211 protein-coding genes, 4 pseudogenes and 1 riboswitch (1 of these 216 only partly in view) are annotated in these 229,851 nt (G+C 59.2%); of the genes and pseudogenes, 95 read left to right on the forward strand and 120 right to left on the reverse strand.

What is annotated here, in order from left to right:
* The first annotated feature begins 173 nt into the window (after positions 1–173).
* On the forward strand, positions 174–923 hold the full coding sequence (locus tag PH552_RS03810; protein WP_285165507.1) for a 2OG-Fe(II) oxygenase: 750 nt from the start codon (positions 174–176) through the stop codon (positions 921–923).
* A 15-nt stretch (positions 924–938) separates the two neighbouring features.
* Here the strand turns inward: PH552_RS03810 and PH552_RS03815 are convergent, their stop codons facing one another.
* Complete coding sequence (locus tag PH552_RS03815) at positions 939–1,700, reverse strand: helix-turn-helix domain-containing protein (protein ID WP_285165509.1); 762 nt, start codon at positions 1,698–1,700, stop codon at positions 939–941.
* A 169-nt stretch (positions 1,701–1,869) separates the two neighbouring features.
* Between PH552_RS03815 and PH552_RS03820 the strand changes: the two genes are divergently transcribed.
* Together PH552_RS03820 and PH552_RS03825 are read left to right on the forward strand one after the other, a co-directional pair.
* Entirely contained in the window at positions 1,870–4,128 is a 2,259-nt protein-coding gene (locus PH552_RS03820; protein WP_285165510.1) for a marine proteobacterial sortase target protein, read from the forward strand.
* Complete coding sequence (locus tag PH552_RS03825) at positions 4,125–4,751, forward strand: class GN sortase (RefSeq protein WP_169645376.1); 627 nt, start codon at positions 4,125–4,127, stop codon at positions 4,749–4,751. The genes PH552_RS03820 and PH552_RS03825 overlap by 4 nt, the downstream gene beginning before the upstream one ends.
* A gap of 338 nt (positions 4,752–5,089) precedes the next feature.
* On the opposite strand, the gene PH552_RS03830 is transcribed toward PH552_RS03825, so the two are convergent.
* Both PH552_RS03830 and uxuA read right to left on the reverse strand, forming a co-directional pair.
* Positions 5,090–6,565 (reverse strand): mannitol dehydrogenase family protein, encoded by a 1,476-nt coding sequence (locus tag PH552_RS03830; protein ID WP_285165511.1) that lies wholly within the window; start codon positions 6,563–6,565, stop codon positions 5,090–5,092.
* Positions 6,562–7,779, reverse strand: coding sequence for a mannonate dehydratase (uxuA, locus tag PH552_RS03835; protein ID WP_285165512.1), 1,218 nt, complete (start codon positions 7,777–7,779; stop codon positions 6,562–6,564). Before uxuA ends, PH552_RS03830 begins: the two co-directional genes overlap by 4 nt.
* 74 nt (positions 7,780–7,853) lie before the next feature.
* On the opposite strand from uxuA, the gene PH552_RS03840 reads away from it, so the two are divergent.
* The 7 genes from PH552_RS03840 to PH552_RS03870 all read left to right on the forward strand — a co-directional run bounded on the left by PH552_RS03840 (position 7,854) and on the right by PH552_RS03870 (position 15,216).
* Positions 7,854–8,618, forward strand: a complete 765-nt coding sequence (locus PH552_RS03840; protein ID WP_483315473.1) for a GntR family transcriptional regulator — start codon at positions 7,854–7,856, stop codon at positions 8,616–8,618.
* Positions 8,619–8,715: 97 nt separating this feature from the next.
* Positions 8,716–9,753, forward strand: coding sequence for an L-idonate 5-dehydrogenase (locus tag PH552_RS03845; RefSeq protein ID WP_285165515.1), 1,038 nt, complete (start codon positions 8,716–8,718; stop codon positions 9,751–9,753).
* A 41-nt stretch (positions 9,754–9,794) separates the two neighbouring features.
* Positions 9,795–11,210: an MFS transporter gene (locus PH552_RS03850; RefSeq protein ID WP_285165516.1), complete on the forward strand. Its 1,416-nt coding sequence runs from the start codon at positions 9,795–9,797 to the stop codon at positions 11,208–11,210.
* 360 nt (positions 11,211–11,570) lie between these two features.
* Positions 11,571–11,867 (forward strand): type II toxin-antitoxin system HigB family toxin, encoded by a 297-nt coding sequence (locus PH552_RS03855; protein WP_113249073.1) that lies wholly within the window; start codon positions 11,571–11,573, stop codon positions 11,865–11,867.
* Entirely contained in the window at positions 11,867–12,253 is a 387-nt protein-coding gene (locus PH552_RS03860; RefSeq protein WP_285165518.1) for a helix-turn-helix domain-containing protein, read from the forward strand. The genes PH552_RS03855 and PH552_RS03860 overlap by 1 nt, the downstream gene beginning before the upstream one ends.
* A 212-nt stretch (positions 12,254–12,465) precedes the next feature.
* Positions 12,466–12,846, forward strand: a complete 381-nt coding sequence (locus PH552_RS03865; RefSeq protein WP_112345713.1) for a hypothetical protein — start codon at positions 12,466–12,468, stop codon at positions 12,844–12,846.
* Positions 12,847–13,119: 273 nt separating this feature from the next.
* Complete coding sequence (locus PH552_RS03870; protein WP_113248900.1) at positions 13,120–15,216, forward strand: carboxy terminal-processing peptidase; 2,097 nt, start codon at positions 13,120–13,122, stop codon at positions 15,214–15,216.
* 81 nt (positions 15,217–15,297) lie between these two features.
* Here PH552_RS03870 and PH552_RS03875 read toward each other — a convergent pair whose 3' ends face one another.
* Together PH552_RS03875 and PH552_RS03880 are read right to left on the reverse strand one after the other, a co-directional pair.
* On the reverse strand, positions 15,298–16,596 hold the full coding sequence (locus PH552_RS03875) for an MFS transporter (RefSeq protein WP_285165519.1): 1,299 nt from the start codon (positions 16,594–16,596) through the stop codon (positions 15,298–15,300).
* 84 nt (positions 16,597–16,680) lie between these two features.
* Positions 16,681–17,556 carry a helix-turn-helix transcriptional regulator gene (locus PH552_RS03880; RefSeq protein ID WP_285165520.1) on the reverse strand — a complete coding sequence of 292 codons (876 nt, stop codon included), beginning with the start codon at positions 17,554–17,556 and terminating at the stop codon, positions 16,681–16,683.
* A 112-nt stretch (positions 17,557–17,668) separates the two neighbouring features.
* Here PH552_RS03880 and PH552_RS03885 point away from each other — a divergent pair, with 112 nt between their 5' ends.
* From PH552_RS03885 to ehuR, 5 genes are all read left to right on the forward strand, one after another.
* On the forward strand, positions 17,669–19,123 hold the full coding sequence (locus PH552_RS03885) for an MFS transporter (protein WP_169645382.1): 1,455 nt from the start codon (positions 17,669–17,671) through the stop codon (positions 19,121–19,123).
* Between the two features lie 175 nt (positions 19,124–19,298).
* Positions 19,299–19,793, forward strand: coding sequence for an Lrp/AsnC family transcriptional regulator (locus PH552_RS03890; protein ID WP_112345708.1), 495 nt, complete (start codon positions 19,299–19,301; stop codon positions 19,791–19,793).
* Between the two features lie 130 nt (positions 19,794–19,923).
* The gene (locus PH552_RS03895) at positions 19,924–21,420 is read left to right on the forward strand and encodes an NAD-dependent succinate-semialdehyde dehydrogenase (RefSeq protein WP_285165521.1); all 1,497 of its coding nucleotides are present in this window, start codon (positions 19,924–19,926) and stop codon (positions 21,418–21,420) included.
* A 31-nt stretch (positions 21,421–21,451) separates the two neighbouring features.
* Positions 21,452–22,831, forward strand: a complete 1,380-nt coding sequence (locus tag PH552_RS03900) for an aspartate aminotransferase family protein (protein ID WP_181592463.1) — start codon at positions 21,452–21,454, stop codon at positions 22,829–22,831.
* Positions 22,832–22,974: 143 nt separating this feature from the next.
* On the forward strand, positions 22,975–24,405 hold the full coding sequence (gene ehuR, locus PH552_RS03905; protein WP_112345705.1) for a MocR-like ectoine utilization transcription factor EhuR: 1,431 nt from the start codon (positions 22,975–22,977) through the stop codon (positions 24,403–24,405).
* Positions 24,406–24,425: 20 nt separating this feature from the next.
* Here ehuR and ehuA read toward each other — a convergent pair whose 3' ends face one another.
* From ehuA to PH552_RS03950, 9 genes are all read right to left on the reverse strand, one after another.
* Complete coding sequence (gene ehuA, locus PH552_RS03910; RefSeq protein ID WP_112345704.1) at positions 24,426–25,190, reverse strand: ectoine/hydroxyectoine ABC transporter ATP-binding protein EhuA; 765 nt, start codon at positions 25,188–25,190, stop codon at positions 24,426–24,428.
* A complete protein-coding gene (gene ehuD / locus PH552_RS03915) occupies positions 25,187–25,879 on the reverse strand; it encodes an ectoine/hydroxyectoine ABC transporter permease subunit EhuD (RefSeq protein ID WP_112345703.1) in 693 nt (230 codons plus the stop codon). Before ehuD ends, ehuA begins: the two co-directional genes overlap by 4 nt.
* A complete protein-coding gene (gene ehuC / locus PH552_RS03920; RefSeq protein WP_112345702.1) occupies positions 25,876–26,541 on the reverse strand; it encodes an ectoine/hydroxyectoine ABC transporter permease subunit EhuC in 666 nt (221 codons plus the stop codon). Before ehuC ends, ehuD begins: the two co-directional genes overlap by 4 nt.
* Positions 26,542–26,634: 93 nt before the next feature.
* Entirely contained in the window at positions 26,635–27,492 is an 858-nt protein-coding gene (gene ehuB / locus PH552_RS03925; protein WP_112345701.1) for an ectoine/hydroxyectoine ABC transporter substrate-binding protein EhuB, read from the reverse strand.
* 104 nt (positions 27,493–27,596) lie between these two features.
* The gene (gene doeB, locus PH552_RS03930; protein ID WP_285165522.1) at positions 27,597–28,616 is read right to left on the reverse strand and encodes a N(2)-acetyl-L-2,4-diaminobutanoate deacetylase DoeB; all 1,020 of its coding nucleotides are present in this window, start codon (positions 28,614–28,616) and stop codon (positions 27,597–27,599) included.
* A gap of 9 nt (positions 28,617–28,625) precedes the next feature.
* Positions 28,626–29,804, reverse strand: coding sequence for an ectoine hydrolase DoeA (doeA, locus tag PH552_RS03935; protein ID WP_113248910.1), 1,179 nt, complete (start codon positions 29,802–29,804; stop codon positions 28,626–28,628).
* Positions 29,801–30,817, reverse strand: a complete 1,017-nt coding sequence (gene eutC, locus PH552_RS03940; protein WP_113248911.1) for an ectoine utilization protein EutC — start codon at positions 30,815–30,817, stop codon at positions 29,801–29,803. Before eutC ends, doeA begins: the two co-directional genes overlap by 4 nt.
* Positions 30,814–31,791: a hydroxyectoine utilization dehydratase EutB gene (eutB, locus tag PH552_RS03945; RefSeq protein ID WP_285165722.1), complete on the reverse strand. Its 978-nt coding sequence runs from the start codon at positions 31,789–31,791 to the stop codon at positions 30,814–30,816. The genes eutC and eutB overlap by 4 nt, the downstream gene beginning before the upstream one ends.
* A 279-nt stretch (positions 31,792–32,070) precedes the next feature.
* On the reverse strand, positions 32,071–32,916 hold the full coding sequence (locus PH552_RS03950; protein WP_113248912.1) for an oxidoreductase: 846 nt from the start codon (positions 32,914–32,916) through the stop codon (positions 32,071–32,073).
* A 158-nt stretch (positions 32,917–33,074) separates the two neighbouring features.
* On the opposite strand from PH552_RS03950, the gene PH552_RS03955 reads away from it, so the two are divergent.
* On the forward strand, positions 33,075–33,938 hold the full coding sequence (locus tag PH552_RS03955) for an AraC family transcriptional regulator (RefSeq protein WP_113248913.1): 864 nt from the start codon (positions 33,075–33,077) through the stop codon (positions 33,936–33,938).
* Positions 33,939–34,185: 247 nt separating this feature from the next.
* On the opposite strand, the gene PH552_RS03960 is transcribed toward PH552_RS03955, so the two are convergent.
* Both PH552_RS03960 and PH552_RS03965 read right to left on the reverse strand, forming a co-directional pair.
* The gene (locus PH552_RS03960; protein ID WP_113248914.1) at positions 34,186–35,826 is read right to left on the reverse strand and encodes an FAD-binding dehydrogenase; all 1,641 of its coding nucleotides are present in this window, start codon (positions 35,824–35,826) and stop codon (positions 34,186–34,188) included.
* Positions 35,827–35,935: 109 nt separating this feature from the next.
* Positions 35,936–38,962, reverse strand: coding sequence for an alpha-mannosidase (locus tag PH552_RS03965; protein WP_113249075.1), 3,027 nt, complete (start codon positions 38,960–38,962; stop codon positions 35,936–35,938).
* Positions 38,963–40,214: 1,252 nt separating this feature from the next.
* Here PH552_RS03965 and PH552_RS03970 point away from each other — a divergent pair.
* Positions 40,215–41,351, forward strand: a complete 1,137-nt coding sequence (locus tag PH552_RS03970; protein WP_285165523.1) for an ROK family transcriptional regulator — start codon at positions 40,215–40,217, stop codon at positions 41,349–41,351.
* Between the two features lie 28 nt (positions 41,352–41,379).
* On the opposite strand, the gene PH552_RS03975 is transcribed toward PH552_RS03970, so the two are convergent.
* On the reverse strand, positions 41,380–42,426 hold the full coding sequence (locus PH552_RS03975; RefSeq protein WP_285165524.1) for a Gfo/Idh/MocA family protein: 1,047 nt from the start codon (positions 42,424–42,426) through the stop codon (positions 41,380–41,382).
* Positions 42,427–42,701: 275 nt separating this feature from the next.
* On the opposite strand from PH552_RS03975, the gene PH552_RS03980 reads away from it, so the two are divergent.
* From PH552_RS03980 to PH552_RS04005, 6 genes are all read left to right on the forward strand, one after another.
* A complete protein-coding gene (locus tag PH552_RS03980; protein WP_113248917.1) occupies positions 42,702–44,000 on the forward strand; it encodes a type 2 periplasmic-binding domain-containing protein in 1,299 nt (432 codons plus the stop codon).
* 67 nt (positions 44,001–44,067) lie between these two features.
* Complete coding sequence (locus PH552_RS03985; protein WP_113248918.1) at positions 44,068–44,997, forward strand: carbohydrate ABC transporter permease; 930 nt, start codon at positions 44,068–44,070, stop codon at positions 44,995–44,997.
* On the forward strand, positions 44,994–45,836 hold the full coding sequence (locus tag PH552_RS03990) for a carbohydrate ABC transporter permease (RefSeq protein ID WP_113248919.1): 843 nt from the start codon (positions 44,994–44,996) through the stop codon (positions 45,834–45,836). The genes PH552_RS03985 and PH552_RS03990 overlap by 4 nt, the downstream gene beginning before the upstream one ends.
* Positions 45,837–45,874: 38 nt before the next feature.
* Positions 45,875–47,113 carry an ROK family transcriptional regulator gene (locus PH552_RS03995; RefSeq protein WP_113248920.1) on the forward strand — a complete coding sequence of 413 codons (1,239 nt, stop codon included), beginning with the start codon at positions 45,875–45,877 and terminating at the stop codon, positions 47,111–47,113.
* Positions 47,114–47,144: 31 nt separating this feature from the next.
* Positions 47,145–47,999, forward strand: coding sequence for a sugar phosphate isomerase/epimerase family protein (locus tag PH552_RS04000; protein ID WP_113248921.1), 855 nt, complete (start codon positions 47,145–47,147; stop codon positions 47,997–47,999).
* Positions 48,000–48,020: 21 nt separating this feature from the next.
* Positions 48,021–49,076 (forward strand): ABC transporter ATP-binding protein, encoded by a 1,056-nt coding sequence (locus PH552_RS04005; RefSeq protein ID WP_113248922.1) that lies wholly within the window; start codon positions 48,021–48,023, stop codon positions 49,074–49,076.
* A 28-nt stretch (positions 49,077–49,104) separates the two neighbouring features.
* On the opposite strand, the gene PH552_RS04010 is transcribed toward PH552_RS04005, so the two are convergent.
* A complete protein-coding gene (locus PH552_RS04010) occupies positions 49,105–49,818 on the reverse strand; it encodes an invasion associated locus B family protein (protein ID WP_162736922.1) in 714 nt (237 codons plus the stop codon).
* Between the two features lie 92 nt (positions 49,819–49,910).
* Between PH552_RS04010 and PH552_RS04015 the strand changes: the two genes are divergently transcribed.
* Positions 49,911–50,252, forward strand: a complete 342-nt coding sequence (locus tag PH552_RS04015; RefSeq protein ID WP_113248924.1) for a hypothetical protein — start codon at positions 49,911–49,913, stop codon at positions 50,250–50,252.
* A 381-nt stretch (positions 50,253–50,633) separates the two neighbouring features.
* Here PH552_RS04015 and PH552_RS04020 read toward each other — a convergent pair whose 3' ends face one another.
* The 6 genes from PH552_RS04020 to PH552_RS04045 all read right to left on the reverse strand — a co-directional run bounded on the left by PH552_RS04020 (position 50,634) and on the right by PH552_RS04045 (position 54,911).
* Complete coding sequence (locus PH552_RS04020; protein WP_246698514.1) at positions 50,634–51,527, reverse strand: CsgG/HfaB family protein; 894 nt, start codon at positions 51,525–51,527, stop codon at positions 50,634–50,636.
* Between the two features lie 142 nt (positions 51,528–51,669).
* Positions 51,670–51,975 carry a curli assembly protein CsgF gene (locus tag PH552_RS04025; RefSeq protein WP_246698513.1) on the reverse strand — a complete coding sequence of 102 codons (306 nt, stop codon included), beginning with the start codon at positions 51,973–51,975 and terminating at the stop codon, positions 51,670–51,672.
* 42 nt (positions 51,976–52,017) lie between these two features.
* The gene (locus PH552_RS04030) at positions 52,018–52,521 is read right to left on the reverse strand and encodes a hypothetical protein (protein WP_113248927.1); all 504 of its coding nucleotides are present in this window, start codon (positions 52,519–52,521) and stop codon (positions 52,018–52,020) included.
* Positions 52,518–52,946, reverse strand: a complete 429-nt coding sequence (csgH, locus tag PH552_RS04035; RefSeq protein WP_113248928.1) for a curli-like amyloid fiber formation chaperone CsgH — start codon at positions 52,944–52,946, stop codon at positions 52,518–52,520. The genes PH552_RS04030 and csgH overlap by 4 nt, the downstream gene beginning before the upstream one ends.
* 27 nt (positions 52,947–52,973) lie before the next feature.
* Positions 52,974–54,062, reverse strand: coding sequence for a hypothetical protein (locus PH552_RS04040; RefSeq protein ID WP_162736923.1), 1,089 nt, complete (start codon positions 54,060–54,062; stop codon positions 52,974–52,976).
* Positions 54,063–54,278: 216 nt separating this feature from the next.
* Positions 54,279–54,911, reverse strand: coding sequence for a hypothetical protein (locus PH552_RS04045; RefSeq protein WP_162736898.1), 633 nt, complete (start codon positions 54,909–54,911; stop codon positions 54,279–54,281).
* On the opposite strand from PH552_RS04045, the gene PH552_RS33715 reads away from it, so the two are divergent.
* Both PH552_RS33715 and PH552_RS04055 read left to right on the forward strand, forming a co-directional pair.
* Positions 54,859–55,302 (forward strand): helix-turn-helix domain-containing protein, encoded by a 444-nt coding sequence (locus tag PH552_RS33715; protein WP_113248931.1) that lies wholly within the window; start codon positions 54,859–54,861, stop codon positions 55,300–55,302. The two genes, PH552_RS04045 and PH552_RS33715, sit on opposite strands and share 53 nt — an antisense overlap.
* 5 nt (positions 55,303–55,307) lie before the next feature.
* The gene (locus PH552_RS04055) at positions 55,308–55,733 is read left to right on the forward strand and encodes a DUF6941 family protein (RefSeq protein WP_113248932.1); all 426 of its coding nucleotides are present in this window, start codon (positions 55,308–55,310) and stop codon (positions 55,731–55,733) included.
* Between the two features lie 508 nt (positions 55,734–56,241).
* Here the strand turns inward: PH552_RS04055 and PH552_RS04060 are convergent.
* From PH552_RS04060 to PH552_RS04075, 4 genes are all read right to left on the reverse strand, one after another.
* Positions 56,242–57,009, reverse strand: coding sequence for a response regulator transcription factor (locus PH552_RS04060; RefSeq protein ID WP_113249078.1), 768 nt, complete (start codon positions 57,007–57,009; stop codon positions 56,242–56,244).
* A 260-nt stretch (positions 57,010–57,269) separates the two neighbouring features.
* Positions 57,270–57,941: a Crp/Fnr family transcriptional regulator gene (locus PH552_RS04065; RefSeq protein ID WP_246698511.1), complete on the reverse strand. Its 672-nt coding sequence runs from the start codon at positions 57,939–57,941 to the stop codon at positions 57,270–57,272.
* 255 nt (positions 57,942–58,196) lie between these two features.
* Positions 58,197–59,417 (reverse strand): polysaccharide pyruvyl transferase family protein, encoded by a 1,221-nt coding sequence (locus PH552_RS04070; protein WP_113248933.1) that lies wholly within the window; start codon positions 59,415–59,417, stop codon positions 58,197–58,199.
* A complete protein-coding gene (locus PH552_RS04075; protein WP_245430535.1) occupies positions 59,414–60,838 on the reverse strand; it encodes a hypothetical protein in 1,425 nt (474 codons plus the stop codon). Before PH552_RS04075 ends, PH552_RS04070 begins: the two co-directional genes overlap by 4 nt.
* 309 nt (positions 60,839–61,147) lie before the next feature.
* Between PH552_RS04075 and PH552_RS04080 the strand changes: the two genes are divergently transcribed.
* The 5 genes from PH552_RS04080 (at position 61,148) to PH552_RS04100 (ending at position 76,265) form a co-directional block, all read left to right on the forward strand.
* The gene (locus PH552_RS04080; RefSeq protein WP_246698510.1) at positions 61,148–61,840 is read left to right on the forward strand and encodes a glycoside hydrolase family 16 protein; all 693 of its coding nucleotides are present in this window, start codon (positions 61,148–61,150) and stop codon (positions 61,838–61,840) included.
* Positions 61,841–62,147: 307 nt separating this feature from the next.
* A complete protein-coding gene (locus PH552_RS04085; RefSeq protein ID WP_113248934.1) occupies positions 62,148–64,061 on the forward strand; it encodes a non-ribosomal peptide synthetase in 1,914 nt (637 codons plus the stop codon).
* Entirely contained in the window at positions 64,058–72,136 is an 8,079-nt protein-coding gene (locus PH552_RS04090; RefSeq protein WP_113248935.1) for a non-ribosomal peptide synthetase/type I polyketide synthase, read from the forward strand. The genes PH552_RS04085 and PH552_RS04090 overlap by 4 nt, the downstream gene beginning before the upstream one ends.
* Positions 72,133–74,616: a condensation domain-containing protein gene (locus PH552_RS04095; RefSeq protein WP_113248936.1), complete on the forward strand. Its 2,484-nt coding sequence runs from the start codon at positions 72,133–72,135 to the stop codon at positions 74,614–74,616. The genes PH552_RS04090 and PH552_RS04095 overlap by 4 nt, the downstream gene beginning before the upstream one ends.
* Before the next feature lie 47 nt (positions 74,617–74,663).
* Positions 74,664–76,265 (forward strand): glucosamine inositolphosphorylceramide transferase family protein, encoded by a 1,602-nt coding sequence (locus tag PH552_RS04100; protein WP_285165526.1) that lies wholly within the window; start codon positions 74,664–74,666, stop codon positions 76,263–76,265.
* On the opposite strand, the gene PH552_RS04105 is transcribed toward PH552_RS04100, so the two are convergent.
* On the reverse strand, positions 76,235–76,972 hold the full coding sequence (locus PH552_RS04105; protein WP_113248938.1) for a 4'-phosphopantetheinyl transferase family protein: 738 nt from the start codon (positions 76,970–76,972) through the stop codon (positions 76,235–76,237). The two genes, PH552_RS04100 and PH552_RS04105, sit on opposite strands and share 31 nt — an antisense overlap.
* A gap of 1 nt (position 76,973) precedes the next feature.
* Positions 76,974–78,158, reverse strand: coding sequence for a DegT/DnrJ/EryC1/StrS family aminotransferase (locus PH552_RS04110; protein ID WP_112345671.1), 1,185 nt, complete (start codon positions 78,156–78,158; stop codon positions 76,974–76,976).
* Between the two features lie 213 nt (positions 78,159–78,371).
* Between PH552_RS04110 and PH552_RS04115 the strand changes: the two genes are divergently transcribed.
* Positions 78,372–80,099: a GMC oxidoreductase gene (locus PH552_RS04115; RefSeq protein WP_285165527.1), complete on the forward strand. Its 1,728-nt coding sequence runs from the start codon at positions 78,372–78,374 to the stop codon at positions 80,097–80,099.
* On the opposite strand, the gene PH552_RS04120 is transcribed toward PH552_RS04115, so the two are convergent.
* From PH552_RS04120 to PH552_RS04145, 6 genes are all read right to left on the reverse strand, one after another.
* Entirely contained in the window at positions 80,081–80,917 is an 837-nt protein-coding gene (locus PH552_RS04120; protein WP_183761997.1) for a methyltransferase, TIGR04325 family, read from the reverse strand. The two genes, PH552_RS04115 and PH552_RS04120, sit on opposite strands and share 19 nt — an antisense overlap.
* A 37-nt stretch (positions 80,918–80,954) precedes the next feature.
* A complete protein-coding gene (locus PH552_RS04125) occupies positions 80,955–82,472 on the reverse strand; it encodes an oligosaccharide flippase family protein (RefSeq protein ID WP_113248941.1) in 1,518 nt (505 codons plus the stop codon).
* Between the two features lie 433 nt (positions 82,473–82,905).
* Entirely contained in the window at positions 82,906–83,598 is a 693-nt protein-coding gene (locus PH552_RS04130; RefSeq protein WP_113248942.1) for a sugar transferase, read from the reverse strand.
* A 131-nt stretch (positions 83,599–83,729) separates the two neighbouring features.
* Complete coding sequence (locus tag PH552_RS04135) at positions 83,730–85,037, reverse strand: glycosyltransferase family 4 protein (protein ID WP_285165528.1); 1,308 nt, start codon at positions 85,035–85,037, stop codon at positions 83,730–83,732.
* A 4-nt stretch (positions 85,038–85,041) separates the two neighbouring features.
* Complete coding sequence (locus tag PH552_RS04140) at positions 85,042–88,293, reverse strand: nucleotide-binding protein (RefSeq protein ID WP_183762003.1); 3,252 nt, start codon at positions 88,291–88,293, stop codon at positions 85,042–85,044.
* 28 nt (positions 88,294–88,321) lie between these two features.
* The gene (locus tag PH552_RS04145) at positions 88,322–89,608 is read right to left on the reverse strand and encodes a polysaccharide biosynthesis/export family protein (protein WP_285165529.1); all 1,287 of its coding nucleotides are present in this window, start codon (positions 89,606–89,608) and stop codon (positions 88,322–88,324) included.
* Positions 89,609–89,984: 376 nt separating this feature from the next.
* Here PH552_RS04145 and PH552_RS04150 point away from each other — a divergent pair, with 376 nt between their 5' ends.
* Complete coding sequence (locus PH552_RS04150) at positions 89,985–91,181, forward strand: glycosyltransferase (protein ID WP_285165530.1); 1,197 nt, start codon at positions 89,985–89,987, stop codon at positions 91,179–91,181.
* Positions 91,182–91,419: 238 nt separating this feature from the next.
* Positions 91,420–91,671, forward strand: coding sequence for a hypothetical protein (locus PH552_RS04155; RefSeq protein ID WP_285165741.1), 252 nt, complete (start codon positions 91,420–91,422; stop codon positions 91,669–91,671).
* A gap of 73 nt (positions 91,672–91,744) precedes the next feature.
* Here PH552_RS04155 and PH552_RS04160 read toward each other — a convergent pair whose 3' ends face one another.
* Complete coding sequence (locus PH552_RS04160) at positions 91,745–92,815, reverse strand: LacI family DNA-binding transcriptional regulator (RefSeq protein WP_183762006.1); 1,071 nt, start codon at positions 92,813–92,815, stop codon at positions 91,745–91,747.
* A 221-nt stretch (positions 92,816–93,036) separates the two neighbouring features.
* Between PH552_RS04160 and PH552_RS04165 the strand changes: the two genes are divergently transcribed.
* From PH552_RS04165 to PH552_RS04190, 6 genes are all read left to right on the forward strand, one after another.
* Positions 93,037–93,990, forward strand: a complete 954-nt coding sequence (locus PH552_RS04165; protein WP_183762009.1) for a sugar phosphate isomerase/epimerase family protein — start codon at positions 93,037–93,039, stop codon at positions 93,988–93,990.
* A 58-nt stretch (positions 93,991–94,048) separates the two neighbouring features.
* Positions 94,049–95,281, forward strand: coding sequence for an ABC transporter substrate-binding protein (locus PH552_RS04170; RefSeq protein WP_183762011.1), 1,233 nt, complete (start codon positions 94,049–94,051; stop codon positions 95,279–95,281).
* A 72-nt stretch (positions 95,282–95,353) separates the two neighbouring features.
* Positions 95,354–96,241 (forward strand): carbohydrate ABC transporter permease, encoded by an 888-nt coding sequence (locus PH552_RS04175; RefSeq protein WP_113248949.1) that lies wholly within the window; start codon positions 95,354–95,356, stop codon positions 96,239–96,241.
* Complete coding sequence (locus PH552_RS04180; protein WP_285165531.1) at positions 96,241–97,128, forward strand: carbohydrate ABC transporter permease; 888 nt, start codon at positions 96,241–96,243, stop codon at positions 97,126–97,128. The genes PH552_RS04175 and PH552_RS04180 overlap by 1 nt, the downstream gene beginning before the upstream one ends.
* A 4-nt stretch (positions 97,129–97,132) precedes the next feature.
* The gene (locus PH552_RS04185; protein ID WP_113248951.1) at positions 97,133–98,215 is read left to right on the forward strand and encodes an ABC transporter ATP-binding protein; all 1,083 of its coding nucleotides are present in this window, start codon (positions 97,133–97,135) and stop codon (positions 98,213–98,215) included.
* Between the two features lie 18 nt (positions 98,216–98,233).
* Complete coding sequence (locus tag PH552_RS04190; protein WP_112345656.1) at positions 98,234–99,871, forward strand: GMC oxidoreductase; 1,638 nt, start codon at positions 98,234–98,236, stop codon at positions 99,869–99,871.
* Between the two features lie 218 nt (positions 99,872–100,089).
* Here the strand turns inward: PH552_RS04190 and PH552_RS04195 are convergent, their stop codons facing one another.
* The 7 genes from PH552_RS04195 to PH552_RS04225 all read right to left on the reverse strand — a co-directional run bounded on the left by PH552_RS04195 (position 100,090) and on the right by PH552_RS04225 (position 108,523).
* Positions 100,090–100,389 carry a hypothetical protein gene (locus PH552_RS04195; RefSeq protein ID WP_183762013.1) on the reverse strand — a complete coding sequence of 100 codons (300 nt, stop codon included), beginning with the start codon at positions 100,387–100,389 and terminating at the stop codon, positions 100,090–100,092.
* A gap of 551 nt (positions 100,390–100,940) precedes the next feature.
* Positions 100,941–102,734 carry an ABC transporter ATP-binding protein gene (locus PH552_RS04200; RefSeq protein WP_483315474.1) on the reverse strand — a complete coding sequence of 598 codons (1,794 nt, stop codon included), beginning with the start codon at positions 102,732–102,734 and terminating at the stop codon, positions 100,941–100,943.
* Positions 102,735–102,745: 11 nt separating this feature from the next.
* Complete coding sequence (locus PH552_RS04205; protein ID WP_145644858.1) at positions 102,746–103,606, reverse strand: ABC transporter permease; 861 nt, start codon at positions 103,604–103,606, stop codon at positions 102,746–102,748.
* Positions 103,603–104,553, reverse strand: a complete 951-nt coding sequence (locus PH552_RS04210; RefSeq protein WP_483315464.1) for an ABC transporter permease — start codon at positions 104,551–104,553, stop codon at positions 103,603–103,605. The genes PH552_RS04205 and PH552_RS04210 overlap by 4 nt, the downstream gene beginning before the upstream one ends.
* Positions 104,554–104,565: 12 nt before the next feature.
* Positions 104,566–106,083 (reverse strand): ABC transporter substrate-binding protein, encoded by a 1,518-nt coding sequence (locus PH552_RS04215; protein ID WP_285165533.1) that lies wholly within the window; start codon positions 106,081–106,083, stop codon positions 104,566–104,568.
* Positions 106,084–106,165: 82 nt separating this feature from the next.
* Positions 106,166–107,647, reverse strand: coding sequence for a M81 family metallopeptidase (locus PH552_RS04220; RefSeq protein WP_183762016.1), 1,482 nt, complete (start codon positions 107,645–107,647; stop codon positions 106,166–106,168).
* Positions 107,648–108,148: 501 nt separating this feature from the next.
* Positions 108,149–108,523 carry a hypothetical protein gene (locus PH552_RS04225; RefSeq protein WP_112345650.1) on the reverse strand — a complete coding sequence of 125 codons (375 nt, stop codon included), beginning with the start codon at positions 108,521–108,523 and terminating at the stop codon, positions 108,149–108,151.
* Positions 108,524–108,740: 217 nt separating this feature from the next.
* On the opposite strand from PH552_RS04225, the gene PH552_RS04230 reads away from it, so the two are divergent.
* From PH552_RS04230 to PH552_RS04240, 3 genes are all read left to right on the forward strand, one after another.
* Positions 108,741–109,022 (forward strand): hypothetical protein, encoded by a 282-nt coding sequence (locus PH552_RS04230; RefSeq protein ID WP_113248957.1) that lies wholly within the window; start codon positions 108,741–108,743, stop codon positions 109,020–109,022.
* A gap of 190 nt (positions 109,023–109,212) precedes the next feature.
* On the forward strand, positions 109,213–109,881 hold the full coding sequence (locus PH552_RS04235) for a BON domain-containing protein (protein WP_210278828.1): 669 nt from the start codon (positions 109,213–109,215) through the stop codon (positions 109,879–109,881).
* 112 nt (positions 109,882–109,993) lie between these two features.
* A complete protein-coding gene (locus PH552_RS04240) occupies positions 109,994–110,431 on the forward strand; it encodes a CBS domain-containing protein (protein ID WP_183762020.1) in 438 nt (145 codons plus the stop codon).
* 96 nt (positions 110,432–110,527) lie between these two features.
* On the opposite strand, the gene PH552_RS04245 is transcribed toward PH552_RS04240, so the two are convergent.
* The 6 genes from PH552_RS04245 to PH552_RS04270 all read right to left on the reverse strand — a co-directional run bounded on the left by PH552_RS04245 (position 110,528) and on the right by PH552_RS04270 (position 114,155).
* On the reverse strand, positions 110,528–111,859 hold the full coding sequence (locus PH552_RS04245) for a PQQ-dependent sugar dehydrogenase (protein WP_113248960.1): 1,332 nt from the start codon (positions 111,857–111,859) through the stop codon (positions 110,528–110,530).
* Entirely contained in the window at positions 111,856–112,476 is a 621-nt protein-coding gene (locus PH552_RS04250; protein ID WP_350223704.1) for a DUF2231 domain-containing protein, read from the reverse strand. The genes PH552_RS04245 and PH552_RS04250 overlap by 4 nt, the downstream gene beginning before the upstream one ends.
* 23 nt (positions 112,477–112,499) lie before the next feature.
* On the reverse strand, positions 112,500–112,697 hold the full coding sequence (locus PH552_RS04255) for a hypothetical protein (RefSeq protein ID WP_112345644.1): 198 nt from the start codon (positions 112,695–112,697) through the stop codon (positions 112,500–112,502).
* Between the two features lie 9 nt (positions 112,698–112,706).
* On the reverse strand, positions 112,707–112,889 hold the full coding sequence (locus PH552_RS04260) for a hypothetical protein (RefSeq protein ID WP_112345643.1): 183 nt from the start codon (positions 112,887–112,889) through the stop codon (positions 112,707–112,709).
* Positions 112,890–112,990: 101 nt separating this feature from the next.
* Positions 112,991–113,143 (reverse strand): hypothetical protein, encoded by a 153-nt coding sequence (locus PH552_RS04265; protein WP_181592459.1) that lies wholly within the window; start codon positions 113,141–113,143, stop codon positions 112,991–112,993.
* Between the two features lie 154 nt (positions 113,144–113,297).
* Positions 113,298–114,155 carry an SDR family oxidoreductase gene (locus PH552_RS04270; RefSeq protein ID WP_112345642.1) on the reverse strand — a complete coding sequence of 286 codons (858 nt, stop codon included), beginning with the start codon at positions 114,153–114,155 and terminating at the stop codon, positions 113,298–113,300.
* A gap of 192 nt (positions 114,156–114,347) precedes the next feature.
* On the opposite strand from PH552_RS04270, the gene budC reads away from it, so the two are divergent.
* The 3 genes from budC (at position 114,348) to PH552_RS04285 (ending at position 117,774) form a co-directional block, all read left to right on the forward strand.
* Positions 114,348–115,112 (forward strand): meso-2,3-butanediol dehydrogenase, encoded by a 765-nt coding sequence (gene budC, locus PH552_RS04275; protein WP_113248962.1) that lies wholly within the window; start codon positions 114,348–114,350, stop codon positions 115,110–115,112.
* Between the two features lie 15 nt (positions 115,113–115,127).
* The gene (locus tag PH552_RS04280; RefSeq protein WP_285165534.1) at positions 115,128–115,565 is read left to right on the forward strand and encodes a PPC domain-containing DNA-binding protein; all 438 of its coding nucleotides are present in this window, start codon (positions 115,128–115,130) and stop codon (positions 115,563–115,565) included.
* 115 nt (positions 115,566–115,680) lie between these two features.
* Positions 115,681–117,774, forward strand: a complete 2,094-nt coding sequence (locus PH552_RS04285; RefSeq protein WP_285165535.1) for a catalase — start codon at positions 115,681–115,683, stop codon at positions 117,772–117,774.
* Positions 117,775–117,996: 222 nt separating this feature from the next.
* On the opposite strand, the gene PH552_RS04290 is transcribed toward PH552_RS04285, so the two are convergent.
* The 3 genes from PH552_RS04290 to PH552_RS04300 form a co-directional block, all read right to left on the reverse strand.
* Positions 117,997–119,010, reverse strand: a complete 1,014-nt coding sequence (locus tag PH552_RS04290; RefSeq protein WP_285165537.1) for a GSCFA domain-containing protein — start codon at positions 119,008–119,010, stop codon at positions 117,997–117,999.
* A 47-nt stretch (positions 119,011–119,057) separates the two neighbouring features.
* The gene (locus PH552_RS04295) at positions 119,058–119,912 is read right to left on the reverse strand and encodes a WcbI family polysaccharide biosynthesis putative acetyltransferase (RefSeq protein WP_285165539.1); all 855 of its coding nucleotides are present in this window, start codon (positions 119,910–119,912) and stop codon (positions 119,058–119,060) included.
* A 210-nt stretch (positions 119,913–120,122) separates the two neighbouring features.
* A complete protein-coding gene (locus PH552_RS04300) occupies positions 120,123–121,910 on the reverse strand; it encodes a thiamine pyrophosphate-requiring protein (protein WP_285165541.1) in 1,788 nt (595 codons plus the stop codon).
* 250 nt (positions 121,911–122,160) lie between these two features.
* On the opposite strand from PH552_RS04300, the gene PH552_RS04305 reads away from it, so the two are divergent.
* Positions 122,161–122,364: a hypothetical protein gene (locus tag PH552_RS04305; RefSeq protein WP_285165543.1), complete on the forward strand. Its 204-nt coding sequence runs from the start codon at positions 122,161–122,163 to the stop codon at positions 122,362–122,364.
* Positions 122,365–122,422: 58 nt separating this feature from the next.
* The gene (locus PH552_RS04310) at positions 122,423–123,523 is read left to right on the forward strand and encodes a DNA topoisomerase IB (RefSeq protein WP_285165545.1); all 1,101 of its coding nucleotides are present in this window, start codon (positions 122,423–122,425) and stop codon (positions 123,521–123,523) included.
* A 130-nt stretch (positions 123,524–123,653) separates the two neighbouring features.
* Here PH552_RS04310 and PH552_RS33815 read toward each other — a convergent pair.
* Positions 123,654–123,890, reverse strand: a pseudogene (locus PH552_RS33815) (four-helix bundle copper-binding protein); the annotation flags it as partial.
* Between the two features lie 190 nt (positions 123,891–124,080).
* On the opposite strand from PH552_RS33815, the gene PH552_RS04320 reads away from it, so the two are divergent.
* Complete coding sequence (locus PH552_RS04320; RefSeq protein ID WP_285165547.1) at positions 124,081–124,686, forward strand: hypothetical protein; 606 nt, start codon at positions 124,081–124,083, stop codon at positions 124,684–124,686.
* A 23-nt stretch (positions 124,687–124,709) separates the two neighbouring features.
* Here the strand turns inward: PH552_RS04320 and PH552_RS04325 are convergent, their stop codons facing one another.
* From PH552_RS04325 to treS, 3 genes and pseudogenes are all read right to left on the reverse strand, one after another.
* A complete protein-coding gene (locus PH552_RS04325; protein ID WP_113248969.1) occupies positions 124,710–124,931 on the reverse strand; it encodes a hypothetical protein in 222 nt (73 codons plus the stop codon).
* Between the two features lie 196 nt (positions 124,932–125,127).
* Positions 125,128–125,361 carry a DUF2934 domain-containing protein gene (locus PH552_RS04330; RefSeq protein ID WP_145644843.1) on the reverse strand — a complete coding sequence of 78 codons (234 nt, stop codon included), beginning with the start codon at positions 125,359–125,361 and terminating at the stop codon, positions 125,128–125,130.
* Between the two features lie 317 nt (positions 125,362–125,678).
* A pseudogene (gene treS / locus PH552_RS04335) lies at positions 125,679–127,325 on the reverse strand (maltose alpha-D-glucosyltransferase); the annotation flags it as partial.
* 223 nt (positions 127,326–127,548) lie between these two features.
* On the opposite strand from treS, the gene PH552_RS04340 reads away from it, so the two are divergent.
* Positions 127,549–127,836 (forward strand): DUF3175 domain-containing protein, encoded by a 288-nt coding sequence (locus tag PH552_RS04340; RefSeq protein WP_285165548.1) that lies wholly within the window; start codon positions 127,549–127,551, stop codon positions 127,834–127,836.
* Between the two features lie 67 nt (positions 127,837–127,903).
* Here PH552_RS04340 and PH552_RS04345 read toward each other — a convergent pair whose 3' ends face one another.
* Entirely contained in the window at positions 127,904–128,323 is a 420-nt protein-coding gene (locus PH552_RS04345) for an HD domain-containing protein (RefSeq protein WP_113248973.1), read from the reverse strand.
* 345 nt (positions 128,324–128,668) lie between these two features.
* Between PH552_RS04345 and PH552_RS04350 the strand changes: the two genes are divergently transcribed.
* From PH552_RS04350 to PH552_RS04360, 3 genes are all read left to right on the forward strand, one after another.
* On the forward strand, positions 128,669–129,196 hold the full coding sequence (locus PH552_RS04350) for a hypothetical protein (protein WP_285165549.1): 528 nt from the start codon (positions 128,669–128,671) through the stop codon (positions 129,194–129,196).
* 71 nt (positions 129,197–129,267) lie between these two features.
* Positions 129,268–129,429: a DUF1328 domain-containing protein gene (locus PH552_RS04355; protein ID WP_113248975.1), complete on the forward strand. Its 162-nt coding sequence runs from the start codon at positions 129,268–129,270 to the stop codon at positions 129,427–129,429.
* Positions 129,430–129,611: 182 nt separating this feature from the next.
* On the forward strand, positions 129,612–130,706 hold the full coding sequence (locus PH552_RS04360) for a PAS domain S-box protein (RefSeq protein ID WP_285165550.1): 1,095 nt from the start codon (positions 129,612–129,614) through the stop codon (positions 130,704–130,706).
* 77 nt (positions 130,707–130,783) lie between these two features.
* Here the strand turns inward: PH552_RS04360 and PH552_RS04365 are convergent, their stop codons facing one another.
* From PH552_RS04365 to PH552_RS04385, 5 genes are all read right to left on the reverse strand, one after another.
* Positions 130,784–131,284, reverse strand: a complete 501-nt coding sequence (locus tag PH552_RS04365) for a YciE/YciF ferroxidase family protein (protein ID WP_112345627.1) — start codon at positions 131,282–131,284, stop codon at positions 130,784–130,786.
* Between the two features lie 97 nt (positions 131,285–131,381).
* Complete coding sequence (locus PH552_RS04370) at positions 131,382–131,558, reverse strand: hypothetical protein (RefSeq protein WP_169645414.1); 177 nt, start codon at positions 131,556–131,558, stop codon at positions 131,382–131,384.
* 349 nt (positions 131,559–131,907) lie between these two features.
* Positions 131,908–134,193 (reverse strand): xanthine dehydrogenase family protein molybdopterin-binding subunit, encoded by a 2,286-nt coding sequence (locus tag PH552_RS04375; RefSeq protein WP_285165551.1) that lies wholly within the window; start codon positions 134,191–134,193, stop codon positions 131,908–131,910.
* Entirely contained in the window at positions 134,190–135,179 is a 990-nt protein-coding gene (locus PH552_RS04380) for an FAD binding domain-containing protein (protein ID WP_285165552.1), read from the reverse strand. The genes PH552_RS04375 and PH552_RS04380 overlap by 4 nt, the downstream gene beginning before the upstream one ends.
* Entirely contained in the window at positions 135,176–135,706 is a 531-nt protein-coding gene (locus PH552_RS04385) for a 2Fe-2S iron-sulfur cluster-binding protein (RefSeq protein WP_113248979.1), read from the reverse strand. Before PH552_RS04385 ends, PH552_RS04380 begins: the two co-directional genes overlap by 4 nt.
* Before the next feature lie 347 nt (positions 135,707–136,053).
* Between PH552_RS04385 and PH552_RS04390 the strand changes: the two genes are divergently transcribed.
* From PH552_RS04390 to PH552_RS04420, 7 genes are all read left to right on the forward strand, one after another.
* Positions 136,054–136,203, forward strand: coding sequence for a hypothetical protein (locus tag PH552_RS04390; protein ID WP_112345624.1), 150 nt, complete (start codon positions 136,054–136,056; stop codon positions 136,201–136,203).
* 256 nt (positions 136,204–136,459) lie between these two features.
* Positions 136,460–137,896 (forward strand): CYTH and CHAD domain-containing protein, encoded by a 1,437-nt coding sequence (locus tag PH552_RS04395; RefSeq protein WP_483315465.1) that lies wholly within the window; start codon positions 136,460–136,462, stop codon positions 137,894–137,896.
* A 210-nt stretch (positions 137,897–138,106) separates the two neighbouring features.
* Entirely contained in the window at positions 138,107–138,409 is a 303-nt protein-coding gene (locus PH552_RS04400; protein WP_113248982.1) for a hypothetical protein, read from the forward strand.
* 147 nt (positions 138,410–138,556) lie between these two features.
* Entirely contained in the window at positions 138,557–140,962 is a 2,406-nt protein-coding gene (locus PH552_RS04405) for an FdhF/YdeP family oxidoreductase (protein WP_285165554.1), read from the forward strand.
* A 63-nt stretch (positions 140,963–141,025) separates the two neighbouring features.
* Positions 141,026–142,396 carry an MFS transporter gene (locus PH552_RS04410; RefSeq protein WP_285165555.1) on the forward strand — a complete coding sequence of 457 codons (1,371 nt, stop codon included), beginning with the start codon at positions 141,026–141,028 and terminating at the stop codon, positions 142,394–142,396.
* Between the two features lie 332 nt (positions 142,397–142,728).
* On the forward strand, positions 142,729–143,658 hold the full coding sequence (locus PH552_RS04415) for an NADP-dependent oxidoreductase (protein WP_285165556.1): 930 nt from the start codon (positions 142,729–142,731) through the stop codon (positions 143,656–143,658).
* Positions 143,659–143,687: 29 nt separating this feature from the next.
* On the forward strand, positions 143,688–143,897 hold the full coding sequence (locus PH552_RS04420) for an NAD(P)H-binding protein (protein ID WP_285165726.1): 210 nt from the start codon (positions 143,688–143,690) through the stop codon (positions 143,895–143,897).
* Positions 143,898–144,093: 196 nt separating this feature from the next.
* Here PH552_RS04420 and PH552_RS04425 read toward each other — a convergent pair whose 3' ends face one another.
* From PH552_RS04425 to PH552_RS04450, 6 genes are all read right to left on the reverse strand, one after another.
* A complete protein-coding gene (locus PH552_RS04425) occupies positions 144,094–144,969 on the reverse strand; it encodes a shikimate dehydrogenase (RefSeq protein WP_285165558.1) in 876 nt (291 codons plus the stop codon).
* A gap of 141 nt (positions 144,970–145,110) precedes the next feature.
* Complete coding sequence (locus tag PH552_RS04430; protein WP_112345617.1) at positions 145,111–145,782, reverse strand: TetR/AcrR family transcriptional regulator; 672 nt, start codon at positions 145,780–145,782, stop codon at positions 145,111–145,113.
* Between the two features lie 83 nt (positions 145,783–145,865).
* Entirely contained in the window at positions 145,866–147,752 is a 1,887-nt protein-coding gene (locus PH552_RS04435; RefSeq protein WP_285165559.1) for a bifunctional sugar phosphate isomerase/epimerase/4-hydroxyphenylpyruvate dioxygenase family protein, read from the reverse strand.
* Between the two features lie 80 nt (positions 147,753–147,832).
* Entirely contained in the window at positions 147,833–149,173 is a 1,341-nt protein-coding gene (locus PH552_RS04440; protein WP_113248988.1) for an MFS transporter, read from the reverse strand.
* Positions 149,174–149,681: 508 nt separating this feature from the next.
* Complete coding sequence (locus tag PH552_RS04445; RefSeq protein WP_246698504.1) at positions 149,682–149,924, reverse strand: hypothetical protein; 243 nt, start codon at positions 149,922–149,924, stop codon at positions 149,682–149,684.
* A gap of 75 nt (positions 149,925–149,999) precedes the next feature.
* On the reverse strand, positions 150,000–150,572 hold the full coding sequence (locus PH552_RS04450; RefSeq protein WP_113248990.1) for a cysteine hydrolase family protein: 573 nt from the start codon (positions 150,570–150,572) through the stop codon (positions 150,000–150,002).
* A gap of 22 nt (positions 150,573–150,594) precedes the next feature.
* On the opposite strand from PH552_RS04450, the gene PH552_RS04455 reads away from it, so the two are divergent.
* Together PH552_RS04455 and PH552_RS04460 are read left to right on the forward strand one after the other, a co-directional pair.
* Positions 150,595–151,038 (forward strand): hypothetical protein, encoded by a 444-nt coding sequence (locus PH552_RS04455; RefSeq protein ID WP_285165561.1) that lies wholly within the window; start codon positions 150,595–150,597, stop codon positions 151,036–151,038.
* Positions 151,039–151,144: 106 nt separating this feature from the next.
* Positions 151,145–151,798 (forward strand): annotated as a pseudogene (locus tag PH552_RS04460) (LysE family translocator).
* Between the two features lie 86 nt (positions 151,799–151,884).
* Here the strand turns inward: PH552_RS04460 and PH552_RS04465 are convergent.
* Together PH552_RS04465 and PH552_RS04470 are read right to left on the reverse strand one after the other, a co-directional pair.
* The gene (locus PH552_RS04465) at positions 151,885–152,361 is read right to left on the reverse strand and encodes a hypothetical protein (protein ID WP_285165742.1); all 477 of its coding nucleotides are present in this window, start codon (positions 152,359–152,361) and stop codon (positions 151,885–151,887) included.
* A gap of 45 nt (positions 152,362–152,406) precedes the next feature.
* A complete protein-coding gene (locus tag PH552_RS04470; RefSeq protein ID WP_285165562.1) occupies positions 152,407–152,862 on the reverse strand; it encodes a hypothetical protein in 456 nt (151 codons plus the stop codon).
* Between PH552_RS04470 and PH552_RS04475 the strand changes: the two genes are divergently transcribed.
* Entirely contained in the window at positions 152,861–153,457 is a 597-nt protein-coding gene (locus PH552_RS04475; protein ID WP_285165563.1) for a chromate transporter, read from the forward strand. The genes PH552_RS04470 and PH552_RS04475 overlap by 2 nt on opposite strands.
* On the opposite strand, the gene PH552_RS04480 is transcribed toward PH552_RS04475, so the two are convergent.
* From PH552_RS04480 to PH552_RS04495, 4 genes are all read right to left on the reverse strand, one after another.
* Complete coding sequence (locus PH552_RS04480; protein WP_112345609.1) at positions 153,438–153,845, reverse strand: hypothetical protein; 408 nt, start codon at positions 153,843–153,845, stop codon at positions 153,438–153,440. The genes PH552_RS04475 and PH552_RS04480 overlap by 20 nt on opposite strands.
* Positions 153,846–154,326: 481 nt before the next feature.
* Positions 154,327–155,202 carry a hypothetical protein gene (locus PH552_RS04485; RefSeq protein ID WP_113248995.1) on the reverse strand — a complete coding sequence of 292 codons (876 nt, stop codon included), beginning with the start codon at positions 155,200–155,202 and terminating at the stop codon, positions 154,327–154,329.
* 143 nt (positions 155,203–155,345) lie between these two features.
* Positions 155,346–156,404 (reverse strand): helix-turn-helix domain-containing protein, encoded by a 1,059-nt coding sequence (locus PH552_RS04490; RefSeq protein ID WP_285165564.1) that lies wholly within the window; start codon positions 156,402–156,404, stop codon positions 155,346–155,348.
* Entirely contained in the window at positions 156,401–156,751 is a 351-nt protein-coding gene (locus PH552_RS04495) for a hypothetical protein (RefSeq protein ID WP_285165743.1), read from the reverse strand. The genes PH552_RS04490 and PH552_RS04495 overlap by 4 nt, the downstream gene beginning before the upstream one ends.
* On the opposite strand from PH552_RS04495, the gene PH552_RS04500 reads away from it, so the two are divergent.
* Both PH552_RS04500 and PH552_RS04505 read left to right on the forward strand, forming a co-directional pair.
* A complete protein-coding gene (locus PH552_RS04500) occupies positions 156,689–157,618 on the forward strand; it encodes a DUF1176 domain-containing protein (RefSeq protein ID WP_285165727.1) in 930 nt (309 codons plus the stop codon). The two genes, PH552_RS04495 and PH552_RS04500, sit on opposite strands and share 63 nt — an antisense overlap.
* 217 nt (positions 157,619–157,835) lie before the next feature.
* Entirely contained in the window at positions 157,836–158,228 is a 393-nt protein-coding gene (locus PH552_RS04505; protein ID WP_285165566.1) for an Ivy family c-type lysozyme inhibitor, read from the forward strand.
* Positions 158,229–158,258: 30 nt separating this feature from the next.
* On the opposite strand, the gene PH552_RS04510 is transcribed toward PH552_RS04505, so the two are convergent.
* Positions 158,259–159,146, reverse strand: coding sequence for a LysR family transcriptional regulator (locus PH552_RS04510; protein WP_285165567.1), 888 nt, complete (start codon positions 159,144–159,146; stop codon positions 158,259–158,261).
* Between the two features lie 452 nt (positions 159,147–159,598).
* Between PH552_RS04510 and PH552_RS04515 the strand changes: the two genes are divergently transcribed.
* Complete coding sequence (locus tag PH552_RS04515) at positions 159,599–159,997, forward strand: DUF1236 domain-containing protein (RefSeq protein WP_112345603.1); 399 nt, start codon at positions 159,599–159,601, stop codon at positions 159,995–159,997.
* A gap of 290 nt (positions 159,998–160,287) precedes the next feature.
* On the opposite strand, the gene PH552_RS04520 is transcribed toward PH552_RS04515, so the two are convergent.
* Positions 160,288–160,959, reverse strand: a complete 672-nt coding sequence (locus PH552_RS04520; RefSeq protein ID WP_285165568.1) for a hypothetical protein — start codon at positions 160,957–160,959, stop codon at positions 160,288–160,290.
* A gap of 276 nt (positions 160,960–161,235) precedes the next feature.
* Between PH552_RS04520 and PH552_RS04525 the strand changes: the two genes are divergently transcribed.
* On the forward strand, positions 161,236–162,669 hold the full coding sequence (locus PH552_RS04525) for a sensor histidine kinase (RefSeq protein ID WP_285165728.1): 1,434 nt from the start codon (positions 161,236–161,238) through the stop codon (positions 162,667–162,669).
* On the forward strand, positions 162,666–163,310 hold the full coding sequence (locus tag PH552_RS04530; RefSeq protein ID WP_113249000.1) for a response regulator: 645 nt from the start codon (positions 162,666–162,668) through the stop codon (positions 163,308–163,310). Before PH552_RS04525 ends, PH552_RS04530 begins: the two co-directional genes overlap by 4 nt.
* On the opposite strand, the gene PH552_RS04535 is transcribed toward PH552_RS04530, so the two are convergent.
* Positions 163,304–163,813, reverse strand: coding sequence for a hypothetical protein (locus tag PH552_RS04535; RefSeq protein WP_285165569.1), 510 nt, complete (start codon positions 163,811–163,813; stop codon positions 163,304–163,306). The genes PH552_RS04530 and PH552_RS04535 overlap by 7 nt on opposite strands.
* Before the next feature lie 408 nt (positions 163,814–164,221).
* Here PH552_RS04535 and PH552_RS04540 point away from each other — a divergent pair, with 408 nt between their 5' ends.
* The gene (locus PH552_RS04540) at positions 164,222–164,545 is read left to right on the forward strand and encodes a hypothetical protein (RefSeq protein WP_113249002.1); all 324 of its coding nucleotides are present in this window, start codon (positions 164,222–164,224) and stop codon (positions 164,543–164,545) included.
* 36 nt (positions 164,546–164,581) lie between these two features.
* On the opposite strand, the gene PH552_RS04545 is transcribed toward PH552_RS04540, so the two are convergent.
* The 7 genes from PH552_RS04545 to PH552_RS04575 all read right to left on the reverse strand — a co-directional run bounded on the left by PH552_RS04545 (position 164,582) and on the right by PH552_RS04575 (position 170,887).
* Positions 164,582–165,781 carry an ABC transporter permease gene (locus PH552_RS04545; protein WP_285165570.1) on the reverse strand — a complete coding sequence of 400 codons (1,200 nt, stop codon included), beginning with the start codon at positions 165,779–165,781 and terminating at the stop codon, positions 164,582–164,584.
* 4 nt (positions 165,782–165,785) lie between these two features.
* On the reverse strand, positions 165,786–166,928 hold the full coding sequence (locus PH552_RS04550; protein ID WP_285165571.1) for an ABC transporter permease: 1,143 nt from the start codon (positions 166,926–166,928) through the stop codon (positions 165,786–165,788).
* Positions 166,925–167,635 carry an ABC transporter ATP-binding protein gene (locus PH552_RS04555; RefSeq protein ID WP_113249005.1) on the reverse strand — a complete coding sequence of 237 codons (711 nt, stop codon included), beginning with the start codon at positions 167,633–167,635 and terminating at the stop codon, positions 166,925–166,927. The genes PH552_RS04550 and PH552_RS04555 overlap by 4 nt, the downstream gene beginning before the upstream one ends.
* Complete coding sequence (locus PH552_RS04560; RefSeq protein WP_285165572.1) at positions 167,632–168,756, reverse strand: efflux RND transporter periplasmic adaptor subunit; 1,125 nt, start codon at positions 168,754–168,756, stop codon at positions 167,632–167,634. Before PH552_RS04560 ends, PH552_RS04555 begins: the two co-directional genes overlap by 4 nt.
* Before the next feature lie 85 nt (positions 168,757–168,841).
* Positions 168,842–169,861 carry a helix-turn-helix domain-containing protein gene (locus PH552_RS04565; protein WP_285165573.1) on the reverse strand — a complete coding sequence of 340 codons (1,020 nt, stop codon included), beginning with the start codon at positions 169,859–169,861 and terminating at the stop codon, positions 168,842–168,844.
* Between the two features lie 294 nt (positions 169,862–170,155).
* Positions 170,156–170,608 (reverse strand): VOC family protein, encoded by a 453-nt coding sequence (locus tag PH552_RS04570; RefSeq protein ID WP_285165574.1) that lies wholly within the window; start codon positions 170,606–170,608, stop codon positions 170,156–170,158.
* 12 nt (positions 170,609–170,620) lie between these two features.
* On the reverse strand, positions 170,621–170,887 hold the full coding sequence (locus tag PH552_RS04575) for a hypothetical protein (RefSeq protein WP_162736899.1): 267 nt from the start codon (positions 170,885–170,887) through the stop codon (positions 170,621–170,623).
* Positions 170,888–171,027: 140 nt separating this feature from the next.
* Between PH552_RS04575 and PH552_RS04580 the strand changes: the two genes are divergently transcribed.
* On the forward strand, positions 171,028–171,924 hold the full coding sequence (locus PH552_RS04580; RefSeq protein ID WP_285165575.1) for a transcriptional regulator GcvA: 897 nt from the start codon (positions 171,028–171,030) through the stop codon (positions 171,922–171,924).
* 87 nt (positions 171,925–172,011) lie between these two features.
* On the opposite strand, the gene PH552_RS04585 is transcribed toward PH552_RS04580, so the two are convergent.
* Positions 172,012–172,344 (reverse strand): hypothetical protein, encoded by a 333-nt coding sequence (locus PH552_RS04585; protein ID WP_285165576.1) that lies wholly within the window; start codon positions 172,342–172,344, stop codon positions 172,012–172,014.
* Between the two features lie 91 nt (positions 172,345–172,435).
* Between PH552_RS04585 and PH552_RS04590 the strand changes: the two genes are divergently transcribed.
* Positions 172,436–172,759, forward strand: a complete 324-nt coding sequence (locus PH552_RS04590) for a DUF1236 domain-containing protein (protein WP_112345588.1) — start codon at positions 172,436–172,438, stop codon at positions 172,757–172,759.
* Between the two features lie 218 nt (positions 172,760–172,977).
* Here PH552_RS04590 and PH552_RS04595 read toward each other — a convergent pair whose 3' ends face one another.
* Positions 172,978–173,424, reverse strand: coding sequence for a hypothetical protein (locus tag PH552_RS04595; RefSeq protein ID WP_112345904.1), 447 nt, complete (start codon positions 173,422–173,424; stop codon positions 172,978–172,980).
* 642 nt (positions 173,425–174,066) lie between these two features.
* Between PH552_RS04595 and PH552_RS04600 the strand changes: the two genes are divergently transcribed.
* A complete protein-coding gene (locus PH552_RS04600) occupies positions 174,067–174,258 on the forward strand; it encodes a hypothetical protein (RefSeq protein ID WP_112345587.1) in 192 nt (63 codons plus the stop codon).
* Between the two features lie 113 nt (positions 174,259–174,371).
* On the forward strand, positions 174,372–174,605 hold the full coding sequence (locus PH552_RS04605; protein WP_112345586.1) for a hypothetical protein: 234 nt from the start codon (positions 174,372–174,374) through the stop codon (positions 174,603–174,605).
* 240 nt (positions 174,606–174,845) lie between these two features.
* Here the strand turns inward: PH552_RS04605 and PH552_RS04610 are convergent, their stop codons facing one another.
* The 9 genes from PH552_RS04610 to PH552_RS04650 all read right to left on the reverse strand — a co-directional run bounded on the left by PH552_RS04610 (position 174,846) and on the right by PH552_RS04650 (position 183,665).
* Positions 174,846–175,091: a hypothetical protein gene (locus tag PH552_RS04610; protein WP_285165729.1), complete on the reverse strand. Its 246-nt coding sequence runs from the start codon at positions 175,089–175,091 to the stop codon at positions 174,846–174,848.
* A gap of 109 nt (positions 175,092–175,200) precedes the next feature.
* Positions 175,201–175,977, reverse strand: a complete 777-nt coding sequence (locus tag PH552_RS04615; RefSeq protein WP_285165578.1) for a TIGR04290 family methyltransferase — start codon at positions 175,975–175,977, stop codon at positions 175,201–175,203.
* A gap of 2 nt (positions 175,978–175,979) precedes the next feature.
* Positions 175,980–177,011 carry a UDP-glucuronic acid decarboxylase family protein gene (locus PH552_RS04620; RefSeq protein ID WP_285165580.1) on the reverse strand — a complete coding sequence of 344 codons (1,032 nt, stop codon included), beginning with the start codon at positions 177,009–177,011 and terminating at the stop codon, positions 175,980–175,982.
* A gap of 20 nt (positions 177,012–177,031) precedes the next feature.
* Entirely contained in the window at positions 177,032–178,135 is a 1,104-nt protein-coding gene (locus PH552_RS04625; RefSeq protein ID WP_285165582.1) for a CgeB family protein, read from the reverse strand.
* Complete coding sequence (locus PH552_RS04630; RefSeq protein WP_285165583.1) at positions 178,132–179,220, reverse strand: CgeB family protein; 1,089 nt, start codon at positions 179,218–179,220, stop codon at positions 178,132–178,134. Before PH552_RS04630 ends, PH552_RS04625 begins: the two co-directional genes overlap by 4 nt.
* Complete coding sequence (locus PH552_RS04635; protein WP_285165584.1) at positions 179,217–180,338, reverse strand: CgeB family protein; 1,122 nt, start codon at positions 180,336–180,338, stop codon at positions 179,217–179,219. The genes PH552_RS04630 and PH552_RS04635 overlap by 4 nt, the downstream gene beginning before the upstream one ends.
* Entirely contained in the window at positions 180,335–181,411 is a 1,077-nt protein-coding gene (locus PH552_RS04640) for a glycosyltransferase family 4 protein (RefSeq protein ID WP_483315475.1), read from the reverse strand. Before PH552_RS04640 ends, PH552_RS04635 begins: the two co-directional genes overlap by 4 nt.
* Positions 181,412–181,494: 83 nt before the next feature.
* Entirely contained in the window at positions 181,495–182,634 is a 1,140-nt protein-coding gene (locus PH552_RS04645; protein ID WP_483315476.1) for an NAD-dependent epimerase/dehydratase family protein, read from the reverse strand.
* Positions 182,556–183,665, reverse strand: a complete 1,110-nt coding sequence (locus PH552_RS04650) for an NAD-dependent epimerase/dehydratase family protein (RefSeq protein WP_285165586.1) — start codon at positions 183,663–183,665, stop codon at positions 182,556–182,558. Before PH552_RS04650 ends, PH552_RS04645 begins: the two co-directional genes overlap by 79 nt.
* 260 nt (positions 183,666–183,925) lie before the next feature.
* Between PH552_RS04650 and PH552_RS04655 the strand changes: the two genes are divergently transcribed.
* Positions 183,926–184,915: an MDR/zinc-dependent alcohol dehydrogenase-like family protein gene (locus tag PH552_RS04655; protein ID WP_285165730.1), complete on the forward strand. Its 990-nt coding sequence runs from the start codon at positions 183,926–183,928 to the stop codon at positions 184,913–184,915.
* Complete coding sequence (locus PH552_RS04660) at positions 184,912–185,934, forward strand: Gfo/Idh/MocA family protein (RefSeq protein WP_285165587.1); 1,023 nt, start codon at positions 184,912–184,914, stop codon at positions 185,932–185,934. The genes PH552_RS04655 and PH552_RS04660 overlap by 4 nt, the downstream gene beginning before the upstream one ends.
* Positions 185,935–186,010: 76 nt before the next feature.
* On the opposite strand, the gene PH552_RS04665 is transcribed toward PH552_RS04660, so the two are convergent.
* Together PH552_RS04665 and PH552_RS04670 are read right to left on the reverse strand one after the other, a co-directional pair.
* A complete protein-coding gene (locus tag PH552_RS04665) occupies positions 186,011–186,274 on the reverse strand; it encodes a hypothetical protein (RefSeq protein ID WP_285165588.1) in 264 nt (87 codons plus the stop codon).
* A 52-nt stretch (positions 186,275–186,326) separates the two neighbouring features.
* Complete coding sequence (locus PH552_RS04670) at positions 186,327–188,204, reverse strand: hypothetical protein (protein WP_285165589.1); 1,878 nt, start codon at positions 188,202–188,204, stop codon at positions 186,327–186,329.
* Between PH552_RS04670 and PH552_RS04675 the strand changes: the two genes are divergently transcribed.
* From PH552_RS04675 to PH552_RS04685, 3 genes are read left to right on the forward strand one after another with little or no spacing between them, the layout of a single operon-like run.
* Complete coding sequence (locus PH552_RS04675) at positions 188,203–189,306, forward strand: inositol-3-phosphate synthase (RefSeq protein WP_112345574.1); 1,104 nt, start codon at positions 188,203–188,205, stop codon at positions 189,304–189,306. The genes PH552_RS04670 and PH552_RS04675 overlap by 2 nt on opposite strands.
* Entirely contained in the window at positions 189,303–189,902 is a 600-nt protein-coding gene (locus tag PH552_RS04680) for a histidine phosphatase family protein (RefSeq protein ID WP_285165590.1), read from the forward strand. Before PH552_RS04675 ends, PH552_RS04680 begins: the two co-directional genes overlap by 4 nt.
* A gap of 18 nt (positions 189,903–189,920) precedes the next feature.
* The gene (locus tag PH552_RS04685) at positions 189,921–190,859 is read left to right on the forward strand and encodes a beta-xylosidase (protein WP_285165592.1); all 939 of its coding nucleotides are present in this window, start codon (positions 189,921–189,923) and stop codon (positions 190,857–190,859) included.
* Positions 190,860–190,870: 11 nt separating this feature from the next.
* On the opposite strand, the gene PH552_RS04690 is transcribed toward PH552_RS04685, so the two are convergent.
* From PH552_RS04690 to PH552_RS04700, 3 genes are all read right to left on the reverse strand, one after another.
* On the reverse strand, positions 190,871–192,163 hold the full coding sequence (locus tag PH552_RS04690) for a Coenzyme F420 hydrogenase/dehydrogenase, beta subunit C-terminal domain (RefSeq protein ID WP_483315466.1): 1,293 nt from the start codon (positions 192,161–192,163) through the stop codon (positions 190,871–190,873).
* Between the two features lie 106 nt (positions 192,164–192,269).
* On the reverse strand, positions 192,270–193,421 hold the full coding sequence (locus PH552_RS04695) for a polysaccharide pyruvyl transferase family protein (protein ID WP_285165595.1): 1,152 nt from the start codon (positions 193,419–193,421) through the stop codon (positions 192,270–192,272).
* 194 nt (positions 193,422–193,615) lie between these two features.
* A complete protein-coding gene (locus tag PH552_RS04700) occupies positions 193,616–194,347 on the reverse strand; it encodes an endonuclease/exonuclease/phosphatase family protein (protein ID WP_183762064.1) in 732 nt (243 codons plus the stop codon).
* A 67-nt stretch (positions 194,348–194,414) separates the two neighbouring features.
* Here PH552_RS04700 and PH552_RS04705 point away from each other — a divergent pair, with 67 nt between their 5' ends.
* On the forward strand, positions 194,415–195,371 hold the full coding sequence (locus tag PH552_RS04705) for a lysylphosphatidylglycerol synthase domain-containing protein (RefSeq protein WP_285165596.1): 957 nt from the start codon (positions 194,415–194,417) through the stop codon (positions 195,369–195,371).
* On the opposite strand, the gene PH552_RS04710 is transcribed toward PH552_RS04705, so the two are convergent.
* Positions 195,324–196,742, reverse strand: coding sequence for a phospholipase D-like domain-containing protein (locus PH552_RS04710; protein ID WP_285165597.1), 1,419 nt, complete (start codon positions 196,740–196,742; stop codon positions 195,324–195,326). The genes PH552_RS04705 and PH552_RS04710 overlap by 48 nt on opposite strands.
* Positions 196,743–196,934: 192 nt before the next feature.
* Entirely contained in the window at positions 196,935–197,144 is a 210-nt protein-coding gene (locus PH552_RS04715) for a hypothetical protein (RefSeq protein ID WP_112345567.1), read from the reverse strand.
* A gap of 316 nt (positions 197,145–197,460) precedes the next feature.
* Here PH552_RS04715 and PH552_RS04720 point away from each other — a divergent pair, with 316 nt between their 5' ends.
* Together PH552_RS04720 and PH552_RS04725 are read left to right on the forward strand one after the other, a co-directional pair.
* Positions 197,461–197,988 carry a DUF4142 domain-containing protein gene (locus PH552_RS04720; protein ID WP_112345566.1) on the forward strand — a complete coding sequence of 176 codons (528 nt, stop codon included), beginning with the start codon at positions 197,461–197,463 and terminating at the stop codon, positions 197,986–197,988.
* A gap of 113 nt (positions 197,989–198,101) precedes the next feature.
* Complete coding sequence (locus tag PH552_RS04725) at positions 198,102–198,335, forward strand: hypothetical protein (protein ID WP_112345565.1); 234 nt, start codon at positions 198,102–198,104, stop codon at positions 198,333–198,335.
* A gap of 112 nt (positions 198,336–198,447) precedes the next feature.
* On the opposite strand, the gene PH552_RS04730 is transcribed toward PH552_RS04725, so the two are convergent.
* Positions 198,448–199,728, reverse strand: a complete 1,281-nt coding sequence (locus PH552_RS04730) for an NRAMP family divalent metal transporter (protein WP_112345564.1) — start codon at positions 199,726–199,728, stop codon at positions 198,448–198,450.
* A 921-nt stretch (positions 199,729–200,649) separates the two neighbouring features.
* Between PH552_RS04730 and PH552_RS04735 the strand changes: the two genes are divergently transcribed.
* The 3 genes from PH552_RS04735 to PH552_RS04745 all read left to right on the forward strand — a co-directional run bounded on the left by PH552_RS04735 (position 200,650) and on the right by PH552_RS04745 (position 202,995).
* Complete coding sequence (locus PH552_RS04735) at positions 200,650–201,267, forward strand: NUDIX hydrolase (RefSeq protein WP_112345562.1); 618 nt, start codon at positions 200,650–200,652, stop codon at positions 201,265–201,267.
* 180 nt (positions 201,268–201,447) lie between these two features.
* A complete protein-coding gene (locus PH552_RS04740; protein WP_145644805.1) occupies positions 201,448–201,960 on the forward strand; it encodes a ferritin-like domain-containing protein in 513 nt (170 codons plus the stop codon).
* Positions 201,961–202,089: 129 nt separating this feature from the next.
* Positions 202,090–202,995, forward strand: a complete 906-nt coding sequence (locus PH552_RS04745; RefSeq protein WP_285165599.1) for a c-type cytochrome — start codon at positions 202,090–202,092, stop codon at positions 202,993–202,995.
* 6 nt (positions 202,996–203,001) lie between these two features.
* Here PH552_RS04745 and PH552_RS04750 read toward each other — a convergent pair whose 3' ends face one another.
* From PH552_RS04750 to PH552_RS04795, 10 genes are all read right to left on the reverse strand, one after another.
* On the reverse strand, positions 203,002–203,421 hold the full coding sequence (locus PH552_RS04750) for a c-type cytochrome (RefSeq protein ID WP_285165601.1): 420 nt from the start codon (positions 203,419–203,421) through the stop codon (positions 203,002–203,004).
* A complete protein-coding gene (locus PH552_RS04755; protein WP_483315477.1) occupies positions 203,396–204,292 on the reverse strand; it encodes a cytochrome c oxidase assembly protein in 897 nt (298 codons plus the stop codon). The genes PH552_RS04750 and PH552_RS04755 overlap by 26 nt, the downstream gene beginning before the upstream one ends.
* The gene (locus PH552_RS04760; RefSeq protein WP_112345559.1) at positions 204,280–204,591 is read right to left on the reverse strand and encodes a hypothetical protein; all 312 of its coding nucleotides are present in this window, start codon (positions 204,589–204,591) and stop codon (positions 204,280–204,282) included. The genes PH552_RS04755 and PH552_RS04760 overlap by 13 nt, the downstream gene beginning before the upstream one ends.
* Positions 204,588–205,190 carry a cytochrome c oxidase subunit 3 gene (locus PH552_RS04765; protein ID WP_285165602.1) on the reverse strand — a complete coding sequence of 201 codons (603 nt, stop codon included), beginning with the start codon at positions 205,188–205,190 and terminating at the stop codon, positions 204,588–204,590. Before PH552_RS04765 ends, PH552_RS04760 begins: the two co-directional genes overlap by 4 nt.
* On the reverse strand, positions 205,187–207,100 hold the full coding sequence (ctaD, locus tag PH552_RS04770; protein ID WP_285165603.1) for a cytochrome c oxidase subunit I: 1,914 nt from the start codon (positions 207,098–207,100) through the stop codon (positions 205,187–205,189). The genes PH552_RS04765 and ctaD overlap by 4 nt, the downstream gene beginning before the upstream one ends.
* Positions 207,097–208,095 (reverse strand): cytochrome c oxidase subunit II, encoded by a 999-nt coding sequence (coxB, locus tag PH552_RS04775; protein ID WP_285165604.1) that lies wholly within the window; start codon positions 208,093–208,095, stop codon positions 207,097–207,099. Before coxB ends, ctaD begins: the two co-directional genes overlap by 4 nt.
* Positions 208,092–208,661: a c-type cytochrome gene (locus tag PH552_RS04780; RefSeq protein WP_145644974.1), complete on the reverse strand. Its 570-nt coding sequence runs from the start codon at positions 208,659–208,661 to the stop codon at positions 208,092–208,094. Before PH552_RS04780 ends, coxB begins: the two co-directional genes overlap by 4 nt.
* 276 nt (positions 208,662–208,937) lie before the next feature.
* Positions 208,938–209,663: a metallophosphoesterase family protein gene (locus PH552_RS04785; protein ID WP_285165605.1), complete on the reverse strand. Its 726-nt coding sequence runs from the start codon at positions 209,661–209,663 to the stop codon at positions 208,938–208,940.
* A gap of 2 nt (positions 209,664–209,665) precedes the next feature.
* Complete coding sequence (locus tag PH552_RS04790; RefSeq protein ID WP_285165606.1) at positions 209,666–210,484, reverse strand: nucleotidyltransferase family protein; 819 nt, start codon at positions 210,482–210,484, stop codon at positions 209,666–209,668.
* 33 nt (positions 210,485–210,517) lie between these two features.
* Entirely contained in the window at positions 210,518–211,045 is a 528-nt protein-coding gene (locus PH552_RS04795; RefSeq protein WP_245430523.1) for a sigma-70 family RNA polymerase sigma factor, read from the reverse strand.
* A gap of 76 nt (positions 211,046–211,121) precedes the next feature.
* On the opposite strand from PH552_RS04795, the gene PH552_RS33720 reads away from it, so the two are divergent.
* On the forward strand, positions 211,122–211,805 hold the full coding sequence (locus PH552_RS33720; RefSeq protein ID WP_350223705.1) for a response regulator: 684 nt from the start codon (positions 211,122–211,124) through the stop codon (positions 211,803–211,805).
* Between the two features lie 103 nt (positions 211,806–211,908).
* On the opposite strand, the gene PH552_RS04805 is transcribed toward PH552_RS33720, so the two are convergent.
* From PH552_RS04805 to PH552_RS04820, 4 genes are all read right to left on the reverse strand, one after another.
* A complete protein-coding gene (locus PH552_RS04805; RefSeq protein WP_112345550.1) occupies positions 211,909–212,682 on the reverse strand; it encodes an ABC transporter permease in 774 nt (257 codons plus the stop codon).
* A complete protein-coding gene (locus PH552_RS04810; protein WP_285165732.1) occupies positions 212,666–213,436 on the reverse strand; it encodes an ABC transporter ATP-binding protein in 771 nt (256 codons plus the stop codon). The genes PH552_RS04805 and PH552_RS04810 overlap by 17 nt, the downstream gene beginning before the upstream one ends.
* Positions 213,437–213,510: 74 nt before the next feature.
* Positions 213,511–214,512 (reverse strand): ABC transporter substrate-binding protein, encoded by a 1,002-nt coding sequence (locus PH552_RS04815; protein WP_113249009.1) that lies wholly within the window; start codon positions 214,510–214,512, stop codon positions 213,511–213,513.
* 47 nt (positions 214,513–214,559) lie between these two features.
* Positions 214,560–215,642 (reverse strand): 4-oxalomesaconate tautomerase, encoded by a 1,083-nt coding sequence (locus PH552_RS04820; protein WP_285165607.1) that lies wholly within the window; start codon positions 215,640–215,642, stop codon positions 214,560–214,562.
* Positions 215,643–215,752: 110 nt separating this feature from the next.
* On the opposite strand from PH552_RS04820, the gene PH552_RS04825 reads away from it, so the two are divergent.
* Positions 215,753–216,652: a LysR family transcriptional regulator gene (locus PH552_RS04825; RefSeq protein WP_112345546.1), complete on the forward strand. Its 900-nt coding sequence runs from the start codon at positions 215,753–215,755 to the stop codon at positions 216,650–216,652.
* Positions 216,653–216,778: 126 nt separating this feature from the next.
* Here PH552_RS04825 and PH552_RS04830 read toward each other — a convergent pair whose 3' ends face one another.
* Positions 216,779–217,648 (reverse strand): SDR family oxidoreductase, encoded by an 870-nt coding sequence (locus tag PH552_RS04830; protein WP_113249010.1) that lies wholly within the window; start codon positions 217,646–217,648, stop codon positions 216,779–216,781.
* Between the two features lie 104 nt (positions 217,649–217,752).
* Here PH552_RS04830 and PH552_RS04835 point away from each other — a divergent pair, with 104 nt between their 5' ends.
* From PH552_RS04835 to atzF, 8 genes are all read left to right on the forward strand, one after another.
* Positions 217,753–218,646 (forward strand): LysR family transcriptional regulator, encoded by an 894-nt coding sequence (locus PH552_RS04835; RefSeq protein ID WP_112345544.1) that lies wholly within the window; start codon positions 217,753–217,755, stop codon positions 218,644–218,646.
* A 254-nt stretch (positions 218,647–218,900) separates the two neighbouring features.
* A riboswitch (guanidine-I (ykkC/yxkD leader) is annotated at positions 218,901–219,012 on the forward strand.
* 74 nt (positions 219,013–219,086) lie between these two features.
* On the forward strand, positions 219,087–220,160 hold the full coding sequence (locus PH552_RS04840) for a putative urea ABC transporter substrate-binding protein (RefSeq protein ID WP_113249011.1): 1,074 nt from the start codon (positions 219,087–219,089) through the stop codon (positions 220,158–220,160).
* Positions 220,161–220,218: 58 nt separating this feature from the next.
* A complete protein-coding gene (locus PH552_RS04845) occupies positions 220,219–221,037 on the forward strand; it encodes an ABC transporter permease (RefSeq protein WP_112345542.1) in 819 nt (272 codons plus the stop codon).
* Positions 221,034–221,861, forward strand: a complete 828-nt coding sequence (locus PH552_RS04850; RefSeq protein WP_112345541.1) for an ABC transporter ATP-binding protein — start codon at positions 221,034–221,036, stop codon at positions 221,859–221,861. Before PH552_RS04845 ends, PH552_RS04850 begins: the two co-directional genes overlap by 4 nt.
* Entirely contained in the window at positions 221,858–222,679 is an 822-nt protein-coding gene (locus PH552_RS04855) for an urea amidolyase associated protein UAAP1 (RefSeq protein ID WP_113249012.1), read from the forward strand. The genes PH552_RS04850 and PH552_RS04855 overlap by 4 nt, the downstream gene beginning before the upstream one ends.
* Before the next feature lie 16 nt (positions 222,680–222,695).
* A complete protein-coding gene (locus tag PH552_RS04860; RefSeq protein WP_112345539.1) occupies positions 222,696–223,346 on the forward strand; it encodes an urea amidolyase associated protein UAAP2 in 651 nt (216 codons plus the stop codon).
* A gap of 1 nt (position 223,347) precedes the next feature.
* The gene (gene uca / locus PH552_RS04865) at positions 223,348–226,884 is read left to right on the forward strand and encodes an urea carboxylase (protein WP_285165608.1); all 3,537 of its coding nucleotides are present in this window, start codon (positions 223,348–223,350) and stop codon (positions 226,882–226,884) included.
* Complete coding sequence (atzF, locus tag PH552_RS04870) at positions 226,884–228,695, forward strand: allophanate hydrolase (protein ID WP_285165609.1); 1,812 nt, start codon at positions 226,884–226,886, stop codon at positions 228,693–228,695. The genes uca and atzF overlap by 1 nt, the downstream gene beginning before the upstream one ends.
* 325 nt (positions 228,696–229,020) lie before the next feature.
* Here the strand turns inward: atzF and PH552_RS04875 are convergent, their stop codons facing one another.
* Positions 229,021–229,296: a hypothetical protein gene (locus PH552_RS04875; protein WP_112345536.1), complete on the reverse strand. Its 276-nt coding sequence runs from the start codon at positions 229,294–229,296 to the stop codon at positions 229,021–229,023.
* A 261-nt stretch (positions 229,297–229,557) separates the two neighbouring features.
* On the opposite strand from PH552_RS04875, the pseudogene PH552_RS04880 reads away from it, so the two are divergent.
* Positions 229,558–229,851 (forward strand): annotated as a pseudogene (locus PH552_RS04880) (nuclear transport factor 2-like protein); its annotated part runs 89 nt beyond the window's last position; the annotation flags it as partial.

A 229,851-nucleotide genomic window follows, 5' to 3' on the forward strand; every position in this document is an offset into this window, starting at 1 on the left:
GACGGAGCGACAGGCCGGCGGATCGGTAACGGCGGAGATTGAGTTCCCTTCGCATAAACGGCTCATCGGAAATCGGGTGGCCACGGTTCCAGTTCGGACGCTAGGCTTCAGGTTCTCGCGGCGACCGGGCGCTTCCAACGCTCGCGGTAGCCCACCCAAACCGAGGACATGACATGAACACCTTGCTATCCACTTTTGCTCCATCTCCGATGGAACGCTCTGTCCAAGCGCGGGTCGACGCTTATGATTGGAAGACCCTTGCTGGAGAACTCGACGGTTTCGGCTGCGCCATCCTTCCGAAGCTTCTCGCACCCGGCGAATGCGATGCAATCTCGCGCCTTTACCCCGAGGAACGCCACTTCCGCAGCCATGTCATCATGGCGCGTCACGGTTTCGGAAAAGGCGAATACCGCTATTTCAATTATCCGTTGCCCGAACTTCTTAGCGGATTACGCACTGCGCTTTATCCTCATCTGGCCGGGATCGCGAACGAATGGAACGAGCGCATGGGCACGGACGAGCGCTATCCGGATGAGCACGGGTCCTTCCTGAAGCAATGCCATGCGGCCGGCCAGGCACGCCCGACGCCGCTATTGCTGCAATATGTGCCCGGAGACTTCAATTGCCTGCACCAGGACCTCTACGGCGAGCTTGCCTGTCCGATCCAGGTCGCGATCCTGCTTTCCGAGCCGGGCCGAGACTTTACCGGGGGCGAGTTTGTTCTGACGGAGCATCGGCCGCGCATGCAAAGCCGTGTGGAGGTCGTGCCCCTTCGCCAAGGCGATGCCGTCGCCTTCGCGGTTCATAACCGCCCGGTGCGAGGAACAAAGGGGAACTACCGCGTCAATCTCCGGCATGGGGTCAGCCGGGTTCGCTCTGGCATGCGTCACACTGTCGGCATCATCTTTCACGATGCCCGATAATGGTTGCCACCATTCTCAGCCCACGAAACCGGCGTAGCTCTCGCCGGTAATCCTGCGCATGATCGCGGTATAGGCCTCGTGATTTTGGTCTCCCGCCGAAACGCGCCCCAGCGAGGGCTGCGCGAAGGCCGAGATCGGCAGCAGGGCCAGCGGCGTCGAGACGGGCGTGAGATGCGAGCCCTGCCCGGCGTGCAAGGTCGTCAGAAGGCCAAACATCTCGCCCGTGATGCTAGGCCGCGACAATATCGCCATGCGGTACTGCCCGGACGAATTCGTCACCAGATAGATATGCCCCGACAGATGCGGAACGGAGACCGAGCCATGCTGCGAAAACGAGGCGTCACTGCGCTCGCGTTCCCGGAAGCTCAAACAGGTACGCTCTCCGTCCCAGGCGATCTCGGTACAATAGGCGAAAATCGCATTCGGATCGCCGAAGGACGGACGCAGCGTCAGGTAGGTGCCTTCGAGCCATGAGACCGAAGCGCGGGAATAGGCACCGAGTTCCTCAGGGGCATGGCCCGGCTTGTCGTTGATGACAGTCGATTGTGCTCCGCTCGCATCGCGCAGGACGACACCCATCGCCTGCTCAAGGCGGATAAGGGTCGCAAGCGTGAAGGGCCGGTGGCCGGAAAGAGCCTTCTCCAAGGTCGAAAGACTGATGCGCGCATCGTTGGCAAGACGCTGACGGGAAATGCGCCGGCGGGCGATCTCTTCGCGAACCCGCGCCGCCACGGCGCTGTTCTGATGTTCGGATAGATAGGGGTCGCCCTGGACCATTCACTCGTTTCCTGATTGCGTAATTTTCTTCACAATTCCACACATGACCGCCACCGGCAAGACCGTTTGCGGCAAGATGCGGACGAAACAGGGCAAAGCTTACGCTGGCGGGAAAATAGCCTTTGTTCACAATGGCTTCAGTCATTCCACAGCGAACAAGGAGCCTGTCATGTCAGCCTCGCCAAGCCTTTCACGCAATCGAAATCAGCACGCCGTCCTTACAGGAGCCGGCCTGTTCCTATGGTTCAGCAATGCCATCCTGCTGCCGGTGCTCGCCGTCATTCTCGCCCTGCTTCATCCCTTGGAGTCGCAGGCGCAGCCGGCGGCCTTCGTCACCCCAAACGACATGGGCGCGGGCAGCCTTCTTCTCCAGACGGCACAGGATGGCAAATACATCGAGGCGCCGCGCCTTGCGACCGATGTCGACATCGACGTCAACGGACCGACGGCACGTGCGGTCCTGACCCAGGCTTTCGAAAATTCGACCGACAAATGGGTCGAAGCCCTCTACGTATTTCCTCTTCCGGAGGACAGCGCCGTCTATTCCTTGAAGATGATCGTCGGCAACCGGGTCATTGTCGCCGATATCAAAGAGAAGCAGGCCGCACGCGCCATCTATGAGAAGGCGCGCAGAGAAGGAAAGAAGGCGTCCCTGGTCGAGCAGCAACGGCCGAATGTCTTCACCAATGCGGTTGCCAACATAGGTCCGCATGAAAAGATCGTCGTCCAGATCGAATATCAGCAGGCCGTACACCTGGCCGATGGCCGCTTCTCCTTGCGGGTTCCGCTGGTCGTTGCTCCTCGCTATACACCGCAAAATGCCGAAGCCATCGCGCAGCGGGCAGACCTGAAGGCCGGCTGGGGACAGACCAAGCAGAGTTCGTCGCGCAATGGCGTCAGCAAGCCCGTTTCCGCGCCGCTGTTGGCGCCGGAGAGCGATCGTGCCAATCCTGTCACGCTGAAGGTCAATCTCAATGCCGGCTTTCCGCTCGACGACGTCAAAAGCCTCTATCACACAGTCGAGATCGATAGGGTAAGCGACGGTGCGCGCCGGATCGTTCTGGATGGCGATGCGACGGCCGATCGTGACTTCGTACTCGAATGGAGTGCTGTCGCAAGCAGTGTGCCGAGCGTCGGTCTCTTCCGCGAACATGTTGGCAAGGATGACTATGTGCTTGCCTATGTGACGCCGCCGGCTGTGGCAACGTCGCAAAAAGCCGGCCGAGAAGTGGTCTTCGTCATCGACAATTCCGGCTCCATGGGTGGCACGTCGATCGAACAGGCAAGGGCGAGCCTCGACTATGCCCTGTCCCGGCTCAAAACGAACGACCGCTTCAACGTCATTCGCTTCGATGACACGATGACCAAATTCTTCCCGGATTCGGTCATGGCGACGGCGGACAATATCGCCTCCGCACGCCGCTTCGTCACCGGCCTCGACGCTGCCGGCGGTACTGAAATGCTGCCGCCGCTCCAGGCAGCGCTCGATGACAGCCATCAGGCTTCGGGATTGCGTCAGGTCGTCTTCCTGACCGATGGTGAGGTCAACAACGAGCAGCAGCTTCTCGATGCGATCGCCCAATCGCGTGGACGCTCGCGCATCTTCATGGTCGGCATCGGCTCCGCGCCGAACATCTACCTGATGAGCCGTGCCGCCGAGCTCGGCCGCGGCAGCTTCACCCATATCGGTTCGGTCGCCGAGGTGGATGAGCGTATGCGCATCCTCTTCGACAAGCTGGAAAACCCGGCAGTCACCAATGTCGCGGCTGCCTTTTCGGAGAAGAATGTCAACCTGTCGCCCAGCCTCCTGCCCGACATCTATCATGGCGAACCGCTGATCCTGGCCGCCCGCATGGGGAAAGCCGCGGGCAGCCTGACCGTCAGCGGCATGATCGGTGACCGCCCGTGGACGATCTCCTTGCCGCTCGATCAGGCAAGCAACGCCAAAGGCATCTCCAAGATCTGGGCACGCCGCCAGATCGACGATGTCGAAGTCAATCTCACCCTTGGCAAGATCACGCAGACGGAAGCGGACAAGCGCATCCTGCAGCTGGCGCTGGAGCATCATCTGGTGACACGCCTCACGAGCCTCGTCGCGGTCGACAGCAAGCGTCTGCGCCCGGCAAACACACCTCTGACAATGGCCGATATCCCGCTGCAGCTGCCGGCCGGCTGGGATTACGACAAGCTCCTCGGCGTCGATGCGATGCGGGAAGCGAAGGCAGACACCAGGCACCACCAGACGAGCCACAAGTCGCAAAGTGTCAACGGCGATGCAGATGTTCAGGAGATCTCGGCACCGCCTTCGGCAAGCCCGCCCCTGCCGCAGACGGCAACGCCCGCAACGCTTCTCTTCCTGCAGGGATTGCTTGCCCTGCTGTTTGGAACGTCGCTGCTGATCTTCATATCGCGAAGGAGCAAGGCATGATCGCCACCGCTCGGATCCAGTCGATCGGGAGCGCGCCAGCGCGCTCCCTTCTGTCCCTGACCGCCGGCATTTTCATAGCCATAGGCCTCTTCCTCGCTGCCCAGGGCGGATGGATCTATGCGAAGGCAGCCCTGGCTCAGGTTCTGCTGGAGCGTGCCTTTGCCGAGAGCGTGACGTCCGGCTTGCTGGTCAAGCCCTGGAGCTGGGCCGACACCTGGCCCGTGGCGCGCATAGAGGTTCCGCGTCTTGGCGTTTCCGCCATCGCCCTCAATGGCGCAAGCGGCCAGGCGCTGGCCTTTGGTCCCGGTCATCTCGACAATACGCCGGAAGCCGGCGAGAACGGAACGGCGGTTTACGCGGCGCATCGCGACACGCACTTCACCTTCCTGCGAAATATCAAGGAAAATGACCAGATCACGATCACGCGCCGCGATGGCCGGATTTTCACCTTCCGCGTGACGCATATGGCCGTCGCACGCTGGGATGAGGCCGGGATCGACCCCGATGCGCATGGTGTTCATCTCGTGCTCGCGACATGCTTTCCCTTCGACGCCGTAACATCCGGCCCGCTGCGCTATCTGGTCTATGCCGATCTGGAAGAGGGTGCCGCAGCCGCACCTTGAAGAGAATAAGGGCGAAGGCAGGGAATTCGGCCTTCGCCCCGTTGAATATTGTTTGAACTCTTAAAGTTCCGGATCGTTCAGAACGAACCGTTCAGCCAAAGCATTGCCGGCGCACCCAGGATTACCATGGCGATTACCGCCGAAACCGCCATTTTGATCGCCTTGATGCGCCGTGTCCGGACGCCGCTCCAGTCATAACTCACAATCACTAACCCCAGCAAATCATTAGAGATTCACAAACTAGAGCCGATCGGCCCTTCGACAAGGGAAGCAGGTGATTCGTCCACAGGGGATATTTTGAAGACTTGCGCGTCATCAGAGACGGCATCGGCCGTATGCTAATGCGCCAGCTCGGAAGCGACTGCCGCCTGCATCCCATCCATCATCATTCTGCCAAGCCTGGACGACACGGCATCCAGCCATTTGGGGTCGGAGCGAAGGCGTTCGGGAAATAACCCCGGAAGGGCATGCAATGCCCTGGCTAGATCCGACGGCGAGCGGACGCCCGAAATGGCCTTGACGATATCGGCCTCGCGCGGGTCGTTGAGCGCATAAGCCGTGCCGTCGTCCTGACGCCCGAGGCAATAGCGCATCCAGGCTGCGACGGCGAAGGCAAAGGGCTCTGTATCCGCGCCTTTGGTCAATAGCTCTACGGCCGGTGCCAGCAGGCGCTGCGGCAACTTCTCGGTGCCATCCATCGCGATCTGACGGGTTTCGTGGGCAATGGCCGGGTTGGAGAAGCGGGCAAGAATATCCGCAGCATAGGCGTCGAGCTCTATGCCCGGCAGCGGCCGAAGCGTGGAAGCGGCAGCGCTCAGATGCCGCATGATCAACGGTCGAAAGCCGGCCGGGCCGACCGTATCGCGGACATAGCGTCGGCCGGTCAGAAATCCCGCATAGGCCAGCATCGAATGCGATCCGTTGAGCATGCGCAGCTTCATCGCCTCGTAGGGACGCACGTCATCGACAAACAATGCGCCGCCCGTCTCCCAGGCCGGACGCCCGCTTGGAAAGCGATCCTCGATCACCCATTGCCGAAAAGGCTCTGTTTCGATCGCGGCATGGTCCACACAGCCCGTCATCTGCCGGGCGTCGTCGAGCGTCCGCTCGGTTGCTGCGGGCGTAATGCGGTCGACCATGCTCGACGGAAAGGCGACATCGGTTGCAATCCAGTCGGCAAGCGTCGGGTCGGATCTGCGAGCAAAATCGATAATCCCCGCCCGAACGAAAGCTCCATTGTCAGGCAGATTATCGCAGCACAGTACGGTAAAAGGCGAAATGCCGGAAGCACGCCGACGCTTCAGCGCTTCGGTCAGAACGCCGAGCACACCGGTCGGCTGCGCGGGTTTTGCCAGATCCGCCGCGACGGCGGAATGGTTGAGATCGGCCATCATCCTGGCGCGATCGATGCCGTAGGCCTTCTCCGTCACCGTCATCGACACGATGCGCGTCGCCGGATCCACAAGCGCCTGCATCACGGCAGCAGGCTCGCGGCTCCCAGCGATGACGCGCTCGATACTGCCGATGACCCTTGCGCGTGCTCCGGCAGCATCGCGTTCGATCAGCGTGTAGAGGCCGTTTTGCGGATTGAGGGCGTCGGCAACGTCATGGCCGCGAAGGCTCACGCCCACGATACGCCAATCGCCGCCGCGAGCGGCAAGGGCTGCGTCCGTATAATCGGCCTGATGCGCACGATGGAATGCGCCCACTCCCAAATGCACGATGCCGCGGCCGTGACGGCCGGGCTCATAGCCGGGCCTTGATGCCGGGCCGGCTATGTCGGCGAGCGAAGACAGGCGCTTCCGATCGGTCATGCCTGCAGCCCTGCCGAGGGGTGAGACAGTGCCGTCTCGATGCCGCGCAGTTCGGCAAGGCCCTTGAGCCGCCCGATGGCGGGATAGCCGGGCTGGCCTTCCCGCTTGAGGTCATCGAGGATATCCTGCCCGTGATCCGGCCGCATCGGAATTTGCCAGTCAGCGCGCCCGATGGCAGCACGACGGCGCTCCTCGCGCAGGATGGCGGCAATCATCGCCACCATGTCGGTGCCTCCTCCGAGATGCTCGGCCTCGTAGAAGGAGCCGTAGACGTTGCTGGATTCGCGCTTGACGTTGCGCAGATGCAGGAAATGGACGCGATCGCCGAGCCGTTCCATCATGCCGGGCAGGTCATTGTCCGGCCGGGCGCCCAGCGATCCCGTGCAGAGCGTGATGCCGTTTGCCGGGCTGTCGACGGCTTTCATCAGCGCCGCATAATCCGCCTCCGTCGACATGATGCGTGGCAGTCCGAGAAGCGCGAACGGCGGATCATCCGGATGGCAGCACAGCCGCATACCGAGCTTTTCCGCCATGGGAACCACTTCGGAAAGAAAATCTATCTGATGAGCCCGCAGCCGGTCCGCCGGGACATCGTCATAATCCTCCAGATGGGCGCGCACATCCGCCAGCGTGAAATTTTCGGCAGCACCAGGCAGGCCGCAGACAATATTGTTTGCCAGCTGCTGCCGTTCCTCCTGGCTCATGCCCGCATGCCGCTTGCGCGCCTGCTCCACGAGCCAGTCGGGCAGTTCCTCTGCAGCGGCAGCACGAGCGAGGATAAACAGATCGAAGGCGGCAAAATCGACCAGATCGAACCGCATGCAGGTTGCTCCATTGGGAAGGCACCATCGCAGATGCGTTCTCGTCCAATCCAGCACCGGCATGAAATTGTAGCAAATCGTCTCGATACCGGCGTCGCGAAGATGGCCAAGGCTAAGCTTGTAGTTTGCGATATGCTCGCGCCACTCGCCCTTCTGCTTCTTGATATCCTCCGAAACAGGCAGGCTTTCGACGACATCCCAGGCGAGGCCGGAGGGGCTGCCATCCGTCATGCGGCCGATTTCGGCCTTACGCTTCGCAATCTCGGCTGCGGACCACACGGCCCCCGTCGGAACGTGATGCAGTGCGCTGACAACACCCTGCACGCCAGCCTGCAGCATATCATCGATCGAAACCTGATCTCGCGGCCCGAACCATCGCCAAGTCTGCTTCACGATATTACTCCCTTTCGAGACGGCATGATCTGCATGTGCGATTGCATTAGCATGCAGGATTGTGATTGACTAGTATGGTAGTCCACTATATTGAATGCGACATGGCGACGATTGACCACCCAACCCGAACAACGGCGCAACGCACGGACGAGACCCGGACGACCGCATGGTCGCTGGAGCCGACAGTCCCCGTGGGACCGCAAATATATAAAGCCCTCCGCCGGCTGATTGTTCGAGGCGAGTTCAGTCCGGGCACGGCGATGTCGGAAGTGGACATCGCGGGGCGATTTGCCACGAGCCGCCAGCCGGTGCGCGAGGCCTTTATCAAGCTTGCCGAGGATGGTCTGCTCGAAGTCAGGCCGCAGCGCGGTACCTTTGTCCGAAAAATCAGCATCGCTCAGGTGATCGACGCGCGTTTCGTCCGCGAAGCGATCGAGACCCATATCGTACGCGAGCTTGCGGCCAAGAGCGACGCTCGCCTGGTCAGACATCTTCGTCTGCAGCTGGAAGAACAGACGGCAATTCCGATCGACAGGCCCGACGACTTCATGAAATTGGACGAGCAGTTTCATTGGACCCTCGCCGACGCGGTGGGCCGATCCTATGGCTGGAAGGTCATCGAGGACGTGAAGCTGCAGATGGACCGCGTGCGTCACCTCACATTGAGAAGCTTCCCGCAACAAAAGCTCGTGCGACAGCATACCGCCATCGTCGACAGCATCGAACGCTCCGCGCCCGACGAGGCCGAGCGCGAGATGAGGCAGCACCTGCAGCTCATTCTGGAGGATCTGCCGTCGGTCGAGGCGCAATATCCCGATTTTTTCACGCCATCGACCTAGCCGTTTGGCAATCGGCACAGCCAAGGCAGCGGCGGCTGATTGGCTGCTCCATCCTGCCTGACGGAAGATAGCGTCCCAGAAACACAGGAGGGAGCTCATGAAGACGAGAGCTTGCGTGCTTCACGCTCAAGGCGACATACGTATCGAGGAGCGTAAGGTCGGTGCTGTCGGCGACAGCCAGGTCCTGGTGCGTGTCGGTGCCGGAGGGATCTGCGGATCGGATATCCATTATTTCTGGGATGGCGGGATCGGCACGATCCGTGTCACCGAACCGATCATCCTGGGTCACGAGGTCGCCGGCACCGTTGAAGCCGTCGGCGCAAGCGTTGGAAATGTAAAGCCAGGGGATCGGGTGGCGCTTTGCCCGAGCCGGCCCTGCGGCCGCTGCCGTTTTTGTCAGGCCGGACAGCAGCAGCATTGCCTGGAAATGCAGTTCTTCGGAAGCGCGATGCGCAAGCCGCACTGCGATGGCGGCTTTCGCGATCTCATCGTCGTCGAGGATTTTCAATGCGAGCCCGTCGGCGAGGCAGCATTGGACGAGGCAGCCTGTGCAGAGCCGCTCTCGGTCGGCCTTCATGCCATCAACAATGCCGGCAGCCTGCTGGGCAAGAGCGTGGTGGTCATGGGAGCGGGTCCGATCGGTGCCCTTCTGATCGGTGCTGCACGCATGGCAGGCGCGCGTGAAGTCGTTGCCGTCGATCTGGCGGAAGCCCCGTTGAAGGCGGCGAAGAAAATGGGAGCCACCCTGGCCATCAATGGGGGCGACGGCGACCGTCTCGCTGGCTATTCCGAAGACAAGGGATACTTCGATGTCGGTTTCGAATGCACCGGATCCGGCATCGCGCTGGGCAATCTGTTTCCCATCGTGAAGCCGCGCGGCACCATCGTCGCGGTCGGCGTCAGCAACGGCTCGCATATTCCGTTCAATGCCCTGGTCGGAAAGGAAATCCGCCTGGTCGGCACACATCGCTTCCATAGCGAATATACCCTGGCCGCCCGGATGATAGCGGAACGACGCATAGATGTGCGCCCGATCATCACCTCGACGGTGCCGATGGAACACATCCGCGAGGCGTTCGATATCGTCCGCGACCGGACCACGCAAATGAAGGTGCAGCTCAGCTTCGCGACATAAGCAATCAAGGCGCAATGATCGACCATGTGGAGGAGGAGTGAATGGCAGCAATTGATACTCAAGATCCGGCAACCATACGGAAATTGTCGGATGAAGCGACGAGAGTCCTGTTAAACAAGCCCAATACGCTATCCAGCACGCAGGGCGGCTGGATGATGATCGCAACCATTCTCATCGAGGCCTGGGATCTCTATGCCATCGCCTTCGTACTGATCTTCATCAAGACGGATTTCAATCCGACGGCGGCACAGCTCGGTCTTGCCACCGCCGCCGTCCAGGGCGGTGCCCTGATCGGTGCGCTGCTCGGGGGGGTCTTTGCCGATTATTTCGGACGAAAGAAGGTCTTCATCGGCACGATGATCCTGTTCATCGTCCTGGCGCTCGCGCAGGCCTTCGTGCGTGACATATGGGAACTGATCCTCATCCGCTTCCTGATCGGCATTCCGCTCGGCAGCGACATCTCCAACGGCTATGCCTACATCATGGAATCGATGTCCAAGGGCAAGCGCGAACAGATGGGCAGCCGCTGGCAGTTCATGTTCGGGCTCGGCGAGGTATTCGCCATCATCATCATCACGGTGATGTATATCAGCGGCATGGACCATTCGCTGCTATGGCGCGTCGCTCTCGCGCTCGGCGCCGTTCCAGCGGCGATCCTCCTGTTCTGGCGCCTCGACCTGCCGGAGACGCCTCTTTCCCTGCTGCAGCGCGGTCACTTCAGAAAAGCCAAGGAGGTTTCCAAGCGGCTGTTCGACGATCCGCTCGACATGCTTCCGAACCAGGATGTGCAACTCGCCAAGCCCAAGCTCGGCGATTTCCTCAAGGTTATCTGGGCCGATCCGATCAAGAAGCGGGCGACGATCTTCTCGTGGATTTCCAACGCGTGCCAAGGCGCGGAATTCACGGCCTGGGGCTTCTACCTGCCGGTCATCCTGGTGCTGAGCGGTGTCGGTGTGTCGAGCGACGGCAATATTACCGGCACGAACATGGTGACCGCCCTGATCTTCTGCCTTGCGACGATTTCCGGTTATGTGGCGCCTCTCATGCTACCCAAAATCGGCCATCGCGGCGTTGCCATGTGGGGTTTCGGCCTGGCATTCCTCGGCCTTATCCTGGGCGGCCTCGGCATACAATATGATTGGAAGATCATCATCGTCGTCGGAGCCTGCATTCTCATGTGGGGCCATTATTGGGATGCGTCCAACGGCATGACGATATCGTCCATGGTCGCCCCAAGCCGTTTCAAGGCAACGGCTTCGGGATTCGGCTACGTCTTCGTCAAGGGAGCGTCTTTTTTCGGCGCCTTCGTGTTCCCCATCCTCAGCGAGCAGTTCGGCAAGGCTGGCGCGACCTTCTCGGTGGCGATCCTGTCGCTGATCGGCTTCCTCGCGGCCAAGTTCATATTGCCCGAGGTCTATGGCTACGTCGAAACCGAAGAACTATCCGATCCCCGATAGAGGCTTCTGACGACCGATGCCACCGGACCCGAACATCCGGTGGCATCAGGCGCAGGCCATGCTGGTCCTTTGCCCATCGGTAAACTGTTTCGCATTCTTCTATAAAATCATGCGGAGCCGGACGCCGTAACTCGTGCTGCTCATTTGGAGGAAATGAGAAACGCAAAGGTATGGAGGAGCTTATCTTGGCAGCAACCGCAGAGGAAAATACCGCACCATGTTTGCTCATTGGGCATAAAAAAGCTGGCTCCGGGAAACCGTCATTGCTTTGAACTTCGATTTTTTAAGAGAGACTTTCAGGGAGTTCCCATTTCGGGAAATTTCCTTGTTCCCGATATGGGAATATGCTACATACTGCTCATGCAGATCATCGCTAAGTCCACATTGAGGAAGTTTTGGGAAATCCATCCCCAAGCTGAAACCCCATTAAGGACTTGGTACGCAGTGGTCGACAAGGCGATGTGGAGCGGGCCGACCGATGTCAAAATGATGTTCGGAGCGAATGTCGATTTCGTCAGCGATAACCGCATTATTTTCGATATTGGGGGGAACAAATACCGTCTGATTGTCCACGTCGCTTATCCATACCAACAGGTGCTGATCAAATTTGTCGGCACTCGTAAAGAATACGATAATATCAACCCGGAGACCGTGTAATGGACAACATCCGCGTCATCAGGAACGATGAAGACCTTGCCTGGGCTATTGGCGAGGTTGAACAATACTTCGATGCGCCGCCCGATTTTGGCACCCCGGAGGCAGACCGATTCGATATTCTCTCCACTCTCATCGAAGCCTATGAGGATCGTTATTACCCGATCGAAGCTCCAGGGCCGATAGAGCTGATCAAGGCTCACATGGAGATGATGGGCCGCAAGCAGTCCGACTTGGCTGATCTATTCAACTCCAAGTCTCGCGCCTCCGAGGTGCTTAACCGGAGGCGCGCCCTTACAGTGGATATGATCCACAAACTACATAAGGAGTGGGGCATTCCAGCCGATTCCCTCGTGCAGCCATATCATCTTTTAACTGATGCGGCTTGAAGTGCCGCCGACCAAGCCATCCCGATGTGGCGCGTGAACGCGGTACATCAGCCCGAACCCGGCCAGCGGACCAATGCCTTTGAAAGCCTGGGTCCCGGGATTGACGGAACGACGGAAATCACGACAGAGTGCGCCTGTATACCCCTCTCCATCGAGTTGCCCTGGCGTTGGAAGGGCCCGACAGAACCTCGTAGCGAGCAGGAACGATAGCCATGGCCAAGCAGCTTCCCGATATGACAAAGCACCGCGGCTTTCCATCCGGCATGCCGGGAACGGGCATCCAATTCACCATTCGCCGTGCGAATCCAAGGGGTGTCACGCCGATCAAACAGCTCCCGCGCCGCGCGCGACCGGGATCGCAGGAACACCGTGTCGACGCGGCTTTCCTGCACGCGCTCTGGCATCAATTCGGAACCGAACCTTTCGAGCGCGGCAACCTCGACGCGGCCCGCTTGAACCTGCTCTTTGGACGCGAGGTCGTGGCGGCGGACAAGGATTTCGATCCGATGTCCTATGAGGCGATGCTTGTGATCAACGAAAAGCTGGCACGTGAAAATTTTCCGGAAGCCTTCGAAGACGTCATGGAAGTCTAGCGAGCGCCAGCGGGGATTTTGCAGATATTTTGCCCTTGCGGGTCGTTCACGGCCCCTTCCGCAGTCTCCAACGCCACCCACACAGACAACCTCCGTCCCCGTTCTGAACTTCCTTTCGGCAGCCCTAGAACGTGGTGTCCATCAGCTCTCCTGGCGACATTTGGAAAAATGTTTCCGCAAGGAAAGCACCTGTCTGGTTGCCAAAAAACCATAATTGTTCCACCTAAGATCATACATCCAACATTCAATGATCCAGAATCGGGCCAAGATTTGATGCGTATGAAATATGGTTTACTCTGCCTTTTCCTGGCAATTGCTCCGTCGGCATATGCTCTGGAAGCAGGTTCGCCGCCAATTTTGACGCCACTGCCGCAACAGGCGCAGGCCGCTCATTTGAGCGCGGAATTCCTCACCCGTTTCCACTACAGGCCGGTTCCCCTGGATGATGCTTTGTCGGCCAAGGTCATGAACCGGTTCATCAAATCCCTGGATCCGGACCGGATCATCTTCCTGCAGGCGGATATCGACAAGTTCATGGCCGGCAGCACCAAGATCGACGACGCGATCAACCAGGAAGACCTGAATATCCCGTTCTCGATCTTCAACACGTATGAGCAGCGGGTGGTCGATCGCATGAGCTATGCGCGCAGCCTGCTCAAGCAGAAGTTCGATTTCAGCGTGCAGGAAGACTATCCCCTCGTGCGCGACAAGCAGCCGTGGCCGCAATCCGAAGCGGAAAGCAATGACCTGTGGCGCAAACGCGTCAAGAACGACTGGCTGCGCCTGAAATTGGCCGGCAAGGATGATGCCGCCATTCGCGACACGCTTGACAAGCGTTATGAAAACTCGCTCGAGCGGGCCTACAAATACAAGAGCGACGACGTATTCCAGTCGTTCATGGACGCCTATACGACGTCGGTCGATCCGCATACCGACTATTTCGGCGCGACCGCTTCGGCCGAATTCGATATTTCCATGAAGCTCTCGCTGGTCGGCATCGGCGCGGTGCTCCAGGAAAGAGACGATTACACGACGATCCGCGAGCTCGTCGCGGGCGGCCCGGCGCAATTGTCAGGCAAGCTGGCGGTCGGCGACCGTATTATCGGCGTCGGCCAAGGCGAGAACGGTGCAATCAAGGAAGTCGTGGGGACCCGCCTCGATGAAATCGTGCAGATGATACGCGGCGCGAAGGGTTCCGTCGTGCGCCTGGATATCCTGCCGGCCGATGCCGGCCCCGACGGCAAGCATCACGTCATCAGCCTGGTGCGCGACAAGATCAGCCTTGACAAGCAGGCTGCCAAGAAAACCATCCTGTCTGTCAAGGATGGCGATGCCACCCGCAAGATCGGCGTCATCACCCTGCCGGCCTTCTATGAAGATTTCGAAGCGCGGCGAAAAGGCGATAAGGATTACCGAAGCGCGAGCCGTGACGTCGCCAAGCTTCTCGACGAACTGAAGCAGGACAAGGTCGAAGGCGTTCTGATCGACCTGCGAAACAATGGCGGCGGCTCGCTCGCCGAAGCGATCGATCTGACGGGTCTGTTTGTCGGCAAAGGTCCGGTGGTTCAGCAACGCAATGCAGACGGTCAAGTGGAGGTGGAAAACGACGATCTTTCAACCCCCGCCTGGACCGGCCCGGTCGGTGTGCTGATCAATCGCGGTTCGGCCTCGGCGTCCGAGATCTTCGCCGCGGCAATACAGGATTATGGCCGGGGCGTGATTGTCGGCGAACCCAGCTTCGGCAAGGGCACGGTGCAAACCGTTGTCAATCTCGACCAGGTCGCCCATAACGCCAAGCCGAAATTCGGCGAGCTGAAATTGACCGTGGCCCAGTTTTTCCGCGTCGATGGCGGCACGACCCAGCTGCGCGGCGTGACGCCCGACATTAGCCTGCCGGGCCTTTCGGACCCCAAGAGCTTTGGTGAATCGAGCTATGACAATGCCCTGCCGTGGACACAGGTCAAGCCGGCAAAATATACGCCCGCCGGCAACATAAAGGCATTGCTGCCGCAGCTTCAAAGCCGCCATGATGAACGCGTACAGAACGACAAGGATTTCCAGCGCTTTGTCGAAGACATTGCCGTGCTGAAAGCACAGCGAGACAGACAGGTCATTTCTCTCAACGAAACCGAACGCCGCAACGAAATGGCCGCCCAGGCAAATCGCCTGAAGTCGCGCGACCAGATCAACGACGGCGTGGACACTGGAGAGGATGATGGCCTGCAGGCCAACGAGCGCAGCCTGAGTGCCGATATCGCCATCGAGAAAGCCCGCAAGAACGCAAAGGACGTGCTGCTGAACGAGGCAGCCGCGATCCTCGCGGACGAAGCGGACCTGCAGGCTGGAACGCCGAGGACGGCGGCTCAGTAGCGCGGAAACAAAGGGTTTGCACAAGGGAGACATCGCGGTGAACCGCGATGTCTCCCTTGACTGGCGGGCACCGCAATAGGCCTAGGACGTCCCCTCTGGTAACCTGGGCGATGCAACCTGAATGGGTTCAGGCACCGCCGCAGCGGCTCGCAGAACGCCATGAAAGCCGATCCAAAGTGCAATCGAGCCGAGCGCGAAGCTCCCCAAAATAACGAACATCGCGCTGTAACCGATTTCCTGCGCGAGCCAACCACCAATGGCTGGGCTCAAGGATGCGCCGACACCTTGAACGGTCATCACAATGCCCTGGCCGGCATTGATGCGGCCGGTTCCGTTCAGGATGCGCGCGACCAGCGCCGGCACGGCGACACTCTGCAGGCCCGCGCCGACGCCGTCGAGGATTTGGACCGGATAGACGCCCCAGGCGGTAATCAGGTGGGCTGCGACAAAACCGCGGACCGGCAAAGACATGAAGGAGATCAGCAGCACGAGCCACTGCCCTCTCCTTTCCGCCATATGCATCGCAATCAACGAGGTGATGATCATGGTGCCCTGTGCCACCACGACAGTCAGGGCAACGAAGGCTGCGGGATCGCCTCGCTTGGCGGAGACCACGGCGAGCCCGTAGAGCGGCAGCATCGCTCCATTACCGAGATGGAATAATGCGAGAGCACCGGCCAGGATCAGCAGCGGCTTTGATTCCGCAAGCACCGTGAAACCGCTCGGTTTGCGCTGTGCTGCAGTTTCCGTTTTTCCTTGCGGGCCGATCACGGTGAGAACGGCGCCTCGCGCCTCGTTATCGTCGATCGCGGCAGAGGGAATCATCAGAACGGAACCGATGGTGAGCACGCCGAACACGGCGGAAAGCCAGAATACCGCCGTCAGTCCGAACATCCAGCCGAGCCATCCTGATAGCGCGGCGCCGACCAAATTGCCGGCATGGTTGAAAGCTTGGTTGTAACCGGTCTGCCGATTGAAGCCGGCTTGCCGGACGATGCCGAGGGTAATCCCGCTGAGAGCCGGGCCGATCGCGGCACCCGCAACGGCAGTCGCAACCTGGGACAGCGCCACAACCCAGAAGGCCTGTGACAGTAATATGGTCATGGATGCCAGGACGGTACAGATGCCAAGCACGATGATACATGCGCGCTTGTGCGTCGTCTCATCGATGAAGGCGCCGGCCGGCGCCATCATCAGCATGCCGGCAAAGCCGCCGATCGTCATGACCGAGCCGATCGATCCGCTTTGCCAGCCATGCGCGGTCAGGAAGACCCCAAGAAAGGGGCCGATGCCCGCCTGAACATCGGCCATGAAGAAGTTGAGGAGCGCGAGTGGGATGAGTGCGCGGGCTTGCTGGTCAAAAGGAGATGAGCGCGGCAAAGGATAACCATATCGTTCTTGAAATCGTCAGACGAAAAGCACTCGGCCGCAAAAAGGTTCCCGCGGGTGGAGTGCCGCCTGCCCTTAGCAGGCCCGCCTGCGTTTCATCATGGCTTTCAGCCTTTCGGCTCCGACCTCATCGACAGGCGTGTAGACGATCATGCGGTCGTCGTTGCTGGGGCTTGCCCACCAGTTGTTGGATTGCAGCGCAAGGATCGTACCATCGGCAAGACGGAAGCGTTTCACGGCATTCTCGATGCCCTTGAGCTGATAGCGGTCCCATACGATACGGAACTGATCCGAGGCGCTCATATAGCGCTCCAGCTGCCGCTCCCAGACGGGATCGTCGAGATGTTCGGCCATGGAGGCGCGAAACAGGGCAGCCATGTGGGCCAGCATCTCGTCGGGGTCGGCCTGACTTGCGCGCCAGGCAGGATTGACGAGGGACAGATAGATGCAGTTCCGATCTTCAGCCGGGATCGCATGGAGGTCCACTCCGACCAGACGGCGATAGGCTTCGTTGAAGCCACGAATATTGTAGCGTTGCGTCTGGATGAGAGCGGGATAGGGACAGAGTTGATCGAGAATGTGCTGGATTGCCGCGGTCAGCGGCTTGCACACCTGGGGAGAATCGAGCCGGGGCGGAACGGGCAGGTTTGCCAGCCTGAACAGATGCTCGGTTTCGACCTCGTTGAATTCCAGTGCCTGCGCGACGGAAAGCAGCACGCGCGGCGACACGCGGATCGGCCGGCCCTGCTCCAGCTTCGTGTACCAGGTGATGCCGATATCGGCGCGCGCCGCCACTTCTTCGCGCCGCAATCCGGGTGTACGAACTCGCCCGACGCGGCTGAGGCCCAAACGCACGGGATCGAGCGTTTCCCGCCGCCGACGCAGCAGCTCGCCGAGTTCCTGGGCTCGCGACAGCATGTGATTGGGGGCAATATCGAGCGTGCCGTGCATTTTCATTCTCCAGCCTGATACTTTTTATACCAGTCTAAACAGGTATCTTGTACCAGTTTAACATAGGTGTAGAAGACAGTGGACTCAGTTTCGGAAATCCTTTGAGGTCTTCATGTCATCCGCACCAATCCGGCTCGGCCAAGTCGGCCTGATGATCCTGCTTGCCGGGCAATTGCTGCTGCAGCTCGATTTTTCCATCATCAATGTCGGCCTTGCCGCCATTTCCGCCTCGCTGCATGCCGGCGAGACGGAACTCGAGCTCTTCGTTGCCGCCTATGGCGTGGCGTTCGCCGTCTGCCTGGCCATGGGTGCACGCCTCGGCGACAATTTCGGCCGCCGACGCATGTTCGGTCTGGCCGTGCTGCTGTTCTGCCTTGCTTCGCTGCTCTGCGGCGTCGCGACATCCGTCGCCTTCCTCATCGTCGCTCGTACGCTGCAGGGAATTGCGGCGGCGCTGATGGTACCGCAGGTGCTGGCGACGATCCACGTCACGCTTACCGGGCGCGACCACGCCCGCGCGGTTGCGCTCTACGGCGCAATCGGCGGCATCGCCTTCATCATCGGCCAAGTCCTCGGCGGCTTTCTCATCTCCGCCGATATCGCCGGCTCCGGCTGGCGCAGCATCTTCCTCATCAACCTGCCGATCTGCGCCCTGATCCTCTTCTGCATGTGGCGCCACGTTCCGGAGACGCGCGGACAAGGCAGAGTGCCGGTGGATTGGTCCGGCATGATCACGCTGGCATTGCTGACGCTATCGGTGCTGCTGCCGACGGCGCTTGGCCCGTCTCTGCATTGGAACTGGCTCTGCCTGGCGGGTTTCGTGCCGATCCTGCCGCTAACGACGCTTCTCTGGCGCATCGAGCGGGCTAAGGAAGCGCGCGGCGCCTTCCCGATCCTGCCACCGTCGCTGACCCGCATCTCCAGCATGCGCTTCGGCGGGCTGATCGCCATCATTTTCTTCACCTGCTGGAGCGGCTTCATGTTCGTCCTCGCCCTGACGCTGCAGGCGGGCGCCGGCCTGACGCCGCTGCAATCGGGCAATGCACTGATCGCGCTCGGCGGCTCCTATTTCGTCTCGGCCGCCTTCGTCACGCGCCGGCTTGCCGGCATGCGCCGCGAGGCCATGCTGGTGACGGGCTGCCTCATCCAAATGACCGGGCTTGCCCTGCTCATCGTGACGCTGGAAATCGTCTGGCCGCGGCTCGCTGTCATCAATCTCATCCCCTCCACGATCCTGATCGGGTTCGGTCAGGCACTGATCGTCAACTGCTTCTATCGCCTCGGGCTCGCCGATGTGCCGCATGAACATGCAGGAGCAGGCAGCGCCATGCTCGCCACCATGCAGCAGGTTTCGCTGGGCCTCGGGCCAGCGATCCTCGGCGCCGTATTCGCACAGGTCCTGCAATATGACAGCGTCTATCTCACGGCGGGAGTAACGGCCATCGCCGTCGAGCTCGGACTGATGGCCATTCTGCTGCTGGCCACGCTCCTGCGCCTGGCTCGCCAGCGCAGCCTTTCGGAAGAAGACGCCAAAATCGACGAGACGCTGGTCGTGGTGCCCGAATGATGCTCGATGAGGCCGCTGCTGCGCCACCAGTTGCAGCGGCTTTACGCCAGACATGCTTCCATGCCGGGCCTGCCGCCGGCGTAGCCGATCATTCAATTCCGCTCAGCCTGCTTGTCAGTGCCGTTTTCGAATGCCATTGCTCTTGAAACCTCGGATGACAGACAAGCGGCTTTAAATGAAACTGGATGCAATCGACCTGCGGATACTGGATGCCATTCAGCGCGATGGACGCATCACCAAGCTTGCACTCGCCGAAAAGGTCGGCCTCTCGCCGACGCCATGCTGGCTTCGCCTTCGCAAGCTGGAAAAGGCAGGCATCATCACAGGTTACCACGCGCGCCTGTCGCTGCGCCGGCTCGCCCCGATCGCCAATGTCATGGTCGAACTTACGCTTGCCAACCATCGCCAGGCCGATTTCGATCGTTTCGAGCGGGCCGTCGCGGCCATTCCGGAAATCGTTGCCTGCTGGGCCGTCGGCGGCGGCGTCGATTACATTCTGAAGATCATGGCGGCCAATATCGATGCCTATCAACGCCTGATCGACGATCTCCTCGATCGCGATCTCGGTATCGAGCGCTATTTCACCTACATCGTCACCAAGACCGTGAAAGAGGAGACGGTGCTGCCCGTCACGGATCTGCTTTCCCCGGATGTGCCCGGCGGCGAATAGAGAGATTCTCCATCGGCGCCTCTCTCTTTAGGTGCTTTCTCTCTTCCAGCTGCCTGCAATGGACAATCTCTCGCGGCATTCCGTGACAGCATTGGACATCTGGCGACCATCTGGAAAGAAAGACCCGATCATGACTGCGCTCCATGCCCGCGCCACCTATCATGAAGCCCTTTCGCGGCTTAACGACCGTCATTTGCTGCGAGACCTCTCCTATGTCGCCGGCCGCTGGGTCGCCGGCAAGGCCGGCCGCAGCTTCCAGGTCACCGATCCCGCATCCTCCGTAACGCTCGCCTGGGTCACCAGCCTTGACCAGAGAGAAGCTTTCGAGGCCATCGACGCGGCAACGGATGCCTTTGCGGCCTGGCGCTCACTCCTGCCGCAGCAACGAGCGTCGATCCTGCGCAGGTGGTACGAATTGATGATCGAGGCGCGCGAAGATCTGGCGCTGATCATGACTCTGGAGCAGGGCAAGCCGCTCGATGAATCCCGCGGCGAGATCGACTATGCCGCAAGCTTTGTCGAATGGTACGCCGAGGAAGCCAAGCGGATCAATGTCGAAAGCGTGACCAGCCATCTGCCCGACACCGAAATGTTCGTCCGCAGGGAAGCCTTGGGCGTCGTCGGGATCGTCACGCCCTGGAATTTTCCGGCTGCCATGATCACGCGCAAGGCCGCCGCGGCGCTTGCAGCCGGCTGCACGGTCGTTTCCCATCCGTCGTCGGAAACGCCTTTGTCGGCACTGGCGCTCGCCGAACTCGGCGAACGCGCCGGGCTCCCCGCCGGTGTCTTCAACGTACTGACCGGTGATGCCGCAACCATCGTCGGGGCCTTCTGCGACGATCAGCGGGTCAGGGCATTGAGCTTCACCGGCTCGACCGAGATCGGCAGGCTGATCGCCGGCCAATGTGCCGCAAGCATGAAACGGCTCGTCATGGAGCTTGGCGGTCATGCGCCGCTAATCGTCTTCGACGACGCCGATCTCGATCGCGCCGTCGATATCGCCATCAATGCCAAATTCGCGACCTCCGGCCAGGATTGCCTCGCCGCCAACCGCATCTTCGTGCAGCGCCCGATCATGGACGCCTTTGTTGCAGCGTTCGCCAAGCGCGTTGCCGCCTTGAAGGTCGGCCATGGATTGGACGGTGCCGTCGATATCGGGCCTCTCATGCACGAACGCGCCATTACCAAGGTCGAGCAGCATGTCGCCGACGCATTGAAACATGGCGCAAGGCTTGTCGTCGGCGGGAAACGGCACCCGGCCGGGAAGCTGTTCTTCCAGCCGACCTTGCTCGTCGATCCCTCGCCGGACGCGCTGATCATGCGCGAGGAAACATTCGGACCGGTCGCTGCTGTGACCGCTTTCGATAGCGAAGACGAGGTCATCGCCCGGGCCAACGACACCCAATACGGCCTCGTCGCTTATGTCGTGACGGCCAACGGCGCGCGGCAGATGCGGCTCGGCCGGGCGCTCGAATACGGCATGGTGGCCATCAACCGCGTGAAGATCACGGGCGGCCCGATCCCTTTTGGCGGTTGGAAGCAGTCAGGCCTCGGCCGCGAAGGCTCCCGCCATGGCATCGAGGCCTTCACCGAACTCAAATATCTCTGCGTCGACACGACAGCCTGACGCCGCGAATAGAAAAAGAAGGAACGATAATATGCTGGACAAGCGCAACGAACTGAACGCCTGGGACAGGGACCATTTCTTCCATCCCTCGACTCATATGGGCATGCACGCTCGTGGAGAGACGCCGACCCGCGTCATCGCCGGTGCCGACGGCGTCTACATCACGGATACCGCCGGCAAGAAGAGCCTCGATGCCTTTGCCGGCCTTTACTGCGTCAATGTCGGTTACGGCAGGCAGAAAATCGCCGATGCGATCGCCGAGCAGGCAAGGAACCTCGCCTATTACCATGCCTATGTCGGCCACGGCACGGAAGCTTCCATCACGCTTTCGAAGATGATCATCGATCGCGCGCCTGAGGGTATGAGCCGCGTCTATTTCGGTCTTTCCGGGTCTGACGCCAACGAGACCAACATCAAGCTGATCTGGTACTACAACAATATCCTCGGCCGACCGGAAAAGAAGAAGATCATTTCGCGCTGGCGCGGCTATCATGGCTCCGGCGTCATGACGGGCAGCCTCACCGGCCTCGAACTGTTCCACAAGGCCTTCGACCTGCCGCGCGCGCCGATCCTCCACACCGAGGCGCCCTATTTCTTTCGCCGCGCCGACCGCTCGATGACCGAGGAACAGTTCGCGCAGCATTGTGCCGACAGGTTGGAGGAGATGATCCTCGCCGAAGGTCCGGAAACGGTCGCAGCTTTCATCGGCGAGCCGATCCTCGGAACCGGCGGCATCGTTCCGCCGCCGAAGACCTATTGGCAGAAGATCCAGGCCGTCCTCGACAAATATGACGTGCTGCTCGTTGCCGACGAGGTCGTCACCGGCTTCGGCCGTCTCGGCACGATGTTCGGCTCAGATCATTACGGCATGAAGCCGGATCTGATCACCATCGCCAAGGGCCTCACGTCTGCCTATGCGCCGCTTTCGGGCAGCATCGTCTCCGACAAGATGTGGCAGGTGCTTGTCCAGGGATCCGATCAGCTCGGCGCCATCGGCCATGGCTGGACCTATTCCGCCCATCCGATCTGCGCGGCTGCCGGCATCGCCAATCTCGAGCTGGTCGACGAACTCGGCATCGTCGAGAATGCGGGCTCGACCGGTGCCTATTTCCGCTCTGAACTTGCCAAGGCCGTCGGCGGCCACCGGCATGTCGGCGAGGTTCGTGGCGACGGGCTGATGGCAGCAATCGAATTCGTCGAGGACAAGGACGAGCGCAAGTTCTTCGATCCCGCGCAGAAGATCGGTCCGCAGGTGGCGGCGGCACTGCTCGAGCGCGGCGTCATCGGCCGCGCCATGCCGCAGGGAGACATCCTCGGCTTTGCACCGCCGCTGTGCCTGACCCGCGAGGAAGCCGATACCGTCGTCAAGGCAGCGGCAGGCGCCATCGAAAGCGTATTTTCGAACCGCTGATCCGATCCTGACGAGACGACCCTATACACCCTACGCCGATGGCGGGGCCCGTTGTTGACAATAGGCCCCGCCATTGCATTCGGACGTCGCCATCCGGCACCGAATGGTGTACATGGATTCCTGTAATTGTACCGGATCAATCCATGTATCGTCATGATTCAAAAAGCCAGGACAATGGCGCTTGGAAACCTGTCCTCCAGCATCGCAAGGGTGCGACCAAGCACAAGCTGCTCACCGACAAGATTATATCCGACATCGATGAGGGTATTCTGCCGGTGCACGCGCAGATGCCGACGCATCGCGATCTCGCGCACGCATTGGGAATTTCGGTGCAAACCGTGAGCCTGAGTTACAAGGAGGCGGAGCGGCGCGGCTATCTGCGCGGAGAGGTTGGGCGTGGCACCTTCGTGCGCAGCCGTGTCACCGAACGCGCCGACAGCTTCATGCTCGATCGCGATCCGAGCGGCAGCGCCGATCTTTCCATAATAAGGGCCGTCTATACCGAGGCACATGAGCGCTCGGCTCGCGAGCTCATGCAGGCACTTGCGGAAAGCGACAATAGCAGCTTCATGCGGCCCTGCCGTCCGATCGCCGGCCTCGATGCTCATCGCGCGGCAGCACAGGTCTGGCTCGCCGGCTTATCGGTCACAACCGATCCGGATCGCATCCTCATCACCAACGGCGCGGCGCACGGCCTCTTCCTTGCCGTCGCCTCGGTCGTTCGGCCAGGCGAGGTGGTCCTGACCGAGAGCTTGACCGATCACGGCATCATCGGTCTTGCCAATGTTCTGGGCTTCACGCTGCGTGGCCTTCCGACCGATCGCGAGGGTATCCTGCCGGACGCCTTCGAGGCGGCTTGTGCCGTCGGCGACGTGACAGCGCTTGTCATCGTTTCCTCGCTCGGCAATCCCACCAGCCACGTCATGGGAACAGAACGCCGGCGCGCAATTGCCGATATCGCCCGCCGGCACGGCATCTTCGTCATCGAGGATGAGGTCTATAAGCCGATGCTGCGCGATCCCCTCCCCTCGATGGCGGACCTCATACCGGAGCTCGGTTTCTTCGTAACCAGCTTCACCAAATCCGTGATGACGGGACTGCGCATCGGCTATCTCGTCGTGCCCGCCCACTATTCGATCCGCGCCGCTTCGATCCTGCGCGTCACCGGATGGAGTGCAACCAACGTCGTTGCCGAAATGGCGTCGCGCTGGGTGCTGGATGGAACGGCGGAAGCCCTGCTTGCCGTCCAGCGAAACGAGGCGGAGGCCCGGCAGGCGATCGTCTCCGATGTGCTGGCGCCGTTCGTCGCCGGCAGCCATCCGCTGTCGCTTTGCGCCTGGCTGTCTGTTCCCGAACGTTGGACCGAGGAAGGCCTCGTGCGGGCGCTGGCCCGCAAGGGTGTGGCGGTAACGCCATCCGATCCGTTCGTCGCGGGTGGAGAGCGGCCGGTCGGCGGTATCCGCATCTGTCTCGGCGGCCGCCTCTCGCATTCCGCTCTTCGCTCGGCGCTCGAAACCGTTCGCGGCACGTTCGAACAGCTGCCGCCCGTCTTCGATGTGGGATCGATCGTTTAACCTTGCCGCAGGTCGATCTTTCAAAGGATCGAGCCCAGAAATTCCTTGGTGCGCTCTTCCTTCGGCGCGCTGAAGATCTCTTCCGGCTTGCCCTGTTCGCAGATGCGGCCCTTGTCGAAAAAGCAGACGCGGTCGGAGACTTCGCGGGCAAAGCGCATTTCGTGTGTGACCAGCAGCATGGTCAGATCGTGTTCATGTGCGAGATCGCGGATGACGCCGAGCACCTCGCCGACAAGCTGCGGATCGAGCGCCGATGTCGGCTCGTCGAACAGCAGCACGCGTGGTCGCATGGCGAGCGCACGGGCGATCGCGACGCGCTGCTGCTGGCCACCAGATAACTGGCTCGGATAATGATCCTTCTTCTCCGAGAGCCCGACCATGCGCAAAAGCTCGACCGCGCGGCATTCGGCCTCCGCCCGGCCAAGTCCGAGCACGCGTGTCGGCGCCTCGACGACATTGCGCAGCACGGTCATATGCGGAAACAGATTGAAGCTTTGGAAGACCATGCCGACATGGGTACGGATCTGGCGCAGATGCGCCTCGCTGGCGAGGAAACGACCACGGCCGTTGTCCTGATGATAGGACATGCCGGCCAGATGCAGGGTTCCCTCCTGGAAGGGCTCGAGCGTCATCAGGATGCGCAGGACAGTTGATTTTCCGGAGCCGGAAGGGCCGATCAATGTCACCTTCTCGCCGGGCGTGACGTCGAAGCAGAAATTGTCGAGCACGGTGAGGTGGCCGTAGCGCTTGGTCACATCTTGAAAGCGGATCAATGGTTGCGTCATTTGAGAGCAATTCCGTTTTTCGGCAACGCCTTTTCGAGCCAATGAATGGCCGCCGAGCAGACGAGCGTGAGGATGAGAAAGATCAGGCCGACAAGGGAAAGCGGCACCAGATACTCGAACGTCCGATCCCCGATGAGATTGGCGAGGTTGAGCATGTCGACCACCGTGACGACCGAAAGCACGGGCGTTTCCTTCAGCATGGAGACGAGATAATTGCCCATAGTCGGAACGATGCGAGGAATGGCCTGAGGGATGATGATATCCCAATAGGCGCGGCCGCGGCTGAGATTGAGCGCCGTCGCAGCTTCCCATTGTCCGAGCGGCACGGCATCCAGACCGCCGCGATAGACCTCCGACGTATAGGCGGAATATTGCAGCCCGAGCGCCAGCGCGCCGGTCAGGAAAGCAGGTAATACGATGCCGTAGATCGGCAGGACATAATAGAGGAAGAAGAGCTGGACGAGCAGTGGCGTATCGCGCAGGAACTCGATGACGAAAGCCGTCGGCCAGGAGATCGCCACAAAGCGGCTACGCCGCAGCAAGGCGAAGACAAGGCCGAGAACAAGCGCGATCGCAAAGCCTGCGGCTGCCGCCTCCAGCGTGACGATGAGGCCGATGCCGAGGATCGGCAGGATCGACAATGCGAAGGACAGCGTCGTCGACGTATCCCAGGTGAAGCCATACATCATGCCGGCGTCCTCCCCGGGAAAGCGGCGCCACGACGAAGAACGGTCTCCAGCCAGCGCATGAAGGCAACCAAAATGAGAGCCATGATGAAATATCCGATGAGCGTCAGCGAGTAGATCGTCACGCTGTCGAGCGTGATGTTGCGCAATTGCTGCGCCTGGAAGGTGAGATCGCTGATCGAAATGAGCGACACCAAGGCGGTGTCCTTCAGATTCTGAACGGCGAGATTGCCGAAGGCCGGCATCATTTCGACCACGGCCTGCGGCAGGACGATATGGAAGAGCGCTTGGCTCTGCTTGAAATTCAGGGCGCGCGCCGCTTCATGCTGCGTATCGGGGACCGCCTGCAGCGCGCCGCGCACCACCTCCGCGCCATAGGCGCCGATGTTGAGCGCCAGGCCAGCGATACCCGTGGTGATGGGATCGAAGGAGATCCCGATCAGCGGCAGCGCGTAATAGAGCCAGAAAAGCTGCACCAGAAGCGACGTGCCGCGAAAGATCTCGATATAGACGATCGCGATCGCGGAGAGCAGCCGCCCTCCGGCAAAGCGAGCAAGACCAGCGGCAAAGGCGAGGATTGCGCCGAGGAACATCGAGGCTACGGCGATGAGTGCTGTCACCTCCGCGCCCTTCAGCAATGCCGGCAGATAATGTGTCCAGCTCATGTCCGGGTCACCTCCGTTCCAAAATGGGAGGGGCCGAACGACCCGGCGATCGTCTGCAGACGGCCGCCAGATCGTTCTTGACTATCGATAGGTTCATTTGCCCGCGCACAGGTCTTCGGTGCTCTTCGTGCGTGCGGCCTCGACGCTTTCGGCGCTGAGACCGTAGGACATCAGGATCTTCTTGTAGTCGTCGGTCTTCTTGAAGGCTTCGAGAGCGGTATTGAAGGCCTTGTAGAGCTCCTTGTCCTCGGGCCGGAAATCGAAGCCGCCATAGCTTCTGACGGACTTTCCGTTGATCACCGGATCGGTGAAGGGCTCGGCATGCTCGACATTCGTGCTGCCCTGAACGAGCTTGGCGACAGTCAGCTCGGTTGCCGCATAAGCATCGGCTCGGCCGGTCTGGATCGTGGAAAGCGCATCCGCATTCGCCTGGATCATGACGATCTGGGATTCCGGAATGCCGAGACCATGGAAGAAATCGAGCTGATCGGCACCCGATACTATCGCAACTTTCAGCGACGGATCCTTCTTGATATCCTCATAGGAATGCAGCTTCTTCGGATTGCCCTTCGGCACCAATAGTCCCTCGCCGTAGCTCGAATTCGGCGTGGTGAACTGCACCTGCTTGCAGCGCTCGGGCAGGATGTTCTGCTCGGCGGCGACGAAGTCGAAGCGCTTGGCCTTCAGGCCGGGGATCAGCGAGCCGAAAGGCGTCACGGTCCAGTCGACTTCCTTGACACCCATCGACTTCAGAACGGCAGCGGCAACATCGGGACCAATGCCCTTGGCGGCACCGCTCTCGTCCATATAGCTATAGGGAACCTCGTTGGCGCTGGCGCCACGGATGTAGCCATCCTTCTTGATCTGCTCGAGGCTAGCGGCATGGGCTGAAACGGCGAGGCCAAGGGTCAGGCCCGTGGCGGCGAGGCTGCGGTAAAAATTCGATCTCATGGTTCACTCCTCTGTGGTTGAAATTCGTCATCGGCTGTCCGGTTTTCCGGATCTTTGCCGATAACGGGGTGGTGACCCGCGCCGCGCCATCGCGGCGCGGGAATTCAAGGCGCCTCCGTCAATGTTGCGACGACGGCCAGGCAATCCCCGGTCTTGATGAGGCCGGGAAAATGACGTGCGGCGAGAACGCCATCCAGCGCCGCCCGATAGTCAAAGGGCTCGGATCCGGTGCGGCCGATCGGATGGATGCGGGCGATGATCTCGCCCCGAACAATCGTGTCGCCAAGATCCTTCAGCGGCTCGAAAAGCCCCTCAGCTTCGGCAAAGACGAAGCAATCGGAGGACGGCATATCGAGCCATTGCGTCGCTTCGACCTCCGGGGGGCCTGCAACGATTCCGACGTGCTTCAAGACATTCAGAACGCCGCGCTTGGCAATGGAAGCCGTGCGCGCCGATATGGTTCCACCGCCCGAAAGCTCGGTCGTCACAAAGACCTTGCCCATCTCCTCGGCCGTGGTGTCATACATGCCGACGGCATCGATCTCGATCATCCGCATGGAATAGGGTGCGGAAAACGCAGCAACCCCATCGAAGCAGGCCTTCTCCTGGTTCCTATCCGGCAAAGCATGCGCTGCGGCATAGGGCAGGAAATCGAGGGTACGGCCGCCCGAATGAAAATCGAGCACGATGTCGGCCAACGGCAGCAGGTAGCGCGTGAAGTAGTCCGCGATCTTCTCGGTCACGCTGCCGTCGGGCCGGCCCGGAAAACTCCGATTGAGATTGCCCTTGTCGATCGGCGAGGTACGGGTGGCCGCCCGGAAAGCAGGGTAATTCATCGCCGGAACGATGATGACCCTGCCCCTGACCTCCTCCGGCTTCAACGTACGGGCGAGATCAAAGAGGGCAACAGGCCCCTCATATTCATCGCCATGATTGGCGCCAGTTAAAAGCGCCGTCGGCCCCTCACCGTTCCTGATGACGCAGATGGGGATCATGATCGAACCCCAGGCGGAATCGTCGCGCGACCAGGGAAGGCGCAGATGCCCGTGCTGAATGCCGTCCTGGTCGAAATCGACTGACGGTGTAATCGGCGATGGACGTTTGGATATGCTCATGCTGTTCATCTCTGGCGATCACTTCACGACAAGCCGCCGCGGCACGTTGGAGAGGCACTCGACGCCGCTCTCGGTGATGACGATGCTTTCGGTGATCTCCATGCCCATGTCCTCCAGCCAGAGGCCGGTCATGAAATGGAAGGTCATGCCCGGTAGCAATTCGGTGCGATCGCCGGGGCGCAGGCTCATGGTCCGCTCGCCCCAATCCGGCGGATAGGAAAGGCCGATCGGATAGCCGGTGCGGTTGTCCTTGACGATCCCGTATTTCTTCAGGACCGCGAAGAAGGCGTTGGCGATATCCTCGCAGACGTTACCTGGTTTGGCGGCGGCAAGGCCGGCCTCCATGCCCTCAAGCGTCGCCTTCTCCGCGTCGAGAAAGGCCTGCGTCGGCTTGCCGAGGAAGACGGTGCGCGACAGCGGGCAATGATAGCGGCGATAGCAGCCGGCGATCTCGAAGAAGGTGCCCTCGCCGCTCTTCATCGGCTTGTCGTCCCAGGTCAGATGCGGAGCGGAGGCATCCGCGCCCGACGGCAGCAAGGGAACGATGGCAGCGTAATCGCCGCCAAAGCCGTCGACGCCGCGAATGCCGGCATCATAGATTTCTGCGACCAGATCGGATTTGCGAATGCCCGGCTCGACCTTTTCGACGATCCGCTGGTGCATGGCCTCGACGATGCGGCCGGCCTTACGCATATAATCGAGCTCGGTCTTGCTCTTGACGGCACGCTGCCAGTTCACGAGCCCCTGGGCATCCTTGAAGCGCGCATTCGGCAAGTGCTTGACGAGCGAGGCATAGGCCGCGGCGGTGAACCAATAATTGTCCATCTCGACGGCGATCGAGGCATTGCCCCAGCCGCGCTCCTCGATGATCTTCGAGAGCAGATCCATCGGATGGCGCTCATTGGACTGCACGTAGTGATCGGGATAGCCGATGATATTGTCATGGGCGAGATAGGCGGTACGCTTGGCACCATTGGCATCCTGGCCGCGGCCATACCAGATCGGCTCGCCGGTATCAGGCACCAGCACACATTGATGTACGTAGAAGGACCAGCCGTCGTAACCGGTCAGCCAGTGCATGTTGGAGGGATCCGTGACGATGACGAGATCGACACCGGCTTTTTCCATGGCCCGGCGCGTCTTCTCGAGCCGCTCGGCATATTCGGCGCGGGTGAAATTGAGGGTCGGTTCGCTCACGCTGGGTCTCCTGATGCTTTTGTCGTTTCAATCGCTTGGCCCGCACCGGCCGAGACGGCGCGGCGATGGGCAAGCGTGGCAATGGCGGTATCCTGGACGCCGGTCCCGGTCAGATCGCAAAACGTGATCGCCTCGGGCGAACGGCGGCCCGGCACCTTGCCGGCGATAATGGCGCCGAGTTCGGGAAAGTCGGCGGCCTCGCTCACAAGGCCCGCGGCGATCGCATGATGAAGCTCGCCCAGCCGCCGCGTCTGTTTCAGGCTGTCGGCAACATAAGGCGCGGCCTTCAGGATGGCGGCCGGGTCGATCTCGTTCTTGTGTTCGGCGTCGGAACCCATGGCAGTCATGTGCTGGCCCGGCTGCAGCCAGGTGGCATTGAGGATCGGCTTGTCCGCCGGCGTGGTGGTGACGATAATATCGGCGTCGCGGCAGGCCTGCTTGGCATCCACCTCCGCCACGATGGGAAAGCCGAGTTCCGCCGTCAGTTCTGTCGCGAGTTTTTCCGCCTTTGCCGGATCGCGCGCCCAAATCCGAGCAGCTTCGATCGGCCGAACCAGCGTAAGCGCGCGCAATTGCAGGCGAGCCTGCATGCCGGCTCCGAGAATTGCGGCAATCCCTGCATCAGGACGGGCAAGATATCGCGCGGCAACGGCCCCTGCCGCGGCGGTTCGAACATCCGTCAGATAGCCATTGTCGAGCAGGAGCGCCTCGACCAGTCCGGTGCGCGCTGATAACAGCATCATCAGCCCGTTGGTGCTCGGCAAGCCGAGCGAGGGATTGTTGAAAAAGCCGGGGCTAACCTTGATCGCGAAACTGTCGAAATCAGGAACATAGGCAGTCTTCACGTCGACCTCGCCGCGATGGGCTGCTATATCGAGCCGCATGATCGGCGGCATTTCCACGGCCTTTGTCGCCAGCGCCGCAAAGGCCTGCTCGACGCAATCGACGGCGTCGCCATCGAGCTCAACGATCTTGCGAAGATCTGTTTCCGTCAGGATCAGCACACGCGTCATGGCGCCACCTCCGCCTTGATATCATCGACGATTGCCCGATGGACCGCCAGATCGATATTGGCCCCGGAAACAACAATCACGGTCGGACCATCAGGCCTGATCTTGCCGGCAAGCAGTGCGGCAATGCCCACGGCACCGGCCCCTTCGACGGTCTCGCCCTCGATCCTGGCTGCATGGCAGATGCCCGCGGCAATCTCGTCTTCGTTGAGCAGGATCACGTCATCGAGAAGCGAACGGCACATGGGGAATGTCAGGCGATTGTCGAGCCCTATGCCGCCTCCGAGCGAATCCGCCAGGGTCTCGACCTCCTGAATATCGATCGGCCTCCCTGCCGCAAGGCTCGCCGCCATCGCCGCACCCCGTTCCATCGAAACGCCGATCACTTTGGCGGCCGGCAGGCGGCCCTTGATCGCGGCGGCGACACCGGAGGCCAGCCCGCCTCCCGAGAGCGGCACGAGAACAAGTGTGGTCTCAGGCAGATCGTCGGCGATCTCAAGCCCGAGCGTGCCCTGGCCGGCAATGACGGCGGCGTCATCGAAGGGAGGCACGAAACACATACCCTCTTCATGGACCAGACGTTCGACCTCCCGCATGGCGTCATCCTGCGAATGCCCGACAATGCGGATGTCTGCCCCGAGGCTTCGGATGGCCTCGACCTTGTTGGCGGGAACAAGTGCCGACAGGCAGATGGTCGCGCGTGCACCCATTGCCCTGGCGGCGTGGGCGACAGCCCGGCCGTGATTGCCGGTCGATGCCGTCACCAAGCCGCACGAGCGCGCCTCATCGCTCAGGCATTGAAGTGCATTGGTGGCGCCGCGAAGTTTGAAACTGCCGGTCTCCTGATGGTTTTCCAGTTTGAGGTGAACGGGGACGCCCATGCGCTGAGACAATGCATGCGACGACCGTAGCGGCGTGCGCTGCACATATCCGGCAATGCGCGGCTGTGCTGCCTCGATATTCTGCAGCATGACCATCATCGTCACGGCGCGCTCCGATGCTTCGCTGTCGACGTGAGCGATACCATGACGATTTTCATTCCTCTCTCGCGCTGGATGTTCATGACATCAGCGTGAAAGAGGTAATGGATCATGTCAATCTGTATATTGTTTCATTACAATCATAGATGTTCTTTTCCGACGTGGGGCGGAGCGGCAAGCCCCGCAAAGCGCGCAGTGGTCAATTATAGGAGGATATCACCCACGCCGTTTCCAGCGGGGCACTATCGCACCGCCGGAAATGCGCGGTTGCGCAAACTATCGGCTTTCGAAATCAACGCTTGTCGTCACCTCGGCCAAGGCTTCGAATTCAGCCTTCAGCGTCTCCATCCGTGCCCTGGCGACCTTCAGCGCGGATGCGCCAAGGAGAAGCCGAAGCGGCGTTTGCTCGGCTTTGACCGCGTTCAGGATCGCTTGTGCTGCCTTCTTTGGATCTCCCGGCTGCGAGCCGGAGACCGCGCGCGTCGCGGTCCGCCTTTTCCCCGCCGTCTCGGCATAGTCATCGACGATGACGGGGGACTCGATCATCGAACGCCCGGCCCAATCGGTGCGAAAGGCACCGGGTTCCACGATCAGAACCTTGATGCCGAGCGGCCCGACTTCATGAGACAGCGATTCCGAAAGCGCTTCGACGGCAAATTTCGTCGCGTGATAATATCCGGTTGCGGCGAATGCGACCAATCCTCCAAGAGAGGAAAGATTGACGATGCAGCCGCGCCGCCTTGCGCGCATGCCCGGAAGCACCGCCTTGGTGACATCAAGCAGACCGAAGACGTTGGTTTCGAATTGGGCGCGTATGCCACTATCTTCTCCCTCCTCGATCGCCGCGAGGTAGCCATAGCCCGCCGCATTGACGAGCACGTCGATCCGGCCGAAACGCCGCTCGGCCTCGCCGACCACCTGTGCGATGGTTGTGCGATCGGTTACGTCAACCCTCGCGGCAACGACCTGATCCGGAAATCTTTCAACGAGTTCGCGGATCGTCGCCGGGTCGCGTGCGGTAGCAATCACGATATCGCCCGCCTCCAGTACCGCTTGGGCAATCGCGCGTCCAAGTCCTGATGAGGCTCCCGTGATGAGCCATATCGATCGGTGATCTCTCATTCCATTATCCTTCCAAATGCTGCGATCATGATGATCCCGCTTGTGGAAGAGATACGCTCGGCAATGGCGGAGGCTTAGGCCGATCCTTTCGAAGTTTTGCACAATCCTACCATCCTGGCCTATCTTGATCTCGACAATGGGGAGAAGAGGGGAAAGCGATGGAGGCCACACGACGAAGCTTGATCGAGCTGATGCGCTTTCATTGCACCGCGCCCAAGCAAAAAACGCCGGTCCCCGGTTTGACGCTCTTTCGCAACGAAGCACCGACCGAGCCGGTTCGCAGCCTTTATGATCCGCGCCTTTGCGTCGTCCTGCAGGGTCGAAAGGAGCTCATTCTGGATCGGCAACACATTGAAATCGGGCCGCGCGACTATCTCGTCGTCGTCCTCGATCTTCCGGTGACGGCACGTGTTGCCGAGGCAAGCCCTGGTCACCCGCACTATGCGATAACGCTTGATCTCGATCCGGCAATCATTGCCGAGCTGGTGGCAGGTAAAAGGGAACCGAGATCGGCGGCGAAGACGAAGGGCGCCGCCATTGCCGGCCTCACCGCCGACATTCTGGAGCCTCTCGAGCGGCTGGTGCGGCTGTTGGATCGGCCCATGGACATCGAAACGCTGGCGCCGCTTATGCAACGCGAGCTTTTCTACAGGCTCATCCAGGGCAGCCTCGGCGACATGGTCATCGAAAGCGGAATAGGAAATTCCCGCCTGTCGCGCATCGCCCGCACGACCGCCTGGCTTAAAGCCAACTTCGATCAGCCTGTCGATGTCGCGACCTTGGCAGATATCGCCGGCATGAGCCAGACCTCCTATTACCGCGCATTCAAAGCCGCTACTGCGATGAGTCCCTTGCAATTCCGGGCACGGTTGCGATTGCATGAAGCGCGACGACGGCTGCAGTTGGGCGTCGAGAAGATCGGATCCGTCGCCTTTGCGGTCGGCTACGAAAATCAGTCGCAGTTCAATCGGGAATATCGGAAACTGTTCGGGAGACCGCCTGGTGCAGACCTGTCTCGCTGAGAGGCAGGGCAGCCGTCCTTTCGGGTAGGTTCACTAAATCGTCGTGGCCGCTATTGTTTCTGCTGTCGGTTCGGACGCCACCCCCGAACCGATCACTACAGCGTCCGACGAGACTGCATGCCCTCGCAGTGTCGTCGGACACCCCCATGGAAATGAATGCCAGTGACGAGGACTGCGGCCCGCGGGCATATCGATGATATGGAGCCGGATCAGTCTTTACCGGAAACACCGGCCGCGAACGCGCGGCTCATGCCGCCCGCCCGGCGTTGCGTCCGGAAAAGATGCAGCCTCCCAGGAACGTGCCCTCCAGCGCATTGTAGCCATGATATCCGCCGCCGCCGAAACCTGCCGCCTCACCGCAGGCGTACAATCCCGGTATGCGCGCGCCGTCATGCCCGAGCGCCTGGCTGTTCAGATCGGTTTCGAGCCCGCCAAGAGATTTACGGGTGAGAATGTGGAGACGCACGGCGATCAGGGGCCCGGCCTTGGGATCCAGGATCCGGTGTGGCGGTGCGGTGCGCATGAACCGATCACCGAGATAGCCACGCGCCTGTCTCAATGCGACGATCTGGGCGTCCTTGGCAAAGGGATTGTCCAATTCGCGGTCACGGGCCTCGATCTGGCTGAGCAGGTGGACAAAGTCGATCGAATGATCCCCGATGCGGTTCATGCCGGCGACGAGCTCTTCCAGCGTTTGCGCGACGATGAAATCCTCGCCCTTCTCCTTGAAAGCCTCCACCGGCGGAGGCGCCGAGCGGCCGAGCCGGCTGCGCAGGAGGAGACCGATGTCGCGGCCCGTGAGATCGGGATTTTGTTCGGACCCCGAGAGCGCGAACTCTTTCTTGACGATCTTCTGAGTGGTTACGAACCAGCTGTAACCATGCCCGAGCTTGCAGATATGCTGTAGCGTCGCGAGGCTGTCGCAACCGGGCAGACAGGGAGCAGGCATACGATTGCCGGTAGCGTCGAACCAGAGAGAGGATGGTCCGGGCAGGATGCGAATGCCATGGTTCGGCCAGATTGGGTCCCAGTTGCGAATCCCCTCGGTATAGTGCCACATCCTGTCGCCGTTGATGAGCCGTGCGCCCGCCGCTTCGGCATGGCCGATCATCAGGCCATCGACATGGTGAGGCACCCCGCTCAGCATCCGGCCTGGCGGTGGACCGAGGCGCTCGGTAGGCCATGCGCGGCGAACCAGTTCCGGATTGCCGCCGATGCCGCCGCTTGCCACGATCACGGCTCCCTGAATGCGAAAGTCGCCGACGACATCGCGGTTCGATTGCTGGCCGCGCCGGATATTATCCTCGGCGAGGATCTCGCCTTCCACGCCGGTAATGCCGCTGCCGTCGCCGATCAGCCGCGTCACTCGCCGGCGGAACATCAGCTCGATCTTTCCCTCCTTCTCGGCCGCCAGCACCCGCTTCACGAACGGATCAAGCACGCCCGGACCCGTGCCCCAGGTGACGTGAAAGCGCGGCACGGAGTTGCCGTGGCCATGAGCAAGGCTTCCGCCGCGCTCCGCCCAACCGACGACGGGAAACCAGCGCATGCCGAGTTCGTGCAGCCAGCTCCGCATCTCGCCGGCAGCGAAATCGAGATAGGCGTCCGCCCAGGCACGCGGCCAGAAATCCTCGGCCCGATCGAAGGCGGCCGAGCCCAGCCAGTCCTGGCGGGCAAGTTCGATGCTGTCGCGAATTCGCATACGCCGTTGCTCCGGCGTATCGATCATGAAGAGCCCACCGAGAGACCAGAAGGCCTGGCCGCCGAGGCTTGCCCGCGGCTCCTGATCGATGAGGATCACCCGTTTCCCACGTTCAATCAGCTCCGAGGCGGCAACAAGACCAGACAAACCTCCTCCAACGATGACGACATCCGCGTAACTGTCCATTCGACCTCCCAGCGAATAGTTATTCGCCGAGAATTCTAACGACACTTACGTAAAAGTAAAACGAGGAACGGCTTTCTCGCCGCTCGTCCAGCGAAGCCGATTTCCGTCGTCAGCTTCTCTGCAGCCGCCACGTCCGGATCTCGAACGGCATGATATCGGCGGGTCCCTCGCGTTCGATCGGCTCTTCTAGGATATTCAGCGGCCCCGATGCCTTCCATCCCGGCGCCGGGTTCAGCGACAGGCGGCCCCGGCGGCCGGCCGGCTCGTAGAGCCGCAGAACAATGCCCTCCCCCTCCTCCGCCGGTTTCAAGCCCGAGAAAGCCACCGGTATGCCCTCGACGCCGAGAGGCGAGAGCGTGCCCTGCGAAAGCCCGCTTGCCTCCATGGTGACGAGCGGCTGGTTAAGATCGATCGCCTCCGGCAGAACGCCTCCTTCATGCCAGGCGCCTTCATGCGGCATCAACGCATAGGTGAAGCTCTGCCGGCCTTCGTCGGCAAGCGGATCGGGATAGATCGGTGACCGCACGAGGCTCATGCCGATGACATTGCCGCGGGCGCTGTGTCCGTATTTGGCATTATTGAGCAGGGCGACGCCGAAACCGGGTTCGCTGAGATCAACGAAACGATGGGCGGCTGCCTCGAACATCGCCTGCTCCCAGGGGGTGTTCGTATGCGTCTGCCGCTCGACGATGCCGAAGGCACATTCGAAAGTGGCTGCGCGAGAACGCACAGCGACCGGGTTCAGGGTCCTAAGCAGGGTACGCCGGTCATGCCAGTCGATCGTCGTCTCGATATCGAGCCGGCAGGCATTGGCCGTCAAAACATAAAGCTGGGTGATGGTCGAGTTGCGATATCGATTGACAACGCGGATCGCGGCGCGATGCGGCCCCTCCTCGACCAGGGTGATGCTTTCGGGCTGGTCGAGGCGAATGCCTTTCTCGGCATAGTCGGCGTCGACATCCCAGGCATCCCAGTTGCGGGGCTTGTCGGCGGGATAGGCCCAGAGCTGATTGGCGGAGCCTTCGATTGCCTCCCGCCCTGTCGCCTTGTGAAGAAGGCTCGACACGGACCCATCGTTGCCGATGACAACAGATAGATGCTCGTTCTCGAGGTGATGGGCGTCGGCTTTCAGCATGCCGGCGGGCTTGAGCATCTTGCGGTCGAAAACGGCGACGGAAAGAGGCGCGACAAGATCGGCAGACGACAGAACCGTTCCGTCGGAGAGTGCGACTGTGAGCGGCCGCGGTGAAAGGGACGGGTTGACGACAATCAATGCGTCCGTGACACCGCCCGTCGGAAGATGGGCGGATAATGCCTTGAGCGCCTTGCCCTGCTCCGCCTTGGCATTGCCGATCACGCCATCAAGTTCCCGCTCGGCATCGACATAGACCTCGCGAATGCTCGACCCCGGCAGGATGTCATGAAACTCGTTCTTCAGAACGGTGCGCCAATCCGCCTCGAGGCTTTGCGGTTTTGCAGCCCCCAGCATGTGGGCGAGCGAAGCCAGCGTCTCGGCCGTGATAAGGGCGCGTTCGGCCTGGCGGTGCTTGCGCTTGACGCCGCTTTGCGTCGTCAGCGTCGCGCGGTGCAGTTCGAGGTAGATTTCTCCGTCCCAGACCGGCAGGTCCTTTTCCGCTGCCGTGCGATGCGCCTTATCATAATAGTCCTTCACGGTGCCCCAGCGTGCCCTGGGGATTGCCGGAAAATCGCGCAGCTGAACTTCGCGCTCGACCATTTCAGGTGTGACACCGCCGCCCCCGTCACCATAGCCGACGGCCAATAGCGAGGTGTCGTGCTCAGTCTTGCCGCGGAAATTCTTCCATGTCGGCACGAAGCAATCCGGCTGCACGAAGCCATTATAGCCTTGCATGGGATTGTCGAAGGTATGCGTCAGCACCTTGCTGCCGTCGAGCCCCCTCCACCAGAAGAGGTCGGAGGGAATGTGATTGGTCTCGCTCCAGTTCACCTTGATCGTGAAGAAGCTGTTCATGCCCCCGAGTCGGAGGATCTGCGGCAGGGCACCCGAAAAGCCGAAGCAATCCGGCAGCCAGCAGACGGTATGGCGCAGGCCGAAATGTTTTTCGAAATAGCGCTGCCCATAGAGCACCTGACGGGCGAGGCTCTCACCCGTCGGCATATTGGTATCGGGCTCAACCCACATGCCGCCGACGGTTTCCCACTTGCCCTCGGCGACATTGTTCTTGATCCGTTCGAGGAGATCCGGATCGTCCTCCTCCATCTGCGCGTAGTAGTGGGCAGTCGATTGATTGAACCGGAAATCGTCGGAGCGCTCCATCAGCGAAAGCGCCGTATTGAAGGTGCGGCGCATCTTCCTGCGCGTCTCGCCATAGGGCCAAAGCCATGCAAGATCGATATGGGCATGGCCGGTCAGCAGCAGTTCGCCATTTTGCGGAAAGCGCTTCTGAAGCTCCTTCAATCGCTCAAGCAGCCGATCATGGGCGGCTGAGGCTGAAGCGCTCTCAGCTTCGCTGAGACCGGCTGGATTGTCCTGGAGTTCCGGCAGTTCCCAGATCTTCTGCTGCATTTCCGCACCCGATGTGCGCGCGATATAGGCAGCCGTGTCGGAGGGCCAATCGAGGCTGCGCAGCGCCCGTTCGGCCGCATCGATGAGATGCGGTACGACGTCGTGACCGTCGAGCGCATCGACCGCCTCACCGATCTGTTTCAGCAGGAGATGCAACCGGTGGACCGGCTCGTCCAGCCAGATCAGCCGAGCTTTGTTCAATCGCGGGGCACGGTTCGGTTCTCCGAAAGGAAAGCGAGCGACGCTCTCCGCCGCGATCGAAAAGTCCCGATCCTTGATCGGAAACTCCTGGTGATAGGGATCCAGTCCGAAGGTCTCGGTCCGGCCATCGGGATAGCGCAAGGTCAGTAGGCCTTCGCCGCCGAGATCGAGCTGCAGGCGGGTCTGCTCGAGCGGCCAGTCATGGGGAGCCCTTGCCGTCGCGGCAAAATGAACCGTTCCCTTGCGGTGCGGCCAGTCCTGGCGATGTGCGATCGGCTCGCCATCAAAGGTCCAGCCGTCGATGTCACGGCTCTGTCTGTCGCGCCAATGGGCGAGCTCGGCTATGCGGACCTTGAGACGATCGAGACGTTGAGCAATGGTGAGAGACATGGCGGTCCTATCGGAAAATCGGCAATTGGCGGTGAAGGAGAATAAACCGATGCAATAGATCGCAATCGCCACGCGCCGTCTCCTCCAGGCGGATCGCACAGCCGAATTTTAGATTAAGTAACTTTGTTTTCGCGTCAAGCGGCCAAGCCATGAGTTACGAGAGTTTTTGACCGGCGATGTCCTGGGTTACGATCATCGTCGGAAGCGTGGGCGACATCGATCGACGATCTTTCATGAGATCAACGCAACATCTCCGTTGACAGGATCATTCCCGATCTCAACGGACACTATTGTGTAACGGCGCATGACATGGCTTTGAACGGCGGGCGAAACTTCGGAAGTTCGCATGCTTCTCGCAGGTCCGGCAATCGTGATCGACCGGATCACATACGGTCGCTCGCAGCATGGCTCAGAGACGTATTTCGCGTTTATAATGACGCGGGATGCGGCGCCGACGGCGCGGCTCGCCGGACTGCGACCGAACCGGCTCGGGACCTTCAGCCATCTTCCGCTGCGTCAAACTCAGCTAACTAGCGGCCGCTCTTTCAACATAGCGCAAGATTCTGGTTACCGTCGCTCGGCTGACGCCAGCCTCTCTTGCTATATCATCGGTCGATCTGCCGTCAGCTTTCAGACGCAGCACGTTTTCGGATTTGCGTCTCGTCGTGGCGGCAGATGGATGGCTCAAAGGAATCATGCCTGGGGAAACCACGTGTTTTCCGGCCGACGTTTCGAAAAGCTCACCATCAACAGGCATAGGGATGTCCTCCTTCAAATCGTTATAGACAGGAAGAATGCCGCCAGCCTCGGACCGAGTAAATTCCGATATAAGCAGTATGCGAGCTAAGCCAACTTAACGATGCCACAGCCACAATGGGCAGGACCAATGCGTCAATGGTCAGACAGGTTGCCGGAGAATGGCTTCCATCCTGCGCTGTTTTTATACCAGCCCATCTCGCGGGGCCGAAAATATCGATGCTCTTGAGAGGTGATAAGCGGCTTTGCGACTATCCGCTTCAGTTCCGATAGCTCGAAAAGGCTAGATCCGACGAAAAGGCGGACATCGTTGGCTTTTTCGCGGCTTGCGTTTGGTTACCGTCAGATGCATGCATAACATTCTGAAAGTCACTCTGACGCAATACGTTTGCGGCCCAAATGAAATCAATGGCTTGCAAGAGCCGGTTGGAAAATAGCTGGGAGCGTCGATGTTTGCCGTGATACACAAGCATGAGGGTGCTGAGGGAAGTCGGCTATGCGGTATCTTCGATCCGGGCCACGGCGGCGTCAGCCGGAGGAAACGGACGTTGCGCGGGGGAAAACACTTGGTCTGCGGTCGGGAGAAATCGCCGACAGAAATATTCGCGTCATCCTGGAGGCGATCCGCCGTCATGGCCCGTTGACCCGCATGGAGCTCAGCCGGCACTCCGGGCTGACTGGTCCGGGGATCACCAATATTCTGCGCCGCCTCGGCGACGAAGGATTGGTGACGTCGCATCGCCGCAACGGTGCGGGCAGCGGCGCGACCGCGACCGAATTTGCCCTGCGGCCGGAGGGAGCCTTCTCGATCGGCGTCCGGGTCCGTCAAAACCGGAGCGAAGCCGTCCTCGTCGATCTTAGCGGCCAGGTTCACGACCGCGTTTATTTCACATTCGTTCGAACAACGAGAGTAGAATCCGTCCTTTCAACCATCGAAGCCATGATCGGCCGTCATACCGGCCTGCCGATCATCGGCGTCGGGATCGGCTCGAATGACTGGACGGCAGAAGAAGCAGGCAAGCTTGATGCGGCGTCGAAACTTCCGCGCAGTTATGTCGAGAACGAATGCACGGCAAGCCTGCTCGCCGAGCGGACTATCGGCACGCCTGCCCCCGAAGGCGGCCTGGCAATGATCATTGTGGATGAGGATGTCCAGGCCGGTTTCCTCGTTCGCGGCATTCCCTATTCGGGTGTCCACGGGCGCGCCGGCAATATCGGCGACATGCGCACCGGCCCCGACAATGTTCCGTTGAGCACCGTTGTCGGCTTCGGTGCCCTGCGTGCGCTCGTCGGCGATGACGAATTCGCCCGCCTTTTGCAGGGTCAGGAACCGCCTTCTCCGCTGCTGGCGCAATGGATCCGCGAGGCGGCAAGCCACCTGCTCGACCCGATCATCGCGATTGCCGGTTTCATCGCGCCGAGCGTCATCATGATCGGCGGCGACCTGCCAAGAAGTACCATCGAGGCGCTGATCCATCAACTTTCCGTCGAGCGGCGCGACACGTCGAAGCGACCCTTCTTGACGCCATGGATTTCGCCGATGAAGCCCGCAAGCTTCAGTGGCGGCGGCGTGGCGCTGGGGGCAGCATTCCTGCCGTTCCTCAACACCCTGCTGCCGTCGGTCTCGGCCTGACCAGACATGCCGGGAAAATAAAAAGGCTCTAGGCGATCGCCTCGTCCGCATGGCTGATGTCCGAGGCGATCGCCTTGTCCAGAACCTTCTGGATATTCGCGGCACGGCGAAATGAAGGTTCCTGCGTCTTGCCCATCCTGACGGCCTGAACGAACCGCTGATAGTTCGTCTCCACTTCATCGAAGGGAACGTCGCGCCATGTCGCGGTATGGACGTCGTCACCAAGGCAGGCGCGCAATGTCGACTTTCCGGTATCGTAGATCATCTCGATCGAACCTGTCTCGCCATAGACCCTGAGACGAAGCTGATCCATCTGGCCGGCGGCGGTGCGCGTCGCCTGGATGGTGCCGATCGCTCCGGTCGTGAAATCGACGTTCATGGTAAAGCTGTCATTCGCGTCGAGATCATAGTCGCCGATCTTGTGACCCGGCGCCTTGTTGAAGGTCTTCAGCCGCGCGAAGATATGGGCAACGTCGAGGCCGGAGCCATAGGAGGCGAAATCCACGATATGGATGCCGATGTCGCCGAGCGCACCGTTCGAGCCATGTTTCTTGCTCAGACGCCATAGCCATTTGCTTTCGGTCTTCCAGTCTCCCCAATGCCGTCCCACAAGCCAGCTCTGCAGATGTGAGGCTTCCACATGCCTCACCTCACCTATCTCGCCGGCAAGCACCATCTGCCGGCCCTTCTGCAGGGCAGGCGAATTACGATAGGTGAAGTTCACCATGCCGACCTTACCCGCTCTCTCGATCGCCTCGGTCATTTCCATCGCCTTGATCGCGTCGGTCGCGAGCGGCTTTTCACAGAAGACGTGCTTTCCGGCCGCAATCGCCTGAAGCGTCGTCGCGTGGTGGACACTGTCGGGCGTCACGTTGGCGACGGCATCGAACTCGCCCCAGGCAAGGGCTTCCTCAAGCGAACTGAAATGATTGGGAATGGCATGTTCCGTACAAAAGACGGCGAGCCGCTCGGGAATGACGTCAACCCCGCCGACGACGCTGACGCCCTCTATTTCCTTGAAACTTGCAGCATGCTTATTGGCCATTCCGCCCGTACCGAGAATGAGTAAGCGCATCTGATCCTCCATAAGATGTCGGGTGGGCCGGTCCTCGCCAGCCAAGGCAAACCCTCCCACCATCGCGGATGTCCGCAATGGCTCGATTATTTCGTAATCGGGAAATACGGCTGCACGCCGCTAGCTGCTGTTGAATGTCGCCGGCATCTTGATCCTCCGAAGCTGCGGCTTGACATCAAATCAAAGTAACTTAATCTATTTAATGCAGCATGGAAATGAGGAGAGGTCAACCGGCCACCAGGCTGTATCCGTTCAAAATGGGGAGGAGACCCATCATGAAGAGAGCGTTCGTCAGCGCGCTAGCGCTGAGCACGATGTTGTTTTCAGTGCCTGCCGCATTTGCCCAGGAAATCGCGACAAAGGATCGGATCGGTCTTGCCGATGCGCCGAAAACCCTCACGGTCCGGCTGACGAATGACAGTCCCAACAATGCCGATCCGGCGATCGCCAAGGGCTACCAGACGCTCTTCATCGACTTCATCAAGAAGTATCCCGACTGGAAGCTGCAGATGCAGTTCATGTCGACGGATATCGGTACCGAACAGGCAAAGATGCTCGAGCAGGCAAAGGCGGGCAACGCTCCGGACTGCGCTGCCGTCGACTCCTTCGTTCTCTCTCAATTCATGGTCAACCACGTGCTGGCCGATTTCACCCCCTATTTCTCGAAGGACGAGGTTGCCGACCTCTTTCCCTTCATCCGCAACGGCATCACCGACAAGGACCAGACGATCCGTGCCTGGTGGTGGGATACGGATCTTCGCGTGCTCTATCGCAACAAGTCGATCGTCCCGGATGCGCCGCAGACCTGGGACGATCTGAAGAAGGCCGGCATCGCTTCCGTCAAGGAGGGCATGGAAGGCATCCTCTTCAACGCCGGCCGCTACGAGGGCTCCACCTTCGACTGGCTCGCGAATTATTGGGCGCTCGGCGGCAAGCTCGTCGACGATAGCGGCAAGCCGGTCTTCGGCGAAGGCGAAAACAAGCAGAAGTTCCTCAAGGCCCTGACCTATTACAAGGATCTCGTCGATTCCGGCGCCGCCCCCAAGCGCGTGACCACGATTGCCAACTATGACGATCTGAACGCGGCCGCGGCCGCGGGGACAACGGCACTCTTCATCGGTGGTAACTGGCAGCTTGCCCAATTGAAGGCCACGCTGGATGAGGACGAATTCGCCAACTGGACCTTCTCGCCGATCCCCGGCCCGACAGTCGATCAGCGTTCCACCGGCACCGGCGGCTGGACCATCGCCTCGTTCAGCAAGGACAAGGACAAGATCGAGATGTGCGCCAATCTCGCGCGCGATGTCTATATGGGACCGGCCAACGCGCTGCAGCAGCAATTGCCGACGCGCAAGTCTCTCTTTGACAAGTATCAGGTCTTTGCGACCGACGCTAACAAGACCTTCGCCCAAGCGCTCGCTAACGGCCAAGCCCGCCCGGGCGCTCCGATCTATCCGGAAATTTCCAACCAGATCCAGATCATGATGGGCGACGTCCTGTCGGGCACCAAGCCGCCCGAACAAGCTCTCGACGCCGCCTTCAAGGCGACGATGGAGGCTTACAAGCGTCTCTAACGATTGTGATCGCGGTGGTGCCTGCAAAGGGCGCCACCGGTAGTGTCAAACCCGGACAGAGAAGCCTATGACCCCTATCGCCATCGAGGCTGCCGACCGGCCGCACAGCAGATCGTTCATGCGTCGTTTCGCCGGGGCACCCCTGCCCTGGATCATGCCTGTAATCATCGTCATTGGCGTCTTCTATCTCTATCCCATGATCGACGTGTTCCGCCTGTCGTTTACCAACGCCACGCTCATCGGCAACAATCGGGACTATACGCTCGGCTCGATCGCCAACATGCTGAGTTCGCCGCAGCTTCCCGATATTCTATGGGCAACTCTCGTCTTCGTCGGTGGCAGCGTCATCGGTCAGCAGATTCTTGGCCTTGCGGTTGCCGTCGTCGTTGTCCGCGGAGAAAAGCGGGGCCTGTTCGGCACGACGATCTTGCGAACCACGGCGCTTGTTGCCTGGGTGGTTCCAGGGATTGCCGGCGGCATCATCTGGCAGATGCTGTTTTCGGAAGCCCCCTATGGCGCGCTGAACAGCATCTTGCGGCTCATGCATCTGCCCGTGGTCGCCTGGCTTTCCGATCCGTCGATCGCCCCGTGGTCGGCCCTGATTTCGAACATCTGGCGCGGAACGGCCTTCTCGATGGTCGTCATGTACGCCGCTCTCAAGGCGATCGACCCCTCGCTCTACGAGGCCGCGGAAGTCGACGGCGCGACGAGTTCGCAGCAGTTCTTCTTCATCACCATCCCGCAGCTGCGCGCGGCCATCCTCGTCAACATGATCCTTATCACGATCATGACTTTGAATACGTTCGACGCGATCATCACGCTGACGGGCGGCGGGCCGGGGCGCGCCACCGAAGTCATATCGCTCTATGTCTTCAACATCGTCTTCCGCAATTATGATTTGTCCGGCGGCAGCGTGCTTTCCGTGCTGATGCTGATCATAAGCCTCGGACTGGCGCTTGTTTATGCGTCGTTCCTGCCGAAGGAGGAAGAGAGATGAGCAGGCGTACCGGCACACGTTTCGGCGATTTCCTCAGCTACCTCTTCATGCTGGCGATGTTCGTCTTCTTTGCTGGCCCCCTCACCTACCTCCTGTCGCTGGCGCTGCGTGACCGGCGGGAGATCTACCGTGGCGTGGCACGCTATATCCCGCATAATCCGACCATCGACAACTTCGTCACCGTTCTCAACAACAGCTATTTCCCGCTCTATCTCTGGAACGGCCTGAAGCTTGCAACGCTCAGCGGCTTCGGGGTTCTGATCGTCGCACTGCCGGCCGCCTATGCCTTCTCGCGCTTCCAGTTCAGGGGCAAGGGTCTGTCCATGATGGGCCTTCTGCTGTTCCAGATGATTTCGCCGCTGGTCATCATGGTGCCGCTCTACCGCTACATGAACCGCCTCGGCCTGCTCGACACGCATTTCGCCGTGACGATGGTCTATATTGCGCTCGGCGTGCCGCTTGCGACATGGCTCCTGAAGAGCACGGTCGACGGCATTCCGCGCAGTCTCGACGAGGCGGCGATGATCGATGGATGCAACCGCTTTTCGGTCTTCTGGCGCATCGTCCTGCCACTATCGGCGCCGGGGATAGCCTCCGTCTTCATCATCACCGTGATTGCCGGCTGGTCGCAGTTCCTCGTGCCGTTTCTGCTCCTAACGCAAAACAATTTGATGCCGATCGGCGTCGGAATCTTTAACTTCCGTGGGATGCAAACCGACTCGTCCATCCAACTGCTGGCAGCCGCCTGCCTCATCTCCGTCGTCCCCGCGATCGTGGCGTTCCTGTCTCTCCAGCGATTGATCCTTGGTTCCATGACCAGTGGCTCGGTGAAGGGTTAAGGTGGTTGCATGCCCGTGGCTGATAGAGGATCCCGACCATGAACCAGACGACCGGCGTCAAACTCTCTCCCGATCTGTCGGGCGCCAATGTCGAGGATGCGGGCGAGTATAACAGGGCCGTCGTTCTGCGCTGCATTCATCGGCAGGCGCCGATCTCGCGCGCCGAAATCGCAAGGCAGACTGGATTTACCAAGCCGGCAATCGCCCGGATCGTCGATCGCCTGCTCGATGAGGGCCTGATCATCGAGGCTCGCCGGCGCCACGGCCTCAGAGGGCAACCGGCGATCGAGCTTGAGATCAACCCGGATGCATTCTTCGCCATCGGCATCAATATCGATCGCGATCATCTGACAATCCTTGCCGTCGATGCGGTCGGCAACGTACGCGCCCGTGTCCATCACGAGAAACGCTACATCTTGCCGGCCGAGTTCATGCAGCTGACGGCAGATGCGATATCGCACTTCCAGCGCAGCCGCCTGATCGACGATGCGCATCTGGCCGGCATCGGGCTTGCCATGCCGGACTGGCTTGGCGAGATTGCCTTCCTGGGCAAGCCCGACGACTATGGCGAGTGGATGGAATTCGACGTTAGGGCAGCACTGGAAAACCTTACGCCGCATCCGGTCTTCATCGAAAACGAAACCAATGCGGCGGCGCTTGCCGAACTCGATTATGGGCTCGGTGCCGAAAGCCGCAGTTTCTTCTACATTTCGGTCAATGCCTGCCCCGGCGGCGGCCTCGTGCTCGATGGCAACGGTCATCGCGGCGCAATGGGCCTCAGCGGCGAAATCGGCTGGCTTCCGATCGCGGACCCCAGGGATAAGAAGGCGCAGAAGGTCGAACTCCTCGGTGAAATATTCTCGCTCTTCTTCCTTTACAAGTTTCTGGGAGAGCACGGCATTGAGGCAAGCGTGCCCCAGGATCTCCTTACGCTGGACACGCGCGGCAAGAAGCTGGTGTCCCAATGGCTGAAGACCATGAGCGCGCATCTCGCCGTCGCGGTCAAGCACATCGGCATGATCGTCGACCCCGACGCCATCATCCTTGGCGGCCGCTTGCCCATCCGCATGGTCGATGAGCTGCTGCGTTACGTCCACGAGCATCTCGATGCCGGGGACACCACGCTTCCCACGCTCCATCGCGCTTCGCTCGGCGAGGACGCCTGCGCGATCGGTGCAGCGGCGATGCCCATGGCGGCAGCCCTCATGCTCGCCTCGGCCGATCAGGTTCAACGCACGCGTTCACCACTCAAATTCATGGATCGCCTGAACAATTGATACGGCCGCCCAAGGCCACAGGGAGGACTTGATGAGGATCGGCTTTTATACCTCGACATTCAACGACAGGCCCTTCGAGGAAGTCGTGGATTTCGCTGCTTCCGCCGGCTTTGACGCGATCGAGATCGATGTCCGCGGCCACATCAAGACCCCGGATAAGGTGCAGGCCGCAGTCGCGCTTGCGCGCAGCCATAATCTCTTCGTTTCCTCCATTGCCTATTTCGGCAATCAGCTCGATGCCGATCGCGACAAGCGTGGCGAACTCAGGACCCGCACCGAGGAGTTTGCCCAGGCGATCGGCGAGGCCGGCGTGCCGATCTTCGTGATCTTTCCCGGCCGCGACGACAGTGCGGACGACGAAGCCAATTACGATGATTTCGCCGACTTCGCCAACCAGCTGATTGTGAAGACGACGTCGAGCGGGCTCGTCATTGCGATCGAGAATTGGCCAGGTCCCAAGGACAATTTCATCGGAACCACGCCGAAGGGCTGGCAGGAGCTCTTCAAGCGGATTCCGGACCGGCGTTTCGGTCTCGAATTCGATCCCTCCCACCTCATCCGCATCGGCGTCGATCCCTATGCCGCGATGGACGCGGTCAGGGATCGCATCGCCATCCTTCATGCCAAGGATACGATGATCGATGTCGCCGCGCAGCAGGCCGTCGGCTACCACGGCAAGGGCTGGTGGCAGTACAAGCTGCCGGGCCATGGCCTTCTCGATTGGTCCCGCTTCCTGCGCCAGGCCCGCGCCAACGGCTTCGACGGCACTCTCTCGATCGAGCACGAGGATGCTGCCTATGGCTGGCCGGGCAAGGATCTCGCTCGGCGGAAGGAAGGCGAGCGCCTTGGCCTTGCCTATCTCAAAAACATCTTGGACACGCTTTGAACAGCAGCCGGGAGGACGGAAATGGCCCATGTGAGAGTGAACAATGCGCGCAAGGACTATGGTGCGTTCAAAGCCATAAAGGGCGTGTCGGTCGATATCCGCGACGGCGAGTTCGTCGTGCTCGTCGGCCCCTCGGGCTGCGGTAAATCCACCCTGCTCAGAATGATCGCCGGCCTGGAGGACATTACCTCAGGCGATATCCAGATCGGTAAGCATATCGTCAACGATCTCGCGCCGAAGGACCGCGACATCGCGATGGTATTCCAGAACTATGCCCTTTACCCCCATATGACGGTTGCCAAGAACATGGGCTTCTCTTTGCGGCTGAAGCGGATGCCGAAGACGGATATCGACCAGCGTGTCGGCAATGCCGCGAAAATCCTCGGACTTGAAAATCTTCTCGAGCGATATCCGAAACAGCTGTCCGGCGGGCAGAGGCAGCGCGTTGCGATGGGCCGGGCAATCGTTCGCGATCCGGCCGTTTTCCTTTTTGACGAACCTCTGTCCAATCTCGATGCCAAACTTCGCGTCCAGATGCGATCCGAGATCAAGGAGATGCACCAGCGGCTGCAAACCACCACCATCTATGTCACCCATGATCAGATCGAAGCGATGACGATGGCCGACAAGATCGTCGTCATGAAGGATGGTCTGATCGAGCAATCCGGATCGCCGCTCGAACTCTATGACCGGCCGAACAACCTCTTCGTCGCGGGCTTCATCGGCTCTCCCTCCATGAATTTCATCAGAGGCAGCATGACGAGCGAAGGCTTCCGCACGACAGACGGGCTTCTCCTGCCGAGCGAACGGCGCCCATCCGGCGCCGTCACCTATGGCCTTCGCCCGGAAGATATCAGGCTCGACCCCGATGGCATCGAGGTGGAAACCGTTGTCGTCGAACCGACAGGATCCGAAACCATGGTCATTGCGCGTATGGGCACGCAAACGGTCACTTGCGTTTTCCGTGAACGGATCAGGGCTGCGCCGGGCGACGTGCTGCGGATTGCGCCCGTTCACGGCGCCGTCCATCTGTTCGACGAAGATGGACAGCGCATCATTACCAAAGAGACCAATTAGACGGATTGACGGAAAATCGCCTATGCAATCATCCGTTATTGGCTTCCATCGCCCGGTACGCCGCGCTGAAACCGCCAAGGGATATGGGAAGTTCGGCCGTATTTCCCTGCATCATCCGAATTGAAACCTTCCCCGACTTTTCCTTCAGCAACGCATCGAGCATTCCAGGCGGACACAGCCCCTCCACGAGGCATCCCTGGTTGGTGCAGCGCGACACTTTCGCCATCGTCGAATATTTGGCGCCAAATCCGATCTTGACACCGGCCTGGATGGAGAAGCCGAGCGGAAGCGCCATCTGCATGCCGACCTTGTTTTCGGCGGAGCGCGCCATGCTGATCACCATGAATACCTGTTTTTGATCCGGCGACGTCAGACGGTACATGATTTGGCAGGGAGGTTTAAGTGCTTTGTCCGTGCTGCATTGCAGCGTCCATGCGTCAAACTTCTGTTCCGTGACCTGCGGATCGGCGGGCGAAGCTGCCGCTGAGCCTGCCAACGGCGCCGGGCTAACGGGTGCCGGATTGTTCTTGTCGGTTTCGAGCGCTTTGGAGGGATCGGATTGCGGTGCCGCCGCATTGTCGCCGCCGAATGCCGAGGGCGCGACGGCCTGCAAAAGCAAAAAAGCGATACAGCCTATAGCCGACTGCCAAGATTGACGCATGCGCTCCTCCCGTATTTCAGTTTGCAATCCTACAGTAAATGAATAATAATGTCGAATAATCACGAGAAGATTGCATTTCAATAGTGTATAATTATTCTATAGATTCAATTTTCCTGCGGAAATGTGGGTGTTTGAATTTTTTATTGCAGTATACCTCCAAAGGATTAATTCAGATGACGCAAATGATCATTGCAAACCACGCTCTGGTCGTGTTGCTGGCACTGAGTGAAAGCGCTGTATTTGGCGAAAGCTACCTGCAGCAGGCACCTCCTGTGGAAACGAACCCTGCTTTCGTCGAGCAGTTGCCGGAGACATCAGTGGTGCCGGCACCGCGGCCGCCAGCCGACAACCGGAAGCTCTCGCATAGGCCAAGGCAGCCGCCGCGGGCGCGACCGCCAGCCCTCTTGGCAAACAGCATCTTTCCGAGCGTGGGCAGCGGCGTTACGGAGCGATCCGCGCCGGGGCCTGCAGACAATCGTCTGCCGACGGTAGGGTCGGGCACGGTCGGACATTGACGGTATTGCGATGGCAGACGGGAGAGGCCGATAGCTCGATCCCGGCGCACAGCCATGATCCAGGAGCAGCATCGAAATGGTAAACTCCAATAAAGTCATTAGGGCCACAGCCATCACGCTGATTGCAGGCGCGCTTGGTCCGGCGAATGTCTTTGCCGCGGACCAGCCCGTTATTCGGCGTCCCGGATTTTCGGAGACCCGTATTCCGCAGGTCAATGGACGTGTTCCCATCCGGAAGAGCGGCAATCTCGAAAAAGGAACGGCCGCCAAGACTGCCATCAAGCCAGGCCAAAGCGGAAACGCGCAGGGCGGAACCGCCACCTGCGGACCCGATAACGCGCAATCCGAATTCTGCCGGAAAAAATGATGCCGCGGCGGCAATCACGAATTCGTCGGCTTGCCCTTGATCACGGGAGGGCTTGATGTCGCTTCGACGGCCGGTTGTGCGGCGGTGGCCACGGGAACATCGATGACCGGCGCAATCGGTCGGCCATTCGTATCGAGCTTGTACGTCATCGCTCTTTGATGTTGATCCAGGTAGCGCATGAATGCAGCACCGGCCGCGGCATCCTCGAATTCCCAAAGGCCATTTTTCACGCCTTCAAAGATCAGCGCATAGACTGCGAGCTGTATCCCTTCCTGAACGCCGAGGGTCGTCGGTGCATTGCGCGTAACGCCGCCTTCGATCTGGAGCAACTGATCGACGCCGACGAAACGGAACGCCGAACCCTGCAGCTGAACGGAATAGATGGTCTTGGTCGTGCTCACGGATGCAAGCACGCGGCCGGTGCTGACGCTCACCGCCCGCAGCGATACGGTCACGATATCCTTGCGGTATTGCGTGTTTCCGCCGATCCCAAGGTAGTTGGCGCCCACACCGCCGGTCGTTTCGTTGGAATCATAGCCTATGATGCCGCCGTCGAGCAGGACACCAGCAAAGCGAAGCGGCGGTATGCCGCCGGCCTTCGCGCCATAGACGGCTGCCCGCGTATTCTGGATGATCTGTCTCTCCTGCAGAAGCGACTGCAGGTCTGTGCGCTCGACGACGCTGAACCAGTTGCCGTTTCCGGCCCTGGTCAGGACGTCGGTCAGCAGTTGCGCGCCACCTTGCGTCAACGCGCGGGAATATTCGGCAAAATTCTCATTGGGCTTGTTTTGCCCCGTCAGATCGGGAAACGAGTAAACGGCCACATCGAGCTTTTGCCTGGGCCGCGGCAGGCTTTCCAGCGCCACGCCCGACTTGGTCGAAGGCATCAGGGTTGCTGGCGTACTCATCGGATCAAGACTGCTGCCGGCAGCAGCGCATCCGCCCAACCCTAATCCGCACAAAATGGCTGCAACGGGAAAACCGATACGTGACATCGCCGCTCGAATAAATCGCCCCCAACAAATGAAATCGTTACGCAATCAATGTGGCTCAGGGGTTGGCCGGCACCTGGCCGTTTCCAATCACGATGATCGGAGACGTTCCGGTCGAGCCCGTACCCTGATTTATGTTCCCGAGATTGCCCAGCGCATTGTTGAGACCAGAGAGATCCGGCGTCTGCTGCTGACCGGACTTGACGCCATCGCCTTGTGTCTGCGCCGTCGACAGCAGGAATGACCCATTCAAGGGATTACCGCCAAACGTCGGGTTGGTCGGCTGGTAGACCAATTGTCCCGCCAAAGCTGGCACCGCCATGACGGCAGCCAAACCGATTGCAGCCATAGTCACACGCATCATCATCGCCATTTCCCTCCCTGTTTCCGGACGCCGCTGCGTCGCTCAACGCTTGATAAGCAAACCGCCGCCCGGCAACCGCGCGATCAGGACATTGACCGGCGCGGAACCGGCAGGCTGAAGAACGCTTACGCTCAGACCCGCTCCATTCAGCAATACGACATTTGACTTGAGGTTATTTCCGGCCTGAAGCACATTTATATTGCCGTAGTTTCCGATAATTCCCGCAGTTGAAGTATTATTGGCCCCTGACTGAAGATGATACACGCTGTTGCGCATGCCAATTTCCAGCGTTTGCGCCAGATTGTTACCGTGCGTCGCGACAGGAGCTTCGGGCAGGCCTGCGACGCCGGCCGAAGCATAATGCGGCGAGTGGTGATATTGCTGTGGCGGCTGCTGGGGCATCACGCCGCTGAACGGTACGCTCGTCGTCACATTGGCCGGGATCTGGGCCACATATGCGGTTTCGGCCCGGCATTCCGCCGCCGTCAGGGCAATCAACGCGACAACGGCGCCGAGCGCGAGCCTCGAACCATTCAGGTATTTCATTCTGGTAATCCGCATCGTGATGTACCTCGATCGGTTTCGATCAATAGCCTTGCAGTCAGTTCTGTCTGGTCCGCCGCATGGACCATCGTCGCGGCAAGAAGGCCGTCCGAACCGGGCTGCAAATCAAAACTGCCCTGCTGAATGCTCTGGCTCGTGCCCGCGGCGCTATGCTTGACGAGAACCAGCCTGTATCTTCCGGACACCGCCGCTTCGGACCTCGCGATCGCCTGCACGACCAGAAACTGTTCCTGCCTGTCCGTCTTTATCAAGCACTCAACAGCGGTCTGCGATGCGGCCGGAACGGCACATGAGAACAACAGGATCGATAGAAAGAAAGGCTTCAGCAGCAAGGTGAACGCTGATCGCCCGCAATCGATTCCGGCGCGCGGAACTGGCTCAGTCGACATGTAGGAGGAGGCGGACATTTGCTCTCGCCTCCTCCGTGGGCTCACTCAGTGCTGGACCGTAACGGCCATGTTTCGATAGCCGAATTGCGCCGTGACGGATGTGTTCGTCAGTGCACTCGCGCTGGTCTGAGAGGTAACGGCATAGTTACCCGTACCGATCTGAATGGTTCCCTGGAGGTTGGAGCCTCCGTAGGGGAACACGGTCTGAACGCCGGTCTGAGATGCGATCGCCGTATTGCGATAGCCGGCCTGCACGATCAGCGAATCGTTGGAGCCCAGCGGGTTGGCGATCTGGGAGGTCAAGGCGGCGTTGCCGACGCCGAACTGCGCCGTCGCCGACTTGTTCACGCCGAAGAAGGAGGACTGACCGGTGACGGCGAAGTTACGCCCGCCGGCCTGGAACGTGTCCTGCGAATTATTGCCGCCCGCCTGATCGGCAAAGGATATGTTCCCCCAACCAAACTGCGTTGTCGAAGAGGAATTGCCGTTGCTTCCGATAACGCCCCACTGGGAGGTTGCGGCAAAGTTTCCCGTGCCGACCTGCAACGTCGTCTGATCGTTGTTGCCACCGTCCTGGCCCACGATCGCCCCGTTGCCCCAACCGAATTGCATGATATCGGACGTGTTGGAGCCGGGCTTGCCATCGGTCTGGGTCGTCGAGGCGAAATTCAGGCCGCCGACCTGCAGCGTATCCTGGGAGTTGTCCCCCTTGGACTGATCCGCGAAGGCGGAATTGCCGAAGCCGAACTGGCTGATCGTCGAGTTGTTCTGCGCCCCGTCGCGCTGCAGCGTCGAAGCGAAATTCAGGGTGCCAACCTGGAGGGTGCTCTGGTCGTTGGTTTTGCCCTTCTGGTCGGCAATCGCGAAGTTGCCGGAACCAAACTGCAGGATAGCGGAGGTATTGGACTTGGCCATATCCTGTTTGGTGACCGCGAAATTGCCAAAGCCGTTTTGCAATGTCAGCGCTTGGTTATTGCCGCTATTCTGGCTGACGAAAGCGCCGTTGAAGGCACCCACCTGACCAATAAACGATTCATTTTCCGCCGGTGTCGGTGGGCTATGCGGGCCACCGGGGCCGGCAAGAGTCAAAGACGTACTTGCCAGCAAAATAGAGAGAGCTGCAATCGTCCTCATATGATCCTCCCTGTTGTCCAAGACGGGGCCGGCGGTCATTCGCCGCCCTCGAGCTTGTTAATAAGCCGGCAACGGAGAGCTGAACAAGAGAACCGTTCGTATTAGGACGACAACATCGGATAGCATCAAATATAAATGCCATACCTCAAAATGGGTAACGGATAAAACATGTATCGACATGACGTATCGGCTATACTCTTCTTTGACTATAAGGAACTACGCCATCGGAAAGGCAAATAAATACAATCCAAATGTGCGGCAATTCATGATACCCTCAAGGAGACCCGGCGAACGGCTTGCCACATTATAATGGATTAGTTGACAGGTATGACTACGTTTGACAGTCTCGTAGCATCCGAAGCAATCGTTAAAGTTGAGATTCAGCTTAGTGGAGGGCAGCTGCCCAAGCGGCTGCTCTTCGCGACGCCGGGCTTTGCGGAATGGTTGAGCGAGCGCGTCGCCAGGAACGAACCATCGTCGCTTGGCGCCGTCCTCACCCCGATCGAACAGCTTGATTTTCTCTTTTATACATTCGTCTCCGGGAAGCCGCTTATTCATTGCAGACAATTCCGGGCAATCCGGAACGAACGAAATGCCGTTTGGGAGTTGAAGACCGTCGATCTGCGCATATTCGGCTGGTTTGCCATGCGCGATTGCTTTGTAGCGGTTTTCGGGGACTGGGCCGACCATGTGAAGGATCATGATCTTTACCGTGGCTACCGGCTGGAAGTGCGCCGACTGCGCCGCGAGCTTGGTGTGGGTGATGCGTTGTGCGTTGAGGGAGTAAACCCGGAAGATGTCATTTCGGTTTGAGATAGGCGCGCGTGCGCGCGCGGCCAGCCGCTTCATCGCAAACGTTCGCAGCGATCTCATTGCCGCCGCCGTCGAAAGGCGATCCCAAACTGGTTTTACACAGCAGCAGCTCGCGCAGCTGGTGGGCGTAAGCCGGCAGGAGTTGAACCGCTATTTTTGCGGGCAGAGAGAGCTCCCGCTTCGCTCGATCGCGGATCTGGCCTGGGCGCTCGACAAGGAGATTCATGTCGAACTGCGCGATCCGGCGGGTTCGACGAAAAGCGGTGGCCTTGCTCAATCCGAGGCACGTACCGAGATCCAGGACGAGATCCGCGCCGAGGCGCGGGCAGCCGTTCATTTCATTAGCTTCAGAGAGGTCGTCTCATGGAGCTCTTCGCGCGCGATGCGCACCATCATTGCCCGCGCCACCGCTGATAGGGACGAGTAAAACGCATGCGTTACGGATATTGCATCTTCTGCGATGACATTCGCACCGAAGTCGGCGAAAAGCTGAGCTTCATTGGGGTCTATAGCGGCGTGCTGATGCTGCCGGAATTTCCCATTTCACTGGCCAAGTTTTGCGTGCATGTGAACTTGGTCACCTTGGCGGCGCAACCTTACCGGTCGATCGTGCTGCGCTGCGTCGCCCCGGGGGAACAACAGCCGCTTCTCGAGGAACGCCTGGAGTCGGCCCAGCTCGACGAGCAGAGCAACCTGACGGATGGGTTCGAAACAGACGATATTCCCATGCATGTCGTCGTCGGCGCCAGCCTTGTCTTTTCACCATTGAGACTTCGCCGCCCCGGGCTGCTGACCGTGAGCGCGATCATCGACGACAAACCGGCGGAAATCGCCTCCCTGCGCATAGCCCAGCGCTGAGCAAGTTCTCAAATTCCCTCGTCAATCGACACGGGGATCATCCGCTGCTGTCCGTTCTCCAATCTTGTTGCGCTGCGTGCTTTGGGAGGATATTCACGCCCCTTCGCACCAATCGCCTGGTCGGGGCCAAATAAAGCAATTCCAAGAAAAGTGCATAGCGGTTTTCTGTCCGGAATTGCGTGAAAACAATAGGATGACTGTTTCCGCAATTCTAAGAAAAGCAGGCAGGGTCCAGAAGGCGGCCATGTTGCTCGGCAGGCTGGCCGGATCGCTCGGATCTCGACAGGATCGTTCAAGCTTGGCGGATGTCTGGGGTTTCGCTATATAGTCTTTCAGCGCCGGGATGGGCGCCGTCACCTTCGGCAATTGGCTGCAATTGGCCAGCGCATTTGCCGGCCGATATTTCTGTTTCCTGCCCTGCCCCGGTGCCGGGGCAGGTAGCTGCAAAATACATCAAGCGGGGTCATCATAGTGTTCCCGCGGATGGGCGACCGACACGGCGGATGCGCTAGCGGACGAGTTCCCGGATCTTATAGGCGACTTCGGTTCGGTTCGTCGCATTCAGCTTCTTCATGATATTGCGGATATGAACTTTGACGGTGCTCTCGCAAAGATCCATCTCGTAGGCGATGATTTTATTCGCCTTTCCTCGCCGCAGCGCCTCCGCGACCACGACTTCACGCGGCGTGAAGAGGCTGTCGAGGCAGTCATTGCGGCTGGCTACGGGGGCAATCGCCTCTTTGGCGGCAAGCAGACTGCTTGCCGGCACGAAGACGCCACCTGCGCGAGCAAGAGCAACGGCTTCCGCAGCAACCCGGATCCCGACACTGGTCGGGATATAGCCACGAGCCCCACATTCCAGCGCATGCAGGAGCTGCGCGAGCTCGTCGCCATCTGCGCCGACGATGACAGGGCTTGGCTGGAATCTCTCCACCAAGGCGCAGATCTTTGCGCTGATATCCGTGTCGGAGACTTTGCGGCCGCCGATCATGAAAAGAACTGCTGATGGCAGGACCTGCATATTGCGCATTTGCCATTCGTCGAGCGAACCCACCGTGACAATATGCATGGCGTCGTCGTACTCGCTTAGGCTCTTCGACAGGCATTCGCGATCCAGGGCACGGGAATCGACGAGAAGAATGTAATCTTCCCATTCGTCGACGCCCGGCGTGCCGGACGCGATGAACGGCCGCAAGGTGTCGGACGTCCGAACCGAAATAAGGCGCGCGCCTGCATCGGAGGTGAATTTTTCACTTGTGAGCATTTGTCCATTCATGGCCGGCATCCCCAACTCTTAAAGTGGCCTCTGTATTTCTTGTAACTAGCTCAGTATTGACTTCCCACGGACAGCAAGAACTTTGTCTAAATTGAAACGTTTCTTTCTTTCTCATATCGTCCCCCTTGTTTTAGGTTTTTCTTACTGCAGTAATTGCTTATTTTGTTTTTATGCGCATTAACATATGTTAATAATGAATTTAAATATTGACTAAAAGAATTCTTTTCGGACTTTGGTCTGAATCTGATTCGCCCTATTCTTCAAATCATGGCTGTGTCGAAATAAGATTCGTCAAAATCGACAAGATCCATGAGGCGCGGGCGGTCAAGAAAAGCAACGACACCGTTGCGGAACGACAGAAGACCGGCTTCGCGCATGTCCCTGAGCACACGATTGATATGAACCGTCGACAAGCCGACAGCATCTCCGATGTCCGTCTGCGTCAATGGACAATCGAAGCATTCCGAACTGGGGTTGTCTTGCGACGTCCCGATCCGCGTTCCGAGCTCGAGCAGCAGGTAGCCGGTCCTCTCCAGCGCGTCACGCCGCCCTATGTTGGCAAGGCTTTCCGACATGCGCGCCTGGCGCCGCACCAATTCGGCAATGGCAATTCGATAGAACAAGGCCGGCGTATCGATTTTGGGGATGGAGGCGAAATCCGGGAAGGCCATCACGGATACATCGGTGATGGCTTGCACGGTCTCGCGTGAAAGTGCAGTCAGCGATGTCGAGATCATATCGCCGCGCAGAACGAATTCAGTCACGAAACGTGTGCCGTTCGGCAGCATCTTGCTGGACGCCGCCCATCCGTTCAGAAGAAAGAGAAGACGCGGCGCATTGCTCTCGTAATCGCAGATCACGCTGCCAGCGGGAAAGGTCCGCGCTATGCCACCCATGCCCTGGATATGCTCGATCGAAATCTGCGCCGTCATGCTATGGTCCCCTCGGTCAACAAGCATATCCTGAATGCTCAGATGGCCATCGCAAAATATAAATTTCTCTATCTCCAAGTATTGGATATCATAAAAATCCGCTGATGTCTTTAATGCAAATCAATATTTGTCATTCTGCCAACGTAAGCCGTCGACGCCTGCAGACTAATGCAACTTTAATGTATCAGTAATAGTACTGAACTCACCTGCGCGTTACATATATTCCAATCGCGCAGTATTTTCCGAACTCGCCAGCTATATTCCCGATATGGCGCATTCGTCGCTTCCCACCAGATGACGGCGCATATTCGAGATTCCCGCTTGAGCTTCCGCAATTGTGACACGGTGCCGGAGCGCCTCTATTCCTTCCTTTTCAGCCGCTTTCAGCAGCAGGGCGACGTGAATGGCCGGCGAGCGTGAATCTTTTATGAAAAAGGTCTCGCGCCCGACAGAATTGAAGAAACCTTCGACCTTACTGTCCCACCCCAGGCCGACATGCGGCACCTTGAGCGCATAGGCCGCGATACAGGCATGCAGCCTATGGGCCAGGATCACATCCATCGACTGGATCGTCTGTATGAGATCAGCCGGAACCCGCGGGCGACTGGCAATATCGAGCGCGCCGGCTTCAACGACCCGAAGTTTTCTGACCGAATTTCGGATGCGCTCCGCAAACAACTGGTCTTCCCTCGCGCCATTGCAGAACAGGACGACACGCTGGCCGTCTTCCAGGAGTACTCCGATCAGATCCCTATAGGCACCGATGCTGCAGAATGGGAGGGAGGAGGCATGATCCCCGCTGTGCCTATGCAGGATGACGGGATCGGTCACACACAGACCAACGGTCAGCTGGCGCTTGGTGGATGAAGCGGGTTTTTCCACGGTCGCCATTGCTTGGACCAATAATCCCGGATCCCGTACGATTTTCGCACTCGGACCTTCGGGAAAGTGTTCCTGCCAATTGTCCTGGGCAAAGCCATCCCGCACTGAGAGATGAACAAGCCTCGTCCGCCTCAAGCGCGCAAAGAGGTCATAGGCAGGCTCCGACCACTGCTTGCTGACCCCGACGGCATAAACCGCCAGAGGGCGATCGTAACGAGAGACGCAATCGAGCACCTCGCCGATTTTCAACGGAAAATTGAGGTCATCGTCCTGAAACAAATTGCCGCCGCCGATAATGACGGCATCCGCATGGGCGATCTTTTCGTCCCATAGGCCGCGGAGCCTGTTCAGCCTGAGCTCCAGCACCAGGCGGACAAGCCGCCGCCGGGCAAAAAAAGGCAGCCTGCGAAGCAACCCGAGCGCCAAGCGCCTGCGGCCGCCATTGGTTGCGGCATAGGCCCGGCGCCCAGCGAGATCGATAGTCTCCACCTCGATCCCGTCTCCGCTTTTCATCAAGGCGGCTTCGACGCATTCCGCCAGCAGCCCATCACCGAGATTCTCGCTGTATTTGACGTTGAAGACGACGATCTTCATCTCAAATCTCCAGCAGTGCTCAGGTGTGGGCTATATTCAGCCTTGACCTCGCGCACGCCGGCGGCGAACGCTGAAACGGTGCCCGCGAGAATGTAAAACATTAATCCGAGATCGTAGACCGTGCCTGAGATAACAGCGGAAACAAGGACGGTGATGAAGCCGGCCTTGGCCGCGCGCACGACCGCGACGGCCTCGCGTGATGACGCATACCCCGGTCGCGTATCGGCGATCAGCACTCGGCCGACAAAAAGCGCAAAGAGTACTGTGCCAAAGATGCCGATATTGGACAACAGGACGAGGCCGAAGCTCGATGCGCGGGCACTTCCGAGACCCGCACCAAACCCGATCGTATCCACGAACGCCTCATAGGCCATGCTATTCCACATGAAGCGCTCGCGCCCTGACTGGCTGCCGGCCTTCGAAAACAGCATTTCATCGAGAAAATCCTGCAGATTGTTCGCAAGATCCGGCATGACGATCAGAACGAAGAAGATGACGAGCGGCATGCTGGCGAGAATGGATACGATCAGCACAGGCCGGCCGGCGCCCGGGTCGCGACGGGAGGCCAGGAATGACTGCAGGCTGAGGATCGGCAGGATGATGGCGAGCCCGACCAGGGCGGTCGCCGATGTCGACAGGATCAGGGCCACCAGAAGCAACCCTGCGACAATACCGGTTACACCGGAACGGATACCGCCGAGCCACAGGCTTGTGACGACCGCAAAGAGGACGAGCGTGAAATCGGCAAATGCCGAGGCTTCGGGAAAGGTCCCGGAAATACGTTTTAGCCCACCTTTCTCGGCGTTGGTCAAAAGCGCGTAATTGGCCGTTCGCACGAAGCCGAGCAGGAAATCCGTGTGCGTGAAATACGTGATGATATCGGCAAGCGCGAAACCGAGGTTGACGCCTGCCACAATCAAAATACCGTTGATGAAAATTTTCGGAATGCCATTGCCACGAAAGAAGGCAAAGGTGGCAATGAAACAGACGAGCCCGCCGGCGGCATAGACCGATTGGGTAATATTGTTTGACGAAAAACGCAGCGGCACCAGCGCGATAAGGCTGCGCGCGCCGACCGAGCGCTCCACCGTCATTGTCTGCACCAGCCCCTGGAACAGTCGCGGGAAGAAGATCGCGGTGAAGATGCCAAATGCCGTCAGGAGCAGAAGGAAGAAGCCTGGACGCCAGGGGGCAAGGGCGGCGAGGAAAGGTGACTCCCCATAAGCTGTGAACAATCGAACCGCGAAGAATAGCAGAAAGAAGCTTGGCACCAGCACGGATGCTCCGCCAAGACCAGGCACGCTGAAGGCCGCGGCAGCGCCAAAAACCGTCGACAGGATCATGATGATGAATGACAATCGAACAGGTACGATCAGTGTCACAATACCGACAACTAATGTTAGAAGTCCCATGACGTTCATAGACGGCAACCTAATGTTGTCTAATGTTTTTCCTCTTTATAGCCAAAAGGTAGCATGCGGATATGAAGCTGTATTTCCGCCGAACCTAAGTCTTTTGGTGGACATGCTGGCCGAAATACGTTCTATACCCTGCACGTTGTGCCGTTCATGCTTATGCACATGGATCGCTTCTCAAAAGCATGTCGCTCTCGATGCATCTACAACCGTCGCGGATTCCTTCACGCATCCGTTGCGGCTGCACTCATTGCGTTCGTAGACGTCGATCTTGCACGCGCCGGCGATACGGGAGATGCGCTTGATATCAGCGGCATGACGCTGACCTTCGAAGATCCTTTCGATGATCTCAGTATCTCTGCCTGGGGCCCCGGCACCCGATGGATTGCCCATACTCCATGGAATGGTGATTTCGGAGGTGCTCGATTCTCCAATCCGGGTAACGACTTTCCCTTTGCAATACAGGAAGGCATGCTGCGCATTACCGCCGCACGTGATGATAAAGGTTCGTGGCGTTCAGGCCTGATTGCTTCCGTCGATCGAAATGGCGATGGCTTCTCTCAGCAATATGGCTATTTCGAAATGCGGGCGCGTCTTCCCGATGGCCCTGGTGTTTGGCCGGCCTTCTGGCTGATCGGCAAGGATCGCTCGAAATCGACAGCCGAGATAGACGTCATCGAGTATTATGGCGATAAGCCGGGAGCTTATTCTTCGACGGTACATGTCTGGCACCGGGATGGACGCCACGATTCCGACTATGCTCGTATCGATGCATTCGGTTCCGCAAGTCCCGGCGATCTGCACACCTATGGCGTGAAGATCGATTCCGACTTCATACGAATGTATTTCGATGGAAAGCTCGTTTGGAAAACCAAGGCTTTACCGGAACATCGCCAGCCGATGTACATGCTTGTCGATCTCGGCATCGTTGAAGGCATAACGAAGATGGCCGCAGCCGATCCATCCTTCATGTTTATCGATTATGTCAGAGCCTACCAGTTCAGGTAGCTGCCTCATCACCAAACCCAACTCATTACCATCTCGATCGGCGTGATCGAGACCATCCTGTGCATGGTGCTTGGCGAGAGGTGCCCGCGCTGGCGCCGTGCGTAATGCTTTCGGTCGAGTTGTTGCCGCCTTATCGGATGTTTCCGACGAATTGGCTACGCACCCCCGGGACTTACGACTTTCGGTGGTGAGCGCGATCATACCAATGATCAACTGGTGCTTTTGCCCCAGCGTGAAATTCTGCGGTGGACGATCAGGCATCGCATATCGTGCCGTCGTCAGTCGCAGGATGATCTGGAGGGTGACGATGATTGACCGCGAGGCCCAAGCAGAAGCAGGTAGCGCAGCAGGCCTGCACTACGATCGCAACCTTTGCCTTCACGAAATGCTGCGCATGCAGGCTCGGGCGACGCCGGAGGCAACTGCACTTGTGTTCGGCGACACCAGGCTCAGCTACCGTGATCTCGATCGCGTATCCGACGCGCTCGCGTTGCATCTGGTCAGGATCGGCGTGCACAGGGCCGATATTATCGGTCTTTTCCTGCCACGCAGCGCCAATGCCATCATTTGCAAGATAGCGATCCTCAAGGCTGGCGGCGCCTATCTGCCGCTTGATCCCGCCCTTCCGGTCGACCATCTCGATTTCGTCATCGGCGAATGCCTGCCGAAGGTCATCTTCGTCGATTCGGCCTTTGGCGATAAGCTTTGCAATGTGCCGAGCATGAATGCAAAGGTCATCGAGGCAAATGCCATTATCGCCGAGATGGCAAGCCAACCGCGGGTTGCTCCGCCAGCAACGGCGATCACCGGCGCCGATCTTGCCTACATCATGTACACGTCGGGCTCGACCGGGCGCCCCAAGGGAACGATGATCTGCCATCGCAGCATCGCGCGGGTGGCTCTCGACCAGAACTATGCCGATTTTCGCCGCGACGACGTCATTCTTCATGCGGCCACCATTTCCTTCGATGCGTCGACTTTCGAAATCTGGGGCGCGCTTCTCAATGGCTGCACGATGGCAATCATGCCCGATGGCGATTTTTCCATTTCGCGCCTGTCCGACTTCATGCGGGCGACGGACGTCAGCATCTCCTTCCTCACGACGGGGCTGTTCAATCTCTTTGCCGATCATGTCCGCACACCCCTGCCGAAGCTTCGCCATGTTCTTTTCGGCGGCGAAGTCGGATCGGTCGTTCATGCCCGGCGCTTTCTCGAGCACCATCCCGGCTGCAAGCTCACCAATATCTACGGCCCAACCGAGACGACGGTCTTTGCCACCGCGTTCCCCGTCCTGCCCAGTTTTTCAGGCGGAGAGCTGCCGATCGGCAAGGCAATCGCGCATACTGGCGTCGCCATATTGGACGAGGAGTTGCGCATCGTCCCGCCGGGGATCGAAGGCCAGCTGGCAATATCGGGCGATGGCCTGGCCATCGCCTATTTCAAGCGCCCGGAGCTGACAGAGCAGAAATTCGTGACCATTGCCACGAAGGACGGCGCGGCGCGCTTCTATCTGACCGGCGACATGGCCTCCATGAAGCCGGATGGCACCGTTACCTTCAAGGGACGGCGCGACCGGCAGGTCAAGATCAACGGCAAGCGGATAGAGCTCGATGAGATCGAAACCGCGCTCAGGCGCGATCCGCGTCTTGCCGATGGCATTGTCCTTTGCCATGTCCAGGGCGAAAACCTGAAACGCATCGTTGCCTATCTATGCCCTAAGGAAAGCCATGTAGGCGCAGGCGCCGACCTCGTGCAGGGCGTCATGGCGACGCTGCGCATGGCACTTCCGGCCTATATGATCCCAAGCGCCGCCGTCATCGTCGATACGCTGCCGCTCACGGCAGCCGGCAAGGTCGACCGCTCCAAACTCTTGCCGCCGCCCGTCGAAATGCAGACGAAGCCCATGGATACCAGGAGCCGGACGGAAGAGCTGCTGACGACGCTGTGGCAAGATGCATTGAGCCTTGCCGGCGTCGATGTCGACCGAAACTTCTTCGACCTTGGCGGCACCTCCCTACAACTGATGGAAATTCATGCCGGTCTTGAAGAAGCGCTCGGTCGTCCGATCGACGTGGTTGCGCTGCTGCGCCATCCGACCATCCGAGAACTGGCCCTTTACCTGGACGGCAGGACGGCCGGGCCGACGCGGATCGCCGCGGCCGCTCAGCGCGCGGCCCTGCAGAAGAAGGCAATCTCTCACATGCGCAGGAGCTCCTTATGAAACGAAATCACCAAGAGAAGGGCGAACAGCGTGATTTCGAGGAGAATGAAGATCTGAACGGGCAAATTTCCGGGCACATCGCCATTATCGGCATGTCCGGCCGTTTCCCCGGCGCCCCTTCCGTCGATGAACTCTGGAAGCTCGTGCTCGAAGGGAAGAACGTCTTTTCCCGCTTCTCGCCGGATGAAATCGAAGACGCATTCACCGACGAGGAGCGGGCGCAGCCGAATTATGTCGCAGCAAGGCCTCATCTCGAGAATGCCGATATGTTCGACGCCGAATTCTTCGGCATGTTTCCACGCGAGGCTGCCGTCACCGATCCGCAGCATCGCATCTTCCTGGAAATATGCTGGGAGGCGCTGGAGGACGGGGGCTACGATCCGCAGCGCTATGCCGGCCCGATCGGCGTCTTCGCCGGCTCCTCGATGCCGACCTATCTGATCAACAATGTTCTGCACGATCGCGCCAAGGCGGAAGAGTTCACGTCGAACTACCAGATCGGCTCGTTCCACGAGCTCGTCGGCGCGCTCAACGATACGCTCGCAACCCGCGTCGCCTACAAGTTCAATCTGCGCGGCCCCGCCTTCACGCTGCAGTCCGCATGCTCGACCTCGCTTCTCGCCGTTTCACAGGCGTGTCAGAATCTGCTCACCTATGGCTGTGACATGGCTCTTGCGGGCGGGATTTCGGTGACCATTCCGCAGAAAAGAGGCTACATCTATCAGGAAGGCGGCATGGCCTCGCCGGACGGCACTTGCCGGCCTTTCGACGCCGACGCCGCCGGAACGGTCTTTGCCAGCGGAGCCGGTGTCGTTCTCCTGAAGCGTTACGAGGATGCGGTGCAGGATGGCGATCACATCTATGCGCTCATTCGCGGCTACGGCATCAACAATGACGGCAGCGACAAGATCGGTTTCACCGCGCCGAGCGTGGACGGGCAAGCCGAAGCGATCGCCACCGCGATCGCCAATGCGGGCGTCGATCCCTCGACGATCGGCTATATCGAATGCCATGGCACCGCAACGCCGCTTGGCGATCCCATCGAGTTCAATGGATTGACGAGAGCCTTCGCGGATGGCGCGCGGGGAACTGCCGGCTGCGCACTTGGATCGGTCAAGGGCACCATCGGCCACACGGATGCCGCAGCCGGCGTAACCGGGCTCATCAAGACGGCGCTGGCGCTTCACAGCGCAAAAATCCCGCCGATGCCGAATTATCGTCGGCCCAATCCCCGCATCGATCTCGATGGAAGTCCCTTCTACATTCCGACCGCAGTGACCGACTGGCCGCAGGGGCAGGCGCCGCGCAGGGCCGGGGTGAGCGCCTTCGGCGTGGGCGGTACGAATGTCCATGTCGTTTTGGAGGAGGCTCCTCATCCATCGACTACGCCCAAAGAGGTAGAGGGGCATTATATCCTCCCCCTTTCGGCGCGCAATAAACCGGCTCTTGCGCAGATGCGTACCAATTTGAGCAATCATCTCGCTGAGAATCCGAAGCTTTCGATCGCGCAGCTCGCCAGCACGCTGCAAACGGGTCGGCGCGAGTTCGGCCATCGGCTGGCGGTTGCCGCCGGAAGTGCCGAGGAAGCAATCATCAAGCTGACGACGGACAGCTATCAACCCCTTGTTGCGGTAGATCAGCCGCCGGTCGCCTTCATGTTTCCCGGTCAGGGTGCGCAATATGTCGGCATGGGTGCCGGCCTCTACAGCTCCGAGCCGGAATTCGCCCGCTGGATCGATCGCGGCTCCGAGCTTCTGAAAATGACGCTCGGGCTCGACCTGCGCGACTATATCTGCCACACCGGCTCCGTGACGCAGGCGATCGCCGACGAACAGCGTGAAACCCGCATCGCTCAACCCTGTCTCTATCTTGTCGAATATGCGCTTGCCCGATTGTGGCTCAGCCGCGGTGTCAAGCCGTATGCCATGATCGGTCATAGCGTTGGCGAGTTTGTTGCCGCTACACTCGCCAACGTCATTTCCTTCGAAGACGGACTGCGCCTCGTGGCCAATCGCGGGCGGCTGATGCAGCACCAGCCGCAGGGCGCGATGGTCTCCGTTCGCGCCGACGCCACGACGACGGCTTCCTATCTGCAAGGCGATGTCGAAATTGCCGCGATCAATGCTCCGAAGCTCTGCGTCATCTCCGGCCCGTTCGCCGACATCGACAGGGTGTGCACGGCGCTTGAAGCCGCCGAGATAGCCTTCAGTCGCCTGCACACATCGCACGCCTTTCATTCGGTCATGATGAAGGATGCGGCTCTTGCCCTGCGCCAGGAGACGGAGAAGGTGACCTACGGCACCGCGACGCTCCCCTTCATCTCGTGCGTGACGGGCGACTGGCAAACCGCCGAGCTGATGACGTCTCCCAACTATTGGGCGATGCATTGCCGCGATGCCGTCCACTTTGCCGATGGCCTGGTCACGCTGTGCCGCGACCGCAAACCGCTTCTTCTCGAAGTCGGGCCGGGGCGGACGCTTTCGGTGTTTGCCGCGCAGACGATCACCCGTGACGGTCTTGCCGCCGTCGTGCAATCCCTGCCGGAGCATGACCGGGCCTCCGCTGCTGCCGAAACGCTCGCTGAAGCGCACGGCAAGCTATGGATGGCGGGCTGCCGGCTCAACTGGCCGGCTCTCCCGCCGGCTGCACGGCAGCGACTGTCCCTGCCCACCTATCCGTTCCAACGCCAGCGTCATTGGCTCGATGCGCCCCGATCCGCGCGTCGCGCATCGAGCCGGAGCGCCCATGCCAATCCGGAGAGCTCTCCTGAAAGCGAACCCCTTGTCTCTGACGTCAACCTCACCGAGGAGAAACGAGCGATGAATGTTGCAGCATCAATTTCCATCTCCAGCCGCCTGCCGCAATTGGAAACGGCTCTTCTGACGCTATTGAGCGATATGTCAGGTGAAACGCTTGGTCCCGACGAACGGGCGGCGACATTCCTGGAATTAGGCTTCGATTCCCTCTTCGTCGGTCAGTTTGCGCAACGCATCGAAAAAGACTTCAAGGTCAAAATCTCCTTCCGGGAATTGCTGAGCGATATCCCTTCCGTTGCCGATCTGGCCGTCTACCTCGATCAGCAAATGCCACCCGAGGCAATCAAGGCGGCGGAACCCGTACTATCCACCCCCCAGGCTGCGGCCGCGCCGATGCCGGCCGTATCGGTACCAAGCGTGTCAGCGCCAATCATGCCTGTCGCTACACAGGCATCCGCCATGCCAGCTGCAGCATCTGACCTCGCCACCGTGCTGCAATCCCAGATCCAGATGGCGCAAACCCTGTTCTCTCAACAGCTGCTGATGCTGCAGGCCATGCAGGGTGGCGCCCAGGCATCCTCGACGCCGAGCGTGATGCCAGTGGCACCCATTGTACCGGCGCCGCAACCGGCAGTGAGTGCGCCCCTCGCCCCCGCCGCCGTGGAAAGCGATTTCGGCACCGAACGCATCAAACTCTATCGTCCGAATGCCAAGAGCCTGGCGCCGGAGATTACCGCGGCCAAGCAAGATTTCATCACCAGCCTCACCAGGGCCTATGAAACCAAGAATGCCAAATCGAAGAGCTTTACCCAGGGTCATCGCGGGCATCTGGCCGATCCCCGTTCCGCCTCGGGCTTCCGAGCAGACTGGAAAGAGATGGTGTTCCCGATCGTCTGCGATCATTCCAAAGGCGCTTACATCTGGGATATCGACGGCAATCAGTATGTCGATCTGGTCAACGGTTTCGGGCAGACGGCCTTCGGCCATGCGCCGGATTTCGTCATCGACGCCGTCAAGGCTCAGGCCGACCGGGGATTTGCCATCGGCCCGCAGACGCCGCTTGCCGGTGACGTCGCAAAGATGATCGCCGACGTGACCGGCCACGAGCGGGTCACCTTCTGCAATACCGGTTCGGAAGCGGTCATGGCTGCGATGCGGCTTGCGCGCGCCGTCACCGGCCGTGATCGGGTCGTGGTCTTTGCCAATGATTATCACGGCCAGTTCGACGAAGTTCTGGTCAAGGGCCGCAATCGCGCCGACAAGCCGATCGCCCTGCCCGTCGCTTCCGGCATTCCGATGGCCTCTGTGTCGAATATGACCGTGCTACGCTACGGCGCTCCGGAAAGCCTCGACTTCATCCGCGCCAACGCCGCCGATATAGCAGCCGTCATCATCGAGCCGATCCAGAGCCGTCATCCCGAATTGCAGCCGCGCGAGTTCGTGCTGGAACTGCGCGACATCGCCACCAAGTCCGAATTCGCTCTGGTCTTCGATGAGGTCGTCACGGGCTTTCGCGTCGATCCCGGCGGCATGCAGGCGATCTGGGGCATCAAGGGCGATATGGCGACCTACGGCAAGGTCGTCGGCGGCGGAATGCCGATCGGCGTGCTTGTCGGCAGCCCGCGTTTCATGGATGCGCTGGATGGCGGCTATTGGGCTTACGGCGACAGCTCCGTGCCCATGACGGCGCCGACATTCTTTGCCGGCACCTTCGTGCGCCACCCGCTGACGCTTGCCGCCGCCAACGCCGTGCTGCACCACATCAAGGGAGAGGGTTCCGCTCTCTACAGCCGTGTCGCCGAACGAACCGAAGCATTGGTCGCGGAGATCAAGGCCGATCTTGCCAGACGCGGCATCGCCGATGTGGTCCATGGCTACAAGAGCTGGTTTGCCACCGACTTTTCCAGCCAGGATCCGCTCGGCGCGCTGTTCTATGCCCAGATGCGGCTGAATGGCGTCCACATACAGGATGGCTATCCCTGCTTCCTGACGACAGCCCACAGTGAAGACGACTTCCGCACGATCGCGAAAGCCTTCCGCGACAGTCTCGACGCCATGCAGCGGGTCGGAATATTCACCGCAAGGGAAGAATCGTCCGTATCGGCAAAGCCGATACAGGCATCCCTGGCAAGGCCGGAATCCGCGCCGCTGACGGAGGCGCAAACGGAAATATGGCTCGCAGCCCAGGCGGGCGACGAAGCCTCCTGCTCATTCAACGAGTCCTTTTCGCTGACGCTGGAAGGAACCCTCGACGAGGCAGCCATCCGGAAGGCTATCGATACGGTCATTGCGCGCCATGACGCGTTTCATATTCGCTTCGACCGCGGCGGCGAGTCTTTCCGCTTCATTCCGGATTTCAAGCTCGACGTGCCGATCCTTGAGGATATCGATGACCAGGGTCTTGCCATTCTCATAGACGACGACGCCCATACGCCCTTCGATCTCATCAACGGCCCGCTGGTTCGCGCAAGCATCGTCAAGCTGGCATCCGACAGGCACGTGCTGGTCTTCACGGCCCATCACATCATCTGCGACGGCTGGTCGATCAACACTTTCGTCGAAGAGCTTACCGCTGCCTACGAGGCCTACAGGACGGGCAATGTTCCGGAATTCCAGCCGGCCCTTTCCTTCGCCACCTATTCGACGGATCTTTCCCCCAGGCCGGAGAAATCCCAGGCGACGGAACAGTTCTGGCTCGATCAGTTCAAGACGGTTCCGGACCTTCCCGACCTGCCGCTCGATCGGCCGCGTCCGGAATATCGCAGCTTCGCAGGCGGCAGCTGCACCGGCTATATCGATGCCGATGTCTACAAGGCGCTGAAGAAGAAGGGAGCCAAATCCGGCGCCACCCTGTTCTCGACGCTGCTCGCAACCCTCCAGGTCATGATATCGCGGCTGTCGGGCCAGAACGATATCGTCATTGCCATTCCATCAGCCGGTCAAAGCCTGCTCGACGGCCAGATTCTCGTTGGCCATTGCGTCAACCTGCTGCCGCTGCGCCAGGCTATCTCGCAGACCGAGCCGTTTACGGATCATTTGAAGGCAACGCAGCAGTTGGTCTTCCAGGCCTTCGAACACCAGGATTACACTTACGGCACGCTGGTGCGCAAACTGGATACGAAGCGCGATCCGCGCCGCCTGCCGCTCACCGAAATACAGTTCAATCTCGAACGCATGGCCGGCGGATCATCCTTCGGCGATCTCAAGCCGACCATGGAGCCGAACGCGAAGGCTTTTTCCAATTTCGATCTATTTTTCAACATGATCGAGGCGCCCGACCACATCCGCATTGATGTCGATTACAATGCCGATGTCTTCGACCGTTCGACCGTGGAACGATGGATCGGTCACTTCTCGACGCTCGCCACCACCTTGGCCAAGGACATGGATCACAAGATCGGTGAACTGTCGCTTTTGTCGGCGGAGGAGAAATCCTGGCTGGTCGACGATCTCAATCGTACGGCTGTACCTTACGACCACGATCAGTTCGTCTTCTCGCTCTTTTCCAAACGGGCAGCCGAACAGCCGAACGCCGTCGCCGTGCAACATGACGGTCAGACGCTGAGCTACGGCGAGCTGGAGACGCGCTCGAACCAGCTTGCTCTCTACCTTCAGATGGTGCTTCCGGATCCTGGCCAGCGGATTGCCATATTGGTCGAGCGTTCGCTGAACATGATCGTCGCCCTGCTTGCGGTCATGAAGGCAGGACACACCTATGTCCCAATGGATCCCGCTCACCCGGAACCTCGCCTGCTGCAGACGCTGGATATCGCCCGCATCGGCGGCTTGATTTGCGACGGCGACGACATGGCACGGCTTGCCTCCAAGGATATTCCCGTTATCCGGCTCGACCAGGATGCCAAGGCGATCGGCTCGATGACCGGCCTTGCCCTTAAAACCTTACCTGTTGATACGACCGCATCCGCCTATATCATCTTCACCTCCGGTTCGACCGGCATGCCGAAGGGGGTCGAGGTTTCGCATCGATCCCTGACGAACTTCCTTCTCTCCATGGCGAAGGAGCCCGGCTTCGGTGCGGATGACACGCTTGTCGCAGTCACAACCATCTCGTTCGACATAGCCGGTCTGGAACTGTACCTGCCGCTGATATCGGGCGGAAAGGTCGTCATCGCCAGCCGCAGCCAGGTCCAGGACGGCTTCGAGCTAGTCAAGCTCATCGACGAACATGATGCCACGGTGCTGCAGGCCACGCCAACACTTTGGCAGATGCTGGTCGAAGCCGGCCTGAAGGAGCGGCGGACACTGAAAATGCTCTGCGGCGGCGAGCCCCTGCCCAGGGAGCTGGCGCGCTCGCTGCTTGGTATCGGCGGCGAACTCTGGAACATGTACGGCCCGACGGAAACGACGATCTGGTCGTCGCTGCAACGCATCACGGATGCCGATCAGCCGATTACTATCGGCCATCCCATCGCCAATACCCAGCTTTTCATTCTCGACCAGAGCGAGAATATCGCACCCGTCGGCGTCATCGGCGAGCTGCATATCGGCGGCGACGGCCTGGCGGAAGGTTATTTCGATCGCCTCGATCTCACCGAGAAGGCCTTCGCCCCGCATTGCTTCGCCATCGGCAGGCCGATGCGGCTTTACAGGACCGGCGACGTCGGGCGGCGGCTGGCCGACGGTTCGCTGCAATTGCTCGGCCGGCGCGACCAGCAGGTCAAGCTGCGCGGCTTCCGCATCGAGCTCGGCGATATAGAGGCCGTCATCTCCAAGGCGGAGGGTGTACGCCAATGTGCTACCGTCGTCGCCGAGAACGCCAAGGGCGATCGCTCGCTGGTCTGCTATATCGTGCCTGAAACAGGCGGCAACGATGCATTGACAGCCGATATCGCGGCACATGCCAAGGCCAATCTGCCCGGACATATGGTTCCGAGCTTCTGGGTGCTGGAAAGCGAGCTGCCGCAGACCGCCAACGGCAAGCTTGACCGCAAAACCCTGCAGCAGCGTGGCGTGCCTCAGAGGGGAGCCGCGCCAACCAAGGTCCAGCCAAAAACCGAGATGGAACAGCGGCTGCTGGCGATCTGGCAGGACGTTCTGAACCTTGGCGATATCGGCATGGATGACAATCTCTACGCGCTCGGCGCCGACTCGCTTGCCATCTTCCGCATCGCCGCCCGCATGCGCGACAACGGCCTGCCGCTGGAAGCAAAGCATCTCTTGCGTCATCCGACGATTGCCGCATTGGCTGCCTTTGCCGACAGCCAGACGGAGGCTCCGGCCGATCCCGTTCAGCTGCACATTCCATCACTGCGAGATTTTCGTAACGGCGCACGCCGAGGACTGGGGGCATCTCTATGAGTACAGTCGACAATAGTCCAAGCGGTCCCCTTGCCGAACCGCAGATCATCGGCGAATTTCCCTGTACGCAGACACAGCTGCGCTGCTGGATTCTCGATCAGCTCAATCCCGGCAATCCGGCGCTCAATGTCGCGGTCCGGTGGGAAATCCGCGGTTCATTCAAAGTCGCGACCCTCGAAGCGGCCTTTCGAAAAATCATCCAGCGTCATGAAATACTGAGAACCCGCTTCATCGAAAAAAGTGGCCAGCCATTCCAGCAGGCCGTCAGCGACGTCAATTTCAAGATGTCGGTGATCGATCTGCGCGGCATGCCGCCGGAGCAGCGCCAGGCACGCATCCTGTCGATCGGCGAGGAGACCGCGCAAGCGCCCTTCGATCTGAGCGTTCCGGGCCTCTTCCGCGTCACGCTGCTGATGGCCGAAAACGAACGCGGCTTTCTGTTGATCACCGCGCATCAGAGCTGCTTCGACGGCTGGTCCATCCGCGTCCTCGGGCGGGAAGTCGGCGAAATAGCGGCTGCGATCGATGCGGGACGCGCGCCGGTCCTGCCGGAACTGCCGCTGCAATATGGCGATTATGCTCTCTGGCAGCAGGAATATCTGCAGAGCTATGGCTTCGAGACGGAAAAGGCCTTCTGGCGGGATACGATGCAGGGCGCTCCCTATTTCGAAGTCGCCTCCGACCGGCCGCGCGGTCAGGTCAAGACCAATCGCGGCGATATCCTTGCCATCGCCCAGCCGCCCGCTTTCACCGATCGCATGGATGCGGCGGCACGTGCGCATTGCGTTTCGCAATACAGCTTCGGGGCGGCGGTTCTGAGTGCTGCCCTCCATCGCCTGACACAGGCCCCGACCGTCCTGTTCGGCTCGCAGATCGCCGGGCGTGAGCAAAGCGATCTGGAAGACCTGATCGGCGTCTTCATCAACAATCTGGTCCTGCGCTTCGATTTCGGCTCCGATACCAGCTTTGCCGAACATATCCGTTCCGTCAGTGCGACAATCGAAGGTGCACTGAACCATCAGCGCATGCCGTTCAACAAGCTCGTGGAACTCGTCAATCCGGTGCGCGACCCGGCACGCAATCCGCTGATCTCGGTCAACTTCAACCTGCAGAAAGCGTTTCTCGAGGATCGGCGCTATGGCGGTTTCGAGCTGATCAGCTCGCCCTCGCAGTCTCCCGGCGTCATCTACGATCTGAGCTTCATCATGATCGGCCGCCCAACCGGCTGGCGCATGTCGATCGAATACAATGCCGACCTTTTCGAAGCCAGCACCATCGAAAGCCTCCTGCAACTATGGAGGAACGCTTATGAAATTGCTCTCGATCACCCTGAGGCGCCGCTTTCTTCGCTCGCTGCGCCGGAGCGACACCTGGCAGCTTCCGCCGAGGCTGCGCCGGTGGATGGCGCCGTCACAAGCAAATCGCCGGCGGATACGCGAATGGAAACGCTTGCTGAGCTTTGGAAAGAAGTCCTACAGGTTCCGCAAATACGTCCGGATGATGATTTCTTCGCACTCGGCGGCCACTCGCTCCTCGCGTTACGGCTCCTATCGGAAATACGCACAAGATTCGAAGCAACACCGACATTGCAACTTCTATTCAAGCAGCCGACGTTTGCAGGCTTTGCAGCGGCGATCTTCAATGTCGATACGGCGCCGGCATCACAGGAAAAGCCGGTGAACCCGTGGGAATTGATCACCTGCAAGCATGGTACGGGGACCGGTACGGTTTATACGCTCAATCATCCGTTCCTGTATTATCGCCTCGCCAACGAGCTGCCGGACAGCGTCTCCGTGCATAATGTCAATATGTTCCACGCGAATCTGGCAAACGGTCTGGATCGCCTGAACATCGAGGATATAGCCAGCCACGCGATAGACGCCATGCGGATCGACAAGGCCGTGGGCCGTGTTGCCATCGTCGGGCTCTGCGTCAATGGAATCCTGGCGCTGGAGGTCGGACGGCAGTTGCGGGAAAGAGGTGTCGATGTCGGCACCACGGCAATCATCGATGCATGGGCTCCGGGCTTTTTCATATCCCTGCCGAAACGGGAGCAGGCACGCTGGAACCGTGAACGGCGGCGCAAGCGGCTCGCCTATTTCACCCGAAAACTGCTCTCCGGCCGTATCCGGCCGATCGACTATCTCAAGGAGTTCGAAATCTCACTGTCGCTCCTGAGGCTATTCGGCGTCAAGGCCGGCCAATATTCGCCCGAAGAGGAAGCGAACGAGACCGTCACCAGGTTGCTGGTGGCGGCAGCGCGCCGCTACAAGCCGCCGCAGACGAAGGATCCCAGTGTCGTGCTGCTGCGAAGCAGCGCGACCAATCCTCGGGCACGCAAATTGCGGTTCGGATGGGGTGATGCGATCGGAGACGACTGCCCGGTAGTCGATATCGATGGCTGGCATGAGGATTCGCTCACCAGCAACGGCATCCGCGACCTGGCGTCGACGCTCTCCGGAAAACTCGCCGGCGGCTAGAGCCGCCTGACGGTCTGCAAGGATGCGAGCCATAAAGGGAAGCAATGATGAACGAGACCAAGCCATTGAGGATCGGCATCCTTGTCGCGCGCGGACGTGCGCTCGAGAATTGGGAGCTGATGATCCTGGATCGAATCCTGGCGGAACCCTCTCTGGAGCTCGCCGCGGTCTTCCCCCATCCCGATCCATTCGAGGATGGCACGACGTCGAAGCTGTTATCCTGGGGCGCGAGGCTGGAGGCCGGCACCCTTGCGCGCCAACCGGCCTACTCGCCGAAATATTTCCATAGCCACCGCCATTTTATTGATTGCTACGACACCGACGGCGACAAGAGGTGTGCCACCGAGACCATCACCGGGGCAATGCTGCGCCGTCTGAAGCTTGACCTTGTCATCCGCACGACCCCGAAAGGGATGGCGGACGAGGCAATTGCCGCCCTGCCTTTCGGAGAATGGGCTTTCAATTTCTCCGACCAGCAATCCGCCGAAGCGGATTGGTTCGGATATGCGGAGGTTCTGGCACGTGCTCCGACCGCGGAAATCGCTCTCTATGCAAGATGCGACGGCAAGGCCGATAAGCGGGAGATTGCAAGGGCGGCATTCAACATCAAGCCCAGCGCGGCGAGATTGAGCGCCTTCGTGCGGGAGCGAAGCGTGACACTTCTATTGCGCGAGTTGGCGCGGCTTGCCGACACCAGACAGTTCAATCCGCCCGCTTTTGTCGAGGCCACCGAGGCGCATGCGCCATCATACGGGGACCTCGTTCGCTACGGCTGCATCGTCGCAGGTTCGGTCTCCGCCAAGGCATTCAGATCGATCAAGGCGAGACTCCATTCCGATTCCGCCATATGGACCCTCTATACGGGGTACGGTCAGATCGATGATTTCGATCCGAGCGAGGCGGTCGAGATCCCTCCTTCCGACAACAGCATCAAGGCCGATCCGTTTCTCTTCGAGCACGAAGGCAAATGCTACCTGTTCTACGAGGCCTATGCCCGCGGCGATCGCAAGGCGCATATCGCCGTCGGCCGCTTTGACGGCGATGCGCTCACGCAGGTCGGGGTGGCGCTGGAGCGCCCCTATCATCTTTCCTATCCGTTCATATTCCGCGACGGCGATCAGATCTTCATGATACCGGAAACGCATCAGGCGCGGCGCCTGGAGATCTGGCGGTGCTCCGAGTTTCCGTTGAAATGGGAACTGCATGCCACCGCCTTCGAAGGCCAATCGCCTGCGGACAGCATCCTTATCCGTCATGGCGCCAAATGGTGGCTGTTCACCAACTTGTCGGACTTTCATGCCTACGAAGATCATTGCAGCGAGCTCTATCTGTTCGAGGTCGATGGGCCGGCGCTCACCGGCATCAAGCCGCACAAGCGGAATCCTGTCGTCATCGGCAGCACGGAAGCGCGCGGCGCCGGCCGCATCTTCGAACATGACGGCAGGCTCCTGCGGCCCTCGCAGAACAATGCGCACGGCATCTATGGTTACGGGCTCAACATCATGGAGATCGAAACGTTGACGCTCGACGACTATCGCGAGCGCCGCATCCGTACCATAACGCCCGGCTTCAAGGCTGGACTGCACGGTTGCCACCATTTCGATGCGACGGGCGGCCGCTACATTCTTGATGCGAGATTGACCATCTGACCTGCAGCCTCGCTGCGATAGCGCAGGCGAAGCCGGCGTCCTCCAGTCGAGGCGACAATCGCACCAGCAAAGTTGATCGGTGTCGCAAGCTCCAAAACGATCCAGTTTGCCGGCGCGTCCGGCTCCCCTTCCAGTCGTTCCAATCGCGGTTCCGCCGACCCGTCGACGGTAACGTCGAAGCTATCCAGCGGCAGAGACAGCCCGGCACCATGCGCCTTGATAAAGGCCTCCTTGCGCGTCCAGCAGCGATAGAAACCATCCAGATAGCACTCCGCCGGCAAAGACCGGAGCGTCTCGTATTCCTTGCGTGAGAAGAAACGTTTTGCGACATCTTCCTTCAAGAACCGGATTTCCTCGATGTCGATGCCAAGCTCGTAACGATCGGAGACGGCAAGAACGGCCAGATCGGCGCTATGGCTGAGATTGAAGTGAATCGGGAGAGTGCCGCAAGCCGATACGGAAGGCTTTCCGTGATCGCCATAGGTGAAGCGGATCGCTTGCGGCGGAAGGCCGAGATAGCGACCCAGTATCAGCCGCATCCCGCTTCTTGCCGCGACGAAGCGAAGCCTGTGACGGTCGTGAATGAAGCGGTCCGCCCGAGCGCGTTCGTCAAGGGACAGCAATGTGGTGGACGCGTCGAACTCGATCAGCGGCGCGTCCAGGCTCCAACTCCAGACATCGATAATGTCAGGGCCGATACTCTCCATGCTAGGTTGTTGCATAGAAGAGGTTGGAAGGTATGGATTTGGCCTGTCGCGACATGCGCCGCGCCATATGGGCAACCAGCGCCACGGGATAGTTCTCTCCGAGACTGATGCGGCAGCTGCGCTTCAGAATATCCAGCGTCTGCGCGCAGAGGTCCGGCGTGTACTCGATTTTTCGATCTGTCCAGTGGAACGGATTCATCGCCGGATGGCCGGTGCGCTGCTGCAGGATCGGTTGCCAGTTGGTGTAGACATGGCGGCTGGAATCGAAGAGCCGATAGACGCCGCGCTTGTTTTCCTCGGCGAATCTTTTTGCTTCTTCCGAGGTCTCGAAGATGACGTGAAGCCCCGCCGCATTGCCGACATCGTTATGCGGACCCACCATCAGCCGCGTGTTCTTGGCAAAGATTTCGCTCATCACGTCATAACGCTCGCGCATGCGGGCAATCATCGGATCAAGCTTCTTCAGCTGCACGTTCAGCATCGCCCCCTGGATCTGGCTTGCCTTGAAATTCACGCCCAGCATGGGCGGCTCGTTGGCATTGTCGAGATGACCGCGAAACATGGAGCCGATGTCGTGATACATGCGGGCGCGTGCAAACAGCCGCGCATCATTGGTGACGACCGCGCCGCCCTCGCCGCAATTGATGTTCTTGAATTGATTGAAGCTGAATGCTCCGAAATCGCCGATCGTGCCGACCCGCTTGGTCTTGTAACGCAACCCCACAGCCTGGCAGGCATCTTCGATCACGACGAGATTATTCTCGCGGGCTATGCGCATGATGCTGTCCATGTCGCAGACCATGTTCGACATATGGACAGGAATGATTGCCCTGGTCCGCGGGGTGATCTTACGCTGGATATCCTGCGGATCCATGGTGAGCGTATGGTCGACATCGACCAGAACGGGCACAGCACCGGCTGCCAGAGGCGCAGCAGCGGTTGCGATCCAGGTATAGGCCGGCACAAGCACCTCATCGCCAGGCCCGACGCCAGCGGCCACCAGGGCCGAAATCAAGGCCCCGGTTCCGCTGCTTGTCGTCAGCGCATGCCGCACGCCGAACTTGGTGCAGAAATCGGCCTCGAAACGCCCCAGCGGACCGCCGGTCTCGTCGCTGTATCGTGCCAGTTTTCCAGAAGCAAACACCGGCGCGAGCGCCAACCATTCCCGTAACCCAACCTTGGCCATAGTTTTCGCTCCCCAGGAAACACGGCATTTGCAGGAGAGCCTAGCGTGTGATCGACCCATTTTCAGCATGGCTTTCCGACTGAAAAAGAACATCGCAACCGATCAAAACACCTATCCGAAATCGGTAGATGTCATCCGCGCCTATGCCAATCGAACAATTATCCGAGCGCTCGCGATACTGGTAAAAACGGGAAAAGCGGATGGAAAACGACCATGATGAGCCGCGACTTGAGCTCTATGCCACATGGCATTGAAATATATGCAGATATTGCCATTATCGGCGGTGGTCCGGCAGGCATTGCGATCGCGCGCGAGCTTGCCGATACGCAGATTCGCGTCCTCGTCATCGAAAGCGGTGGCCACGATTACGAGGCCGAGGTCCAGGCGTTGAACGCCGTCGAAAATATTGGGCAGCCTTCCACTTCGGCGGGGGGTACGTCGGAGGGGCGAGGCTATAATGGCAGTCTGGCATGGCTGAACGATATTCCGGCATTCGAGCTGCGAAATCGCATGCTTGGCGGTAGCAGCCATACTTGGATCGGAAAATGTGCCGCCTTCGATGACATCGACTTCGCCAGCCGGCCCTGGCTGCCGCTATCCGGCTGGCCGATCGATCGTCGCGAACTGCTGCCGGCTCTCGAGCGCGCCGGGGAGCTGCTCAATCTCGGGCCTAATCTTTATGATGAAAGCCTGCTTGGCCTGCTGCATTCGCGTCCCGATAATCTCGGTCTGGACACACAACTGCTGCGGCCCTTCTTCTGGCAGTTCAGTCATATGCGCCATCCGCGCGCCGAGCCGACGCGTTTCAATCGTCTTGCCCTCGACATCAGGGCAACGAATATAGATTTTCTAATGCATGCCACGGTGGTCCAGATCAATCTCGACAGTCCCGGCCGGCGAGTGACCTCACTGGATCTCAAAAGCGCGACCGGCCGGAGCGCAAGCGTGCGTGCGGATACGGTCATTCTTTGCGGCGGCGGCGTCGAGAATGCCCGGCTCCTGCTTGCATCGAATTCCGCCCAGTCTGCGGGCATAGGCAACGCGCACGGCGTCGTGGGGCGCTATCTCTGCGATCATCCCCGTACGTCGCTCTGCCGCTTCACAGGGCGTGATATTGACGCCATTGCGCGGCATTTCAATTTCTACGGCCTTGGCCATGGCGGGCGGACGCATTTCTATCTCAGGGGCCTGTCCCTGAGCCCGGAAATGCAGGCGCGCGAAGGCCTCACCAATTGCGCGGCCTATCCCGTTCAAGTCCACGCCGACGACGATCCCTGGGCGGCGCTGAAGCGTTTGACGAAGGGAGCGGGCAAGACAGTCAAGCGCGATCTGCTGGCGGTCGCGAAATCGACCGACATGATCATCTCAGGACTGTATAATCGCCTTGTCCGTAAGCGAGGACTTCCGCATCGTTCGACCGAATTGCGGTTCGATGTCATGGTGGAACAGCAGCTCGATTCCGAGAGCCGCATCACGCTTGCGGACCGGTGCGATCCGTTCGGCCAGCCCCTGTCACGCATCGACTGGAGGATCGGTACGCGCGAGATAGACAGCGTCAAGCGGCTTGCACTGACAATCTCGAATGAATTCACCCGTGTCGGCCTGCCAAAACCACGACTGCCGGATTGGATCCTTGCAGACGGAGCCGGTGCGCAATTCATGGACATGGCTCATCCGTCCTGCACGACCCGCATGGGAACCGACCCGCGAACAAGCGTCGTCGACACCAATGCCATGGTCCATGGCATCGACGGCCTTTTCATTGCCGGCAGTTCCGTGTTTCCGACGCCGGGCCACGCCAATCCGACGTTGATGCTGCTTGCCTTGGCGATCCGGCTCGCCGACCACCTCAAGCAGAGGCACGCGGCCGCGCAAGCGCGCAAGCCGCGCGTCAGCGAACTGGATCTCTCCCTCCTTCAAGGCTACCCAAGCCGGAAATAAAAGCCGGCGCTTTCGCTGCGTCCGAGTTCGGGATGCGTGTCGATTGCGTGCGACAGGGAGGGAATGGACCAGCGATCGACCTGCCTGTATCCGAGCCTTGTGATATCAGCGATGAATTCAGCCTCGTTGCGCATGTGGTAGGGGACGTACGACCCGCCGATTCGTTCAAGCGTAACGACAGTGCTTTCTTTGCGAAGCGCGACTTTATTGAGGATCAGGTGACGTGGCCGAGAGGACATTTTCATCAGGAGGCCGGAGAGCGGCATATCGAGATATTGCATGAGCCCTGATCCGAGGAACAACGGCATCTCGCCCGCATCCTCGATCCGCTCGACAAAACCGAGACCGGTCAGGCCCTCCTTTTGAGCGAGATCCTGTCCGGCATGAACGATGGCGGGCAAATCATAGACAATCCAGCGAAACGAGCCTTCCAGCGGCAGCAACGGGCGAAAGGCGCGATATTTCGTTCCCATATGCCCACCCGCATCGATGAGGCCGTCGATTTCTGGCAACAGGCTGCGAATCCAGAACAGCACCGGATAATCCCACGGCGTTACTTGACACATTTTGGCAAAGGCAACGGTTGCGATCTCCTTGTGATCGTAGCCGGCCAACTCCCGCCTGCGGGCGGCTGCCATGGCCGCCTCGTAAGAACCATAGGCGCCGGTAAATCGTCGCGGAAAAGGGGAAAGGTAGTTCAGCCGTCCTCTTGCGAGCCTGAGGGGCGAAAGTCCGTGGGCGGCGGTTTGCTTCACTCCCCTGAAGACCGTGCGCGCATGGTTCGACCACGATGAACTCGACCACAACGACGTTGCCATCATTTCCCTCCTTGTCCGTGCGAGCCGGTCGCCGCCATTATCGCTTGACCGGTAGAATGGAGGCCGCGCCTCCGAACATCTTTTCCAAAGCGAGTAGCGTGCAGGCGTAGATCGCGCTGCCTGCCGCCACCTGCAGCAGCACGATCAGGATGCGCCGCATGCTGCGCGTCTCGGCAAAATAGCCGAGCCCATAGACCACTGCCGCCATCAGGGCGATCGCGACCACGACATAGCCACTCTTGCGCAAGACCTTTCCCCAGCCGAGGCCCCCATAATTCTTCTGCAGATGCATCGAGGTCAAAAAGGAGATCAATGATGCCGCGCATTGGCCCCATGCCGCCGCCGTGACGCCGAAGGGCGCCAGAAGCAGAATGAGCGAGACGGAGACCAATGCATTGAGCAGCAAGGTCGGGGGCATGCGCCTGATATTGCCTGACAAGGACAGGAGGGCCTCGGTCACATAGCCCGGCGTCAGCAGGACCTGCTTCATGGAGAGGATAGCCACCAGAACGGCGGCCGGTGCCCATTTGTCACCGAGCACGACCTCGATCAGATTGGACGAAATCAGCGAGAGGCCGAGATAGATCGGCGTGGAAATTGCCATGAGAACCATCATGAAAACCGTTGCAGCTGCGCCGGCGTCTCGAACAGGCCTTCCGTCCGAACTCATCACCATCGCCGATCGGCGAAACAGCGTCCAGGCAAGCATCCGCGCCGGCTCGCCGATGAGCTCGGAAAATGCCGCGACGATGCGCTCCGCCACACGATAATAGCCCGCCTCCGCAAGCCCGAGAAAGCTGCCGATCGCCAATGTTCCGGAATAGGAGCGCAGAAAGACGATCAGCCGGTTCGACAGGATATGGCGCGAGAATTCGAGGATCTCGCGGGCAAGGGGCAAGGTCAGATATATTCTGGGGAACCAGCCGAGCACGACCGCGGAAGCGCCAAGGCAGACCAGCTGCGATATGAGCCGGCCGGCCACGAGTGAAAATATGCTCCACCCCAACCACAGTCCCAGCATGGTGCAGCAAAGTCCGGCTATCTCGCTCGCCATCCGGATGACCGCCTGCCGGCGCAGGAGACCTCGGGCAATCAGCAGCCCGTCATAGACGGCATAAAGCGATGACGGCAAGAACCAGCAGCTGAAGAGGACCAGAAGCGCCGCTTCGTGCGGCCGGCGAAAGACAAGCCATGCAGTGGCCGCAGCCGCGAGGCCGACGATCGTCACGAGCATGCCGACAATGATCGAAATCGTGCCGACCTGGTCGAGCTCCCGCGCGCTGCATTCGGCCTTCATGACGAACTCGCCCCATCCACCCTCCGCAATTACGACCAGCATGATCATGATGGCGGAGCTGAAGGCATAGAGGCCGAATTCCGCCGATTCCAGCACGCGAGCGGCAACGAGGAATATAAGGAGCTGGACGACCTGCGCGACGATTTTCGAAACGAGGGTCGATGCTCCGTCGCCGACCACCGACGGCAGGCGAGAGCGGAGCCAATGCCGCAGGCCAGGCCAGCCAACGCTCTTGCGGCGAAACGGGAAATTGTCCATCAGCGCACCATTTCAGCGGCTGGACAGGGGGCGAAACTCGTTTTCAGGCCAGTTGATGAAGAATTTTTCGCGAAATAAAGCAAGAAGTTGCATAGTCTCATCCAGTTTTGCACCAGATAAAATGTGTAGTGTTCCCATTCAGGACATGATTCCGTGCCATGAAGCGCTGCCTGCGAGCAGGGAAAGCCGGAATTATACGATCTTATTTCACGAAGACTTCTACCCTGACCCCCAGAGTCGGATCGAAATTCTCGGCAATAAAAGAGGAGCTTGCCGGCAAACATTATGAAACACCACGCAGAGCCCCTTATGAAAGACGATAACCATGATCCCGTCGCCGCAGGACAGCCGGGCAGATCGAGACAGAAGTACCTCCTTCGGTGGATACTGGTACTCTTCTGTGTCATCGTATGGGTTGCTGTCGCCGCGTTCTTCATTTGGTGAGACGTTCTTTTTCATTGCGCGCGAGCAGGACGACACCGGCGGTTTTGACGAGAATCGCGAAGTCGGTACGCATTGAACGGCTGTGGAAATAATCCACATCGAATTGAACGCGCTCTTCATAGGTGGTGTCGGCGCGGCGGCTGACCTGCCAAAGGCCGGTGATGCCGGGTCGCAAGCCCAGATAGCAATAGAGATCGGATCCGTAGCGCTCGAGCTCCGAGGCGACGACGGGGCGAGGTCCGACCATGCTCATGTCGCCGCGCTGGACATTCAGCAACTGAGGCAATTCGTCGGCACTGCTCATGCGCAGATATTTTCCGAACCAATGAACGCGCGGATCGCTCGTCAGCTTCTGCGTCGACAGCCATTCCAGCCTCCGCTTCTCGTCGCGGGCTAGCAACTCCGCCAGCTGCCGGTCGGCATCCTTGCGCATCGTGCGGAATTTCAGGCATTCGAACGGCTGGCCGTCGCGGCCGATGCGTGTGTGGCGATAGATGATCGGTCGGCCATCGACCAGGAGCAGTATGATCGCAATCAGGAGCAGCGCCGGCGCCAGAAACAGCAATGCCGCTCCGGAAAGAAGAATGTCGACAATGCGTTTGGAGCGGCCCAGCCGTTCCGCCCGCTTCATGTCGCGGCGGGTTCTCTCGCCGTGGGCAACGCCGTCAATAGTCGATAACATGGCTCGGACCCCTAACCAGTCGTATGCTTCTTTCAGAGGCTGCCAGCTGCCCTCATCATTGACAATTGACCCTGCGGGCATTGGGCTAGTCCCATTGGCGTAGGGGAAGAACGCACATCTAACCACAAGCGTCAGCTCCTCTCCTCGATCAGCCGACCCGCAGCCGGAATGTCAGTGTCCATGACAATCCCTGGGCGCATCCCGACCGTATTTGCGCGCTGCAGCACGCCGTCGTAGAGCTTCAGCAGAGCCTCGAGCCATGAAGCCGGCGTGTGAGCCAGGTCGCCAGACCGGCGGATGCAATTCACACTCATCAAACGGAGTAGCATATCATCGCTCGCAAGCCTGCGTATACCGCTTGCGAGCGTCTCCACCTTGCCGCTTTGAAACGTAAGGCCACAGCCAAGCGTTGCAATCTCTTCACCCAAAAGTGCCGCGTCGGGTAGAATGACGGGTATGCCGCTTGTCACCGCTTCAAGAGCCGCCAGGCCGAACGGTTCAGGAACCCGCGACGAAACGACGAGCGCGCGCGCCTCCTCGAGAATGGCGCGCATCTCGTCCTTGGATTTCCAGCCGTAAATCATGACCTCCGGAAAATCCTTCTCCAGGCGCGCCCGGCCGGCGCCCTCACCTATGATATGCAATTTGACGCCGGCGAGCCTTGCCGCGATCGCCGCGTCTTCGAACCCCTTTTCCGGCTCAAGCCGGCCGACGAAGAAGAAATCGCGCTTTTTCCATGGATCCGTCGGTCGTGCGAGGAAGGGTTCGACCGGATTGCGGATCGTTTCTATGTTGCTCGTCTGTACTTGCCCGCGCTCGAAATAATCGCGCATGCGTTGATGGACGACCACAATATTGGCGGCAACCTGCCGGACGGGATAGTAGTGCTCCCGCACAAGATGGCGCGCGGATCGCCAGATCTTCTCGTGATAGCCGCGCTTGTCGCAGTTTGTCGTCAGACATGCCATCGACATCGGCGCCAGAGGGCAGACCTGGTTTTTGCGGTAGTTGGCGAACCCTCCATTGGGACAGGAGAGAAAATAGTCGTGAGCGTGCAGGACGACGCGCTCGCGGACGGGCCACAGGGCGCGAAAGATCGAAGGCGACAGGATCTTCGACCAGCCATGGACGTGATAAATGGTGCCCGCGGTATCGACGCGCGAAATAAGATCCTTCAGCGAGGCATGAGCTTGCCGGCTGTAAAGGCCGCTGGCGAATGCACCGAGACGCGATTGCTGCATCAGCGGCCGCGCTGCCAGATTGACAGTTTCGGGTGCTGGTGGATCCGAGCCGGCGTCATCGCCGGCGAAATAGGTTACCGCAACCCCTGCTTTTTGCAGCAAATCGGCCGAAAGAACCGCAAGATTGGATGCTCCGCCCACCCGGACGGAGCGATCATTGATGACGACGACGCGATCAAGGCCAAACGGAGGTACCACCGCACTATTCCAACGCTTCGATATTCTGTGGCGCCAGCCTGCCCTTGAGCAGATCGCGCAATGCGATAACATTGCCCTTCAATCGTCCCTTGCGATCGACCCAGGGCTCCGGCCGCCAGACCTTTATGAGATTGGCGACAAGATTGCGGCCGATCTGCGCTGCCGCCTGCGGCACGCTCATGGTCCGCTTGCGCATGAGATAAAGCGGGTTGGCGATCTGCGAATAGCCGAGACGGACGCCGCCGGCCCGGCCGCCCTTCGTACCGAGATGAACGCCTTCCAGCTGTCTGGCGCTGACAACCTGGCCATAATGGGCGACCAGCCTGCTGAAATCGACATCCTCAAGCCAGCCATAGAAAGGCAGGTTCTCGTCGAAGCGCAAAGCGGCGGCCCTGACGATGGCCATGCGGATTGCCATGTTGCAGCCATAGGCATTGTAGATCGGCCGAAGTTGCATGGCAGGCTCGGATCGCCGCCGGCGCTTGCCATCGACCAAGCGTAAGCCATCGCGAACAGAGATACCAGGCCCGGTGATTCCGTCCGCCAGGACCTTGCCGCTGCACATGGCAACGTCAGGCTGGAGCTGGAACAGCCGTTCCGTCTCCTCGACATAGGTCGAGGTCATCAGAAAATCGTCGTCAAGGAACAGAACGATATCGGCATCCTGCACATTGTCGAGGATCCTGTTGCGCTGGCGGCAGAGGCCACGCTCCGAGATCAGAACCTGGACCGGAATGTCGAGATTCCGAAGGCAGCTTGGATCGATATCCTCCGGTGAGGACAGACAGACAACGATCTCGTCCGGCTTGCGCGTCTGGTTGGCGATATGCGGGAGAATGGACGATAGGATATCGCGGCGGCCCGAGCTTGCAATGCCGATGGCGATCTTCAAGGGACGGCTCGTCGCGTGACCCGTCAGGCGCCTTGCGGACGCGCGCAGCGGACGCCCCTCCTGCCTGCGGCGCCAGAGGCGTATCGGTTGGCGACGGCGCTTCTCGTAGCTGCGGTTGGCGATGATGCCGAGGATATTGATCGCCGACGTGCCGAAGCTTGCAAGCGCATCCGACAATCGTTCGACGGTCATCTTGTTCGTCTGGCCGACGACCACGACGATACCTTCGAGATAGGTGCAGATGACGCGGGTATCGGCGGAATCCTCGAAAGCCGACATATCGACGATGACGACCTTGTATTGCCGCCGCAGCAGATCGATCTCGGCCTTCAGCGCCGGCAGATGCCCATAGCGCTGGAAGGCGGCGACGGATTTTTCGGTCTCGTCGACGGTGACGACCGGAACACCACCATGGCCGTGCACGATTCCCGCCTCGGGCTCGTGATCGGCCTTCGCGACGAGCAGGCCACCCTCCTGGGCAACGGCATAGCGGCGCGGCACATCATTGATGCTCAGCGCCTCCATGCCGAATTCCGTGCCGGACTCGGTCACGACGCAGCTCAGTCGGGCATTGAGGAAGTCGGCATCGATCAACACGACGGATGCGCCTTCATGCTGGTAGAGTTGGGCGAGATTGGTGGCGATCGTGGTCTTGCCTTCGCCGGTGCCGACCGAGGTGATGCCGACCACCATCGGCGCGTTTGGGGGGAATGCTGAGTCGATCGAATGCTTGACGCCGCGCAGCGCCTCGGAAAATTGCGAATAGGGCGTATCGAGCACGGATCTGAGCGGCAGCATCGTTCGCCGCCATGTGGCATTCGCCGCCACCATGCTTCCGGGCAGGAACGAGGGGCTCACATAGACGGGAACATGGCCGAGAGAGCTGATCCCCAATTCGCGCCGCAGTTTCTCGCTGGAACTGACGCGCCGGTCCAGGCCATCCCGCAAAAGTGCCGCCATGACACCGGCCGCAAGACCAAGCATGGCAGTAAAAGGCAATACGAAGGAGGATTTAGGCCAGGTCTTCGAAAGCGGCACCGCGGCAGCCGTCACGACGCGAACATTGCCAAGCGGAAAGGATTCCTTCTGCAGCGCGCCGATCAGCTGCTGCAATATGCTCTCATACATCCGGCGATAGGTGGTGGCTCGGCTTTCCATCTCCGACAGCTCCACCCGCGCCAAATTCTTGTCGGTGCCGGCATCCTTCAATGAGGTCAACTCGTTGCTCAGAAGCTTCTCGCGGGTCTTGGCGACATCCAGATTTGCCTTGTAGAGTGCCTGGATGCGCTCGAACTCCTTGCGCATGTCACCCTTTACCCGATCGATTTCCTGCTGGGCGGCAATGATGGCGGGATTGTCGGCATCATACCGGCTTCTCAGGTTGTTGAGCTTGGTCGTCGCTGCTCCGAGATCCTCCTGGAGCTTCTGTATGCGCGAATTGTTCATCGTCTCGTCGACATCCCCCTCGATCTTGCCGCCCCCCATGAGCTGGTTGAGGGTCTCGAGCTTGGCCGATTCGGCCGCGGTCTGCGCCTTGGCAGCAACGGCCTGGCTGCTGATCTCGGACAATTGCTGCTGATCGAGGGATGAGGAGTTACTGATCTCCATGATGCCGTTCTTGGCGCGAAATTCCTCCACGCTCATGGATGCTTCACGCGCCTGCCTGCCGACTTCGATCAGGCGCGTCTCCAGCCATCTGGCGCCGCTTTGCGCGGCGGAAGCGCGTTCGGACAGGCCGGTGCTGATATAGGCTTTCGCAATGGCATTTGCCGCCTGCGCCGCCTTGTTGGGATCGACCGAGCTGTACCCGATCTCGAGAATATAGGACTGGCCGACGCGATTGACGGAAACCCGAGAGAGGAATGACGCCATGGTCCGGCGCATCACGTCGTCACTGGTTTCCGTCTTCACGCCATCGTCGCCATGCCTGAAATAATTGACGATGGCGCGCATCTTGTCGCGCAGGCTCGCCTGCCATGACATGCCGCCTATGATTTCCGGATCTTCCGTGAGGTTGAGTTTCTGAACGACGGCGCGCGCGATCGCTTCCGATTTGACGATCTCGACCTGGCTTGCAATTTCGGCGGCCTCGATGATGACCGTGCCGGTGAATGCATCCTGCGAGACGATGCGTCCCTGATCCGGATCCATGACGAGGCGTGTGGTCGCCAGATAGACCGGCTTGGTTGTGGCCATGTAGAAGACGCCGGCGCCAAGGCCGAGCGCGGTGAACAGGGTAAAAAGCAGCCAATGGCGCTGCACGAAACGCCAGACGTCGCGAAACGAAATATATTCGTCGTCCCCCATGCTCTTGCTGTCCGACGGCATGCTGCGCAAGCCTTTGCCGATCTCGTGAACTGCCATGACTATCGCCCCCTTGGCTCACTTATCCTTATTGGGATTGACCGGTATCGGCCGACGAGAGCGTCGTGCCGTCCAGGCTTCCCGAAATGTTGTAGCGCACGTCGAGAACATCCCCCGGCTGCAGCTCGGTCGCTTCAGACGCCTTGATGGCAGCGGCCTCGTCGCCGTTTCGGGTGATCCAATATTCAAGCGGCTGGAGATCGAGCGCCTTCATGCTCTGGCTGCGAGAGAGCGAGGCGCCGGATATCTGCAGCAGCTGCAGGGTCGTGTTCCGCTTGAGTTTCGTATCCTCGATTTCCGTCTCGGCGATCTGGAGCTGTTGTCCGGCGTCCGTCTTGCGCTGGCCTTTGAGATTGAGTGCATCGCGCTCGGTCTCGCTCAGCTTCTGCTTCGCCTGCATCGATGCAACGACGAGGTCCAGCTTGCCGGCCTGCATCTCGGCAACGATCCGTTCCAGCGAGGTCTTGCGGGACGTCGTCAGGATCTTGGTATCGACCAGCTTGGAGATATCGTTCAATTCATCCTGCGCGATCTTCACCTGTTCGTCCTGCGACGACATCTTCTCATCGAGAATGTTGATTTCATTGCGCAGCAGCACTTCGAGATCCGCGGCGGCGGCAAGTTGCTGGCGCAAGGCCTCGGCCCTTGCATTGAACAGGTCGAGCTCGCTCATCATGATCTGCCAGACCGCCGACCCTTGAGGTGCTGCCTTGATCTCCGGCGGAAATGTGATTGCCGGCTGATCATTGAGTTCCGCCAACAGCCGTGCCCGCCGTGCTCCGAGCTGCTTCAGCTGCAGTTCCATGCGGCTGATTTCCCCCGCATAGCTGATCTGCTGCGCCTCTGAGTATTCCCCTCCCTGGGTTGAGCGGCGCTCGCGCCCCCCCGCCATGGCGATCGCCTGCCTGACGGTCAGGCCCGGTCTGAATTCCAGCTCGCTCCGCTTCTCTACCGCGCCGGACACGTAAACCATCGGATATTTGACGACTTCGACCGAAGCCGTGGGCGCCACCGCCAAACCGGTGATCTGCTTCAATCTTTCGCCGATAGCCGCGCTGATGTCGTCCACCGTCTTGTCGCCAACCTGCATCTGCCCGATCATCGGAATCGAGATCGAGCCCGATTGCGACACGACATATTCGCCGTTCAGCGCCGTCCATTCCTTATATTCGCCGGTCGCGGCAATCCATTCGACGATGGCGACCTTGATCCGGGCCTGGGGGCCGACATGATAGACCTCGCTGTCTGCGGCGGCGTGGGCGATGTCGAGCACGCCCGCGCCGGAAAGCATCAATGCCAGTAGCCATGGCGCCATGCGCCGAGGCGGCCTGGAGATGGAATGGTAAGGCAAAGCTGAAACTCTAAACATGAGCCGAAATCTCGCTTTCGTGTCGCTTGCACCGTCGGGCAGCCGAGGCGCACCCTCCCGTAATCTTCAACGAGATCAGCAGCTGAACGCATAACGTGTAAATCCCCTACCGAAGCAACAGGGCTTATCATTTCTGACAGGGAGGAAGACGTTCCTGCAGTCACTTAGTCGGGGGGATATATCCTTGTGTGCAGGCTTCGATCCCCAGCTAAATCTTTTGGTTACTCCCTTCGGCCATTTGGATGCCGTAGTGAACCGATGTAGGCCCTGTCGCAAAAGTTGCCGTCTGACAATCTTGTTTCGACCCATGGAGGGAAGAGCAATGCGGATAGCGATCGTGCATTACTGGCTTGTGTCGATGCGAGGTGGAGAGAAAGTCGTCGAGGCGCTCTGCGACATGTATCCGGACGCCGACATCTTCACCCTCGTCTACGATGAAAGCCGCGTTTCGGAGAAAATCCGCAAACATAAGATCATCACATCGTTCCTGCAGCGAATCCCGGGGGCGGTCAGAGGCTACCAATCGCTTCTGCCGCTGATGCCCTTCGCGTTGGAGAGTTTCGATCTTTCGGATTACGACCTGATCATCTCCAGTGAATCAGGCCCGGCCAAGGGCATCATTCCGCCGCCGCAGGCAACGCATGTCTGCTATTGCCATTCGCCCATGCGCTATCTCTGGGATCACTATCATTTCTACCGATCTCACGCGGGGCTGGCATCACGGCTGATGCTGCCGATGCTTGCGCCGCTTTTGCGCTCCTGGGACGTCAACACCAGCCTGCGTGTCGATCGTTTCGTCGCCAACTCGCATCATGTCTGCGATCGCATCAGCAAATATTATCGGCGCCCTGCGACGGTGCTCTATCCGCCGGTCAATGTCGATGATTTCGCGCCGGCCACCTCGATCGAGGACTTCTATCTCTGCGCCGGCCAGCTGGTTCCCTATAAGCGGATCGACCTCGCCGTGCAGGCGTTCACCCGGATGAACCGCAAGCTGGTTATTATCGGCGAAGGCAAGCAGATGGATGAGTTGAAGCGCATCGCTGGTCCCTCCGTCACATTCCTGGGTCGAACCCCCTTTGCAGTGCTGAAGGAGAAGCTGGCCCGGTGCCGCGCCCTGATCTTCCCCGGTGAGGAAGATTTCGGCATCGTTCCGGTCGAAGCCATGGCCAGCGGACGGCCGGTCATCGCCTATGGAAGCGGCGGGGCGCTGGAGACGGTCGTGCCGGGCGTGAGCGGTGTTCTCTTCAACACGCAATCTGCAGACGCGCTGATCGAAGCCGTGCTCGATTTCGAGGCAACGGAGCATCGCTTCCGCCCCGAGGCGCTGCGGGCACATGCGGAGCAGTTCAGCCTGCACAAGTTCACGACGGGCATGCGGGCAATCATCAACGAGGAGCTGCTGATCCGCAAGGCCGTCAAACTTCGCAATCCGCAGGTCGTCGCAGCGGTTCAACGCGGGCTTGAGGCACAATTGCCCGCACTTGCCGCAAAGCCGCACAGCACGACGCTGCAATAGACCATGCCGAACCATCACCTGTGATTGCCGCCGGGATAGGCACGTTCCCTCCGCGCGGGTTTTCTGCCCGCTCACTTCCCTATCATGATCTTCAGCCGAAGCTGGACACTCGCCGGACTGCGCGTCCGAAACCGTCGGTTAACCATCTCACACCTACCGTTCGCACCGACGCTTCCGAAAATGAACTGATTCCATGTCCGGCTCCGGCAAGACAGGACAAGGCAAAAAGGATCCGACGATGACCGACGATGCAGCCGAGATGACGCTCCCATCCGAAATCCAGGCCTTGGAGAGCCATTACTGCGAATATCCCGGCTGCCTGAAGCGGGGCAGCCTCGGCTACGATGTCGGCGATGGAGAAAGCCAGTTTTTCTGTCATGAGCATAGATGGAGAGAGTATCGTCAAGACGGAGCGCGGCGATCGTTCTTCGAAGAAGAGGCAGCGGGAATCGAAGCCATCATGGTCGAGCCGCGAAGCATTGCCTTGTAAGGGCGCGTAAAGCACCTGCGGTGGCGATCCTCCACGGCAAGCCGCGTCCTTGGGTTCGCTTTCGCATGTCGCCTTAATTGTTCGGCGGCGCCACGCTCTCCCGCAGGATCAGCCTGCTGCGAATAGTGATGCGCAGGTCCCTCTCCGTCTCCGCTTGTCCGATGGTATCAAGCAGGCGGGCGACGGCTGCCTGACCCATTTCCTCGAACGGCTGTTCGATCGTCGAGAGCGGCGGGAAGCAGAATTCGCAGACCGGCGCGCCGTCGAAGGAAACCACCGACAGATCATCGGGAATGCGCAGGCCCGTTCGCCGGATGCGGCTGACGAAGGAGATCGCCATGTCATCGCTGGTGGCGATCACCGCCGTCGGCCGGTCCTTCAGCCGCACGAAATCGACGGCAGCCTGAACACCGATCTCGAAGCCCTTCTGGAAATCGAGATCGCCTCCGGACCGCGACAGCGCCTGCTTCGAAATGCCGGCGTCGCGCAGAGCTTCCAGGGTGCCGCCATAGCGCTCGATATCGTGATAATTGCCCTGCGGCCCGGCGATGTAGAAAAAACGCCGGTGCCCCATCCTGATAAGCTCTGCCACCGCGTCACGCATCGCCTCGCGATCATTGGTCACGACGCTCGGTACGCCGGCGTCGCTCATGTCGAGCAGCATGGAAACGATCGGCAGGCCGGCATTCGCCAGAGATCTGCCATCGATCTCCGGCAGCTTCGACGAGAGGATGATGGCGCCACGAATGGTGCCGCCGAAGGCGAGATTGAGAATATGCCGTTCCGACTCCGGGTCACGGCCAAGATTGGCGATCATCAGGTTATAGCCATTCTGCAGCAAGGCCTTGTTGATGCTATGCAGGACATGCGGAATGACCTGGGAGACGCCGTAATAGAGCGATCCTGGAAGAATGATCATGATGGTGTTGGATTTACCCACCCTGAGACCACGAGCCATGGCGTTAGGCGTGTAGCCCAGCTGCTTGGCTGCCGCATCGATCTTGGCGCGCGTCTTCTCGTTGACACGTCCGGGATTAGCAAGAGCGCGGCTGACCGTAGAGATCGCGACCCCTGCGAGCCTCGCGACATCGGCCATCAACGGTCCGGATTGCTCCTCGACGGGCATATCCTTGTTATCTTTCACTTTTCTGTTTCCTTCCCGGTGCCTGACGCGGCGGATGCTATGGCAATTCCCGCCGTTTAGCAAACGTTTGCCAAAAATCGCTTGCATATGGAAACGACTTGTCTACTATCAAGTTATGGCAAACGATTGCCAAAGCATAGTGCATTGAAATCATTATGGATTATTCCCTGCTGGACGTGTTCCGCAGACGATTGTCCTTGGCTTTGAGAACGGACAGCATCATGGGTTCGACCGAACGGCTTCGCTTTGGCGTGGATCTCGTCACCTTTTTCCATCCCGGTTTCTGGGGCGTCGAGGATTACGACGGCATTATCGCGCTGTCGCGCAGCGAATCCCGCGCCTTCTGGGACAAGATCCTCGATGCCGTGCAAGCCTCCGGCGTCACCGGTGTCGAGCTGACCTTCTCTCCTTTCAACTGGCAGGATGCGACGAAAACCTATGGTTCGGTCGAAGCCTTTGCGGCCGAGCTTTCCAGGCGCGGCCTGACACTAGCAAGCGGCTTTTTTGCCGAGCTCGAGGCGGGGGGCGACTTCACCGAAGCAGCGGCGCAGGCGGCCATCATCGAGAAAGCGGAGAGGTACGCCGCGTTTCTCAAGGCCTGCGGCAGCGACATCATGGTCATCGGCGCGCCGCTTCGCCAGACGCCAGGCGCCGAGCCCGTGCGGTTCTTCGATTTCGAGCAGGCCCGCAAGATCGCCGACTTTCTCAATCGCCTTGGCGCCATCCTCTACGCAAAGGGTGTGCGGCTTGCCCTTCACACGGAGGCGCATTCGATCTTCGCCGCATCGCGCGATGTCGATCTTCTGATGCTGCTGACCGATCCCGCCTATGTCCACATGTGCCCGGACACCGCCCACATCATCGTTGCCGGTTCCGATCCGCTTGAGGTCGTCGAACACCATCACGAGCGGGTCATCATCGCCCATTGGAAGGATGCGCTCGGACCGATGCCGGCAGATACGCCGATCGACGAGCATATTCACGATCGCCATCGCCCCTATTTCTGCGGCTTCGGCCTCGGCCGTGTCGACTGGCCGGGCTGGATCAGGCTGCTGCGCGATCGCGGCTACGAAGGCTGGGCCATCCTTGAGCTGGATGCAGCTCCCGATCCCGTCGGCGACATCGCCAACGGCTTGACGCTGGTAAGGCAGGCATTATTGCCGATCTATCGCTGATTTCATGACCTGAAGACCAATGGCCCCGCAAAGAGGGCCTTCTTGAAGAGGTGGAACGATGAAGAATACGATGAAATTGCTCATGGTGGGGGCAGCACTCGCGGCAGCCTCCGCCCCGGCCCATGCCGAAGACAAGGCAAAGGCTGAAGTCATGACGTCATGGACATCAGGCAGCGAAGCCGCCGCCCTTGATGTCATTAAACAGGAGTTCGAAAAACGCGGCGGGGACTGGAAGGATTCGTCCATTGCCGGCTTCGGCGCTGCCGATGCCGCCTTCCAGAACCGGCTGGTCGCCGGCGATCCGCCGACCGCCAAGCAGGCGGTCATCGGCCTTGCCAATGCAGATTTCGTCAGTCAGGGCCTGCTGAGCCCGATCGACGATCTCGCGAAGGCCGGCAAATGGGCCGACATACTGCCGAAATCGATCCATGACCTCATCACCTATAATGGCCAGGTCTATCTTTCCCCCACCGGCGCTCACGGCGAGAGCTGGGCCTTCTATTCCAAGGATGCCTTCGCCAAAGCCGGGGTGAACGAAGAGCCCAAGAGCTGGGACGAATTCTTTGCCGCACTCGACAAGCTCAAGGCCGCCGGCGTGCAGCCGGTCGCCTGGGGTGGCCAGTCCTGGCAGGAAGCCAAAGTCTTCAATATGATCCTGCTGACGCAGGTCGGCATCGATGGCTTCCTCAAGATCTATGCCAGCAAGGACAAGGGCGATGCATCCGTCGAGGGCGTGAAGAAGACGCTCGATATTCTCGGCAAGCTGCGCGGTTATGTCGACGAAGGTGCCGCGGGACGTAACTGGAACGACGCCACCGCGATGGTCATCACCGGCAAGGCCGGCGTACAGTTCATGGGCGACTGGGCCAAGGGCGAATTCGTTGCGGCGGGCAAGCAGTTGGGCAAGGACTACGGCTGCATGCTCGTTCCACAATCCCCCGGGATGGTCTATGTCGCCGATGCCTTCTCCTTCCCGAAGATCGCCGATGCGGCATCGCAAAAGGGACAGGCACTGCTGGCTGAAGTCGCCATGGACCCGGCGGTTCAAGTCGCGTTCTCGCTGAAGAAGGGCTCGGTGCCGATGCGCACGGACGTCGACAAGTCGAAGCTCGATATGTGCGCGCAGAAGGGGTTGGAGCTGATGGGCGCCGGCAAGATCGTTCCGGACCAGGCGCTGATCCTCTCGCCGCAGCAGGCAGGCGCTCTCAACGACTTCGTCGACGAGTTCTGGAGCAACCCATCGGAAGACAGCGCCTCCGGTGCCGAGAAGTTTTTCGGGATCTTCGAATAGCGCCTTTGCCTCGGGCTGGTCGGCGATGTGATCGTCGATCGGCTCCTTCCGTTCTTTTGAGAGAGTTTGCTCATGCAAGCCAAGCGCAGACGTTCCGTGGCTGCGACCTTTGCACTGCTGCCGACATGGATTGCCGCGATCTTCGTCTACATCGGCACCATGGTCTGGTCGGTCCGGCTGTCCTTCACGGATTCGACGATCTTCCCGTCGTCGAACTATGTCGGCTTTGCCCAGTATGCCAGGCTGTTCAAGAATTCACGCTGGCTGGCATCGCTGGAGAATGTACTGATCTTCGGCGTTCTCTATGTCGCGGGATGTCTGGCGCTCGGCTTCGTGCTGGCAGCGGCGCTTGACCGCAAGGTCCGTTTCGAAAGCGTATTCCGCACCATATTCCTCTACCCCTATGCCATGTCCTTCGTGGTCACGGGGCTGATCTGGCAATGGATGCTGAACCCCACGCTCGGCATTCAAGCGACCGTAAGGGCGCTCGGCTGGCACGGCTTCGTCTTCGACTGGATCGTCAATCGCGACATGGCAATCTACACCGTCGTCTTCGCCGGCGTCTGGCAGGGCGCCGGTCTCGTCATGGTCATCGCACTCTCCGGCATGCGCGGTATCGGCGAGGAGCAATGGAAGGCGGCCCAGATCGACGGCATACCGGTCTGGCGCATCTACCTTTCGATCATCCTGCCACAACTCGGACCGGCCCTTGCGGCATCCGGAATGCTGCTCTCCATGGGCGTGATCAAGACCTACGATCTGATCGTGGCGCAAACCGGCGGCGGCCCCGGCTATTCGACCGAGGTGCCGGCGAAATTCATCATGGACAATCTGTTCGAACGCCAGAATCTCGGGCTTGCCAGCGCCGGTGCCACCGTGCTGGTGCTTTCCGTCGTCATGGCCGTCGCCCCGTTCCGCTATGCGCTCACCATGCGCGCCAGAAGAAGGGGAGCGCATTGATGACAATCCGCCCTCATCCTCGTGGTCCCAAGCCGTCCAGGCTCAGTGGCAGCCAGATCGGGCTCTATGCCTTCCTGATCCTGTCGGCGCTGTTCTTCCTGCTGCCTCTCTACACAATGCTCGTGACGTCGCTGAAGTCGATGGAGGAAATCCGCCAGGGCCATATCTTCGCCCTGCCCGGCACCATCGATTTCAATGCGTGGAAGACGGCCTGGTCTGGGGCCTGCATGGGCACGCAATGCCTCGGCGTGCGCATTGGTTTCTGGAATTCGGTCAAGATCACCGTGCCCGCCGTCGCCATTTCCGTCCTCATCGGGGCGATCAACGGTTATGCATTGTCGATGTGGCGGCCGAAGGGCTCTAATCTTCTGTTCGGGCTGCTGATGGCGGGCGGCCTGATCCCCTACCAGATCTTCCTCTATCCGCTGGTGCGGCTGCTCGCCAATCTCAACCTCTACAATTCGCTGGCCGGCGTCGTCCTGGTGCATGTGATCTTCGGCCTGCCACTGGTCACGCTGCTGTTCCGTAACTATTTCGTCGCAATCCCCGAAGAGCTCTGCAAGGCGGCCCGTGTCGACGGAGCCGGTTTCTGGCGCATCTTCCTAGAGATCATGCTGCCGATATCGGTGCCGATGGTGGTCGTCGCCTCCATCTTCCAGTTCACCGGCATCTGGAACGACTTCCTGATCGGCCTCGTCTTTGCCGGCCGCGACAATCTGCCGATGACGGTCCAGCTCAACAACATCGTCAACACCACCATGGGCGAACGCGCCTACAATGTGAACATGGCCGCCACCATCCTGACCGCTGTCGTTCCGCTCGCCATCTATTTCTTCTCCGGTCGCTGGTTCCTGCGCGGTGTCGCAGCCGGCGCCGTCAAAGGGTAATGCCATGCAGCCTGCCGTATCGGTAAAAGACCTCAAGATTGCCTATGGCGACCATACCGTCATCGAAAAACTCTCCATCGACATCGCTCCGCGTGAGTTTCTGGTACTTCTCGGTCCATCCGGCTGTGGGAAGTCGACGCTTCTCAACGCAATCGCCGGATTGCAGGACATCCGCGACGGCGAGATGTGGATCTCCGGAAAGAACGTGACCTGGGAGGAGCCGAAGGATCGCGGCATAGGCATGGTGTTCCAGTCCTATGCGCTTTATCCCCGCATGACCGTTCGCCGGAACCTGTCCTTCGGCCTGCGCGTCGCTGGTCTGCCCAAGCCGGAGATCGAGGCGCGCATCGCCCGCACAGCATCCCTCTTGCATCTTGAAAATCTGCTCGACCGGCGGCCGTCGGAACTCTCGGGCGGACAGCGCCAGCGCGTCGCGATCGGCCGCGCGCTGGTGCGCGAAGTGGATGTCTTCCTGTTCGACGAACCGCTCTCCAATCTCGACGCCAAGCTTCGCAACGAGCTGCGCGTCGAGATCAAGAAGCTGCATCAGAGCCTCGGCAATACGATGATCTATGTGACGCACGATCAGGTCGAGGCGCTGACGCTTGCCGACCGCATCGCCATCATGAGGGACGGCGTGATCCAGCAGCTTGCGAGCCCTTCGGAGATCTATCATCGGCCCGCCAATCTCTTCGTTGCAGGCTTCATCGGCGCCCCGGCGATGAACTTCATCAAGGGCGAGATCGCGATCAAGGCTGCTGCCCCGGTCTTCGAAAGCAGCGGCCTCACCGTCCAGCTGAGCGACTATCCCTTTCAGGCGCCCGTCGAGCCGGGTCCCGTAACGCTCGGGATCCGGCCGGAACATATCGCTCCGGATGGAGGAACGGGATCCCTGCCGACCATCGCCGGTATCGTCTCGGTGGTCGAGCCGATGGGTGCCGACACCATTGTCTGGTTCGACTGGACCGGGCAAAGCCTCTCCTATCGCATCATGGGCGACACGGTGCTTCAGCCCGGCGCGGCAATCGCACCCGGTATCGACATCGCCAAGGCCTCCCTCTTCGACGCCGATGGCGTCCGTCTCTGAAATATACGGAAAATATCTATGTCTCAGACTGTTTATGACGCGCTGGTCATCGGCTCCGGCGCCGCCGGCTCCTTTGCCGCCAGGGAATTGACCGCTCAGGGCCTTTCCGTGCTTTTGCTCGAAGCCGGTCCGGCGGTAAGCCACAAGGATTTCGATCCGGCACGCAAGAAGCTGCCGGCCAGCAGCATCAACATCTGGGAGCGCGCACGCGCCACCATGAAGGGGCAGCCGATACAGGCCCGCGCCGCTTTCTTTACCGAGCGCTTCAGCCATTTCTTCGTCAATGACCGGAAAAATCCCTATACGACCCCGAAAGATGCGCCTTTCCTATGGATCCGCGGCCGGCAGGGCGGCGGGCGCCTGCACAGCTTCGGCCGCGTGCTGCTGCGCTGGACGGACGACGACTTCAAGATCCGGTCGCGAACCGGCAAGGGCGTGGACTGGCCGGTCGTCTATGACGACCTCGTGCCTTACTACGAGGAGGTCGAGGCCAGCCTCGGCCTCTATGGCAATCCCGACGGCGTGGAGACGCTGCCGGACGGCATCTATATCAGTCCGGCGAAACTGACGCCGGCCGAACAGGTCTTCAAGAATGAGGTGGAGGGCCGCTGGCCGCAACGGCATGTCGTGTCCTGGCGCTATATCGCGCCGGATGCGGAACGCATGCCGAAGCCCTTGAGAGAGGCGCTTGCGACCGGACGGTTGACCATCCGCCACGACGCCATCGTCCGCCGGATCGAGACCGACGAGCAAGGGGTTCGCGCCACGGGCGCGGAATTCATCGATCGCGTCACCGGTAGGGTCGAGACCGCGCGCGCCAACCTCGTCGTGCTGTCGGCCTCGCCGATCGAAAGCGTGCGGCTGCTTTTGAATTCTGCATCCCCGCGCCATCCCGAAGGTCTCGGCAACAGGTCCGGCGCGCTCGGGCGTTATTTCATGGATCAGCTGCCCTGCCTTGCCTTCGGCTCCTTCTCGAAGGCAAAGGGATGGGCGGTAGACGATTCCGCGCCCGTCGATCCATTCTATAACCCGTCAGGAGGTATCTTCGTGCCGCGTTTCGGCACCGGCGATACAGGGCGCGGTGATTTCGACTACCAGGGGAGCATCGGCCGGGCACCCACGCCCGATGATGAGCCCGCGCGGCTGGCATTCTTCGGCTTCGGCCGCATGCTGCCCTATGCGGATAACCGCATAAGCCTCAATGCCAGGCGCAAAGATGCCTGGGGGATTCCCATTCCCCATATTCGCTGCGTCATGGGCCAGGAGGAACATGCGCTTCTGCGCCAGCAGGAAGAGGTGCTGATCGAGATGGTGCGCGGCGTCGGCGGAGATCTGGAGTTCATCGGCTCCCCGACAGGCCTCAGGGAAATGGGGCGCGGCGCCTTCCCGGACGCCGATCCCTTCAGCCGTTTCATGTTCCGCACATGGTTCCGCAAGACCATGTGCATGGGCGCGGCAATTCACGAGACAGGCGGTGCACGGATGGGAGATGATCCCAGCAATTCCGTACTCAACCCCTATAACCAGCTTTGGGACGCACCCAACGTCATCGTCACGGACGCCAGCGCATTCCCCGGAAGCGGCATCGCGGGCACGACCCTCACCGTCATGGCCCTGACGATCCGCGCATGCCGGCATCTCATCGGCAAACACTAGGCACACCACACGTTGCCGCTCTCGGAAGACACCGGTCTCCTTCCCAGAGCGGCAACGGTTGCTTGGATTAAGCCCCTCACAACGCGCCGTTCAAAACCCTTATCCTCGAACTCGGGTAGGGAAACCGCGCCACGATCAGCATTGGTGCAATCGAGACGTTTCGGACGTGCGCAGTCCTCTTGGGCAGGTCGAAGCTCCGCCGCCGGCGTTGGCTTCTGTTAGCCGTTAATCGAAAGCCGCTCGATCCCGTGCGCAGCATTCCGCAGATGCGCCCGATCCATTTTTGCCCCGTGGCGAATAAAGTCGCTCACTGCCCAGGAAACACCGATTGTTTGGAGATGCGCTGCGTCTTCTATTCCCATTTTGATCAAGATCGCCAATCGCTCGGCTAGGATGTTGCAGGAGCGCTCACTGTTGTCGAACCACGGCTGTTTGATGATGCTGGCCAATACTTTTTGGAGTGTATCGGTCTGCTTCGGCGACAGACGGCCACTCATAACACGGCGAAAACGCTCCATTACGCATTCTCCAAACGCTATCGCCCGTGTCGTTTCGCGAACGGCTGCATCTTCGAAAGGGAGTTGCCTCAATGGCTCGGTGGCCAGCAGGCCATCTTCCCCGATCGACGCCTGCCGATGGTCCACTCTCACATCGCGATCACCCTGCCTTCATGGCTTGGGACATTAGGCAGATTCCTGCCCGGCTCCTACGTCCATTTTTGACGAGCGACGAATACAACAAGCATCAGCATGGGCATTTGGGCGCCTTTTGGTGGTGCTGTGGAGCGGACGCTCTATCAAGTCGGTGTGCGTCCGACGACAATGAAAGGGGCATCTTGATTGCCGCCGGACGCTGCACTCTTCGGCTCGCGGGTGGCATCCGGGCCGACAATTAGAATATTAGCATCAAGCGTTGGTTTGACGTACCTACCCGAATGGGTTGCCGCCTTCGCCTGCCACCTACCCACCGGAAAAGAGTACATGTCTCTATCTCGAAGTGGTCGGTGGAAGCGATTGGAATGCCGATTGTCTCAGCGGCGTTTTTTTCAATTCGTCTCGCGAGCCGGTCGCTATGCTTCCTGCACGAAATGCCCCGGAGAAACCTCCCGGTAGATCCGTTTCGGCGGCTGGTAATCGAGGGGCCTTACCGCACTCTTGATCTCATCTGAAGGCTGCGGCGCCAACTGACCACGGCGCGACGGATCCGGGATCGGCACGGCCGAAATCAGCCGCCGCGTGTATGGATGTTGCGGGTTATCGAAGATCGCCGCACGCGGGCCTATTTCGACGATTTCTCCAAGATACATGACCGCGACCCGATGGCTTACGCGCTCCACGACCGCCATATCATGGCTGATGAAGAGATAGGCGAGCTGCCGCTCTTCCTGCAGCTCAAGCAAGAGGTTGGACACCTGCGCCTTGACCGATACGTCGAGCGCCGAGACAGCCTCGTCCGCAATGATGAATTTCGGATCGAGCGCCAGCGCCCGGGCGATCGAGATACGTTGGCGCTGGCCGCCGGAAAATTCGTGCGGATGGCGGTCGGCCATTTTCGCTGACAGCCCGACCTGTTCGAGCAACTCGCTGACCCGCCCCTTCACTTCGCGCCTGCCTATCACGCCATGGGCAAGCATCGGCTCCGCGATTGCCGAGCCGATGGTGATGCGCGGATTGAGCGATGCGAACGGATCCTGGAAAATCATTTGCGACGTGCGACGCATCGCACGCAGTTCGCGCGTATTCGCTTCCGTGACGTCCCGCCCATCGATCATAACCGAGCCTGCGGTTGGATTGATCAACCGAATGATCGCGCGACCGGTCGTCGATTTGCCGCAGCCGGATTCACCGACCAGCGAAAGCGTTTCGCCGGGACGCAGATCGAACGAAACGCCCTCAACGGCATGGATGCGGCCATTGGGCAGGTCGAACCGCACCGAAAGATCGTTCACCTTGAGAATTGGTGCAACCGTTCCGGAAACGCCGCGCATTTCGCGGCCGTCCGACGCCTCGCCGGTCGCCGGATCGACCTGCGGAAAGCGACGTGGAGCCACGGCATTGCCCATCGTGCCGAGCCGCGGAATGGAAGCAAGCAGCGATTTCGTGTAGACAGCCTTCGGCGCGGCGAAAATCTCGCGCGTCGGGCCGGTCTCGATCATTTCGCCGCGAAACATGACGACCGTGCGGTCGGCGATTTCGGCGACGACGCCCATGTCATGCGTGATGAAGAGCACGGCCATGTTCTCTTCGCGTTGCAGCTCGCGAACGAGATGAAGGATTTCCGCCTGGATCGTGACGTCGAGCGCCGTCGTCGGCTCGTCGGCGATCAGCAGCTGGGGCCGGCAGGCAAGCGCCATGGCAATCATCACACGCTGACGCATGCCGCCCGAGAATTTGTGCGGATATTCGTTCAGCCGGGTTTTGGCCGCCGGAATACGCACACGCTCCATCAGCCGCACAGCCTCGGCCTCGGCCGCCTGCCAGGACAGGTTCTGGTGCAGTACAAGCGCCTCTGCGATCTGGTTGCCGATGGTGAACACCGGATTGAGCGAGGTCATCGGCTCCTGAAAGATCATGCCGATCGAGCCGCCGCGAACCCTGCGCATCTCCGCCTCGGAAACTTTCAGGAGATCCTTGCCCGCAAGCAGGATCCTGCCGTCGCATCGCGCTTTGCCCACGGGCAGAAGACGCATCGTCGAGAGGGCCGTCACGCTCTTGCCGGAGCCGGATTCACCGACGATAGCGACGGTTTCCCCGGCACCGACCTGTAGGTTGATATTGCGGATGACGGCACGCCAGCCCTCGCTTGTCCTGAACGACGTCGTCAGGTTCTCGATGGCGAGCACAGGTTGAGTAGCGGAGGTCATGTCGGTCATGATCAGCTCTCCTTCACAAGACGCGGATCGACCAGATCGCGCAGGCCATCGCCGAGCAATTGCAGCGACAGGACCGAGAAGACGATGGCAAGGCCCGGAAAGACCATGAGCCAGGGCGCGTTGTTCATGAATTCCCGGCCGGAAGCGAGCATGGTGCCCCAGGTTGGAGTATCGGAGGACACGCCGACGCCGAGGAATGAGAGGCTTGCTTCGGCCAGCATCGCCGAGGCGAAGACGAAGGTGGCCTGCACCAGAATGGGTGACGCCAGATTGAGCAGGACGTGGCGGCACAGGATCTGCCAGGTCGGCAGGCCCATGGCGATCGCCGCTTCGATATAGGGCAGTTCCCGCAAGACCAGGGTGGAGCCTCGGACGATACGGGCCAGCCGTGGCGCATAGGTGATCCCAAGCGCCAGGATCACAGTCACCAGCGACGGCCCGAGTGCCGCGACCAATGCGATGGCAAGCAGAATGTCGGGAAACGACATCATGGCATCAAGCAGGCGCGAGATCGGCGCATCGAACTTGCGGAAATACCCCGCAATGACACCAAGAAACACGCCAAGCAGCGTCGAAATGCACACCACACCAAGACTGACCAGCAACGAAACGCGGCCCGCGAAGATCGCGCGCGAAAAGATGTCGCGCCCGAACTCGTCGGTACCGAAGATATGAGCCTGCGATGGTCCTTTCAGCTTGTTGATGATCGAGAGCTTGTTCGGCGCGTAAGGGGCGATCCAGGGAGCCAGGATGGCGGCGACGATGACAACAAGCAGGATGATGGCACCGAGCAGCATGGCACGATTGCCGAAGAGGCGTCTAAGGCTTGCAGCAAATGGAAGCGTGAGGGAGCTGGCGGTCATGGGCGCACCCTCGGATCGACGACAATATAGAGCATGTCGACGATGAAATTGATGAGGACATAGATGGCAGCCACCACCAGAAGCGCGCCCTGGATCACCGGATAATCGCGCCGCAGGACGGCTGATACGACCAGATTGCCGACACCGGGCAATCCGAAGACGGTCTCCGTGACGACAGCGCCGGCGACGAGCATTGCAACGGAAAGGCCGATAACGGTGATGATCGGGATGAGCGCATTCTTCAGGCCATGCTTCAGGATGACGCGGCGTTCGCTCGCGCCCTTTGCGCGGGCGGTGCGCACATAGTCATCGCCGAGCACGTCGAGCATAGCCGCGCGCGTGAACCGCGTGATCATGGCGGAGTTGACGATACCCAGAGTAACGGCCGGCAGGATGAGATGGTGCAGCCGCTCGAGGAAGCCGGTGTCCGGACCGCCATATCCAGAGGCTGGAAACCAGCCCTGGCCCACGGCCAGGATCTGGATCAGCATCAGGCCGAGCCAGAAACTCGGCACACTCGCGGCGACCATGGTCAGAACAACGACGATCTGATCGAAGAGCGTACCGCGCTTGACCGCCGAGATGATCCCGACGGGAAGCGCGATCGCCGTTGCGATCAGAATGGAGAACAGCGTCAGGAAGAAGGTGGGCTCGGCGCGGGCGGCCAGTGCCTGGGTCACCGGCTGATTGAGAAAGATCGATTGCCCGAGGTCGCCCTTCAGCAGGCCCAGGACGAACTGGACATATTGAACGAGCAGTGGCGCATCGAGCCCCATCTTGGCGCGCAGCTGCGCAATGTCCTGCGGCGTGGCATCGGCCCCCAGCATCACGGCCGCCGGATCGCCCGGGGTAACCCGGACGATGATGAAGACGACCGTGACGACGAGCGCGAGCACAATCACCATGCCTCCGAGACGTCTCAAAAGCGCCTGGGCGATCTTTGCCATGTGCTTCCAGCCTTATTTCTTCGGGGTGACGTTCCAGAAATGTGGCCAATAGGTCGGCGTATAGCCGGTGACCGACGCGGAAATCCCCGAAAGGGCATTGAAGTTGCCGACCTTGTAAAGCGGCGCGTCATCGTAGATCACGGTCTGGATGCCCTCCCAGGCCTTCTGCTTGGTATCGTCACTCGTGGCGTCCATGTAGGCGGAGACGGCCTTCGCCTTCTGGTCGGAGACATACCAGCCGGGATAGCTGTCCGTGATCGTGTTGATCGTTGTGGGATCGCCGGGGAAGTTGGAGTGGGTAATGAAGATATCCCATTCCTTCGGGTCGGCACGGCGGGTCGTCAGCGTTGCCCAATCGACGACCTGCATGTCCACCTTGAAACCGGCAGCTTCCAGATAGGCCTTGGCGACCTCGCCGATCTTGTAGTGGAATTCATATTGCCGGCTCGTCAAAAGCCTGAGCGGTGTGCCGTCATATCCGGCATCCTTCAGCAGCTTGGCCGCCGTTTCGGGATCACCCTCACCGTAGCGAACGACGCCAGCATCGGTGTGCCAGAACGATCCCTTCGGGAAGAAGGAGCCATCGACGCTGAAGAAGCGCTGATCGTTAAAGGCGGCGAGCATCATGTCGGAAGAGTTCAACGCGGCCTGCACGGCCTGGCGCAAGGGCTTCTTTACAAACAGACCTTGCTTCATGTTCATGTTGAGCGACACCCATCCGGTATTTTCGAAGATCACGGGTTTAGCGTTGCCGCTCTTCTCGACGCGCTCATAGGCGCTGACCGGCAGGGAGTCGGCAAAATCGAACTGTCCGGAAATCAGGCCTTCCACGCGGGTATTGGCGTCCGGCACGGGCACGAAACGGATTTCCTTGGCGATCGCTTCGCGTTTGCCGGCATAGTTGTTCGGTTCGCCCTCGGGGGACTTGTAGCCATCGAAGCGGACAAGCTGGGTGTACTGGTCGGGCTTGCGCTCCTTCAGCATATAGGGGCCGGTGCCGATGAAATCGGTAAGCGTATCGGCGACCTTTTCCGAGGGAAGGATGATTGAAGACTGCGACAGTGTTGCCAATAGCGGCGCATAACGCGACTTCAGCTTGATGATGACGGCATGATCACCATCGGCCGTCAGGCTATCGACGATGCCGGCAACCTGCTTGCCCTTGGAATTGACACTCATCCAGCGCTTCAGCGAAGCCACGACATCCTTGGAATCAAAGTCACTGCCATCATGGAACTTGACGCCTTCGCGCAGCGGGATGCGATAGGTAAGACCGTCATCCGAAATCGTCGGCATGGCCGCCGCCAGCAGCGGAACGGATTTCCACTGGGCGTCGTAGGTATAGAGCGTCTCGAAAATATGCTGATCGACGGTCAGCACGATGTCGGTCGGCGTCTGCATCGCATCGAGCGTCGGCAGTTCACCGATGGTGGCGACAGTCAGGACGCCATCAGAAGATTGTGCGGTCGCCAAGCTGCTTGTACCGGCAAGCATGGCCAGCGTGATCAAAACGAATGCGCTCTTCTTCATCTCATTCCCCTTCTATTTTCGTTGGTATCTGGTCGAGTTCGTTGCTCTTATGGCCGGCGGCCGGTTCCCCTCGGCTGACGGTTCATGCGTCCAATCCCAAGGGATCGGGAATGCGCGGCCACAGATCGAGGCGCGCCTTGCGATAGGGTGTCGTTGCTGGATCCGTTGGATAGGAGGTCGGCGCGGCGACGTAGACGATTTCGGAGGACACCGGCACGAAACCAGCATGGAAGTGATTAGTCGATTTGACCAACAGATAGGCCTTCTCCGCAAAATCGACGCCTTGATTGGAGAAGATATCCGGCTCGTAGGTCTGCGTTCGGCTGGTGATCAGCACGATGTCGATACTGGTTCCGACCGGACGGACGACAGCGGTGCTGCCAAGCACGACGCGGCTATTGCGGAAGCTCTGCCAGCCGGCATGGAAGAGCCGCTGCACGGTGACCCGAAGATCAAGCGGCTCACCCCCTTCCGGCCCCGACTTGCCGCCGACGCGCAGGTTAAGCACTGCCCCTTCGCCCGCCGCGTGGCAGAAGCTCACCGCGATCGGATCCCAGATCGTCGCAACGGCGAAGTCATCCAGGCCGCGCTGTATCATCCGCCGCAGAATATGCGTTGCATCGCCGGCAACGCCGCCGCCCGGATTGTCCCAGACATCGGCGATCGTCACCGGCAGCTCCGGATGCGCAGCGCGGATTGCTATCACCCGATCGAGGCCTGCCTCGGTATCGAACATCGGCATGGCTGCTTCCTTGCGCAGGCCGTAGAGTTCGCGACCAAGTGAAGCGGCCAGGGCATCGCCCTTAACCTTGTCATCATCGGTCAAGACGATGATGCGCGTACCCATGTCGGGCAGGTCGCCGGCCATGAAGCCATGGATAACGGAGATCGAGAGCACGCCGTCCCTGCCCTCCATCGCCTTCAGGCGGTCGACAAAGGATCGCATCGGTTCGCGGCTCGTCGGAAAGATGGTGATCATGCGGCAATCGAACGTCGAGATGACCGGCTTAATTTCGCCCCGGAGCGTCCGAAGCGCCAGTTCGACGACATGCTCCCCACGTTCTTCGAAATCGATATGCGGAAATTCGAGAAAGGCCGCCATGATATCGAGATTGGCGACGCGCAGTGCCGTCAGATGGCTGTGCGGATCAAACTCCGCCGCGACGAGCACATCGGGTCCGACGATATCGCGCACCCGGCACAGCAAATCGCCTTCGGGATCGTCATAGCCTTGAGCCGCCATCGCGCCATGGAGGCCGAGAACGACGGCATCGACGGGCATCGCCGCGGTCAGTTCGGCAAGGATTTGGTCGCGAAGCGTCTCATAGGTCTGACGTTGGATGAGCCCGGCCGGCTCCGCCCAGCAGGAGGTCCCCTCGATAGCAACGAACCCTTCCGCTTTGGCGCGTCGGCGCAGGATCGGTACAACCGAGGAGCAAAGGGTCGGCGTTTCCGGATGCTCGCCCGGTCCAGCATAAAATGCCGCCTTGAAGGCGTTCATATCGGTCGGAACGGGAGAAAATGTGTTTGTTTCAGTCGCCAATGAGGCGGTGAAAATGCGCATACCTATTACCCGAATAAACAGAGTTTCGGAGCCGGAAACTGATCAGCACCGAACCCTCTCACCCGTTGCGTTCGAGCGATGCCCGGGACTGCCAAAGCCGCCGTGTTGGAATGACCGTCCGTGAAATCAAAGGTCGACCGCAGCCGCCATCGACTTCATCGACAGATTTAGCCCCCGTTCGTAAGTTCACCCATTCGTCGTTCTTATGTAATTTATTTTCATCATAATGCGTTAAATATACGGGAAGTCAACGCCACTTGAATATTTTCAAGGGAATTTGTAATTTTTTTTCTTCGTTGATAAAAAACGTCGCGAGGCTTTCATCTTCGATCGAGGAAGCGCTTGCGGAATGAAAAGCGCGCCTTCGTTCATCGGAAAAATATGGCGAAACAGTCTACCGATCACCGTTGCAGTATTTTGTCGTCCTGACGACGGCATGACTGGCCACGCCTCAACCATTGGCGAAGGCGTCTGCCATCCTCCTCGACCGTAAGATAAAGCTTACTTTTCTGCTCTCTGCAAAAGAATGCGCATTTCCTCGAACCGTCGTTTCCGGTCGGCATCCTGGTCGTTGGCCGTGTAGCAGGTGCTCGATACGCAGAACTTGGCAAGGTTATGAGGCTTGTCTGTCCTGTCGAACTCGCATTCGAACGTATCACTCATCTCAGATGGCGCCGTTCCCTGCCGGGTGGAATAAGCCATGCGCACGCCCGGCGGCTTCAGCTCGGGAAAGGATTGGATCGCGCCGATCGAGAGCCCATCCGACAGGAAGAAATTCTTGGCCACCATCTTGCAGGTTGCCTCGAGATCGGTCGATTGCGCGAATGCGGCCGTCGGGATCAGCGTAAGGGTAAGCAAAACCAGATGTTTGAACACCGGAACCTCCATTGGATACGCTACGGATTCACTTAAGAGCGCGACCGGCAAAGGCAAGGCCGCTACGTCATCTTCCGCATCAGCGCATCGAGGGCCGCCTCGGCCGCCCAAATCTTCCAGGAAGCCGATCCGGCCGGGAACATTCGCCTCACGCACTTGTTCGGCATGCACATGGGAAGTGTCAAAGCCACAGCTGAAACTCTGGAGGACAGTCATCATGACCGCATCGAAGACAACGACGGATCATGAGGAAATACGCCGCTGGGCGGAGGCCCGCAATGGACATCCGGCTCGTGTCAAGGGAACAGGAAACGGCGGATTGTTGCGGATCGATTTCGGCGAGCCGGAGGAAACTCTCGAAGAGATCTCCTGGGATCAGTTTTTCGAGATCTTCGATCGAAGCGACTTGGCATTTCTCTATCAGGACAAGACTGAAGCAGGTGCGGAAAGCCGTTTCAACAAGTTCGTCAGCCGTGCGGCGAGGAACCAAGCCAAATAAGTCCTCGGACATGTCAAAGCAGACGACGTGCTCAACAACGCCGCACCTGAATCCGCATCGATCCTGATCTGCCCGGCGGAGCCGACAGAAAGAAGAAGGACTACCGCGTTGGCACCTGGTCCATTCGACGTCGGCGCATTCGCCATTGGATAGAATGCAAAGCAAATCGAGATATCAAGGAGGACGACCCATGGCATATGGCTATGAAGACGGCAATGATCGGTACCGCAGAAACAGGGATCGCAACTATGGCAGCCGCGAACGGAATAATCCGGACTGGGATCGATATGGTTCGGAGTTCGATCGTCCCTATTCCTCCCGCGCATCGGATCGCTACTCCGCCGACGACCGGGATAGCTGGACGACGGACGATCTAGGCTATTCGGATTATGGTTATGGCGATCGCCGTAGCCTTCGCGCCTATCCCGAGCGTTCATTCGACGATCGCGAGAGGGGATATGCGCGACAAGCTAATTTCGACCGTTCCTCCGGCCGGCCCTCACGCGATTTCATGGATCGCGCAGGGGATGAAATCGCATCATGGTTCGGCGACGATGATGCCGCTCGCCGCCGCGAGATGGACAAGTTTCGTGGCAAGGGGCCGAAAGGATACAAGCGCGCCGACGAACGGATCCTGGAGGATGTCAATGATCGGCTGACCTACGCGCCGTCGCTCGACGCTTCCGAGATCGAGGTTTCGGTTGCGGGCGGCGAAGTTATCCTCGCGGGCTTCGTCTTCAATCGTCAGGACAAGCGAGTGGCCGAAGACATAGTCGACGACGTTTTCGGCGTCTCGCATGTTCAAAACAACCTTCGGGTCAAGACAGCCGGAGAAAGCGTCGGCGGCCTCGATACCTGATATCGGGGGCCTGTCCGCGCGCAAGTTCGGCCACGCCCAAATGGGCGCCGGCTCGTGCCATCGGCTTCAGACGAATAAGTCCGATGGCGCTAACGAAGAATGGAGGTCCATCATGCAAGTCAGTGAAGCTATGACACGAGACGTACGCATTGCGCGTCCCGACCAATCGATCCGGGATGCCGCTTTGATCATGGCGGATATCGATGCCGGCGTGGTTCCGATCCGCGATAATGACCACCTGGTCGGCGTCATCACGGATCGGGATATCGCCATCCGCGCCATTGCCCGAGGCAAGGGACCGGACGCCAGGATTGCCGATGTGATGAGCTTCGATATCAAATACTGCTTCGAGGACGAAGAGATCGATCACGTCATGCAAAATCTCGGCGACCAGCAACTTCGCCGCCTTCCCGTGGTCAGCCGTGACAAACGCCTGGTCGGCATACTGTCTTTGGCTGATATCGCTGTGAAAGCCAGCGATGGTGCGGCCGGATCAGCGCTTTCAGGCATTTCGCGACCAGGCGGCAGACACTCGCAAACCGGCGTCTAATCGGAAGAGTTGCCGATTTCTTAAGCCTTGTCGATCGCCCATCCCGATAATGGGGCGGGCGATCGCTTCGTATGATGTCCGGACGTTGCAGAGGGATCACGGCGCGGAGGCGCTAACGCGCCAAACCGTGTTGCCGACATCGTCGGCAATCAGAAGGGCGCCGGCATTGTCAACCGCAAGCCCCACCGGCCGCCCTCTTGCCTCGTTAGCGCCGTTCAGAAAGCCGGTCACCACATCTTGCGGAGCGCCTTTCGGCTGGCCGCCCGCGAAGGGTACGAAGATCACCTTGTAGCCGTTGAATTGGTAGCGATTCCAGCTCCCGTGCTCGCCGACGAACGCGCCGCCGCGATAGGCCGCCGGCAGATTGGCGCCCGTGTAAAAAACCATGCCGAGCGGCGCCACGTGCGAACTCAGCGCGTAATCGGGAACGATCGCCTTCTCGACCAGATCCGGCCTTTGCGGCATGACACGGGGATCGATATTCTTGCCGAAATAGCTGTATGGCCATCCATAGAAACCGCCCTCCTTCACGGAGGTCATATAATCCGGCACGAGGTTGGGGCCAAGTTCGTCGCGCTCGTTGACAACGGTCCAGAGGGCATGGGTCTCGGGTTCCCAGGACAGTCCGTTCGGGTTCCTGAGGCCATCCGCGAAAATGCGATGACGTCCCGTAGCCCTATCGACCTCCCAGATGGAAGCTCGGTCCACCTCGGCCTGAATGCCGTTTTCCGTGATGTTGCTGTTGGACCCGACACCAGCGTAAAGCAGCGATCCGTCCGGACTGGCCACAAGGCTCTTGGTCCAATGGTGATCGATGGGGCCGCCCGGTAAATCGGTCAGCTTCGTTCCGGGCTCGGGGATACTTGTCTCCCCGGTCTTGTATGGGTAGCGCGTGATCTTGTCCGTCTCTGCGACATAGAGATCGCTGCCGACGAGGGCGACGCCGAAAGGAGAATTGAGATGGTCGAGAAAGACGCTCTTCGTTTCGGCAACACCATCGCCATCGGCATCGCGCAATAGCGTGATGCGGTTGCTACCTTCGTTGCTGCCCGCGGACGTCGCCATTGCCTCGATCCAGCCCATGATGAGGTCCTTCGGCCGCTTGATCGAAGCTTCGGGCGGCGCGACGGATTCCACTGCAAGAACGTCACCATTCGGCAACACATAGATCGAACGCGGGTGTTTCAACCCCGTCGCAAGTGCCTTGATCTGCAATCCGTGTGCAACCTGCGGCTTTTCGCCATTTTGCCAGCCGATGACCTTGGCGACATGCATTGGAGGAAAAAGATATTGCGTTTGAGCCGGCAGCGTCGGATTCGGTCCGATCTGGCCGGTCGGATCCTCTTCGTTCTGACTGCAGCCGGAAAGAACGGAGATCGCGCCAAAGACGAGGACCGCGGCCATCGTCTCACTTGTCTTGAAGATCATGGTTCGACTCCCGGGTTTTCGTAGTCGATCAGTGCCCAGCGTATCCAGCCGCTGAAAAGGATGAAAACGACCGTCACGATGGAAAGGATGAGCCCCATGGGAACGACGGAAGTCCACGCATCCCGGCTATGTATCAGCGCGTTGAAGAATGAGAGGACAAGGATAAGAGCGTTGCAGATCACATAAGGCCATAGTCGCCCTTGCATCGAGGAAAGGCGCCCGGCGAAAGCATCGACAGCCGCAGCGACGATCGCGACCAAGCCGAACAAGAGCCCGACCGCCAGCAACCATGCGGAGGTGTCCGCCCACATCATTTCGGCGGATTTCCAATAAGCGAGATCCGTCGCCAACGCGCCGGCGAAGCAGACCATTGGAATTGGAACGAGAAGAGTGTGAAAAGGGCGATATGAAGCATGACGCGTCACCTGAAGATCTCGAACGACCATGGCGGTATCTCCAATATTCCCGCAGAGATTGCTATCCAACTTCCGCCGATCTGCTTTGTTCCGGACTCGGCAAAGGGCGGATTCCCGAGGAATCTCATAGCCAAAACTGGAGCGTGAGACGCAGCCGTTCAAGCTGAAGCCCGCCACAGGCGAGCTTTTCGGTTTCAGCAAAAGCGGAAAGTCTTTAGGCTGTTCTACTTGCCGCCCTTCCGCTTGGGATCGTGGCTATGATGACGATCGCGTTCTCCGCCACCGCCGGAGACCTTGCTGCGGTCGCGCCGATCGGGCTCGGCAGGCGGCTTTGGAATATTCAATGGCGCCTTGGCATTTTCATGCGATGCGCCAGGGCCGCCCTGGCGGATACTGGCCGGCGTCTTGGTCGAAGTGGACATTGGCACCTCCTATCGATCCTGTTGATGACCCTGGTGGCTGGTGTTGATCCTGCTGTTTCCCTGCTGGCCCTTCTTCTCGGGATCGACGGACGTGTCAGGCCTGCGAGGATCGGATACGGACGGTCTGGCGTGATCGCCGACGCCCTTATCGCTCCGGTTTTCTTCGGGAACGGGTGGTGGTTTGCTGTTCATCATGTCCTCCTATCGTTGCTCTTGGTGAGACCCGCTGCGACATCCATCGAGCGGAAAATCGCGAAGCTGTGCGAGCCTGGAGAATGGCGGAGCGGGTCGTGTCACTGCGCCTGAGACGATGATGCGGCGCCAGGCGGAGCCGGCTCGCCGGGATGGAACTCGAAGGCGAAAAAGACGGCGATGACACAGGCAAGAACGAAAATCGTCGCAACGAAGATCATCATGCGGCGACGTGCTTGCGGCTCTCGGTCCATTTGGCCTCCTCACGAGCTTCTCGCCCGCGCACCAGGCGCGGTCATTTTCTCGGCATCATCTGACGGACAAAGGTTTAACCCGTGTACTATCCATAATGTTCCCCCGGGATGACCGAGGTTGCGCGGCGCATGTCCGTGCAACGACGGTCCACCGTCACAGCAACGGTTTGCCTCCCGTAACGGCAACTGTGGTTCCGGAGACATAGCTCGAAAGCGGGTCGGCAAGCATGACATAGGTCGTTGCGAGTTCCACCGGCTGCCCGGGCCGCTTCATCGGCACCTGCTTCCCGAAATCCTTGACGGCATCCTCCGGCAGTGTCGAAGGAATGAGCGGCGTCCAGATGGGGCCAGGCGCGACAGCATTGGCGCGAATGCCCTTTTCCGCGAGCAATTGCGCCAGACCGGCGGTGAAATTCTGGATGGCGCCTTTGGTGGTGGCGTAGGCGAGCAATGTCGGATTCGGGTTGTCCGAATTGATCGACGCCGTATTGATGATGGCGCTGCCCGGCTTCATATGAGCCACCGCCGCCTTGGTCAGATAGAACATGGCATGGATATTGACCTTGAACGTCAATTCCCACTCCTCATCGCTGATGTCGCCGATCTCGTGAAAGCTTGCCTGATGGGCGGCATTGTTGACGAGGATGTCGATCCCGCCGAGTTCGGCCACGGCCTTGTCGACGATATGGCGGCAATGCTTGGGATCCTGGATATCGCCTGCGACCAGTACCGCCTTTCGGCCCGCTTTCTCGACCCAGCGTCGGGTCTCATGCGCATCGTCATCTTCGCTGAGATAGGAGATCAGAATATCGGCACCCTCGCGCGCGAAGGCGATTGCGACCGCGCGACCGATACCGCTGTCGCCGCCGGTGATGATCGCCCTCTTGCCGGCAAGTCTCTCCGATCCGCGATAGCTCTCTTCTCCATGATCCGGTGCCGGATCCATGGCAACCGTATGACCGGGCATCGGCTGCTGCTGCGACGGGAATGGCGGCTTGGGATAGGTAACCATGATTGTCTCCGAATTCTGTGTGGTTTCGTCCTCGCTGGATTTCCTCGTTCCGAACCCTCTCATTCGCGCCTGGTTCCACGATTGGCAAAATCCTCGGACGATCCAGCCCAGGAACCTTGGCGCCCCCTTGCAGTTCTGACCGCAAGACCAATTCCGGATGATCCGCTTCATCCGTCTCGAAAGGATATTTCAATGCATCGTTTCAAGGACAAGGTTGTCATCGTGACCGGCGCGGCTTCCGGGATGGGAGAAGCGACCGCCCGGCGGTTTTCGGAGGAAGGCGCCAGTGTCGTTCTTGTCGATCGCAATGCCGAGGCGCTGGGCAAGGTCGTCGCCGACCTGCCGGCCGAGCGCAGCATGAAGCAGGTCGTGGACGTCTCGCAATCGGCCGCGGTCGATGCGATGGTGTCGGCGGTTGTGGACAGGTTCGGCCGGCTTGATGTCATCGTCAACAATGCAGGCGTCCACGAGGCGGGCGAACCTGCCGACATTTCCGACGAGCGTTGGCGCAATGTGATGGCAACCGACCTCGATGGCGTATTTTTCGGATGCCGTGCCGCCATTCCGCACCTTGAGAAAACAAAAGGTGCGATCATCAATACTGCATCCGTTTCAGGGACAGGAGGCGACTGGGGAATGAGCCCTTACAATGCCGCCAAGGGCGGGGTTGTCAATCTCACCCGGGCGCTCGCACTTGATCTTGGCAAGCAGGGAATCCGCGTCAACTCGGTGTGTCCAAGCCTGACGCGAACGGGCATGACCAAGGACATGCTCAAGGACGAAGCGCTGGTGGCTAAATTCACGCAGCGCATTGCACTCGGCCGTGTTTGCGAGCCGCACGAAGTCGCCGCCGTCATCGCTTTTCTGGCGAGCGACGACGCGAGCTTCGTCACCGGTGCCAATATTGCCGTCGATGGCGGGGTCTCGGCTTCCAATGGCCAGCCGGCGCAAGATTGAGCGGAGGTAAGTGTCATGAACTTCAAGAAAATCGAACTCCAGAACGGACAGAATACCTATATCGTCGTGCTCGATACCAATGAGGAAGCCTTCGCAACGCTCTCGGCATTCGCCACGGAGCAAGAACTGACCGCGGCCTCGATCACCGCCATCGGAGCGTTTGAAAGGGCGACGGTCGGCTGGTTCGATTTCGCAGATCGCAATTACCGCGAGATCCCGGTCCCGAAGCAATGCGAGGTGCTGAGCCTGGTGGGCGATATCGCCACAGGCGACGACGGCAAGGCAAGTCTGCATCTTCGCGCGGTTCTCGGCCTGGAGGATGGTTCGACCCGCGGCGGCCACTTCCTCAACGGCATCGTTCATCCGACATTGGAAGCAACCATCGTCGAAACGCCCGCCCATCTGCATCGCCGCCGCCAAAAGGATCTTGGCATCGCGCTGATCGAGCTCTGAAACCTATTGCCACACCTCTGCGCCGGAACAATGCCGATCGGCAAAGGTTCGACCTGCCGAACCCGACACAAGGCCGAACCCGACACGAGCATGAATCCGGCGGAAGGAGAACACTATGGCGAGCGAGACGAATTTCGAAACATCGCGCGGTGAAGGCGGCGAGACGCATCAGCACATCGCGACGAAAGGACCGCATGACGGCGCCGATCATCTGACGACCAATCAAGGCATACGGGTTTCAGACAACCAGAACAGCTTGAAATCGGGCAAGCGAGGGCCGACGCTGCTGGAAGATTTCGTTCTGCGTGAAAAGATCTTCCATTTCGACCACGAGCGAATTCCCGAAAGGATCGTTCATGCGAGGGGTTCGGCGGCTCATGGCTTCTTCGAGCTTTACGAACCGCTTTCCGATATAACCCGCGCCGATCTGTTCCAGCGCAAGGGCGAGAAGACACCCGTTTTCGTACGATTTTCCACGGTTGCCGGCGGAGCGGGATCGGTCGACACGCCACGGGACGTGCGTGGCTTCGCCGTGAAATTCTATACCAAGCAGGGTAATTGGGATCTCGTCGGCAACAATATCCCCGTGTTCTTCATCCAGGATGCGCTGAAATTTCCGGATCTGGTGCATGCGGTCAAAATGGAGGCCGACAGGGCCTATCCGCAGGCTGCCACCGCTCACGACACCTTCTGGGACTTTGTCTCGCTGATGCCGGAATCGACGCATATGCTGATGTGGGCAATGTCCGACCGCGCCATTCCCCGCTCCTTCCGCATGATGCAGGGCTTCGGCATCCACACTTTTCGCTTCGTCAACGAGGCCGGCAAATCCACCTTCGTGAAGTTTCACTGGAAACCGAAGCTCGGCATCCAATCGCTGGTGTGGGACGAAGCTCTCAAGCTGCAGGCCGCCGATAACGACTATCATCGCCGCGATCTTTTCGAAGCCATCGCGGCAGGGCAATTTCCGGAATGGGAACTGGGATTGCAGCTCTTCGACGATGCCTTTGCCGAGAGCCTTCCCTATGATGTCCTTGATTCCACGAAAATCATTCCTGAGGAGATATTGCCGCTGAAGATCGTCGGACGCCTGGTCCTCGACCGCAATCCGGATAATTTCTTCGCTGAAACCGAACAGGTGGCATTCTGCCCTGCCAATATCGTTCCAGGCGTCGATTTCACCAACGATCCATTGCTGCAGGGGCGCCTGTTCAGTTATCTCGATACGCAGAAATCCCGTCTCGGCACTGCCAACTTCCATCAATTGCCGATCAATGCACCAAAATGTCCGGTCATGAATTTTCAGCGTGACGGGCAGATGCAGATGGCAGTGCCGAAAGGGCGGGCCAATTACGAACCCAACAGCCTTGGCGCCGATGGCGAAGCCGGCGGCCCGCGCGAATGCCCCGTCAGCGGCTTTCAAACCTACGAGCATCAGGCTGGGGAGGCGGAGCAAGGCGACAAGTTTCGCATTCGCGGCGAGCTCTTTGCCGATCACTACAGCCAGGCCCGCCTGTTCTGGAAGTCGCAGACACCGTCGGAGCAAGCCCATATCGCCTCGGCATTCGTCTTCGAACTGTCGAAGGTGCAATTGGAGCAGGTGCCTCCACGCATGGTCGGCAATCTGATGAATGTCGACACCGGGCTTGCCAATCGCGTTGCAGCCGGCCTCGGTCTGGTTATGCCTCAGAAGAACGCGCCGGCGCGCGAACCGGTCGATCTCGACGCATCCCCTGCCCTGTCCATTCACAGGAATATGAAAGAAACCCTAGAAGGGCGAAAAATAGGCATACTGATTGCCGCCGGAAGCGACGCCAAAGCGGTCTCCGATCTTGTCGATCTGTTGAACGAGGCAAAGGCAACGCCCTTCCTCGTAGCGCCGAAGGTCGGCGATACGAAGCTTTCCGACGGCAATACGATCAGAGCCGACGGACAACTTCTCGGGTCGCCTTCGCAGATCTTCGACGCAGTTGCCGTCATCCTTTCCAAGGAGGGTGCCGCTGCGCTCGCCAAGGAGGCGGCCGCCGTGCAATGGGTGATGGACGCGTTCGGGCATTTGAAGGCGATCGGTCATGACGCTCCAGCCAAAGCGCTTCTCGACAAGGCGGGCATTCAGCCCGATGCCGGCGTCGTGGACCTTGCCTCATTCCCGGGCGCTGCAGCCAAGCGCTATTGGAATCGTGAGCCGGGATTGCGCATGCTCGCCTGAACGGTAAGGCCTTCATGTTGCCGGAAGGCCTTCGTTCGGCGACAGTCGGCACCCGACGACTAGCTAGGCAGCTGTATTTGCCGCAATGGGCAAATCTTGAGCCTGCACTTGCACTGATAGTAGGAGCAATAAAGTAAGGATACCCGTTCGAATGCGTAAGAACATGCACTCCTACCTAAAAAGCAAGCCTAAGGCCCTCGTTGCAACTGAGGCGGGGTGCAGCTATCCCCGTATGGAATCGATCGCCTCTTCGTCGCAAATGATATCGCGACGTGAGGGTTCTGGAGTTTGTATCAGAGAAGCCTTTTCATTTTCGCGCTGAACTCGATCTGTCGGATCGACAGCATAATTCTCGACGAAACATCGCATAGCATGTGCCACACCGAGCGAATTCACCTCGCGATAATCGTCTTCATAGTACAGACCGCCGGCATAGCTACCCGTAATGATTTCGTAGGAAGGAAAATAATCGACCCAGCTGAAATCCGACACGATTTGCTCTGCGGCCACCCGCAAAACGGATTTGCTATATGTCGTCGAAACGAGAACGTTTCTCTTCTCATAGGTGGCGATCAGCGGCACCGGCGAAACGGTCAGGAGGACTTGTATCTGGGGATTTTTCCGCTTGAGCTTCTTCAGGAACGTCGAAAGGTCGGCCTCAACATCCGCAACCTTAAAATTGACAAACTCGTGCCGCGTCGGGTCGAATGATCCGGCGACGACGCCTGGAGCCAGCGGAAATACCGAGCCGTCGAGCTTCGACCGCCACGCCTCTGTAAGACCGAGCGTGAAAACCAGCACGTCCGCATCCGCAAAAACTGAGCGAACAGCGGCGAGATGTTGCCCGCGAGCCTCTGTTACAGCCTCCATTGTTTCGTACCCATCCGGCTCGATCTGCGGCCGATAAGGGTCGACATAGCGGCCGTCCTTGCGCAGCCACGCCTTTTCCTCAGGCTTCCTCTCTTCGAAAGCCTCCTCGAACAATTGCAACAGCTGACGGGCGGTATAAAGATTTCCATAACGAGCGGAAAAGACACTGAAATTCCGCCGGATACGTTCCTCCTCCGGCAATCGCTCGCCCTTCTCCGGAACGAAATAATGAAAACCTATTCGTTGAAGCTGTCGGGAAATGTGCTGCGCGAAACAGCTTCCGGCCGTCGCAATCTTCGATGTTTTCGTGAGGCGAAACTTGGGATCAACAACTGGATCGAAGAGATGCGTTTCGATACGGGCCACCGAACGGCGCCAAAGCTGGAAATTCTCGATAACGGCATAGGGATTCGTCATCTGCTTGCCTCAGCTATCGCGGCTTTGACCATTTCGTAGCGCTGGAGAACTCCACGCTCGACCAGAATTGAGCCGGCCGGAAGACCGGCATAGACCGCAAAGCTCAATTCGATGAACTTTTCGAGCGGGATGAGGCGGTAGTCATTCGGCAGCTTGAAAAGGTACGAGCCCTTGACGCCCAGCCTCTCGGCAATTTCGGGATAGACCGGATAGCATGGTCCGTTCAGGAGATTGTCAGCTGGTATGACCTCGCCATCTGCGGTTTCGACACCCAGACGCTTCATAAAGGCATGAGCAATATCGTAGATGCAACGAACCTTCGGGTGATTCACCGAATACATGAAGGAATCGCCGCGGGACCATTTCGCAAACAAGGCTGAGATATCCAGATCATACTTCGCAAAGTTCTGGAAGAGCTGCGTTCGCTCTTGTTCCCAACGTGAGAAAAACCCGCTTCTTTCGAAAATATCCCGATTAAATAACTTACGGGTTGTCTCCAGATCCAGTCCGGCCTCGAACGCCGCAAGAACGATCATCGAATGGTATGAACCCATCGGACCTTCGAGCGGACCATTCGAGAAGGCGTAGCAAATATCCGGATGGTAAGCGTCAAAATGGATCGACGGAATGAAATCCAGGTTTTGCGCTGCGGTGAAATCAAACTCGCCGTCCTGCAATTGAGGATGGACTATTACCCTGAAATACTGAGAAACTTCCTGCTTATACTTCTGGATATTATGTCTGAACGACCAGATATCAACCCCCTCGATATGGAAACGAGGGCCTAGAAGTTTCAGGGAATTCGTGAGGCCGAAGGTCTGGCAATTCGATATAACAAGCCAAGTTTCCATCCAATGATATCCGACCAACCAACTTTCAACGTATTAGCTCTTCGCCGTCGAGGGATTACCAATCATCCGTTCCTTGATAGGAAAAGAAAGGTTGAGTATCCTCATTATTATAGTCACGAACCAAGCCGTCTATATCAATGCCGACGGCATTGAGCGTTTTGCGAAAAACCTTCCTAACGTTCCAAAGCTGTTCGGCGGGTGTTGTTTTGCCTATTTGCGGCCAGGGAGAATGGCACTGAGGGCCTGCCTCAATGTACCCTTGATGACGCCGCTTTCCTCCGGATCTCCCTTCAGCAAGGCGGCAGCGAGATTGCTCATCTGCTCGAACGTCAGATGCGGCGGAATGGGAGGCACCTCCGGATCGGTCTTGACCTCGAGCACGACGGGACGTTCGGCGGCGAGCGCCTCATCCCACGCGGCCCCAAGGCTCTCGGGGCGATCGACAAAGATGCCCTGCAGGCCGATGAGATCGGCAAAACGATGATAGGGAACATCCGGGATGCGCTGGGAGGCATCGAATTTCGGATCGCCTTCCATGACGCGCTGTTCCCAGGTCACCTGGTTGAGATCCTCATTGTTGAAGACGCAGACCACCAGCCGGGGATCGGGCCAGTTTCGCCAATATTTTGCAGCGGTGATCAGCTCGGCCATGTTGTTCATCTGCATCGCGCCGTCACCGACGAGCGCAATGACGGGCCTGTCCGGATGAGCGATCTTGGCCGCGATCGCATAGGGAACGGCCGCGCCCATGGACGCGAGACCGCCGGACAGGGAAGCCATCATGCCGCGACGCATGCGCAGATCCCGGGCATACCAGTTGGCGCAGGAGCCGGAATCGCTGGTGACGATCGCCCGATCGGGCAGGCGGGGCGAAAGCTCCCAGACAACGCGCTGCGGATTGACGGGATTTGCCTCCACATGCGCCCGTATCTCGAGGGTTCTCCACCATTTGCCGACATCGGCTTCGATCTTCTTGCGCCAGGAAAGATCCTGCTTCTGCGTCAGGAGCGGCAGCAGCGCCTCGAGAGTTTCGCGCGCATCGCCGACCAGATTGACCTCCATGGGATAGCGCAGGGAAAGCATGTCCGGCCGTATATCGATCTGAACACCGCGCGCATCGCCTTCTTCGGGAAGGAATTCCGAATAGGGAAAGCCGGAGCCGATCACCAGCAGCGTATCGCAATCGCGCATCAGGTTCCACGAGGGCTCGGTTCCCAGAAGGCCGATCGAGCCCGTGACCCAGCCGAGATCATCAGGCAGCGCCGCCTTGCCGAGCAACGCCTTGGCGGCGCCGGCGCCGAGGCGATCCGCAACAGCGATCACCTCCTCTGTCGCACCGAGCGCACCGGCGCCGACAAGTATCGCCACCCGCTTGCCTGCATTCAGGACCTCGGCGGCACGCGTCAGATCGATTTCATGCGGCACGGTTCTCGGCGCCGTATAGCCGATGCCCGACATCACGGAACCATGTTTGCGCGGCGGTGTTTCATAGGGCATTTCCTGCAGATCGTTCGGCAGTATGACGGCGGTCACGGTCTTGTTGGCAAGAGCGATACGCACGGCGCGATCGATCAGGTGTCGGATCTGTGCGGGCGCGGCTGCCTGATGGACAAAATTGCCGGCGACATCCTTGAAGAGCGAGGCGAGATCGACCTCCTGTTGATAGTGACCGCCGATGGCACGGCGGGCTTGTTGGCCAACCAGTGCCAGGACCGGTTGATGATCGAGCCGCGCGTCGTAGAGACCTGTCACGAGGTGCGTGGCACCGGGACCGGAGGTCGCGATGCATACTCCCAATTCACCGGAAAACTTCGCATAAGCCGATGCCATGAACGCCGCCATCTCTTCATGACGGGGCTGAATGAACTCGATCTTTCCCTCTGCACGATTCAACGCACCGAAAAGACCGTTGATGCCATCTCCCGGATAGCCGAACATGCGCCGCACGCCCCAATCGTAGAGGCGCTGCACGATGAAATCGCCAACCGTCTTTGCCATGATCTATCTCCGCTTGTTGCGCGTCGCCATTCCCGACGCGGATGGCGCCCAACAAGCGGACCTCGCTTATGTTCCCGTAAACAGCGGGAGATAGGCCCTTCGCTAGGAGGCCTGAACGATCCCCGTGCGATCACCCAACGGCCCAGCTTTGCCAAGCCGAAAGGAACAATGCGCCGCGCGGACGGTTTCATTGGCGAAAGCGAGACGTCGGGATGATCTGACGCATCGAACCGCCCGAAAGGAAACCGCGATGAAAAATCAGCAGCCACGCGACGGCGCACCCGGGACCACGGACCAATCACCGCGATGGGAGGGACCGGCCGGATCGAAGCCGGCCGGATATCTTCCCGCCAAGGATGGTGGAGAAAAAGCGCGCGATGCGCATGGCGAGAATATCGACCATCCCCGCAAGCGGCGCGTCTCCGACGCATTGAAACAGAAGGGCGACGATTGACGGCGGTGCGCAGGTGAAAACGGAGACCATTATCCCCGGTGACCCCGGAGACGCAACGATGGTGGAAGGCCGCCTCGAGCGGGATTCGGTGGACCATACCCCAAAAGATCGATCGGATAAGCAGATCGACAATCGCTCCGCCTCTGAAAGCGAAGAGATCGTCTATCTGGCAGGTCTTGAGACGGGCATAACCCGTAAAAGAAGCGGCGCGGGCTTCGTCTACCATGATCCACGGGGACAAAAAATAACCGACCCGACAGAGCTCGACCGACTATCCGCTCTCGCCATTCCTCCCGCCTATACGGATGTGATCATATCGCCGGATCCGAACAGCCATCTGCAGGCGGTCGGCCGCGATGTCCGAGGGCGCAAGCAATATCGTTATCACCCAAGCTGGATCGCCATCCGCGAAAGCGAGAAATTTGCGCAACTGGCTGAGTTTGGACGATCGCTGCCGGCCATTCGCAAGCGCGTCGACGCCGACCTCCGGCGACGCAAGCCGAGCTTGACGAAGGCGCTCGCAACGGTGGTCACGCTGATGGACAACCTTTTCATCCGTATCGGCAATGAGACCTATGCGCTTGAAAATGGTTCCTATGGCTTGACGACGCTGCGTGGTCGCCATGTCAAAGCGATCGGATCACGCCTGCAGTTCCGCTTCAAGGGCAAGTCCGGCAAGGAATGGCGCCTCGATGTCGCCGACAAGCGGATCATCCGCGCCATTCGTATGCTTCAGGAACTGCCCGGCCAGCATTTGTTTCAATATGCGGACGAAAACGGACTGACCCATCCGATCCGCTCGCAGGACGTCAATGCCTATATTCGCGAAGCGACGAGCTGCAACTTCAGCTCGCGCCAATTCCGCATATGGGGCGCAACGCGCATGGCGGCAACAGCGCTTTCGGCGATCGAGCCGGCAGAAGCGGCAAGAGAAAGGGCAAGACAAATCAATGAGGTCATCGACAGCGTCGCCGCGAAATTGGTGAACACACGCGCCGTCTGTCGCAGCTCCTACATCCACCCTCGCGTGTTCGAGGATTTCGACAGTGGCCGTCTAGCCGAGATCACCAAAATGCGGGTGCGAAAAAGCTCGGCCATTCTCAAATGGATGGATGAGGACGAATTGGCGGTGCTGCGCTGGCTGGAAACATTAGACTAAAGTATTTCCGCTTTTCTTCGAAGCGCGAAAACGCTCTATCCTTTTGTTGTGACGCAAATCCGAACGGAAAACCGCTGTGCCCATTTCCGGGTATTGCTTTAAGCGGCGGCCGCGATTTCGATTCTCACGCCGCCATTTGCCGGCAGCTCTCAGCACATTCCCGGCATAGATGGGGATGATGACTTGAGCCGATCAGCATGAAATATGCGGCGGCCTGGCAAATCTCCGCGCAGGACATCATCAAGCGGAAATGGGCAGGTTCCGTGTGCTTGCCGCCGGCCTCCAGGCAATGAAGCATGTCCGTTGAAAGACAGCGGCTGTAACAGCGCAGGCAAGCCTCGACACATTGCTGTACGCTGGAATCCAGTTGCGTCGTCGTTCTCCTCGACTTTCTTGCCTAGCCGCTCGGGGATGCCGTCGAACCGGTGGCGGAGCCGATTGTTCCCCTGCCGCCGGGAACTCGATGCGCCTTCAATTGGCGGCGTAAGCGCGGAACATGTTGTCTTTCAGATAGTTAAATCCGCAGGCGCTCGTTCCCACACGAAAGGAGATGGCTCATGCCGATGATCGCCGGACTTTTCGATGACTATTACGATGCCAAGCTTGCCGTCGAGCTGCTGGAGGATGCAGGAATTGCACCGAAGGACATCTCCATCATTTCCCGCACGCTTGATGGTCGCAGGATCGACGAAGGAGAAAATCAAACGGCGGCGGATGCGACGACGGGCTCCGGCATCGGAGCCGCGGCAGGTGCCGCAAGCGGCCTTTTGGCCGGTCTCGGCGCCATCGCGATTCCCGGTATCGGTCCCGTCGTCGCCGCAGGCTGGCTTATCACGACGCTGATCGGCGCTGCGGGCGGTGCTGTCCTCGGCGGCGCAACGGGAGGTATCATAGGAGCTTTAACCGGTTCAGGCATTTCGGAAGACGACGCCAACGTTTACGCCGAAAGCGTACGCCGCGGTGGTGCACTGGTTATCGCCCGTGTCGGACAGGCCCAGCTTCCGCTTGCAAATGAAATTCTCGACCGTGTGCCGCGGATCGATGTTGCAGCGCGCCGCGCATTCTACCACCAAAGCGGCTGGGACCAATTTGACGAGAAGCGCGGTCTTTACGATCCGCCGGATCGTGATCCCATACATTATGCTCCACCGCCTCGCGTATGAGGCCAAGCGGAGACCGCAAGCCATCAGGCTCGTATGTCGGCCGCCTTCGCCAAAAGCAGGAGCTGCTTCTCATCGCGGATGCCCTTTTGATACAGCTCTATGATCAGCGCTGCCGCGGCTTCCGCTTCTTCGCTATCGCGCTTGGCATCGCGCTCGAGGAGGAAGGCGTCGAAGGCGCGCTGGCAAAGCTTAAGCTCTGCAGGCGTCAGCGGATAGGTTCGGGGTTGCAGGGATTTCCGGATCATTGCGTTCTCTTTTCTATAAAAACCATCAGACACGGCATGAGCGCTGCTGAGAACCGTCGGCATTGAGGTCGGCAGCCCTGACGTTCGATCCCGCCGTCTTTCGCTCGCCTCGCCGGGACAAGACGCCTACGCCCGACAGACGCGCAGAGAAGAACGGAAAGCCCTGAAGCACTTTTCCCGACCGAGGGTCCTAGCCTCAAGGGCGCGGCTTCTGCTCGACCGAAAGCACCGGCGGCGCTTGCGGCGATGTCGTGGCCTGCGTCACGGCCTCTGTCTCATCCATTTCAGGCTGCTGCTGGCCGTCTTCGGCAAGGATCTCTTGGGCTGCACGATGCCAATGGACAAGATCCTGTCCATCCGGCTGGCCCTCGTCCTGCCATATTTGGTAGGCGCGCAAGCGTATGGCTTCTTCCTTTGAAGTCTGGCTCATCGATCGCAATCCTTCGGGTGATATATCGGCAAGGCCCATCTCCGCTCACGGCAAACCTGTGTCGTCGGCTTGCTCACCAGAGCATCCGGGGCAGAAAACCGCTGCATCCCTGGAAATGCTCTGAATCTCCCAAACCACGGTACCGCTCCGATGTTCCACGGGATCCGTTATTTTTGGTGGGAATGCTGCTATTTCAGGGATTCCGGCAAGGGCATGGGCTCATGAGCGCCGGCTACGCAGGAGCATGCGCCAGAATGACGGCCACCAGGCCCGCTGGTGTCGAGCCTACCGGCAAAGCACTCTCACTTGGAATGGCGCTCCAAGTGGAGCCAAAAATATCCATAGGGCTGAAATGTGAGCATATAGGGCCGCTTGCCAATGATCGGGAATGCCGCACCGCCAAACAGTTCCCTCGGGCGTCGATCTGCATAACAGTGCAGATCGAGATCGGCGGCTTGCGGAACTTTCGACAGGTTCGCGACGCAAAGCACATGGTCGCCGCCATATTCCCTGACATAGGCGATGACAGCGGCATTATCCGTATCCACGAAACGAATATGACCCCGTGCGAAGGCTTCATGCCCGGAGCGGATTGCCAAAGTGCGGCGAATCCAGTTCAGCAGAGAATGCGGGTCGTTCTCCTGCACCTCCACATTGATGGCGCGAAATCCATACCGGGCATCGTCGATGGGCGGAAGCGCGAGGATTTCCGGATCGCCATTCGAAAACCCGCCATTTCTGCTGTCGGACCATTGCATCGGCGTGCGGACACCGTTCCTGTCGCCCAATTCGACATTGTCGCCCATGCCGATTTCATCACCATAATAAAGGACGGGACTGCCCGGCAGCGAAAGCAGCAGCGCTTGCAGAAGCTCGACGCGACGCCTGTCCTGATCCATCAAGGGCGACAGACGGCGCCGGATGCCGAGGTTGAGCCGCGCGCGCTCGTCGGACGCATAGGTGTCCCACATGAAATTGCGCTCGGCCTCGGTGACCATTTCCAGCGTCAGCTCATCATGGTTTCTGAGGAAAATGGCCCATTGGCAATCCTCCGGAATATCGTGGGTCTGCTCAACAATCGTCACGATCGGCTGACGGTCTCCCGTGGCGACCGCCATGAATATGCGCGGCATCAGCGGAAAATGGAAAGCCATGTGGCATTCATCGCCCTCTCCGAAATAATCCCGTGCCTCATCCGGCCACTGATTGGCTTCGGCAAGAAGAATGACGCCAGGATAGCTGGCATCGAGGGTCTTCCTGATGCGCTTGAGCAGTTCATGCGTTTCCGGAAGATTCTCGTTGTTGGTGTTTTCCCGCTCGACCAGATAGGGAACGGCGTCGAGGCGAAAACCGTCCACCCCGAGATCAAGCCAGAAACGCATGATGTCCAGGAGCGCTTCGATGACCTCCGGATTGTGATAGTTGAGATCCGGCTGATGCGAATAGAATCTGTGCCAGAAATAGGCCCCGGCGACGGGATCCCAGCTCCAGTTGGATCTTTCGCTGTCGACGAAGATAATGCGCGTATCGGCAAACTTGTCGTCCGTATCCGACCAGACGTAGAAATCCCGCTCGCGCGAGCAGGCAGGTGCGTGTCTCGCGCGTTGAAACCAGGGATGCTGATCGGATGTATGGTTGATGACCAGCTCGATGATCACGCGCATCTTGCGCGCATGGGCAGCGTCCACGAAGACCTTGAAGTCGGCAAGGCTGCCGAACTCCGGGCTGATGCTTTTGTAATCCAGGACATCATAGCCATCGTCGCGCTGGGGAGACGGATAGAAGGGCAGCAGCCAGATCGCGTTGACACCAAGCGATGCCAGATAGTCCAGTTTTTGGGTGAGACCCTCGAAATCACCAAATCCGTCATCGTTGGCATCGAAGAAGGATTTGACATGTAGCTGATAGATTACGGCATCCTTGTGCCAGGACGGATACCGAAGCTCACGTTCAGTCCTGTTCAATCGGCTGCTCCTCGGGCAATCCCTGTTCGCCAATCCCACTCTTCTGGAATTAATGTCGCCAACGGCCTCTTCAAGGCCACCAATTGTGAATGCCAGCTTCGAAGCTGAAGTTCGACCGGCTGATATACCGGGAACCGGGGAGAATTCTGCGTGTTTGGCTTGATACCATGGGAAGCCCTGACGCGGCTGTCCTTGTGGGCGCTATCTCAAGGAGGAAGGTACGATGTCAAAAAAGAAATCGAAACAATGGTCGCAGCAGGTGACGGATAACAGCGACGCGATGGATCTCGACAAGGGCGTCTTCAAACAGCGCAGCGCCAAGAAGATCGCGGACTCTCTCAAGCACTCCGCCGAGCAAAGCCATCGTCGCAAGTCAGGCCCATTTCAATCGGCAATGTCCATGCTGAACTTCTATATCAATCGGGCAGGCGACCAGCTCTCCAAGTCGAGACGGACGACGCTGGAAAGGGCAAAGACCGAGTTGCGCAAGGATTTCGGCCGCAAACCCTAGATCTCATCTGCGATCGGCTCTTGCTTGGATGGAACAGCGGAAATGCTGGCTCAGGGGCGAATCGAAGCTAAATCTTCCCCATAATCCCAATCAAGATCTGCAAACCGCGCTGATATTTCTCTCCGCTTTTGCCGATCTGCTCGCTTTGCCACAGATTGTCCTCCAGATCGGCCTTTTTCACCGGCAGTGCCAATGCATTCGACGCCGCCCGTGTGACGAATTCGTCATACGGCTCGTCCGATCGCCGCGTCAATGCGTCCACGGCGGAGATGATCTTTGGCGGAAAACCCTCTTCTCTCAATCGATCGAGCGTCCATCCCCTTCCTTTCTCGACGACATCGTGAAGATAAGCGACCGTACGGGCGTCATCCCCGGAAACGAGAAGTGCGATCCGCTGGCAATGCTCGAAGAAAGGGCGCCCCGTCTTGTCGGTCTGTCCCTCATGCGCCTCGAGCGCAATCTGTATGGCTTGGTCAAGGTGCTTCATGACATTCAATGCCTCCAGTCATTGCGGATACCGGCCGAACGGACACAATAAATCGGATTGCAAGGATATCTGAACTTCGTGAATGCCCGAGGAAGGTGTCCTGGAATGCCGAAGCCGACATCTTACCCTTCTTTTCGATGGACACGAAGACCGGCAACATAGGAGCCTCCCCAAGGAAGCGCATTCCGCGAAATCAGCCAATGAACCAAGTTCAAAACGGATTGTTCCCTCTTCGCCGCCGCGCGGCGCCAGGATCGCTGTCTATTTTCATCGCAATTGGGTGCCTGCCATGCTGATGCCGAATTTTTCTGATCTTGGCTCCCTATGACTTTGGAAGGGCGCCGCATGGAATTCATCAATCGTTATGTCGATCGACCATTGCTTCATTGCGGAGCGATGGCGCTGCGGACGTGGCACGAGCAAACAGGCCAATCACCGCAGAAACTTGCTCCTGTCTGGAATCTCTTCGTCATTTTGTCGCTTCTGTCCGCAAGCAGTCTCTTCTTGGCAGGCACCGCCTACGGGATAACGCTCGCCGGTCTGTTGATGCTCTCCATTCCATCGCTCCGGATGCTGGCCTTCGGTCGCCCCACGGCGACCTATAATATCCGTGCCTATCGTGCGCTGGCGGCCATTGCGGTTCGCAAGCGCGAAGCCGAATGGGCTGTTCGCCTAACGGTGCTGTTCACTTCGGTCGTCTTTCCATTCTGTGTCCAGGTGGACGATCAGACGACGGCATTGTTTCTCCTCGGCGCCAGTCTATGGTTCGCACTCAGCGTGCCGGCAAGACTGTATCTGGAAGCCGCGGAACCGCCGCCACCGGCTGATGATGGCCGCACGGCTTACTCGCGGGAAGCGAAGTTTGCCGCTTAGACCTCATTACTAACGATGGAACAAACTCATAGCTGCTTCGTTCTCCATTTCAGCAACAAATGGAGAGTAAGATGCTTTACTATGCGTTGGTATTTCTGGTCGTAGCCCTGATCGCAGGCGCCCTCGGATTTGGCGGCATTGCCGGCGCGTCGGCGTCAATTGCTCAGGTGCTCTTCTTTATCTTCCTGCTATTCTTCGTTGTCTCCCTGGTCATGAATGTGATGAGGCGTTAGGGCACGAACAGCCGGAGATGGTTTCCCTCTCCTGGGCGCTAGAATTGAACGCCTGGTTCCCGCATGAGCTGAGCATGAAGGCCCCTTGCGTCTGGCAGCCGGCCGCCCCATCTCCTTGAGTATCGAAAAATACAGGAGATGGTGGTTCACCAAAACGGCAGGACGGAAACGGGAGACAGCGAATGCGTGAAGAAGCACCTCATCTACTGAAATCGACAGATTTCCAACGAGATACGGCAACGACTTCCTCATCATCAAATACGGTCGTCTCGCCTGCGGAACCCGGTAGCGCCGGCGCTCCTTTGGCGCAGGCACTGCTCGCGGCGATCGTCGAGAACTCCGACGATGCGATCGTCAGCAAATCCCTCACCGGGCACATCACGAGCTGGAACCGAAGCGCCGAACGGCTTTTCGGATATACCGCGGACGAAGCGATCGGCCAGCATATTTCCATTATCATCCCCGTCGACCGACTGCATGAAGAAGACCTTATCATCGCCAGCATTCGCGGCGGAAAGAGGATCGAGCACTATGAAACGGTCCGCCGCCGCAAGGATGGGACCTTGCTGGATATTTCGCTGACGGTCTCCCCGGTCCGCGATAGCCATGGCAGCATCGTCGGAGCTTCGAAAGTCGCACGTGACATTTCCGAGCGCAAGCGCGCCGCCGAACGCCAGGTTCTTCTGCTTCGGGAAATGAACCATAGAATCAAGAATATTTTCGCTATTGCGAACGCAGTGGTCGGCTTGAGCGAGCGCACGGCGACAACGGTCCAGGAACTTGCGCGCGACGTGCGAGCCCGGATAAGCGCGTTGGCGATTGCAAACGAGCTGACCCTCCCCGATGTGGGACTTGCCGAAAGCTATCTGTCGCAGGAAACAACGCTCTTTGCGCTCGTCAAGGCTCTCTTTGCCGCCCATCAAGTCGACGGCGTCGAGCGTATCTCTGTAAGAGGTCAGGATGTCCCGGTCCACGGGAACATGCTAACGTCGCTTGCCTTGCTCCTGCACGAATTCTCGACGAACGCGACGAAGTACGGCGCCTTATCGGCACCGGAGGGCCGCATTGAAATCGAGGTACGCAACGATACGGACTTCTCGCTCATCTGGCGGGAAATCGGAGGGCCTGCCGTCCATCAGCCCGAGGGTCCTGGCGGCTTTGGTTCGCAGCTCGAAAAAGCAACGATCGGGTCGCTTCAGGGATCCATCGAACGCGAATGGAATCCCGCGGGACTGAAAATTTTCTTGCGAATTCCCTCAGCTGTCCTGCGTCGTTAGCAGAGTGCTTTCCTGTTTGATCGCAAGCGATGCGCTGCCTCGGCAGCGCATCGACGCATGAAAATGCGGCCAGGTTTCTACGCCGCTCTTTTCGCCTTTGCGTTCGCGGCCGTTTCCGCAAGCTTGGTAAGCTTCTGGTCGGTCGCTTTTTCTTCTGCCAGCGTCTGCTGAAGAAGGGGCACTGCGTCCTTCAACCCGAGCTGCTTGGCCCATTCGATAAGAGTACCGTAGCGGGCGATTTCATAGTGCTCGACAGCCTGGGCGGAAGAGATGAGGCCAGCGTCGAGAGCGGGCGTACCCTTGAACTCTTCGGTGATCTCGTCGGCTTCGGCTATGATGCCCTGGATCGCCTCGCATGTCTTGCCCCGTGCCGGCTTCCCCAGCATTTCGAAGACCTGCTCCAGGCGCTCGACATGACCTTGCGTTTCATCGCGGTGGTGCAGAAAGCCTTGCTTGCCTTCTTCTGCTTGCGCCGCACGCGCCATCTTGGGCAGGGCCTTGAGAATTTGCTTCTCGGCGTAGTATATGTCTTTCAGAGTATCCAGGAACAGATCGTTCAACGTCTTCTCGGATGCCATTGTTTCCTCCAACGATTATCGGTGAGTTCTTTCGGGCGGCTGGCTTCCTACCGCCCGCAGAGAAAGACCGCCTGCGCGGCATTGCATGAAAACTGAATCACGAGTTCTTGTGACTCTTCTGGCCGGCCTTCACATGTTGTTCGTGGCTGCCACCACGCGTTCCCTCTTTTGACTGCTCGTTCCGAGACGAAGCTTGCTGCTTCGTGCCGGTATTCTTGTGGCTCTGCTGGCCAGCCTTGACATGCTGATCATGTGAACCGCCTTGAGTTGCCATGTTCTTTCTCCTTAGTTTGATTGCGAGACATTGTCGGTCTCGACTTCCAAACAGACGGATTAGGCTTTGGTTCCACGAAGACTTTCAAAAAATACTGTCTTCCTATTTCACCAATGAATGCGAGCGACACGGGGCAGCGGTCTTTCCCATCTCGATAGCTTCGTTCTCAAGAGCTGCGTATTTGCCATCATGCGAAATACCTACTCGACAGACTATAACTGGCGAAAGAAGTCCGGATAGATGCATAGCTACCGCCGCCGAAACATGCCGCCTGCTCCCACAATCTTGCGAATTCTTCATTAGCGGATACCAAGCGATGTGATCCGCTTAGCTTAAGGCTACACTTACGTTAGATCATTTTATCAAGCGTGATCGGCAATTCGCGAATGCGCCTGCCGGTCGCGTTAAAGACGGCATTGGCGACGGCGGCCGCCACGCCCGTTATGCCGATCTCGCCGATCCCCCGCGCTCCCATCGGTGCCTGCGGATCGGCGACATCCGTATAGATGATATCAATCTGCGGCACATCCATCTGCACGGGTACATGATATTCGGCAAGCGAGGCATTGACGATGCGGCCCGTCCGCTCATCGAAATTCGTCTCTTCCGTCAAGGCGAGACCAATTCCCATGACGATGCCTCCCTTGAACTGGCTGGTCGCCGTCCTGGCATTCAGAATTCGCCCGGCATCGAATGAACCGAGGAAGCGCGTAACCCGAATCTCTCCGCTAATCTCGCTGACGCGGACTTCGCAGAATTGCGCACCGTAGGAGTGCATGGAGAAAGCCTCCATCTCGGCCGGCTGCGGTGCTTCGGCCTGGCAGACAAGCTCATTGCGGCCGGAACGGCGGAGAATCGATTCATACGTCTCGAAGCGGTCGGCATCATCGCGATGACCGATCCCTCCATCGCGCGGCTCGACATCCGTAAGCGAAAGGCCAGCGAGCGGCGAGGCATTTCCTGCAAGCTTGATCAGCTCTTCGATGAAGACTTCCGTCGCGGCGATGACCGCGCCGCCGATCGAAGCCGTCTGAGTCGAGCCGCCGGCGATGATGCCGCGAGGCAAGGCGCTATCGCCATATTCGAAGGTGATGCGATCGGCCGGGATGCCAAGACGCACGGCGATATGCTGTGTCTGCGCCGTTGCCGTTCCCATACCCATGTCGTGAACCGCCGTCGAAACCGTGACGCGGCCGTCAGCCATCAGCCTGATGCTGGCCGCAGTTCCGGGAAAGCGATGATAGGGATAGGTCGCAGTCGCACAGCCCATGCCGATCAGCCATTCCCCTTCGCGCCGCCGGCGCGGCTGCGGATCGCGGCGATGCCAGCCGAATTGCTTGGCACCCTTCTCATAGGCCTGGAGCAAATGACGCGAGGAGAAGGGCTTTCCGCTCGTTGGATCCTTTTCCGGCTCGATGCGCCTGCGCAGTTCGACCGGATCGATGCCAAGCTTGTCGGCCAGTTCATCCAGCGCGCATTCCAGCGCAAACGTCCCGACGGCTTCGCCAGGTGCGCGCATGAAGGTATTCGCCAGCATATCCATGTCGGCAACCTCCTGGGCCAAGCGGAGGGTTTTGGCGGCATAAAGATGCCGGGCCGGAAAGGTGAACTGCTCGGGGCAGGAATTATGCAGCGTCATCGCGACGATGCCGGTATGAACAAGCGCATTGAGCGTTCCGTCGGTGTTGGCGCCCAGCGCCACGCGCTGCTCCGTCACCGTACGGCCACCGACAAGACGGAAGACGCCCTCGCGCGACAGCATGATACGGACCGGGCGCTGCGCGAGTTTGGCGGCCGCGCATGCCAGGATCTGATGATCCCACAGGCATTTGCCGCCGAAACCTCCGCCGACATAGGGAGAGGTCACGCGCACCTTGCCCGGATCGATGCCGAAAATATCGGCGAGTTGTCCCGCGGTCAGATCGATCATCTGTGTCGCATCGTGCACGCGCAGTTCATCGCCTTTCCAGACGGCCGTCGCGGCGTGCAGTTCGATTGCATTGTGATTGTACCGAGGCGTCCGATAGATGTTGTCCACCTGAACTTCAGACGCCTTCAGGGCAGCTTCCGCATCGCCGATGTCCAGGATCGGCGGCTGGCCGAGCAATGTCTCCAGCTGACGCGGCTTCCTCTTGGCCTCCTCAAAGGACGTGACCGCCGAAAGCGGAGCATAGTCCACCGCGATCAGCGATGCCGCATGGTCGGCTTGCTCCTGCGTCTCCGCGAGAACCACCGCGACAGCCTGGCCGTTCCAGTGGATTTCGTCATTCTGCATGACGGGGAGGTCGCTTGCGCCGGCGGCCGAGGGCGAGGACATCATCAGGGACGGCGCTTTCATCCGGGGCGCGTTCCGGTAAGTCATCACCAGTACGACGCCGGGCGCCTTTTCGGCAGCGGCGGTATCAAGCTCCGATATGCGGCCCCGCGCGATCTTGCTGAAGACGAGAGCGGCGTAGCACATGTTTTCATAAGGATATTCGGCTGCAAAACGGGCCTTGCCTTCAACTTTGAGCGGCCCGTCGACGCGTGAGATCGGCCGTCCGAGCGCACCGTGCTTGCGCAGCAGCGGATCGGATGTGACGGCCGGCTGCCATTTGCCGGGGATTCCTTTCGGGGTATCGGATTGTACGCTCATGCGCCCTCTCCCTTCAACTCATCGAGAACGGCGACGATCGTTCGTTTCGCCAGCTCGATCTTGAATCCATTGTCCTTCAGCCCAATCGCCGCGGCGAGTTCCGCTTCGGCTGCCGCGCGAAAGCTTTCGACATTGGCAGGCGCGCCTTTCAGGACCGCTTCGGCCTTCAAGGCGCGCCAGGGCTTGTGGGCAACGCCGCCGAGTGCCAGGCGGACATCGCGCACCTTGCCCGCCTCGTCGATGTCGACGGCGGCGGCAACAGAGATCAAAGCGAAGGCATAGCTCGCGCGGTCGCGCACCTTGCGATAGGTGGAACGCCGGGCGAAGGGAAGCGGTGGAATTTCCACTGCGGTGATCAGTTCGTTCGGCTGCAAGTCTGTTTCGATATTGGGCCTTTCTCCGGGCAGTCTATGCAGATCCAGGAAAGGCATGCTGCGCAAGCCGATAGGACCCTTCAGGTGCAGCCTCGCATCCAACGCGGCAAGCGCGACGCACATGTCGGACGGATGGGTCGCGACACAGGAAGGCGAAGCGCCAAGGATCGCATGATAGCGGTTGAAACCGTCTCTGGCGTCGCAGCCGTCACCCGGATGCCGCTTGTTGCAATGGGCCGCATCGTCATAAAAATAGCGACAGCGCGTGCGCTGCAAGATATTGCCGCCGACGGTTGCCATGTTGCGGATTTGAGCGCTTGCCCCCGCAAGAATGGAGCGGGAAAGCAGTGGCAAGGCCGAGCGGACGTAGGAATCTGCCGCAAGCGCGGTGTTCTTTGCCGCGGCGCCGATCAGAAGACTGCCGTCGGAACGTGGCTCGATGTCGGCGGGCAATTGCGTGATATCGATCAGCATGTCCGGGCGTTCGATGTCTTCGCGCATCAGATCGACGAGATTCGTGCCTCCCCCTAGATATCGCGGCGCGTTGCCGGCTTTGGCAAGATCGATGGCGGCGGCGGCGTTGGATGCCTGCTCGTAGGAGAAGAGGTTCATGCCCGTACCCTCCTCTCGTTCTCGCTTTCACTTTCCGCGAAGGTCTGCGAGATGGCCTCGACAATGCCGTTATAGGCGCCGCATCGACAGAGATTGCCGCTCATTCGTTCGCGAAGCTCGATCTCATCGAGAACGACGCTCGCTGCCGAAAGGTCCTTCGTGACCGCACTCGGCACGTTGCGATCGACCTCATGCATCATACCGATCGCGGAGCAGAGCTGCCCCGGCGTACAATATCCGCATTGAAAGCCTTCGCATTCGACGAAAGCCTGTTGCAGCGGATGAAGCCCGCTTTCCGAAGCAATACCCTCGATCGTCGTGATGCTGCGGCCCTGATACTGGATTGCGAGCGCCAGGCAGGAATTGATGCGCTCACCGTCGACCAAGACGGTGCAGGCGCCGCAAGCGCCCTGATCGCATCCCTTCTTTGTGCCGGTAAAGCCAAGGATATTGCGCAGCAGATCGAGCAGCGATGTGCGAATATCGGCTTGCACCTCAACGTCTTCACCGTTGATCGTGAACTTCATGATCTTTGCCTCCCTGATGGCAATCGATGCATATCGGGTAATAGCGTCCAGCCAGTGTTTCCAGGCCGGCATCCGATCCGTGGACTTCACGCGCCTTTGCCTGGCAGCCGGGGCAGAGCAAGCTTGCTCATCTCGAAGCCTCCGCTGCTGCCTGAGCGACAACCAGACGGGCGGCCAATTGTTCCCGGAAGATTGCGCGTGCCTTGGATTTAGTGAGGACCGCGCAGCGCTCGTTCCGGCTTTCACGATGTGGCAGGGCACGAAAGCAATGGCATTGCGCCGATCGGGTCCCTTGGAACCAGAACAGCTCTGCGAGGATTAAATCTCCTTGAACGGAGAACACGCCCATGATCCGCAAACTGAAATCCGGCGAATACCGGCTTTACTCGCGCAAGGTCGATCCGAAGACAAACAAGCGCAGGAATCTCGGCACCTTCAAAACGCGTGAGGCTGCCGAAAAGCACGAGCGCGAGGTGCAATATTTCAAGCGCCACTAGCCGGCTGCCAACGAAGCAGCGGCCTGAAGCGTCCAGGCCTACCGATGATGGGTAGGACCAGGACTCGCGATGATCGAAGGCGAGCTTTTGGCCGCCTTACCGATTTATCGTGGCCATACCCTTGCTTTCGGTCGATTTCATCACGCCAGACAGTGATCTTGCGGAGAAAGCATGCTTTCATCTGAATGTGAGACGATTGAATTATCCCTACCAGGAAACCATTCCATAGATCATATTGGGTATAGGGAGCATGAAGGTGGCTGAAATCGAACTGAAGCTTGATCTGTCGCATTTGGAGATGGACAGCCTCGTCGCGTCGGACCTTCTCGGCGAACCCGCCGAGACGGTCGAGCAGCATTCGATTTATTTCGATACGGACGACCGCAGATTGTTCAACGCAGGTTTCACACTCCGTATCCGCCGCTCCGGCGCCGCGAGGACGCAAACGGTGAAGGCAACCGGTCCCAGCGCGTCGCTGTTCGCCCGATCGGAATGGGAGACCGCCGTCGAGACAGATGTCCCTGCCCTCGACCATACGAGCCCTCTTCTCAATCAGTTCGGCGATATTCGGGAAGATCTCCTTCCCCAGTTTGAGGTTTCCATCGACCGCCGGATTTGGAACCTGGTCGAGAACGGCTCCAAAATCGAGCTCGCTGCCGATCGGGGCACGGCCGCGGAGGCTGATCGACAGGCGCCTATCTGCGAGATAGAACTGGAACTGAAGGACGGCGATCCGAAGGATTTGTTTGCTCTCGCACGCAAGATCGAGGCGATCGTTCCGTTCAAGTTCGGCGTCCACTCCAAGGCCGAGCGCGGCTACCGGCTGCTGGCCGCAGCGCAACATGTGCATAAGTCAGCGGAAATCGACCTGGAGTGGCGGTCGAGCGCCGTCGATGGATTCAAGGCGATAGCGCAGGCCTGTTTCCGCCAATTTCGATTGAACGAAAACGTACTGCTGCATCGAAGAAGCGCGGAAGCGCTTCATCAGGCGCGCGTCGCGATGCGGCGGCTGCGATCCGCCGTCTCACTCTTCAAGCCGGTCCTGGACGATGAAGCTCGCCGACTATCCGGCGAATTCCGTTGGCTGGCCGGTGTGCTGGGCGAAGCCCGCAACATCGACGTCCTTTTGCCGAAAGCGAAAGACGGGGATTTTGCAGATAGGCTGCAGCAAGCCCGCGAAGCCGCCTATGACGAGGTCGAGAATGCGCTGGGATCGCCCCGCGCCAGAGCGCTGATGCTGGATTTCCATGAATGGCTGCACACGGGCGCCTATCTGGATGGACCGGCGAAAGACAAGACGATCGGCGAACAGGCGGTCGAAGCGCTCGACAAGATGCGGAAAAAGCTGAAGAAGCACGGCCACGATCTCGCACATGTCGACGACGAGCAGCGGCACGAGGCAAGGAAGGATGCCAAAAAGCTGCGCTACGCCGCGGAATTCTTCAAGACGCTGTTCGCCGACCATAAGGAGGCTCGCCGCCACAAGCGCTTCATCAAGGCCATGGAAGAATTGCAGGACCAGCTTGGAGCGCTGAACGACCTGACGACCGGCCCCAGCGTGCTGGAGAAGCACGGCCTGCAGGACCACCCCGAGGCCGCATCGGTCATCCTGCATGCCGACAAGAGGTCATTGATCGCGGCGGCGCAGGCGGCCCTCGACGACGTCCTCGACACGAAGCGCTTCTGGCGATAGGCGTGCCTCCCGCGCGATTGTCGACTTTTAGAGCGGTTCGGCTGCGGTTTGGATATCGCAGCAGACCCATTCATCGTTGCCTCGCCATCGCATTTGACATGGACTCCCGTCCACAAAGGAGTACTATCAAAACATCGTCACCAACCGATCAAGTAGGCGGTGACGACTGAGGGTTTATACGTGCTCCCGCCTGCAAGGACGTGGGAGAGCATGGTGATCCTCCTGAAACCAGCAAAATTCCCAAAAGATCCGACGCTCCGCGCCATGCTGCGGAATTGGGCACGCCGGTTTCTCGCCAGCGAAACGGCTGTAAACCGCGTCGTGGAGAGGACGATCAATGTTGCCTGTGACGATCCCGAAATCCTCAGTGGCGCAAACATGAACGATGCCTTGTTTGCCCTTGTGCACCGGCACGCATTGGATGAGCTCCACTCGACCATGGCACGGCATTCTGAGACGGAAATGTCGATCCTTCCGCCGTTGGGTGACATTCAGCACCAGGCATTCCGGTAAAAATTCCAGCTTCGAACTCTTCCCGCAAGTTGAATGGGAAGCCAAGTGCCCAATCGTTTGCCCCTGTGATTTCACGTCCCCGATACGTGGAACCAATTGTTCTGCTCTTTGTTCGATTTAGGTTCGACAAATGCAGGACGCATGCGGATGACCGGCAACCCAAAAAATCCTCCCAAAATTCGAGCTTATGACGGTCCAGCCGGTGGCTGGGGATCGGCAAGATCAGTGGGTGAAGTGCTGCTTCGCGAGCACATCCCGGCAAAGGGACCGAACCTGCTTGCGCATCAGAACAAACCTGACGGCTATATGTGTGTCAGTTGCGCCTGGGCAAAACCGGCGAAGCCTCATCCATTGGAATTCTGCGAGAATGGCGCAAAGGCCACGGCCTGGGAAGTCACCGATCGCAGGGCGGATGTGGAGTTTTTCGCCCGACACTCCCTCGCGGAATTGGCGAGCTGGAGCGATCACGATCTGGAAGAGCAGGGCCGCCTGACGCAGCCCATGCGCTTCAATCCCGATAGCGACCGGTACGAACCCGTCGAATGGGAGGCGGCCTTTGTCGAAATCGGCCGCGAACTGCGCGCCCTAGCCCCCGAACAGGTGGATTTTTACACCTCCGGCCGAGCCTCGCTTGAAGCATCCTACATGTACCAGCTCTTCGCGCGCATGTACGGAAGCAACAACCTGCCGGACTCATCGAACATGTGCCACGAAAGCAGTTCCGTCGCGCTGCCGGAGAGCATCGGCGCGTCCGTGGGCACCGCAATCCTATCCGACTTCCAAAACTGCGACTGCATCTTCTATATCGCACAGAATGTCGGAACTTCTTCCCCTCGCCTGCTGCACGACCTGCAGGATGCCGCGAATCGGGGCGTACGGATCGTTACCATCAATCTCCTGCGCGAACGCGGACTGGAGCGTTTCAAGAATCCGCAGGCGCCGAGTCAGATGCTCTCCGGCAAGGAGACGATTATTTCCACCGAATATTATCAGGTGCGCAACGGTGGGGATACCGCAGCTCTGTTCGGCATTTGCAAGGCTTTGATCGAAACGGATGATGCCTTGCGCCTGACTGGTACCAGCAAGGTCACCGGTGCGGACGCCGAGCCGAAGGATCAGACCAATGCCGCCCAGGTCGTCTTCGCCGCCTCGATCGCGGCGGCCGACAAGAAACACATACTGGATCACGACTTCATCAAGGAACACACGACGGGATTCGAGCAATTTGCCTCGATCACGAGAGCCCATTCCTGGGAGGAGCTGGAACGCATTTCGGGCCTCAGCCGGCAACAGATGGAACAGGCCGCGAATACCTATGCAAACGCCCAGGCGGTGGTCATTGCCTATGGCATGGGGGTCACTCAGCACATCATGGGTGTCGACAATGTGCACATGATAGCCAACCTCGCCCTGCTGAGGGGAAATATCGGCAAGCCAGGGGCAAACATATGCGCCGTGCGCGGCCACTCAAACGTGCAGGGACAGCGCACCGTCGGCATTACGGAAAAGCCGGGCCTGGCGCCGCTCGATAAGCTGGCACAGCTCTATCGTTTCGAGCCGCCGAGGTGGCTGGGCCATTCGACGGTCGAGACGTGCGGTGCCATCTTGCGTGGAGAGAGCCGTGCCTTCATTGGCCTCGGCGGCAACTTTCTGCGAGCTGTGCCCGATACCGACCTGATGGAAAAGGCCTGGCGAAAGCTTCGCCTGACGGTCGCGATCGCCACGAAGCTCAATCGCTCGCACGTCATCCATGGCGAGATCGCCTATCTGCTTCCGTGTCTTGGGCGCCTGGAAATCGACGAACAGGAGAGCGGTCCGCAAGCGGTTTCGATCGAAAGTTCCATCGCGCATTTTCACGGTTCGCGAGGGCGAGCAACACCTGCAAGCACAGGTTTGCGTTCGGAGCCGGCGATCATTGCCGGCCTCGCCAAGGCGACGCTTGGCGCCACTGCAGTTCCATGGGACAGATGGGTCGCGAACTATGCGGAAATCCGCGACGCGATCGAAGAGACCTATCCGGAGACATTCAAGAACTTCAACAAACGCCTTTTCCAGCCCGGGGGATTTCCGCGCCCGCTTCCGGCGCGCGAACGCAAATGGGTAACGCCGACAGGGAAGGCAAACTTCATCGCGCCGGCCCGCCTGTTTCCGGAATTCGATATCCGCGGCGATACCAGCCGCCTTCTTTATCTTGCGACTCTGCGCTCCAACGATCAGTTCAATACCACCGTCTACGGCTACAGCGATCGCTTCCGCGGCGTGGAAGGAACCAGGATGGTCGTGTTCATGAATGGTGAGGACATCCGCCGCCTCGGTTTTGTCGAGGGCGAGAGCATCGATCTTCACACCGCGCTTGCAGATGCGGCGGGCAGACACATCTCGGGCCTGCGGATCATTGAATACGCCATCCCTGAAGGATGCTGCGCGGCCTATTACCCTGAAGCCAATCCGCTGTTTCCATTGGCTCATCACGACAAGAAATCAAAGACGCCGTCCTACAAGCTTCTGCCGGTCTTGGTCTCTCGCTCGATCGGTACGACCGCCGTGGATTGATGACGCTCGTTACCCTGCTCCTTCACGTTAATCGCGCTACGTTTGCTTCCGAGAGGAAAAACCATGCACTCGATCGAGCAACGCGAAAAACACCTTTCGAAACTGCATCCCTCCTCGCTCATCGTTCTTTGCCTCGGCGTCATCGTTGCGCAAGTCGACACATCGGTCGTCAACTTGGCGATTCAACCAATCGGCAAGAGCCTCGCGGCTTCGGTCACGCAATTGCAGTGGGTCGTCGATGCCTATAACCTTGTCTACGCCGCCCTTCTCATTACCGGCGGCCTGCTGGCTGACCTTTATGGGCGGCGTCTGACTTTCATCATCGGCTGCATCATCTTCACAATTGCAAGCCTTGGGTGCGCCCCGGCTCCAGCGATCGCGATCCTGATCGGCGCCAGGGCGGTAACCGGCTGCGGATCCGCCCTTCTGATCCCCGCCTCTCTCTCGCCCATTCGGGTGATCTATCCGGACGAGAAGGTTCGCGGGCGCGCGCTCGGCATCTGGGCGGGATGCAACGGCATGTCGCTCGCCATCGGACCGAGCCTCGGTGGATATCTGATCCACAGCTTCGGTTGGCGGGCTGTCTTTCTTGTCGTCGTTCCCATCGGTGTGATGGCTGCCATCGGGGCATTGCTTTGGGTTCCGGAGAGCGCGGGCCGAAAGGGAAGATCCTTCGACGCGCTCGGCCAAATCTTGGGCGTGGTATCGCTGGGGGCAATCACCCTCGCGGCCATTGAATCCTCGCATCTACCCTTGCTCTGGACCATCTTGCTGGCGTCTTGCGGCTTGGTTCTGCTCTCGTTTTTCGTTGTGGTGGAACGGCGCCTGGATCAGCGTGCTCTCGTGCCGGTCCCTATGTTCTCCAACAGGCGGTTCAGCGGCGCCATGGTGGGAACGGCCGCAATGACTTTCGGCATGTATGGCACGCTCTTTCTGTTTCCACTCACCTCGCTCGGTCTTGACAGATTGGACCCGACCGATGTCGGCCTGGCGCTCCTACCTATGGCATTGAGCTTTGTGGTGATATCGCCTTTTTCCGGCTCGCTTTCAGAAAATTTCGGCAAGCAGCGAACGATTACGCTGGGGCTGGCTGTGATGGGTCTGGGAAACATGCTGCTGGGCATTGCTTTTACCGAAAACCTGTTGATCGCCGAGGAATTCGGCCTGCTGCTGACCGGCATCGGCATGGGTTTGGCGACGGGGCCGCTCACGGCAGTCGCGGTGTCGAGCGTGGGGAGCGAACGAGCCGGAACCGCAAGCGCACTCATCAACGTTGCGCGCATGGTCGGCGCTACCATCGGCGTGGCGTCACTCGGATCGGTCTTTGCATGTTTCCATGAGCCTCAGCTCGGCTTCATCACAGCTATGCTATGCGGCGGCGTCACTCAGCTTCTCGGCAGCGTCGCGGCATGGAGATACCTGTCACGGACATGAGCGCTTTCGGATCACGCATTCTTCATATCTCCGGTTTTGGAACTTCCGGCAGAGTGGCTTGTTCGGTTGCGGTTCAATCGGGTGCCGATGATGACGATAGCGATCGTGATCGGATTGCTGATGATTCTGGCTGCAAGCGGTAGCCTGCTTGTCTGTGCATGCATCGGCTATGTCGATTACATGCTCGAGAAAAGGAGAGACCTCCTACTTCTCAGGCAAGCTGCCAAGCGCCGCGGCAGGCTTTGATTCCATCGCCACTACAACATGAAGACGCCTCCGCGTCTCATCGGCAGATTGCGGTTCTCAGATCAAATCAGCACGGAGATTCAACGATGCAAGCCGTACGAATTCATCGTTTTGGTGGGCCGGAAGTCATGCAGCTCGACCAAATCGAGCAGCCGATACCAGCGACCGACGAAGTCGTCATCAAGGTTTTTGCCGCGAGCGTCAATCCGGTCGATGCGAAGATACGCGAAGGCAAATATCCCGTCGTCACCGAAGAAGATTTCCCGTATGTGCTCGGTCGCGACGTCAGCGGCGAAATTGCCGATGCGGGCCAATCGGTTTCAAGTTTTCTGATGGGTGACGAGGTTTTCGCCTTTCTGGCACCGGATCACGGCGGCTACGAAGAATTCGTGATCGCCACATCGGACGAAATCGCCACGAAGCCTCAATCACTGGACCACGTTCAAGCCGCTGCCGTGCCGCTTGCGGGCATCACGGCATGGCAGGGCCTCTTCGATCACGGCAAGCTCGAAGCCGGCCAGCGCGTTCTCATCCATGGCGGCGCAGGCGGTGTCGGCCACCTTGCAATTCAGTTCGCCAAGGCCAGGGGTGCTTGGGTGGCGACTACGGCTTCAGCGGCTGACCGGGATTTCCTGAATGGCTTGGGCGCCGACCAGATCATCGACTATAAATCAGAACGCTTCGAGACTGTCGTCGAACCGGTCGATCTCGTCTTCGATCTTGTGAGCGGCGAGACACAGGATCGGAGCTTTTCGATCATCAAAAACGGCGGCGCGTTGATTTCCACCCTGACGGAGCCCAATAGACAGCGCGCCGAAGCCCGAGGCATCAGGTCCGGCCGCTACACCGCCCAGCCGAACGGCGCACAGCTCCAGAAGATCGCCGAACTGATCGACAGCGGCAGGGTGAAAGTCCACGTCGATCGCACCTACGGGCTTCGTGAGGCAGCCGCGGCACAAGAGGCCCTTCAAGAAGATCACATCCGAGGCAAAATCGTCCTGAAGGTGCTGAACTGAATGAATTGAAAGTGGGTACTTAGATTGTCATTGGTGCAGGCCCTATAGGTCGCAAAACTGCTCGGCTTCTTGCCGAGGAGGGCCATAAAGCGACTCTTATCAGCCGCAACGCAGGGGCGATGGATGCCGGCGCGGTGCGCACCGTTTCGACGGACGCGACTGATGTGGAAGCGTTGGCGCGCCTCAGCGATGGGGCCGATGCGATCTTCATGTGTGCGATGGCCGCCTATCACCGCTAGCCAACCGATTTCTTCCCCATTCTGGATGGAACTCACAATCTTGAACAGACCCGTCCTATCGGCGTGACGTGGGAAGCGAACCGATTGCCGACGGCAGCGCAACATCATTTCCCTGATCTCGTTTCATCGAACGGCGCCAGAGACATGGTCATCCTGCTCATGACTTAAGCCATCGAGCATCTGAGGCCATCTGCCGTCAGATCGTGCTGCGCAACGAATTGAAATGCTGCATCATACGCTCCGCCGTCGGTCGGATACCGGTGAACAGTTCGAAAGCCTTCACCGCCTGAAACACCGCCATACCGCCGCCATCGAGAACGCGGCACCCCTTTTTTCTGGCAACCGTCACCAATTCGGTTTCGATCGGAAAATAGACGATTTCGGCGACCCACAGGCGATCCGACAGGAGTTGCGCGTCGAGCGGCAATCCGGGATGGGCGGCCATGCCCGTCGGCGTTGCGTGAACCAGGCCATCAGCAGCATCCAGGGCCGCGGCCAGATCATGGCCAACCGAGAAAGTGCAGGTGCTGTGAGCCGGCTGCAGCTGATCCACGAGTGCCTTTGCGCGCAAGGGATCGAGATCGAATATTTCGATCGAACCTGCTCCCATCCCAGCCACAGCATGGGCAACGGCAACGCCGGCCCCGCCCGCACCCAGCTGCACGACGTGATCGAGTGAAACGCCGGCCAGTCCGCGCCGGAAACTTTCGGCAAATCCCCACCAATCGGTATTGTGCCCGATCCTGCGGTTCCCTTGGAAAACGACCGTGTTGATGGATCGCAGCGTCTGCGCATCCGGCGACAGCTCGTCCATCAGGGCGACCGCCGCCTGCTTGCAGGGATGGGTGATGTTGAGGCCGGCAAAGCCTTGCGCCTCTGCCTCGTCGACAAGAGCCGGCAGGTCCGACACGGAAAGGCCACGCGCATCCAGGTCGATGAGATCGTAACGATAGGACAGGCCGCAATGTTCGCCTTCATGCATGTGCATGGCCGGCGTTAGCGAACGGCCAATGCCGGCACCGATCAATCCGACATGAAGCTGGCGCGGAATAATGGCGGCTTGAGTATTCAATTTTTCCTCCCGAGCGGCAAATCGAAGCCATGCCACAGGCTTGCCTGCAAAATGTACGAACTAGTACGTAAAGTCAATAAGAGGCATACTTTCCCGCCCCGGGAAAATCCCCAGCCGCAAACCAGGCGGCTTTGGGCGCCGTCAAGCCAATTCGGAAGAAGGCTGTCTTAGAAAGGCGAGAATGGCGTCGATGATCAAGGACTTGTGCCGCTTCTTCAGCTCCTCCGAGGACAGATCCCGCTCGAAGATCGCTCCGAAGGTGTGGCGATTAGAAACGCGAAAGAAGCACTGGGCGCTGATCATCATATGCAGATCGACCGGATCCACGCGACGCACGAAGCTGCCGTCGGCATAGCCCCGTTCGAGAATGTCCGTGATGATATCGATGACTGCGATGTTCGTCTGCGACAGGACGACCGAACGCTTCATATGCTCGGCACGATGGATGTTTTCGATGCTGACGAGGCGCACGAAATCGGGATTCTGATCATCGTGGTCGAAGGTGCTTGCGATCAATTGCGCCATCGCCTGGACGGGCGGCATGTTTTCGAGATCGAGCTCGCTCTCCAGCGTACGGATCTTCGTATAGGCTTGCTCGAGAACGGCGAGATAGAGCCCTTCCTTGCTGCCGAAATAATAGTAGATCATGCGCTTGGACGTCTTGGTGCGCTCGGCGATCTCATCCACGCGCGCACCGGAAAAACCGGCTGCGACGAATTCCTCGGTCGCGATCTTCAGGATATTTTCCTTGGTCGCGTCTGGATCGTTCTTTCGCGTCAGACGCTCGATCTTGGCCGCTTGCGCTTTCGTCATGCCCTGCCTGTCTTCCTGGGTCTGCCCCTGCCCATCATTGAAGATCAAAGCTTTAACACAGGCTTTACACGGATGGGGAGAGCCTAAAGTTTCGGCAGACCAATCGGCCGCAGGTGACGCCTGAGCGCAGCGATGCGGAAAATGGCGTTCGCCGCACCATATCCGCGATAGCCGCTGCGCTGGACGATCTCGAAGAAGAAGCCTTCGCCATAGGTCGGGCTGTAGAGCTGGAAGTATTCGCCGTGATCGTCGCGATCATAGAGGATGTTGTGAGCCTTCAGACGATCGGTGAAAGCCGGATCCAAACCAAACCTCGCCTCCAGATCGTCATAATAGTTGGGCGAGATCATCAGGGTGGCAAAGCCGTTATCCGATAAGGCAGCCGCTGCCGCGAAGATATCGTCCGTTGCAAAGGCGAGATGCTGAATGCCCGAACCAAAGGTCTCGGCGATAAAATGCCCGGCCAGAGTGTTGCGATTTTCCGCGCCGTTCAGCGTGATGCGCAGACTGCCCGGCTCGTTTTCGACGACCTGGCTGCGAACGACGCCGGCGGGATCGATAATATCGACCATCGGCGTCTTATGTGCATTCAAGATTGCCGTATAGAAAAGCAACCAGGTCAGCAGCTCCTCATATTTCGTCGTTTGCGCGACATGATCGATCCTCGTCAGACCGATTGGCCGCAGATCGGTCTCGTCGTTGACGGGATCGAATTCGATCTCCCATATGCGTCCGAGGGGGCCTTTGTGGTCGAGAAAGTATAGGACTCCACCGCCGACGCCCCTGACACCAGGCATTTCGATCTCACCGGGATCCAATGGCTGCTCGAAACGTTCCGCACCCAGGGCCACAGCCCTCGCAACTGCGGCTTCGGCATCATCCACCCACAATCCCATCGCATAGGCCGATTGCCCATGCAAAGCATAGGAGGCGCCGGCGAACCCGTCCGGATCGGTATTGACGACCAGATTGATATCGCCCTGCCGGAAGACATCGACACGCTTGGTCTTGTGACGCCCCACATGGCGAAAGCCCAGGGCTCGCAGCCGATCGGACAGAACGGGCGCCTCGGCTTCGTCGACGGTGAATTCGATAAAGGCGATGCCGTCCACATCGGCACACGCAGGCATGGGCGGCAAAGTCAGGCTGCTGTTCTCCGCGCGGCGAACCTGATCGCCGAGATAGACGAGCGACCGCCGGCCGTCGACGGCAATGGCAGTCGGCGAGCCGCCGCGAAACTGATCGTTGAAGATTTCCAGCGACAGATAGCCGTCGTAGCCTGTCGCGGCGACAGCCTTCATGAATTCGAGAACAGGAAGATCCCCCTCACCCGGCATGTTGCGGAAGTGGCGGCTCCAATAGAGAAGATCCATGTCGATCAACGGCGCGTCGGCAAGCTGGATGATGAAGATCTTCTCCTTCGGGATCGACCGGATCGAATTGACATCGATCTTGCGCGACAGCGTGTGGAAGCTGTCGAGAATGAGACCGATATTCGGATGATCGGCCCGGCGGACGATTTCCCAGGCATCACGGTGATCGTGAATATGCCGTCCCCAGGCAAGCGCTTCGTATCCGACGCGCAGGCCGCGCTTGGCCGCTCTCTCGCCGAGTTCGAAGAAATCGGCTGCGGCGCGATCGATCCCGCCCAGCGCCGCGGACGAAACGTTGGAGCAGACGAGAACGAGGTCTGTCCCCATTTCCTGCATCAGATCGAACTTGCGTTCGGCCCGATCGAAGGTCCGGCTGCGCAAGGGTTCAGGCATGCCCTCGAAGTCCCGGAAGGGCTGAAAGAGTGTGATTTCCAGCCCATGATCCCGAACCATTTGCCCAACCTGGCGCGGCGATTCATCGAAGGCGAGGAAATCGTTCTCGAAGATTTCGACACCATCGAAGCCAGCCTTGGCGATGGCCTGAAGTTTTTCCTTGAGGTCACCGCTGATCGAAACGGTCGCGATCGAGGTTTTCATTGTTTCATCCCGTTCACTTGGCGATTTTCAACAAACTCATCCGCGATCGCTAGCCGTCATCGCTGTCTCGAAGCCAGCTGCTAGACAGTCCGATCGACGTGGCGAACCGAGGCTGCAAAGCGTCGTCCGTCCCTGCCGAGCTGATCGATCGGCGTTCGGTAGGTCTCCGTTGCCGTTGCCGCAGAGACGGCAGCAATCAAGGCTGTAATCGATGTAAACACGGCAACCGGCACCCATCCCATCGGTCCGGTGCCCATCACGGCGGCGCTGATCGTGGGTGCGAAACCGCCGAGCGCAAAGCCGATCTGGGTGCCGACCGCCATGCCGGACAGACGCACACGGGTATCGAACATCTCCGCATAGAGCGCCGGCCAGATGCCGTTGGAAGCGCTGTAGACCACGCCCGAGAGCAGAATGCCGAGAACGAAGACGAGTAGGAGATTGTTCTGGCTGATGGCCCAGATGTAGGGCCAGATCAGCACCGCGCAGCCGACGGCGCCGAAGATGAACACCGGTTTGCGGCCGATGCGATCTGCAAGAGTGGCCCATGCCGGAATGGCGCCCAATGCCACGATATTGGCCAACACCAGAACGGTCAGCATCGTCGAGCGATCGATATGCATGGTATTGACCGCATAGGACAGCGTGAAGACGCTGAAAATGGTGCTGACGACGGAAATCAACGCGGCAAAGACGATGCGAAGAACATCGGCCCAATAGTTGGTAAAAAGCGAGACGAGCGGCACTTTTGCGACCTCGCCCTTCTTTGTTTCCTGCAGGAAGGCAGGCGTTTCAGCGAGCGTTCGGCGGACCCAGAATCCGACGACGACGACCACGAAGCTCAGAAAGAAGGGCACGCGCCAGCCCCATGACATCAATGCGGCCTCATCGAGCTTTCCAAGCGGGATGAAGACCAATGTGGCAAGGATCAGTCCCGCTTGCGTTCCGCTCAGCGTGAAGCTTGTGAAGAAGGCGCGCCGATTTTCAGGGGCATGTTCGAGCGTCATGGAACTGGCACCAGCCTGTTCGCCGGCAGCCGAAATGCCCTGCAGCAGGCGCGCGAGAACCAGAAGAATCGGCGCCAGAATGCCAGCCTGATTGTAGGTCGGCAGGCAACCGATGATGAAGGTCGAAAAGCCCATGAGAAGCAAAGTGAAGGTCAGCACCTTCTTGCGGCCGAACTTGTCGCCGACATGACCGAGAACGACCGCTCCCAGCGGCCGCATGATGTAGGCTACGCCAAAGGTTGCAAATGAGGCGATGGCCGCTGTTTGCGGATCTTCCGCCGAAAAGAAGATTTTCGGAAAGATCAGCGCAGCCGCTGTCCCGTAGACGAAGAAATCATAGTACTCGACGGCACTTCCGAGCCAACTCGCAAGCGCTGCCCGCCTGGGCGTCTTCTGTTCAACCTGTGTTGTCATTGTCGTTCCTCCCCGAAATTCCGATGTCAAAAGAGCGCCGCGACCGAGATGCGCAGGGTTCTATCCCGCACTCGCTCGCAGGACATTCAAGGTCATCCTGACGGTCATCGGTGCTGCCAGGGCAGCATTCCTCACTCCTCCGACCAATAATGTACGAACTAGTTCGTTTTGTAAAGCTCTAGCATTTCGCGATGGCTCGACGCATGGCTTGCGACGACGCACCGCGTCGCCGGCTCGGCTTTTACCCGCGTGGTCGCTTGCTCGGCTTTGTCGAAGCCTGGGATGTGTGTGATGACGGCTCTACGTCGCAAGGCGTGAGGCTGTCGTCGCCGTTAAGGTGACTCAACTGGTATTCGATCTCGATGGTCAGCCGCCGAAGGATCAGGCCCACGGAGTGAAGGACAAAGGGGTGATGCAAATGTTTCGCATGGCGGACGGCAACGCCGCATGCCTCGACATCGAGGGCGCCCGAACTCTTCTCAGAAGACGGTGCCAGTGAACGCCAGGATCAATGAATAGCGGCGGAGGTGGGCGCGTTGACCTTCGTCGACCAGATGCCGATATAGGTTCCGATCAACATCATCGCGATGTCCTCTGTCGTGTGATAACCATCACGAAAGAAGTCGAGGGCCGCACCGACGAGGGCGCTCGAAGCCTCGTCATCCGGCGGCACTTCATAGAAGCTATACCATTCCACCACAGCTTCCGCGAGCATTCGCCAATCGTTTCCTGTGGGAACGCGATGAGGCATGGCAGATCTCCTCCGATCTTATTGGGGGCGGATGTAGCGGACCCTCGCAGCAATTCAAGGAAGCGGCCGCTTTCATCATCCGGCTGAGAGAAACTCCTCGGCCGTCATGATTTCAGATTGAACGGAGAACCGTCTTTCGAAAAGCGTAAGTGCGGCTTCGTGCGCATCGTCGTCGCCGCTGCAGACCGCATCTTTTAAAACGACGACCCCATATCCGAGCTCGACGGCGCCAAGCGCGGTAGCCATGACGCAGACATCCGTCTCACCTCCAGTGATCACCAGGGTGTCTACGCGTTCTTGAACAAGACTCCGATGAAGGCGACCATCGGTCCAGGGCGAATAGGTGTGCTTGTCAAAGATGCGCGCCGGCGGAACGTAGCGCTGAAGCGGGTCAGCAAGCAGCAGCAAATCGTGCGGAAGTCGATTTGTGGTCATCATTTCCCATTTTTCGTAATAATCCCGCCATTTCCCCGGCATGCCGTCTGGACTCGGCGGTGGAATGAAGCGGGTAAAGATCGTACGCTCGGGAAACCGCCTCGTCACTTCGGTCACCTGGTCCAAAGTGCGCGCCATCCAAGGCACATGCCATGGCGTCTCGTCAAGGAACATCCGCTGCATATCGATACAAAGATGCAGCCAGGTCCTCATGCAGACACCGCCTTAGCGATCCATGGCGAGCTGGGCTTTTGTCGAGGTGGCCGATTCCCACTCTTCATTGCCGCCTCAAGTCGATGCTTTCGTCGCGATCTGCAATAACGCGATCTCCAATATCCCGATGTCGGCCAAACAGCCGACATGCGATAATGTTCCGGAATTATGGAATTTTGCCCATGTCCATCTATTTCGCCGACGCGAATTGGGCGAATGGATCGCGCAGCTGCCGAAGCAAGGGAAGGAACCTTCGGGTGCTGTCTGTGTTTGGATGCGGATAGATCGCGGAGGAAGAACGACAATGCCAGCGACAGAGAACCGAAAATACAGCGCATTGATCGTATACATCATCCTCATCGTGGTGGTGGGATGTGTGCTGATTATCGGTAGCATAGCCCTTTATCGCGGCGATGCTGAACGGCCCGGTCAAACGTCTCCCCATGCCCTCGATCAAACCCAATGAAAGCGAAAAATCGGTGTAAACCAACTGCGCCTCAAGCCTAAGATCGTGGGCAGTTCATAGACGGGCAGTTTCCCGGCATTGTCATTCACTCTCTGGAGGTGCCGTAATGCTGGACATCAGGACATTCCTGACCTTTTACGTCGCCGTTCTGGCAATTCAGCTCTCGCCAGGACCGGACATGGTTTTAGTCATTGGCCGAGGCATCGGTCAGGGCCGGCGCACTGCCTTTTTGAGTGCCCTCGGCATGACGCTTGTCTCCGGCGTCATCCAGATTTCGCTTCTGATCTTGGGTATCGCATCGCTGCTGCGCGCCTCGCCGCTGGCTTTCGATATCTTGCGCTAGGTGGGAGGCGGCTATCTTGTGTGGCTCGGAATCAGGCTGGTCTTGAAATCCATACGGCACAACAAACAAGGTTGGCGGGCGGAAATGCCGTCAATCTCGGATACGGCAGCGTTACGCGAGGGCGCAATCAACAATCTGACCAACCCGAAAGCACTCGCCTTTCTGTTTGCCTTTCTACCGCAGTTTGTCGATCCGATGAGCTCTTGGCCCGCGGCGGCGCAGATCCTTCTTCTCGGAATGGTAACAAAACTCTCGAACTTCCTCATCCTGAGCGCGGTCGCTTATGGCTCTGGTACGCTCGGCAGCTGGCTTTCGCGCCGACCGATCCTGATCGCGTGGCAAGAGCGATTTGCCGGCAGCATCATGATATTGCTCGGCCTGCGGCTTCTCTTTGCCGGCGACACTTGTTCGGCGTGACGCTTCCGCCGCATGCCAACCGCCTTAACGGATCCGTCCGATACTTGGACGTTCCCATCGCCTGCCATAGGACGCCCGCGGCGTCTTCAGCGCGTCAATCCGAAAGCAAATCCTATTGCCATGGCTGCCAGAACGGAAGCGATCGGCTTTTCGCGAATTCGCCGCCCAATCCCCAAAGTGCCGAGATCGGTATTTGATCCCATTGACGAACCGGATTGATCCTTCCGGCGTGCAAGGACACTCCCAGGTGTATCGCCAGCCTTATCCTCAAGGGCAATAGCACCCATGGCTGATGTGTGTGTCACCGAAGCCGGATCCGAGGCCGGAAAAGTATTTTCAAGCGCTTTGTCAAGTTCGCTTGCCGGGCCGTTTCTTTGCTGCCGCTTCTGTTCTTTCCGCAAGGATTGAACTGCTGGTGATTCATTTCGCTCGGGCATTTTTCGCTCCGTTAACAAAAGATCGGATCGGAAGAAGATATTCGGTGAACGCTGCCGCCGGCATAGATACTCCTGTAAAGGCAACGGCGATTTGATCGATTTGTTCCAACGACTTGCTTGCACCACCCGGTCGGCTCCCGACGCCAGCAGGCTCGCTCTGAGTCCGGACGATCAACGGTCGACCTGCGTGGGAAGAATCGTGTCGACCGAGACCTTGCCTTCCAATATACCCCGTTTCAGGTCGGTTCGGCCGCGATCGATCTCGATGACGGTATAAAGCTTATCGTCGCGAAACGCGCTCGCGTTACTGGTCGTTACATCTTCGGCGGGTGCTGCATCGACTTCCATAAAATCAAGCTCGCTGCCCGCTGCTACAATGCGAGCGTCGCCCGCGGTTCTCGCTGCCACGATGATCGTGCCTTGATTGGGCGCATTATCCCAATGCGGATCTTCTGGGGCAGCGATGGGTTCCAGGCGATAGACATTCAGCGTCTGCGCGCCATCGATCGTGGATGAGAGGGTAGCTGCATCTTGCAATTGGGCCTTGCTCTCGACGGAACGTCCGAATCTTGTGCGGCTGGTTGCGTTGTTGACATCGTCGGTTCCCGTTCTCGACACATTCGACATGTTGTTGTTCTCCTATCCCTGCCCTCTCCTTCTTCCGTTTGATCCTAACTGCCGTGCAACCAAATTGGTTCCGGGTTTCGAGATTGTCGGGGTGATCACGGCGAACGGAGGCGGAGATGTCGTGCTGCCGCTCCTGAAGGCAGAAGTGGTCAGCACCGGCTGGATCAATTCCGACACGCTCCCGGCGGACTGTGGCGCAGCCCAGGCAGCCCCGGAACCGCTGTTCATCGTGCGGCATATTTCGCGCCGTGACAGGCCCTCCCCCGCATGGCGCCGCTGGAGCGGCGACGCGCTTGTGGGAATCCTTTTGCCAGGTCTCCTGCTATTGATCGGCACCCTGCCGTTCTGGGGTGATTTCCGTCGCTATTCCCTAGCGCAGGCGGTCTTGCACGGCGGCACAAGTGCCGCGGTCGTCGGGATTCCCGAGGCAGCGCTTTATAATGGGTTCAGGCTTCGTGCTACTCGTCGCCTAGCGCACGCCACCACGGGCGGTCGTGCTCCTGATAAGCGCGGGAGGTCTCTTTCATTTGAGATATTCGGCCATCGCCAATTACTTTTGGCGATGGCCGCAACGCTTATTCTGCCACGGCATTGACGACGCGGCAGAGATTGTCGCTCATGCTGGGAGCCACCTGCCCCTGCGGCACCATGAAAACGGCATCGACACGGCTGCCCTTGCCACTCTTTCGGACGACGACGCGCAAGGTCTGAGGGCGGCCGGATCCGGTCGTTTCCTGTTGAGCTGTCAGCGTGCCGAGTTGTTTCTCGACATTCACGTCCACAAAACCTTCAGCCAGGACCGCCCTAGATACCTTATCGAAGGCGGCGGCAGGACCGACGGAGGGGAATTCCATCCAGGTCTTGTAGGTTACACCGGTGACGAGGGGGACGCCGCTGCTTTGGTAGTGCTGCGAACATACACTGGCTGCTGCGGACGTGAATGAAAGTGCGACAAATGCAAAAGCGCAAATTATCTTACGCAAGGGAATTTCCTCTGTTGACGAATGACTGATGCATACTTCCGTGATTGCTCATGCCGTGGTCACGGCCAAGCTTTGCGACTGCGGCGGCCTACCCCCTTGGTTCCCTGCAGCGTTGAAAGGCACTCGTTTCCTTCGCGCCAGGGATTGGGAGTATAACGGGTTTGACAGCTGCGACGATGAATAAAAGGCGACCTCGGCGGACCCGCCTATTCGTATACCCCCGCACATAATTGTCACCTTTGAAAAGGAATTGCGGCCCCTGACCAATTTCCATTCCATTTCAGGAAGATAGCAGTAAAACTTTTCCGAGCAACGACAACAGCTCGTTCATCTTGTGCAGTTTCGTCCAAAACAAGTGCACGCAGGTTCCAATCTTGGCACGACGATCTATGGCAATCTCCCCTCCCACGGAGGAGCACGAGGTCACCTCGAGCGAGGCCGATCGAGCTTGAATTCCGAGGAAGGCGCCGGCCCTCAGCCGCTACTGCGCCTTATGCCATTTCGAACGCTCGCAGACCGTGTCATAATCCGAGACCGTCGGTGTGCCGTCTCCAAAGCTGCTCACCTCCAGCTCCAAGTCACCCTTGCGGTAGTAGTAACTGCAATACGCCAAACCCGTGCCCGCGCAATCGGTCGTCTCGACGATCCCCATCTTGCGAAGACTGTCGCCGAAAGCATCCGGGTAGGATGGCGGCGGGCTCTGAAATGGCTCCCATCCCTTGGCAATGATTGCCCGTCGGACTTCGGTGATGGGCTTGCCATAGATATTCGGCACCACCGCCTTGCCGTCGCAAACCTGCTCCTCAGGCGCCAGCGGTTTCACCTCCACATCCCCACCTTCAAGCTTGATCTCGCCGATAGGCATCTGCACGAGATCACCGTCGAGAATGCGCAGATGGTTATTGACCGCGGTAATCCTGCCGATCGTCAGCTTGCTGTTCTTGTCGGTATAAATCAGAGCCAGCAGGTTCGAACCGTCAAAAAGCGCAATGTTGCCTTGGTCTATGGCGCAGGCAGAACCGGTCGCCTGATCGAACTCGGCCGCGAAGCTGACTGCCTCGTAGGGGCCGAGTTTCGCCTCACCGGTTACCCCCCAGCCAAGATCGGAGGCAATCTTGGCGCCGGCGCTTTTGGTCTCGGGCAATACACCGCATGATGGCGCTCCGGAGGTATCCGAGTCCGGTGCCTCGGGCAGTTTTGCGAGACGGGTGATCTTCAGACCTGGCACGGCGGATTTCAGGGCCATCCGGTCTTTCCCGCTCGCCGGAGCGGCGAATGAACCCATCGAAGTCAGCAGGGCGAAGATCAGCAGAGCATAGACCGCCGGGAAAATGGAGAAACGTTTGAAGGCAAGCATGGGTGGAGGATGCCGATCGGTGGAAAAACTCAGTGATGTCTAGTGAAAGGCCAAACATCCTTCAAGGCATGCTGCCTAATGGCCGGTTTGCCCATGTCCATTTCGAGTGTACATTCGTACATCTCGTGCTCTCGCAGACGAACTTAGCGATCCGGCACGCCGAAGGGCAAGGTCCAGCCCAAGGGGCCGTTGACCGGCTTCTCGCGGGGATGAAGGGCAATCGTTCCTGACACTGAATTCGAGCGAGAGACGACTTCCAGTGTCTCACCCGGCGTATGGCCGAATTCAGTCTTGAAGAGACGATAAAAGTACTTCTCGTTCGAGAAACCATGTTTCCATGCAAGCTCCGCTATATGGAGTCTTGGCCCGCTCGGATTTGCCAGCATCTGATAGGCCCGGCGCAAACGCTTCCGCTGTATCTGCCGCATGATGCCCCCATTGCCCTCGAACAAATGGTAAAGCTTCGCCCGCGAGACCCCGATATCATGGCAAATCCGGTCCGGCGTCAGATCGGGTTCGAGTAAATGGGCATCGAGATAGCGCAAGATGCGGCCAAGCAACAGCTCGCGTATCGGGCCGGCCGCCTCCTGCATCGCATCGGATGCGGACGAAACCGCGGCCGTCAGGAGTTGCAGTGTCGATTGCACCACATAGGGGATTTCCTGCGGCCGCAAGCTGGTGAGATTGCGCAGCAGCGAAACGAGATGATCCGTCAGGAGGTGGGCGACCCCAGTTGAAAGCGTATGTCCATGCAGGAGCACTGTTTGGCTCGGCAGCAGATCCCGCGGAACGGCAAGCGATATGGTATTGTCGGCCTCGACCAGGCAGTCGTTGACCTGGGCGGCATCGAGTACGAACAAGTCGCCGGCCGTCTTGATCGATGAGGCGTCGGTCGATCGATAGGTGAAGCGGCCACTCAGAATTGACGTAAATCGGTAAAAGTCATATCCGTCGGTCCGGATGCGCCGCTCGGATCTGAGGACTTCGTAGGCGGCAGGCCGGCCTTGGCGAAGCAGCCTTCTGCCGGACAGGATGAGCGGGCCAAGCGCGGCACCGGTCGCCTCCGCGTCGAAGGGGCCAGATTCAAAGTCCTGTAACCTGCAGTCGCAGTGATTGTCCTTTACCCAGAGATGAAACCGATCTTTCTCGGGCAAATTAACGGTTGAAAAATTGTAGACTAAATCGGACGATGTCTGCGTCATGAATGCAATCCCGGCCCCTTTTGGCCTGCAAGCATAGATAGGCGAACCATAACTTGTGGCAATAGGCTGGTTGGACCGTATTGAGTGTTTATCAGAATTGCCTTTTCTAAATTAGAAAACACAACTTTATTCGAAGCGCGATCGATAAGGAAATCTGCATGAAGCATCTCTACAAGCGCCTCATCGCCCCCCTGCTGGTGAGCCTCGCGCTGGGCGGCACGGCGAACGCGGCGGATCCTTCCTATGATCGTTACAAGTCCTGGCTGATTGCATGCGACAATGGTTTGACCTGCGAAGCCAAGGGTTTCGAGAATGGCGTCATAAGCCGTCCCGACATGCACTTTCATCGCGCCGCTGGCCCTAATGCGCTCACCGAGGTGGCGATTGGAGTCCCGTTTCCGGTCGGCTTGAACGATTTTCGCGCCGATGGCGTATCCTTGCATTTTGGATCGGCATGGCAGCTCAGTCGCGATGAAAATCTCACAACGATCTCGACCAGCAATCCCCAAGCGGTCATGGAGCTGCTTTCGGCTTTACGCAATGCCGCCCAACTGGAAGTTGGGGCCGATAAAGCCGTGATCCCGCTCGATGGCATGGTCGCTGCTCTGTTGCATATGGACGATCGTCAAGGCCGCCTCGGCAATGTGACCGCTTTGATCAAGCGAGGCGCCGCTCCTGCATCAAGCGTGGCAGCCGCTCCTGCCTTGCCCATCGTCGCGCGTCGAAAGATTGATATCGCTTTATCCGATGTGGAAAAACAGCGGCTTATCCTCCAGGCAAGAAATTCCGGCAAGGCCGTGTTTGAGGCGGAAGAATGCGAGGGCAACGCATCAGGGGAAGATCTAATGGAGGAAGCTTACCCGCTCGACGCCGATCACGCCCTTGTATTCATTCCCTGCATCATGGGCGCTTATCAAGGGTCATCGCTGGCTTTCATCGTGCCACGGAACGGAAAGGGTGCTCCCATTCCGTTTCAGCCGATACTTCCTCTCGGCGGTGACGGAACCGAACTGAAAATACTAACGGAACCGGGCTTTGACATGAAGAGCGGATCATTGCAGATGGCAGGCAGGGGGCGCGCGGTCGGCGATTGTGGGCTTACCGCCGAATGGGTATGGGATGGCGCGCGGTTTCAGCTGGCGGCGGTATCCTATCAGGGGACCTGCGGCGGCAGTCAACTCGGAGATTGGCCGGTTCTGTTTCGGACGAGGTGAAGGGTAATACTCTTTCTCTCTGATCTGATGCCCTGCCCCGGTGAAAAGTCGCATGGTGCACGATTGTCCGAGATAGGTGTACCTGCGTTTGGATTTTGCGAACCGGCTGGAGGAAGATCACCGCAGGCGTTAGCTACGAGCTGCCGCTCGGGGGACGACCCATGCCAGACCGAGCCTTCGTGCGACAGCACATTGCCGCTAAGAGTCTGAGGCATTTATGCGTAGGTTTATACTGTTGCTTGCACTTCTTGGCATTGCAGATGCCGCTTATGGCAAGGACGTCTATCTCTATGACCTCCTGAAGGACCCGGTTCACGCCCAGTCATGGAAAACCATGCTGTCATCGGCAAAACAGGCGCCGGCCTGGGTCCGCGACGGGAACAGGTTTATTGCGGAACCGGTCAAAACCATATCCGCTGACTCGACAGATTACTCGCTCAGCATCATCGCCGAACAGCATGCAACCAATGACGGCCAAGCGGCAATTCTCTTCACCATGGATGGGACGCAGGCATGGGCGGAAATCCAGGAAGAGGGAAGCCAAAAGCGCTATTTGGGCAACCCCTCGGCAGCGCAAAAGAATGCGCTCGACAAGGCTCTGGCGGAATAATCACGCCAAAGCACCCACGCGGCGCCACCCTCACTGCCGGAGGGCATCGATCACGATCCTGAATGCGGGCGAATTCTGCCGCCGGCTCGGATAGCAAAGATAATAGCCGGGAAAGGCCGGCGACCAATCGTCCAGAACCTGAACCAAACGTCCCGATTCGATGGACGCTTGAACCAGATCTTCCGGCAGGTAAGCGATCCCGTATCCGCTCAGGGCTGCATCGATCATCGCGTAAGAGGTGTTGAAGGTCAGCTGCCCATCCACGCGCACGCGTAATTCCCTGCCGCCTTTCTCGAACTCCCACGCATAAAGGCCACCCGATCGCGCCTGCCGATGATTGATGCAGATGTGGGTGACAAGCTCCCCTGGATCGTCAGGAACCCCACGCGCGGAAAGGTATTCCGGCGATGCGACGGCGACGAGACGCCAATCGGGACCAATCCTGACGGCGATCATGTCCCTGTCCAGGCTTTCGCCAAGCCGGACGCCTGCATCGAACCTTTCCTCCACGATGTTGCGAAAGCCGTTGTCGATGTTTAGTTCCAGCTTTACGTCCGGATATTCCTTCAAGACAGGACGCAGCTTCGGCCAGACGACGCTGTCGAGAGCATGGTCCGAGAGCGTCATGCGCACAGTGCCGGAAGGTTTATCCCGAAACGCCATGAGTTCGTCTATTTCGGTGTCGATCTCCGCAAGTCGTGGTGTGAGCGACCGGATAAGCCGCTCTCCCACGTCCGTGGGAACGACGCTGCGGGTCGTGCGCGTCAAAAGACGGAGTCCCATGCGAGCCTCCAGACGCTTGATCGCATGGCTGATCGAGGATTGAGAGGTACCGAGTTTCGCCGCCGCCTTCGTAAAGCTCCGTTCCTCCGCGACCGCCAGGAACCACAGCATCTCGTTCAGGTCTTCGCGCTTCATCTCTTATCTCCGACTCGACAATCGATTAATATCAAAGATTGATAAGTCCGAACAAATTGCAATGACCAGCCATGGGAATGCGCAGTGTCTATCTTGCGGCCATGGCACAGCAATCACTCCGCGATCGCCTGTCGGATAGCATCGTGACGCTGGCGCCCAGTTACGACGTCCTCATGGCCGGCCGTGCTCCGCTTGGTGCGGCAATCGGGGCTTCTGGTCGAGGTCGGCAGCCATTGTCATGCGTCTCATGCCGTAAACGACAAGGAGCTCACCGCAATGGAGCTTCAAATGAGCGTGAATCCATTCTCTTGAGACTTTGGTCCGAACACCCTTGCGACCCACGTCCCAATCCAATCGACTGAAGCCTGAGAAAAGGAACCGATTGCAATCAGGTCCTGTTTTACCAACAGCTCCGTCAATGACGGACGAATAGCAGGTGAAAGGAGATTCTGATGAAAACCAAAGTACTTAGCATTGCGGCACTCTCGCTTGGCCTGGCCGCCGGATGTGCCTTCGCCCAGTCGTCGACCGTCACTGGCGCGGCAGGCGGCGCCGCAACCGGAGCCGTGGTCGGTGGACCTGTCGGAGCTGCCATAGGCGGCGTGGCGGGTGCCATCGTCGGCACGGCCATCGATCCGCCGCCGCAGAAGGTGGTTACCTATGTGCGCGAACAGCCCCTGCCCGATGACGGAGTGGTTGTCCGTGAGCGAGTGGTCGTCGGCCAACCATTGCCGGAAAGGGTCGTCATAAGAACCATTCCGACGAATCCGCGATATGCTTATGCTGTGGTCAACCACGAACGGGTGATCGTTGAACCATCATCGCGCAAGGTCATCCAGATCGTTGAGTGACCGGGCTGGAGAGCGGAAACACGCTCTCCAATCCTCCCTTTGTCGTTGCGCTACCCATCCGGTAGAAACGACTGGTCATGCATGATCATGACGTGAAGAGCAAATTGCCTATCGCCGGATCGAGCAGCGTCCGGGGCGGAAAGCTTCGACCCGGCGATAGAGCCGGCGGGCGGACCGGCTATGAAGTGGCGTCAGCGGCGCGGACCCTCAAAAGGTTAACCCCAGGAACCGCCGATGCCAGACGCGCGGCAATCGATATTCTTATGCTGTAAATCCGCTATGGCAGCGCCTCAGTCGTCGATCTCGGTATCGCTCTGAGACGCGGCGGTGGATTGCCTTTCCAGTGCGTCACGCACTTCTGCGATTTTTCCCGTATTCGTTCCGGCTCCGAGAATGCTCTTTGCCTCGGCAAACGTCTGGTCCGTCACTGGTTTGTTCGACAGCTGCGCCAGGGCCGAACGCAAGGCGCTGTCGCTGAGAGCGGGATCCGTCGGCACCGCCGTCGTTCCATATTGCATTTCGAACTCTGCATATGCCTTCACATAGGCTGAGAGCGCCGCCATCTTGGGGTCCTTCGAATTCAAGTAGGCGTGGTAATCTCTCTTGAGCGAACTCAGGCTGCCTTGGCCGGGCTTCGAGACATGTGTCTTTGCGCTTGCGCTATGGGACTTGGAGTGCTTGTCGGGGTGATGTGCCAACAAGGATGATGAAGTGCCAGAGGCCGTGGCCGTATTCGCGGAAGTGTCGCTGGCATCGTCGTCACCGGACTTTGCGTGGTCGGATTTTCCCTGGCCATGGCTCCCGCCATTTCCATTGCCGTTACCGCCACCATTTCCATTGCCGCCGCCATTGCCGCCCTTGGCGAATGCCGTCCGTATGAAGCCGACGGCAGTTCCTCCCATGGGAGCGACCGCCAATACCAGGCCGAGGCTTGCGGTACCGATGATAGAACCGATTTTCATGCGCATTTCCTTCAAAAAATCCGTTGTCCGGGACAGCGGACAGCAAAATCAATGCGCACTACAATATTGCTGAATTCCGAGGTTTCTACATTGGTCGGACTTATGCCTCGGGCATTAGGACCATGGTCCGATTGATCCCGCCCGATGGTCCCTTAGATTGCATGGGCCGGATAGCGCTACCATCTTCAGATGACGACCCGGCCGGTGCGGACGGGCAACGGTTGACACTCGATCCAGCTGGGATAGCTATAAGGGGTTGGGAGATCAGTGCTGACTATGCCGGTTCCGCGAGCAAATCGTACACACAAGCTATCTCTGGCAGGTCTGATCGAACGCTGGAACTCTCAATCCTTGGCAAGACAGTTCCTGCTTGCCGGCGGCTTCGTCGCGATCTGTGCCATGCTCGTCGTCGGCTCCTTCGTTGCCGGCCTGATCGAAAATGCGGTAACGCGCAATTCAGCGGCGACGACGGCCCTTTACGTCGATAGCGTCATCGCCCCGCTTCTGCCCGATATGCAAACCACACAGGTTCTCGATGATACGGTAACGCGGGCCCTTGACGAGACACTCGGCCAGGGGGCGCTGGGCACACGGCTGTTTTCATTCCGGCTGTGGCGCAGCGACGGAACGATCCTTTATTCCAATGACAAAAATCTTTCCGGCAAGCAGTTTCCGCTCTCGGATAGTCTCAACACCGCTTTCTCCGGCCAAATGGTCGCCAAGTTCAATCGGCTCGACGATGTGGAAAGCGTTGCCGAGCGCAATAGCGGCAAACCGCTGCTGGAAATCTACAATCCGGTGCTGCAGCCCTGGTCGGGCAAGGTCGTCGCCGTTTCCGAGTTTTACGAGGTCGCCTACGACTTCGAGGGGAGCCTGACACAAGCGCGGCTGTTGAGCTGGCTTGTGGTCGCCTTGTTCACACTGACATTCTTCGCGCTTCTCTCGATCATCGTTCTGCGCGGCAGCCGCACCATCGACAATCAGCGCAAGGCGCTCAATGGCCGCATCGGAGAACTGTCGACGCTTCTTCGACAGAACGAGGCATTGCGCGCGCGCGTTCAACGGGCGACACAGCGCTCGGCCGCGCTCAACGAGAGCTATTTGCGCCGCATCGGCGCCGACCTGCATGACGGTCCTGCCCAGTTGGTCGCCTATGCCTCTCTGCGCCTGGATAGCCAGACCCTGACAAATCCCGCCACTGCGCCGGACGAACGCGAGGCGTCGCTGCGCACTATCAAAGCCAGCCTCGACGATGCGATGGCGGAGATCCGAGGCATCTGCGGCGGGTTGATGCTGCCACACATCGAGACGGATAATCTGCCCGGATTATTGGGGCGTGCAATCCGCGCCCATGAGCGGCGCACCGGCGTCACCGTCGCGCTCTCCGTCGGCGCGATACCGGCGGACCTTTCCACCTCGGCGAAGATCTGCATCTATCGCTTTGTGCAGGAAGCCCTGAACAACGGCTATCGCCATGCCGGCGGGATCGGACAAAAGGTCGTGCAATCCCTGGAAGGCGGCCAGATCGTGATCGAGGTCGCCGATGAAGGGCCGGGATTTGATCCGAAAGATGTCGGCCCGCAAAAACTCGGCCTCGCTGGCCTCAGGGACCGGGTCGAGAGCCTTGGCGGCACGTTTCAGCTTTTATCGTCGAACCGTGGAACAACCGTTCGAATGTCTTTGAACATCGAGGAAATGGAACAGGCATGACAGCTCCGATCAGCTTGGCAGTCATCGATGACCACCCGCTTTTCAGGGAGGGTGTTATCCGAAGTCTGACTGAAATGGATGGATTTAGCGTCGTCGGCGAAGGAAGCAGCCGAGAGGACGCGTTGCGGATTGCGGCGGAGTGCCGGCCGGACATCCTGCTGCTCGACATCTCCATGCCGGGAGGAGGGCTGGACGCCATTCCTCTCATACTCGCCCAGATACCGGACCAGAAGATCGTGATGCTGACGGTCTCCGAGGCAAGCGACGACGTGATGGCGGCGCTCAAGAGCGGTGCGAAAGGCTATGTGCTGAAGGGCGTTGGATCCAGGATGCTCGCCGATATCATTCGCAGCATCGCCGCCGGCGACAGCTATGTCGCACCGACGCTATCGGCTCGCCTGATTTCGGAAACCGGATCGAGCGCTCAAATAAATCCCTTCAACACGCTGACGGATCGGGAACGGGAGGTGCTGGAATTGGCCTCAGCCGGATTGAGCAACAAACATATCGGCCTGAAGCTCGATCTGCACGAGAAAACCATCAAGCATCACATGACCCAGATCTTTACCAAGCTTGAGGTGAGCAACAGAACGGAAGCGGCGATGGCGTTCCGGGACGAGCTTGAAAGGCGCCGTCAGTGAAGGAAGGACTTGAGCCGCTGCTCGTCGGCGATCGTGGCATTGCGGTTGACGATTGTGCGGCCCTTTGAATCCTGCATCACATAACGTCCACTCTGTATCTTTTCGCTCATGCCATCCTTGTGGCGAACGGTAATCGCGCCGTTGCCCGTGTCGGTGGACTGATCTACGTCGACCTGGCTTTGCGTCGCGCTCTTGGCGCTGGATGACTGGCCCTTGTCATTTCCTTTCCCATTGCCATTGCCATTGCCGTTACCGTTACCGCCGCCGTTACCTCCATTGCCGCTGTTGCCGCCGCCGTTTCCATTGCCTCCGCCGTTTCCGTTACCGCCGCCATTGCCCCCACCATTGCCACCGCCATTGCCGTTCCCGCCCTTGGCCTCCGCCAGCTGCTGCGCAAATATCGCCGAACCGCCATGGATTTTGACGGTGTAAGGGAGCGCGGCGCTGACGAAAGTCAGCAACAAGCAAGGCAAGGCAGCAATAAGCTTTCGACGCAATGACACCTGTAGCCTCCTGAGGCTTGAAGTCGTTCAAGCGACGGGCGGCCATCGTCCCCTGGCGCGAAAGCGCCGCCCTCTATCGCCGATTGGCAAGTTCCGATCTCCATATCAGATCGTCGCAACACCGCGAGCGGTCAAGTTCTATCACGCGGGACAAAGCCCGGCTTGGACTTCAGCAATCGCGTCAGGGACCTTTTGCCGACGTGGGATCAGACCAACGTCGGAGAAGAAGACCGACCGAAGCCCAATTGTATGGTTGCATTATTGAAAGCAATTTTTCCCGGCCGATATGACTGCGCTCGCCGGGACCCTATCGACGCGGATGCGGTGGTCGGGACCCAATAACGTCTCTTAAAAATTGGCACACGCGATGCGGCAGCACCTACGCGATCGGTCCGATGGGGGAGTATTATGACCCAGCAATGGAGGATATTTCTGGCCCGTTCAACCCCGCCAGGCGCAATATTGGATTTCTCGGCCGCCGAGTTTGCCATCGAGGTTGCCGTCAATCTTCGTTATTGCCTGAAACTCGTCCAACCGACGCCGGAATGCATTGATCTGGCCGAGCTCGTGCTGCTGCGCGCGCAGAGATATGGCGAGGCCAGAATGGGAGATAAATCGCTGTTGTTCGCGGAGGCGGAAGATGCCCTTGCCCAGGCAACAAGGCTGCTCGAGATCGAACTCGAATATTGCTCGACACGGAGCATGAAAAGCAGTTGCGATCAAGCCGCCTGAGATTTTCGTCAAACCATGCCATGTCGCGCCAAGACCCTATCCGCGTGATCGCAAGGCTGCAGTCAAAGGAAGCCTGCTTGCAACGGTTGCCGGCAAGGCGCCGCCCAGAATGCCGATCGCAAGTCCGAGCAGACCGGCCGTCGCCATGACATCGCCGGTCACGGAGAGCTGGAAGGCCATGCGCGCGCCATTCGTCCCAACCGTACTTGCCTGCCAGCCATTGAAGGCCAGCCACGAAGCCAGCAGTCCGACCGCCACACCAAGGGCGGCAAGCACGATTGCCTCCATCCATGTGCCGAGAAACGCGGATATCCGGCTGAAGCCGAGCGCTCGAACCGTGGCGATCTCGACGGTACGGTCCGACACGGAATTCATCATCGTATTGAGCGCACCGGCGGTCGCTCCAACGGCCATCAACAGCGCAAGCGGCCAGCCGAACAGCCGGATGAGACTGGCCGTGCGGGCCGATTGCGCCGCATAGAGGTCGGCTTCGACAACAGCGCGAAGCGGCGTGGTCCTGATCGTGTCGAGCTTGGCCTGAAGTCGTGGCAACAAGGCGGGACTGGACAGCCGCAAGCGCAGGCTCTGGACCTGCCCCTGCCGGTCGAAGGCCGATCGAACCGCGTCGAGGTCGGCCCAGATCTCGGACTCGAAGGCACTGCCTCGCGCCGAGAACAAGCCGACCACCGTCCAGCCGACCGTGCCGAGCCGCAAGGTACTGCCGATCGATATTCCGAACTGCTGCGCGAGACGGTCCCCGACGACGATCTCGCGCGAGCCGGGTGTGAACAGGCGGCCGGCCGACAAGGCGATATGGTCACGGATGGACGGACCGGACTGATCCATGCCGCGAAGAGCCAAGGTCCGGCCCTCTTCCGACCCGTTCGATTTGGCATCGACGGCAACGACGATTTCACGCGAGAAAATCGGCATGCCGTTGGCGTCTCGCGCCACGCCGATATCGTCGGTCATTGCTCTCAGGGTGCGAATGACCGAGGCGGGTACATCGGAGCCGGTCTCCTGGTTGGTGCCGCCACCCAGGACAACCGCGACGGAGCTGGAGCCGGCACTTTGCAGGGCCATCTCGAAACCTCTTACCATGGCCAGGAAGCCCGCGAGAACGCAGACGACGAGCGCCACGGAAAGAACCATGGAGGCGGAAATGGAGATGCGTCGCGGCAGGCTGAACAGATTTGCCCTGATCATGACGAATGCTTGCCTGGCATTGGAGGACATGTATCTACCTCGTTCTGAATGCGGAAATGATCGGGATCCTGAGCGCGTTGAGCGCCGGAAGGGCACCGGTTACGAGCGCAAGCAGGGTGACGATCGTCAGGGCTCTTGCAAAAATCGCATGGGAAAAGACGAGGCCGATCGCAGGTCCCGTGATGACCGTTGCAAGCAGTGCAAGTAGCAGGCCGATGGTGCCGCCGGCCACGAATATGAAGAATATTTCGCCGAGGATCAGCGCCATGATCCATGAGCCGGAAAAGCCCAGGGTTTTCAAAACGCCGATCTCGAAGGTGCGCTCGCGAACGGCAAAGACCATGGTATTGCCGACGATCATCAGCAGCGTGACGAATGCCGCCCCGACGACCATGTTCACGATCAATCCGATATCGGCATATTGGCGCAGGAAGGCCTCGAGGAACTGCTTTTCGGACCTGGTCTGTGTCGGCGCCGCCGAATTGGCAAACAGCTGATCGATCCTTGAAGCAAGCTCCCCTGTCTGGACACCCGGCCGCGGCCGGATGATGAAGGCGTCGACCGTGTCCTTGTTGCGGGCTCTGAGCGCATTGACATAGTCGTATTGGGCAACGACGAAATAGGTGTCGGTCGAGGCGTTCTCGCCGTTGAAGATACCGGCGATTTCAAAGGACCAGTCATGGCTGCCATCCTGCTTTGCCATGTCGAAGCTGGTGACGGTGATCTTCTGGCCGACGGTCCAGCCTTGCGCTTCGGCAAGCGCCCGGCCGACGAGGACGGTGCTGCGGTCCCTGGCGAGCCCGCTGATCAGATCCGGCGTTAGCCCGAGCTCCTTGCCGTTCGAACTGTAAAGCCGCGCGGGATCGGCGGCACTTACGGAGATGATGTTCTTTTCGACCGTCGCAAAGCCACGCAAACGCGACATATAGCCGACGGCGGCTACACCTGGCTTGGCGCCGATCCGGTTCAGGTAGGAAATCGGCAGCGGCTGGGCGCGGCCAGCCGCGCTCATGGCCCCGAGGATGTCGTCGCTCGCCGCCGACGAGCCTTGGCTACCATCGATGAAGCTCGTCGTCAGGCCGTAGATGAGAAAGGCGGTGGCGACACTTATCATCAGCAATATCGTGCGCAAAGGCTTTCGCCAGGCGCTCTTTTGCACGAGATCGAGGAATGTCATGCGTCGGCCCTCCGCTCTTCGACGAACCTGCCCTTGTCGAGATGAAGCGTTCGGCCAGCATAACTTGCGGCCTGCGGGTCGTGGGTCACCATGATGATGGTCTTGCCGAGCTCGCGGTTCAGAAAGCGCAGCATTTCCAGCACCTCGTCCGCCGACCGGCGGTCGAGGTCGCCCGTGGGCTCGTCGCAGAGCAGCAATGCCGGATCCGCGACGATGGCGCGCGCGATGCCGACACGTTGCTGCTGGCCGCCCGACATCAGCTTCGGATACTGCTTCTGGCGACCCGAAAGTCCCACCAGATCCAGGACCTTGTCGACGCGGACCCGGCGTTCCCTTGATGAGAGCGGCTTCAAGAGAAGCGGCAGTTCGATGTTCTCGGCCGCGTTCAGCATCGGCAGGAGATTATAGAACTGGAAAACGATCCCCATGTTATGGGCGCGCCAGGCCGAGCGGGCTGCCTCTCCCATCTGGTCGAGATTGCTGACCCCGATACGCAGGCGGCCCTGATCCGGCCTGTCTATGCCCGACAGCATGTTGAGCAGCGTCGATTTCCCGGATCCGGAAGGCCCCATGATCGCGACGAATTCGCCCTGCGCTATCTCAAGATTGAGATCGGCAAAGATCGGAATGGTCTCGGTCCCTATCCTGTATCCCTTCTTGACATTGTTGAGCACGATATACGGCTCGTTGCTTGTCGAAGCAGTCATCGAGAAGTGTCTCCTGGCTGTTGTGCTGGAATGGTCGAAATTCGAATGCGGGCGGCCATGTTGGGCATGGTGCCGTCAGGTGGATCGAGGAGCGCCAGGCGCAGCGTGATCGTGCCCTTTTCCGCCGAAGCGATCGGCCAAACCTGCAGGATCTCGATCGCAAAGGGCTTATCCGGAAAGCCGTCGAGAACGCCCTCACCGCGAAGGCCTGGACGAAGCTCGCCGATATTGGTTTCGGCGACGTCGGCGTCGATCACCATGCTTTTGGTATCGGTGATCGTCAGCAGGCTTTCGTTTTCCTTGATACTGTCCACCCGGGCCAGAACCCGGCCGCCGACACGGGCGTCGAGCCGCGTCACCGTGCCCGAGATCGGGGCTTTCACGGTCAGCGCGTCGACATGTTCCTGCGCGACCTTCACGCCGAGTTGCGCTCTGGTGTAAGTTTGGCGTGCCTGATCGACTGCGTTCAATGCCGTATCTCTTGCCGTTTGTGCTTCCTCGACGGTCTGGACGGAGACAGCGTTCTTTGCTGAAAGCGCCGCATTGCGCCGCAGCGAGCTGTCTGCCTGCTTGAGCGCCAGGATCTTGCCGTCAAGGACAAGCTTGGCGGCATCGCGATCCGCCCTCGCTTGCTCGAGTGAGAAGTCAGCGCTGATATCGCCGATCCCAACGAGAACCTGCCCGGCTTCGACGCGATCGCCGACGTGTACGCCGACCGATGCGATCTCTCCCTCGTATTTGGAAAAGACCGTCACGATACGCGGCGCGACGACATAGCCGGACCCGGTTATCTCCGGCGCGGATGCCGGTCTCAGCAAATTGGCTGAAGGGATGGGCGAGCCAATACCGGACGCCGCCTGGGTGGATGAGACACTCGGTTTGTCGTCGGTTGGCGTCGTGATCGCCGGCTGCGGCTGGAGGGCGGTTTTGAGGCGTGGCGCGATATCCGGCCAGAAGAACGCGACAGTGATCGCACTGACGCCAAGTGCAAACAGGATACTCGAGAGGAAAAGTCGCCGGCTTTTCCTGACCGGCGGCTCCGCTGTTTGGAACGAAGGCTCAAGGGATAATGACCTGAGCGTTTCGGCGAGTTTGCGATTTTGTTCGGTGTTCGTGTTCATGCCGCCAGCATGAACGAGACGCCCGAAAACTCGACCTCAAACGCGTTCCAGATCGTACTCGATCGCGATCTGGTACTTTTTCCCCCTAGGCGGCGGCCAGGGTCTTCTTCCGCCACTCCAAAGGCGTGACCTCGGTCACGCGCCGAAACTCGCGATTGAAATTGGACTTCGTCTGAAACCCGACTGCATACATGATCTCGATGACCGACTTTTCGGTTTCGGTCAGCAGCTTGCAGGCGGCGGCGACACGAGACTCGTTGACATATTGCGAGACGTTTTTCCCCGTGGCCCGGTTGATCGCTTCGGAAATCTGACGCGCCGACAGGCCGGCCTTGCGTGCCAGTCTGTTCAAGGTCAGATCGTGATCCTCGTAGAGCCGCCTCTCCGACATCAGCGCTTGAACGGCAGCCATCGTCTCGATATCGCCCGCATCCGCCTTTGGAGCTTCGGCGATCTCAGGCGCTTCCTTTGCCGCGCCGCTGCGGCTGGCAGCCGCGGCCGCGGCCGACAAGATGATGAGCGCCACCAGGTTCCCACCGACAATGAGGGCCGGCGTGTACTGGCCATGCGCCCACATAAAATCGAGGGCCACGACCGTATCAAGCGCCGCGGAAAGAAGCAGCGAGGCGGCGGCGAACAGGATCGCATGATAGGCAGGCCTGACTTCGTCGAGCGCGGCAAGGCGAAGGGCGTCCATTCCCGGTCGCATCAGGCGCAATATGGCGATCGCATAACCGACAAAGGTAAGAACGAGGACGATATCGATCGCGTCGCGCCAGATGATCATCGATATCAGAACAAGAACCGCGGGTAGACAATGGATGCCGATGCGCAGGAAAGACGGTCTCACGCTCTTCTTGACCAGCTGAAACACGCCCGCATAGACCAGCGGCGGCATGGTGGCCGCAACCAAAGGGGCCGCGTACATGACGGCCTGGATCCCGTACCCCCATCGCAAACCGGACAACACGGACTGAAAAGCACTGACCAGGATAAGGGTCAGAAAGGGCAGATTAGCCGGCCGTTCGTCATCCCGCCCGGCCACCATGGCAAACAGCACGAGCAGCACGATGGCGACTGCGAAGGGAAATGGAATAAAAAGCATGACGGTCACCCTCGGCAGCTCGAAAGCAATAGAATGAAATCATGTCAGCAACTGCCGCTTCGCACGACCTCGATCGCGTTTCAGTACCGTGTCATTGCCATAGATTGACGCCCGCTGCGGGTCAAGCGCGGGCGCCCCGTATACCAAACTCGGGGCTATCGGAGAATCTCGCGAGCGCGGCTAGCGTCCAGAGCAGCCATTGCTCCAGACGCTCAGTTGGGAGTTTGGTTTTCTGATCCTCCCGGAAACCTCGGTCTACTTGGAACCGCATGGCACGGCGCAGTGGAGATGCCGCTAGGCGTAATAGGCGCGCTCGAGGTCCGCGATGACGATCTTTTTCATTTTGTACATGGCCTGCAGCACGCGCGTCGCCTTGCTTCTGTCGGCGTCGGCGATCATTTCCAGAAGGATCGTCGGCGTGACCTGCCAATAGACGCCGAATTTGTCGGTTAGCCATCCGCACGGCTTTTCCTCGCCGCCGCCGGCCGTAAGCGCATTCCAATAATAGTCAGTTTCCGCCTGGTCGGCCGTTTCGATCTGGAAGGAGAATGCTTCATTGTAGGGTACGTGAGAATTGGCATTGAGGGCAGCGATTGGCAGTCCGGCCAATTCAAACCGAACCCTCGACAATTCAGGATCCGGAAGGTCGATTCGCCCCAGGAGCTTCGAGTCCCTGAATACCGACATGTAAAACGCCATGGCCTCTTCGGCCTGCGCCTTGAACCAGAGATGGGGATAGATTTTCATGGCAACGCTCCCTCATTGACCGTTGCACATCGGCATAGGGCCACCATCGGCGCGGATCAGCGACCCGTCCCAATCTCGCTCAAAGCCAATATCGCGCAGACGATGGGCCGAAAAACGGGTGACGACGCGCATCGCCCGCATGTGCTGGACATGGGCAACCAGGCAGGCCGTTCGCCGCGCGATCATGGTGAGCGCGGATTTGATTGCCGCGATGGGCAAGCCGATGGAGGCGGGAGCCGCGCGATCGACCATCTCAGTATATGCATGAATAACACTCACAGTAACCTCCTGTTTGAATTGCATTGGCAACGAACGCCACGCTTAAAAAGCGATGCTGATAGCCAAAGATTGCCCTCCAGGTGGCTGGACGACAACCGAATATTCGTGCAGGATATGTGAGTTTCACTCACAGGTAATCGATGCCGCGCCAGCTTCCACCCTTGACAACTCTTCCGGCTTTTGACGCTGCGGCTCGCCATTTGAGCTTTACGAAAGCAGCCGTGGAGCTGAATGTGACCCATGGGGCGATCAGCCGCGCCATCCGGAACTTGGAGGAAAGGCTCGGTACCCTGCTGTTCGGGCGAGGAACGCGATCCGTCCGACTGACACCCGCAGGCATCGCTTATGCCGCCGAAATCGGCGCGGCTCTCGATCGAATAGGAATCGCAACCAACGCCGCCACGGCGCCGAAATCATCAGGCGTCCTCAATGTCAGCACGTCGGACGGGTTTGCCGGAAGATGGCTTGTTCCGCGACTGCATCGGTTCCACCGCGCCAACCGCGACATCGATGTGCGTCTCTCCACCTCGGGAGGGTTCGCGGACTTCCTGAGAGACGGGATCGATATCGCAATCCGCTATGGAGAGGGCGACTATGACGGAGTGGTTTCGGAGATGCTGGCGGAGGAAGATGTCTCTCCTGTCTGCAGTCCGGAGCTGCTTGAAGGCGAGCATCCTCTCCGCTCGCCCGCTGATTTGAGATATCATAGGCTTATTCACGACAACTTCCGCATTGATTGGACCACCTGGCTCAAGGCCGCGGGATTGGACGATATCAATCCCGATAATGGCGTCCGATTCGACTCGGCCGCCTATGCGGTCGAAGCCGCTGTCCAGGGCGAAGGGGTATTGCTGGGCAGGAGTGCGCTGATCTCGAACGATCTCGCAGCCGGGCGCTTGGTGCGCCCCTTTGATCTCGCGCTGAAATCGCGGTGGAATTATTATGTCGTCTATCCTGAAGGCGCGATGCGGCTGAAAAAGGTCAGATCCTTCCGCGACTGGCTGTTTAGCGAAATGACGTCCGCCACTAGGCCTTGACGGCGCGTCTGCCAGGCCAAGGTCTTGGCCAGCAGCGTTCGTGGATGCCTAACCACATTTAATGCCAATGCGGGCTAGTTTTTCCAATCATTCCGATCCGGATCGGGATGCATCCTCTTGTTGTCTGACTTCTTTCAGCAGTTTTTCCCGCGGGTCGTCGGAAAGTTTATTCCTGGTCGCCTTGATCTTCTCGTCGGCGACATCGACAGGCCTTCCGCTGTCATCGGGAAAACCCTCGGCCGTCTGGCCGATCGAGGCATCCTTTGGCCGATCATTCAAACCGGTGGTGAGCTTTTTGTCTGCCATATCGAATCTCCTTTTCCTGAAAACTCCTCGGCCGATGTTTTGTGCCGATGCGCCGATAGGAAGTGCAGAAAAATGACAGATGTTTCGATGGCGCGACCCGATCACCGTGCTCATGCAGCGAAGCGACGCGCAAGTTCACCCATTTGATCAGGAACATTCGCGGTTCACGACAGTTGGGAATTTTTAGAGATCAATGGAGGTCGCTATGAAAAGATTGCTCGCTGTTATGAGTGCGGCACTCTTCGCATCCGGAACGGTTTTTGCTCAAAGCAGTGTGGTTGTAACTCCGGACAGCTCCGACACCAGCGGATCAACCGTGGTTGTTCCCGGAGATGTCACGACATACGTGACAGGACAAGAGGTCCCATCAGTAACTTACGAAGGCGATATCGCAGTTGGTAGCGCGTTGCCGAGTTCCGTCGAGGTATATCCTGTGCCAAGCAATAGTGACTATGCCTACACCATCATCAACAAGAAGAGAGTTATCGTAAATCCTCACACTCATAAGATTATCGAAATCGTCAAATGATCGCTCATGTATGCACCTGTTGATTGCGGCGCCTTTTATCGGCAAAATGCGGTCCGGTAGTCGCAGCTGTCAGTCATAGGTATCACCATGCTCGAAAGCGGCAACGGTTGTGGATATCCCTTGCTCTCTGTTTGAGACGTGATCGCGACGCCTTCGACACGGCGACATCGCTGCGCCGTGTCGGCTTCTCGTCGCTCATAACGTGAAGCGAAGGATTTTTATCTATCGCGAAACATCCCACGCAGCCTGGCAAGAATGCCCGGTCGATCGCCTGCAGCAATCAACGCACGAACGCTATGGGCGGCTACCGAGGCATTAATCGTGGCTCCGAAGTGACAATAACAGACGAGCTTATGCAGCTGATTGTGACTCAGCCCGAAGAATTGCTTGATTTCGCCATAGGTGTCGTCATTGAGCCCGGCTGCCCGCAGGACGGGGTCGGCAAATGCCACCGACAGCGGCGAATCGTCAGCGCGCATGATCGCACGCTCTCTGGCGGGCTGAAATTCCGTTTCATGCAACGTCGAGAGTGCTTGTTGCCCGCGGCGTTCGAGGAGCTCCGCCCACCGCTCAAGGCGGTCGCGGCGCGTCGCAGGCAGCGCGTGCCGATATTCGAGGTTAACGTTGGCGCGGGTCCGAATTTCTTGAAGGGCATGGTGTTTCATCGAAGGCTCCTTTCGGACGATATCCGTCCATTCGCGACATTCCAAGTTTGAGAGGGGTTCCGACGAGATCATTCGATCCGGTTTGTGCCCGAGGTGGACAAGCGTTCTTGAACGGCGGATGCGATGCAGTCTCGGCATTCGCCAGCCACGAATCGACCAATTGCTTTCCGGCACTGGTGAGTTCCTGAAGTTCAGCACGATACATGTCCCCGAAACTTCCGATCTGCATCGCGGTAGTCCCTATCATCCGATCGGATCGGAGATCGGAATCCCAGTGGTTCCTAACCGCAGCGATGACCAAATGTTCCGATCAAATTCCAGATCCCTTCAAAATCGTTCGACCAAACCCGCGCGATCCAACTCGGTGGGACTTTCGTTCAAAGATCTTCACAGCTATCGCCGTGGCCAGTCCTCCGAACCGAACTTATCGTTGATGGCGTTCTCCTCGTCGCAGGTCAAAAAAACGCGCAATCACAGGGGCTTGCACCATCTCGCCCGCGCGATTTTCTCTCACCCGCACGAGCCATCATCTAGATTTTGACGTCCGCAACTGCCGACTGCCTATTTGGGTCGAGTGCGACCTACCAACAGAAGGAACATTTCTCCGCTCCAACGGTTAGAAGGCAGCAGAGGAACATGGTGATGATGCAGAATGACGAAGAAAAGGATCGGGATAGGAATGACCCGATCGTATCTCCGAGCGATAGTCCCTCGCAGAAAAGGAGCAAACGGCGAGCCGGATATTTTATCGTGATCGGGTTTTGCATCATTGCCTTACTGGTTCTCGTCGAGTGGTTATTGAACGGCACGATCATGCTCTCGAATGCGCATTGAGCCCGAGGCGGAAGAGAGGCGTTTTAGCATTCATCGCACCGTGTTTGGCCACAAAAGACGAAACGCGGTGGTGCTGAAATCCGTCAGAAACTCAGAAACAGTGAGGTATACCGATGGTTGGACAAAAAACCCACCAGCAGCAAATACATGTGATCGAAAAGCGGGAAGACACCTCCAATGCGGGAGATGATTTCAATGCCGGCCTGGATTTGAAGAAATCCCCCGAAGAGCGCAGGAGAGAAGCTGAAAGCACGCGACTGCGTTCGAGCCCCGAGATTCAAACTGAAGACCGCGCGATGTTGCGAGGCGTCAATCAAAGAAGCGGACAACACAAGAAACATAAATAACACGTTCAACGTGCTGTCGGAGTGTGAGGCGCCCACATAATCTAGAAAGCGAACAGCGAACCCAACTGTTCAAACCACGTCGGGGTAGAAACGGTCCGCGTCATCCAGACAACCATGCATGATGGAACGCTTGATCAGCGTGAGTGCACAGGGTTCCGACCATTATCACGTGTCGTGAAGTTGGTTTATGGCGGAAGATAGAACCCCACACGCTCTTACATGCCGGCCTTGGAACCGGTCTCAGCCGCGATACTTGCCCTCGTTCATTTCACGCGGATCATAATTGAGATCCCAATCTTTCTCTGGTTTTGTTGTGCCAGGAGGCTTTTTGTTGACGGTCGCGTCGTCGGACCCCGTGATGACAGTCGGCTTGGCGCTTGCCACACCGTTATTGCGGCTGCTTCTCAGCAGTCTTCGGGATTGACCCTTTGCATCCTGCGCGGGATCGCCCCTACTCTTTTCACCTGGATTGTTCGACTTAGGCATGGCGGTATTCCCATCATTCATTGCCATATCAGGCCTGCATGTTCATCGTTTTTCCCGGTATCTCGATCCTCTGCCAAACAACCCACGTGCTGCAATGTTCCCGGGCACTTTATGATCCTCTTTTGTCATCAGATCGGTCGACGGAGCAAATGCCAGGTGGTTTCTCTGCCATATAATGACGGGCGCTGCATCGCAGCAGATATACTTCCGGCTCTGGATTTTCCAGCATCGTAAAACCTGCGCTACGTAGCATCGCCTCGGTCGCCGCCTTGTTCGGTATGAACCAGTTTGTCGGATCCCCGGCGTAGCGATTTTCGACGAAGAACAATTTCGGATAATCGGGGCGGTTGAAAATCTCCCGCTCCGCGAAGTCGTAATCGTCTTTCAGCTCCGGTGTTTCGTCCACGCCTCGCTGCATGCATTGAAACAGCATCAGGTCTTTGACGACATGCTCACGAAGCAGATCAAGAGCCAATAGCGGGTGACGCAAATGGTAGAGGACGCCCATGAAAAGGACGAGGTCAAACTTCTCGCGCAACTGCGCGACCTCGTATACGGACATTTGCCTGAAGTCGATCTCCACCTCGGCCTGCGTTGCCGCGAATACCGCTTGCCGCAGATAATGCGGATCCGTATCGATTGCCACCACACGATCCGCATTGCGCCGTTTCATTTCCAGCGAGTAAAACCCGGCATTGCAGCCGATATCGAGAACAGTTCTGCCTGTCAGATCCCGAGGGATGACATCCTTGAAGCGACGCCACTTGAAACTTGGATAGTCCCCGAGAAAATGATCGGGAGCTGTTTCGACACCCTTTATCCGCAGGTTATGAAACCATGGCGCCAGTTCGATAATCCGACGCTGCAACTCCTCTTGGTTTTGCATGGTCACGCTCCGAGTGAAATGCCCGTCGGACGCCGGATCGGCGTAGCCTTGCGGTTTGCTCGTCGGACAAATTGTGGTTCGTGAAGCGCTTGGCGAAACCAGGCAATGGTATATTCCAAGCCTTCCGCGAGATGGACCTTCGGTTCCCAGGACAGGAGCTGCTTTGCCCTGAGTATATCAGGCCGTCGACGCTGCGGATCATCGGTAGGCAATGGCCGGTAAACGATGCTTGAGCTTGTCGGCACCATCTCCAGGATCATTTGCGCAAGCTCGTGAACCGTGAATTCCCCGGGATTGCCGAGATTGATGGGCAAGCCGGCGTTTGGCTGCACATTCATCGAGCGGATCAACCCGTCCACCAGATCGGACACATAGCAGAAGGATCTGGTCTGGTCGCCGTCTCCATAGATTGTCAGTGGTTCATGCTGCAGCGCCTGGACGATGAAATTGGAAACGATGCGGCCGTCGTTGGGCTGCATGCGAGGGCCGTATGTATTAAAGATGCGCACCACGCGGGCGTCGACACAGCCCGTGCGCACACTGTCGAAACAAAGCGCCTCTGCCGCGCGCTTCCCTTCGTCGTAACATGCACGCGGCCCGATGCAATTGACGTGACCCCAGTAATCTTCCTGCTGAGGATGCTCTTGCGGATCACCATAAACCTCGCTCGTGGAGGCCTGCAGGAAGGAGGCAGCATGGTGCTCGGCAAGCTTGAGCAGATTGCCGGTTCCGGCCACGCTGGTCATCATCGTGTGAATAGGGTCAGCCTGATAGAAGGCAGGAGACGCAGGACATGCCAGGTTGTAGATCTGGTGAAGCGGCTCGGCAACCTGCAGCTCCTCGCATATGTCATGCTCGATGAGCGTGAAATCGGGATGATTTTGCAAGGCCTTGATATTATCGGGGGTACTGGTCAGAAAGCTGTCAACGCAAATGACCTTATGGCCACCGGCGATCAACGCATCGCAAAGGTGAGAGCCGACAAAACCGGCGCCTCCAGCGACGAGAATATTCTTTTTGATTACCTGCCGCATGCAATTTCTCCTCTGGGTTGCTACACGAAAGCACGTCGCCCTGCTCGATTTTCCGGCAGACTCTCCGACAGCATGTTCACCAATTGCCGGGCGCGAACACGGCCGGTGTGCTCGCCATGAACGATGCGATGCGCGAGATTGGCTATTCCGCGCCTCGCTTCCTCTGAAACGCCGGTCAGCGCACCGACCACGTCTGCGGTGTCATGCGCGATCAAGATGGAGCGATCTTGCGGGAAAAGCTCATCGAGGCCGCGCCAGAAATCGCTGATGATCGGCGTGCCGCAGGCAGCAGCCTCGAAAAGACGCACGCTGGGCGACCAACCCGCCTCGATCATATCGGATCGCGTGATGTTGAGCGTGAATCTTTGCCGGCTGTAGAAGGATGGATGATCGGTGGGCGCAAGATGCTCGATGCGGGTTACATTCTCGGGCCAGTCGATATCAGTGGGAAATTGTGACCCGGCGACGACAAACCGCAAATGCGGCAACTGCCGTGCTGGCTCTATCAAGAGCGTCTGCAGTTTCTCCTGCCGGTCGGGACTGTAGGTGCCAAGATAGCCGAGATCCCAATAGGGCGTTTCGCCTGTATTCCTGTAACGCCGCTCGTCCACAGAGCAATAGAGAGCTTCCGCCCGCGAAACGCCGAACTCTGTCATCAGCCGGTCGAGGACGCCTCCTCCCGAAAAAGACAGATAGATATCGAACAGCGCCATCTGACGTCCGGCAATGTATTCCTGGTCGCCCTGTCCGAGTTTTGCAAGCGTGACGGGCGTGTCGATGTCGTAAAAGCACAGGAGCGAAGGATTTAGGGCGGCAACAGTATCGATCACTGCTACTCCATCCGGCACATAGGAGCCGATGATGACGGCATCAGCGGCGGTCAATCGCTGACTGAAACGATTTTTGAGCTCGTCGATCCCGTCATAGTAAGAAAGTTCGCAGAACTCCGGATCGAGAAGATCCCGCTGGGCAGCATACCAGGGGACGTCCCGCTCCAGGAAAAGAACGTTGTGGCCCTCGGCATGGAGACCTCTAATCAAGGAGCGGTACGTCGTGGCGTGACCATTGCCCCAGGAAGATGACAAGGTGAGGCCGAGAACGACGATGTCGAGGGCACGGCTCATTCGGCAGCCTCCTTGCTTGCAAAACGAGACCGCAAGAGTTGATCGACTTCGACGGCTCGATGCCGGTAAGTGTGTTCGCCAAGCACCTTCGCAAGCGCCCTCCGGCCGACCGCTGCCGCATGCTCCGGCGTCAGACCGGACAGGATTTCGCGCACGTCCTGACCGTCGCGCGCGACGAACACCTCCTCGTTCGGCGTCAGAAAATGGTCAATTCCTTCCCAATAGTCGGTAATCAGGCAGGCACCGGCGCCCGCCGCTTCGAACACCCGCGTGGCAGGCGAAAAGCCGTTGTCAGCCATGCTCTCGCGCGAGATGTTGAGCACTGCTCTCGGCGTCACGTTGAAGGCATTGTGATCGCGGGTGGGCACGTGCCCGATGTAGCGGACATTGCCCGGCATCGGCTTGTCGTCCCAGCCCGCGCCACCCAGAAGGAAGCGGTGCGTGGGCATGGCTGCAGCCGGTTCGAGAAAAAAACTTTCGACGCGGCGCTCTCGATCAGGCAGACGGTTGCCAAGAAAGCCTAGGGCGGCCTCGAAATGATGATCGGCGATGACTGGATGATGGGTCTGCGGATCGAGCGCATTGTAGATCGGAATGCACGCCGGCGCCCCCAGCAGAAGGTATTGTTTTACGACGGGGTCCCCGCCGCCATAGGTCAAAATGAGATCAAGGCCCCCAAGGGCTTGGCGAAGCGGATGTTCCGCGGAGGTCCGCATTTCGGCAAGGGTCGCCGGCGCGTCCACATCCCAGAAAATTTTCAGCGCTTCCGGGCGCGCGGCCATCATGACCTCCCGCAAAAGCAGATCGTCCTCGAAGCCGACGCCGCTCGTCTTGATGATAACATCGGCAAGGGCCGCCTCGACCGCAACCTTCCTCAGGGCGGCGATCGTCCCATCATAGACGACGACCTCGCACCACTCGGGCGGGTCGATATCCCGATGCTCTTGGCGCTGATAGACATCCGGCTCGTAGAAAGTGATGCGGTAACCCCTCGCCGCCAATGCTTTCAGCAAGCCGCGATAATAGGTCGCCGCACCGTTCCAATAAGCCGAAAGGAGGCTCGAGCCGTAGAAAGCGATCTTCATTCCGCAACCTCCTGCCGACCCGTTGCATTGCCCTGATCCAGAATTTTCAGAAGTTCATCCACGCGATGGCTGCAGGTATGCCGCGTGCGAATGCGCTCCAGGCCAGATGCAATCAGCGCATCGGCGAGCGCCTGGTCCGAAAGGACATCACGAACGAGGCGGGTCATTTCGTCGCCAGTTCTGGCGATGAGAAAATCCTCGCCGGGCCGGAAAAGCTCCTCGCAATCGTCCCATGGCGCGGATATCAGCGGAATCCCGCAAGCGAGCGCCTCGAAGACACGTATCGTCGGAATGCCCGGCAAGGATTCAACGTAGGGACGGCGGGGAATATGCACAGTCACCCGGTTTTCGGCAAATGCCCGCGGCACGTCGGCATTGGCGATCCAGCCGCCGTAGTTGATGCCGGCTTTGCGCAAAGCCACGAGCGCTGCCGGAGGATAGCGCACACCTCGCACGCTAGTCGTCAGTGCGTCTTTCCCGATGCGGCTGGCAGGCTCGATCAGAAAACGGCCGATCTCGGCACTGCGTTCATCATCGCCCCAATTACCGATCCATATGAGATCGCCGGTCTTTTCTACCTCGGGTATCGGCCTGAACAACGCCGCGTCGGCCGCCTCGTGCCAGGTAAAGACATTGGTCCCCCACCCGGCCTTGAGATAACGCTGACGCAGCGTCTCGCCGAAGGCGAGAATGAGGTCATAATCCTCAAGATCAAGCCCTGCGATTTCACTCCGTGCGGAGACGGCACGATGATGGGTGTCATGGAACATGAGTGTGAAGCGCCCGCCGATGCGCCTGGCTCTGCCGATCCGCTTGACGAGTGCGGGATCTGTCCACTCGTGAACGACAACGACGTCTGCGTCGCCGATCGCCTCCTCATGGTCGAAGGCGCTGTCGTAGGATAGCGACGTCAGCTGCGGGAATGTGCGACGGAAAGTTTCCAGCGCCTGCGGCCCCTGATCCATGAGGAGATTACGGCGGCTCCAGGAATCGGAAGGCTCAATAGCGATGGCACTATGTCCGCGCTTCAGGAGCTCGCGCATGATCCCGCGCAGGAAATGCGCATTGCCATGATTCCAATCCGACACCAGAGAATGCGTGTAGAATACAAATTTCATGGATGCATCGCCTCCCTCTCATCGGCATGCTGCATGGCGCTTGCATAAACGCTCAGCAGCGACCGGCATTGATGGTCGAGCGAATAGTCGCGCGATCGATTTTGTGCCGACCGAGCCTTCGTTTTCCGCAATTGCTCGTCGTGTGACAGCAGATCGATCGTATTGGCGAAGCCGGCGGGATCGTGCGGATCCGCAAAGAGTGCGGCCCCGTCCCAAAGTTCGCGATAGGTCGCGATATCCGCCAAAACGAGAGCAGCTCCCGAACGGGCTCCCTCAAGCGCGGCAAGCCCGAAGGGTTCGTAGAGAGAGGGCGAGACGACGATACCGGCCTCAGCCATCAGAGCGGCAATGTCTTGATGAGGCATCTCCCCTAGCTGGGCGGCATGCTCGACGAAAAAATGCTGACCGGACGGCCCGTCGACAGGCCCTGCCATCAGTATTTTTGATCGAGAGAGACCTGCGGCCTGATCCAATACCGCACCATTCTTGCCATCATCCCACCATCGGCCAACCGCCAGGGCAAAATTCCCCTTCGGAGTTGACCGCGCGGGGAGTTCGCTTGAGTTATGGACGACCTTCAAATGGGAAATCGGCCCATAGCACGTTCGAAGCGCATGCGCGTGGCTATGGCTCGGCGCAACGACGATATCGGCGCGATCGAAGCCGCGCCGGTTGCGCGAGAATTGCCATCTCCATGGATCGGGGACGCCGATGCCACGTACGGATTGGAACCAGGTCACGACGCACGAATGCGAAACAACGACAACGGGCAGATCGACATCGAGACCGGCGGCTTGCGAGGGAAGATTGAGATGAAGCAAATCTGGAGAATGCCGGTCGATAAGCCGCCTGAGAAGGTCGGGAATGATATCGAGCTCATCTTCGTTTGCCGCCATCCAATCCAGCGGCACGTCCAGCCATGTCATCGGTCCGAGCGCAAGGGCTTCCCGCTGCTGTTCGGATGAAGGCGACGGCCCCAACCCGGCAAACACCGTGGTGACGCCGAATTGCTGTAATCCCCTGGCGAGATCCATGGCATATCTCCACACGCCGCCGACAGCGTCTATGGTCATCAGAACGGTGTGTGGTCTGGCAGGGTCGAACTGATAGCCTTGCGCATGCACCAAATTGCTTTGATTGACACTCATTGCCCCAGTCATGCCGAGGCCCTCCGTGCCCGAGCAAAGCCGTTTAAGCGGTTGCTCGCAATCCAATCGCAAAGTTCGCGCACACCGTCGCGCCAGGCTATTTCAGGCGCCCAACCGATGGCTTTTCTCAATGCGCTGGTGTTCGTGACAAAGTACAGTTGATCGCCCACGCGCCAGTCGGAGTGCATGGTCGCAATCGGCCTGCCGATGACCCTTTCGATCTCCCTGAGCACGATTCGAATGCTCACGGCGTTGTCAGGCCCTCCCCCCAGATTGAAGGCCTTGCCCTTGGCTTCGTCGATTGAATTCAGCAGACCCCGATAGGCGCGAACAGCATCATTGACATGCAAAATGTCTCGCACTTGCCGACCGTCACCGTAGATCGAAATCGCTTCGCCGTTTAACCCGCGGATCAGGAAATGAGCGACCCAGCCTTGATCTTCGGTGCCAAACTGCCGTGGGCCATAGATGCAGCTCATACGCAAAACGGCGGTGAGCGAACCGAAAGACTTGGCGTAGTCGAGGACATATTGATCCGCGACCCCCTTGGAGCAGCCATATGGCGTGCAGAAATTCAGGCCGCGATCCTCATCGAACCCGTTCTCGCGCAGGAATTCATCGGCGGGTATATAGCGGTCTTCCAATCCCGCCATCGCGATGTCGTGGATATCGCCATAGACCTTGTTCGTACTGGCAAAAATGACCGGCGCCCTGTTGCCTGCCTTGCGCACCGCTTCAAGCACGTTGAGTGTTCCGCGCGCGTTTGTCTCGAAATCATGAACGGGATAGTCGAGGCTTGTCGTCACCGCCGTTTGAGCCGCAAGATGAAAGACAGCGCGTGCGCCCGTGAAATATGGAGCGATCGCATCGAAGTCCCGGATATCGATTATCGCGGGTTGAACGCGATCACCGTGATTGCTTTTCAGCCAGCGAAGATTCTCCTCGACGCCGGGGCGGCTGAGATTGTCGAGGACGATCACCTCCTCACCATCTCTGAGATAGCTGTCGGCAAGATTGCTTCCAATGAAACCGCTGCCGCCAACGATAATGATGGGACCTTCAGGTAATCTCATGACATGAGACCTCTTTCCTTGAGATGCCTGGTCATCTCCGCGTTCCTGTCGACGGCCCCTGTCATAAGAACCCATTCCGCAAAGGACTCGAGCGATCCGTCGAGATGGTAATGCGGCTCGAAGCCGAGCAATTCTCTGGCCTTTGAAATATCGGCGAAGCAATGGCGGATATCGCCGCTGCGCGACTGCCCGGTAATCTCAGGCGACAAGTCCGCGGCTCCCATCGCGGCGGCAAGCAGCATTGCGACCTGCGCTATGGTATAGGCCTGGCCACTGCCGATATTGATGACATGCCCTGCCGCCGGTCTCCGTTCCAGAGCGAGACGAAATGCGCGTGCGACATCGCGCACATGCACAAAGTCTCGGCGCTGCCTGCCATCCTCGAAAATCATCGGCGGCTGGCCATTGGCAAGGCGCGAGGCGAAATTCGCAAGCACGCCCGTATAGGGATTGGAAAGTGCCTGACCGGCACCAAAGACGTTGAATAGGCGTAGTGCCACTGCCTCGACGCCATAGGCGCGACCAAAGATGAGTGTCTGGCGCTCCTGTGCATATTTTGTCAGCGCGTAGATCGAGACCAGATCGACGGGTTTTTCCTCATCCGTCGGCGCAGGCAGGAGCGGCTCTTCATTGGGGCCAAGGGGATCCCACAGACCTTCCGTGAGACGATTGCCATCGCGCCTTATATAGCCGAGGCGATGTCCCACCGGCGAGACATACATGCCCTCGCCATACACGCTCATCGAGGATGCGACGACTATTCGCTTGATCGGAAGGCCGATCATGGCTTCCAGGAGAGTCGCCGTGCCGAGATCGTTGGCAGAGACATAACGAGCAATCTCATACATGGATTGGCCGACACCGACCTCGGCTGCCAGATGGATGACAGCGTCAACGCCCTTCAGTGCTTCACGAACCGCTCCCTTGTCGCGCACGTCGGCACGAATGACATCCGCTGTATCGACTGCTTGCTGAGTTCCCGAGAGGCCATGCACCTGATCGATCAAGGCATCGAGAATGCGGACCTGATATCCATTTTCAACCAGTTCTTCAGTGACATGCCGACCAATAAAACCGCATCCACCGGTAACGAGAACATGTGACATTGGGCACCCGAGACTATTGAGTTGAGAGGCTTTTGACCGCCACCCAACCGGGATCCCCAAGGAATGTTCCTCACGCTATGACATCATTATCATTGTAGACTTCTTCAATGATGCGTTCCGTTTTGCGCTCCAGGTGTCATCCTTGTACCTGCAGCAAGCATCTTCATCATCTTCTGGAACAAGCCATGCGCATGCCAGTTAGGCGCGCGTCGTCCATCCAATTCGAAGGCGGGATGATGGTAATTGCCAGGAGAGGATCAATGAACGCGATCACATCGGTGTGGACAGATGCCATGAGAGCGGCCGTGGTGACGGGCGCTGGGCAGCTGCGGGTGGAAACCATGGCATTGCCGGAGCCTGCTGCCGGTCAGCTGCGAGTAAAACTGGAAGGCTGCGGTGTATGCGCCTCGAACCTGGTGCCATGGTCAGGCCCGGAATGGATGCGATTTCCAACCGAACCTGGCGGGTTGGGGCACGAAGGCTGGGGAACGATCGATGCGATCGGAGATGATGTCACCGGTTTTGCCGTCGGTGATCGCGTTGCGACGTTAGGGCAGCATGCTTATGCCACCCATGATCTCGCCGACCACAGCAGCGTCGTCCGGCTGCCCGCCTGGCTCGACGATCGCCCCTTTCCGGGAGAGCCGTTGGGTTGCGCCCTGAATATTTTCAAGCGGTGCGACGTCCAGCCTGGGCAGTCCGTTGCCATTGTCGGAATCGGTTTTCTCGGCGCTTTGCTGACCCAGCTGTGCGTGGCTGCCGGCGCCCATGTCATTGCGATTTCTCGAAGAGCGTTTTCCCTGGAGATCGCCAAGCGCGCGGGAGCGTCCGAAACAATCGCAATGAAAGACCATTGGCAGATCATCGAGCAGGTGAGGCAATCGACGCGGGGGCAATTCTGTGATCGCGTGATCGAGGCGGTCGGCAAACAATGGCCACTTGATCTCGCAGCCGAATTGACGCGCGAGCGTGGACGCCTCGTCATTGCAGGTTACCATCAAGATGGGCAGAGACAGGTCAACATGCAGCTGTGGAACTGGCGGGGACTTGATGTCGTCAACGCACACGAACGGGATCCTGCCGTTTATCTTCAAGGCATTCGCGATGCGATCGCGGCGATCGAAGCCGGTCAGCTCGATCCATGGCCTTTCCTGACCCACCGTTTTCCCCTGGAGCGGCTTGATGACGCGTTGAACATGACCAGGGACCGTCCCGACGGCTTTCTCAAGGCCCTGGTGGTATACTCATGAACAATCTCGGCAAATACGCTCACCGGAACGTAGCTCAAGGCCTCCGCCTTGGTTTTCTCGGCGTCGGCCGGATTGGCCGGCACCGGATGAAGGCCATTCTTGACACGGGCTTGGTCGGCTCGACGCTCATCTGCGATCCATCGGCGGAAATGGCGAAAGCCGCCGCAGACCTGGCTGAGCAAGCCACGATCGTTCCGAGTTTCGATGATCTGCTGAGCGAGCGCCTCGACGGAATCGTCATCGCAACGCCGAGCGCCTTGCATGCGGAGCAAGCCATGACTGCCTTGGAGCAAGGCATTGCTGTCTTCTGCCAGAAGCCGCTGGGGCGTACCCGAAATGAGGTCGAGCAAACAATTGCAGCCGCGCGCAAGGCGGACCGATTGCTGCAGGTTGATCTTTCCTATCGGCACACCAGAGCGATGCGCCGTGTCCGCGATCTTGTTCGCGGCGGCGAGCTCGGCAAGATCTTTGCCGTCGATATGATCTTTCACAATGCCTATGGGCCGGACAAGCCCTGGTTCTATGACAGGCGAATGTCGGGCGGGGGCTGCGTCATGGATCTCGGAATCCATCTGGCTGACCTGGCGCTGTGGACGCTTGACTTTCCGGCTGTCACTTCGGTCCAAAGCTGTCTTATGCGAAGGGGTGTTCCAATTCAGCCCGACAGCGCCGATGTGGAGGATTTCGCTCTCGCAACCGTGACGCTATCGGATGGCGCAACTCTCCGGTTAGCCTGTTCATGGGGCCTCAACGCTGGTGTGGACGCTGTCATCAGCGCAAACTTCCATGGAACGGCCGGAGGGGCGGCCATGCGGAACGTCAACGGTTCTTTCTACGATTTCGTCGCGGAAGGATATAGGGGAACACGCACCGATATTCTCGTCGAACCGCCGGATGAATGGGGCGGCCGAGCCGCGGCCGCATGGGCGACACGCTTGGCCGGCGACAATAGCTACGATCCACTTTGCGAACGCCTTGTCGATTCCGCCGCAATCATCGACGCAATCTATGCCGGCTGAGAACGGCGGCTCAAGCGAATGGTGATTTTGTGAAAGCAACGGGAACCCGCGACCCTCACGCGGGTTTGATGCGATCTCAATGCATCAACTGATGGATCGCTGCGATGCAATCCGGTGAAAGCCGCAGTCCAGGCCAATTTACAGAAAACTCGGATATTCTTTCCGAAACCGCGCTTCCGCGATGGGTCGTTCGGTCATTGGCTGATAATGGGATCACGCGCGCAAAAGAGGCCGCCGAGATGACGGATGACCAATTGCTGATGTTGAAGGGTGTCGGCATCCAATCGGTCAAGCTCATCAGGACAGCCCTGGCCTGCTCTCCTGACATCACCGCTTCCATCCCGGATGCCCCCACATCGGCGCCCGCACCGTCAGCGCCAAAAGATGACGGCTCACTCGGCCAATAAGCCCAGCACACGGCCCTCGTAGCGCATCACGGCGCTCCTCAGTCGTGCTTGCTCCGAAGCATCATGGCTTTGAGCCGCCAAGGACCAAAGGCCGATCTGAAAACCCAGATAGCATGCTTCGAATACCTTGATCACATCATCGCGCGGTTCCCGATCCGTTTCCACCGCGACGATCTCAACCAACCGGCATCGCTGCGCTTTCGACAGGTCAAATTCCACGGATGCACCGGCAATATCCCAAGCCACGTCCTGGCATCCGATGAGGTCGTGAGAGGCATTGTGATCGAGCGCGTCGGTCTTAATCAGCCGGCCGTCTTGCCGCCTTATCCATTCCCATCGATGGAGCCGATTGTCAGTATCCACCCGCCGCAGATGTTTCACCAGATGATGTGGCCGGCCAATCAACTGTTGGATTTGATGCGCAACTTCGCCTCCCAGGGCCTCCTCGATATTGACTATAGCCATATGACATAGATCCAGAAGCGATGCGCCTCCATGCGTGGCGGGAAGGTGACGTGCCCGGAACCCGAGATACAGGCCGATCTGCTCGACCATCTCCGTTTTCGGCGCCGGATCGATCTCCATTGCGCAGCCCTCGATCCAAGGCTCGACAATGAAGCCGTGGCAGGTCCCCAGCACCGGCGGCGTGAAGCCGGCTTCGCTCAATATCTTGCCTCTCGCCTGCTTGGTCGCCATCTCACAAAGCCCGGCAAACTTCACCAGATGGTGCGTACCGCTGTCCGACAGCAGAAATTTCAGCTTCTCTTGCTGCCGGTAGCTCGGGGGCCAATATTGCGGGTCCTCGTAGCGCAGTCCTCGCCACTGTCCTCCCGATAGATCCCGCCAGGAGCCCTCGCTCACACCCAGGAGCTCGCAAGCCCAGGACTTCAGGTTGCGTTCACGCTCCGGCGTATCCAGGATCAGTTCATGAACGTCGACGACGTGCGGCCGCCGCTGCTTCCACCTGCGCAGATGCGCCTTGCTGACCTGTCTGCCCGGCTCGCCCTTGTGGCTTGGAAAGAAATGAATGCGCTCGGCCGGCACGCCATTGGTCTCGAGCCAATCCGCTATGCACCCAAAGGAACTGCCCGATAATCCGGGGCCTTCGTCGACAATGGCGAAATCTGTATCGAGACGGTCAAGAATGCGCCTCTGCAGCAATTTTCCTGGCAGCACCTGTCGGCGGAAAGGATCGCCCGTCGGCCTCAAGGAATAGGCAGGACCCGATCCGAGCGCCGCCGCGACGACAGCGGCCAAGCTGACGCCAATGCTCCTCACGCCGATGACGACGGTCTTGGATGACAGACCCGAACGCAAGGCCGCTTCCAGAAAGCTCTCGGGATAGAGCGCATAATGTGCATAGCCCTCCGGCTGCTTTATCCGGATGGGTTCATCAAGCCTTAGAGGCTCCAGCAGTGCTTTCCAATCGGTCGAAGGCATCAAGGATCCGGCGAAATTTATCCGCCAGGATCGCACGAGCATACGGGCCTGAAAAAGCAAGAGCTCAGAACCCGCGACTTGAGCATCAGAGATTTCATCGTAGCCCCTCTGGCGAAATTCGTGATCGGCGAGCCCCTGAACGAGCTCGCCTGTCATAATGAAAGTCTGCACCAGGAGTTCATGCCGACGGCGATCCGGCTCCATATTTAAACAGGCCGCCATGTCGTCCGAGACCCTACAGCAAATCGATGCGGCCCGTTCAACACGCTCGATATCTCCATAGACCAGCATCGTCGGCGCCTCATGAATCGAAACATATCGAACGCGCGAGATCGGGTTGCGATCCATCGAATGATTTTTTTCGGGAACAGATGCCCCCTGTCTTTGTTTGAGGATGGCTTTGTAGATGCTGGAGAAAGACATGCCTTCCCATTCCATTCGAGTAGCTATCGTCGGTGTCGGCAATTGCGCGTCCTCGCTTGTGCAGGGACTGACATACTATAGGGATGCCGAAAGCAACGAGCCCATCCCCGGCCTCATGCATGCAGACCTCGGGGGATATCATGTTCGTGATGTGGAAATTTCGGCGGCGTTCGATATCGCCGCCTCCAAAGTTGGGAAGGATGTCGCCGAGGCCATCTACGCCGAACCCAACAATACCAAGCGCTTCGCCGATGTCGCGATGATGGGTGTTACGGTACATCGCGGCAGGACGCTCGACGGCCTGGGCCGCTACCTGAAGGACGAAATTCCGCAATCGGAGGAGCCGGTTGCCGATGTTGCCGAAATTTTACGTCGAACACAGACCGAGGTGCTTGTTTCCTACCTGCCCGTCGGGTCTGAGGAAGCGACACAATGGTACGCCGAACAGGCGCTCGCCGCGGGGTGCGCCTTCGTCAACTGCATTCCCGCCTTCATCGCTTCGAAGCCTGAATGGCAGCGTCGCTTTGCCGAGCGCCGCCTGCCCCTCATCGGAGACGATATCAAGAGCCAGGTGGGCGCGACCATCGTCCATCGCATGCTCGTCAACCTCTTCTGTGAGCGCGGTGTAAGGGTCGATCGCACGTATCAGCTGAACTTCGGAGGCAATACGGACTTCCTCAACATGCTGGAACGCGAGCGTCTTGAATCGAAGAAAATCTCCAAGACGCAATCGGTGACGAGCCAGCTCGATGTTCCGCTTGCTCCAACGAACATTCACGTCGGACCAAGCGATCACGTTCCGTGGCTCGAAGACCGCAAATGGGCCTATATCAGACTGGAGGGTACGACTTTCGGCGGCGTGCCCCTTAATGCGGAATTGAAGCTGGAAGTATGGGATTCCCCCAATTCCGCCGGTGTTGTCATCGACGCGATCCGCTGTGCCAAACTGGCCCTTGATCGCGGCATCGGTGGGCCGCTGGTCGGCCCCTCGAGCTACTTCATGAAATCGCCACCGCGTCAGTTCACCGATCAGGAGGCTCGCCGGCGCACGCAGGCTTTCATCGAGGACCAGGAGGATGCGCTGCCCGGAGCGGCGGAATGACGACGACCTTCTTCCTGGTTCGTCACGCAGCCCACGACAATCTCGGCAACTTCCTTGCAGGTCGCACACCGGGGATTGCTCTCGGAGAGGCAGGGCTATCACAGGCAAAGCGTCTGGGCCAGCAGATGATGTGCAAACATCTGGATGCGATTTACAGCAGCCCGCGCGAGCGAGCCCGGCAGACGGCCGATGCAATAGCCTCCGCATGCGGGCTGGATGCCCCACAGATCGAAGAAGCACTGGACGAAGTCAATTTCGGCGATTGGACCGGCAAGACCTTTTCGACGCTCGATCAAGACGCCCGATGGCGCCGCTGGAACGCGATGCGAAGCCTTTTACGGGCGCCGAACGGGGAAACCATGCTCGATGTGCAGACCCGGGTTTGGGATTTGATTGAAGACCTCTCCGGCAGGGCCGAGGGCAAGGGGCTAGCGCTCGTATCCCATAGCGACGTCATCAAAGCGGCGGTCAGCTACATTCTCGGCCTGCCGGTCGACGCCTGGCCGAGGTTCGATGTGGAACCGGCATCCGTCACTCACATGGTCGTCGGAGATTGGGGAGCGAAGATCATCACGCTCAATGAAATGCATCCATGATTATCGCGGGAGACCAGCATGATCAAAGCAGCTATGATTTGGAACGAGCCGAACAATAAGTCGCACTGGGATCCGGAGATAGATCCGGATTGGAGCCGGTTTGCCGAAATGGCGATACTGGCCGCCGACGCAATCGCGCTTGCGAACCCCGATCTGATCAAGGTGCTCGGCGGCATTTCTCCGATCGATCCTGGTTTCATGAGCCGAATGAAGGATTACGGTGTATTGGACCATCTCGATGCCGTCGCGGTCCACGGCTTTCCGCTGGACTGGAATTTGTGGCAAATCGACGAATGGCCGCAAAGACTTGCCGACATCGCCAATGTCACCGATCTCCCGGTCTGGGTCAGCGAGGTCGGCGTATCCAGTTTCGGAGCCGAAGACGTGCAGCTTTGGGGATTGAACCGCACCGTAGACCTGCTCAAGGGAAAGGTGCCGCAATTCCAATGGTACAGCCTTTTCGATCTCCCCAGATCATGGGAAGCGACCACGCGCCATAAGGAAGCGGAAGGTTCCTCCTATTACCGACACTACTATATGGGCATTCTGCGTGAGGACGGCACGCCGAAGCTGGCCCTCGACGCCTTTGCTCGGCACACCCCCGATCTCGGCCTTGTTCAGTGGTTTCACTTCGAAGATCCCCGGCTTGACGAAGCCGTCGGGTGGATGAAACGGCTTGGCGTGCGGTCGGTCAGGACAGGTCTTTCCTGGGCGGATCGTTTCCGTCCCAATGCGCTGGATTGGTTCGACCGGCAAATGCGCAGCCTCGAGGAATTCGATGTCACGGTCACCTTCTGCTTCACTCCGGAGCATCGTGGCATTGCCCCTCATCATACAAGCGCGCCGCTGGTCCCTGAGGAATTTGCCGAATTCTGCCGCGAGATGGTGGAGCGCTATGCCCCGCATCACGTCGACGAGCGGCTTGATAGACTGCCTTCGACTATCACGGCCTTCTGACCATCAATTCCTCATGGCTTCCTGTCCGGACAAAAGCGATCGAGCCATCGCCCCAGCGGTCCGCGCGAATAGGCCAGCGCATGGTAGCAGCTCAGCATGAGGCGAGCCCAATTCAGATAGAGGCCCGGCATATGCATCCGACGGGCGAGCCAAAAAACACGATGGCTCCAGAAGCTGATGCCAAAGCGCATCCCATAGATCATCTTGCGCCTGGCACCCAACCGATGTCGCGCCGCCCAGACGCGCTTGCGAGGACGCATACCAAATCGCGGCAAACTCAGGCGGAAGGCCAAGCCTTCGCGTCTCTGCCGAAAACCCGCTGCCTGCGTGCTGACCACGAAGGCTTCATCCACGGCCGATAGAGAGATGCGTCCCGATTCCATTCCGGCAAGAAGGAGCGCGTGAAGGACTTTTGAGCGCACAATGACGACATTGGTCCCTCGTCCATCCGATGAATATGGCTCCTGCCAGGCGTCGCCGAACGCAATATCCGCAGTCTCCGCAACCACGTCGTCGCAGTAATCGCAGGCCGAATTCTGGAAAAATCCTGCGCCCCAATCACCGTCTGCGAGGTTCCACCAGTCCTCGGCGCGAACCTCGCCATTTTGCAGGTCTAAACTGGCGCGATACCAGTTGGCCGGCCGGTCCGGGGACTTTGACCTGTAATCGATCCGCTCGACATCTTGAATGCGCTGACCCATCTGCCAGGCAAAACTCTCGGTCATGCGCGCGCTCTTCATATGGCCGCAAAAAAGCCCGAGCGTGAAAACGATGCGCTCGTTCAGGATCGGATCAAGGCTGCTCGACAATCTCAATGCTTTTATGAAACAGGGAACTCCGACCACGGCATAACGGCCCGGAATCCTCTTGATCTGCTCCAGCACCTGCGACATCTCGACCGGATAATAACGCGATTTGGCGCCTGCGCTTAGCCCATGCGGATCGCGTGATAGCGCGTAGCGAAACATGCGGCCATCGCTTGCGGGGCCGCTGCTTTCGACAACATGCGCCACAGCGTCGACAAGGCCGCAACGAAGGAGTTCCGTTGCAACCCAGGTCACCATACCTCCCGAGCTGCCGCTGGCGCGAAAGGCGCCCTCCGCGACATGGCCGACGAATGTTACTTCGAACCGTCCGAGATGAGGATCGGTCTTCGCTGCCTCTGGAAAAAGCCCTTCCGCAAGTCCATTCTCGTCTTCGCTAACGGGCGAGAATGGGCATAGATGTGCAAAATCCGTCGTTCGATCCCGCATCCAGCTGTCGCTTGCATGCGGCTTCCACTGTCCGAAACGATCGAAATCCATGTGGACGTCATCTTCATCCGAACGCGCTACACAAGCACCGCATCCGATACAGAGACCGGACCGAATAACATCGGCCGGGCTCACGGGGCCGGAATTCCCCGGCTGGTCAGAATGCCTGCTCGACGACATGATTGAGAAAGGTGCTCGAGTTGTGACGAAGGATTTCGATCCGGCGGATGACATCCGGCGCTGGAGCTTCCATCAAGGCCACATTCAATTGGGAAGACGGGCTGGATTCGGATATGACGCTGTCCTCAATTCCGATCATGGCCGCCAGATCACTCAGCTTGTTCGACCGATAATCGGAGAGAACGCAGGCCAAGGGCTTGCCATTGACGAGAGAAAACACGCAGCCGTGAAAGAAGTTCGTCACCACGCCGCTGGCGCCCCCGATCAGACGGGCGAAATCAACAGGACCCGCGTCGATGCGGTGCTCATGAGCCCAATCGTTCCTGTATCCGATGCTGATCAAGCTGGTATTGTTTGCATCAGCCCAGTTGCGGACCATTTTCTGAAACCAGGCCGGAAAACTATGTCCGTAGACCCCCACGTAAGGCGGGATCGATGCTTCCTTGCCGACGTCCAGGATCGCTTGCGGAAACTGAAGACACGGATCGAGCACCAACTCGGCTTCTATCCCCAAGGCTTCACCGATCAGGCGCTGCGAGTTCATGTCACGAACCGATATGCGGGAAAAATCGCGCAGCCTATCAACCCAGTAGCCGTTCAGTTGCCCCGGCGAACTGAAATTGCCAAAGCTGGCGGCATAGGAGGAAAGGAGATGCCGCTGCAGACCTTCGCCGAAGAACAGGTTGCGGCCGCCATACCAGGGATGATGTAAATTCCAGACCTCGTCGCTGCCGACGATGACGAGCGGAAGATCTTCAACGACGACAGGGCCTTCCAACGCGAACGGCGCAGAGAGCGGCAACCGGGAAACCACATCAAGGAATTTACGGATCTTCTCTCGGTAAAGCGGGTAATCTTCCGCCGAAGTCGCAATTGGAAGCTCGGGCCGAAACGCGCAACGCCACTCGGCGAAATCGATGCGTTTTGATTTGTGGTTCAGCAGGACCGCGTCGACGTTCATCGACCGCAATCCCTCGACCAGACAGCGCGCCTGCCAATAGGATCCGTAGTTGATACAGCCATGGAATGTCAGCACGCCCGCCTGGCGACCGCCACCGTCGGCGATAAAGCTATTTCCGGCGGTATTCAGTGCATGCACATGACCGGCGAAGCGGTTCTGATCCAGCATGTGATCTTCCGTTGTCCTGCTGACAGCTATGAAACCGGGGCCTTTCAAGCGCACGTCACCCGCCGTGCTGGCTTGCGCTCTTGTTGGCCTTCAAACCGTGCGAATGATCGAATGTTCCCCGCCGACGCGGAGATGTCCGCCAGGTTTGCCGACGGCGTTCCGGCTCTGGGATACCTCGATCCTTCAGGCAATCGCTAACCTTCAAGGATCAGATCGGCGATAACAGGCAGATGATCGGATGCAACCGCAGTCAGCTTGTTGCGCAGAACGGCACTGTCGATGACCCGAATGTCATTGCTGACAAATATATGGTCGAGGCGCATCAGGGGGTATCTGGAGGGAAAGGTGGCATATGACGGCCGATTTCCCAAAAGCTGGACATCCTTCAGCAGCCGGCTGATCAGCCGATAAGTGGCGGATGCGGGAATAGCGTTTAGATCGCCGCACAGGATCGTCGCTTTGGGATTCACGGAAGCATGCAGCCATGCGGGGCCAATCAACGCTGTCATTTGCTGGATACGATCTCGCCCACGAAGACCGAGATGCGTATTGACGACATTCAATGTGACATCGCCGATCGCAATCTCGACCGCAAGCGCACCGCGTGGCTCGCCTCTTGAGGGCAACGGACCGGCCTTGACCGCTTTTGTCGGCCAACTGGTTATGATTGCATCTCCATATTGCTCCTCGGCGAATGTCAGGGTTGGATTGAAATGAGCCTCCATCTTCAAAAGCGATGCGATCATACTTGCCTGATCGGTGTGCCCTGTCCGCAAACGGCGAACATCGATTTCCTGCAGCGCCACGATATCGGCCTCTGCTTGAGCAATCACCGATGCGATACGTGCCGGGTCGACCCTGCGATCGGTGCCGATGCAGCTGTGCACGTTATAGGTGAGTATTCTGATTCGTTTCTGAGAGGCCATATGTTGGGAACACTGAAGTCATCAAGTCGTTCCGCTCGAACAACCGGTGCGAACGAAGGCGGATCCGATGACCCTGAAAGGCGCGATATGGAATGCGGCGATCTTCGGCGCGCTTTGCCTTGCACTCTTTCTTCTCTATCGGATTCTTTCGCACTATAGTCTTGAAGAGATCGGCGCGTCGCTTCACCAACTTCCCTTCCCACATCTTGCGGCTGCCTTCCTCTGTGCCGTGGCTTCCTACATCTGTCTGACCGGTTTCGATTATCTGGCAATTCTTTCGCTCGGAAAGTTCTTGCCATACCCCAAAATCGCACTGGCATCATTCATCAGTCTGTCGATGGGTCACAGTATCGGTTTTGCAGGGCTCAGCAGCGGTGCGTTTCGTTACCGCTACTACGCCCGCTGGGGTTTGAGCATGGAGGATGTCGCGAAAATCATTCTATTTTCCGGCGTGACGGTCGCTCTCGGCTTGATAACCATCGGCGGTATCGCTTTGCTTGTCGATTCGGACGATATCGTCGCGCTTTCGCGAGCAGACACGGCAACTTTGCGGATATTGGGTGGTGCTCTTCTTTGCATTCCCGCAAGCTATGGTATTCTGGCCAGATACTTGCGAGGAAGATTAACCCTCTGGAATTGGTCATTTGCCTTGCCTCGAGCCGGAATAGCCTTGGCGCAAATTGCAATCGGCACGGCCAATTTCGCCTTCGTCTCGGCATGCCTTTATGCATTGTTTTCGGCTTATGCAGACCTCTCCTATTTCCGTACCATCGCCGCGTTCGTGCTTGCCAACACTCTCGTCCTGACCACGCATGTCCCCGGGGGCCTCGGTGTCCTCGAGGCGGTGCTGGCATATGCTGTTCCGAACGCCGCGTCGATCGGCGCGTTGATTGTGTTTCGGCTGATTTACTATCTCATTCCGCTTCTGGTCGGTGCGATCGCGATGCTGACCACCGAACTGGTCTTCAGACGGCATTCAGCCAAATCGCAACATGCGGCGCAACCGGCCAGCAAGACGATGTAGTCGTGGTGGCCGCGAAGGCGGTACGGGGTCGAATAAGGCCGTGCCCGCAACGGGCGTCATCTTCCGGCTTTTCGAGTGAAGCGGTTTCAAGCCCCTTGCGCCGAGATCGAGCGTCGCGATCGCGCGGATCAGCGAGCCGCCTTGTTCAAGGAGCTGATCGAGCGCCTCGACAGAACAGCCGAGGAATTCCGAAAGAAGGCTATGACGCAGATCGCGGATGACTCTCCTGTGTTCCGCACTTTGCGCCTCAAACAGAATATCGCATTCCGTATCCAGGTTCTCCGAGCGGTGGTTGAGATTCGACGAGCCAATTCGCACTAGGTTGTCGTCCGCGATCAGCAGCTTTGAATGAATGAACAACGATTTCTGTCGTTTCCCGTCTGGAATGACCGGATAGAAAATGCGCAAGCGATCGAACTCGTCTGCTTGTTTGAGTTTGGTAATGATCCTGTCCCTATTCGCGTCCATGATCATCTTTTCGATGAGACCATGCGAACCGTGGGCACATATGATCACGATCTCAGGCCCTTCCTTCTCCTTCAAACGCGCGGCCAATGCGTCAGCGACGTTGAAGGACGCAAGATATTGCGTTTCGATGTAAAGGTGGCGTTTTGCTGCTGCGATCACCCGTTTGGTTAAGGCTACTCCCGGATTGTCATCCGCCTGCGCTCCTTTCATCGGCCCCGAGACAGCGAGTTCGAACGGTATACCGGAAAGAAAAAGGGAGCCGTCATAGCGAAATCCACGATCGTCACCACCTGCCAGGTGTCCATGCCGCTCGCCTGTTGCCGCTGCCCATCGCTGTCTGGCGATCCAGGAGACGGCTCTCGCTGCCTGTCCGCTTACCATCACCTGCAGGTCATGCACCGGTTCGTAGGGCAAGCCCTCCGAATCCCGTCGGCGCTGATCCCTGACCCCATGGCCGCGTGTATCCCATCGGCGCGATGCCAGATCGATGCCGCCGAGGAATGCGACATTGTCATCGATGCAAACAAGCTTTTGATGATGACAGCCGAGCAAGACAGGCTGAAACGCGAAGCGGAGTTGGATACGATTGCTCTTCGGGAAAGTTTTTCCAAAGAATGCCTTCAGCGATTTATCCGAGTAGATTGGCCCGAGCGCCCAGACCAGAATACGGATCTCCAAATCCGGATTGGATTGGACGGCGCGTTCCAGGACATCTCCCAAGATCGTTCCCGGATCTTCCGGTTCCAGCAATATTTCCGGGTTGAAATTCCAGCCAACAATCCAGATCTGCCGTCTGGCCTCCTTCAGTGCGTTGGCCAGGCATGAAAAATATTTCTTGCCGTTGATGAGAAAACTCGCCCTATCTGCGATGCCTGTCAGCGCTGGCTTGGTCATTTCCTGCATGGTGGCGGGGCTGCAATTGTTGCGAATGATTCAAGGCAATAACCGGTTTCTGCGTAGATGGTTCATTGTCGCTTGATAGGCAGCACCGGCGGTCATCATCTCCGGATCCCTGCGGAAGCGCCGTCCGGTGGAATTTACTGAAATTTCGATGCTGCATATGACGGGTTCGCTTTGTTCGTTCGCCTGCCGGCGTCAGCGGCGATTACTGACATGATCGCGATATTGTTCCGTCTGGATGTTCCGGCTGTCGAGGCCCCTTTGCCTTGAATGCTGCGCCTTGTCGCGATTGGACAGAACGGCATTTTCTCCGATCCGGCCCTCATCGAGAGTCGTGGCGGCGCCGGACGCATCGCCTTTGCCTTTCGAGCCACGGGAGAACTGCTTTTTTCCTGCGTGAGCCATTGTGTACCTCCTTCAATGCGGAGCGGGTTGCAATCGGATATACGGCCAAAGCTGCTTCGAAACTATCGAACATCCAGTCCCATCGATTGTTCCCCGGGGAGCTACGGAACTGGCGCCGATCTGCCAGGCATTTATTTATTCCGGTCTAGGAACATTCCACATCTGCCGTAGTTGCGTTCTGGCTAGTTCGAAGGAACCGGTCAGGCGGTGAAAAGCTCCTGTCGAAATGGCCAGCCGCGCACCTCAAGCGGTCAGTCAAGCAAATCAGATGGATCATCCTCGGAGCCACCGAGACCAGTGTAGGAAGGAGAGCCTTATGAAACTCACGATTGTCACCATTGCATTGGCACTGACGGCAGCGCCGGCATACTCCCAATCAGCAGCGGAGAAGACAGGTGTCAACTCTCTGGTAGGCGCAGCGCCGAATACGCAGGACTTCGTCAATGAAGCCGCAACGAGCGACATGTTCGAAATCGAATCAAGCAAGCTCGCACTGCAGCGCGGCAATGATCAAACGAAGAAATTCGCACAGCAGATGATCGATGATCACACAAAGACGACGGATCAGCTTAAAGATCTCGTCAACAGCGGAAAGGTCCAGGCGACGATTCCGACGGAGATGACCTCAAGTCAGAAGAAGATGCTGGTGCGGCTGCAGAAAATGCAGGGAAATGACTTCACCAAGCGCTACGATGCGGATCAGCGTTCTGCTCATGCGAATGCAGTGGATCTTTTCAAAAGATATGGAAACGGTGGCGAAAACGCGGACCTGAAAACCTGGGCTTCCAATACGAGGCCGAAGCTCGAGCAGCATCTGCAAATGGCCAAACAGCTCGCAAAGTAGATGAGCGACGGCGAGTGAAGACGGGCCACGCCTCATCCGGCTCGGACGTGGCTGCAACCCCGGTTTTCCCAAGCTCCTTGGGAAAGCAGGCGAAGTGATTAGGAGTTTCGATAATGAACGTGATCCAGCTTCCGCTGGTCCGCCGGAGCGATCGCGATCCCGAACCGGCGTTTTGCACAAGTGATCATCGCGGTCGTGCCATGTTTCGCTTCCTGGCGGATTACAGAATTGACGGCCGGACGTTTGGCATCAGTTTTTGGGCCTATGACCTGGCAGATGCCGAACGCCGCGTTGCGTCGATGCGGGCCAATCTCAGCCTCCAAGGTCAGATCTTCTGCCGCGTGTGAAAAAGCCCAAATGTTTTCCGATACGGATGGCTTACATCCATCGATCGCCGCATACCTTGAAACTGACCGAAGACGGGCCTGGCCACTCAGCCCCATCTAGATAAGCCCCTATCTAGACAAACCATGTCACCACCAGCCCGGCGCTAGCCGAGAATATGGCCAAAACCGTCAGCCAGCCGGCGATGTTCATAAGGCGCGAATTCACATGCTCGCCCATGATTGCCTCATTATTCGTGATGAACATGAGCAACAACAAAAGGGGAGGAGTGGAGAACCCTTGGACGACGCCGGACCATACAAGAGCTTTCATCGGATTTAGGCCAAAGAAGTTCATGGCGACGGCAACCACGGTCACGGCTGCTATGATAAGATAAAAACCCGGCGCCTCGCGGGCGGTGGCGTTCAGACTGCCCTTGATGCCGATGGACTGGGCAAGGTCATAGGCCGCTCCCGTCGTCATGACCGGAACCGCTAGAAATCCAACCGATACCACTCCTGCCGCAAACAGGTATCCAGCCGCCTCTCCGGCGATCGGCTTCAGCGCTTCGGCTGCCTGAGCCGCGGTTTCGATATTGGTCTGCCCCTGAACGTGCAGCGTTGAACCGGTCGCCAGGATGATGAAATACATCACGACATTGGAAAATGTCATGCCGACAAAGATTTCCCTGCGCGAGCGGGCCAATTTCGAGCCGCTGACACCCTGTCTGGCGCGCAGGGTCGTCTTTCCTGCAGCGATTTTCTCTTCGACCTCCTCGTTGGACTGCCAAGTGTAGAGATAGGCCGATAACGTCGTCCCGATGATCGCCACGATGATCGAAAGAAACTCCTCGTTGAATTCGACGGATGGAACGAGCGTGCCCTTGAGGACCTCCGTCCAATCCGGCTTCGAGAGCACGGCCGCGCCTGCATAGGCCAGTAGGCTGAGTGCAAGCCAGCGGAAAATGCGACGAATCAGGGTATAGGATCCAACGACCTGGAGACAGAGCATGATGGCCGCTGTCACAGTGACGATCAAGGGAACGGAAAACGGCACGAAAAGACCGACGGCAGCGGCCATGCCGCCTAAATCAGCGGCGGCCTCGATCGTATTACCCGAGACAACCCCGACCAATGCTATGTAAAGAAGCCACCGCGGATAATTGTCATGGACGACTTGAAACAATCCACGTCCCGTCACTTGTCCGAGCTTCGACGAGAGATAGACAACCGTGAACATCATCGGCAGCGTGACGGGGGCGGTCCAAAGCATCCCGACGCCGAAGCGGGCACCGGCACTGGCATAGGTACCAATTGCCGAGGGATCGTCGTCAGCCGCGCCCGAGATGAGGCCGCGGCCGAGCAGGCTAAATCCTTCGAAATGATGCCGGGTAACGGCCGTCTCGCCGTGCTTCATTGCGAGACCATCCGGGCACGGTCAGTTGCAGCCAACAGGCACATAAGAATGATCAGGCTGCCATGAAACGATCGCATCAACGGATACCTTTTTCCGCCTAAGCTTCGAGATCGACGGAAGTTCCATGTGGATCGGCAATAACTTGCCGTCCCCAACAACTTGTCATCGCTGGGGCGGCCGGAAAGCGCCGCTCTCGAGCAGCCGGTTGTTTGCGGGGCAAATTTCAGGTTCCGGTATCGGGAATAATCCGTAACTATTTGCGGAACTTCGCGGTCCGTTCTCGGTAAGGTTCTTTTAAAAAGAAAGGATCCGTCATGGCAGACAGCGAAGCAAAATCCGGCGGACGGAACTCTCTCTCCGGGAAGAACGCATCTCGCAATCCTGCTCCGGTCCGCCAATCGAGCGAGCAGGAAGGCATGGCCCCGAACGTGTTTGAAAAAGAGCGGGTTACGCCGATAGGCAAACCAGGCGTAAGGGTCTCCGCAGACAATCGGATCAAATCACACTCGAAGGAATAGGTTGGTTCCTCCGTTCATGCAGCGCCCCTGCCAGCTTGCCAGGGGTGAATGTCAGTGCATATTTCCTCTTTCGTCGAACAGCAGGATCTCTTGGAGCCAGCAACATCCGCCGCCACGACGATCGTGCATTGAGATGATCGTGTATCGATTGGAAGCATTGTCTCGCCGATGTTGTAAAGCAGCGATCGGTGCCCGGCTTCGCATTCTGGTCATCCGATCGTTAAGAAACCTCGGCTTGATCCACATACGCGGAAGGAGGTTTTCCCGCTCGTCCGCGGCACCTTTATCGCGGCGGCGCGTTGAGAAGGGCACCCAGCGCATCGCCGGAGATTGCCGCTAGAGCTCCGAGGCTCGAGATCACCCCATTCTCCTGGCCGAGTGCCGCTTAACAAAGGGATCGACAATGGAATTGAAGCCGTGGACAATTCAATCATCGCGCCAAGTTCTAAAGGATCGCTGGATCGATGTGAGGGCCGATGATTGCGTAACCAGCGAAGGTCACTCGATTTCTCCCTATTACGTTCTTTCATATCCTGACTGGGTCCACGTCGTTGCAATCGGTGACGACAGCTCGGTCCTGTTGCTGGAACAGTACCGCCATGGGCTCGGTATCGTATCGCTCGAAGTGCCCGGTGGCGGAATTGACGCAGGCGAAACGCCTTTGGAAGCCGGAAAGCGTGAACTTCTTGAAGAAACCGGCTTCGAGGCTCGCCATTGGCAATATTGTGGGCGCCTTGCACCCAATCCAGCCATGCAAACCAACTATAGCCACATCGTTCTAGCGACCGGGCTGATGGAGAGCCAAGCGCCGATGAACGATCCTTCAGAACGTGTCGTACTGCGTCAGCTGCCTTTAACCGAAGCGGTAAACAAAGCCATCACAGGTGGAATCTGCCAAGCCATTCATACCTCTGCCCTGCTGCTGGCACTTGCGCACGGAAACCTCGTGAAGATCACTGCTGAGACGCATTTCAACGACATCCACGCTCGTCGAGCACGACTAAGCAACCAGGGTTCTTGAGGATGTCCCGGCTCCCATGCCGTCCGTATCCCCTGCGGCGATCCAATACCCGGTAATCCGCTGAGGCCAAGATGCTGCCACACGCATGCCCGCATACCTGCCAATCTTCCAGCGGCCAGCCTTCCGCAGGAACAACGCCGGCATGTCTGTGTTCGGAGTTTCCAGTCAATGGAGGACATCATGGCAGACAACGAAATCCGCGACGCTTTTATCGTCGGCCTCAGAAATGCCCATGCGATGGAAAATCAGGCGCTCAGTATCATGAAGCCGCAGCTGTCGCGCATCGAGAACTATCCTGAAGTCGCCGCGAAACTCGAGCAGCATATTCGAGAGACCGAGGGCCAGATCATACGCCTTGAGGACGTACTCGAGGGGCTGGATGAAGACCATTCGACACTCAAGGACATGGCGTTGTCGTTTACCGGCGCGATGACAGCCATGGGTCACACGTTGGCCGGCGACGAGATCCTGAAGAATTCCTTCGCCAATTTCGCTTTCGAAAACTTCGAAATCGCCGCATACAAGTCCTTGTTGACTGTCGCCGATGCCGGCGGTTTTACCGCCGGCAAAACAGCCCTTCAGTCCAATCTCGAAGAAGAAGAGGCCATGGCAAACTGGCTTAATGTCAACCTGGCGGCTGTCACCCAGAAGTTCCTGCTCCTGCGGGAAGGTGGAGCAACCGCGAAGATCTGATGTACATAGTCCATGCGAGTGTCTGCCGATAATCTGGGGTCCGCCGCCCGCAAAGCGGAACGGATGGCTCGATCATCAGTTCTATGAGAGCGCCATCATTCACGCTCCATGGGATCGGTCGATAGAACCATGCGCATTCTGATTTGGCTGTGCCTGGCGGCCATGCTGGCCGCCGTTCTGATCTGGTTCGTGACGGAACCCGCCATGCCTTTTGCGCCCGATGATCCGCGCCTTCAGGGCAATGGCGACCCAGCTCGGGGCGAGCTCATTTTCGCCGCCGGCGACTGCGCATCCTGCCATGCCACCCCAGGCCAGAAGGATCGTCTGAGATTGGGTGGCGGCCTCGCGCTCGCATCACCCTTCGGAATATTTCGGGCACCCAATATATCGTCCGATCCCGTCGATGGCATAGGAAGCTGGAGCACGGTGGACCTTGCCAATGCGTTGATCGGCGGGGTTTCACCGCGACATCAGCATTATTATCCGGTATTTCCCTATCCAAGCTTAACGGGCATGCGTGTCGAGGACATCAGGGATCTAAGGGCCTATATGAGGACACTGGCTCCAGTCTCCGGTCGCCCGCCCGCGCATGATCTGTTTTTCGTGTTCCGCATGCGCCGGCTGTTGGGCTTTTGGAAATTGCTGTTCTTTCGCGAAGGGCAGATGCAAGGACCCGTCAGCACCGATCCTGTCCTCGCTCGTGGACGCTATCTGGTCGAGACCCTGGGCCACTGTGCGGAATGCCATTCTTCCCGCAATAGATTGGGTGCCATAAGGCCCGAAACGCGATTTGCCGGCGGCATCGATCCTGAGGGCACAGGCTTCGTTCCCAACATCACGCCGAGCCGGATCGGAAATTGGTCCGAAGCCGACATCGCGGAAATGCTGAAGAGCGGCAACACGCCCAACCATGGCCGCGTCGGCTCGTCCATGGCCGAGGTCGTCACCAACATGGCGATGCTGCCGCAGAGCAATCGCGATGCCATCGCGCGCTACATCAAGAGCCTGCCTCCTCGACCGACGCCGCATCCTTAAACGGGATTAATGAGTGTAGAGATAGGCGGCGAGATCGCGGGCCTCGGCTTGCGAGATCCCTGTTTTCGGCATCGCCGAGTTGGGCGAGAAATCCTGCGGCGACACGATCCAATGAACGAGATTATCGCCCGTATTGTTGATGACGCCGGCGATATAGACCCGTTTTTGAAGGCCAGACAATGCGCCGCCAACCTGGCCATCCGCACCGGCGATCCCTGGGATTTGATGGCATCCGGTGCAGCCGTACCGACGAAAGATCGGTGGTGTTCGGGAGGGATCGCCGCCTCCGGTCAGCACGCGCGCGACCTGCAATCGCTGCTGCGAAGTCTTTGCCCAGTTTACGCCGATCACAGTGCAAAGTACTGCAATGGCTGCCGCACACAGCCAGATACCGCGGTATCTATAATGGGCGGATGTGCTGAACATGGTCCGCTCCCCTACCGGCATTTGCTATCCATAGCGCTGCCATTGCGAGCGCCACGCCGGCGTAAATCGTCCCGGCTGGAATCCACATGACCATCCCGGCGAGCTGCTGATCCTCGAGCGGCGTAAGGCCCCATGTTTCCGCAGTATGCGTCTGCGCGACATAAAGGACGCGTGGCGCCAGCGCCATCAGCGCACCGAGCGCTCCTGTGTGCAGCATGGTCAGGAACAGATGCCACGCCGCGACGCCGCGATTGCTGCGCCAGAAGATCGACCACCAGAACAGGATAGCGGTGGCGAAGAAGCTCAGATGCTGGAGACGATGCAGCGTGACATCGGCGACGGCGGCATCGAACAGGATCGGCGCATGCCAGGCCCATATGGCGACGGCATGCAACAGGGTGGCATTGGTTCCTCCGCTCAGCCAGTGCCAGGCGATGCGCACGGAGCGCCGTCTCATCGCCCTCCCCGTCCAGCGCGTCAGCCGATCCGGCAGCCCCCATAGGAACGTGCCGGCCGGCCGCGCAATGACAATCATCGGAGCGGAGATCGCCATGATGATTTCGTGCTCGATCATGTGAAACGTAAAGAGCTGCTCTCCGAGCCAGTGCAACGGAGACAGCAGCGCACCGGCAAGCGTCAGCCAGCCGGCCCAATAACAAAGAGCGCGCTTCGCCACGACAGATCGGCTCATTCGAACGCGTCGCCTCAGCCTCCAGCAACCTCGGCCGTAAAGAAAAGCCGCGACCGCTAACGGTGTTACGATCCAGGGGTCGATCGTCCAGACAGAATGAAGGAGATGCGCCTCCGCGCCATGCGCGGCAGCCTCCCGCCCCGTCATCAGCAGGATCATGAGGGCGGCTAATGTTCGCATGCGTTCAAGAGCCACGTGGCTCCTCCCTGCAGGAAAAGCGCGAAGGCGAAGGCGAGCCCGACGAGGACACTGAGATGGCGGAGAAACAGCCCCGTTCGCGCCTCCTCCGGGGTCGAACCGGCCTGCGGGATCGCCGCGCTCGCCAACGCAAGCAGAATTGCGACGGAAGATGTCAGGATGGACCAATGCGTATGCCGGCTGCAATCGACATAGGGGAGAACCTGACCAAGCTGGGTATTGCCGGCCCAAATAAGGGGCGCGAGGATCAATCCGCCATATTTTGCGGCCATGGTCATCATAGGCGTGGTACCCAGTAAATGCATGCGTACAAGGGAATCCACGCCACCACGACAAAGCTCCAGTACATTGCATTATCTTCGACATCGCCGAAGCGGCGCGGATTATCGGCATGCTTCGAAAACATCAGGCAGGTCAGTACCAGCGTATCGATGAGATCCGTGACGATGTGGGTCGTATGAAGCCCCAACATGGTCCAGATGATCGAGCCATAGGCATTGTCGTCCCAGCGTATGTTGAGGACAGCGAATTCGAAACCGCGCAGGATCAGCGGCACCGCCCCGAGCACCGACATGACGATAAGCCCGATCCGCACCTTGCGCAGATCTCTTTGCCGCGCCCAGCGGGACAAAAGAATATTCGGCACGAGGCTTGCCAGCAATATCGCGGTCAGGGTCGTTCCAGGAACGAGGCCGGGCGCCGGCGCGTCGATCGGCCAGTGCGGGGCGAGGCTCATCAGGTAGAAATAGACTGCGATCGCCAACGCGAAGCCGGAACCTTCGATAAGCATGAAGGCGCAGGTTCCCCACCAGGTCGGGCTTGCTCTCCCCATGCCATGAGGCGGCAGCCTTGAAACATCGAGGACGACACGCTCCTTCATGATTCATCCTCCGGCGTCTGCTTCGGCCAGAACCAGCCAGTCAACGTGATCCCGATCGGAATTGACCCCCAAATGACCGCCCAAGGCGAGAAGATCGACCAGATCAGCATCACCGTGGTGGCAAGAGCGGCCAGGAGCGGCCAGATCGAATTTCGTGGCGAGGACTCGCTTGCTTCGGGTTGCGCCTCGACGACACTGCTGACGATCAATTCGCGCCGGTCGGTGCGCAGCCCGCCGGCAACCGCGAGTTCATCGGGCTGCGACCACAGCGGATCACGAGCGGCGACCACCGGAATACGACGGAAATTGAAGCACGGCGGCGGTGACGATGTCGCCCATTCGAGCGTCGATGCATCCCATGGATTCTCGCCGGCGATCTGCCCGGATCGAGCGCTGCGAATGACATCGATGAAGAAGACGAGGAATCCCAGCGAAAGGATGACGGCGCTCAGGCTGACGAACATGTTCAAACCGGCCCAGGGCATTTCCGGCTGATAGGTATATATGCGCCGCGGCATGCCCTCGAGACCCAGGATATGCATCGGAAAGAAAGTCAGATTGAAGCCAGTAAAGATCAGCCCGAACGCCCAGCGGCCGAGCGTCTCGCTCATCATCCGTCCAGTCACCTTGGGAAACCAGTAATAGATGGCGCCGAGCAATGGGAAGACGGCGCCGCCGACCAGGACGTAATGGAAATGTGCGACGACGAAATAGGTGTCATGTACCTGGGTGTCGAACGGCACAGAGGCGACCATCACCCCGGTCAGCCCACCGATGACAAAAGTCACGATGAAGCCGAGAACGAACAGCATCGGCGTCTTGAGCACTGGTTGCCCGCCCCATAGCGTCGCCAGCCAGCAGAATATCTGGACGCCGGCCGGAATGGCGATCGCCATGCTGGAGGCGGTAAAGAAGCTCTCGCCTAGCTTCGGCAGGCCGACAACGAACATATGATGCACCCAAAGACCGAAAGCCAGGATTCCGGTCGCGATCAGGGCCATGACAAGCGGGAGATAGCCGAATACGGGGCGGCGCGAGAAGGTCGCTGTTATCGTCGACACCATGCCGACAGCCGGCAGGAAGATGATATAGACCTCGGGATGGCCGAAGAACCAGAACAGGTGCTGCCATAGCAGCGCATCGCCGCCCTCCGCGGGATTGTAGAAATGCGTCCCGACCAGACGATCGAGGATCAGCGTCGAGCTGGCGAGCATGATTGCCGGCATGGCCATGATGACGAGGAAGGCCGTGACGAGCATCGACCAGACGAACAGCGGAATGCGGTCGAGCGACATGCCCGGCGCACGCTGCTTGAAGACGGTGACGACGATTTCCACCGCAACGGCCAAGGCGGCAACTTCCGTGAAAGTGATCATCTGCGCCCAGAGGTCGGCGCGCTTGCCCGCGCCATATTGCGGTCCTGACAAGGGCACATAGGCAAACCATCCGACATCGGGCGCGGTATCGAGCGCAAACGAGATCCATAACAACAGACCGCCAGCCAGATAGATCCAATAGGAAAAGGCATTCAAGCGCGGGAAGGCGATATTGCGGGTGCCGACCATCAGTGGCACGAGATAGACCGCCATGGCTTCCATGACCGGCACGGCAAACAGGAACATCATGTTTGAGCCATGCATGGTGAAAATCTGATTGTAGCGGTCCGGACCGATGAAGCGGGCCTCCGGCTGCGCCAATTGCAGCCGCATCGCGAGCGCGAGCAACCCGCCCAAGGCAAGAAAGACGAATGCGGTAACGATGTAACGGCGGCCGATGATCTTGTGGTCGACTGTCGTCAGAGCGCCCCAGACACCGGCGGGCGTCATCCAGGTCTGCGCGAGCCGCCGTTCTAACTCGCCGTCATCGAACATCAAATCTGTCGGTTGCGTTGGTTTGCCGTCCTTCGTCATTTGAGGCTTTCCATATAGGCGGAAAGCTGCCGCAGCTCATCACCGGAGAGCGGAACCATCGGCATGTTGTTTCCCGGTTTCAATGTCTGCGGATCGGCGATCCAGGCGGCAAGTGAACCGCGGGTATTATCGAGCAACCCTGCCGCGATCGTCTGGCGACTCCCGACATGGGTCAGGTCCGGCCCCGTCGATCCCGATGCCTCGGTTCCGCGTATGGTATGGCAGGCCGCACAGGGCTTGCGCATGAAGAGAGCCTTGCCGGCAGTCGCCTCCGGATCGGCAGACGATACGCTACTCGCCCTCTGTGCGGCGGCCCAGCGCAGATAGTCAGCCATATCCTCGGCAATGACGAACAGCGCCATATGGCTGTGCTGAAGCCCGCAGAATTCCGCGCATTGACCGCGATAAACACCTGGCCGCTCCGCTCGTATGGTTATGACGTTCTGCCGGCCGGGAATGAGGTCGCGTTTACCGGCGAGGCTCGGTACCCAGAAGGAATGAATGACATCCAAGCTTTCGAGCTCGATGCGAATATCGACGCCAACCGGGATATGCATCTCATTGGCCGTCTGAAAGGACTTGGCCGGATCGGCATCATCGTAGATGAATTGCCACCACCATTGCTGCCCGCGAACCTTGATCGCGAGACCGGCATCCGCGGACATTCCGAGGCCGCGCGTTGCATAGAAGCTCGCAATCGTCAAACCGGCGATGACGACAACGGTCGCTGCAACAGCCGCCGTTACCAGCTTGCCCATCCGCCGCTCACTTTCGGAGCTTGGACTTTCCCTCGGCGTCCTGGCGTGCAGCAATGCGAGGACCAGCGCGAACATGACCAGTGCCCACACGGCGCAGCAGACGACCACGATCCCGATGATGAGATGCTTGAGCTGAACGGCCGCGGCTCCCTCAGCGTTCAGCGCCGACTGAGCGCCGTTGCATCCTGCAATCAGGATGGCCGACAGGAACAGGAAAACGGCAGCGCCCGCTTTCAAGGCGATGGCCCCTGCGTTGCGTTCGGTGCGGCAGGGCCTTCATCGAACAGGATTGCCGCCGGCGCGCGGTTTTCTGCCGGGCGCGTCTGCTTGTCGTCATTGCGGCTCGGCGCGGTGGTCTTTGCCTTATATGCGCCAATCGTCTGGACGTAGCCTGCGAGCTGCCAGATCTCGTCGATCGTCATCTTGTCGCGAAAGGCCGGCATTCCACGCGGGCGGCCGTCGCGGATGGAGGCTGCGATCGACACCATCTCCGGACCATAGAGCCACCAGCCATCCAGGAAAGACGGGCCGGTCCCGCCACGCCCGTCACCATGGCATGCTCCGCAACCGAACCAGGAATAGAGCCGTTTGCCCTGGCTGAGATCGTAAGCGGTGGTCTCGTAGGGTTTGCCGAGCGCGAAGTAGATTTCCGGGGGAGCGCCGCTGATCCCGTTCGGCATCAGGCGCAGTTCATCCAAAGCGGCCCCTACCGGAGGATCCGTTCGATATTGCCGTCCTTCTCGCGCATTGCCGATGACGGCGGCTGCCCCGAGGCTTACCAGAAAGGCGCCGATCCAGAACATGCGATCCAGGAATTCTCTGCTGACCTCCCATGTCATGTTTGATGTCTCAACCTTCTGCGGGCATCAGCCGGCGGGTGACATGCATGCATTTGTCATTCGCCAGCCTTCTCGAGCTCCATCCACTCGCTTCGATCTTGCCGGATCCATTGCCTGGCCGGTTTTTCCCTGTGCAGTCACGATGAAGATCCTCGATTCCTACAAAGAACCAACGACAGGCATTTCTGTTCCCCATCGCTCATATCGGCGGCAATGGACCGATGCCCGTCAGGTTCGTCGCTAGAGATCGATGAGCGCGTATGGTTTGCCCGTTGGCTTTTCGATATGGGCCGCAACATTATAGACGGGAGCTCCCGCGGGTGTGCGGCCCTCATAGCTTCCCCGGTGTGCGTGTCCGTGGACAACTGCATCGACCTTGAAGCGGTCGATCGTTTCGGCAAGGCGCGACGAGCCGAGAAAAGGAAAGATTTCGGGTGGTTCGCCGACGACGGTTTCGGTGATCGGCGCATAGTGAAGAACCACCATGGATCGACTGGCGCGAACCTGGCGCATGGCGTTTTCCAGCCGCATGGTTTCGTCGACGCTTTCCGCGACCATCGCCTTGATGGCAGGCTCTCCGAAAGAACTCAACATATGACGTCCGAACCCTCCGGCAAACCCTTTCACGCCGACGAAGCCAACACCCTCGATCTCGACGGCCCTGCCATCCAAAAGCTTCACGCCGGCATCCGTGAGAATGGCCGTCACTTCCTCGACGGCGCCGCTTTCATAGTCGTGATTGCCCAATACCGCCACCACCGGCACCGTACAGTTGCGCAGGTCTGCGGCAAGCAATTCGGCCTCTTTCGGCTTGCCGAGATCAGTCAGATCGCCGGCAATCACCAACACATCCGCTTCCGAACAAATATCCCCAAAAAGCGACTTGTAGGATTTCTCCCGATCTTCCTTCACGTGAAGGTCGGCAACGGCGGCTACCCTCAATTTTCGTCGCTGATCGTTGGCCATGGTCAGTTCTCCTCGTCGGTGCGCAATTCGCCCTCGCCGCCCACATCGGCAAAACCCCATTCCTCCACATCGATCTGGAAATCGACCCGCGAATACATTCGGCCTCGGCAAATCTTCATTTGCGGCAAGGGCAAGTCACGTTGTGCACTTAAGCGATCGAGCAGCTCATCCATCAGCCAATCGGGAACCTTGTCGCGCTCGGAGGGATAGATCCAGCGAAAGTTGAGAAGCTGGATTAGCAGCACCTCCCAGTTCACCTCCAAATATCCCAGCAATTTTCTCCAGTTGATCTTGTCATGGGCCTTCAGGATCACATGCGCGATGTCGGCGCCATCGTAGCGGTGCCGCAGCTGGACAAAGCATTTCGACCAGATGAGTTCGGTAGGCCCCACGACGCGGACGGAGCAACCGCACATTTCGAGCTGGCGGGCGTCCTCGAACCACTCATCGCCAACCGGCATCGTTCCGTTTGACGATGCAAAGATCACATCGAGGAAGTGGGGGCCCTTCGAGATCTTCCCCAGCCAGCGCTCGTCCTTGACCTCCACCGCGTAGCCCTTGTCCTGAAAATGCGCGAGAATGCGCGCATAGTCGCCCGCCTTGCAAAAGACGTCGAAGTCCTTCGTGGGACGGGAAATTCCGGTATAGGCGCTGACCGCATAAGTGCCGGCGACCAGGAACGGGATCTGCGATGCCGCGAGATCGTGGACGGCGGCAGCGACAAAAGGCTCAGCATCCGGGTCGATCAATTGAGGCACGGCCTTAGCCTCGATCGGCAGGTTGCCGGTGAGGCTTCGATCCATATCCGAGGGAACATTCATCAGACCACCGCTTCGCTGAAAGACACAGTAAGATCAACGCCGCCAGTCGAAGTCCTCATCGAGCTGCGCGGCCAGGTGCCGGCGAGCCCGGTTGATGCGGCTCTTGACCGTGCCGATCGCACAATCGAATCTTTCGGCCGCGTCGTCGTAGGAGCGCCCCTCGATGACAACGTATTCGAGCACCGCGCGATAAGGCTCCGGCAGCTGATTACAGGCACGCTCCAGTTCCTTCGCGCGGATCGTCCACTCCTGCGACGGCGCTTCCACGCCAACACCGGAGACGCATTTCTTGGTTCCGGGCGACTCGCGCTTGGCTATGCGGAATTTGGTGCAGAAAGTGTTGCGCATGATGGTGAACAACCAGGACTTCAACCGCGTGCCTGGATCGAACTGTCCAATATTAGCGAGCGCCTTGGTCAAGGTTTCCTGAACCAGATCATCGGCATCGACGGAGTTTCTATGGAAAGTTCTGGCAAAGGCACGAAGAGCCGGAATGAGATCTACGATTTCGGCCTCCAGATCAGTGGTCTCGCGATTAGTGGATTGGGATATATCGTGCACGACGCTCTCCTTGTGGCCGCGATACTGGCGCGATCGACGCGGCATTTGCGTCGCCCGCCGATGTAGACGCCACAACGTGGCGCGAAATATCCGCGCGGATGGCGGCCAGTCATGTGAACAATCTAGTGCTGAGCGAGCCGGCGCATTGAAGCCAGTTTCTCAGCGCTTTTCGCATCTACTAAGGAACGGCTCCGTCTTCAGCTTGTTCCGTGCGTTTTTTACGTCCTTCCGGTATTGTTTCGCGCAAACCGAGCAGACTAAGAATCTCGCAGTGTATCAGTTCGACGGCAGCGGAACGGATCAAATTCACGTCGGAAGGGTTGATCTACACCATCGAACTCCCTTATCGGAGGAGATCAAGCGTTATGGACCGAAGATGAGCCAAGGCTACAGTCACCTCTTTTCCGGCCGCCGGGTTTTGATCGTGGAAGACGAGTATCTTCTTGCAAACGAAGCGCGCCGTCAGCTGGTGAAGCTCGGCGCCATTGTCATCGGACCGACAGCGCGAGTCGACCAGGCTCTCGAACTAATCCAGGACGAAGATGTCGACGCAGCCATTCTCGATATCAATCTGGACGGCGAAATGGTGTTTCCCGTGGCCGATAGGCTGAATGAACTCAATATCCCTTACGTCTTCGCAACCGGCTATGATCCGTCGATCATTCCGGCGCGCTTTACCGGCTTCATTCTTTGTGAAAAGCCGATCGAGATAGAGCGCATTGCACGAGCTCTGTTTGGCCCGTGGCAACAGGATTCTTGAGGAACGCTCGGCACCAGGGATGATTATCAAAACCCCGAAAGTTGTTGTCCAACTTTCGGGGCTCGTTCGATCGTTACGCGGGCTTTTGGCGTTCTTTGCGGAATCAGGTCGCGCGTTCTGCTACGCGCGGCCGCCACTTGATCAGGCGGCTCTCGACGAAATCCAGGACCAGATCGATCAGTAGGACAAATACCGCCAGGATGAAGATCCCCGCGAAGACGCCGACGGCATCGAAATTGCCTTCCGCCTGCGCGATCAGGTAGCCCAGACCGGCCGATGCGCCCAGATATTCACCGATGATCGCACCAACAACCGCAAAACCGACGGATGTTCGAAGCGAAGACAGAATCCAACTCGCCGCAGCCGGAAAATAGACGTGACGCAGCAGTTCGGACTTCTTCGCGCCGAGGATGCGAGCGTTCGACAGCACGACGGGGTTGACTTCACGCACGCCCTGCATCGCGTTGAAAAAGGTGACGAAGAACACGAGCGTGACGGCGAGGGCCACCTTCGACCAGAGGCCCAGGCCGAGCCAAAGGACAAAGATCGGAGCAAGAACCACGCGCGGAATGGCGTTCAGGCCCTTGATGAACGGATCGAGGATACGCGCAGCCGAGCGCGACAGTCCGAGCCATACCCCTGCCGCGACGCCAAGTCCCGTACCGATGACGTAGCCAAGCACCGTTTCCGTAAGCGTGATGCTCACGTGCTTGAAAAAGCTTGGATCGGCAACCCATGCGAACACCTGCTTTATGATATCGACAGGCGAGGGAAAGAAGAAGACATCGACCAAGCCGAGGTTCACGCCGATTTCCCAACCGCCGACGATGACCAGCAACAATGCCAGTTGGGTAAGTCTTTCAGTCATGGCGTTCATAGCTTTTCTCCACTTCACCGCGCAGGGAAGCCCAAATATTGCGATAGAGGTCGGTAAAACGGGGATCGAGCTTGATCTCCGCGACATCGCGAGGCCGCTCCAGATCGACAGGGAAACTGTCGATGACGCGCGACCGCGGACCTGAGGCCAGAACCACAACACGATCCCCCAGAGCAATCGCTTCCTCAAGATCATGCGTAATCAGAACCACAGCCCGCTGCTCTTCCTGCCATAGGCGAAGCAATTCGTTTTGCATCAAATGCCGAGTGTGAATGTCGAGCGCGGAGAAAGGCTCGTCCATCAGGATTACCTTCGGTCCCGTTATCAGCGCCTGCGCCATTTGCACTCGTTTGCGCTGGCCGCCGGAAAGCTGATGCGGATAACGGTCTTCGAAGCCCTTGAGACCGACCTTCTCCAGCCATTTGAGAGCCCGCTCCCGCCGCTCGCCCGCGCCAACACCTTGGAACAAGGGGCCTAGTTCCACATTCTCGAGCGCGGTTTTCCAAGGGAATAGCGCGTCCTGCTGAAATAGATAACCGATGTTATTCTGAACGCCCGAGACCAGAGCCCCATCGATGGAAACAGATCCCTTCGCTGGCTTCAAAAGTCCGGCGATTGCATTCAGGATCGTACTTTTGCCACAGCCCGTCGGCCCGACAATGGCGACGAATTCGCCATCGGCTACCGTCAGATTTACATCCTGGACCGCAACGAAGGAGCCGAAGGACATGGTGACGTTTTCAATTGCCACCATTGCTTTGGGTGAGGCCCCGGCCTGGGGCGTCTGTTTTGCCGGCGCGAACGCTGCCACGGACATCTTAACCTCCCTTAATTCGATGCCGCCGCCGGCACCTTAGCTACGAATTCGTTGGTAAAAGTCTTCGACAGATCGATCTTGGCCGCCTTGACCTTGTCGTTGAACGAGGTCAGGACATCGAGAGGCGTCTTGATATCTTTTTCGTCGAGCAGCCCATCCGTGGAAAAGATCTGCCGCGCGTTTTCAACTGCCTTGATGTATGTCTCTTTGTCGCCCGAAATGAATTCCGGCGGAAGCTTTTCGACGATCTCGGCGGCGCTGTGCGTCTTCATCCATTGAAGCGCCTTCACCGTTGCATTTGTGACCTTCTGGATCGTTTCCGGATTTTTGGAGATGTAGTCCTGCGTGGCGTAAAGGACCGATGTCGGATAGATACCGCCATAGATCTCCTTGGCGCCGTCGTCATTCCGGGCGTCGATCAGGATCTTTCCGACACCCTTCTCGACAACGAACGTCGCCGCAGGGTCGTAATTTACGAGCAGATCGATCTTGCTTTGCTGAAGCGCTGCGACCGCAGCCGAGCCCGAGCCCACGCCGATAATCGAAACGTCGTTCGCCGAGAGACTATGCCGCTGGAGATAGTAGCGAATAAAGAAGTCCGAGGATGAGCCCGGAGCGGTGATTCCGATCTTGGCACCCTTGATCGTTTCGGGGTTTTTCGGATCGAATTTCGCGTCTTTGCCGCCGGCCAGAACGAGCCCTGAATTTCGCCCGAGCTCCACGAAGGCGACAACGTGCTTGTTTTGCGACTGCATCTGAATCGTATGATCGTAGAAGCCGACGGCGACATCCGTCGAGCCGGCAACCAATGCCTGCAAGGTCTTCGATCCGCCCGACGCGAAGTTTTCGACGGTAACCTCCAGACCCTCTTTCTCATAAAGGCCCAAGCCCTGCGCGACGGGGAAAGGCAGGTTGTTGAGGTTGTAGGAACCGACGCTTATGCGAACAGGTTCCGCCAAAGCCGTTCCGGACAGCGCTACCGCTGCCGCGAGTGCGAGAATAAGCTTTTTCATTTGATCTCCTCCATTTTGGCACCCTCCCGGCACCATGGGTTTATCGATTATGCTGCACAAACCAGCGCTTTGGCAGGCTTTGCAAAGACATGGCCCTCAAAAAGCCTGCGCGCCGTGCGAAGAATCCCGGCGACGAGCTTCCCATCCCGCAGTTGCAGCTTCACGTCCAGATGGCCGCTGGGATGTTCAATGGAAAGCACGACGGGCGGTGTTTGAACGCCGATAAGGCGGGACGCCACGGTGTTTTCGCTCACACAGGCCGTTGCAATCCCGACAGCGCCTGTCGTCGCCAGTGATGGATGGCATTCATTCGGCATGAAGTAGCGAACATTCAACGCGCCGCCTTGTCTGGCTGGAGAGATGAGAACCGGTTTCGGAGTGACTTGACTGCGGACATCACCCATTCCCATTTTCTCGCCGGCAAGGATACGAAGTTTTTCCAGCCGCTCGATCAACGAATGATTGCCGTTCAGTTCAGCAGCACTCTCATATCCGGTCACACCGAGTGAAGCGGCCTCGATAAGGAGCATCGGCATCGCGCAATCGATACAGGTCACATCGACACCGGCGATCGTTTCTATCGATTTACCGCTTGGGAAAAGCTGGCCCGTTCGGGCACCCGCCGCATCCTTGAACGTGAGCGCGATCGGAGCAGCCTGGCCAGGTACGCCGTCAATTCTTGCGTCGCCGAGATAGGCAACCGCGCCATTCGGTGTCGGAACCTCGGCTTCGATCATCTTGCCGGTGTTGACGTTGAATATCTTGACGAGCGTGGTGTCTCCGGCGACCGGCACAAGTCCCGCCTCTATCGCGAACGGCCCGACAGCCGCCAGCATGTTCCCGCAATTGGGGGAGGTATCGACGATCTGCCTGTCGACGCGAACCTGCGCGAACAGATAGTCCACATCCGCGCCAGGCACCGTTCCCGGGCCGCAGATGGCAACTTTGCTGGTGACCGGGTTTCCCCCTCCAATACCATCGATCTGAAGCGGATGCCCCGAGCCCATCACGGACAAAAGCACCTGATCCCGCTCGGCCGGGTCCCGCGGCAGGTCCGACGCCAGAAAGAACGGGCCCTTTGAGGTGCCACCCCGCATCAGGACACACGGTATGGAGAGCAAATCATTCATGCGTTTTTCTCGCCAAGTAATGTGTTTATCGTATTAATCCGCTTCGTTATTGCTATTATGGAATTAATGATTGATATGTGAAATGCTAAAATCGAGGACATTGATACGAAATGAACATCAATTGTGAGATCCTTGACCTGAGAGCGTTCCTGGCCGTCGTGGAACTGCAGGGCTTTCATCGCGCTGCCGATCAGCTAAACATGTCGCAACCGGCGCTCAGCCGGCGGATTCAAAAGCTGGAGCAGGCGATCGGCGCGCCGCTGCTGGAGAGGACGACGCGCCATGTCGCGGCTACGGCTCTCGGAACCGAGCTCGTGCCTCTGGTGCAGCGTATGCTCGAGGAGTTCGATGGCTCGCTATTCTCGATGCGGGAACTGGGAGCCAAACGCGGAGGCTTGGTAACGATTGCCTGCCTGCCGACGGCAGCCTTTTATTTCCTGCCTTCCGTCATTCGGCAATTCAATCAGGAATACCCGAACATTCGGCTTCGGATTCTCGATCTTACCGCGACCGACGCACTGCAGGCGGTGGCACGCGGCGAGGTCGAATTCGGAATCAACATCATGGGAAGCTCAGACAGCGATCTGGTGTTCGAGAGGCTTGCGGAGGATCCCTTCGTCCTGGCAGCCAAACGAGACCATCCGCTGGCCGAAACGACGGAAGTGCGATGGCAGGATCTCGAGCCTTATCCCCTTATTACGGTTCATCGCTCCAGCGCGAACAGGACACTCCTGGATGCGGCTCTGGCGAGAGCCAATATCAAGCTCAACTGGTTTTACGAGGTCACGCATCTTTCGACGTCACTCGGTCTGGTCGAAGCCGGATTGGGAATTTCGGTGCTGCCTAAGATGGCGACACCACAGGGCGAACATCCCTTCCTGATCACTCGCCCCATTCGAAATCCGGAGATCTCCCGCACCATCGGTGTCGTCCGGCGTCGCGGGGGGAAGCTTTCACCGGCCGCGGAGCATTTCATGCGCATGCTGATTGGCGCATGGGCGCAAAACTAGACAGGGCGGCTCAGCGATCCCGTGAAAAGCTGAACCGCCCTTTTCCATGGCGAACTTCACCTGCCCTTCCGCGCCGTTCAGCTCCATGCCGAGCTGCCGGATGGCGTGGGTCGGGTGGGCCGGATGTTAGACCGAGGTCGCAATCGCGACCGCAAAGTCGTGATAGGAGTGCAGCGAACGACCCAGGATCGTGGTTAGCCGTTCGACGTCGCCAGCCTCAGGAATCATGCCGTCACTGACGTAGCGCTCCGCCATCAGGCGCATCTCATAGGCCGTCCACTTCGGCATGAAGCTCGCCATGCTCTGCTCGAACCCACTGGGATCGTCGCCGCCGTAGACGACCGGGCGGCCCAGGATATCCGACCAGATCTTCGCCACGCCAGGGCCGGTCAGCGTGTCGGGTCCGACCAGGTTGATGGTCTCGATCGGCAGCTTGCCCGAAGCGGAATCGCGGCGGATCAACTCGATCGCGGCGACCTCGGCGATATCGCGGGCATCCACCATGGCAACGCCCTTGCTGCCGATCGGCATTGGATAGACGCCGTGATCAAGGACCACGTCCCTGATCATCAGCTCATTGTCGATGAAGTAGGTCGGACGCAGGATGGTGGCGCTGAAGCCCATCTGCACGAGCATGCGCTCTGCGCCGAACTTGACGGCGAAATGGGGCACGTTTACCGCCCGATCGGCTTCGAACACCGACAGATAGACAACGCGGTCGACGCCCGCCTCGCGAGCAACATTGAGCGCGATGATCGCCTGGGTGAATTCGTCGCCCGTAACGGCATTCAGCAGAAACAGCGTGCTTATGCCATGGAAGGCGCCACGCAGGGCATCGATGTCGAGCAGATCGCTCTGAGCGACCTCGACGCCGGCCGGAACATCAGCCTTCGAGGGATCGCGCGTCAGGATGCGCACCTTGGCACCGCGCTGCGTAAGCTGTTCGACGACATGACGGCCGACACGGCCGGTGGCGCCAGTAACGAGAATGGTCATGGTGGTTACTCCAGATTGGGTTCAGTTGACATCCACCAAGTTAATGATCCAAATTAATCCCGATAGACGCTATATCTGGACGCATCGTCTCACTGGTGAAACACATGGATCTGCTCGCCCTTGCCGACTTCAATCTGGTTGCCCGTTATGGCGGGTTCGGTAAAGCCGCACGCGCAGCCGGCCGTCCGAAGGCAACGCTCTCCCGGCGCGTGGCCGAGCTGGAAGCAAATCTCGATCTGCGCCTGTTCGAGCGAGGCGCGCGAACGCTCAAGCTCACGGAAGAAGGACGCGCTCTGTTCGAGCGTACAGGCGCTCTGCTGATCGAGCTCGACGAGACGGCGAAAGCGATCGCTTCGGGCGGTCGCAGCCCGCGCGGCCGATTGCGCATCAGCGCGCCTTTGCTCTTCTCGCAGACGGCCATCGGTAAGCTAGCGGCCGGCTTTGTCATCAAGTATCCCGAAGTTCAGCTTGAGATCACGACGGAAGACCGGACTGTCGACATGATCGAGGAAGCCTATGACCTGGTCATCCGCGTCAATCCCGAGCCGGATGCGAACCTAGTCGGTCGCGTTTTCCTCCGCGATCGTTTGGTGGTCGTGGCTAGACCGGACTTCATGCCGCCGACAGACCGCAGTCCGTTGCCGGCAGTCACCCGAGGAGCACTGAGGCAAACCGAAACGTGGGAGGTGACGACATCGGCGGGGAAGTCGACGATAACAGTCAAGCCGGTTCTGAGCCTGTCGTCTTTTCTCATGGTCCGCGATGCGGTTCGCCTGGGTGCGGGCGTGGCTCGCCTGCCCCTGTCGCTGGCAAGTTCCGATCTTGCTGCCGGCACCCTGGTGCATTGGGGCGATGTTGATGGACCCGATACCGCACTCTGGGCGCTCTATCCGACACGTCGCCTCCTCAGCGCCCGCGTCTCGGCCCTTCTTGACTATCTGAAGGAGACTTTCCAGCACGGGACAGCCGATGAACTCGCGGCCTATGTCGGAGAATGAAGAAGCGGCGGGCAAGGTGGGCAGGGCTAACGCGATAATCTGCAACATCCGGATACGGCCGCTGAGGGCTGCCACATGCCGGTCGCGGGACTGTCATCACCCGCTGCTGCCTACCGGAGGATCAAACCGCCACACGAAATTGCACATTTTTCGTGCGCATTTTTGACTTGCTGAATTTTTAGAAGAAAGACTTTGCCGCCGGGTAATAAAATCAATGATTTGCAAACTGGCACGCACCTTGCTTCCCTGAAAATCGAGTTGGTGGCTAGGGTTCCGGCGCTTGGATAAAGCGTGCTGGTCCGAGAGCCACCACCGGTCGGGGGAGAAATCCCACCGGATGCACGGCGGGATAAAAGCCCGGGAGACCTCGTAAGCCAAGGGATTGGCGGCGCGATGGTCTTTGCCGATCCCTTTTTGAAAAAAGCAAAAGGGGAATTTCTATGCAGACTTTTTCGAAGATCCTTTCCGTAACGGCCCTTTCGATATCGCTGACCCTCGGGCTCGGTTCCGTCGCCAGTGCCGCGCCGAAAACCAGTTTCAAGGTCGCCTGGTCCATCTATGTCGGCTGGATGCCCTGGGGCTATGCGAGCGACCACGGCATCGTCAAGAAATGGGCCGACAAATACGGCATCAACATCGAGGTCACCCAGTTCAACGATTATGTCGAGTCGATGAACCAGTACACCGCCGGCGCCTTCGACGCCGTGACGCTGACCAATATGGACGGTCTGTCGATCCCCGCCGCCGGCGGCGTCGATACGACTGCCGTCATCGTCGGTGACTTTTCCAACGGCAATGACGCGGTCATCCTGAAGGACAAGACCAGCCTGGCCGACATCAAGGGGCAAAACGTCAATCTCGTCGAATATTCCGTCTCGCACTATCTGCTCGCCCGCGCGCTCGACAGCATCAAGCTTAGTGAACGCGACGTGAAGGTGGTCAATACCTCCGACGCCGACATGGTCGCGGCCTACAAGACGCCCGACGTCTCCGCCGTCGTGACCTGGAATCCGCTGGTCTCGACCATTCTCGAAGAACCTTCCGCCAAGAAGGTCTTCGACAGTTCGCAGGTGCCTGGCGAAATCATCGACCTGATGGTCGCCAACAGCAATGTGCTGAAGGACAATCCGAATTTCGGCAAGGCGCTGGCCGGCATCTGGTATGAAACGGTGGCGCTGATGAAAGCGGACACGCCCGAAGGCAAGGCTGCGCGCGAGGCGATGGGGGCTGCCTCGGGCACGGACCTGAAGGGCTTCGAGGCGCAGCTTGCCGCAACGAAGCTCTTCGACAAGCCCGCCGAGGCGGTTGCCTTCACCGCCTCGCCGAACCTGCCGAAGACGATGAATCTGGTGCGTAGCTTCCTGTTCCAGAAGGGCCTGCTCGGCAATGGTGCGCCATCGGCCGATGTCATCGGCATCGAAATGCCCGATGGCAAGGTTCTCGGCGACAGCGCAAACGTCAAGCTGCGCTTCACGGAAACTTACATGAAGGCCGTCGCCGACGCTTCACTTTGAGCGAATCTTCACCGGCGGCGCCCATGCGCCGCCTGCCCCTTCATTCGCGGAGTTTCTCATGCGTTGGATCAACACCAGGCCCAGTCCCGGCGCACAGCTTGCCCTGACGCTCCTGCCTTTTGCCCTGCTGATCGTCGCCTATGGCGCCGGTTCGGCGGCGCGGCTTGCCGAAAACGCCAACGACAAGCTGTTGCCCAGCCTTGCCGGCTTTGCCGACGCCATCAACCGCATGGCCTTCATTGCCGACCCGCGCACGGGAGAATATCTGCTATGGTCGGATACCGGGGCAAGCCTGATCCGGCTTTTCGCGGGCCTCGGCATCTCCACGGTCACAGCGCTGCTGATCGGCATGCTGATCGGCATGCTGCCTTATCTCAGAGCCCTGCTCTCTCCCTTCGTCGCCGTCATCTCGATGGTGCCGCCGCTGGCGCTTCTGCCGATCCTCTTCATCGTCATGGGTCTCGGCGAGACGTCGAAGATCGCTCTCATCGTCATCGGCGTCGCGCCGACGATGATCCGCGACCTAGCGCTGAAGGCGCTGGAATTGCCGCGCGAGCAGATCGTCAAGGCCGAGACCCTCGGCGGCTCCTCCTGGCAGATCGCACTTCGCGTCGTGCTGCCGCAGATCCTGCCGCGACTGATCACCTGCCTCAGGCTGCAACTCGGACCGGCCTGGCTGTTCCTGATCGCGGCGGAAGCGATCTCGTCCGATTCCGGGTTGGGCTACCGCATCTTTCTCGTCCGCCGCTATCTGTCGATGGATGTGATCTTTCCCTATGTCGTCTGGATCACCCTGCTTGCCGTGCTCATGAACTATCTTCTCGATCGTCTGCGCGTCGCCGTCTTCCCCTGGTCCGAACTGGAGAAGCAGGCATGAGCGAGCTCAGGATAGACAGGGTCTGGAAGGAATATGGCGACCAGATCGTGCTCGAGGACCTGTCCTTGACGGTCGCTTCGCGAGCCTTCGTCGCTCTGGTCGGCCCGTCCGGTTGCGGCAAGTCGACCTTCCTGCGCATGCTGCTGGGGCAGGAGCAGCCTACCCGCGGTACGATCTTCCTCGACGGCGCGGCGCTGCCCGCCGAGCCGGGCGCGGATCGCGGGGTAGTCTTCCAGCGCTATTCGGTCTTTCCGCATCTGACCGCGCTCGGCAACGTGCTGCTCGGCAAGGAACTTGCGGCCTCGCGCTACAAAGCCAAACTCTTCGGCGCCGCACGCCGCGGTGCCATCGAGGCGGCGCGTCAGCTCATCGCCGAAGTCGGCCTTGCCGGCGCCGAGGACAAATATCCGGCCCAGCTTTCCGGCGGCATGCAGCAGCGACTGGCGCTCGCCCAAGCGCTCATCATGCGCCCCAAGGTCCTGCTGCTCGACGAACCCTTCGGTGCGCTCGATCCGGGCATCCGAGCCGAAATCCATACGTTGATGAAACGCCTCTGGCACGAGACGCAAATGACCGTTGTCATGGTGACTCATGACATGCGCGAAGCTTTCACGCTTGCGACCCGCGTCGTCGCCTTCGAACGCCGCCGCAACCGGCCGGAAGAGAAGGAGCGCTACGGCGCGACTATTACCAAGGATATTTCCATCTGGCCGCCGCGCATCGCCGGCGCGCCATCGATCTTCAGCCCCGACCGGGACGGCCCGGTCGCTTCCCTGGGGCACCGCCGGGACGACCTGGCTTCGTCGGGAGAAATCCAGCCATGACAACACATGTCAGACGTTCGCCGGAAGAAATAGCCGCCAACCGCGCGCGCTACGAAGAGCATCAAAGGAAGGGCCTGGAATTCGCACCCAAGGCCCTGCCCGGGGCAAGCCCCTTGCCGGCGCCCGAAATCGCGTATGACAAGATCGTCCACCGCGAAGTGATCCCCGGCGGCTGGTACTGGTCGACCCGCCTCCGGAAGCACGAAACGTTGCGCCTCAGCCTCGATCATGGCTTCTCGACGCTGTCCCTCGTCGCCTGGAGCGCCGCCGACACCAGCGAGAGGCTGAACCTGCCCGATACGGTGAAGATGCAGTGGACGACCGCACTCGGCAAAGGCCGGGTGATCTTTTCGGACATGGGCCGGGTGATGTTTTCGGTGACGGAAGATAGTTCCGGTGCCCATGACGCGCTGATGGGTGGCTCGACCTTGTCATCGAATGCGGCGAAATACGGGGAAGATAAGCGCAACACGCGAGACAACCTCGTCCTGCTCGCCACCAAGGCCGGGCTTGATAAGCGGGATATTCCCTCGGTGCTGGCGCTCTTCGCCCCAGTCCGCGTCGACCGGGACGGCACGTTCCTATGGAAGCCGGAGCTTTTGCGCAGCGGCGATTATGTCGAGCTGCGTGCCGAGATGGACCTGATCGTCGGCTTTTCCAATTGCCCGCATCCGCTCGATCCCGACCCCGGCTACCGGCCGAACCCGGTGACCGTCACACGTATCGCAGCCGTGGAGCCATCGACCGACGACCTGTGCCGGACCGCGACCGCCGAAGCCGTGCGCGGATTTGAAAACAACGTGCTGGCGGCGATCTGAGGGGGGGAGCGAGACCATGAGCGATTTCATCCAGACAGCACCGGGCCGCACGCTCGAAAACGCCGTGCAGGATCATGTCATTGCCGCGGAAGCGCCGTTCTCGACGGTGGTCCGGAAAGGCCAGACGTTGCGCATCGAGGATAGCTATGGCCAGCAGGCAATCGACACGCTGTTCTACAATGCCGCCGACTTCTCCGAGCGCTATTCCAACCAGGATACGATGCGCGAACAGGGTGCCGCCTATATCTCCACGCATACGAAGATCATCTCGAATGAGGGCCGGGTCATGCTGACCATGACCGCGGACAGTTGCGGTCGTCACGACACGTCGGCCGGCGCCTGCTCCTGCGAAAGCAACACGGTGCGCTTCGGCCACGGTACCAAATACCTCCATGCCTGCCGTGACAATTTCGTTCTGGAAGTCTCCAAGCATGGCATGAGCAAGCGCGATATCGTTCCCAACATCAACTTCTTCATGAACGTGCCGATCGAACCGTCAGGCGAGATGACGATCGTCGACGGCATTTCCGCGCCAGGCGATTATGTCGAACTGAGAGCGGAAATGGACGTGCTGCTCGTCATCTCCAATTGCCCGCAGATCAACAATCCCTGCAACGGTTTCGATCCGACACCGATCCGGGTGCTGGTCTGGGACAGCGAGGCCTGACATGTTCAACAAGGTTCTGATCGCAAACCGGGGCGAAATCGCTGTCCGGATCATCAAGACGTTGCGGCGCATGGGCATCGCCTCCGTCGCCGTCTATTCCGATGCCGACCGCTTTTCCAAGGCGGTGCTGATGGCTGACGAAGCGGTGAGGCTCGGCCCGGCGCCAGCCAGTGAGAGTTATCTCGATGTCGATGCCGTCATAGCTGCCTGCAAGACGACCGGCGCCGAGGCCGTGCATCCGGGCTATGGCTTCCTTTCGGAGAACATCGGCTTTGCCGAGCGGCTTGCGGAGGAAGGCATCGTTTTCATCGGTCCGACACAAGACAACATCGCCGCCTTCGGACTGAAGCATAGGGCCCGTGAACTGGCCCGCGAAAGCGGCGTGCCGCTGCTGCCCGGCAGCGGCCTCTTGGAAACGTGCGATGAAGCGCTGAAAGCCGCAACCGAGATCGGTTATTCGGTCATGCTGAAAGCCACCGCCGGCGGCGGCGGCATCGGCATGCAGCTTTGCCACGGCCCGGAAAGCCTGAATGCCGCCTTCGAGAGCGTGCAACGCACCGCGCGCGCAAGCTTCGGCGATGCGCGTGTCTACCTCGAGCGTTTCGTGGCCAACGCCCGCCATGTCGAGGTGCAGATCTTCGGCGACGGCAAGGGCCGGGTGATCGCGCTCGGCGAGCGCGACTGCTCCTTGCAGCGCCGGAACCAGAAGGTGATCGAGGAGACGCCGGCGCCGGGGCTATCCGATGCAGTTCGGAGCCGCCTGCATGGCGCGGCCGTCGCACTCGGTATCTCCGCCCACTATCAGTCGGCGGGAACGGTCGAGTTCATCTACGACCCCGCACACGAAGAATTCTATTTCCTCGAGGTCAATACCCGCCTGCAGGTCGAACATCCCGTGACCGAAGCGGTCTTCGGCATCGATCTCGTCGAATGGATGATCCGGCAGGCGGCTGGCGAAGACGTTCTCACGGGCAAGGAGAACCTCGCTCCCAAGGGTGCAGCCATCGAGGCGCGCATCTATGCCGAAATGCCGCACGCCGGCTTCAGGCCGAGCGCCGGGCTGCTGACCGAGGTTGTCTTTCCGGACAAGATACGTGTCGATGGCTGGATCGAGACAGGCACCGAGGTCAGCCCCTATTACGACCCCATGCTTGCCAAGGTGATCGTGACGGGTGAAGATCGCGCAAGTGCGATCGAGGCGCTCGGCAAGGCGCTCGAAGAGAGCACGATCTCGGGTATCGAGACCAATCTCGACTATCTGAAAGCCATCGCCGCCTCGGATCTTCTGGCGAGCGGCCATGTGGCGACCACGGCTCTCAAGGATTTCGTCTTCTTGCCAGATGTGGTCGAGGTGGTTTCGCCAGGCGCCCAGTCGAGCCTGCAGGAGCTGCCGGGGCGGCTGGGCCTCTGGCATGTCGGCGTGCCACCAAGCGGACCGATGGACGAGCGATCCTTCCGCCATGCCAACCGGCTGGTCGGAAATGCCGACGAGACGGCGGCGCTGGAGCTGACCGTCTCAGGACCGGTGCTGAAATTCTTCTCGGATGTCACGATCGCACTTGCCGGCGCGCAGATGGCGATGACGCTCGATGGCATGCCGGCTCAACATGATGCGGCGATCCTCATCAAGGAGGGCCAGACGCTTTCGATCGGTGCGATCGCGGGAGCCGGCCAGCGGGCCTATCTCGCCGTTGCCGGCGGGTTCGCGGCCCCGGAGGTGCTCGGTTCGCGCGCGACCTTCGGCCTGGGCCAGTTCGGCGGTAATGCGACGGGACCGCTTCGCGCCGGCCATGTGCTGCGGCTTGCCCGGGCTCCGCAGCCTGGATCCAAGCCGGCCAACGCGCCGGCCGAGCTCACGCGTGAGTGGGAAGTCGGCGTGCTCTATGGCCCGCACGGCGCCCCCGATTTCTTCCTGGAGGACGATATCGAAATGCTGTTTTCGACCGAATACGAGGTTCATTTCAACAGCGCCCGCACCGGCGTCCGCCTGATCGGCCCGGCGCCGAAATGGGCGCGCACGGACGGCGGCGAAGCCGGGCTTCATCCCTCCAACCTGCACGACAATGCCTATGCCGTCGGCGCGATCGACTTCACCGGCGACATGCCCATCATTCTCGGCCCCGATGGCCCGAGCCTCGGCGGTTTCGTCTGCCCGGCGGTAATCGCGCGCGACGAGCAATGGAAGATGGGCCAGTTCAAACCGGGCGACAAGATCCGCTTCCGCGCGGAAAAACGCGCCGGGGACCCGATCGCCGGACCGGTGGTCAAGCGCATAGGCGACGATGCGGGGGCCACGATCATGGGGCGCAGCGAGGCGGGACCCGTGCCCGTGGTCTATCGCCGGCAGGGGGACGACAATCTGCTGGTCGAATATGGACCGATGCAGCTCGACATCGCGCTGCGCCTGCGCGTGCATCTTCTCATGCAGGCGATCAAGGAAGCAAAGCTTCCGGGCCTCATCGACCTGACACCGGGCATTCGGTCGCTGCAGATCCATTATGACGGAACGAGCCTTGCGCGCACACGCCTTCTCGGACTTCTGAGCGAAATGGAGGCTTCGCTGCCGCCGGCGCAGGCGGTGAAGGTGCCAAGCCGGATCGTGCATCTGCCGCTCTCCTGGAATGATCCCGATGCCGAACTTGCAATGCGCAAATATCAGGAGCTCGTCCGCCCAAATGCGCCCTGGTGCCCGTCGAATATCGAGTTCATCCGCCGCATCAACGGACTGGCCGACGAACAGGCGGTGCGCGACATCGTCTTCGACGCCAGCTATCTCGTCCTCGGGCTTGGCGATGTCTATCTCGGGGCGCCGGTCGCAACTCCGATGGATCCGCGCCATCGGCTGGTGACGACGAAGTACAATCCCGCCCGGACATGGACGCCGGAAAACGCTGTCGGCATCGGCGGCGCCTATATGTGCATCTACGGCATGGAAGGCCCCGGCGGCTATCAGCTCTTCGGCCGCACGATCCAGGTCTGGAACACCTGGCGCCAGACGCCGGTCTTTTCCAAGGAAAAGCCGTGGCTGCTCGACTTCTTCGACCAGATCCGCTTCTTCCCGGTGAGCCACCAGGAACTGAGCGAAGCGCGCGCCGCCTTCCCGCATGGCGGCTATCCGATCCGCATCGAGGAGAGCGAATTCTCCTATGCGGCCTATGAGGCGGACCTTGCCGCCAACGCGCTGGCGATCGGCACCTTCAAGGCCCGCCAGCAATCGGCCTTCGAGGCCGAGCGGCAGCGCTGGAAGGATCTCGGCCTCGACAGCTTTTCCGTCGACGAGGATAGTGGTCCCGGTCTCGCGGGCGACATCCCAGCAGGTTGTTTCGGCGTTGAAAGCGCCGTGCCCGGCAATGTCTGGAAGGTCCTCGTCGAGGAGGGGCAGCCCGTCGTCGCGGGCGAGACAGTCGCCATCATCGAATCCATGAAAATGGAAATCAACGTGACCGCCCACGCCGCGGGCCGCGTCCGCGATCTGCGCGCAGGCCCCGGTCGCAACGTCAAAGCCGGCGATGTCCTCGTCGTGCTGGAGGAAATCTGATGCTTCCCACCATTCTCGATCTCGCTTCGCTCCAATCCGCCTATGCGGCCGGCTTGTCTCCTTTTGATCTTGTCGAGGAGGTGATCCGCCGCCGCCTGGCGTCCGACGATCCGGCGATCTTCATCACGCTAACCCCGGACGATGATCTGCGCACTGCCGCCAAGGCGCTGCTGGCCCGCGCGCCGAAACCGAACAGCCTGCCGCTCTGGGGCATTCCTTTCGCAGTCAAGGACAATATCGACGTCGCGGGTCTTCCGACCACCGCCGCCTGCCCGGCCTTCGCCTATCATCCCGCTGATGATGCGACGGTGGTAGCCCGGCTGAGGGCCGCCGGGGCGCTGGTGATCGGCAAGACCAATCTCGACCAGTTCGCCACCGGCCTCAATGGCACGCGCTCGCCGCACGGCGCACCGCGCTCGGTCTTCGACAGGGATTATGTGTCAGGCGGCTCGAGCTCCGGTTCGGCGGTCGCCGTCGCTTCGGGCCTCGCCAGTTTCGCGCTCGGCACCGACACGGCCGGTTCAGGCCGTGTGCCGGCGGCCTTCAACAATCTCGTCGGCATCAAGCCCACACCGGGGCTCGTGCCGAATGTCGGCGTCGTGCCGGCCTGCCGCAGTGTCGATGTCGTTACCATTTTTGCCGCGACCGTCGGCGACGGCGTTGCGATCCGCAAGGTGATGGAGGGCTATGACGCCGCCGACCCGTTCTCGCGCAAAGCGGCACCCACCAGCCTGCCCGCCTCCGGACTGCGGATTGGCGTGCTCGACGAAGCAGAACGGGAATTCTTCGGCAACAGAGATGTGGAGGCCCTTTACGACGCTGCAATCGAACGGGCACGCGCGCTCGGAGCGACCATCGTTCCCTTCGATTATACGCCCTTCCGGCTGTCGGCCGAGCTGCTCTATAACGGACCGTGGGTCGCCGAACGGCTGGCCGCGGTGAAGGATTTTCTCGCCAGCAATGCCGATGATTTCGACCCCACGGTGCGCACCATCATCGAAGGCGCGAAAGCCTATGATGCCGTCGATGCCTTCGAAGGCAGATACAGGCTCGAAACGCTGCGCCAGAAGACCCGGCGGGAATGGGAGAAGGTGGATATCCTGATGCTGCCGACCTCGCCGACCACTTATACGGTCGAGGAGATGATGGCGGACCCCATCGTCAAAAACGGGCATTTCGGCCGATACACCAACTTCGTCAATCTGCTCAATTGTGCGGCGATCGCCATTCCGGCCGGCTTCGACGCCAATGGCCACCTGCCGGCGGGCGTGACGCTGATCGGCCCGGCCTTCACCGACGAGGCGCTGGCCCCCTTCGCCGACGCCATGCACCGGACCTTGAGCGCGGGCATGGGTCGGGATCGCGCGGCAACGATCCCCGAGGCAAGCCGTGTGCCGCCGGCGGATGACGGCTCGGTACCGATCGTTGTCGTCGGGGCACATTTAAGCGGCATGCCGCTCAACCACGAGCTCACCTCCTCCGGTGGCTATCGGCTGAAGACCTGCCGGACGGCCGGCGACTACCGTCTTTTCGCGCTGCCGGGGACGGTCCCGCCCAAGCCGGGACTGGTGCGCGAACCGGGCTTTACAGGCGGCGGCATAGAAGTCGAGGTCTGGGCGGTGTCACCGGAGGCCTTCGGCCGCTTCGTCCAGAAGATCCCAGCCCCGCTCGGCATCGGCAAGGTTATGCTGGATGACGGCACGGCGGTTTCCGGTTTTCTCTGCGAGGCCCACGCCACCACGGCGGCCAAAGACATTACCGAATTTGGCGGCTGGCGAAATTTCATTCGCGCGGCAGAGACCATGGCTTGAACAACGGAGGAACGAGATGAGAAAACTCCTCCTGCGGGCAATACAGGTCCTTCTCCACGGCCTGATCGCCAGAACGCTTGCAATTGATAGTCGCGATTTAACGCAATCCTCCCGCGGTTCCCGGCGAGGCATCCCGCGAGAATGATCGATCGTGCCAAGCGAAGCTGTGAATGGCCGACAATCGCGATCGATCGCTTTGAGCGTACGCAAGCAATTTCTATGAGCAATGGCCGCAACAATCGAAGGAGCAACCTTCCGTGCGGAAGGCGGCCTGTGCGTCCATCCAGACAGGCAGGCTCACCGATCTAAGAGCTTATTATGGAAACTATTTTTCCACTTGAACTTCTTTGTTGTTCATATCGCTGACGGCCGATTTCGTGCTGTCGGATTCCCGGCTTGTTTTCAGATCATTCTCGTCGAAGGCGTATCGGCGTAGCAGGGCGAAAAGTGCCTCGTTCATATGCGGCCCATCCAACAGCTCGGGATTATCACAGATAACGTTGATGGTCCGCCGCACAACGCGATCTGCCGCGGCCTCCGATTCGACGAATTTACCTGCCCATTTCAGCAGGATAGGGCGAAGGTCACGATCCAGCGACATGTCTGTCGATCTCGAAGGGGGCATAGAGTTCCTCGTATTCCCGGGCGACCGGCTTACACTCTGTCCTGCGATCACAAGCGCCTGAGATGTGATGGCGGTATGTTCCATACTACGCGTTAAATGGCAGGAGTCCACTTGAGTGCCGCATTTTGTTGCGGTGCACACGCGGTGGAATGCTCGACAAGGCAACGGCCGCATCATGACCACCCGCCTCCACCCTTCGCGGGAGCTTCCGGCTCCTTGCATCGGACGAACCGCTTAACGGAGGCATTGGCGCGCTATGTCTCGCTGTTCAATGGACGCGATTGGGACAGTCTGCGCGCGCTTCTGGCAGATGACGTCAAACTGCATCAGTCCACGTACCCGGTTCGCGTCGGCTCGGCTGACGTCGGAAACTTCTTCAGCATCTATGCGGAGATTGAAGGTGTGTGGCTCGTGCCGGCTTGGCTTGGCGGACGGGAAGTCGTCGCTGTCTTTTCCGATCGGGCGAATGCCACGCCCGACTATTTCATGTGGCTGGAATGGCTCGACGGCCGGATCAGCTTCATACGCGAC

The sequence above is a fragment of the Rhizobium aureum genome, assembly GCF_030182495.1.
Classification (GTDB): Bacteria; Pseudomonadota; Alphaproteobacteria; order Rhizobiales; family Rhizobiaceae; genus Rhizobium; species Rhizobium tropici_C.

Bases quoted from the DNA above. Each gene is read 5' to 3' on its own strand.
- PH552_RS04320 (WP_285165547.1), top strand. From the start codon at position 124,081: ATGCCGATGATCGCCGGACTTTTCGATGACTATTACGATGCCAAGCTT.
- PH552_RS04180 (WP_285165531.1), top strand. From the start codon at position 96,241: ATGACAATCCGCCCTCATCCTCGTGGTCCCAAGCCGTCCAGGCTCAGT.
- PH552_RS04370 (WP_169645414.1), bottom strand. From the start codon at position 131,558: ATGGCAACTCAAGGCGGTTCACATGATCAGCATGTCAAGGCTGGCCAG.
- PH552_RS04435 (WP_285165559.1), bottom strand. From the start codon at position 147,752: ATGAAAACCTCGATCGCGACCGTTTCGATCAGCGGTGACCTCAAGGAA.
- PH552_RS04545 (WP_285165570.1), bottom strand. From the start codon at position 165,781: ATGTCCTCCAATGCCAGGCAAGCATTCGTCATGATCAGGGCAAATCTG.
- PH552_RS04040 (WP_162736923.1), bottom strand. From the start codon at position 54,062: ATGAGGACGATTGCAGCTCTCTCTATTTTGCTGGCAAGTACGTCTTTG.
- PH552_RS04470 (WP_285165562.1), bottom strand. From the start codon at position 152,862: ATGTCGAATGTGTCGAGAACGGGAACCGACGATGTCAACAACGCAACC.
- PH552_RS04700 (WP_183762064.1), bottom strand. From the start codon at position 194,347: ATGGCCTCTCAGAAACGAATCAGAATACTCACCTATAACGTGCACAGC.
- PH552_RS04510 (WP_285165567.1), bottom strand. From the start codon at position 159,146: ATGAAGCGCGAAGACCTGAACGAGATGCTGTGGTTCCTGGCGGTCGCG.
- PH552_RS04095 (WP_113248936.1), top strand. From the start codon at position 72,133: ATGAGTACAGTCGACAATAGTCCAAGCGGTCCCCTTGCCGAACCGCAG.
- PH552_RS04855 (WP_113249012.1), top strand. From the start codon at position 221,858: ATGACAACACATGTCAGACGTTCGCCGGAAGAAATAGCCGCCAACCGC.
- PH552_RS04105 (WP_113248938.1), bottom strand. From the start codon at position 76,972: ATGGAGAGTATCGGCCCTGACATTATCGATGTCTGGAGTTGGAGCCTG.
- PH552_RS04000 (WP_113248921.1), top strand. From the start codon at position 47,145: ATGAGGATCGGCTTTTATACCTCGACATTCAACGACAGGCCCTTCGAG.
- PH552_RS03825 (WP_169645376.1), top strand. From the start codon at position 4,125: ATGATCGCCACCGCTCGGATCCAGTCGATCGGGAGCGCGCCAGCGCGC.
- PH552_RS04715 (WP_112345567.1), bottom strand. From the start codon at position 197,144: ATGGCTCACGCAGGAAAAAAGCAGTTCTCCCGTGGCTCGAAAGGCAAA.
- PH552_RS04560 (WP_285165572.1), bottom strand. From the start codon at position 168,756: ATGAACACGAACACCGAACAAAATCGCAAACTCGCCGAAACGCTCAGG.
- PH552_RS33715 (WP_113248931.1), top strand. From the start codon at position 54,859: ATGTCATTTCGGTTTGAGATAGGCGCGCGTGCGCGCGCGGCCAGCCGC.
- PH552_RS04495 (WP_285165743.1), bottom strand. From the start codon at position 156,751: ATGAAAGTGCATGTCGGGACGGCTTATGACGCCATTCTCGAAACCCTT.
- PH552_RS04780 (WP_145644974.1), bottom strand. From the start codon at position 208,661: ATGTTCTGGATCGGCGCCTTTCTGGTAAGCCTCGGGGCAGCCGCCGTC.
- PH552_RS03845 (WP_285165515.1), top strand. From the start codon at position 8,716: ATGAAGACGAGAGCTTGCGTGCTTCACGCTCAAGGCGACATACGTATC.
- PH552_RS04830 (WP_113249010.1), bottom strand. From the start codon at position 217,648: ATGACCATTCTCGTTACTGGCGCCACCGGCCGTGTCGGCCGTCATGTC.
- PH552_RS04130 (WP_113248942.1), bottom strand. From the start codon at position 83,598: ATGTTATCGACTATTGACGGCGTTGCCCACGGCGAGAGAACCCGCCGC.
- PH552_RS03975 (WP_285165524.1), bottom strand. From the start codon at position 42,426: ATGCGCTTACTCATTCTCGGTACGGGCGGAATGGCCAATAAGCATGCT.
- PH552_RS04820 (WP_285165607.1), bottom strand. From the start codon at position 215,642: ATGAATGATTTGCTCTCCATACCGTGTGTCCTGATGCGGGGTGGCACC.
- atzF (WP_285165609.1), top strand. From the start codon at position 226,884: ATGCTTCCCACCATTCTCGATCTCGCTTCGCTCCAATCCGCCTATGCG.
- PH552_RS04150 (WP_285165530.1), top strand. From the start codon at position 89,985: ATGCGGATAGCGATCGTGCATTACTGGCTTGTGTCGATGCGAGGTGGA.
- PH552_RS03990 (WP_113248919.1), top strand. From the start codon at position 44,994: ATGAGCAGGCGTACCGGCACACGTTTCGGCGATTTCCTCAGCTACCTC.
- PH552_RS04045 (WP_162736898.1), bottom strand. From the start codon at position 54,911: ATGAAGCGGCTGGCCGCGCGCGCACGCGCGCCTATCTCAAACCGAAAT.
- PH552_RS04850 (WP_112345541.1), top strand. From the start codon at position 221,034: ATGAGCGAGCTCAGGATAGACAGGGTCTGGAAGGAATATGGCGACCAG.
- PH552_RS04140 (WP_183762003.1), bottom strand. From the start codon at position 88,293: ATGGCAGTTCACGAGATCGGCAAAGGCTTGCGCAGCATGCCGTCGGAC.
- ctaD (WP_285165603.1), bottom strand. From the start codon at position 207,100: ATGACGAAGGACGGCAAACCAACGCAACCGACAGATTTGATGTTCGAT.
- PH552_RS04300 (WP_285165541.1), bottom strand. From the start codon at position 121,910: ATGGCAAAGACGGTTGGCGATTTCATCGTGCAGCGCCTCTACGATTGG.
- PH552_RS04330 (WP_145644843.1), bottom strand. From the start codon at position 125,361: ATGAGCCAGACTTCAAAGGAAGAAGCCATACGCTTGCGCGCCTACCAA.
- PH552_RS04015 (WP_113248924.1), top strand. From the start codon at position 49,911: ATGACGCAAATGATCATTGCAAACCACGCTCTGGTCGTGTTGCTGGCA.
- doeB (WP_285165522.1), bottom strand. From the start codon at position 28,616: ATGAACAGCATGAGCATATCCAAACGTCCATCGCCGATTACACCGTCA.
- PH552_RS04060 (WP_113249078.1), bottom strand. From the start codon at position 57,009: ATGAATGGACAAATGCTCACAAGTGAAAAATTCACCTCCGATGCAGGC.
- PH552_RS04660 (WP_285165587.1), top strand. From the start codon at position 184,912: ATGAACAATCTCGGCAAATACGCTCACCGGAACGTAGCTCAAGGCCTC.
- PH552_RS04385 (WP_113248979.1), bottom strand. From the start codon at position 135,706: ATGAAGTTCACGATCAACGGTGAAGACGTTGAGGTGCAAGCCGATATT.
- PH552_RS04155 (WP_285165741.1), top strand. From the start codon at position 91,420: ATGACCGACGATGCAGCCGAGATGACGCTCCCATCCGAAATCCAGGCC.
- PH552_RS04705 (WP_285165596.1), top strand. From the start codon at position 194,415: ATGACCCTGAAAGGCGCGATATGGAATGCGGCGATCTTCGGCGCGCTT.
- PH552_RS04680 (WP_285165590.1), top strand. From the start codon at position 189,303: ATGACGACGACCTTCTTCCTGGTTCGTCACGCAGCCCACGACAATCTC.
- PH552_RS04280 (WP_285165534.1), top strand. From the start codon at position 115,128: ATGAACTTCAAGAAAATCGAACTCCAGAACGGACAGAATACCTATATC.
- PH552_RS04755 (WP_483315477.1), bottom strand. From the start codon at position 204,292: ATGCGAACATTAGCCGCCCTCATGATCCTGCTGATGACGGGGCGGGAG.
- PH552_RS04725 (WP_112345565.1), top strand. From the start codon at position 198,102: ATGAACGTGATCCAGCTTCCGCTGGTCCGCCGGAGCGATCGCGATCCC.
- PH552_RS03860 (WP_285165518.1), top strand. From the start codon at position 11,867: ATGGACAACATCCGCGTCATCAGGAACGATGAAGACCTTGCCTGGGCT.
- PH552_RS03865 (WP_112345713.1), top strand. From the start codon at position 12,466: ATGGCCAAGCAGCTTCCCGATATGACAAAGCACCGCGGCTTTCCATCC.
- PH552_RS04600 (WP_112345587.1), top strand. From the start codon at position 174,067: ATGATGCAGAATGACGAAGAAAAGGATCGGGATAGGAATGACCCGATC.
- PH552_RS04365 (WP_112345627.1), bottom strand. From the start codon at position 131,284: ATGGCATCCGAGAAGACGTTGAACGATCTGTTCCTGGATACTCTGAAA.
- PH552_RS04815 (WP_113249009.1), bottom strand. From the start codon at position 214,512: ATGAAAAAGCTTATTCTCGCACTCGCGGCAGCGGTAGCGCTGTCCGGA.
- PH552_RS04020 (WP_246698514.1), bottom strand. From the start codon at position 51,527: ATGAGTACGCCAGCAACCCTGATGCCTTCGACCAAGTCGGGCGTGGCG.
- eutC (WP_113248911.1), bottom strand. From the start codon at position 30,817: ATGACGCGTGTGCTGATCCTGACGGAAACAGATCTTCGCAAGATCGTT.
- PH552_RS03885 (WP_169645382.1), top strand. From the start codon at position 17,669: ATGTCATCCGCACCAATCCGGCTCGGCCAAGTCGGCCTGATGATCCTG.
- PH552_RS04845 (WP_112345542.1), top strand. From the start codon at position 220,219: ATGCGTTGGATCAACACCAGGCCCAGTCCCGGCGCACAGCTTGCCCTG.
- PH552_RS03895 (WP_285165521.1), top strand. From the start codon at position 19,924: ATGACTGCGCTCCATGCCCGCGCCACCTATCATGAAGCCCTTTCGCGG.
- PH552_RS04210 (WP_483315464.1), bottom strand. From the start codon at position 104,553: ATGGCAAAGATCGCCCAGGCGCTTTTGAGACGTCTCGGAGGCATGGTG.
- PH552_RS04860 (WP_112345539.1), top strand. From the start codon at position 222,696: ATGAGCGATTTCATCCAGACAGCACCGGGCCGCACGCTCGAAAACGCC.
- PH552_RS04625 (WP_285165582.1), bottom strand. From the start codon at position 178,135: ATGAGCCGTGCCCTCGACATCGTCGTTCTCGGCCTCACCTTGTCATCT.
- PH552_RS04455 (WP_285165561.1), top strand. From the start codon at position 150,595: ATGGCGAGCTGGGCTTTTGTCGAGGTGGCCGATTCCCACTCTTCATTG.
- PH552_RS04595 (WP_112345904.1), bottom strand. From the start codon at position 173,424: ATGAAACACCATGCCCTTCAAGAAATTCGGACCCGCGCCAACGTTAAC.
- PH552_RS04410 (WP_285165555.1), top strand. From the start codon at position 141,026: ATGCACTCGATCGAGCAACGCGAAAAACACCTTTCGAAACTGCATCCC.
- PH552_RS04835 (WP_112345544.1), top strand. From the start codon at position 217,753: ATGGATCTGCTCGCCCTTGCCGACTTCAATCTGGTTGCCCGTTATGGC.
- PH552_RS04360 (WP_285165550.1), top strand. From the start codon at position 129,612: ATGCGTGAAGAAGCACCTCATCTACTGAAATCGACAGATTTCCAACGA.
- PH552_RS04745 (WP_285165599.1), top strand. From the start codon at position 202,090: ATGCGCATTCTGATTTGGCTGTGCCTGGCGGCCATGCTGGCCGCCGTT.
- PH552_RS04730 (WP_112345564.1), bottom strand. From the start codon at position 199,728: ATGAAGCACGGCGAGACGGCCGTTACCCGGCATCATTTCGAAGGATTT.
- PH552_RS04635 (WP_285165584.1), bottom strand. From the start codon at position 180,338: ATGAAATTTGTATTCTACACGCATTCTCTGGTGTCGGATTGGAATCAT.
- PH552_RS04075 (WP_245430535.1), bottom strand. From the start codon at position 60,838: ATGAACGTCATGGGACTTCTAACATTAGTTGTCGGTATTGTGACACTG.
- PH552_RS04875 (WP_112345536.1), bottom strand. From the start codon at position 229,296: ATGTCGCTGGATCGTGACCTTCGCCCTATCCTGCTGAAATGGGCAGGT.
- PH552_RS04520 (WP_285165568.1), bottom strand. From the start codon at position 160,959: ATGAAAATCGGTTCTATCATCGGTACCGCAAGCCTCGGCCTGGTATTG.
- PH552_RS04710 (WP_285165597.1), bottom strand. From the start codon at position 196,742: ATGCAGGAAATGACCAAGCCAGCGCTGACAGGCATCGCAGATAGGGCG.
- PH552_RS04260 (WP_112345643.1), bottom strand. From the start codon at position 112,889: ATGAACAGCAAACCACCACCCGTTCCCGAAGAAAACCGGAGCGATAAG.
- PH552_RS04565 (WP_285165573.1), bottom strand. From the start codon at position 169,861: ATGCTTTTTATTCCATTTCCCTTCGCAGTCGCCATCGTGCTGCTCGTG.
- PH552_RS04630 (WP_285165583.1), bottom strand. From the start codon at position 179,220: ATGAAGATCGCTTTCTACGGCTCGAGCCTCCTTTCGGCTTATTGGAAC.
- PH552_RS04100 (WP_285165526.1), top strand. From the start codon at position 74,664: ATGAACGAGACCAAGCCATTGAGGATCGGCATCCTTGTCGCGCGCGGA.
- PH552_RS04230 (WP_113248957.1), top strand. From the start codon at position 108,741: ATGACCGCATCGAAGACAACGACGGATCATGAGGAAATACGCCGCTGG.
- PH552_RS04350 (WP_285165549.1), top strand. From the start codon at position 128,669: ATGGAATTCATCAATCGTTATGTCGATCGACCATTGCTTCATTGCGGA.
- PH552_RS04080 (WP_246698510.1), top strand. From the start codon at position 61,148: ATGACGCTGACCTTCGAAGATCCTTTCGATGATCTCAGTATCTCTGCC.
- PH552_RS04115 (WP_285165527.1), top strand. From the start codon at position 78,372: ATGATGAGCCGCGACTTGAGCTCTATGCCACATGGCATTGAAATATAT.
- PH552_RS04185 (WP_113248951.1), top strand. From the start codon at position 97,133: ATGCAGCCTGCCGTATCGGTAAAAGACCTCAAGATTGCCTATGGCGAC.
- PH552_RS04670 (WP_285165589.1), bottom strand. From the start codon at position 188,204: ATGTCTTTCTCCAGCATCTACAAAGCCATCCTCAAACAAAGACAGGGG.
- csgH (WP_113248928.1), bottom strand. From the start codon at position 52,946: ATGTCCGCCTCCTCCTACATGTCGACTGAGCCAGTTCCGCGCGCCGGA.
- PH552_RS04170 (WP_183762011.1), top strand. From the start codon at position 94,049: ATGAAGAATACGATGAAATTGCTCATGGTGGGGGCAGCACTCGCGGCA.
- PH552_RS03995 (WP_113248920.1), top strand. From the start codon at position 45,875: ATGAACCAGACGACCGGCGTCAAACTCTCTCCCGATCTGTCGGGCGCC.
- PH552_RS04665 (WP_285165588.1), bottom strand. From the start codon at position 186,274: ATGGAAGCGGTGATGTCAGGAGAGCAGGCCAGGGCTGTCCTGATGAGC.
- PH552_RS04375 (WP_285165551.1), bottom strand. From the start codon at position 134,193: ATGAGCGTACAATCCGATACCCCGAAAGGAATCCCCGGCAAATGGCAG.
- PH552_RS04005 (WP_113248922.1), top strand. From the start codon at position 48,021: ATGGCCCATGTGAGAGTGAACAATGCGCGCAAGGACTATGGTGCGTTC.
- PH552_RS04740 (WP_145644805.1), top strand. From the start codon at position 201,448: ATGGCAGACAACGAAATCCGCGACGCTTTTATCGTCGGCCTCAGAAAT.
- PH552_RS03855 (WP_113249073.1), top strand. From the start codon at position 11,571: ATGCAGATCATCGCTAAGTCCACATTGAGGAAGTTTTGGGAAATCCAT.
- PH552_RS04650 (WP_285165586.1), bottom strand. From the start codon at position 183,665: ATGTCACATGTTCTCGTTACCGGTGGATGCGGTTTTATTGGTCGGCAT.
- PH552_RS04690 (WP_483315466.1), bottom strand. From the start codon at position 192,163: ATGGATTTCGATCGTTTCGGACAGTGGAAGCCGCATGCAAGCGACAGC.
- ehuC (WP_112345702.1), bottom strand. From the start codon at position 26,541: ATGAGCTGGACACATTATCTGCCGGCATTGCTGAAGGGCGCGGAGGTG.
- ehuD (WP_112345703.1), bottom strand. From the start codon at position 25,879: ATGATGTATGGCTTCACCTGGGATACGTCGACGACGCTGTCCTTCGCA.
- PH552_RS03960 (WP_113248914.1), bottom strand. From the start codon at position 35,826: ATGGACAGTTACGCGGATGTCGTCATCGTTGGAGGAGGTTTGTCTGGT.
- PH552_RS04270 (WP_112345642.1), bottom strand. From the start codon at position 114,155: ATGGTTACCTATCCCAAGCCGCCATTCCCGTCGCAGCAGCAGCCGATG.
- PH552_RS04245 (WP_113248960.1), bottom strand. From the start codon at position 111,859: ATGATCTTCAAGACAAGTGAGACGATGGCCGCGGTCCTCGTCTTTGGC.
- PH552_RS03980 (WP_113248917.1), top strand. From the start codon at position 42,702: ATGAAGAGAGCGTTCGTCAGCGCGCTAGCGCTGAGCACGATGTTGTTT.
- PH552_RS04640 (WP_483315475.1), bottom strand. From the start codon at position 181,411: ATGACCATAGACGCTGTCGGCGGCGTGTGGAGATATGCCATGGATCTC.
- PH552_RS04530 (WP_113249000.1), top strand. From the start codon at position 162,666: ATGACAGCTCCGATCAGCTTGGCAGTCATCGATGACCACCCGCTTTTC.
- PH552_RS04445 (WP_246698504.1), bottom strand. From the start codon at position 149,924: ATGCCTCATCGCGTTCCCACAGGAAACGATTGGCGAATGCTCGCGGAA.
- PH552_RS03810 (WP_285165507.1), top strand. From the start codon at position 174: ATGAACACCTTGCTATCCACTTTTGCTCCATCTCCGATGGAACGCTCT.
- PH552_RS04675 (WP_112345574.1), top strand. From the start codon at position 188,203: ATGCCTTCCCATTCCATTCGAGTAGCTATCGTCGGTGTCGGCAATTGC.
- PH552_RS04025 (WP_246698513.1), bottom strand. From the start codon at position 51,975: ATGATGCGTGTGACTATGGCTGCAATCGGTTTGGCTGCCGTCATGGCG.
- PH552_RS04610 (WP_285165729.1), bottom strand. From the start codon at position 175,091: ATGCCTAAGTCGAACAATCCAGGTGAAAAGAGTAGGGGCGATCCCGCG.
- PH552_RS04380 (WP_285165552.1), bottom strand. From the start codon at position 135,179: ATGAACCTCTTCTCCTACGAGCAGGCATCCAACGCCGCCGCCGCCATC.
- PH552_RS04090 (WP_113248935.1), top strand. From the start codon at position 64,058: ATGAAACGAAATCACCAAGAGAAGGGCGAACAGCGTGATTTCGAGGAG.
- PH552_RS04655 (WP_285165730.1), top strand. From the start codon at position 183,926: ATGAACGCGATCACATCGGTGTGGACAGATGCCATGAGAGCGGCCGTG.
- PH552_RS04570 (WP_285165574.1), bottom strand. From the start codon at position 170,608: ATGAAAATCTATCCCCATCTCTGGTTCAAGGCGCAGGCCGAAGAGGCC.
- PH552_RS04505 (WP_285165566.1), top strand. From the start codon at position 157,836: ATGCGTAGGTTTATACTGTTGCTTGCACTTCTTGGCATTGCAGATGCC.
- PH552_RS04615 (WP_285165578.1), bottom strand. From the start codon at position 175,977: ATGCAAAACCAAGAGGAGTTGCAGCGTCGGATTATCGAACTGGCGCCA.
- PH552_RS03890 (WP_112345708.1), top strand. From the start codon at position 19,299: ATGAAACTGGATGCAATCGACCTGCGGATACTGGATGCCATTCAGCGC.
- PH552_RS03970 (WP_285165523.1), top strand. From the start codon at position 40,215: ATGCGGTATCTTCGATCCGGGCCACGGCGGCGTCAGCCGGAGGAAACG.
- ehuA (WP_112345704.1), bottom strand. From the start codon at position 25,190: ATGACGCAACCATTGATCCGCTTTCAAGATGTGACCAAGCGCTACGGC.
- PH552_RS04125 (WP_113248941.1), bottom strand. From the start codon at position 82,472: ATGGACAATTTCCCGTTTCGCCGCAAGAGCGTTGGCTGGCCTGGCCTG.
- PH552_RS04205 (WP_145644858.1), bottom strand. From the start codon at position 103,606: ATGACCGCCAGCTCCCTCACGCTTCCATTTGCTGCAAGCCTTAGACGC.
- PH552_RS03900 (WP_181592463.1), top strand. From the start codon at position 21,452: ATGCTGGACAAGCGCAACGAACTGAACGCCTGGGACAGGGACCATTTC.
- PH552_RS04525 (WP_285165728.1), top strand. From the start codon at position 161,236: ATGCCGGTTCCGCGAGCAAATCGTACACACAAGCTATCTCTGGCAGGT.
- eutB (WP_285165722.1), bottom strand. From the start codon at position 31,791: ATGGTCATGCTGCAGAATATCGAGGCAGCACAGCCGCGCATTGCCGGA.
- PH552_RS04590 (WP_112345588.1), top strand. From the start codon at position 172,436: ATGAAAAGATTGCTCGCTGTTATGAGTGCGGCACTCTTCGCATCCGGA.
- PH552_RS04450 (WP_113248990.1), bottom strand. From the start codon at position 150,572: ATGAGGACCTGGCTGCATCTTTGTATCGATATGCAGCGGATGTTCCTT.
- PH552_RS04765 (WP_285165602.1), bottom strand. From the start codon at position 205,190: ATGAAGGAGCGTGTCGTCCTCGATGTTTCAAGGCTGCCGCCTCATGGC.
- PH552_RS04310 (WP_285165545.1), top strand. From the start codon at position 122,423: ATGGTGGAAGGCCGCCTCGAGCGGGATTCGGTGGACCATACCCCAAAA.
- PH552_RS04805 (WP_112345550.1), bottom strand. From the start codon at position 212,682: ATGAACGCCATGACTGAAAGACTTACCCAACTGGCATTGTTGCTGGTC.
- PH552_RS04580 (WP_285165575.1), top strand. From the start codon at position 171,028: ATGCCGCGCCAGCTTCCACCCTTGACAACTCTTCCGGCTTTTGACGCT.
- PH552_RS04145 (WP_285165529.1), bottom strand. From the start codon at position 89,608: ATGGCGCCATGGCTACTGGCATTGATGCTTTCCGGCGCGGGCGTGCTC.
- PH552_RS03950 (WP_113248912.1), bottom strand. From the start codon at position 32,916: ATGAGAGATCACCGATCGATATGGCTCATCACGGGAGCCTCATCAGGA.
- PH552_RS03815 (WP_285165509.1), bottom strand. From the start codon at position 1,700: ATGGTCCAGGGCGACCCCTATCTATCCGAACATCAGAACAGCGCCGTG.
- PH552_RS03870 (WP_113248900.1), top strand. From the start codon at position 13,120: ATGCGTATGAAATATGGTTTACTCTGCCTTTTCCTGGCAATTGCTCCG.
- PH552_RS04325 (WP_113248969.1), bottom strand. From the start codon at position 124,931: ATGATCCGGAAATCCCTGCAACCCCGAACCTATCCGCTGACGCCTGCA.
- PH552_RS03830 (WP_285165511.1), bottom strand. From the start codon at position 6,565: ATGACCGATCGGAAGCGCCTGTCTTCGCTCGCCGACATAGCCGGCCCG.
- PH552_RS04390 (WP_112345624.1), top strand. From the start codon at position 136,054: ATGATCCGCAAACTGAAATCCGGCGAATACCGGCTTTACTCGCGCAAG.
- PH552_RS04120 (WP_183761997.1), bottom strand. From the start codon at position 80,917: ATGGCAACGTCGTTGTGGTCGAGTTCATCGTGGTCGAACCATGCGCGC.
- PH552_RS04055 (WP_113248932.1), top strand. From the start codon at position 55,308: ATGCGTTACGGATATTGCATCTTCTGCGATGACATTCGCACCGAAGTC.
- PH552_RS04490 (WP_285165564.1), bottom strand. From the start codon at position 156,404: ATGACGCAGACATCGTCCGATTTAGTCTACAATTTTTCAACCGTTAAT.
- PH552_RS04585 (WP_285165576.1), bottom strand. From the start codon at position 172,344: ATGAGCACGGTGATCGGGTCGCGCCATCGAAACATCTGTCATTTTTCT.
- PH552_RS04430 (WP_112345617.1), bottom strand. From the start codon at position 145,782: ATGACGAAAGCGCAAGCGGCCAAGATCGAGCGTCTGACGCGAAAGAAC.
- PH552_RS04235 (WP_210278828.1), top strand. From the start codon at position 109,213: ATGGCATATGGCTATGAAGACGGCAATGATCGGTACCGCAGAAACAGG.
- PH552_RS03965 (WP_113249075.1), bottom strand. From the start codon at position 38,962: ATGTCTCTCACCATTGCTCAACGTCTCGATCGTCTCAAGGTCCGCATA.
- PH552_RS04440 (WP_113248988.1), bottom strand. From the start codon at position 149,173: ATGACAACACAGGTTGAACAGAAGACGCCCAGGCGGGCAGCGCTTGCG.
- PH552_RS04620 (WP_285165580.1), bottom strand. From the start codon at position 177,011: ATGCGGCAGGTAATCAAAAAGAATATTCTCGTCGCTGGAGGCGCCGGT.
- PH552_RS04190 (WP_112345656.1), top strand. From the start codon at position 98,234: ATGTCTCAGACTGTTTATGACGCGCTGGTCATCGGCTCCGGCGCCGCC.
- PH552_RS04750 (WP_285165601.1), bottom strand. From the start codon at position 203,421: ATGTTCAGCACATCCGCCCATTATAGATACCGCGGTATCTGGCTGTGT.
- PH552_RS04070 (WP_113248933.1), bottom strand. From the start codon at position 59,417: ATGAAGATCGTCGTCTTCAACGTCAAATACAGCGAGAATCTCGGTGAT.
- PH552_RS04305 (WP_285165543.1), top strand. From the start codon at position 122,161: ATGAAAAATCAGCAGCCACGCGACGGCGCACCCGGGACCACGGACCAA.
- PH552_RS04785 (WP_285165605.1), bottom strand. From the start codon at position 209,663: ATGGCCAACGATCAGCGACGAAAATTGAGGGTAGCCGCCGTTGCCGAC.
- PH552_RS04605 (WP_112345586.1), top strand. From the start codon at position 174,372: ATGGTTGGACAAAAAACCCACCAGCAGCAAATACATGTGATCGAAAAG.
- uca (WP_285165608.1), top strand. From the start codon at position 223,348: ATGTTCAACAAGGTTCTGATCGCAAACCGGGGCGAAATCGCTGTCCGG.
- PH552_RS04695 (WP_285165595.1), bottom strand. From the start codon at position 193,421: ATGCTGGATCAGAACCGCTTCGCCGGTCATGTGCATGCACTGAATACC.
- PH552_RS04030 (WP_113248927.1), bottom strand. From the start codon at position 52,521: ATGAAATACCTGAATGGTTCGAGGCTCGCGCTCGGCGCCGTTGTCGCG.
- PH552_RS04790 (WP_285165606.1), bottom strand. From the start codon at position 210,484: ATGAATGTTCCCTCGGATATGGATCGAAGCCTCACCGGCAACCTGCCG.
- ehuR (WP_112345705.1), top strand. From the start codon at position 22,975: ATGTATCGTCATGATTCAAAAAGCCAGGACAATGGCGCTTGGAAACCT.
- PH552_RS04720 (WP_112345566.1), top strand. From the start codon at position 197,461: ATGAAACTCACGATTGTCACCATTGCATTGGCACTGACGGCAGCGCCG.
- PH552_RS04840 (WP_113249011.1), top strand. From the start codon at position 219,087: ATGCAGACTTTTTCGAAGATCCTTTCCGTAACGGCCCTTTCGATATCG.
- PH552_RS04400 (WP_113248982.1), top strand. From the start codon at position 138,107: ATGGTGATCCTCCTGAAACCAGCAAAATTCCCAAAAGATCCGACGCTC.
- PH552_RS04175 (WP_113248949.1), top strand. From the start codon at position 95,354: ATGCAAGCCAAGCGCAGACGTTCCGTGGCTGCGACCTTTGCACTGCTG.
- PH552_RS04215 (WP_285165533.1), bottom strand. From the start codon at position 106,083: ATGAAGAAGAGCGCATTCGTTTTGATCACGCTGGCCATGCTTGCCGGT.
- PH552_RS04760 (WP_112345559.1), bottom strand. From the start codon at position 204,591: ATGATGACCATGGCCGCAAAATATGGCGGATTGATCCTCGCGCCCCTT.
- PH552_RS04405 (WP_285165554.1), top strand. From the start codon at position 138,557: ATGACCGGCAACCCAAAAAATCCTCCCAAAATTCGAGCTTATGACGGT.
- PH552_RS04810 (WP_285165732.1), bottom strand. From the start codon at position 213,436: ATGGTGGCAATTGAAAACGTCACCATGTCCTTCGGCTCCTTCGTTGCG.
- PH552_RS04345 (WP_113248973.1), bottom strand. From the start codon at position 128,323: ATGAAGCACCTTGACCAAGCCATACAGATTGCGCTCGAGGCGCATGAG.
- PH552_RS04240 (WP_183762020.1), top strand. From the start codon at position 109,994: ATGCAAGTCAGTGAAGCTATGACACGAGACGTACGCATTGCGCGTCCC.
- PH552_RS04415 (WP_285165556.1), top strand. From the start codon at position 142,729: ATGCAAGCCGTACGAATTCATCGTTTTGGTGGGCCGGAAGTCATGCAG.
- PH552_RS04550 (WP_285165571.1), bottom strand. From the start codon at position 166,928: ATGACATTCCTCGATCTCGTGCAAAAGAGCGCCTGGCGAAAGCCTTTG.
- PH552_RS04265 (WP_181592459.1), bottom strand. From the start codon at position 113,143: ATGGACCGAGAGCCGCAAGCACGTCGCCGCATGATGATCTTCGTTGCG.
- PH552_RS04555 (WP_113249005.1), bottom strand. From the start codon at position 167,635: ATGACTGCTTCGACAAGCAACGAGCCGTATATCGTGCTCAACAATGTC.
- PH552_RS04485 (WP_113248995.1), bottom strand. From the start codon at position 155,202: ATGCTTGCCTTCAAACGTTTCTCCATTTTCCCGGCGGTCTATGCTCTG.
- PH552_RS04355 (WP_113248975.1), top strand. From the start codon at position 129,268: ATGCTTTACTATGCGTTGGTATTTCTGGTCGTAGCCCTGATCGCAGGC.
- PH552_RS03955 (WP_113248913.1), top strand. From the start codon at position 33,075: ATGGAGGCCACACGACGAAGCTTGATCGAGCTGATGCGCTTTCATTGC.
- PH552_RS04200 (WP_483315474.1), bottom strand. From the start codon at position 102,734: ATGACCTCCGCTACTCAACCTGTGCTCGCCATCGAGAACCTGACGACG.
- PH552_RS04255 (WP_112345644.1), bottom strand. From the start codon at position 112,697: ATGTCCACTTCGACCAAGACGCCGGCCAGTATCCGCCAGGGCGGCCCT.
- PH552_RS04285 (WP_285165535.1), top strand. From the start codon at position 115,681: ATGGCGAGCGAGACGAATTTCGAAACATCGCGCGGTGAAGGCGGCGAG.
- PH552_RS04685 (WP_285165592.1), top strand. From the start codon at position 189,921: ATGATCAAAGCAGCTATGATTTGGAACGAGCCGAACAATAAGTCGCAC.
- ehuB (WP_112345701.1), bottom strand. From the start codon at position 27,492: ATGAGATCGAATTTTTACCGCAGCCTCGCCGCCACGGGCCTGACCCTT.
- PH552_RS04295 (WP_285165539.1), bottom strand. From the start codon at position 119,912: ATGGAAACTTGGCTTGTTATATCGAATTGCCAGACCTTCGGCCTCACG.
- PH552_RS04515 (WP_112345603.1), top strand. From the start codon at position 159,599: ATGAAAACCAAAGTACTTAGCATTGCGGCACTCTCGCTTGGCCTGGCC.
- PH552_RS04540 (WP_113249002.1), top strand. From the start codon at position 164,222: ATGACCCAGCAATGGAGGATATTTCTGGCCCGTTCAACCCCGCCAGGC.
- PH552_RS04645 (WP_483315476.1), bottom strand. From the start codon at position 182,634: ATGGGTTCTTATGACAGGGGCCGTCGACAGGAACGCGGAGATGACCAG.
- PH552_RS04220 (WP_183762016.1), bottom strand. From the start codon at position 107,647: ATGCGCATTTTCACCGCCTCATTGGCGACTGAAACAAACACATTTTCT.
- PH552_RS04165 (WP_183762009.1), top strand. From the start codon at position 93,037: ATGGGTTCGACCGAACGGCTTCGCTTTGGCGTGGATCTCGTCACCTTT.
- PH552_RS04085 (WP_113248934.1), top strand. From the start codon at position 62,148: ATGATTGACCGCGAGGCCCAAGCAGAAGCAGGTAGCGCAGCAGGCCTG.
- budC (WP_113248962.1), top strand. From the start codon at position 114,348: ATGCATCGTTTCAAGGACAAGGTTGTCATCGTGACCGGCGCGGCTTCC.
- PH552_RS04065 (WP_246698511.1), bottom strand. From the start codon at position 57,941: ATGACGGCGCAGATTTCGATCGAGCATATCCAGGGCATGGGTGGCATA.
- PH552_RS04110 (WP_112345671.1), bottom strand. From the start codon at position 78,158: ATGGCCAAGGTTGGGTTACGGGAATGGTTGGCGCTCGCGCCGGTGTTT.
- PH552_RS04825 (WP_112345546.1), top strand. From the start codon at position 215,753: ATGAACATCAATTGTGAGATCCTTGACCTGAGAGCGTTCCTGGCCGTC.
- PH552_RS03820 (WP_285165510.1), top strand. From the start codon at position 1,870: ATGTCAGCCTCGCCAAGCCTTTCACGCAATCGAAATCAGCACGCCGTC.
- PH552_RS04340 (WP_285165548.1), top strand. From the start codon at position 127,549: ATGTCAAAAAAGAAATCGAAACAATGGTCGCAGCAGGTGACGGATAAC.
- PH552_RS03880 (WP_285165520.1), bottom strand. From the start codon at position 17,556: ATGCACGGCACGCTCGATATTGCCCCCAATCACATGCTGTCGCGAGCC.
- PH552_RS03985 (WP_113248918.1), top strand. From the start codon at position 44,068: ATGACCCCTATCGCCATCGAGGCTGCCGACCGGCCGCACAGCAGATCG.
- PH552_RS03850 (WP_285165516.1), top strand. From the start codon at position 9,795: ATGGCAGCAATTGATACTCAAGATCCGGCAACCATACGGAAATTGTCG.
- PH552_RS04475 (WP_285165563.1), top strand. From the start codon at position 152,861: ATGTTGTTGTTCTCCTATCCCTGCCCTCTCCTTCTTCCGTTTGATCCT.
- PH552_RS04195 (WP_183762013.1), bottom strand. From the start codon at position 100,389: ATGGAGCGTTTTCGCCGTGTTATGAGTGGCCGTCTGTCGCCGAAGCAG.
- PH552_RS04735 (WP_112345562.1), top strand. From the start codon at position 200,650: ATGGAATTGAAGCCGTGGACAATTCAATCATCGCGCCAAGTTCTAAAG.
- PH552_RS03840 (WP_483315473.1), top strand. From the start codon at position 7,854: ATGGTAGTCCACTATATTGAATGCGACATGGCGACGATTGACCACCCA.